Genomic DNA, 222,187 nt, shown 5'->3' on the forward strand with positions numbered 1-222,187 from the left:
GGCTCCCAGTAGACGACTGGGTTGATAGGCCGGATATGGAAGCCCTGTAAGGGGTGGAGTTGACCGGTACTAATAGGCCGAGGGCTTGTCCTCAGTTGCTCGCGTCCACTGTGTTGTTCTGAAACAACGACCGCCTTGCCGGCGGGTCGACAGTTTCATAGTGTTTCGGTGGTCATAGCGTGAGGGAAACGCCCGGTTACATTCCGAACCCGGAAGCTAAGCCTCACAGCGCCGATGGTACTGCAGGGGGGACCCTGTGGGAGAGTAGGACGCCGCCGAACAATTCTTCAGAGAAACCCCCATCCGGATTCCGGATGGGGGTTTTTCGCGTTTCCGATGATCTCCGGTGACGTATCGTCAACGCATGGACGATCAGACAGCGGTCATTGCGAACGACGTGCTTCGCCCCGAGCAGCGCGACGGCGCCCTGCGGGTGCTGGCGGAGTCCCAGGCGGTCGACGGCCGGGCCGCCGTGTCCGAGCAGGGCCGGCTCCGGCTCCGCTCCTCGGAGACTCCCCGCCCCGGCGTCACCCACTTCATCGAGGCCGAAGGCGAAGGAGAAGGCGACACCGTCCTCGGCTACGGCCAGCTCGAAGTCCCGGCGGGCCAAACCGCCAACCCCGCGGCCGAGTTGGTGGTCGACCCGGCCGCCCGCGGTCGCGGCCTGGCCCGCCCCCTGGTCGACGCGGTGCTGGCGCAGGCCCACCGGGAGGGCCGCGACGCGGTGGACTTCTGGGTGCACGGCGGCCACCCGGCGGCCCGGCACCTGGCCGAGGCGTACGGCGCCGAGCTGGTCCGGGAGCTGCGGCAGATGCGCCGCACCGGCCCGCAGACCGAGGCCGTCCCGCTGCCGGCCGGGATCGAGCTGCGGACCTTCCGCCCGGGTGACGACGACGCCGCCTGGCTGCGGCTGAACGCGCTGGCCTTCGCCCACCACCCCGAGCAGGGTTCCTGGACCGAGCGGGACCTGGCCGACCGGCTGGCCGAGCCGTGGTTCGACCCGTCCGGCTTCTTCCTCGCGACCCGCGACGGCGAGGTGGTGGGGTACCACTGGACGAAGGTGCACCCGGCCACCGCCACCGAGCCGGCGCTCGGCGAGGTGTACGTGGTGGGGGTGGACCCGGCCGAGCAGGGCAGCGGCCTCGGCCGCGCGCTCACGGCCGCCGGCCTGCGTCACCTGACCGGCTCCGGCGAGGGGGACCGCGGCCTGGAGACCGTCCTGCTCTACGTCGACGCCGACAACCCGGCGGCCGTCCGGGTGTACGAGCGACTGGGTTTCACCATCCACGAGGTGGACCTCATGTACCGGGCCCGGTACCGGTCTGCCTGACCGGCCGGACCGCCCACCGAAGCGGTTGACCGCCCGTGGCCGGGAGGGGAGCGGGAGGAGAAGCAGGAGAAGAAGCAGGAGGGACGCGGGGGACGGGCGAGCGGTGCGAATCGCCCGGACCCCTTGCCCCGACCGACTCAGCTTTCCTCCTGGCCATGCGGTGTTTACCGTGGATTCAATTGCTGCCGCGAAGATCACAGGATGAAGTCCGTAGTGTCTCGCTCGTGCAGAGTCGACCGCCACGCGCCGGTCGGTCCTGTAGGGACCGCGCCCGGAGGGTGGGCGCTGCTCCCGGGGTCCGCCCCGGGCGAGGACGACGGCCCGCAGAGCCATTCGCGTCCGGACGCCGTCCTGCTGCTGGAGGAGCTGGAACCCATGAGCATCCCCCGCCCCGTCTCTGCCCCGCTGTCACCACCGGCCCGGATGTCCGGTGCGCTGGGGACACCGCCGGAGCTGCCGGCCACGGACGAGCAGGAACTCGACGCCTTGCCGCAGGGGCGTTTCCTGGACCGCGAGCGCAGCTGGCTCGCCTTCAACGAACGCGTCCTGGAGCTCGCCGAGGACCCGGAGATCCCGCTGCTGGAGCGGGCCAAGTTCCTCGCGATCTTCGCGAGCAACCTGGACGAGTTCTTCATGGTCCGGGTGGCCGGCCTGAAGCGCCGGATCGCCACCGGCGTGGCCCAGCGCAGCGCGTCGGGCCTCCAGCCGCGTGAGGTGCTGGACCTGATCTGGACCCGCTCGCGCGAGCTGATGGCCCGCCACGCCGCGGCCTTCCAGCAGGAGGTGCTGCCGGACCTCGCCGCCGAGGGCATCGAGGTGGTCCGCTGGCCGGAGCTGGCCGAGAAGGAGCAGGCCCGGCTGCACACGCTGTTCCGGCAGAAGATCTTCCCGGTGCTGACCCCGCTGGCGGTCGACCCGGCGCACCCGTTCCCGTACATATCCGGGCTCTCGCTGAACCTGGCCGTGGTCGTCCGCAACCCGGTGTCCGGGCACAAGCACTTCGCCCGGGTCAAGGTCCCGCAGTCGCTGGCCCGCTTCCTGGAGGCCTCGCCCCAGCGGTACGTCCCGCTGGAGGACGTGATGGGCGCGCACCTGGAGGAGCTCTTCCCGGGGATGGAGGTGCTGGCCCACCACGCCTTCCGCGTCACCCGCAACGAGGACCTGGAGGTGGAGGAGGACGACACCGAGAACATCCTCAAGGCCCTGGAGAAGGAGCTGATGCGGCGGCGCTTCGGCCCGCCGGTCCGGCTGGAGGTCGAGGAGTCGATCGACCCCTACATCCTGGACCTGCTGGTGCGGGAGCTGAACATCACCGAGGCGGAGGTCTTCCCGCTGCCCGGGCCGCTGGACCTGACCGGCCTGTTCGGGATCGCCGAACTGGACCGCCCGGAGCTGAAGTACCCGAAGTTCGTGGCCGGGACGGCCCGCGGCCTGACCGACGTCGAGTCGGCCTCCCAGCCGGACATCTTCGCCGCGATGCGCGAGCGCGACGTCCTGCTGCACCACCCGTACGACAGCTTCTCCACCTCCGTGCAGGCGTTCCTGGAGCAGGCCGCCGCCGACCCGGACGTGCTGGCGATCAAGCAGACCCTGTACCGCACCTCGGGCGACTCGCCGATCGTGGACGCGCTGATCGACGCGGCCGAGTCCGGCAAGCAGGTGCTGGTGCTGGTCGAGATCAAGGCGCGCTTCGACGAGCAGGCCAACATCAAGTGGGCCCGCAAGCTGGAGGAGGCCGGCTGCCACGTGGTCTACGGCCTGGTCGGGCTGAAGACGCACTGCAAGCTGTCGCTGGTGGTCCGCCAGGAGGGCGACACCCTGCGCCGCTACTCGCACGTCGGTACCGGCAACTACCACCCGAAGACCGCCCGGCTGTACGAGGACCTCGGCCTGCTCACCTCCGACCCGCAGGTCGGCGCGGACCTCTCGGACCTCTTCAACCGGCTCTCCGGCTACTCCCGCCGCGAGTCCTACCGCCGCCTGCTGACCGCCCCGCGCGGCCTGCGCGACGGGCTGGTCTCGCGGATCCACAACGAGATCGCCAACCACCGGGCGGGCCGCCCGGCCCACGTGAAGCTCAAGGTCAACTCGATCGTCGACGAGGCCGTGATCGACGCGCTCTACCGCGCCTCGCAGGCCGGGGTGCCGGTGGACGTCTGGGTGCGCGGCATCTGCGCGATCCGCCCGGGGGTGGCGGGCCTGAGCGAGAACGTCCGGGTCCGCAGCATCCTGGGCCGCTTCCTGGAGCACTCCCGGATCTTCGTGTTCGGCAACAACGGCGATCCGGAGGTCTGGATCGGCAGCGCCGACATGATGCACCGCAACCTGGACCGCCGGATCGAGGCGCTGCTGCGGATCACCGATCCGGCGCACCGCGCCGAACTGTCCGGGCTGATCGACCTCGGGGTGTCGGACGAGACCGAGTCCTGGCACCTGGGGCCGGACGGCGCGTGGACCCGCCACTCGCAGGACGCCGAGGGCCGGCCGCTGCGGCACGTCCAGGACCTGCTCATCGACTCGCGCCAGCGCCGCCGGGCCGCCACCTCGCGCTGACGCGACCACTGATGCGAGCCGCCCGAGCAGGCCCCCGGAGGAACCCCGGGGGCCTGCCCCGGGCGGTCGGCCACCAGCCCCGGGGGACGGCCCCGGGGGAACGGGGATCTACCACGCCATGACCGATGCGCCGATGACGGCCCAGGCGGCCTCCACCGCGACCGCCGGGGACATCCTTTCCGGCCGGCTCACCGCCCAGGCCGGAGCGTTCCTGCGTGCCCTGCCGCTGGCCGTGGGCGAGGTCGGCGCCAGACCGGGCACCGCCTCGGCCGTCCCGGCGGCCGGTACCGCCGACCTGCTGCGGGCCGTCCGGCGGATCGGCGGGCTGCTGCACACCTTCGGCGCGCTGTTCGAACAGACCTGGGCGCAGGAATCGCGCACCGAGCTGCGCTGGCTGCTGAACCTGCTGGCGCTGGAGCCCGGCTACGTGCGCCGTTCGGCCCGGCTGCTCGGCGCGCTGGACTCGCTGAGCGGCACCGACCCGGAGGGCACCGGCATGCTGGCCGGGCACGCGGGCGCCCCGAAGGCGCGGGCTCTGCTGGACCGGCAGCTGACGCTGGCCCGGACGAGGGCGCACTCCTCGGTGCTGCAGGAGCTGCGCTCGGCCCGGCTGCATGCGCTGGCGGACCGGATGACGCTGCTGGTCGGGGAGGCGCCGCTGCTGGAGTCGGCGGGCGGCCGGGCCCCGGCGGTGCTGCTGCCGCAGGTGGCCGCCGCGTTCACCGTGCTGTCCGCGAGCGCCCAGCAGCTGCCGCTGCAGCGGGCCTCGACGCCGTACGGCGGGGACGTGCTGCGCCGGCTGGGCGCGGTGCCGGCGGCCCGCGGCGGCACGGACGCGGACTCGGCGCTGGCCGCCGACGATGCGCCCTGGTCCCGGATGCGGATCCTGCTGAAGCGCGCCCGGTACGCGCTGGAGGTGTGCGGCCGCCCGTCCACCGAGCTGGACGAGCTGGACGCGGTGCTGGGCCGCCACCAGGAGGCGGCGGACGCGGCGGTGACCGTGGCCACCGCGGCGCGCACGCCCCGGATCACCCCGGCGACCGCCTACGTGCTGGGCGTGGTGCATGCTGATCAGCGACTGGAGGTGGAGGCGGCACGGTACGCCTTCGGCCGCCGGTGGCCCGACCTCCCGCCCGCTCCGGACGGCTGGTTGGAACTGCCCCCTGCCGAGGGCTGGGGGAATCCCCCCGTACCACGAACGGCTTAAGCGTGCACGAACAACCGAGGACCGGGCGGCCGGTGGACGTCACCACCGCCGGTCCGGCGTCCACCCGGGTCATCCTCGCGGCGGGCGCGGTGCTGTGGCTGCCCGGTCGGCCGAAGAAGAGCGGCCGGCTGGGCCGGCCGCGGATCGCGGTGATCCACCGTCCGAAGTACGACGACTGGAGCCTGCCCAAGGGCAAGCTCGACCCGGGCGAGGGTGTGATCGAGGCGGCGCTTCGCGAGGTGCGGGAGGAGACCGGCTACGCGTGCGTGCTCGGCCCGGAACTGCCCGCCCAGCACTACCTGGCGCAGGGCCGGCCGAAGGAGGTGCGGTACTGGGCGGCGGTGCCGGCCGGCGGCGCGTTCCGGCCGAACCGGGAGGTGGACCGGATGGAGTGGCTGCCGGCCGGCAAGGCCCGGGCCCGGCTGACGCACGAGCGCGACCGGTTGCTGATCGACTCCCTGCTGGTGATCCTGGGTGCGCGGCCCGTGCGGACGAACGGGGAGCCGCTGGTGAAGGAACGGTGGAGGTGATCTCCCCGCGTCCTTGCTGTGATGCAACCGTTACTACCTGACGTAGTTTCCTGCCATCCCTCCGAGGTTCACTCCCCGTTCACTTGCGACCGGCTGTCGTGTCACTTACCCGGCCTAACTTCGGGACTACCGGCGGGCCGAACGGGCCCCGGACCACAGCAAAACCCGCGCTCCGCCGTACTCGTACGGCCCGCGCCACGGGCAATGCCACAGAAAGGGACACCCAGTGAAGCTCCAGCGGAACGGCCGCTCCAAGGCCCTCGCCATCGGTGCCATGGCGCTCGTCAGCTCGCTGTCGCTCGCCGCCTGCGGTTCGGACGACAACAACGACACCAAGGCGTCCCCCGGCTCCTCCGCCCCCGCGGCCGGTGCCGCGATCACCTGTGGCAAGAACGGCACCCTGCTCGGCGCCGGTTCGACCGCCCAGGCCAACGCCATGGACGTGTGGAAGGCCAACTTCGGCGCCGCCTGCTCCGGCATCACCGTCAACTACAGCGGTGGCGGCTCCGGCGCCGGTGTCCAGCAGTTCAACCAGGGCAAGGTCGCCTTCGCCGGCACCGACTTCGCCCTGAAGCCCGCCGACGTCGACGCCTCCAAGGCCGTCTGCACCGGTGGCAAGGCGATCGACCTGCCGATGGTGGCCGGCCTGGTCTCGCTGGTCTACAACGTCGACGGCGTCGACAACCTGGTCCTGGACGGCCCGACCGCCGCCAAGATCTTCGACTCGCAGATCACCAAGTGGAACGACCCGGCCATCGTCGCCCTGAACCCGGGCGCCAAGCTGCCGGACGCCGACATCGCGTCGTTCCACCGCTCGGACGACTCCGGCACCACCTACAACCTGACCTCCTACTTCGCCAAGACCTCGGGCGGCGCCTGGACCGCCGAGCCGAGCAAGGCGTGGAAGGGCCAGAAGGGCCAGTCCGCCAACGGCAGCGCCGGTGTCTCCGCCCAGATCAAGCAGGTCAAGAACTCGATCGGCTACGCCGAGCTGTCCTTCGCCCAGCTCAACAACCTGAAGAGCGCCAAGATCTCCACCGGCGCCGCTCAGCCGGTCGAGGCGACCGCCGCCAACGCCGCGCTCACCCTGGCCTCCTCGACCATCTCGGGCACCGACGGCGACCTCGCCCTCACCCTGGACTACGGCACCAAGGCCGACAACGCCTACCCGATCGTCCTGGTGACCTACGAGATCGCCTGCGACAAGGGCAACAAGGCCGAGACCCTGGACACCCTCAAGTCCTTCCTGAACTACACGATCAGCGACGCCGCCCAGAAGTCGATCGGCGACAAGGGCTACGTCCCGATGCCGGCCGCCATCGGCGACAAGGTGAAGGCCGCCGTCGGCGCCCTGGCCTGACCCGACAGGACCACCGGTGGGACGGCCCCGTGAGCGAGGGGGGCAGGGGCCGTCCCGCCGGACCGCACGAACCCAGCACCAACGTCCGGGGCACCGCCGCCATGGTGCCGTCCCCCCACCGGGGCGGCGCCACCAGACCGGAGTAGACCAATGACTTCATCCCCCCCTGCCGCCCCGCGAGGCAGGGAACGCCGAGCGCGTGACAGCCGCGTCGGCGACAAGATCTTCATGAACTGCGCCCGCGGCGCGGGCATCCTGCTGCTGGTCATCATGGCCGCGATCGCCGGCTTCCTGGCCTGGCGCTCGGGCCTGGCGCTCAGCAAGAACGACGGCAACTTCTTCACCACCTTCGAGTGGACGCCGGACGCCCCGAAGCCGGTCTTCGGCATCGCCGTCCTGGTCTTCGGCACCATCGTCAGCGCCCTCATCGCGATGCTGATCGCCGTCCCGGTGGCCATCGGGATCGCGCTGTTCATCTCGCACTACGCGCCGCGGCGGATCGCCCAGCCGTTCGCGTACCTGGTCGACCTGCTCGCCGCCGTGCCCAGCATCGTCTACGGCCTCTGGGGCGCGCTCTTCCTGGTGCCGCACCTGGACGGCCTGACCAGCTGGCTCAACCAGTACCTGGGCTGGACGTACATCTTCGACCAGACCCAGTCCGGCACCCCGCGCAACCTGTTCACCGTCGGCATCCTGCTGGCGATCATGATCCTGCCGATCATCACCGCGGTCTCCCGCGAGGTGTTCCGCCAGGTGCCGCGGATGCACGAGGAGGCGGCGCTCGCGCTCGGCGCGACCCGCTGGGAGATGATCCGCACCGCGGTGCTGCCGTTCGGCCGCCCCGGCGTCATCTCGGCCTCCATGCTCGGCCTCGGCCGCGCGCTCGGCGAGACCATCGCGGTCGCGGTGGTGCTCTCCTCCAACAGCGTCCTGTCGCTGCACATCCTGGACGCGGGCGGCGGCACCTTCGCGCAGAACATCGCGCTGAAGTTCGCCGAGGCCGGCGAGAACGGCCGCAACGCGCTGATGGCCTCCGGCCTCGTCCTGTTCGTCATCACCCTGCTGGTGAACGGTGCCGCGCGACTGATCATCGCCCGCCGCAAGGAGTACTCGGGGGCCAACGCATGACCACCGTCACCACCGTCCCCGAGGACGCCCGGCCGCAGGTCGGCCCGAAGCTCACCGCCAACCGGCTGCCCCGTTGGACCCCGCCCGTCGTGGCGGTCGGCGCGATCGCGCTCGGCTGCGGGATCGGCGCCGCGGGCGGGCTGGAGAGCCACCTGCAGTGGGGCCTGATCTCGGCGCTGCTGTTCCTGCTCGGCAGCTACCTGATCTCGGCCCAGGTCGAGGGCCGGCGCCAGGCCAAGGACCGGCTGGCCACCTCGGTGGTCTGGGTCGCCTTCATCCTGGCCGTGGTCCCGCTGGTCTCGCTCACCGTGTACACCGTCCAGCAGGGCATCGGCGTGGTGGACGGGAACTTCCTGAGCCACTCGATGAAGGGCGTCATCCAGACCGGCAAGGGCGGCGGCATCTACCACGCGCTGCTCGGCACCCTGCAGCAGGTCGGCCTGGCCACCGCGATGGCCGCCCCGATCGGCCTGCTGACCGCGGTCTACCTGGTCGAGTACGGCCGCGGCGGGCTCGCCAAGGCCGTCACCTTCTTCGTCGACGTCATGACGGGCATCCCGTCGATCGTCGCCGGTCTGTTCATCTTCTCGCTGTGGAACCTCGCCCTCGGCTTCAACTACTCCGGCTTCTCGGGCAGCCTCGCGCTGGCGATCCTGATGATCCCGGTCGTGGTCCGCTCCACCGAGGAGATGCTCAAGCTCGTCCCGAACGAGCTGCGCGAGGCCTCGTACGCCCTCGGCGTGCCGAAGTGGAAGACCATCCTGCGGATCGTCCTCCCCACCGCGATCGGCGGCATCACCACCGGCGTGATGCTCGCGGTCGCCCGCATCACGGGCGAGACCGCCCCGGTGATGATGCTGGTGTTCGGCGCCGACTACATCAACAGCAACCCGTTCGACGGACCGCAGCAGTCCCTGCCGATGTACATCTGGCAGCAGTACTCGGTGGTCAACAACGACAACGGTTACGCCCGTGCCTGGGGTGCGGCGCTGGTGCTGATCGCCTTCGTGATGGGGCTCAACCTCATCGCCCGGGGCATCGCACGCTGGCGCTCGCCCAAGGGCGGACACTGAGCGACCGACTGACGTACGAAGACAGACGAGAGAAGCAACGATCATGGCCAAGCGCATCGACGTCAGCGGACTGTCGGCCTACTACGGCACCACCAAGGCCATCGAGGACATCTCGATGAGCATCGAACCCCGCTCGGTGACCGCCTTCATCGGCCCCTCCGGCTGCGGCAAGTCCACCTTCCTGCGCACCCTCAACCGGATGCACGAGGTGATCCCCGGCGCCCGGGTCGAGGGCAAGGTCCTCCTGGACGACGAGAACCTGTACGCCTCCAACGTCGACCCGGTCGCCGTGCGCCGCTCCATCGGCATGGTCTTCCAGCGCCCGAACCCGTTCCCGACCATGTCGATCTACGACAACGTGGTCGCCGGGCTCAAGCTCGCCGGCGTGAAGAAGAAGGCCGTCCTGGACGAGGTCGTGGAGCGCTCGCTGAAGGGCGCCAACCTCTGGAAGGAGGTCCACACCCGGCTGAACAAGCCGGGCGCCGGCCTCTCCGGCGGTCAGCAGCAGCGCCTGTGCATCGCCCGCGCCATCGCGGTCGAGCCGCAGGTCCTGCTGATGGACGAGCCCTGCTCCGCGCTCGACCCGATCTCCACCCTCGCCATCGAGGACCTGATCGGCGAGCTGAAGTCGCAGTTCACCATCGTGATCGTGACCCACAACATGCAGCAGGCGGCCCGCGTCAGCGACCGCACCGCCTTCTTCAACCTGGCCGGCGTCGGCCAGCCCGGCAAGCTGATCGAGCTGGACGACACCCAGCGGATCTTCTCCAACCCGTCGGTCCAGGCGACCGAGGACTACATCTCCGGCCGCTTCGGCTAGGCCGGATCCCAGCTGCTCCACGGTGCTGCATGGCGGTGCCGCCGGGGAGCACGAGCAGGGCCCGCCCCCGAGATGTGGGGGCGGGCCCTGCTTTCCGTGCCGTCTCGCCCGGGCGCCTTCCGGCGCGGGGCGGCGTTCGTGACGCCCGGGGCCGTCAGCCCCAGAACAGGTGGACGAACCAGTACACCAGCGCTGCGACGATGGCGGCCGCCGGCATCGTGATGAACCAGCCGAGCACGATGTTCTTCGCGACGCCCCAGCGCACCGCGCGGATGCGCTTGGTGGCGCCCGCGCCCATGATCGCCGCGGTGATCACGTGGGTGGTGGAGATCGGCGCCTTGAAGACGAACGAGGTGATGTACATGACCGTCGAGGCGGTGGCCTCGGCGGCGAAGCCCTGCGGCGGGTCCAGCTCGATGATCTTGCGACCGAGGGTCCGCATGATCCGCCAGCCGCCCGCGTAGGTGCCGAGCGAGAGCATCGTCGCGCAGGAGATCTTCACCCAGACCGGGATGTCGCCGGTGGTCTGGTGGCCGGAGATGGTGAGCGCCATGACCACGATGCCCATGGTCTTCTGGGCGTCCTGCAGACCGTGCGCCAGCGCCATCGCGGCGGCCGAGGCGGTCTGGGCGACTCGGAAGTTGCGCTTCGCCCGGTGCGGGTTGGCCCGCCGGAAGATCCACAGGATCGCCAGCATCACCAGGAAGCCGCCGACCAGGCCGACCACCGGCGAGAGGATCATCGGGACGATGATCTTGTCGATGACCCCGCTCCAGATCACGTCGATCCCGCCGGCCAGCGCCGCGCCCACCATGCCGCCGAACAGCGCGTGCGAGGAGGAGGACGGGAGGCCGAAGTACCAGGTGACCAGGTTCCAGGCGATCGCACCGATCAGGGCGGCGAACAGGATCGCCATGCCCTGGTTGCCGGTGGGGGTCTCGATGATCCCCTTGGAGACGGTGTGCGCCACCCCGCTGCCCAGGAAGGCGCCGGCCAGGTTCATCACCGCGGCCATCGCGAGCGCGGCCCTGGGCGTGAGCGCCCGGGTGGAGACCGAGGTGGCGATCGCGTTCGCCGAGTCGTGGAAGCCGTTGGTGTAGGTGAAGAAGAACGCAACGCCGATGACGGCGATGAGTGCTGCCATGTCCACGAGGGTCAGGACTCCTTGACCGCGATGGTCTCCACCGTGTTCGCGACGTGCTCGAACGCGTCCGCGGCCTCCTCGAGGACGTCCACGACCTGCTTGAGCTTCAGCACCTCGATCGCGTCGTACTGACCGGAGAACAGGTGGGCGAGCAGCTTGCGGTGGATCTGGTCCGCCTGGTTCTCCAGCCGGTTGACCTCGATCCAGTACTCGGTGAGGTTCGACATGCTGCGCAGGTTCGGCATCGCCTCGGCGGTGAGCTCGGCTGCCCGCGCGAGCACCTCGATCTGCTGCTCGATGCCCTTCGGCAGGGTCTGGATGTCGTAGAGGACGACCAGGTCGACGGCCTCCTCCATGAAGTCCATGATGTCGTCCAGCGACGAGGCGAGGCTGTAGATGTCCTCGCGGTCGAAGGGCGTGATGAAGGAGGAGTTCAGCTGGTGGAACACCGCATGGGTGGTGTCGTCCCCGGCGTGCTCGGCGGCGCGCATGCGCTCGACGATCTCCGCGCGGGCCGACACGTCTGATCCCAGCAGTTCGAGCAGGAGCTTCGAACCGACGACGAGGTTCTCCGCCGCGGCGGCGAACATGTCGTAGAAGCTCGTCTCCTTCGGGGTCAGGCTAAAACGCACGGAAATCTCCGATGTGCGGGGTAGGGACTGAACGATGCTAGGTGCAACCAAGCGCGATCGCGCAAACGGGGTGGTGAGACGGGAGGCGGAACCTCCTGTTCCGTTCGGCTGCCGAACCGACTGCCCAGGACCGCAGACCCATGTGCGGACGCGGTTCCTCAGTCTGACGGAACCTCGCACCGATTGCCCCGCCGAACGCCCGGAAGACCGGGGCGCCGCTCAGACGGCGCAATCCCGGCACCGCCCGTCCGCGCCCGATGGCACGTGCCGGGTCGGCCCGCGGAACACCACGGACGGCCCGCGTGTTGGACACTGGAACCCGACGCAGCCAGCAGGCACCCATGACGAAGGCGGGCCGATGACCACGACGCAAGCGCGCACCGAGCAGGACCCCGCGCCCGGGACCGACCCGCACGCGGGCCCCGCCGCCGCGCCCGCCCACGGCCCGCACGGCTACAGCGCGCAGAAGGACGCCCACCTCAAGCGGTTGCGCCGGATCGAGGGCCAGATCCGCGGCCTCCAGCGCATGGTCGACGAGGACGTCTACTGCATCGACGTGCTCACCCAGGTCTCGGCCAGCACCAAGGCGCTGCAGTCCTTCGCGCTCTCCCTGCTGGAGGAGCACCTGCGGCACTGCGTGGCCGCCGCCGCCGAGGAGGGCGGCGCCGAGCTGGATGCCAAGGTGGCCGAGGCCACGGCCGCGATCAGCCGGCTGCTGCGCAGCTGAGCCGGCCCCCGTCACCGGGCCGGTCGCCGGTCCTCCACCTGCTCCCCCGCCGTCCGGTCCCCCGCCGCCCGGTCCGGCGGTCGGGGCACCACCCGGTCGAGCAGCACCTCGTCGATCCGCTCGGTCGGCAGCCGCTCCCCGGGGCTGGCCGTGGCGGCGATCATCAGCTCGCCGGCCAGCTCGATCTCGTCGAGGGCCGCGTCGTCGTGGCCGCCGCTGCGGTCGCCCGTGGACGACACCACCTGCACCACCCCTTCAGTGCCTCGCCAGCCCGGGCGGCAGCCACCCGACGTCCAGCCTAGGCACTCCGGGGCCCGTCCACATGGCACGGACGGGCCATCTCCGCGCCGCCGAAACGGGTGGCCACCGCTCCCCGGACGGCCACCCGCCCCGCCGGCGCCCCGTCTCACCCCGGCCGCCGGAGCACCGCCCCGCGGCCTGGCACGTCCCCCTCCGGGCCTACTTCGGACTCTCCGAGGGCTTCATCTGGTAGATGTCCGAGGCCGGCGGCTCGGCCGCCTCGACCGCCTTGCCGAAGTCGCTCAGCGAGGTCGTCGAGGTCACCTTCACCTGGTCCTTGGGCTCCTTCGAACCGGCCACCCCGGCGAAGGTGAACACCTCGACCACCTTGTGCAGCCGGCCCTGGTCGTCCAGCCAGGCGTCGTACGGGACCTCCTTCACGGTGAAGGTCTGCGCCCCCATCCGCAGGCCGTCCGCGCCCCGGCCGCCGGTCGCGTCGGCCGCCTTCGCCAGATCCAGGGTGCCGCGGTAGTGGTGCAGCGCGACCCCGTCCACCGTCTCGGTGCCGGCCGCCTCGGCCTTCTGCGCCCCGCGCAGCGCCCCCGCCGCCGAGGCCGGATCGGTCGCGCCGCTGCTGACCAGGTTGCCGTCCGGCAGCTGGCGCACGTCCAGCTTCACCCACTTGCCCTCGGGCACCTTGGCACCGCTGTTCTGCAGGTAGACGGTGCCCGGCAGGACCACCTCGACGATCTTCCCGGTGGTCGCCGCGCCCGGCGGCACCTGGACCTCCAGCCGGCCGATCCGCTTCACGTAGTCGTAGCCGCCGGAGCCGCTGAACGAGGCCTTCTTGTCGGCGGACTCGGTGACCAACTCGGTCGCGGTGTGCGCGGATCCGGTGCGCCCGGTGATGTCGGCGGCGCCGCGCACGGCCGTCAGCGGGTCGGCGGCCAGCTTGTCGGGCGCGCTCGACTGCTGGTCGGAGGAGCCGCCGCCGGACCCGCCCGAACAGCCGGCCGCGCCCGCGGCCAGGGCGGCGGCGAGCAGGGCGGCCCCGGCCGCCGAACGCAGGTGCGGCACCCGGCGGCCTGCCGGCCGCGCACCGCACTGCTGGTCGGTCATCTTCATCCTCGCGCCAACCCCCTCGGGCCCGACTGCCCGCCGGACACCGGCCGGGCAGAGCTCTTTCCGGGCAAACGAGTTGGGCGGCGAAGGGTTACGGGGTACCAGCTCGCGAAGGGCGTCGCGCGCGGGCCGCTCGGCGCGTTACGGTGAACCACGTGCACAGTGAGCTGCCGGCCGCGCCCGGCACCCGGATGCCCGAGCACCGCGTCGCGATCAGCGAGCGCGGATCCTTCGCCTTCGCGAGCTGCAGCTGCGGCTGGTACGCCCCGGCCCGCCGCTCCCGCGACCTGGCCCGCCGCGAGGGGGCCGAGCACCTCGCCGAGAGCGGCGCCGGACCGGCCTAAGGCGGTCCCGTCCCCGATGACGGAGCCGTTCGCCGGAGCCGCGCCGGCTCAGGCCGCGAGGTCGGACTCCGGCGGCTGCTCCCCGGCCCGCACCGGCCCCCGGCCGCGACGGCGTCCGCGCCCGCGCGCCCCGGCCTCGCCGCGGGCCGTACCGCCGCGCTCCGGCGCCCGGATCAGCGGGGCGACGGCGGTGCGGGTCAGCGCGTGGCAGAACGGCACCAGCACCGCCATCGCGATCGGCGCCAGCAGCAGCACCACGGCGACGGCCAGCGCGAAGCCGCCGATCACGTCGGTCGGGTAGTGCACGCCCATGAACATCCGGCAGAAGCCCTGCAGCAGGGCCAGCCCGCCGGCGATCCAGCCGAGCCGCCGGTTCACCAGGAAGAGCGCCACCGCGACGCCCATGGTCATCGTCGAGTGGTCACTCACGAAGGAGTGGGTGCCGGCCTTGCCGTCCACCAGCACCAGCAGCCCGGAGTGGTCCACGAAGGGGCGGGGCCGGTTCACGATCGCGGCGATCGGCAGGTTGGCCAGCTCGGCGATCGCCACCGACAGCGGCACCCAGAGCAGCCCGGCCACCGCCACCGGCGCGTCCGGGCGGCGTCTGGCCTGCAGCCAGGCGACCAGGCCGAGCATGGCGAGGCCGATCAGGATGCCGTACTCGCCGATCCACGAGACCAGGTGGTCCAGCCACTGCGGAGAGCGTTTGGCCAGGCCGTTGACGGCGTAGAGCAGGCCGAGGTCGGGGTTGGTCGTGTCGGCAAGCGGCGTCGACACGCCGCACCTCCTTCTGGTCCGCTACACCTGTTCGTTTCCGCCGTGGCCCGCCCGGCGCGGAAAGCTGACGAGGGGCCATCAGACCAAACGTCATCGCCGGGACGGGCCGTTCCACTCGAAACGCGCGGTTATCGAAACTTGACTCAGCGTCCACACCACGCACACAGGGCACCCCTGTCTCAGCCGTTCCGCCCGGCCCGGCCGGGGCCGGCGGCGGGGGTGACAGGGGTGACGGGCGTGGCGGGGGCCGACCGGGCCGCTGCGGCGAGCGGTGAGGCCTGGGCCGCCGCGGTCGGCGCGGGCGGGGCTGCCACGGCCGCGGGCCGGTCGGGGGCGGAGGCGGAGGCGGAGGCGGAGGAGGCCGAGGCGGCGGCGGCCGGCGCCGGTCCGCCCGGGCGGCTGGGGGCGATCACGGCGCCGTTGCCGTCGTGGTCGCGGCTCGGGAGCGCCTGGGCGCCGTCCGAGGCGACCCGGGTCGCGCCGATGTACTCCCGGGTGTCGATCTTGTCGTAGCGGATCACCGCGCCGGTGTGCGGCGCGTTGATCATGTAGCCGCCGCCGACGTAGATCCCGACGTGGTGGATGCTGCGCGGATCGCTCAGGTCGGTCGCGAAGAACACCAGGTCCCCCGGCCGCAACTGATCCCGCGACGGGTGCGGCCCGGCGTACCACTGGTCGTTCGCGACCCGGGGGAGCTCGATGCCCACGCTCTCGTACGCGGCCCTCGTCAGGCCGGAGCAGTCGAACCTGCCCCCCTGCGAGGCCAGGCCCTCGCCGCCCCACAGGTACAGCGTGTTGAGCTTGGTCTGCGCGAAGTAGATCGCCGCGGCCGACTGCGCGGACACCTCCACCGGCGCGGTCGGCGCGGTGAAGCTGCGGGCCATCGCCTGGATGTTCTTCACGTAGCCCTGGGTCTCCCGGTACGGCGGGATCCCCTTGTTGCTCGTCACCGCGTACGGGCCGGCGTTGTACGCGGCCAGCATGTTGGCCTGCGGGTCGCCCGGGACGTTGGCGACGTCCTTGGCGAGCGCGCAGTCGTAGGTCGCCGCCGAGGCGATCGCGTCGTACGGGTCCCAGACGTCCTTCTTGCCGTCCCCGTTCCCGTCGGTGCCGTAGATCGCCCAGGTGCCCGGCATGAACTGCGCCATTCCCTGGGCGCCGACACCGGATCGGGCCTTCGGGTCGAAACCGCTTTCCTGGTACAGCTGCGCGGCGAGCATCGGCGGGGAGATCGCGTCGCAGAGCGATCCCCACTTCTGGATCGCGTCCTGGTAGACCGCCGGGACCGTTCCGGGGGAGAGCGCGGAGCGATTCGCGGACTGCTGCGGCGTCCCACTCGCCGCATACGTCCCGATCGTCACCAGACCGATGAAGCCGAACGCGACAACTCCCGCTGCAGCGGCGGCTGTACCGCCCTTCCGGAGTACCATCAGCACCATCCCGACGAATCGTCAGTCGAAGTGTCCCGGAAGGCGTTGCTCACCGCAATCATCAGAGATACAAAGAGTGAGCGCTATCCTTCGTACGGTGGACATCCTCGCGTACGTGTCCGATACCTCACGACCAATCCGCGAGAAGTAGCCAAGTCGACATCAGATCTGGCCAAGAATAGGCACCGACCCTTCGCGCGGGCGGGGTCAGGGCCCTTGAATTTGCCTGATCGGGCGGTGAGATGGAAATGAACCTGAGCAGCGTGCACACCTACGCGGTCGGCCACCTGGCCGAGGACCCACCAAAGAAGGCGAATATCGACACCATCATCGGGGGCATCGCCCCCGACTGGGGGCCGTTCGCCAGCCTTGGGTCGGAGGCGCGGGTGATGGTCGAGGTCGTCATGGCCGTCGCCATCCTCATCTGCCTCGGCATCGCCGTCTGGGGTGCGGCCAAGCAGCGGATCGGTGCGACCGCGCTGCGGGACAGCTTCGGCGCCGAACAGGGCAAGGGGCTGATCGTCGCCGGCCTGACCGGCGTGTTCATCATCGGATCGCTCGGCACTCTGTTCACCATTGTCTACGGTATGGCGATCTGACGATCGGGCAGTCATAAGCTCGGCTCGTCCGAGGCCAGGTCCCCCGACCGGACCGCCCGGCCGGCCTCGCCAGAAACCCACCCCGTACCCACCCTCCGTCCGCGCCCGCCCCCGGGCGGAGGGCCCCCGGAGCCGCCCGGCTCCCCGCACCAGGAGGGCCGCCGTGCCGTTGTCCGACGACCAGCCGCACACCCGTACGCGGCTGCCGGTCGGCGAACAGCCCTCCTCCCAGCCGAGCCAGCGTCAGTCCAGGCCGCTGCGCACCCTGCTGGCCGTCCTCGTGGTCGTCACCCTGCTCGTGATCGCCATCTCCATCGCCAACCGCGGCAAGCCCGACCCGGCTGGCAGCAGCCACTCCGCCGACCGCGCCGCCCCCAGCGCCCCCTCCGGAGCCGGCCCCGCGCCCAGCGGCGACCAGCCCGTCACCACCACCGCCAACGGCATCGCCTCCGGCTTCCCGCACAGCGACCAGGGCGCTCAGTCGGCCGCCGCCAACTACGCGGTGGCGATCGGCTCCGCGGACATGTTCCGCACCGACAGCCGCCACACCATCGTCACCACCATCGCCGACCCGGGCGCCGCGGCGACGCTGCAGAGCCGACTGGACCAGGGCTTCTCCCCCGAGACTGCGGCCAAGTTCGGGGTCGATTCGCAGGGACGGCCGCCCGCAGGCATGACCTTCGTCAGTCGGACGATTCCGGTCGGGACCAAGAGCAGCGGTTACAGCGCGGAGAGCGTCAAGGTCGACGTGTGGTGCACCGGTCTGTTCGGATTGGCCGGTGCGCGTTCGGTCCGGCCGGTCTCCGAGGAGTGGTTCACGCTCGGCCTCAGCCTGAGGTGGACCGGAACGGACTGGAAGCTCACCGACTTCACCCGAGCGTCGGGCCCGGCGCCCATCCCGCCGGACCAGCAGGCCGCGACCGCCGAGGAGATCACTGGTGCCGTCGAGCAGTTCGGAGGCTTCCGCTATGCCCGTTGACGGTAGTTCGGGCGTCGTTCGACGGGTCATGGGCCGCGTGGCGGGAACAGCCTTGTTCGGCGCACTCGCGGTCGTGCTGTCGGCCCATCGCGCGCTGGCCGCGCCGTCGCCCACTCCCAGCCCTGGCGCGACCAACACGAGCTGCCCCGGCATCCCCCTGCCCGGGAACGACGTCTACTGCGCTCCGCCGGGTAGTGGTGGCGGCTCGATTCCCGGCGGCAGCACCGTCGGCAGTGTGACCGATCCGCTCGGGTCGTTGGCCAAGGGGTGTGCGCAGGCGGCGGCCTGGGTGGTGCGGAACCTGTCGGGGGCGATCGACGGGACGACGAAGGTGGACTTCACCAATGCGTCGTTCCTGCAGCAGTACGCGGTGGTGTTCGCCGTGTCGACGGTGATCACGCTGGTGCTGTGGCTGCTGGCGGTGACGAAGCGGGCGGTCCGCGGGGCGCCGTTGACGACGGCGTTCACGGAGGCGATCGGCTTCCTGTGGCTGACGGTGGTGGCCTCGGCGTTCACGCCGTTGATCCTGTACACCGTGGTCAGCGTGACGGACGGGCTGACCAAGGCGATCGCGGTGGGGACGAAGTCGGACACCGGGACGTACCTGGGCGGGTTCGCCGACACGTTGGAGAAGGGGGACGTGGGCGGCGGGCCGCTGATCCTGGTGCTGGTGTCGCTGGTGGCGGTGCTGGCCGCGGCGGTGCTGTGGATCGAGCTGCTGATCCGGGCGGCGATGCTGTACGTGGGCGCGCTGCTGGGGACGGCGGTGTACGCGGGGCTGGTGGACAAGCAGCTGTGGAAGCACGTGCGCCGGTGGGCGGGGATGATGGTGGCGGTCGATCTGGCGAAGCCGATCATCGTGATCATCCTGGGCCTGGCGGGTGCGGTGGCGGGCGGGAGCGGGGCGGATGAGACGTTCTCGCGGGTGCTGTCGGGGCTGGCGATCCTGTTCCTGTCGATCTTCGCGAGTGCCGCGGTGTACCGCTTCGTGCCGGGGTTCGGCGACGAGATGCTGAACATGCGGCGGGCCCGGGCGAGTGCGGTGCAGGCCGGTTCGGCGATGATCAACGGCACCGCGAACCTGATGAAGCAGGGCATCAGCACCCACGGCGACCGCGGTCCGCAGTCGGCCGGCGGGGGTGGCGGGGGGGCCGGCGGCGGTTCGGTCGCGCCGGGCATCGCCGCGCACGCCGGCCGGACGCCGGCCCCGCCGCAGCAGGCCGGGCCGCCGCAGACGCCGGTTCCGATCCGTGACAGCAATCCAGCGAAGGGAGGGTGACGGGTAAGTGAGCAGCGAACCGCTCGGCCAGTACGGCGCCCAGTACGCCCAGCCGTACGTGCACCAGCGCCGCACCTACCTGATCGGCAAGGCCCGCCCGAACGCGCCGATCGGCCGGAACCGGGAGTCCGGCGAGATCGTACTGATCATCTTCGGGGCCTTCCTCGGCATGCTCTGGGGCCTGCTGATGCCGGTCCTGCCGCTGCGGATCGCCGGTCTGGTCGGCCTTCCGCTGCTGGCGATCGCGGCGGTGTACGTGCCGTACCGCAAGCGGACGTTCTACAAGTGGGTGGAGATCAACCGCACCTACCGCCGGACGATCCGCACGGGGCGGGCGATGTGGCGCTCGGATGCGATGGACGCCGGCACCCGGCTGGACGGCCGGGAGGTGGAGGTCGGCCCGCCGCCGGGGGTGGGGCGGCTGCGCTGGCTGACCGCGCCGTTCGGGCCGGACGAGGTCGGGGTGCTGATGCACCTGGAGCGGCGGACGGTGACGGCGGCGATCGAGATCGAGGGCCCGGGCGTCGGGCTGCGCGACTCGGAGGACCAGGAGGCGCTGGTCGACCGGTTCGGCACGCTGCTGAAGCACGTGGCCAACGGGGACGGCTTCGTGACCCGGCTGCAGATCCTGGCGCGGACGCTGCCGGCCGACCCGGACGCGCACGCCAAGGACGTCGAGCGGCGGGGCGATCCGGACGCGCCGCGCTGGCTGCAGGACTCGTACGACCAGCTGCAGTCGATGGTGTCGACCTCCTCGGAGCAGCACCGGGCGTACCTGGTGGCCTGCATGCACTACACCCGTGACCTGGCGGCCGAGGCGCACGCGATGGGCCGCAGCGCCTACGACCAGCCCTCGGCCGACCGGCGGGCCCGGGACGACGACGGGCTGGCGGCCGTGATGGCGCGCGAGCTGACCGACATCTGCGCCCGGCTGGCGGAGGCGGACATCCGGGTGCGCCAGCCGCTGGGGCAGGCCAGGCTGTCCTCGCTGCTGCACTCGATGTACGACCCGGACCACCCGATCGACCACATCCAGGCGATGTCCCGGCGCAACGCCTGGCCGGCCGAACTGGACGCGACGGACGCGCAGTTCCTGCGGGCGAAGACCCGGGAGTCGGCGACCCGGGAGCCGTGGTGCCACGCCACCGCGTGGATCAAGGAGTGGCCGCTGACCCCGGTGGGCGTCAACTTCCTGGCGCCGTTGCTGGTGCACACCCCGGACGTGATCCGCACGGTCGCGGTGACGATGGACCTGGAGCCCACCGACGTCGCGATCGAGCGGATGCTGACCGAGAAGACCAACGACGAGGCCGAGGCGAGCCGCGCGGCCAAGATGAACCGGACGGTGGACCCGCGCGACCTGGCCCACACCGGCCGGGTGGACCAGCGCGGTGACGACCTGGCCTCCGGCGCGGCCGGGGTGAACCTGGTCGGCTACATCACGGTCTCCTCGCGCAATCCGGACGCGCTGGCCCGCGACAAGCGGACCATCCGGGCCTCCGCCGGCAAGAGCTACCTCAAGCTGGAGTGGTGCGACCGCGAGCACCACCGGGCCTTCGTCAACACCCTGCCGTTCGCCACCGGTATCCGCCGCTGAGCACGCTCCCGCCCGTCCACCGCCGTCCGTTCCACCGCTGACACCCCAGGAGGCCGCCCATGGCGCTCGGCAACCTCACCGAGGCGTTCACCAGCCTGATGTTCGGCAAGGTGGAGACCACCCGGCTGCCGGTGCGCACCTCCACCGGGCAGGCGCAGGCGGTCTATCTGCCCACCGCCGCACCGGGGCTGGGCGACTCCGGGGTGATCATCGGGCGCGAGGTGTACAGCGGCAAGGGCTACGTCTACGACCCGTTCCAGCTGTACGGGCAGCAGCTGCCGGCTCCGCACTGGCTGGTGCTCGGCGAGTCCGGCAACGGCAAGTCGGCGTTGGAGAAGACGTACGTGCTGCGGCAGTTGAGGTTCCGCGACCGGCAGGTCGTGGTGCTGGACGCGCAGGGCGAGGACGGCGTCGGCGAGTGGAACCTGATCGCCAACGCGCTGGGCATAAAGTCGATCCGGCTGGACCCGATGGCGGCCCGGGACGGCGGGGTGAAGCTCAACCCGCTGGACCCGGCGATCACCCAGACCGGGCAGCTGTCGCTGCTGCGCACCATCGTCGAGGTGGCGATGGGGCGCGGGCTGGAGGAGCGGGCCGGCTTCGCGCTGAAGGCGGCGCACGCGCACGTGGCGGCCTCGGTGAAGGGCCGTCAGCCGGTGCTGGACGACATCATCGACACGCTGCGCAACCCCGACCTGTCGTCGGTGGAGTCGCTGGGCGTGGCGGTGGAGGAGGTGCAGTCCTGGGGTCTGGACGTGGCGCTGGTGCTGGACCGGCTGGTCGACGGCGACCTGCGCGGCATGTTCGACGGGTCGACCACCGAGGGCATCGACCTGGACGCGCCGCTGATCGTCTTCGACCTCTCGCACATCGACCGCAACTCGATCGCGATGCCGATCCTGATGGCGATCGTCGGGGTGTGGCTGGAGCACACCTGGATCCGGCCGGACCGGAAGAAGCGCATCTTCCTGGTCGAGGAGGCCTGGCACATCATCAACAGCCCGTTCGTGGCCCAGCTGTTCCAGCGGCTGTTGAAGTTCGGCCGCCGGCTCGGGCTCTCGTTCGTGGCGGTGGTGCACCACCTGTCGGACGTGGTGGACGGCGCGGCGGCCAAGGAGGCGTCGGCGATCCTGAAGATGGCCTCCACCCGGACGATCTACATGCAGAAGGCGGAGGAGGCGCGGGCCACCGGCCGGGTGCTGGGCCTGCCGCGCTGGGCGGTGGAGATCATCCCGACGCTGTCGCCGGGCATCGCGGTGTGGGACGTCAACGGCAACGTGCAGGTGGTGAAGCACATCATCACCGAGGCCGAGCGGCCGCTGGTGTACACCGACCGCGCGATGACCGAGGACGCGGTGGCCGAACGGGTGCGGGCGGAGCGGCAGTTGGCCGCCGAGCCGGGGGTCTGACGGCGGCCGGGGGCGGCTTCGCACACGGGTCGCGCACCGGCCGGACGGCGACGGTTCGTCAGCAGGTAATCCTCTTGTTACGTCCGACCCCCTGACAGCTACGCGCGTTGACCCTAGGCTGCACGGGCGGAACACCTCGCTCCTCCCGTGTTCCGCACCGCCCGAACGCCCGGTCCTGGTCCACAGCCGGCACTCCTCCAAGGTCAGAGGACCCTCATGCTCACCGTCAGATCCCGACGCGCGGCGCTCGCCGTCGTCGCCGCCGCAGGTCTGTTCGGCACGGTGGCCGTGCCGACGGCCGCGCAGGCCGCCGACGCCGACTCGAAGCGTCACAGGACCGTCAACCTCCAGCTGCTGGCGATCAACGACTTCCACGGCAACCTGGAGCCCCCGGCCGGCTCGTCCGGGACGATCAGGGAGATCGACCCGGCCACCGGCAAGGAGGTGCAGACCCCGGCCGGCGGCGTCGAGTACCTGGCCACCGCGCTGCGCCAGGCGCGCGAGGCGGCCGACGACTCGATCACCGTCGCGGCCGGCGACATCGTCGGCGCCAGCCCGCTCACCTCGGCGCTGTTCCACGACGAGCCGACCATCGAGGCGATGGACGAGCTCGGCCTGGACGTCACCTCGGTGGGCAACCACGAGTTCGACCAGGGGTCGGCGGAGCTGCTGCGCAAGCAGGAGGGCGGCTGCCACCCGACCGACGGCTGCTACGAGCCCGGCCGCACCTTCAAGGGCGCCAACTTCAACTACCTGTCGGCGAACGTCACCGACGAGAAGACCGGCAAGCCGCTGCTGCCCCCGTACTGGGTGACCAAGTCGCAGGGCGTGAAGATCGGCTTCATCGGCGTCACCCTGGAGGGCACGCCGAACATCGTGACGGCGGAGGGCGTCAAGGGCCTGAAGTTCGCCAACGAGGTCACCACGATCAACAAGTACGCCGCCGAGCTCAAGGCGAAGGGCGTCAACTCGATCGTCGCGCTGATCCACGAGGGCGGCTACCCGGCCAGCAACGTCTACAACTACGACTGCGGCGCGGCCGGGCAGGGCGTATCCGGCCCGATCGTCGACATCGCGAAGAAGATCGACCCGGCGGTCGGCGCCATCGTCACCGGCCACACCCACAACGCGTACGCGTGCAGCATCCCGGACCCGAACGGCGTGCCGCGCTCGGTGACCAGTGCCGCCTCCTTCGGCCGGCTGTTCACCCAGATCGACATGAAGCTGGACAAGACCACCGGCGAGATCGTCCGCCCCTCGGTCAAGGCCGAGAACCACGTGGTGCGCCGGACCGTCGAGAAGGCCCCGGACCTGACGGAGCTCGTCCAGCACTACGCCAAGCTGGCGGCCCCGAAGGCCAACCGCCCGGTCGGCTACATCGCCTCGGACATCAACGGCCGGGGCAGCAGCGACCTGGAGAAGCCGCTCGGCGACCTGATCGCCGACGCGCAGCAGGACGGCCTGGCCCCCGCCGACAAGGGCGGGGCGCAGGTGGCCTTCATGAACCCGGGCGGCATCCGGTCCGACCTGGTCTACAAGGCCTCGGGCAGTGAGGGCGACGGCGTGGTGACCTACGGCGAGGCGTTCACCGTCCAGCCGTTCACCAACATGATGCAGGTCAAGACGCTCACCGGTGCCCAGCTGGTCCAGCTGCTCCAACAGCAGGTCAGCGGCTCCAACACGGCCGCGCCGAAGATCCTCCAGGCGTCGTCGGGCCTGCGCTACACCCTGGACATGCGCAAGACCGGCGCGGACCGGGTGGTCGTGGACTCGATCCGGCTGAACGGCGCGCCGATCGACCAGGCCGCCAAGTACCGGGTCGCGGCCAACGAGTTCCTGGCCTCCGGCGGCGACGGCTTCCCGGCCTTCGCGGCCGGCACCGACAAGCTCGTCGGCGTCTCCGACCTGGACGTCTTCACGGCCTACCTGAGCGCCCACAGCTCGGCGGCCGCGCCGCTGAAGGCTCCGGCGCAGGACCGGATCAAGGTCATCGGCCCGGGCAGCGACATCGACTGACCGTGAGCCGGCAGGGACGGGCGGGGCGCTGTCGGGGCGCCCCGCCCGCTCTGTTTTCCGGGCTACGACCCGGGCTACGTCCCGGGCCGCTCCGGGGAGGGCCCGCCGGGCAGCCGGAGGGTGGCCAGCGCGCCCGGGCCGCCGTCCTCGGCCGGGCCCAGGGCGACCTCGCCGCCCGCCTCGCGGACGCTCTGCGCGACGATCGACAACCCGAGGCCGGAGCCCGGCAGTTGGCGCGAGGAGGGGGAGCGCCAGAACCGGTCGAAGACGTACTGGAGCTCGTCCGGCGGGATGCCGGGGCCGTGGTCCCGCACGGTCAGCACGCCCTGCTGGAGCCGGACTTCGATGGTGCCGCCGGGCGGGCTGTACTTCACCGCGTTGTCGAGCAGGTTGATCACCGCCCGCTCCAGCGACGCGGCGTCGCCGTGCACGTACCAGGGCTCGGCGACGGTGTCGAAGACCAGCCCGGGCCCGCGCAGCTTGGCCCGCTCGACGGCCCGGTCGGTGATCTCGTGCAGGGCGACGACGGCGTGGTGGCGCACCGGCTTGGGGGAGTCGGGGCGGGAGAGCTGCAGCAGGTCGCCGATCAGGACGGTGAGTTCCTGCATCTGGGCCTTCATGTTGCCCAGCAGCTTGGTCTTGGTGGCGGCCGGCAGCGGGCGGCCGGTGTCGTTGCTGCGGATCAGCAGGTCGACGTTGGTGCGCAGCGAGGTGAGCGGGGTGCGCAGCTCGTGCCCGGCGTCGGCGATCAGCCGGGTCTGCCGGTCGCGGGAGTTGGCGAGCGCGGTGCTCATGGAGTTGAAGGAGGTGGAGAGCCGGGCGATCTCGTCGTCCCCGTGGACGGGGATGGTGGTGCCGACCTCCTCGGTGCGGGCGATGTGCTCGACGGCGTCGGTGAGTTGGTCGACCGGCTTGAGGGCCGAGTGGGCCACCAGGCGTCCGGCGACGGCGGCGAGCAGGATGCCGCCGAGGGAGACGGCGCCGAGCAGGATGGCGAGGCCCTGGAGGGATTCCTCGACGGACTTGGTGGGCGTTGCCACCATGATCAGCACCGGCGGGAGTCCGGGACGGTGGAAGACGGAGACACGGACCATGGCGGGATCGCCGTTGGTGTAGTGGCCGTCCCGGATGGTCGATTGGCTGCTCGGGTGCCGGAGGGCGTCGAGGTCGCTCTTCTGGATCGCGATGGCGCTGCTGGCCATCTGCGGCAGGCAGACCTGGACCGGATCCGCCAGGACGTACTGGGTGTCCCGGGGGACGGCGCCTCCGGTGACCTCGGGCGGAGCCGTCTGGACCTTCTGGAGGGCTGCTTCGGGCGTGCTGGGACAGGGAACGTGGAGAGTCACCCCGCCGCGCGGGGCCGGGGCGTTCCGCAACTCCGTCCCCACCTGGTTGTACAGCTGCTTGTGCACGATGAACCAGCAGGCCAGCGCGGACAGCGCGATGGCCACCGCGACCGCGGCCGCGCTCAGGAAGGCGAGGCGGCCGCGCAGCGAGCGGGAGCGGTACCAGTGGACCAGCCGCTCGCGGCGGCGGGAGACGACGCGCGGCGGCGCCAGGGGCGGCGGCGGGACAGCGCTCACGCCTGCGCGCCGGCTGCCGGGCGCAGGGCGTAGCCGACGCCGCGGACGGTCTGGATGAGGCGGGGCAGGCCGCCCTGCTCGGTCTTGCGGCGCAGGTACATCACGTACACGTCCAGGGAGTTGGAGGACGGTTCGAAGTCGAAGCCCCAGACCGCCTTGAGGATCTGCTCGCGGGTGAGGACCTGGCGCGGGTGGGAGAGGAACATCTCCAGCAGCATGAACTCGGTGCGGGTGAGCTCGACCGGCTTGCCGGCCCGCTCGACCTCGCGGGTGGCGGTGTTCATCCGCAGGTCGGCGAAGGAGAGCACCTCGCTGTCGTCCGCGGCGGCGGCGCGGGCGGCGGCGGCCTCGACGGCGAGGGCGTTGCGGCGCAGCAGGGCGCGGACGCGGGCGAGGAGCTCGTCGAGTTCGAAGGGCTTGGCGAGGTAGTCGTCGGCGCCGACGTCGAGGCCGGTGACGCGGTCGCCGACGGCGTCGCGGGCGGTGAGCATCAGGACGGGGACGGTGTCGCCGCGGGAGCGCATCCGGCGGACGGCGGTGAGGCCGTCCATCCGGGGCATCATGATGTCCAGCAGGACGAGGTCGGGCTTGTCGCGTTCGACGGACTCCAGGGCCTCGTAGCCGTCGGTGGCGGTGGCGACCTCGTAGCCCTCGAAGGCGAGGCTGCTCTCCAGGGCGTCCCGGAGGGCGGGTTCGTCGTCGACCACGAGGAGCCGGGCGGCGGGCTGGCCGGGCTCGGCGGGGGTGCGGTCGTCGGCGGACGCGGTCATGGGCGGCTGCCCTTTCTGCTGGGGTGGAGGGCCTGCTGGGAGCCATTGTCCGTCGTGCGGACGGGTGGCGGTGGGGCTACAGGGTCTGGCCGGCTTCGAGTTTCGGCAGGACCTGCTTGATGTCGTTGATCGGGATGGCGAAGCCGAGGCCGACGCTGCCGGCGGAGCTGCTGCCGGAGGAGCCGGAGCCGTTCGGCGCGTACATCGCCGAGTTGACGGCGATGACCTGGCCGTTGGCGTTGATCAGCGGGCCGCCGGAGTTGCCGGGGTTGAGGGCGGCGTCGGTCTGGAAGGCCTTGTAGGTGGTGGTGTTGCCGCCGCCGGACCGCTGGCCGTTCACGCCGGGCAGGTGCGGGAGGCCGAAGCCGCCGTTGGCGCTGGTGCTGCCCTCGTCGAGCTGGACGGTGACGTCGCGGTTCTCGGCGCTGATGATGCCGGAGGTGACGGTGCCGGTCAGGCCGTCCGGGTTGCCGATGGCGACGACTGGGTCGCCGACCGCGACGGCGGAGGAGTCGCCGAGGACGGCGGGGGTGAGGTTGCGCGCGCCGCTCGCGGTGATGACGGCGGCGTCCAGGGACTTGTCGGTGCCGGTGACGGTGGCCTGGGCGGTGGAGCCGTCGTGGAAGGTGACGGTGATCCGGCCGCCGCCGGCCGCGGTGTCGATCACGTGGTAGTTGGTGAGGATCCGGCCGTCCTTGTCGAGCACGACGCCGGTGCCGGTGGCGGTGCCGCCCGCGCTCTTGACGGTGATCTCGACGACGCTGGGGGAGACCGCGGCGGCGATGGCCGGCACGTCGGCGCCGCCGTCCGAGCGGGCGGAGACCGGGCTGGCGATGGTGCCGACGCGGTTGTCGGCCGCCTGCCGGTCGGCGGTGACCAGCCCGCCGGTGACCCCGCCGAGGACGGCGGCGACCGCGGCGACGGCGGTCACCAGGGCGAGCCGGCCGCGCAGCAGGCCGCGCCGGGCCCGGCCGCCGCGGCCGCCCTCGCCCTCGGGCCCGCCGCCGGGGCCGAGGATGGTGGGCGGCTCGGGCGGTACGGGCGGCGGCGGGGGCGGCCCGTCGTAGCCGCCGGCGGCGTGCTCCTCGCGGTGGGCGTACGGGTCCTGGCCGCCGGTGACGACGGTGCCCTCGATCACGTGGGGCTGCCGGTACGGGGCGTACGGGCCGTTCTGCTGCTCGCCGTAGGGGCCGTACGCGTCCCGCCGGTCGCCGTACGGGTCGCTGGGGTGCCGGTGCTGTTCGCTCATGCCGACCAAGCTCCGCCCGGTGGATGAGGACCGGATGAGAAGCGGCTCAGAACGGTCCGAGAAGCCCGTTGGCTTCTCATAAAGCCTGGTCAGGCCGCCTGCGGAGCGGAATCGGCTATTCCGCCGCGGCCCGGCCGGGTGCGGCCCCGTCGCAGCCGCAGGAGCGGCGGATGACCAGGCGGGCCGGGAACTTGCGGACCCGCTCGGTGTCCGAGCCGGGGACCATCAGCGAGTCGTCCAGGACCAGCTCGACGGCGGCGCGGGCCATCGCGTCGCGGTCGGAGGCGACGGTGGTCAGCGGCGGGTCGGCGAGCGCGGCCTCCGGCACGTCGTCGAAGCCGGCCACCGCGAGGTCCTCGGGGACCCGCAGGCCGACCTCGCGGGCGGCCCGCAGCACGCCGATGGCCTGGTCGTCGGTGGAGCAGAAGATCGCCCGCGGCCGGTCCGGGGAGCGCAGTACGCCGAGTGCGACCTCGTACGCGCCGTAGCGGTGGAAGGGCGCGTCGATCAGGTGCGGCTCGGTGGGGACGCCGTGCGCGTCCATGGCCCGCTGCCAGCCCTCGACGTGGTCGATGACCGGGTCGCCGGGGGCGGGGGACTCGACCGGGCCGCCGAAGCAGGCCACGTACGGGTGCCCGTGCTCCTCCAGCAGGTGGCGGACGACGGCCTCGGCGCCGCCCACGTCGTCGGTGACGACCGCGACGTCGTCGATCGCCTCGGGGCGGCGGTGCAGCAGCACCACCTTGGCCCCCTCCATCGCGGCGAACTCCTCGGCGGCGCGCTGCGAGGGGCCCTGGCTGACCAGGATCAGGCCGGAGACCCGCATGCCGAGGAAGGCGCGGACGTAGTGGACCTCGCGGTCGTCGACGTAGTCGGAGTTGCCGATCAGCACGAGCTTGCCGCGTTCGGAGGCGGCGCGTTCGACGGCGTGCGCCATCTCGGCGAAGAAGGGCTGGCGGGCGTCCGGGACGACCATGCCGATCAGGTTGGTGCGGCGGGAGGCCATCGCCTGGGCGACGCTGTTCGGCCGGTAGCCGAGCTGCTCGATCGCGGCGAGGACCTTCTCCCGGGTCGCGGGCGCGACCGGGCGCGGCCCGTTGTTGATCACGTAGCTGACGACCGCGGTCGAGGTCCCAGCCAGTCGGGCTACATCGTCGCGCGTCACCTTGGCCACGGAGGGAGTCTACGCGTGTGGTCTACGGGGCGGCAGTGTGATCCGGGACCGCCGGCGGGCACACCGGGAGCAATGCGGACGAGCCGGGCGGGGTGCGGCCCGCCCGGCCTCCGTCAGGCGTCCAGTGCCGCGGCGGAGCGCTGGACGGGCTCCGGGCGCTCGCCCTTCTCGGGCTTCTCCGGGACGACGAAGCGGTAGCCGACGTTGCGCACGGTGCCGATCAGCTGCTCGTGCTCGACGCCGAGCTTGGCGCGCAGCCGCCGGACGTGCACGTCCACCGTCCGGGTGCCGCCGAAGTAGTCGTAGCCCCAGACCTCCTGCAGCAGCTGCGCCCGGGTGAAGACCCGGCCGGGGTGCTGGGCGAGGTACTTCAGCAGCTCGAACTCCTTGAAGGTGAGGTCGAGCGCCCGGCCCTTGAGCTTGGCGGAGTAGGTGGCCTCGTCGACCGAGAGGTCGCCGTTGCGGATCTCCATCGGGCTGTCGTCGACGGCGACCTGCAGCCGGCCGAGCGCGAGCCGCAGCCGGGCCTCGACCTCGGCCGGGCCGGCGGTGTCCAGCAGGACGTCGTCGATGCCCCACTCGGCGGTGACGGCGGCCAGCCCGCCCTCGGTGACCACGAGGATCAGCGGGCAGGCGATGCCGGTGGAGCGCAGCAGCTGGCAGAGGCTGCGGATCTGCGGCAGGTCGCGCCGGCCGTCGACCAGGATGACGTCCGCGCTGGGGGTGTCCACCAGGGCCGAGCCCTCGGCGGGCGCCACCCGGACGCTGTGCAGCAGCAGGCCGAGGGCGGGCAGCACTTCCGCGGAGGGCTGCAGTGCGTTGGTGAGGAGGAGGAGAGAACTCATACCCGGTGGTCCCCTTTCCGGGTCGTCGCGGTCGCTGTTCGGCTGCCGCCACAGCCGGATGGCGCACGTGCTGAGGTGGGGGAGTGGACGACGGGCGCCTGGGACGTGCCGGGGGCGTGCGGGCGGTGCCGGGCGCGGCGGCGCGCGCGCCCGGGGGTCCGCGACCCCTGGCGCACCGTCTCGGCCCTGCTCATCCCGCGAACCCTCCGGTCTGGTCCGGTGCCGGGCGGCGGCCCGGGCCCGGTGGCGACACCCCGGGCGGTCGGGCACGTCGTCGTGCCGCGAGCGGCGGGGCGGTCCCTGCGGCGCGTCGGGGGTGGGCCGACGAATCGCAAGAACGTCCGTACTGGCGTCCTGTAAGCACGAAAGGACCCGGGGGCGACTCTGCCCGGGTCCCTCTCTTGGTGGACGAGGATAGCCGACCCCCGGCCGGGCCGGGAGGTGTCGAATCCGGCACACCGCCCAATTCGGTCGCCGCCCGGGTGAGCCTGGACACAGCTTCGGACGGCCGCCGCGGCCCCTCCGGCCAGGGCGATTGCCGCTCGCGGTGGCCGACCGGCCATCATGGGGACGCACATCGGCGGCGCAGCTCGGGTCCATCGTTCGGGTGGTTTCGACGGCCGACGCGGTGGCGAGCCGGACCGGGGCACCCGGGACGGGCGAGGACGACGAGAAGGGGTGGCCCGATGGGCGCGACCACCGAGCCCGCGAGCGGCGCCCGGGTGCGCGGGACGATCCGCTACTGGGCGGCGGCGAAGTCCGAGGCCGGGCTCGCCGAGGAGCCGTACGAGGCGGCGACCCTGGCGGAGGCGCTGGCGGCGGCCAAGGAGCGGCACGCCGACCGGCCGAAGTTCGTCCAGCTGCTCGGGCACTGCTCGTACCTGGTCGACGGTGTGCAGGTGGGCGGCCGGGAGCACGGCACCGTCGCCCTGACCGAGGGCGGGACGGTCGAGGTCCTTCCGCCGTTCGCGGGAGGCTGAGCGGCGTGACGGACATGAACAACCCGAACCACGGCGGCTACGGACAGTGGCCGCAGCAGGTCCCCCCGCAGCAGCCGCAGCACCCGCACCCGCCGCAGGGGCAGCAGCCGCCGTACGGCCACCCGATGGACGACGCCGCGACCGCGCTGCTGCCGCCCGTGCCGCCGATGGACGACGCGGCGACGACGCTGCTGCCGCCGGTCCCGCCGATGGACGACGCGGCGACCACGCTGCTGCCGCCGGTCCCGCCGTTGGACGACGCGGCGACCGCGCTGCTGCCGCCCGTGCCGGCCTCCGGTGCGCTGCCGGTTGCCCCGCCGCCGTTCCGGCCGCAGGCGCCCTACCCGCCGCAGGGGCAGGCGCCGTACCCGCCGCAGGGGCAGGTGCCGTACCCGCCGCAGGCGCCGGTGGGGACGCCGCCGCAGCCTCCGGTCCAGCCGCAGCCCCGGCAGGGGCGGCACGCCGCACCCGCCCGGGCCGCGGCGCCGCAGCCCGTCGCCCAGCAGCCGATGGCGCCGGTGGGGATGCCGCCGCAGCCGGTGGCGCCGGGCCTCGACCAGCCGACCATGGCGCTCAAGCGCCCGGACGTGCCCGCCGGCCCGCCCTACCCGGGCGTCCCGTCGCAGCAGCCCCAGCCCCAGCCGGTGATGCAGCCGCAGCCGCAGGGCCCGGCCGCTCGGACCGGTTCGCCGATCATCGACCCCGGCCTGCAGCCCGCGCTGATCACCGCCGCCGTCGCCGCGCTGCTGGCCGGCGGTGCCGCGCTCGGGCAGGTGGCGCTGGCCGTGGTGGTGGCGGCGCTGCAGCTGCTGACGGCGGCCGGCTGGTTCCGGCTGAACGGCATGTGGCCGGCCCGGCAGGGCATCCTGCTGGCCGCGCTGGCCGGGTGGACCGCGACCGCGGCCGTGCTGCTGGCGGACTCGGAGGGCTCGGCGGCCGCCGTGGTGGGCGCGCTGGGCGGGTTCTTCCTGCTGGTCCTGGTGTTCCAGACGTTCCGCCCCTCGGACCCGAAGGAGCGCTTCTACGCGCTGACGGTGCTGGGCTCGGCCACCGTGGTGACGGCGCTGTGCACCATGCTGCTGCTGGCCGACTGGGTGCCGGCCGGCGTGGGCGCGGTGGCCCTGGCCACCGTGCTGGCCGCGGCGCCGATTCCCGGCCCGAAGCAGGTGGGCCCGGTGCTGGGTCTGGTGGCCGCGGTGCTGCTGGGCCTGCTGGTGGGCGCGCCGCTGGCGCTGGGGGCGCTCGCCGGGCTGGGCGCGCTGGTCGGACGCCGGGTCGCGGCGTACGACTTCCCGTCCCGCTTCGTGCACATGACGGCGGGCGTGGCGCTGCCGCTCGCGGTGGCCGCGCCGCTGATCTGGATCGCCACCGACCTGCTGGTCTGAGCCGCGCCGCGGTTCCGAGACCGTTGCGCACCAGGAACCGCCCCGGAACCATGCTCCGGGGCGGTTCGTCGTACGGTCGTGCGGACGTGGCCGTTCCGAGCGGTCACCACGAGACCGTGAACGACGACGAACGACGGCCGCGACCGGCGACGACGGGGGAGTGCGATGCGCGGATGGCTGAAGGCGACGATCGGCCTGGCGGTGCTCTGCGGCCTGCTCGCGGGCGCCGACCGGATCGCGGTCGGGGTGGCCGAGGACGAGGCCGCCGACAAGATCGTGCAGAGCGGCCGGATGAGCCAGCGCCCGGACGTGTCGATCGAGGGCTTCCCGTTCCTCACCCAGGCGCTGTCGATGAAGCTGGACGACGTCCGGATCTCCTCGGACGGCCTGGCGGTCGGTGACGGCCACCAGCAGGTGGCGCTGCACTCGTTCAAGGCCAAGCTGTCCGGCGTCGCGGTGAGCGGCGGGCTGAACAGCGCCACGGTGGACAGCGCCAACGGCAGCGGGGTGATCACCTACGCGGATCTCGCGCAACTGCTGCCGCCGGCGAGCCAGTTGATGCACGGGAAGCTCCCGGTGGGCGGGTCCTCGCGGTTCAGCCTGTCCTACGCGGGGCCGGGCAGGGTGAAGGCCTCGCTGGGGCCGATCCCGGTCGGGGAGGGCTCCGTGCACAACCAGGGGAACACCATCACGGTGGACGGCTTCCAGCTGAACGGCCTGGCCGGGGTGCTGGCCGGGGCGACCGGTCAGCAGCTGGAGCCGATGAGCTTCACCCTGGACTCGCTGCCGGCCGGGCTGAAGCTGGCCGACAAGGACGGCGCGACGCCGCTGCAGGACGGGCTACAGCTGTCCTTCGACGGCAAGGGCGTCAAGCTCCTCGGCTGACCGGCCGGGCCCGCGGGCCGCCCCGCCGCCCCGGTCTCCTTCGGTTCCGCTTCCTTCCGCTCCGTTCCGCTCCGTTCCGTTCCGCTCCGCGAGACGCGCTGTCCAGCGCGGACCGCGGAGCGCTGCCGTTTCCGCCCGTTGTGCCCCGCGGCCGGGGCGCCGCCGCGCCGCCGGGCGGGCCGCGCCCGGCCGCACCGGACGTCGATCCCGCGATTCGGATGATTCGATCTCAGGATTCGATACGCTGATGACAGCGGCCCTCGGGTGTCCCTAGCATCGTCAGCATGAAGCGACAGACGGATCTCACGAAGCGGCGGGCGGTCGACCTGTGCCGCGTGGCCGCCTGTCTGTGTCGAATGCGCTGACTCGGCACCCCGGCAGGGCAGTTGACGCCCCTCGCCGATTCTCCTGCCGATCTCCCCGGTGATCCCGCCCGGCCGTTGCGGCCGCTGGTCGCCGTCGTGCCCCGCAGTTCCCGCCCGGTCGTACCGGACCCCTGTTCCGTCTCGCTATTCGGACGGATTTTCGGACCACTGTCTTCCGGGCACCCGTGCATCGCCCCCTGAGCAGCACCTTCCGCCAACCGCCCTCGGATGGAGAACACCACCATGAGCCGCAGCGACGTCCTGGTCGACGCCGACTGGGTCCAGGCCCACCTGGACGACCCGAAGGTCGTCATCGTCGAGGTCGACGAGGACACCTCCGCCTACGAGAAGAACCACATCCGCAACGCCGTCCGGATCGACTGGAAGCAGGACCTCCAGGACCCGGTCCGCCGCGACTTCATCGACCAGGCCGGCTTCGAGGCGCTGCTCAGCGCCAAGGGCATCGCCAACGACGACACCGTCGTCCTGTACGGCGGCAACAACAACTGGTTCGCCTCCTACGCCTACTGGTACTTCAAGCTGTACGGCCACGGCGACGTCCGCCTGCTGGACGGCGGCCGCAAGAAGTGGGAGCTGGACTCCCGCGACCTGGTCTCCGAGGTCCCGGCCCGCCCGGCCACCGAGTACACCGCGCAGGCCGCCGACTCCTCGATCCGCGCCTTCCGCGACGACGTGATCGCCGCCATCGGCGACCTCAACCTGGTCGACGTGCGCTCGCCCGACGAGTTCTCCGGCAAGCTGCTCGCCCCGGCCCACCTCCCGCAGGAGCAGTCGCAGCGCCCCGGCCACGTGCCGAGCGCCCGCAACATCCCGTGGGCGAAGAACGCCAACGACGACGGCACCTTCAAGAGCGACGACGAGCTCAAGGCCCTGTACGAGGCCGAGGGCATCGACCTGGCGAAGGACACCATCGCCTACTGCCGCATCGGCGAGCGCTCCGCGCTGACCTGGTTCGTGCTGCACGAGCTGCTCGGCCAGGCGAACGTCAAGAACTACGACGGTTCGTGGACCGAGTACGGCAGCCTGGTCGGCGTTCCGATCGAGCTCGGCAGCAACTGAGCCCCCGGCTCGCGCGCAAGGCGGAAGGGAAACACAGACATGTGCGGTGCGAAGGCCGGCGGCCCGGACCTGGCAGGAGTAGACGTGGCGAACGAGACGATCATCCAGGGTTCGGTGACCCGCGACGGTGAGCCGGTGAACGGCTACGTCCGACTGCTGGACGAAAACAACGAGTTCACGGCCGAGGTGCCCACCTCGGCGACCGGGCAGTTCCGGTTCTTCGCCCGCCCGGGCAAGTGGACCCTGCGCGCGCTGGTGCCGGGCCAGACCGTGGACCGTCAGGTGGTGGCCTCCCAGGGCGCCGCCGTCGAGGTCGCGATCGCGGTCTGATCAGCCCGAGCGCCAGGAGGAGGGCCCCCGCCCGGCGGGGGCCCTCCTCAGTCGCGTCGATCGGCCGTACCGTGGAGACGTGCAGGCAAGGCGGCGGCGCCGCTACTACTACGCCATGATGGGCGTCTGCCTCGGCCTCTTCGTGCTGGCCTGGGGCGTGGTGCGGTTCTTCTCGGTGGGCGCGGCGATCGGCCTGTGCCTGGTGGCGATGGTCATCCCGCCGGCCGCCGCGGTGTTCGCCAACAAGCGGGACCCGGAGGACGACTGGTGGAACGACCCGCGCTGGGACGACCCGAAGTGGGACGACCCCGGCCACGACCGGGACCGGCCGGACCACGAGCCGCGCGACCGCCCGTAACGCCCGTGCGCCCGTAACGCCCGTGCGCCCGTAACGCCCCTGCGCCCGTGGCCCCCGTGGCCCCCGTGGCCGGCGGGCCGCCGCCGTCAGTAGACGAGCGCCTGGACGCCGTCCGCCATGATCTCGCTGACGAAGACCTGCGCGCCCGCGATCCGGACGCCCTCGACGGTGTCCTTCTGCTCGATCCCGCGCCGGGTCGCGCACTGGGTGCACAGCGTCACCGAGCCCGCGGCCAGGATCGACTCCAGCAGGTCCGGCAGCGGCGCCGCGTGCGGCAGCTCGAACTCCGCCGCCCGCCCCGGCAGGGCGAACCAGGAGGACTCCCCGGTCAGCCAGAGCGAGACCTCGATCCCGCTGGCGACGGCCACCGCCGCGACCGTGAACGCCTGCGAACACCGCTCCGGCGCGTCCGCCCCGGCAGTGACCTTGATGACGAGCTTCTTCGACATGGCGCCACCTTAGAGGCCCCGCGCCCGCCGCCTGCCGTCATCCCCGGATCCCTTGGGCGAATCCTGGACGGCGGGCCGGCGACCGCCGCGCGGCCCGCCGGCGTCGGCGCGCCCGCACGTGGTGGTGGGGCTCGCCGCGAAGGCCCCGAGCTCGACGGATAGAGTGAGCGCCAGCAAAATCCACCACACTGTCGCCGCCTGGGAGCCCCCCGTGTCCGGTCTGGAAATCTTCTTCGACGGTCTGCTGGCCCTCATGGCCGTGCTGATCACCTGGTTCGCCATCTTCTCGGTGATGAAGCTGTACCAGGGCCAGCGCTGAGCCTGCCGTACGGTTGAGGCATCCGCACACCGACGACAGCGACCAGGAACATGATCGAGATCCCCTCTGACCTCCACAGGGACGTCGTCCCGCTCGCCTTCCTCCTCGGTACCTGGGAGGGCGCGGGCGTCTACGACTTCCCGGGCACGGAGAAGTGCAACTTCGGCCAGGAGATCGTGATCCGGCACGACGGCCGCCCCTTCCTGGAGTTCCGCTCCCGCACCTGGGTGCTGAACGAGCAGGGCGAGAAGGTCCGCCCGCTGGAGAGCGAGCACGCGTTCTGGCGCATCACCAGCAACCACGACGGCACCAGCGGTGCCCGCGGGATCGAGATCTCCTCCGTCCGTGACGATGGCACCGTGGAGATCTGGTACGGCGAGCTGGCGGACGGCAAGCCGCAGATCGACGTCTCCACGGACGCGGTGGCCCGGATCGAGGGCTCCCCGGAGTACTCCGGCGGCAAGCGGCTGTACGGCTTCGTCAACGGCGAGCTGCTCTGGGTCGGCGAGAAGGCCGCCCCGAACGTGCCGCTGCGCCCGTACATGTCCGCGCAGCTGAAGAAGGTGCTCAGCCCGGCCCAGCTGGTCAAGGACATCAACGACCTGCCGGACGACGGCATCGCCTTCTTCAAGTAGGCCCCGCAGGACAAGAGGTAGGGACCGGCCCGCAGCCGGTCCCTACACTTGCCTCAGGACCCCCGACCTTGGCAGGGACAGCACCATGGCGGATACCGGCACCACCGAATGGCAGCTCTCCGGCGACTGGAAGACGGACCTGCGCGAGCGCGGCTACCGGCTCACCCCGCAGCGCCAGCTCGTGCTGGAGGCCGTCGACGTGCTCGACCACGCCACCCCCGACGAGATCCTCGGCCACGTCCGGCGGACCGCCAGCGGCGTCAACATCTCCACCGTGTACCGCACCCTGGAACTGCTGGAGGAACTGGGCCTGGTCTCGCACGCCCACCTCGGCCACGGCGCCCCGACCTACCACCTGGCCGGCCGCCACCACCACCTGCACCTGGTCTGCCGGGACTGCGACAAGGTCACCGAGACCGGCACCGAGATCGCCCAGCCGCTGATCGACCGGCTGCGCGAGCAGCACGGCTTCGACACCGACCTCAAGCACTTCGCCATCTTCGGCCGCTGCGCCGACTGCACCGCCAAGCTCGCGGACGGCCGGTCGTAAGCTGGCCGGTATGACCGGTCTGAAGAGCCCGCTGCTTGCCCTGCCCGGAGCCGTCCCCGCCGAGGGGCCCGACGAGGGCGTCGCCGCCCACTACGGCGAGCTGTTCGGCGAGCAACGCCGCCTCTCCCGGGGGGAGGGTTTCGTCGACCTCTCGCACCGCGGCGTGGTCACCGTCACCGGCCCGGACCGGCTGGGCTGGCTGCACCTGCTGCTCACCCAGCACGTCAGCGAACTGCCGCCGCAGCAGGCCGTCGAGGCGCTGGTGCTGTCCGCGAACGGGCACGTCGAGCACGCGCTCTCGCTGGTCGACGACGGCACCACCACCTGGGCGCACGTCGAGCCCGGCACCCAGGGCGCGCTGGTCGCCTACCTGGAGAGCATGAAGTTCTTCTACCGGGTGGAGGTCGCCGACGCGACCGCCGACTACGCCGTGGTGCACCTGCCGGCCGGCTCCGCCGCCTCCGTCGAGGGCGCCGCCGCCGTCCGTGAACTCCCGTACGGGCGCGACCTGTTCGTGCCGCGCGCCGATCTGGAGAAGCTCTCCGCCGGGTACGGCCCGGCGGCCGGCGTCTGGGCCTACGAGGCGCTGCGGATCGAGGACCACCGTCCCCGGCTGGGCTTCGAGACCGACCACCGGACCATCCCGCACGAGGTGGACTGGCTGCGCACCGCCGTCCACCTGCAGAAGGGCTGCTACCGCGGCCAGGAGACCGTCGCCCGGGTGCACAACCTGGGCCGCCCGCCGCGCCGGCTGGTCTTCCTGCACCTGGACGGCACCGAGGAGGTGCTGCCCCCGCACGGCACCGAGGTGCGCCTCGCCTCGGACCCGGACGGGCGGGCGCTGGGCTTCGTCACGTCCTCGGCGCGGCACCACGAACTGGGGCCGATCGCGCTGGCGATCGTCAAGCGGAACGTCCCGGTGGACGCGGTGCTGCTGGCCGGGACGGTGCCGGGCACCCAGGACGTGATCGTCCCGCAGTAGGGGGCCTCAGACCTCGACGAGGACGGTGAACGGGCCGTCGTTCACCAGCGCCACCCGCATGTCGGCGCCGAACCGGCCCGTCTCCACCTTGGCGCCCAGCGCGCGCAGCCGGGCGACCACCTCGTCCACCAGCGGCTCGGCGACCGGGCCGGGAGCCGCGGCGTTCCAGGTGGGGCGGCGGCCCTTGCGGGCGTCGCCGTAGAGCGTGAACTGGCTGATCACCAGCAGCGGCGCGCCGATGTCCGAGCAGCTCTGCTCGACGCCTTCGTCGTCGGCCGGCAGCAGCCGCAGCGTCCAGAGCTTGCGGGCCAGTTGGGCCGCCTTGGCCGGGGTGTCCTCGTGGGTGACGCCGACCAGGACGCAGAGCCCGGGCCCCTCGATCGCGCCGACGGTCTCTCCGGCCACGGTCACCCGGGCCTCGGTCACTCGCTGCACCACTGCTCGCATGCCGCCATTGTGCCGGAGCCCCGAACCGCGGCCGGAGGGCCCCCGGACATGCTCCCGGACCGCCCGCGGCGGGGCTGAGGAGAGGCCGCGGAGAGGCCGCGGAGGGCTTGCGGGGGCGCAGAACTGGGGCGTGCGCTGGGGTGGCGCACGCCGTGTAGTGGGCGCCTGCGCGGGGGCGGGCGCCGCTCTTCCTGCGGAAAGGCCTGGTCATATCAGCCACCCCCGTTCGCCAGGGGGCCGTTCGGGTGCACGGGCGGTGCGCGCGCGCCGGGCGGGGTGGCACGCTGGGGCCACACGAAGGGTCCGGGGCGTCACATGGTCCGCCGCGCCGGGCCGGGGTTCGGCCGGGCGGTCGAGCCGGTGGGTCAGGCGTTCCGGTGGGGTCGCTCCGGCGGGTGGTTCCCGGCCGGGAGGCGGAACCTCCGGCAGCGCCCGGGCGTGCCGACGTACGGGACGCGCGAGCCCGTCGACCGACGGGCCGGACCGGCGGCAGGGACTGGGTGCCGTGAGCGGGCGGGATCGGACGACGGCAGGTGGCTGGATGATGGACGCGAGCAGCGCGGCACGGGAACGCTCCGATCGGTCGGCCCTGGCCGGCCCGGTGGATCCGGCGGACCCGGCCGACGCGGACGGCGAGCCCGAGTTGGAGCGGCTGGGCCTGGAGCAGCTGCGGATCCTGCGTCGCGAGACCCTGGAGCAGGAGGCCGACCTCTCCTACCTGCGGCGGCTGCTGCACGGCCGGATGGACATCCTGCGCGCCGAACTCGACCGGCGCCCCGGCGGCGGCCCGGCCAGGGCCGCGGCGGCGGTCGGCGAGCAGCCCCCCGGCGACCTGCTGGACCGCCTGGCGGCCATCCTGACCGACGCGCCCTCCACCGTGCGGCGCTCGGCCCGGCACGTCACGCTCGGCCCGCCGCGCACCCGGGAGTCCCGGCTGGAGGCGGACGAGCTGATGGGCGACGTCCAGCTGGCCGACCTGGCCGCGCACCCGGCCGAGGAGCTGCTGGCCGCGCTGGAGCGCCTGCGCGCGCACGAGCGGGAGGTGTCCGGACGGCGTCAGCGGCTGCTGCGCACGGCGGACGGTTGCAACGCCGAGATCACCCGCAGGTACCGTGATGGGGAAGCACGGGTCGACGACCTGCTCGCGGGCGGCCCGCTCTGATCGGTTGAGGCACTGCGGGCGGGGGCCCGGCTCGCCCCCGGTCCCACCCTCGCCCCGGAAGGCCCCTGCCATGTCCCAGTCCGTCGCCCCGCCCGTTCTCGCCGAGGTCGTCCGTTCGGGTTTCACCGAGGGCCGCCACCACGGTTCGCTGGTGCTGCTCGCCGCCGACGGCTCGGTCGAGTTCGCGCTCGGTGACCCCGACGCCCCGGTGTTCCCCCGGTCCACCGCCAAGCCGTTCCAGGCGGTGGCGACGCTGCGGGCCGGGCTGGAGATCGGGGGCGAGCTGCTGGCGCTGGCGGCGTCCAGCCACTCCGCAGAATCGTTTCACCTCGATGGTGTACGAGCGATACTCGGCTCCGCCGGCCTGGACGAGAGCGCCCTGCGCACCCCGGCGGACCTCCCGCTCGACGAGACCGAGGCGGAGCTGCTGCTCGCCGCCGGCGGCCGCCGCGCCCCCATCCTGATGGACTGCTCGGGCAAGCACGCCGGCTGGCTGGCCGCCTGCGCCACCAACGGCTGGGACACCGGGAGCTACCTCGACCCGGCCCACCCGATCCAGCGGCTGGCCCGCGAGGCCCTGGTGGAGAGCACCGGCGAGACCCCCGTCCACGCCGGCGTGGACGGCTGCGGGGCGCCGCTGCTCGCCGTCTCGCTCACCGGCCTGGCCCGTGGCTACCGGGCCCTGGTGCTGGCCGCCGAGGGCACCGAGCAGCGCCGGGTGGCCGACGCGATGCGCGCCCACCCCGAGTACGTGGCCGGCACCCGCCGCGCGGACACCTGGCTGATGCGGGCCGTCCCCGGCGCACTCTCCAAGATGGGTGCCGAGGCCGTCCAGGTGGTCGCCCTGCCGGACGGCCGGGCGCTCGCCTTCAAGATCGACGACGGCGGCGAGCGGGCCCGCGGCCCGGTGCTGGCGGCCGCGCTGCGCCGGCTCGGCGTGACCGGCGCGGACGACACCGTCGAGCGGATCGGCGCGGCCCCGCTGCTCGGCGGCGGCCTGCCGGTCGGCCTGGTGCGGGCGGCGTTCTGAGCCCTCCGCGACCCGCCCCGGCGGGCGGTGTCGGGGTGCGGGCGGGCGGACGGCGGTGCACGGTGGACCGGGGGCCGTCGCACAGCTGAGGGAGTCCGCCATGACTGACCACGTGTACCGGGTGACCGAGATCGTCGGGTCCTCGTCCGAGAGCGTCGACGCCGCGATCCGCAACGGCGTGGAACGGGCCGCGCGGACGCTGCGCAACCTCGACTGGTTCGAGGTCTCGCAGGTCCGCGGCCACCTGGAGGACGGCCGGATCAAGCACTTCCAGGTGTGCATGAAGGTCGGCTTCCGGCTGGACGACTGACCCGGGCGGCACCGGCGACCCGCCCCGGAAACGGCTGAGGCCGGGGTCCGCGGACGAATCCGCGAACCCCGGCCCCGGGCTGTCCCGACCCGCCTCGAAGTCTCGAACGGTCGGAACGACGGCTCAGTGACCGCCCTGGTCCGCCAGACGCTTGATCGAAGCGGTGACCTCGGCCTCGGCCTCGGCGCGGCCGACCCAGTCGGCGCCCTCGACGGACTTGCCGGGCTCCAGGTCCTTGTAGACCTCGAAGAAGTGCTGGATCTCCAGGCGGTCGAACTCCGACACGTGGTGGATGTCGCGCAGGTGCTCCCAGCGCGGGTCCGTCGCCGGGACGCAGAGCAGCTTGTCGTCGCCGCCCGCCTCGTCCGTCATCTTGAACATGCCGATGGCGCGGCACTTGATCAGGCAACCGGGGAAGGTCGGCTCGTCCAGGATGACCAGGGCGTCCAGCGGGTCACCGTCGTCCGCCAGGGTGCCCTCGACGTAGCCGTAGTCGGCCGGGTAGCGGGTCGAGGTGAAGAGCATCCGGTCGAGCCGCAGACGGCCGGTCTCGTGGTCGACCTCGTACTTGTTACGAGAGCCCTTCGGGATTTCGATAAGGACGTCGAACTCCAACGGTTCCTCCAAGGTAGGGACTGACAGAATCCAAGTGTCTCCTACGGGAGCGAGTGCTCGGGAAAGGGGCCGGTCGGTGGGAGCAGGGGTGGGGGCGGCGCGCCGCCGCAGGGGGACGGCCGCCGGACTGTTCGGGACGGCACTGCTCGTCGTCGGCACCGTCCTGACCTCGGGCGGCGGCGCGTACGCGCAGCCCTCGCCGACCCCGGGCGGCCACGGCACCGCGCACGCCGGCGGCGGAGGCCAGGGCGACCAGGGCCAGGGCCAGGGCCAGGGCGACCAGGGCCAGGACAGCCAGGGCGATCAGGGCGGCCACGAGGGCAAGAAGGGCGACCAGGGCCGGGACAAGGGCAAGTCGCGGCCCGGCGGCGAGAGCCCGACCCGCCGGGCCGAGCCGCCCGCCCCCGGCGGGGGCGACCCGACCGCCGCGCGCCCCGCGCCCGCCACGGCCGCCGTCCTGGCCACCGCGCAGACCGGCCCCGAGGCGGCCCTCCCCACCACCCAGGGCCTCCAGCAGGCGCTGGCCACCGTCCTCGCCGACCGGAACCTGGGCACCGTCACCATCGCCGTCGCGGACGCCGCCGGTGGTCAACTCCTGTACGGCTCCGGCGAGAACACCGCCGCCACCCCCGCCTCCACCACCAAGCTGGCCACCTCCGTCGCGGCCCTGTCCCTCGTCCCGGGCGACACCCGGCTGACCACCCGGGTCGTCAAGGGCGCCACCCCCGGCAGCATCACCCTCGTCGGCGGCGGCGACCCGACGCTGACCGCGCTGCCCGCCGACCAGGTGCAGATCGGCGGGCAGCCCGCCGACCCGGACACCGCCCCCGCCTCCCTCGACGCGCTCGCCCGGCAGACCGCCGCCGCCCTCAAGGCCGCCGGTACGACCACCGTCGCGCTCGACTACGACCTCTCGCTGTACAGCGGCAACCCGCTGCACAAGTTCCACGACGACGACACGAACATCGCCCCGGTCGTCCCGCTGATGATCGACGAGGGCAAGGTCGACCCGAAGAGCCGCGAGGAGGCGCCCAAGCGGGTCGCCGACCCGGCCTCCGCCGCCGCCGAGGCCTTCGCCGGCCTGCTCAGGGCCCAGGGCGTCACCGTCGAGGGCCGGGCCAAGCCCGCCGCCGCCCCGGTCGCCGCCGACGCGCCCCTGCTCGGCCGGGTCGACTCGCCGACCATCGCCCGGCTGGTCGAGCGCATGCTCACCACCTCCGACAACCAGATCGCCGAGGCGGTCGCCCGCCAGGCCGCGCTCGCCGCCCACCAGCCGGCGAGCTTCGAGGGCGCGGCCACCGCCGTCACCCAGGAACTCAGCAAGCTCGGCGTGCCGATGACCGGCGTCACCCTCAACGACGGCAGCGGCCTGCACACCGGCAACGGCATCCCGCCCGCCGTCCTGGTCCGGCTGCTCTGCCTCGCCGCCTCCGACCAGCACCCCGCGCTGCGCCCGGTCCTCACCGGCCTCCCGGTCGCCGGCTTCACCGGCACCCTCACCAAGCGCTACGGCTCCGGCTCCGGCGCCGCCGACGCGGCCGGTCTGATCCGCGCCAAGACCGGCACCCTCAGCGGGGTCAACACCCTCGCCGGCACCGTCGTCGACGCGGACGGCCGCCTCCTCTCCTTCGCCGTCATGACCCGCAGCTCCGCCCCCGTCGACTCCGCCCGGGCCGCGATGGACCGCATCGCCGCCCGCCTCGCCACCTGCGGTTGCCACTGACCGACCGACCCGCCGCAGCGCGGGGGCCGGCCGGACCGCGACGGGCGCGGGTCCGCGTGCGGTGGCCGGGACCGGCCCGCGGAATCGGGGCCGTTCCGGCGGGGCCGGGCACGGTGGTGAGGGCGGGGGCGTTGGGCGGGTGAGGGCGGGCCCGGCCCCGGGTAGGTGTTCGGGGCGGGTGGCTGCCGTTGGCGGAGGCGAGCACGTACGGTGAGGGCATGACGAGCGCGAGTGGCGGGGCTGAGATGGTCGACTGGAACCTCGCGGTCGCAACCGCGACCAGGTTGGTGCGGCCGGGGCCGGAGGTCAGCCGGGCGGAGGCCGCGGCGGTGGTCGCCGAGCTGCGTCGCCACGCCCTGGAGGCGGAGGAGCACGTCCGGGCGTTCACCGGGATGCGGTCGAGCAGCCTGGCGGCCGCCGCCGCGACGCCGGTGCTGGTGGTGGACCGCCCGGGGTGGGTGCGGGCGAACGTGGCGGGCTTCCGGACGATCGTCCAGCCGCTGGTGGAGAAGCTGCAGGCGCGCCGCTCGGGCGGGGCGGCGGCCGGGGTGTTCGGGTCGGTGGGGGAGAAGGCCACCGGGATCGAGGTGGGGGCGCTGCTGGCGTTCCTGGCGACCAAGGTGCTGGGCCAGTACGAGACCTTCGCGCCGGCGGAGCCCTCGCTGGAGGCGCCGGACAGCCCGGCGGCGCTGTTCGACAAGCCACGCACGGGCCCGGAGGGCCCCGGGCCGGGCCGGCTGCTGCTGGTGGCGCCGAACATCGTCCACGTGGAGCGTGAACTGGACGTCGACCCGGCCGACTTCCGGCTCTGGGTCTGCCTGCACGAGGAGACGCACCGGACGCAGTTCACGGCGGTGCCGTGGCTGCGCGACCACATCCAGTCCGAGGTGCAGTCCTTCCTGGCCGAGACGGACGTCGATCCGGGCGCGCTGCTGGAGCGGCTGCGCGAGGCGGCGGGCGCGCTGGGCGGCGGCCTGCCGCGGACGGGCGGCAAGGAGGGCGCCGGCTCGGGTTCGTCGAATCTGCTGGAGGTCGTCCAGTCGCCCGCGCAGCGGGAGATCCTGGGCCGGCTGACGGCGGTGATGTCGCTGCTGGAGGGCCACGCGGACGTGGTGATGGACGGCGTCGGCCCGGCCGTGGTGCCGACCGTCGCGGAGATCAGGGAGAAGTTCCAGCAGCGCCGGGACCGCGGTGCGAACCGGCTCGACCTGCTGCTGCGCAGGCTGCTGGGCATGGACGCCAAGCTGCGCCAGTACCAGGACGGCGCGGTGTTCGTGCGCGGGGTGGTCGAGCGGGTCGGGATGGAGGGGTTCAACCGGGTGTGGACCTCCCCGAACACCCTGCCGACCAAGGAGGAGATCCACGATCCGGCCGCGTGGGTGGCCCGGGTGGCCCGGTAGCGGTGGGCGGCGGCCGCCCCGAGCCGGGCGGCAAAGGGCTTGCGGTGGTCAAACCCGCTCGTACGAGTGGTCCAATCGAGCAGACCGCTGGTGAAGATACGTTTCTCCATTCACCCGAACGTGGGACGGTCGTCGTACCGGGGGCGCGGGTGGCGTAGCGGGTGGCCACTATCTGCCACCATCTGTGAGCGCCCGGTAACACGGCGCTCATGCGGCCGCGCGGCACCACCGCGCTCGCCGCCGTCCTGTCCGCACCTCCCGCCGAGGAGTCGTCCGTGGGCCCTCACCCCGCCGTCGCCGCGATACGCCTGGCCGTCCGCCGCTCGCTCGCCGAGCTGGCCGCCGAGGCCGGTTCCACCTTCACGCCGCCCGCCCGCACGCCCCGCGAGCGCCCGGCCGGCGCCCCGCTGGTGGGCGCCGCGCTCGGCACCACGCTGATCGGCAACGCCGCCCGGCACCCGTCCGGCCTGCCCCGCACCCCGGCGGCCCCCGGCTCGCCGCTGGTACTGGTCGCCGTCAGCGGCGGCGCGGACTCCATGGCGCTGGCCATCGCCGCCGCGTTCGAGGCCCCGAAGATCGGCCTGCGGGTCGGTGCCGTCACCGTCGACCACGGCCTGCAGGCCGGCTCCGCCGAGCGGGCCGCCCAGGTGGCCGAGCGGCTGCGCTCGCTGGGCCTGGACCCGGTCGAGGCCGTCCCGGTGCGGGTCGGCCGGGCCGGCGGCCCGGAGGCCGCCGCCCGGGACGCCCGCTACGCCGCCCTGGACGAGGCCGCCGACCGGCACTCCGCGATCGCGGTGCTGCTCGGCCACACCCGGGACGACCAGGCCGAGACGGTGCTGCTGGGCCTGGCCCGCGGCTCGGGCGCCCGTTCGCTGGCCGGGATGCCGGCCCAGAAGGGCCGCTACCGCCGCCCGCTGCTGGAGCTGGACCGGGCGGCCACCCGGCAGGCCTGCTCGGCGCAGTCGATCCCGGTCTGGGACGACCCGCACAACTGTGATCCCGCCTACACCCGCTCCCGGGTCCGCCACGAGGTGCTGCCGGTGCTGGAGAAGCACCTGGGCGGCGGAGTGGTGGAGGCGCTGGCCCGCACCGCGCGGCTGTTCCGCGACGACGCCGACGCCCTCGACCAGTGGGCCGCGCTGGCCGAACGCGACCTCCGTACGGGCGAGGGCGCCCTGGACGCGGTGAAACTGGCCGAGCTGCCGCCGGCGGTGCGCCGCCGGGTGCTGCGCCGGGCGGCGCTGCGGGCGGGCTGTCCGGCCGGGGACCTGTTCGCGCGGCACCTGGAGACGATCGACCTGCTGGTCACCGGATGGCGCGGCCAGGGCCCCCTGCACCTACCCGGGGGCGTCGAGGCCACCCGCAGGTGTGGCACGCTGGTCTTTCGGCGGCAGGGTGACTGACGGGCGAGGCATGCCCGGGGGTGGCCGGCCGCCGGCCACAAAGACCCCGAACGTTTGAGGACGTATCCCCGGTGGACCAGAACGACATGGGCGCTGACCTCGCGAAGGTGCTCATCAGCAAGGACGAGATCGACGCCAAGCTCCAGGAGCTGGCCGAGCGCATCGACCGGGACTACGCAGGCAAGGACCTGCTGATCGTCGGCGTCCTCAAGGGGGCCGTGATGGTCATGGCCGACCTCGCCCGGGCCCTGCACTCGCAGGTCACCATGGACTGGATGGCCGTCTCCTCGTACGGCATGGGCACCAAGTCCTCCGGTGTGGTCCGCATCCTGAAGGACCTCGACACCGACATCGCGGGCCGGGACGTCCTGATCGTCGAGGACATCATCGACTCCGGTCTGACGCTGTCCTGGCTGCTGGGCAACCTGGGCTCGCGCGGCCCGGCGTCGCTGGAGGTCTGCACCCTGCTGCGCAAGCCGGACGCGGCCAAGGTCGAGATCGACGTGAAGTACGTCGGTTTCGACATCCCGAACGAGTTCGTGGTCGGCTACGGCCTGGACTACGCGGAGAAGCTGCGTAACCTCCCCTTCATCGGGACCCTCGCCCCGCACGTCTACGGCGGCTGAGAGCCCCGTTCGGGCTACGGGTGGGAACAGCAGGTGGTTCCCGCCCGTTGTCCCGTGGGGAAGAACCACAGCCGTGTCGCCGCGCTCCCGTCATGGACGGGCGTGACTGCGGTACGGTCCAATAAACCGCTCTTCACATGAGCACCAACCGGATGCGCCGCGGCCCACAGCCACACGGCGCCGTTGAGTGGCAGGAGGGACGGGGCGGCAACGCCCCGCATGGATGGACGTCAAGCGATACTTCCGTGCGCCGATCATGTGGATCGTGCTGGCCGTCCTCGCCGTCATCGTACTGATGCAGGTCGTTTCGGATTCGAACGGCTACAAGACGGTGGACACCGGTCAGGTGGTCGCGGCGATCGACGCGCACGATGTCAAGTCTGCGCAGCTCACCACGGGTGACTCGAACACGATCAAGATCCAGCTGAAGGACGGCGCGAAGCTGCCCGCCGCCGGTTCGGGCAAGGCCCCGTCCGGCAGCAAGTTCCAGGCGTCGTACATCGGCGACCAGGGCGTCGCGATCGCCGACAAGCTGCAGATCCAGATGAACGACAAGGACCCGAACACGCTGTCCGAGGGCTACACCGTCAGCCCGGAGAAGCAGAGCACCCTCGTCAGCCTGATGCTGTCGATGCTGCCCATCGTGATCATCGTCCTGGTCTTCCTCTTCCTGATGAACCAGATGCAGGGCGGCGGCTCCCGCGTCATGCAGTTCGGCAAGTCGAAGGCCAAGCTGCTCACCAAGGACACCCCGAAGACGACCTTCGCGGACGTCGCGGGCGCCGACGAGGCGGTCGAGGAGCTCCACGAGATCAAGGAGTTCCTGCAGGAGCCGGCCAAGTTCCAGGCCGTGGGCGCCAAGATCCCCAAGGGCGTGCTGCTCTACGGCCCGCCCGGCACCGGCAAGACCCTGTTGGCGCGCGCCGTCGCGGGCGAGGCCGGGGTGCCGTTCTACTCCATCTCCGGCTCGGACTTCGTCGAGATGTTCGTCGGCGTCGGCGCCAGCCGCGTCCGCGACCTGTTCGAGCAGGCCAAGGCGAACGCCCCGGCGATCGTCTTCGTCGACGAGATCGACGCCGTCGGCCGGCACCGCGGTGCGGGCCTCGGCGGCGGCCACGACGAGCGCGAGCAGACCCTCAACCAGCTGCTGGTCGAGATGGACGGCTTCGACGTCAAGGGCGGCGTGATCCTGATCGCCGCCACCAACCGCCCGGACATCCTGGACCCGGCGCTGCTGCGCCCGGGCCGCTTCGACCGCCAGATCGCGGTGGAGCGCCCCGACCTGCAGGGCCGCCTGGACATCCTGAAGGTGCACCAGAAGGGCAAGCCGATCGCGCCCGACGTCGACCTCTCGGCCGTCGCCAAGCGCACCCCCGGCTTCACCGGCGCCGACCTGTCGAACGTGCTCAACGAGGCCGCGCTGCTGACCGCCCGTTCGGACAAGAAGCTGATCGACAACGGCATCCTGGACGAGGCGATCGACCGCGTCGTGGCCGGTCCGCAGAAGCGCACGCGGATCATGTCCGACAAGGAGAAGAAGATCACCGCGTACCACGAGGGCGGCCACGCCCTGGTCGCGGCGGCCTGCCAGTACAGCGACCCGGTGCACAAGATCACGATCCTGTCCCGCGGTCGGGCCCTCGGCTACACCATGGTGCTGCCGGACGAGGACAAGTACTCCACCACCCGCAACGAGATGCTCGACCAGCTGGCCTACATGATGGGCGGGCGCGCGGCGGAGGAGCTGGTCTTCCACGACCCGACCACCGGTGCCTCGAACGACATCGAGAAGGCCACCGCGACGGCCCGGGCCATGGTCACCCAGTACGGCATGACCGAGCGCCTCGGCGCGATCAAGTTCGGCTCGGACAACTCGGAGCCGTTCCTGGGCCGCGAGATGGGCCACCAGCGCGACTACTCGGAAGAGGTCGCCGGGCTGGTGGACGAAGAGGTCAAGAAGCTCATCGACGCCGCGCACAACGAGGCCTGGGAGATCCTGGTCGAGAACCGCGACGTGCTCGACAACCTGGTCCTGGAGCTCCTGGAGAAGGAGACCCTGAACAAGGAGCAGATCGCCGAGATCTTCGCGCCGATCGTCAAGCGCCCGCACCGCGCGGCGTGGACCGGCTCGGCCCGGCGGACGCCGTCCACCCGGCCGCCGGTGCAGTCGCCGAAGGAGCTGGCGGTCACCAACGGTGCCGCCGCCGCCGTGGAGGCCGCCCCGGTCGACATCGTCAAGCTCCCGCCGCTGCAGGCACCGGAGCGCCCGGCCGAGAGCTGACCGCTCCGGTACGGAATGGATGCCGCGTCATCAGGGTTTGTACCCTGGAGGCGCGGCATCCGTGCTGTCCAGCCCAAGTCGTCCCACACCTAAGCGAGGCCCGCATGATCGACCCGGTGACGCTCGACGGTCCGCCCGCCGTCGGGACCTTCGACCAGAAGCGGGCCGAGAACGCCATCCGGGAGCTGCTGCTCGCCGTGGGCGAGGACCCGGACCGCGAGGGCCTGCTGGAGACCCCGGCCCGGGTCGCGCGCGCCTACAAGGAGATATTCGCGGGCCTGTGGCAGGAGCCCGAGGACGTCCTCACCACCACCTTCGACCTCGGCCACGACGAGATGGTGCTGGTCAAGGACATCGAGCTGACGTCCGTCTGCGAGCACCACCTGGTGCCGTTCCGCGGCGTGGCGCACGTCGGGTACATCCCGTCCAGCAGCGGCAAGATCACCGGCCTGTCCAAGCTCGCCCGGCTGGTCGACGTCTACGCCCGCCGCCCGCAGGTGCAGGAGCGGCTGACCAGCCAGGTGGCCGACGCGCTGATGCGCATCCTGGAGCCGCGCGGGGCGATCGTCGTCGTCGAGTGCGAGCACATGTGCATGTCGATGCGCGGCATCCGCAAGCCCGGCGCGAAGACCATCACCTCGTGCGTGCGCGGCCAGCTGCGCGACCCGGCCACCCGGGCCGAGGCCATGAGCCTCATCATCGGGCGGTAGGCGCCCTCAGAACACCCCGTGCTCCGCGTGCGGCGGAGCCGGGGTGCCCAGGGCGTTGCGGCGCTCCGGCATCCGCAGCGAGACCATCCGGCGCCACCCGAAGGCCCGGTCGTACAGGTAGAGCGCGTGCACCCCGAGGGTGACCAGGGCGAGCTGCCAGCGCGGCCAGCGCAGGATCCGCGCCATCCGGGACGTCACCGCCAGGCCGACGTCCCGGTGGGTGCGGATCTCGCCGCGGGCGCAGGCCTCCAGGGTGTGCCGGACGTACGGGCCGTGCCCGGCCGCGACCAGCCGCAGCAGCTCCTCGTGGCAGTACGCCAGGTGGTCGTCCTCGTCCGAGGAGATCATCCGCATCGCCCGGTCGAGGTCCGGGTTGTCGGCGTAGGCCTTGACCAGCTGGCGCATCTGCTCGGCGGCCCGCTGCTCGGTGACCCGGCTGTGCGCGAGGTAGGTGATGATCTCCCGCTCGCTCAGCGGGACGTCGCTCTTCAGCCGCTCGTGCGAGAGGCCGACGCCCTGGCGCTCCAGCAGCATGCAGTAGTCGGCGTCGTCCGGGACGGGCACCTTGGACAGGCCGCGCTTGTTCAGCAGCTGGGTGAAGATCCGGCCGTGCTTGCGTTCGTCGGCACCGTGCCGGGCGACCTTCGGGGCGAGGACCGGGTCCGTGGTGAGGGCGGTGATCCGCTCGTTCTCCCAGCCGCCCTGGTCCTCGCCGCCGGCCGCGATGCTGCAGAACAGCTGGTAGGCCTGGTCGTTCCGGTAGATCTCGTCGAACAGCGATCTGGTGCTCAGCACGGCGCCTCCTGCGCGGACGGGGCGACGCCCGCGGGGATCGGGCGGGCGGTCGCGATACGTTCCCCCCGGCCGCCGGCCGGGCGGGCCGACCGGCGGGTAGTCACTCGCACGCGTCAGCCGAGGTGTGCGCCCGCCCATTCGAGCGAGGCGGGCAGCTCCCGGACCCAGCTGTCGAAGTTGTGCCCGCCGTCGTCCAGGTACAGCGACTCGACGGCGAACTGCGGGTTGGCCGTGGCCACCTGCTGGGCCTGCTCGACGAAGTGGACGGTCTGCGCGTAGTCCGCCTCCTTGCGGGTGGAGACCACCAGCATCGCCAGCTGCGGGGCCGGCAGGTTCTGCAGCCGCCAGGAGAGGTCGCTCTGCTGGGCCAGCGCCTTGTCGCCGTTGAACAGGCTGCCGCCGGTGAACTGGTCCTCGTGCACCGAGAAGTCGCCGTGCAGGCCCACCGCGCTGCCGTAGACGTTCGGGAAGCGCATCGCCAGGCGCATCGCGCAGCTGCCGCCGGTGGAGTAGCCGAAGACGCCCCAGGAGCCGGCCGAGCGGCCGATCCGGTAGGTGGTGCGCAGCGCCTCCGGGACGTCCTTGACGAACCAGGTCTCGGCGCGCGGGCCGCCCGGGACGTCCACGCACTCGGTGTTGCGCGGCGGGGCGACGGTCGGCCGGGCCAGCACCACGATGGTGGGTGGCATCTTGCCGGCCTTCTGCAGCTCGGCGGCGGTCCGGACGACCGGCAGCTCCTTCATCAGGTTGAGCGTCGTGCCGGGGAAGCCGGCGATGGAGACCAGCACCGGGAAGCGGACCAGGGCGAACTTCGGGTCGAAGTACTCGGGCGGGAGGTAGACGAACATCTGGTCGGACAGGCCGGTCTCCTTGCCGGACACCCGGACCGACTCGACCTTGCCGACCTCCTCCGGCGGGCCCTTGGGCAGGTCGGTGACCGTCTCCAGACCCCCCTCGTTCGTCGGCTGGATCAGCGCGTCGCCGGCCGGGGCGCCGCCCTTGTGGTTCTCGTTGCTGGTCAGCGCGAGCTTCGTGCCGCCGGGGTTGAGCAGGTCGTCCCAGGAGGTGTAGAACCCGAAGGAGTTGTTGACCGACAGTGCCAGCACGGCCAGGACGGACGCCTGAGTCACCGTCAGCAGGCCGATCCGGCCGAGCACCGGCAGCGGCCGCTGCCGCGCCAGCCGGGGCCAGATCCACAGGGTGGTGACGAGGGCCGCAGCGCCGAGTGCGAGCAGCGAGTTCACCAGCGCGTCGCTGGTCAGTTCCATGCCGTCGGCCTTCCGGTGGGACACTGTCGGTGCAGGCTTCATCGTCTGGCGGCCCGTCAGGCCGGGCCACCGCAGCTAGGCTGTCCGGACGCCCGGGCGGACCGGGGAGGGCGGGGGGCATCGTCGGCAACCGGCGCCCTAGAATGCGGCGTCCACCGTACGTAACGCGTCCAGGAGGGCTTCGTCGCGCCACGCGGCGACGAGCGCTCCGCTTCCACCACCGGCTCAACCCGCAGCGCGACCACGGCCCCGGTTTACCGACCGTTTCCGGGTCCTTGGTGTGCGCATTGCCTGCAGAAGGAATAGGCATGAAGGTCCATCACGCGCCGCCCACCGGGGCGCCCGGGCACCTCCCCGCAGCCTCTACGCTGAACTCCCATGAGCGTCCCCGTGTCCGTTGAGCCGAGCCCCGAGCAGCCGCCGCGCCGTCGCCGCGGCCTGCAGACGCTGCGCAACCAGGCGGCCGCCGTCCCGAGGTCCTGGCTCCCGAGCGCGGTCGGCTACGCCTGTCTGCTGATCGGGCTGGTCGACATCGCGAGCTCGGTGTTCCCCAAGCTCCGGCACACCAGGATGCACACCTTCGCCGGGCAGCTGCCGGGAGGCACCACCAGCCTGGCCGCGGTCGGCACGATGATGGTCGGCATCCTGCTGGTGCCGCTCGCGCACGCGCTGCGCCGGCGCAAGCGGCGGGCCTGGCGGGCGGTCTGCGTGCTGCTGCCGGTCAGCGCCTCGCTGCACATCGTGCGCTGGCACCAGATCGGCCCGGCGGTCGTCTCGCTGGTCGTCCTCGCGGTGATGCTGGTGCACCAGCGCGAGTTCTACGCCAAGGCCGACCCGCGCACCCGCTGGGGCGCGGTGGTGAACCTGGTCGTCATGGGCGGCCTGAGCGTGCTGCTCGGCCTGGTGATCGTCTGGACCCGCACCAAGTACGAGCTCGGCCACCCCGGCTTCGGCCGGCGGCTGGAGCACGTCGGCTACGGGCTGTTCGGCTTCGAGGGCCCGGTCCGCTACAACAACGAGCGGATGTCCGACCTGGTCGCCATGCTGCTCGGCGGGCTCGGCCTGCTGACCGCCTTCACCACCGCCTACCTCGCGCTGCGTCCGGGCAAGCCCAAGCCGGAGCTGACCGAGGAGGACGAGGAGAAGGTCCGCGAGCTGCTGAAGCGGCACGGCGAGCGCGACTCGCTCGGCTACTTCGCGCTGCGCCGCGACAAGAGCGTGCTGTTCTCGCCCACCGGCAAGGCGGCGATCTCCTACCGCGTCGTCTCCGGCGTGATGATGGCCTCCGGCGACCCGGTGGGCGACGTGGAGGCCTGGCCGGGCGCGATCAAGGTGTTCATGGCCGAGGCCCGCGAGCACGCCTGGGTGCCGGCCGTGATGGGCTGCAGCGAGGTCGGCGGCGAGGTCTGGACCCGCGAGGCGGGCCTGGACGCGCTGGAGCTGGGCGACGAGGCGATCGTCGACACCGCGACCTTCTCGCTGGCCGGCCGGGCCATGCGCAACGTCCGCCAGATGGTCAAGCGGATCGAGCGCAACGGCTACTCCTGCCAGGTGCGCCGGGTCTCCGAGCTGACCGTCGAGGAGAAGTACCGGATCGCCGACGCCGCCGCCCGCTGGCGCGGCACCGACACCGAGCGCGGCTTCTCGATGGCACTCGGCCGCTTCGGCGACCCGCTGGACGACGACTGCGTGGTCGTCACCGCCCACAAGGCCCCGGAGGAGGGCGAGAGCGGCGACGACCTGAAGGCCGTGCTGCACTTCGTGCCCTGGGGGCCGGACGGCATCTCGCTGGAGCTGATGCGCCGCGACCGCGCCGCCGACCCGGGCCTGAACGAGCTGCTGATCGTCGCCGCCCTGCAGGCCGTGCCGGCCATGGGCGTGCGCCGGGTGTCGCTCAACTTCGCGATGTTCCGCTCGGCGCTCGCCCGTGGCGAGCGGATCGGCGCCGGACCGGTGCTGCGGGCCTGGCGCGGGCTGCTGGTGTTCCTCTCCCGGTGGTTCCAGATCGAGTCGCTGTACAAGTTCAACGCCAAGTTCCAGCCCGAGTGGGAGCCGCGCTTCCTGGTCTTCCCGAACACCCGGGACCTGCCGCGGATCGGCTTCGCGGCGATGCAGGCCGAGGCCTTCATCACGCTCGGCATGCCGCGCTTCGGCCGCAAGCGCCAGCGCGAGGGGCTGATGCCGGTGCCGTCGACCCGCGAGGTCGGCGAGGCGGCCTGAGCAGCGCCCCCGCCGCCGATGGGGCCCCCGCCGAGAATCCTCGGCGGGGGCCCCGTTCGATAATGGGGGCATGAACGATTCGCCGTCGTACACCCTGCCGGCCGGACTGCCGCGGCTCGGCCGCTGCGCCGTGATGGGCGTGGTCAACGTGACGCCCGACTCCTTCTCGGACGGCGGGCTCTGGCACGACCCCGCCAAGGCGATCGCGCACGGGCTCGCGCTGCGGGCCCGCGGCGCGGACCTGGTGGACGTCGGCGGCGAGTCCACCCGCCCCGGCTCGCGGCGGGTGCCCGAGGAGGAGGAGCTGCGCCGGGTGCTGCCGGTGGTGCGGGAGCTGTCCGCCGCCGGGGTGGCGGTGTCCGTGGACACCATGCGGGCCTCCGTCGCCGAGCGGGCCGTCGAGGCCGGTGCGGTGGTCGTCAACGACGTCTCCGGCGGGCTCGCCGACCCGGCGATGGCCCGGGTGGTCGCCGAGACCGGCGCACCCTTCGTGGTGATGCACTGGCGCGGGCAGTCCGCGGACATGGACCGGCTGGCCGTCTACCAGGACGTGGTGGCCGACGTGGTCGCCGAGCTGACCGCGCGGATGGACGCGCTGCTGGCGGCCGGCGTCAAGGAGGACCAGCTGATCCTCGACCCCGGGCTCGGCTTCGCCAAGACCGCCGAGCACAACTGGGCGCTGCTCGGACGGCTGGACGCGCTCACCGGGCTCGGCCGTCCCGTCCTCGTCGCCGCTTCGCGCAAGCGGTTCCTGGGTACGCTGCTCGCCGACCCGGAAACCGGGGAACTGCGCCCGGCCCGGGAGCGCGACGACGCGACCGCGGCCGTCTCGGTGCTCTCGGCGCGGGCCGGTGCCTGGGCGGTACGGGTGCACGACGTGTCGGGCACGGCGGACGCCGTCCGCGTGGTCGCGGCCTGGCAGCGTGCGGCTGGGGTGAGGGAGGGTCTGTGACAGGTGACGGCAGGGTGAGCGGCGGGACCGCGGGACGGGCCCGGGAGACGGACCTGGAGGCGGTGCTCGCGGCGAACCGGGCGCTCTACGAGGCGCTGGAGCGCGGGGACCTGGAGGCGGTGGAGGACGTCTGGCTGGGCGCCGCCGACGCCGACGACAAGGGCGGTGTGGTGTGCGTGCACCCCGGCTGGCCGGTGCTGCGCGGGCGGGCCCAGGTGACCCGGTCGTACATGCTGATCATGATGAACACGGAGTACATCCAGTTCTTCCTGACCGACGTCGAGGCGGAGGTGCACGGGGATGTGGCCCTTGTCACGTGCACCGAGAACATCCTCTCGGGGGGCGAGGCCGAGGAGGAGGGGGAACTCGGACCACTGGTCGGCGGAAAGGTCGTGTCGACGAATCTGTTCCGCCGTACCCCGGCCGGGTGGAAGCTCTGGTCGCACCACGGTTCACCCGTCCTGACCAGCGGGGACGAGGACGACGAGGACTGATTCCGGGGGCATTCCCGGAGTGTTCCGGACACGGTGGGGAATCGGTGCCGCCGTGTCGCCGGGGAATTCCCGAGTGGTCACCGAACGTTCACGTCAATCGCCATTCCGGTGCGCGTGGCGACGGTTCGTGCCGGGTAGGACGGTCAGGTGTTGTCCGCGCTCGCGGGTAGATTCGAAACGGAGTGGCGGTTCTGCCGCCCGCCTTTCGCCCTGCCCGTCCGTGCTTCGTTCCTCCGGGCGGGGCCCGTCCGACTGGGAGCAGTGATTCGTTTGCTGGACCGCGTCACCCTGCGGGGGCTGCGTGCCCGGGGCCACCACGGTGTCTTCGAGCGGGAGCGCATCGAGGGCCAGACCTTCGTGGTCGACCTCGTGCTGTACCTGGACACCCGCCCCGCCGCGTCCGGAGACGACCTCACCCGCACGGCGCACTACGGCATCGTGGCCGAGGAGGTCACCGCCATCATCGCCGGGGAGCCGGTCGACCTGATCGAGACCCTGGCTCAGCGGATCGCCGACCAGTGCCTGAAGCACGAGGCGGTCGAGGAGGTCGAGGTCACCGTGCACAAGCCGGACGCCCCGATCACCGTGCCGTTCGACGACGTGACCGTGACCATCCACCGGGGCCGCGCATGACCGCCGCCGCGCGCCCGGTTTCCGATGCAGAGGGATTCCTTCGATGAACAGCAGTGACCCGATCGCCGAGCCGAACGCGTTCGACCTGGAGAACCGGGTGGACTCGGCCGACACCACGCTGCACCGCCAGCACTGCGCGGTGATCGCGCTCGGCAGCAACCTGGGCAACCGGCTGGACACCCTGCAGGGTGCCGTCGACGCGCTCGCCGACACCCCCGGGCTGCGGATCAAGGCCGTCTCCCAGGTCTACGAGACCGAGGCCGTCGGCGGCCCGGAGGAGCAGCCGAACTACTACAACGCGGTCGTCGTGCTGCGCACCTCGCTGCCGCCGCGGGACCTGCTGGAGCGCGGCAACGCGATCGAGGACGCCTTCGGGCGGGTCCGCGAGGTCCGCTGGGGCCCGCGCACCCTGGACGTCGACATCCTGGCCTACGAGGGCGTCCTGAGCGACGACCCGCAGCTGCTGCTGCCGCACCCGCGCTCGCACGAGCGGGCCTTCGTGCTCGCGCCCTGGCTGGACGCCCAGCCGGAGGCCGAGGTGCCCGGGCACGGGCGGGTCGACGCGCTGCTGGAGGCGCTCGGCGGCCCGGCCGCGCAGGGCGTCAAGCTGCGCGAGGACATCCGGCTGACGCTGCCGGAGTAGCCGCTCCGGCGCCGCCCGGCGCCGCCCGGCACCGCCGCGGGCTCGCCCGCCCGGCGTGTCCGGTCCGGGGCGGTCCGGGCGGTCCGGGCGGTCCGGGCGGTCCGGGAGGGGAACTCGGCCAGGGGGCCCGGCCGTACGAGTAGATGAGTGACCGGCCGCCGGGCCGGGCCCGGTACGGTGGCGGGGCGCCGCCGCGCCGGGCCACCGGACGGCCGGCGGACTCCGTCCGCGACCCCGGGAAGGACCCGCTCCGAGTGAAGCTGCTTCGCCTCCGCCTGCTCATCGGCATCACCGCCGCCACGACGGCGCTGTCCTGGGCCGGCTCCAAGCTGTGGGCCTCCCTGGACACGCTGCCGGCCGTGCCGGGCGCGGCTCCGGTGGTGCTGGCGGCGGTGGCGGTGATCCTGCTGGCGACCGCGCTCTCGCTGCGCTCGCGGCTGAAGGCGGTGCGCGAGCGGCAGCCCGGCGCGAAGGGCGTCGACCCGCTGCTGGCCGCCCGGGCCGTGGTGCTGGGGCAGGCCAGCGCGCTGGTCTCGGCGGTGGTCACCGGCATCTACGCGGGTGCCGGGATCTACCTGCTCGGCGAGCTGGACGTGTCCGCCCGCAAGGACCAGGCCGTCACGGCCGGGCTCGCGGTGCTGGCGGGGGCCGCGGTGATCGCGGCGGCGCTGTGGATCCAGCACGTGTGCAAGCTGCCCGAGAACCACGACGATCCGGGCGGTCCGGCGGCCACCCACCGCTGAGCTGGGATTTCCCGGTGATCTTGAGTGAAATGCCGGGTACGTTCGGTAGAACTTGCGCACTGTCAAGGGCCGAAGCGGGCCCTGGGCTGACAGAGCCCCAATTCGCACGCTAGTTTCTTGGCATGTCTCGCGGACGCCACCGTCATTCCTCCGTCCTCGGCCGGATCTTTCCCCCCACCGCCGCCGGCGTGCTTCTCGTCGCCGCGCTGGCCGCCCTGCTCTTCAGTCAGGACACCGTCCTGGTGCGTTCGGTGGGCGTCGCGGCCGTGATCGCGACGCTCGGCTTCGCGCTGCTGCTGCGCCAGCGGGACAAGACGGCCCGGGCGGCCGCCGAGGTGTCCGCCGCGCAGCGGCTGCGGGCCGAGGAGCGGTTCGAGGAGCAGCTGGCCGAGGCCGAGTACGCGGCGGAGGTCGCCGAGGAGCGGGCCACCCGCTTCGGGCGCCGGCTGACGGCGGAGAAGTCGCGGCTGGCGAAGGCCGAGACGGAGACCGCCCGGCTGCTGCGGGAGCGGGCCGTGATGGTGGCCGAGCAGGCGCTCAAGGAGGCCGAGGCGGCCCAGCGGGCGCTGGCCGCGAGCCGGCCCAAGTACCCGGCCAGCCCGGCCGCGTTCGTCCGCGCCGGGGCCGTGCTGCGGCTGCTGGCGCGGCGGGCGGCCGAGCGGGAGGCGCAGTGGGCGCGGACGGCGGGCGCGGAGGTCGCCCTGCGCGAGCCCGCGGCGGGGCCGCGGATCGCCGTGGCCGCCCCGGCCGCGCCGGCGCCCGCCCCGGCCGCGCCGGCGCCCGCCCCGGCCGCGCCGGCGCCCGCCCCGGCCGCGCCGGCGCCCGCGGCGCCCGCGCCGGTGGCGGTGCCGGCGCCGGTGGCGCCCTCGGTGCCCACCCCGGCTCCCGCGCCGGTGGCCGAGGCTCCGGAGCGGCTCGCGCCGGTGCCGTCCGCGCCGGTGCGCCCGGAACTGACCGCGACGGTCGGGCGGCTCGGCCGGGCGTCGAGCGTGTCGGCGCCGGTCGCCCCCGCTTCGACCGGCTCCGCGCCGAACGTCCCGGTGCGGGCGGTGCCCGCGGCGGTGGAGCGGCAGCGTCCGCGGCCGGCGCAGGCCGGGCAGGGGCGCGGGCAGGGCTTCAGCTTCTTCGGCCGCACTCCCGGTGCGGCCGTCCGGGCCGCGGCCCCGGCGCCGGCGGTGGGCAGCGTCGCCGAGCTGGGCGAGCGGGCCGACCTGGCGGACGTGGTGGGCGACGAGGCGGTCGCCGCGAAGGCGAAGGCCGAGGCGGCCGGACGGCCGGTGGAGGCGCCGGAGCCGGGCGAGCAGGCGGCGGGCGTGCCGGAGGTGGTCGACCTGACGCCGGAGGACGAGACCGAGCTGATCCAGCTGCCGGAGCTGCGCGCCTCGCGCTGAGCCCGGGCGGACACGCGGACGGCGCGGGAGGCCTGGGCCTCCCGCGCCGTCGCGTTCCCGGGAGTGCGTCCGCCCGGGGCCGGTCGGACCGGGGTGGGTCAGATCTGGACGCCGAAGTCCTGGGCGATGCCGGCCAGGCCGGAGGCGTAGCCCTGGCCGACCGCGCGGAACTTCCACTCGCCGCTGTTGCGGTAGAGCTCGCCGAAGATCATCGCGGTCTCGGTGGCCGCGTCCTCGGAGAGGTCGTAGCGGGCGATCTCGGCGCCGCCGGCAGCGTTCACCACGCGGATGTAGGCGTTGCGGACCTGGCCGAAGTTCTGGCCGCGGGCGGTGCCGTCGTAGATGGTCACCGGGAAGGTGATCTTGACGGCCTCGGCGGGCAGGCCGGCCAGGTCGACGTCGATCGACTCGTCGTCGCCCGCGCCCTCGCCGGTGCGGTTGTCGCCGGTGTGCACGACGGTGTCGTCCGGGGTGCTGGTGTTGTTGAAGAACACGAAGTGCGCGTTGGTGAGCACCTTGCCGTCCGCGTTCAAGACGATCGCGCTGGCGTCGAGGTCGAATTCGGCGCCGGTGGTGGTGCGGACGTCCCAGCCCAGGCCGACCCGGATCGCGGCCAGGCCGGGGGCCTCCTTGGTCAGCGAGACGTTGCCACCCTTGGTGAGGCTCACAGGCATGACGGTTGCAGTCCCTTCGATCGCATTTCGCGGTTTTCCGGGACAACGCGGATCTTCGGCGGCTTGGTTCCGTGCCGACCGGTAAATCTCCGCCCGGCGGCATTTCCGGGCGAGTGGTGCGGGCGTCAACAGTGGGCAAAGTCCGGGCAATGCGCTGGTCAGATCCGGCGGAACCGGCCCTGCAGCGACCAGATGGCCGGGTTGTCGGCCAGGTCCGGGTGCATGTCGAACAGATCGGCGAGGGTGTCCTGCAGGAAGTCCCGGGCCTCGCGCCGGAGTTCGTCGTGCCGGACGACGGCGGGCGGCTCGTCCGGCAGCCAGGTCGCGCTGATCTCGACCCAGTTGAAGCGGCGGGCGAAGCGCAGCAGCTCGGTGTTCTGGGTGAAGTCGAGGTCGGCGGTCTGCACCCGGGCGGCGCGGCTGCCGGCCGGGTCCTGGTCCAGCTGCTCGGCGATGTCGCACAGCGCCCAGGCGAAATCCAGGACGGGCACCCAGCTCCAGGCGGTGGACAGTTCGGCGCCCTCGGCGTCCAGGTAGACGTCGCCGCAGAACAGGTCGTACCGCAGCGCGTGGACGGAGGCGGTGCGGTAGTCCGTCTGCGGGGGGTCGGGGAAGCGGTTGGAGAGGGAGTAGCCGAGCTCGATCACGTAGGCCATTGTCGGGGCTCGGGGGCCGTCCGGGTAACCGGCCTGCCCCGAGCCGGTTCGTCGGCGCCGGGCCGGGAGGGCCCGGAGGCGGGCGGGCGGGGTGCTGATAACCGGGTGACCCCGGCGGTCCGGCGCGGGATGATGGGCGCATGCCTGAGCCCATCCGCGTACGGGGGTCGGTGGTCGTCCCCGACGCCGAGCTCGTCTGGCGCTTCTCCCGTTCCTCCGGCCCCGGTGGCCAGCACGTCAACACTTCCGACTCCAAGGTCGAGCTGCGCTTCGACCTGGTGTCCTCGAAGGCGCTGCCCGAGGTGTGGCGCGAGCGCGCCCTGGAGCGGCTGGCGGGCCGGCTGGTGGACGGCCGGGTGCTGGTGATCCAGGCCTCGGAGTTCCGCTCGCAGTGGCGCAACCGGGAGGCGGCCGCGGCCCGGCTGGCGGCGGTGCTGGGCGAGGCGTGCGCGCCTCCGCCGAAGGCCCGGCGGGCGACCAGGCCGAGCCGGGGGATGGTCGAGCGGCGGCTGTCCAACAAGCGGCACCGCTCCGAGCTCAAGCAGGGGCGCCAGGCGCCGCGCGGCGAGTAGCGGGCGCCGGCTCAGCCGAGGGTGCGGTAGCCGCCGCGGAAGTAGAGCAGCGGGCGGCCGCCCGGGTCGGGGACGACGGCTTCCAGGACGCGGCCGACCAGCAGGGTGTGGTCGCCCGCGGCTATCCGCTGCTCGGTGCGGCACTCGACGGTGGCGAGCGCGCCCTCGATCAGCGGGGCGCCGGTGTGCGGGCCGCGGCGGTGCGGGGTGTCCGCGAACAGCAGCCGGTCGCTGAGCCGGCCCTTCATGGCGAAGCGGGAGCCGATGGTCTTCTGCCCCTCGGTGAGGACCGAGACCGCCCAGCTGTCCGCCCGGGAGAGTACCTCGTCCATCCGGGAGTCCTCGCGCACCGAGATCAGCACCAGCGGCGGCTCCAGCGACACGGAGAGGAAGGACGTGGCGGTCATGCCGACGTCCTCGCCGTCCTCCGGATCGTGGACGGTCACCAGGCTCACGCCGGCGGCGAGCTGGGAGAGTGCTGCCCGGAACTCGTCGGGCGTGGCGTGGGAGGCAGCTTCGGGCTGCGGGGACGGGTACACGTACCGCACGGTAGTCGTCGCTCCGGTGGGGCGGTATCGGGCCCTGGTCGTAGGACCACCGGCGCAGTCGCGCGGTCACGGCGAGTGGCGGAGGTCACCCTCAGGAGTGAAGGGAGGGGCCTGCCGGGCGGCAGTGGGCTTCAGCAGGCCGTCCGTGCGGTCGACCAGGGGAAATGTTCCGATAGCGCTTGATGCCCGCTATGGGGCGGATGAACTGATTAAGGGTGCATTAGTGTCGTGTGATTTAAGTCACAAGTGGTGGCCTATTGCTGACCGAGCGTGCCGAACGCTGTGCTCCCTGTGATTCAGTTCTTCTGGCAATCGGACGATAACCAATCAAGAACTATCCGAAGCAGCCGGGGAGCCCCCGCATGGAAGCCGAGTCGGAGCCGTACGTCCGTCTCGCGACCCTCCGCACCTTGCACCGGGTCGTGGCGGACCTCAACGCTGCCCGCAGCCTGGCGGGCACGCTGCAGGCCGTCGTCGAAGGCGCGGTGCACGGACTCGGATTCGACGCCGCCGCGGTGAGCCTGGTGCGGCCGGACGGCGACCTGGTGGTGGCGGCCGTCTGGGAGCTGGAGGAGAGCACCATGGGCGGCCCGTCCGTGCTGCTCGGCCAGGTCGGCTCCCGGGAGTCCTGGGACCGGCTGCTCGGCGTCAGCGACCACTGGGGCACCCTCCGCTTCCTCCCGTACGACCGCGGCTGGGCCGTCGCCAGCGACATCCCGCGCTGGATCGGGGACGGACCGATGCCCGTCTACGCCAACGACTGGCACCCCGCGGACGGGCTGCTCGCCCCGATGTACAGCGCCGGCGGCGACCTGCTCGGCGTGCTCTCGGTGGACCGCCCGCGCAGCGGCAAGCGGCCCGGCGCGTGGACCCGCGAGGCGCTGGAGATGTTCTCGCTGCAGGCCTCCATCGCGATCGGCAACGCCCGCCTGCGGGCCGAGATGCAGCGCGCGCTCGCCCGGCTGGAGAAGGAGCAGCAGGCGCTGCGGGCCAGCGAGGAGAGCTTCCGCCAGGCCTTCGAGTACGCGCCCAGCGGGATGGCCATCACCGAGCTGCACGGCGCCGGGCGCGGCCAGCTGACCAGGGTCAACGACGCGCTCTGCCGGCTGCTCGGCCGCCCGCGCGCGGTGCTGCGCCAGCAGAGCTTCGCCGACCTGGTGCACCCGGAGGACCGGGCCCTGCTGGAGCGCACCAGTGCCGAGAGCGGCCGGGCGGAGCTGCGGCTGTCCCGGCGGGACGGCGGCTACCAGTGGGTCTGTCTGCGCAACTCGATCGTGGCGGACGCGGCCGAGGGCCCGAGCTTCCTGCTCACCCACGTCGAGGACATCGAGGACCGCAAGCGGCACGAGCTGCAGCTCGCCCACCGGGCCAGCCACGACGCGCTCACCGGCCTGCCCAACGGCGCCGAACTCAAGGCCCGGCTGGCCCGCCGGCTGTGCGCCGAGGTGCCCACGGGCGCGCCGGTCGGCGCCGCCGCGAGCCCGGCCGAGCCGGCGTACCAGCCGGCGTACGGCTACCAGGCGGACTACCCGGCCGACTCGTACAGCGCGCACGCGGCCTACGACGGGTTGGAGGGCGCGGACCCGTACGGCGGGGCGGGGCACGACTACGGGGCGGCGGACGGGCGGCCGCTCGCCGACCTGCCGCCGGGCTACGGGGAGCACGTGCACGCGGTCGTCCCGGACGACCACGCGCCGGGCGGCGAGGCCTGGTCGGCGCCGTTCCGCGGGGCCGCGGCGCCGGCCGACAAGGGCCTCGCGGTGATCTTCTGCGACCTGGACGGCTTCAAGTCGATCAACGACCGGTTCGGGCACAACGCGGGCGACTCGGTGCTGGTCGAGGTCGCCCGGCGGCTCAGCGGCGCCGTCCGGGACGGCGACACGGTGGCCCGGCTCGGCGGCGACGAGTTCGTGGTGCTCGCGGACGGTATCGGGCGCGAGGAGGCCAAGGACCTCGCCCACCGGCTGCGCAACGCGATCATCCCGCCGATGCGGATCGACGGGCGGGGGATGCGGGTCGGGGTGAGCCTCGGGATCGGCTGGGCCGGCTGCGGGATGAGCATCGAGGAGGTGCTGCACACCGCGGACGAGCGGATGTACGACGAGAAGCGGGCGCGCGGCGGGGCGGTGCGCGGGGCGCGGGGCGAGCGTTCGCACCGGCGCGCGGGCTAGGCGCGCGGCCCGGGCGCGGGGCGCTTCGGTGGGCCGGGGTTGCGTCGGGGGCGCGCAGGTTACCCACGAGTTGTCAAGGGTTCTTTCCCCGTCGTCAGGTACGGCAGGTAGGGTTCGCGGGAACGACAGCGTCCACGATCCGCACGGCCGGCCCGAAGCCCGGCGGTGCGCACCGGATGGGGGAGTAGAGCACCGTGACGACCGCCGGCAGCAACGGAGTGCCCGAGGGCCAGGGGGGCGGTGCCCCGCAGGACGACGACCCGTTCGGCTACCTGTACCGCCCGGCCGAGGGTGCGCCCGCGCAGCCCGGCGAGCCGCAGCAGGGCGTGCCCCGGACGTCGTACAACCGCCCGATGGAGGTCGGCCGCGCGCAGTACGGCCAGCACTACCAGCAGGGCGGGCCGCAGCGCGGGCAGCAGCCGCCGTACCAGCAGCAGGCCCCCTACCAGCAGCAGGGCGGGCAGCAGCAGTACCCGCCGCAGCAGCAGTCCGAGTACGGCGCCGCGCCGACCCAGCAGACCCGCTACGCCGAGCACTCCCGGCCGCAGCCGGGGGACGAGCGGCCGAGCAGCGGGCGGAGCCGGGGCGCGGTGATCGGTGCGGTCGCCGTGGTCGCGGCGATCGCCATCGGGGCCGGGATCGCGCTGTCCACCGGGGATCCGGACGGCGACAAGAACGCCAAGGGCGGCACCACGACCGCCGCGCCGCCGGCCCCGACCAGCGCGTCGGCGAGCTCCACCGGCACGCCGTCCGCGGCGCCCTCGGCGAGCGCGACCTCCGGGCCGTCGACCGTGGACGCCAACCAGCTGCAGGCGCAGAACGCGCCGTCCGGCAACACCGTCAAGGGCGCGAAGTCCGCGGACGGCAGCTACCTGACGCTGCAGCAGGGCGGCACGGTGACCTGGAACGGCCAGGTCGCGGCGGCCGGGACGTACAAGCTGACGATCCACTACAACAACCCCGGCGCGGACGCGAAGGGCGCGGCGGCGGTCAACGGCAAGGACTGGCCGAGCGGCGTCACGTACCGGAACTACAACGCGGGCAAGGACCCGGCGTCCTCGTGGTTCACCACGTTCATACTCCCGCAGCTCCAGGCGGGCCAGAACAGCGTCACCTTCATGGCGCCGGGCGGCGCCTCGGTGCTGATCGACCAGATCACCGTCGAGCCGAGCAGCTGACGACGGCTCCGGACGCGCGACGGCCGCCCTCCCCTACGGGGACGGGCGGCCGTCGCGTGTCTGCGTGTCTGCGCGTCTTCGCGGCGGCTGTCAGGCGGGCTTGACGGTGGCGAAGGCGTCGCCGCCGCGGACCCACCGGCCGTGGCGCATGACGGCGACCAGGTCGTAGCCCGTGGAGTCGACGACGACCAGGTCGGCGAGCTTGCCGGTCTCCAGGGAGCCGGTGCGGTCGGCGAGGCCGAGCAGTCGGGCGGGGGTGGTGCTGAGCGACTCGACGGCCTGGTTCAGGCTCAGCCGGTTGACCGTCACCGAGCGCTTGAAGGCGACGTCCAGGGTGAGGGTGGAGCCGGCGATGGAGCCGCCCTCGACGAGGCGGGCGACGCCGTCCTCGACCTGGACCTGGAGCGGGCCGAGGGGGTAGAGGCCGTCGCCCATGCCGGCGGCGCCCATGGCGTCGGTGATCAGGGCGACGCGGTCGGCGCCGGCGGTGCCGTAGGCGAGGTCGAGGACGGAGGGGTGCAGGTGGACGCCGTCGTTGATCAGCTCGACGGTGACCCGCTCGTCCTCCAGCAGGGCGACGATCGGGCCGGGTGCGCGGTGGGCGATGCCGGGCATGGCGTTGAACAGGTGGGTGGCGACGGTGGCGCCGGCGTCGACGGCGGCCAGGGTGGTGGCGTAGTCGGAGTCGGTGTGGCCGACCGCGGCGATGACGCCGAGGTCGGCGAGCATGCGCACCGAGTCGAGGCCGCCGGGCAGTTCGGGGGCGAGGGTGACCATCCTGGCGTGGCCGCGGGCGGCGTCGACGAGCTTGCGCACCAGTGTCGGGTCCGGGTCGCGCAGCAGGTCGGGGCGGTGGGCGCCGCAGCGGCCCGGCGAGATGAACGGGCCTTCGAAGTGGATGCCGGCCAGCACGCCGTCCTCGACGAGTTCGGACAGGACGGCGGCCTGTCGGGCGACCTCGTCGATCTCGCCGGTGACCGTGGAGGCCATCGTGGTGGTGGTGCCGTGTTCCAGGTGGGTGCGGGCCGCGCGCAGGGCTTCTTCGGCGATGCCGGAGGCGTAGGAGGCTCCGCCGCCGCCGTGGACGTGCAGGTCGACGAAGCCGGGGACGACGGTGTACCCGGTGAGGTCGAGGTCGCCGGGCTCGGTCTCGCCGCCGAGGCCGGCGATGCGGTCTCCCTCGATGCTGAGGCGGTCGCCCTCGACGACGCCGCCGGGCAGGACCAGGCGGGCGCCGGCCAGGGCAGTACGGTCACGGTCCGCGGTGGTCACGCGGTCACCTCCAAGGTGAGCAGATCCCAGGCGAGCAGGCCCGCGCCGAGGGATGCGGCGGTGTCCTTGAGCATGGCGGGTACGACCTTCGGGGGCATCTGGAAGGTCAGGCGCTCGGTGACCGCCGCGCGCAGCGGGGTGAAGAGCGTGTCCCCGGCCTCGGCCAGCCCGCCGCCGACGATCACGGTGGACGGGTCGAGCAGGCTCTGGGCCAGCACGATGCCGTCCGCCAGGGCGTCGACGGCCCGCTGCCAGACCGCGAGCGCGCGGTCGTCCCCGGCGTCCACCGCGGCGGCGCAGGATGCTGCGTCGGCGTCGGGGTCGCCGCTGGCCTCGGCCCAGGCGCGGGAGACGGCGGAGGCGGAGGCCAGGGTCTCCAGGCAGCCGCGGGCGCCGCAGCCGCACCGGGGGCCGCCGGGGCGGACCACGACGTGGCCGATCTCGCCGCCGTAGCCGTGCGCGCCGGCCTCGATCCGGCCGTCGATGCCGATGGCGCCGGCGATGCCGGTGCCGAGGGCGATGAACAGGAAACGGCCCACGCCCCGGCCGGCGCCGAGCCGGCCCTCGGCGAGGCCGCCGGAGCGCACGTCGTGGCCGAGCGCCACCGGGATCGCGGGGCCGCCGGGGCCGGCCAGGCGCTCGCCGAGCAGCTTGCGCAGCGGGAGGTCGCGCCAGCCGAGGTTCGCCGAGTAGACCGCGATGCCGTTCTTCTCGTCGATCGTGCCCGGGACGGCGACGCCGGCGGCGAGCGGGGCGACGCCGAAGCGGGCCCGGCCCTCGTCCGCGAGGTCGGCGGCGAAGTCGAGGATGGCGGCGACGACGGCGTCCGTGCCGTGCTCCCGCCCGGTCGGTCGGCGTGCTTCGAACAGCACGGAGCCGTCCTGGGCGAGCAGCGCGGCCTTCATGCCGGTGCCGCCTACATCGAGTGCGATGACGTGCTTCACGGGGGACAGTTTCCCTTGGCCGGGTCGAAGAGGTCTAGTCCAGTTGTCGGATTGGTCTGGTCCATGATGGGTGAGCTTTGTCGCAGCCGCGACGGATCCGCGGGCCTTCGTGCCGGGGGCTCCGGAGCGCGTTCCGGTCGGCCGTCGTTCACCTGGTGTTGCGCATCGTGCAATGACCCTCCGCAGTTCGGTAACTACTCGGTGGGCACCCCCGAGTGGTGTGGACCACTGCGCGGTGGATTTGGCAGTGTTGCGTTCCCCCCTGTCGGATTCACCGGTCTTCCCGGTCCGGCCGCGTTCCTCCCCCCGAAGGCGGTACCCGCGTTGAACAGGCGCGCCCACGTTTCCGTTCGTGTGCTCGGCACCTCGCTGGCCGGAGCACTGGTGCTCACCGCGGTCAGCGCCTGCGGCGTGCAGGGCGACGGCAAGGTGACCCTCAAGCTGGTCGCCGCCGACTACGGGGAGAACGCCGAGACCAGCTCCAAGCACTACTGGGACGAGGTCGCCAAGGCCTTCACGGCGGCCAACCCCGACATCAAGGTCGACGTCGAGGTCGACAGCTGGACGGACATCGGCAAGAAGGTCGACGACATGATCGCGGCCGGGAAGTCCCCCGACCTGCTGCAGACCGGCGGCTTCGCCGACCAGGTCGCCGCGGAGCGGCTGTACCCGGCGGCGGACGTGCTCTCGATGGACACCCAGGCCAAGTTCCTGGACAACTTCGCCCACGCCGGCCAGGTGCTCGGGACGCAGTACGGCATTCCGTTCGTGTCCTCCTCGCGCGTGCTGTTCTACAACAAGAACGTCTTCCGCCAGGCCGGCATCACGCAGCCGCCGACCACCTGGAACGAGCTGCGGCAGGCGGCCGAGAAGATCAAGGCCAAGGTGCCCGGCGTGACCCCGTACGGTCTGCCGCTGGGCCCGGAGGAGGCGCCCGCCGAGTCGATGCTGTGGACGCTGAGCGGCGGCGGAAGCCTCTCCGACGACGTCGGCAACTACACCATCGACAGCACGCAGAACCAGGCGACCTTCAACTGGCTGAAGAGCAACCTGGTGAGCACCGGACTGACCTACCCCGAGCCCGGCAAGATGAACCGCACGCCGGTGTTCCAGGACTTCGTGTCCGGGAAGGTCGCGATGCTGAACGGGCACCCGACGCTGCTGCGGATGGCCGCCGCCGGGAAGATCGACTTCGGGACGGCGCCGATCCCCAAGAAGGACGGCGTCGGCAAGACCGGCAGCCTCGGCGTCGCCGACTGGATGATGGCGTTCAAGGCCAACGGGCACAAGAACGAGATCAAGAAGTTCATCAGCTTCGTCTACAACAAGGACAACCAGCTGAAGTTCGACGAGCAGTACAACCTGCTGCCCGTCACCCAGGACGCGTTCAGCCAGATGACCACCGATCCGAAGCACGAGGACCTCAAGCAGTTCGCGTCCGGGCTGACCAACGCCAGCTTCTACCCGTTCGGGGACCCGGCCTGGGGCGACGTCAGCAACCGGATCAAGACCGGGATCGGGCAGGCGGTGACCGGGGACCCGAAGCAGGTGCTCACGGAGCTCCAGGACGCGGCGGTCAAGGAGACCGCCCGGGTCCGGAAGCAGTAGCGGGGGCCGTGCCTGTCGGCGGCCGGCGCGAGAATGGCACTCCGGGCCGAGACGGAGGAGTGCTGCGGTGGGCGAGCTGACCGAGCGGGACCGCGCGGTGCTGGCGCTGGAAGGGCGGCAGTGGCGTACGGCCGGGGCCAAGGAGCGGGCGATCCGGGAGGAGCTGGGGCTCTCGTCGACCCGCTACTACCAGCTGCTGAACGCCCTGCTGGACCGCGAGGAGGCGCTGGCCCACGCGCCGGTCCTGGTGAACCGGCTGCGCCGGGTCCGGGAGGCCCGGCGGGCCGCGCGGTAGCCGCCGCCGGCCGCGGGGTATGGCCTGGGCATGGGATTCGAGGAGACGTGGACGCCGGCCACCGCGGCCGGGCGGGACGGTGTGCGGGCGATCCTGGCGGCGCCGGGGGACGCCGTGATCGCGCTCGACTTCGACGGGACACTGGCGCCGATCGTGGCCGATCCGAGCGCGGCGCGGGCGCACCCCGGGGTGCTGGAGGCCCTGCGCGGGCTGGCCTCGGCGGTGGGGGCCGTGGCGGTGGTGACCGGCCGGCCGGCCGGGCTGGCCGTGGAGTACGGGGGCCTGGCCGGGGTGCCCGGCGTGGTGGTGCTGGGGCACTACGGCGCCGAGCGCTGGGAGGACGGCGAGCTGTCGGCGCCGCCGGTGCATCCCGGGGTGGCCCGGGCGCGGGCGGCCCTGCCGGACGTCCTGGCCGCGGTGGGGGCGCCCGAGGGGACCTGGGTGGAGGACAAGGGCCGCTCGCTGGCGGTGCACACCCGGCGGACGGCGGCGCCGGAGCGGGCGCTGGAGCTGCTGCGCGCGCCGGTGGGCGAACTGGCCGCCGCGCACGGGCTGGTGGTGGAGCCGGGGCGGCTGGTGCTGGAGCTGCGGCCGCCGGGGGTGGACAAGGGGGCGGCGCTGACCGGCTTCCTGCGGGAGCGCGGCGCCCGTGCGGTGCTCTACGCGGGGGACGACCTGGGGGACCTGGCGGCCTTCGCCGCGGTGGAGGAACTGCGCGGCGAGGGCCTGGCCGGCGTACTGGTGTGCGCCGGGGCGGTCGGGGACACGCCGGTGCGCGAACTCGCCGACCGGGCGGACGTGGTGGTCGAGGGGCCCGAGGGCGTGGTGGAGCTGCTGAGCGACCTGGGGGAGGCGGTCAGAGCGCGTTGAGCTGGTCGAGGAACCACTGCTGCGGGGGGAGCGCGGTGGCCGCCGCCGCCAGGCGCTTGGTGCGGTCGGCGCGCTCCCCGGCGGGCATGGTGAGGCCGGCGTGCAGGGCGTCGGCGGTGGCGATGACGTCGTACGGGTTGACGCTCAGCGCGTCCTCGGCGAGCTCGGCGTGGGCGCCGGCCTCGCGGGAGAGGACGAGGGCGCAGCCGCGGTCGGAGACGACCGGCACCTCCTTGGCGACCAGGTTCATGCCGTCCCGGATGGGGTTGACCAGGGCGACGTCGGCCAGCCGGTAGGCGGCCAGCGAGCGCGGGAAGTCGTCGTCGACGTGCAGGATCAGCGGCTGCCAGCCGGGGGTGGCGAACTCGGCGTCGATCTCCTCGGCGAGCCGCCGGACGGCGGCCGTGTACGCGCGGTACTCGGCGAGGTCGGTGCGCGAGGGGTAGGCGAAGGCGATGTGCACCACCCGGTCGTGCCACTCGGGGCGGGTGCGGAGCAGGTGCCGGTAGGCCTGGAGGCCGCGGACGATGTTCTTGCTCAGTTCGGTGCGGTCGACCCGGACGATGGTGCGGCGCTCGCCGACGGCCGTGCGCAGGGCGGCGAGGCGCTCGTCGACGTCGGGGCGGTGGGCGCGTTCGCGCAGGAAGTCGGCGTCGGCGCCGAGGGCGTGCACGCCGAGGCGGGTGGTGCGGCCCTCGTGCGTGACGGTGAGCGCGTCGTGGTCGACGGCGGCACCGAGGACGGCCTCGCAGCAGGCGGCGAAGGCGCGGGCCCAGCGCTCGGTGAGGAAGCCGGCCCGGTCGGCGCCGAGGATGCCGGTGAGCACGGCCCGGGCGACGTCGTCGGGCAGCAGCCGGTAGTACTCGGGCGGGGCCCAGGGGGTGTGCGAGAAGTGGCCGATCCGCAGGTCGGGGCGCCGGGCCCGGAGCAGGGCCGGGGCCAGCGAGAGGTGGTAGTCCTGCACCAGCACGGCGGCGCCGGGGGCGGCCTCGGCGGCCAGCGCCTCGGCGAAGGCCGCGTTGTAGGCCTGGTAGGCGGCCCACTCGGTGCGGAAGTCGGCGTCGAAGGCGGGCGCGGTGGGCGTCGCGTAGAGCAGGTGGTGGACGAACCAGAGGGTGGAGTTGGCGACGCCGTTGTAGGCGCGGGCGAAGGTCTCGGGGTCGATGTCGAGCATCCGGACGGCCTGGCCGCCGACGTCGTGGCCGGCCAGGTCGAGGCGGCCTTGGGGGGCCTCGCGGGCGGCTCTGCGGTCGGCGTCGCCGAGGGCGGCGCAGACCCAGACGGCGTTCGGGTCCTCGATGGCGGAGAGGCCGGAGACCAGGCCGCCGCCGCCGCGGCGCAGGGTCAGCGTGCCGTCGTCGGCGGTGCCGAAGGACACCGGTCCCCGGTTGGAGGCCACCAGGACGGGGGCGGTTCCGGTCGTACTCGAACGTTCGGTCGTGAGATCGCCCATGGTTGGGATGTTGCCGTCGTTCGGATGCGGCAAACCCCTCAGTGCCGGGTCGCGTACTCGGGGACCGTGTGCATCGGGGGGCGTTCGAGGGCGGTGACGGGGTGGGTGTGGGCGGTGAAGCCCCGGGTGTCCGGGTCGCGGGTGAACTGGGTGAGCAGGGGGTGGACGAGATCGGCGGAGGCCTTGAGCCGGTGGGTGCGGTCGAGGCGTTCCAGGGCGGTGCGGTAGATGGTGGCGGCCATCCGGCCGAGGGCCTGGCCGTCCTGGTGGCGGTGGTGCCGGACGCCGACGTCGACCTGGGCCAGGGCGTCCAGCCCTACCAGCTCCAACGCGTCGACCAGCAGGCCGAGTTCGACGCCGTAGCCGGTGGGGAACGGCAGCCGTTCGAGCAGTGAGCGGCGGGCCGCGTACTCGCCGCCGAGCGGCTGGACGAAACCGGCGAGTTCCGGCCAGTGCAGGTTGAGCAGCGGGCGGGCGACGAGTTCGGTGACCCGGCCGCCGCCGGCCGGGACGACGGCGCCGGAGTCCGTCTCCAGCGGGCGGTCGTACATCGCCTTGACCAGCTGGATGTCCGGTTCGGTGAGCAGCGGGCCGAGGATCCCGGAGACGAACGCGGGGTCGAACTCGCGCAGGTCGGCGTCGACGAAGCAGACGATGCTGCCGCGGGTGACCAGGAGGGAGCGCCAGAGCACCTCGCCCTTGCCGGGGACGGCGGGCAGCCGGGGGAGGACGGCGTCGCGGTGCTCCACCCGGGCGCCGGCCTCGGCGGCGACGGCGGCGGTGGCGTCGCTGGAGCCGGAGTCGACCACCACGAGCTCGTCGACCAGTGGGACGCGTTCCATCAGTTCGCGCCGGACGGTGCGGACGATGTCGCCGACGGTGGCCTCCTCGTCGAGCGCGGGGAGGACGACGCTGACCGTCTGGCCGGTGCGCTCCTTGGCCCGCAGGAGGGTGCTGACCGGCCGGTCGGCCGCGCTCCACGAGCGGCGGCGGAGCCAGGACGCCACCGGCGGGAGGAGTGCGGGAGTCGGTTCGGCGGGCACGTGAATCTCCTCGGCGGGGTCGGGTGGGACGCGTCATCTCGCGTGGCGGACAGTCCCTTTCGGGTTTGCCGCCTTCGGATACAGTCTTCGTACAGCGGTCGGACCATTGCACGCCGGGGTCGCCGCCCACGCACCACCACAATTTCACAAGCTCATCCAGAGGGACTGAGGGAACGGCCCGTTGACGTCCCGGCAACCTTCTCGCGCGGCTGTCGTCGACAGGCCCCGGCGGGACAGGTGCCAATTCCGGCCTGTGGCGCGACCGCGCCGCGGGGAAGATGAGGAGAGAGGCCTCCGCCATCATGGCTATCGACACTGCCGTACCCTCCCCCAGCCTTCGGCCGGAGGGACCCCCACCCGTGGACCTCGGCCCCGCCGCGGCGCTGTCCTGTCGGGAGTGCGGCACCCGCTTCCCGCTCGGTCCGAGCTTCGCCTGCCTGGAGTGCTTCGGGCCGCTGGAGATCGCGTACGACTTCGGCTGCGCCGCCGCCGAGGAGCTGCGCAAGCGGATCGAGGCCGGGCCCGCCTCCATCTGGCGTTACGCGCCGCTGCTGCCGGTGCCGGCCGACGTGGCCTCCAAGCCCAACCTGAACCCCGGCTGGACCCCGCTGGTGAAGGCCGACAACCTGGCCAAGGAGCTCGGTTTCACGGCGCCGCTGCACGTCAAGGACGACTCGGGGAACCCGACGCACTCGTTCAAGGACCGCGTGGTGGCCTGCGCGATCGAGGCGGCCCGGGCGTTCGGCTACACCACGCTGTCCTGCTCGTCGACCGGCAACCTGGCCGGCGCGGTGGGTGCGGCGGCGGCCCGGGCCGGCTTCCGCTCGTGCGTGTTCATCCCGCACGACCTGGAGCAGGGCAAGGTCGTGATGGCCGGTGTGTACGGTGGCGAGCTGGTCGGCATCGAGGGCAACTACGACGACGTGAACCGCTTCTGCTCGGAGCTGATCGGGGATCCGGCCGGCGAGGGCTGGGGCTTCGTGAACGTCAACCTGCGGCCGTACTACGGCGAGGGCTCGAAGACGCTGGCGTACGAGATCTGCGAGCAGCTCGGCTGGCGGCTTCCGGAGCAGATCGTCATCCCGGTCGCCTCGGGCTCGCAGCTGACCAAGATCGACAAGGGCCTGCAGGAGCTGATCAAGCTCGGCCTGGTCGAGAACCGGCCGTACCGGATCTTCGGTGCCCAGGCCGAGGGCTGCTCGCCGGTGTCGACCGCCTTCAAGGACGGCCGGGACGTGATCAGGCCGGTGAAGCCGGACACCATCGCCAAGTCGCTGGCGATCGGCAACCCGGCGGACGGCCCGTACGTGCTGGACATCGCCCGCCGCACCGGCGGTGCCGTCGAGGACGTGACGGACGCGGAGGTCGTGGAGGCGATCCGGCTGCTGGCCCGTACCGAGGGCATCTTCGCCGAGACCGCGGGTGGCGTGACCGTGGGCGTGCTGAAGAAGTTGGTCGAGAGCGGGCAGCTGGACCCGGCCAAGGAGACCGTCGCGATCAACACCGGCGACGGCCTGAAGACGCTGGACGCCGTCTCCGACGCCGGGATGACCGCCGTCATCCGCCCCACCCTGGCGTCCTTCCGCGACGCCGGCCTCGCGTCCGCCTGAACCACCTCGACAGGAGAGCCATGAGCGCCAACGTCCGCATCCCCACCATCCTGCGCACCTACACCGGCGGCGCCGCCGAGGTGACCGCCGAGGGCGCCACCCTGGGCGAGGTGATCGCCGACCTGGAGAAGAACCACGCGGGCATCGCCGCGCGCGTCCTGGACGACACCGGCAAGCTGCGCCGTTTCGTCAATGTCTACGTGAACGACGACGACGTGCGCTTCGCCGAGGGCCTGGCGACCGAGATCAAGGACGGCGCCAGCGTCTCGATCATTCCGGCGGTGGCCGGCGGCTGCTGAGTCCGGCACGGGGCCGAAAAGGCCCTTGACCGGCCGTTCGCGCGTACGGAATTCCGTTCTCCGTGCGCGCGGGCGGCCGGTCGCATTTCGGCGGGAATATTTCCGCCCCGAGTGGGAGTAGAGTGTGCCTCGGCTGGGAACCGGGGGTTCCCCCCACGATTCGCCGGGCGGGTCGGCCCGGGTCGGGGCCGTGAAACATGTCAGGCAGATGTCAGAATTCCGGCAGCGTTCTGGGGTAATTCGTCCGCTCTGTCCGGCGCGAAATTCCGATTTCCTCCCGATTTGTTCGAAGTTGTCCCTCGGTTGGCCGGTGGAATTCCCGGCCGTTGGCCCTGTTGCAGAGGGCGTCGATCCGGATACATTCAGCCGCGGTCGCCGTAATCACCGCGCCCGGTGTTCCGGGGTGGGGGTAGCGGCGTCCACGGCTGCGCCCAGGGGGGGTTCCCCGGGCCGGCCTCCAGATCCGGGCCCGCTACCTGCGGGCGCGTGAAGGGCCAGCACAGCACTAGGGGAGTTCGGAATGGCTCAGGGCACCGTCAAGTGGTTCAACGCGGAGAAGGGCTACGGCTTCATCGCGGTCGACGGTGGTGCGGACGTCTTCGTCCACTACAGCGCGATCCAGATGGACGGCTACCGCACCCTCGAGGAGGGCCAGCGGGTCGAGTTCGAGATCTCTCAGGGACAGAAGGGCCCGCAGGCGGACATGGTTCGCGCTGCGGCGGAGGGCTGATCCCTTCCGACCCCCAGGAGCTCGGCACGGCCCACGGCTGGTGACCACCCGCTTCTCGACGGGCCCGTACGACACGCGTCGTACGGGCCCGTTGGCGTGTCCGCGGGGGTGGCGCGGCGGCCGGGTCGACGGCTCGCGGGCTTGTCGATTGGGCTTGCACTCGACCACCCGGAGTGCTAATCATTGGCGTTAGCACTCACAGTGTGAGAGTGACAGCGGACCGGGTCGGTGAGGCCCCCGGGAGCGGCAGGGGAATGGACCTCCGCACACCAGGGCCGTCCGTCGCGGGCACCCCTTGGTCCGAGCAGTCGACCGTGTCCCGGAGGACCACTTCTGATGGCCAAGATCATCGCCTTTGATGAGGAAGCTCGCCGCGGCCTTGAGCGTGGCATGAACCAGCTCGCCGACGCGGTCAAGGTGACGCTCGGCCCCAAGGGCCGCAACGTCGTGCTGGAGAAGAAGTGGGGCGCCCCCACGATCACCAACGACGGTGTCTCCATCGCCAAGGAGATCGAGCTCGAGGACCCCTACGAGAAGATCGGCGCGGAGCTCGTCAAGGAGGTCGCCAAGAAGACGGACGACGTCGCGGGTGACGGCACCACCACCGCCACCGTGCTCGCCCAGGCCCTGGTTCGCGAGGGTCTGCGCAACGTCGCCGCCGGCGCCAACCCGATGGCCCTGAAGCGCGGCATCGAGAAGGCCGTCGCCGCCGTCTCGGACCAGCTGCTGGCCCAGGCCAAGGACGTGGAGACCAAGGAGCAGATCGCCTCCACCGCCTCCATCTCGGCCGCCGACACCCAGATCGGCGAGCTCATCGCCGAGGCCATGGACAAGGTCGGCAAGGAAGGCGTCATCACCGTCGAGGAGAGCAACACCTTCGGTCTGGAGCTTGAGCTCACCGAGGGCATGCGCTTCGACAAGGGCTACATCTCCGCCTACTTCGCGACCGACCTGGAGCGCATGGAGGCGACCTTCGAGGACCCGTACATCCTCATCGCCAACTCCAAGATCGGCTCGGTCAAGGACCTGCTCCCGCTGCTGGAGAAGGTCATGCAGAGCGGCAAGCCGCTCGTCATCATCGCCGAGGACGTCGAGGGCGAGGCCCTGTCGACCCTGGTCGTGAACAAGATCCGCGGCACCTTCAAGTCCGTCGCCGTCAAGGCCCCGGGCTTCGGCGACCGCCGCAAGGCCATGCTCGGCGACATCGCCATCCTCACCGGTGGCACCGTGATCTCCGAGGAGGTCGGCCTCAAGCTGGAGAACGCCGGTCTCGACCTGCTGGGCACCGCCCGCAAGGTGGTCATCACCAAGGACGAGACGACCATCGTCGACGGTGGCGGCGACAGCGAGCAGGTCGCGGGCCGCGTGAACCAGATCCGCGCCGAGATCGAGAACAGCGACTCGGACTACGACCGCGAGAAGCTCCAGGAGCGCCTCGCCAAGCTGGCCGGCGGCGTGGCCGTCATCAAGGCCGGCGCGGCCACCGAGGTGGAGCTCAAGGAGCGCAAGCACCGCATCGAGGACGCCGTCCGCAACGCGAAGGCCGCCGTCGAGGAGGGCATCGTCGCCGGTGGTGGCGTCGCGCTGCTGCAGGCCGGTGTCGCCTTCGACAAGCTGGAGCTGGACGGCGACGAGGCCACCGGTGCCAACATCGTCAAGGTCGCGCTGGAGGCCCCGATCAAGCAGATCGCGACCAACGCCGGCCTGGAGGGTGGCGTCGTGGTGGAGAAGGTGCGCAACCTCCCCGCCGGTCACGGCCTGAACGCCGCCACCAACGAGTACGTCGACCTGGTCGCCGCCGGCATCATCGACCCGGCCAAGGTCACCCGCTCCGCGCTGCAGAACGCCGCCTCCATCGCGGCGCTGTTCCTCACCACCGAGGCCGTCATCGCCGACAAGCCGGAGAAGGCCGCCGCGGCCGCCGGCGGCGGCATGCCGGGCGGTGACATGGACTTCTGATCCTGATCGGTTTCCCGATCGGATCGGCTGATCCTCGTCCGCGTGGGCGGTTCCCTTCGGGGAGCCGCCCACGCGGCGTTTCCGGCCGTCTCGGCGTCGGGCGGACAATGGACGGATGGCTTCCGACGACATCGAGACCGCCCTGCACCACGCGCGGGCGCAGATCCTGGCCGACCTCACCGCGCGGGACGTGGCGGACGCCGCCGTCGTCTCGCTGGTGGAGCAGGCCGTCACCCACCGGCGCTGGTGGCTGGAGCAGTGGCCGGCCGGCACCGAGTACGTGCTCGGGCTGGTCGCCCAGGACGTCCAGGACGCGCTGCTGGAGGCGTACGGGCGGTGGCCGCTGTGCACCGACTGCGCGGACGACGGCGACCCGCATGCGCTCGGCGTCGAGCCGGAGCTGGGCCCCGAGCCGCACTGGGTGTGCGGCAAGCGGGGCGCGGTGGTGGCCCCCGTGGGGGAACTCGGTTAGAGCGCTTCGAGTTCGGCCGTCAGGTTGGCGCGGGCGGCCGCCGTGAAGCGGGCGTGGGCGGCCGGGGTGCGGAACAGCGCCGGGAGCGCCAGCAGGTGGCGCAGCACGGCGGCCCGGCCGGCCCGGAAGTCCGGCTCGGGGACGAAGCCGTACTCCTCGCGGACGGCGGCCGCGTAGGTGGCGTACGCCTTGGGGGAGCCGCCGAGGACGGCGAGGTCGGCGTCGCACAGCACCTCGCCGTCGCGGTCGCCGGGGGCCGGGTCGTGGGTGACGGTGAGCAGGACCAGCCGCTCGACCTCGGCGACGCGCCCGGCGGGCAGGCCGGCGGCGGTCAGCGCGCGGTGGGCGAGGGCGGCGCTGCGCTCCTCGTTCTCGCTGCGGTCGGGCCGGTGGACGGCGTCGTGGAACCAGGCGGCGAGGCGGACGGCGTCCGGGTCGGCGGCGTGCCCGGCGAGGTCGTCGACGTGCCGGAGGACCGCGCGCAGGTGATCGGCGGTGTGGTAGCGGCGCTGCGGCTCCGACCAGCGGCGCAGCAGCTCCCGCCCGTACGGCTCGGGGTCGACGGTGGCGGCGCAGCGGTGCAGCAGGGCGGTCCAGGCGGCGAGCAGTTCGTCGGTGGCTGCGGCGGTGGCGGTGGTGATCGGCTGGGGTTCGGCGGTCGGCATGGGCCCATTCTGGCGGGGTCGCAGCACTGGACGGATGTGCCGGTCGACGATATATGTAGTCGTATGACCGAACGCTCCATGCAGGAGCCGACGCTGCTCCTGCTCACCGCACTGGCCGACGCTCCGAGACACGGCTACGCGCTCATCCAGGAGATCGCCGCGATCTCGGACGGCCGGGTGAAGATGCGCACCGGCACCCTGTACGGCGCCCTCGACCGGCTGCTCCAGCAGGGCCTGATCGAGGTCGCCGCGGAGGAGATCGTGGACGGCCGCGCCCGCCGCAGCTACGCGCTGACCGACGCCGGGCGGTCCGCGCTGACCACCGAGGCCGAGCGGCTGCGGGCGGTCGCCACCGAGGCGGAGCGCCGCCTCTCCAAGGTCCGATCGATGCTGCGGGGGAACCCGGGGCCGCAGGGCCGCACCGCGGCCGGGGGGAGTTCCTGATGGCCACGCCGACGATCGGTGCGCCCGCCGCACCCTCGGTCGCCCTGCGGGCCGTGCTCCAGCTGTACCCGGCGGGCTACCGCCGCGAGCGCGGGGAGGAGCTGGCCGCGGTGTTCGCCGACACCACGGCGCAGGCCGGCCGCTCGGCCGTCGCCCGCGAGGTGTTCGACCTGGCGCTGTACGGCCTGCGGGTGCGGATCGGGCTGACCGGCTGCTCGCCGCTCGCCCGGCTGCTGGCGCTGGTCGCCCCGATGATCGCGGGCGCCGTGGTCGGCGCCGCGCTGCTGCCCTGGGTGGCCGACCCGGACGGGACGACCTGGAAGCTGACCTGGGACGACTCGTTCGGCACGTACACGGCCCTGCTCGTCCAGCCGGTGGCCGCCGTGCTGCTCGCGGTGGCGGCGGTGCTCGGCCGGTGGACGGCGGCCCGCGCCAGTGCGCTGCTCCTCGGTGCGATGGCGCTGTTCGACCTGGCGACCTCCTTCGACCAGCCGGTCGTCGACCTGTGGTGGTCCGGGTACGTCGGCATGGCCACCCTGCCGTTCGTGTTCGCCGCGCTGCTGCTGGTCGCCGTGCCGAGCGACCTGCTGCCCCGGCCGAGCCTGCGGGTCGGCGGGCTGGTGCTGGCTTCGGTGGGCGCGGGCGGGCTGCTGGCGGCGGTGCAGGCCTGGGGCGACACCAGCTTCCCGCTGGACCAGCGGTGGTTCGTGGTGATGCTGGTCGCGCCGCTGCTGCTGCTGTTCGCCGCGCTGCGCGGCCGGGTGGCGCCGGCGGCGGTGGGCGTGGCGGTGCTGGCGCTGACCGGGCCGGGCAGCCTGTTCAACATCTGGCGCGAGTCGCGCGGTGTCTCGCACCTGGCGCCGACCGCGCTCCCGCTGGCGGTGCTGCTGGTGCTGGCGGCGCTGGCGGTGCACCGGTACGGCCGGCGGGCCGCCGCGGCCTGACGGGCCGGTGCGGGCGGGGCCCGATCCGGGCGGCGGCGGGGGCTCGCCGGGCCCGGTGCGATGTGGCAGGCTGTCTGATATGTCTAGACCAATTTTCGAAGTCATCGCGCTGACGCCCCAGGACGCCCAGGCCGCCGAGTCGGGCGGCGCCGACCGGCTCGAACTGGTCACCGACATGGCCGCGGACGGGCTCACCCCGTCCGTCGAGGACTTCGCCCGGATCCGGGCCGCCGTCACGATCCCGCTGCGCGTCATGCTCCGCATCCGGGACGGCTTCGCCCCCGGCGACCTGGACGAGCTGCGGGCCCGGGCCGCCGCGCTGCGGGCCGAGGGCGCCGAGGAGTTCGTCCTCGGCTTCCTCGACGCCGCGGGCGGCGTCGACCTGGCCGCCACCGCGGCCGTCGCCGAGGCCGTCGCCGGCTGCCGCTGGACCTTCCACCGGGCGATCGACCACAGCGCCGACCGGGCCGCCCTGCGCGCCGCCGTCGCCGGGCTGCCCGGCCTGGACACCTTCCTCACCTCCGGCGCGGCCGCCGGGGTGGACGCCGGGCGCGAGGTGCTGGCCGCCGAGCTGGCCCGCCGGGGCGAGCCCGGCTACGCCCCGCGGATCCTGATCGGCGGCGGCCTGCGGGCCGAGCACCTGAAGGAGCTGCGGGCGGAGGGCTTCGACGCCTTCCACGTCGGCGGCGCGGTGCGGGCGGACGGCTGGCACACGCCGGTGGACGCGGCCAAGGTCGCCGAGTGGCGGGCGCTGATCGACGCCTGAGCGGATGGGGAAGGGGCCGGTCCTCGGGCCCGGCCCCTTTTCGCGTCAGCGCAGCTGCTCGGGCAGCGGCTCGGCGTGCAGCACCGTCAGGCCGGACACGGCGCGGGTCAGCGCCACGTACAGCCGGCGCAGGCCGGTCCGCTCGTCCGGCTCGCCCGCGATCACCGCGGCCGGCTCGTCCAGCACCACGTAGTCGTACTCCAGACCCTTGGCGAGCGAGGCCGGCACCAGGGTGAGCCGGGCCTGCGCGCTGGTCTCCGTGCCCGGGGACAGGTACGGCAGGCCGGCCGCGGTCAGCGCCTCGGCGAGCAGGGGGATGCGGGCGTCGGCGGCGATCAGGCCGGTCGAGCCCTCGTGCTCCAGGGCCTCCCGGCAGGCGGCCAGGACGGCCGCCGTCCGCTCGTCCTCGGTGATCTGACGGATCGTCAGCGAACCCGGGGCGTCGCGGACGGAGGTGGCCGGGGCCAGGCCCGGGGCGATCGCCGGGAGCAGCCGGGAGGCGTACGCGATGACCTCCTCCGGCACCCGGAAGCCCTTGGTCAGCTCCTCGACGTGCGCCTCCGGCTTACCCAGGTGGCGCAGCGCGTCCGGCCAGCTCGCCGTCGCCCACGGGGTGGTGCCCTGGGCGAGATCGCCGAGGACGGTCGCCGAGCCGGTGGTGCAGCGGCGGCCGACCGCGCGGTACTGCATCGGGGAGAGGTCCTGGGCCTCGTCCAGCACCACGTGCCCGAGCGAGGGGGTGCGCTGCACCAGGTCCGTCGCCTCGTCCACCAGGACGGCGTCGGCCTGCGTCCAGCGGGCGCTCTTCACCGAGCGGCCGGGCTTGGGCCACAGCACCGCCTGCTGCTCCTCGGGGGTGAGCACGCCCTCGGCGCACTCGGCCAGGAACTCCGGTTCGGAGAGCAGCCGTAGCACCAGCTTGGCCGGGTCGACGGCCGGCCAGCACGCCTTGACCACGGCCTTGACCGCGCTGTTGCGGGCCACCGCGTCCTGCACCCGGTCGTCCGGGGCCTCGCCGCCCTGCTCCATCTTCACCAGCACGGCGTGCGAGATGCGCTGCGCCAGGGCGTCCCTGGCGGCGCCGTAGCGGGTCTCGCGGTCCTTCAACTCCTCGATGATCTCGGCCAGTTCGTAGGCCGGGACGCGCCAGCGGCGGGAGCCGCGGACCACCACGCAGGGCTCGGTCGGCAGCGTGATGCCCGCCCGGACGGCCCGGCGCAGCACCTCGGCCATCCGGGCGTCGCCCTTCAGCCGGGCCGCCTCCGGGGTGTCCTCGCCGCGCACCTCGACGTGGCCGACCAGCTGCTGCACGGTGGCCTGGGCGACGTCCAGCTCGCCGAGGGCGGGCAGCACCTGCTCGATGTACGAGAGGAAGGCGTTGTTCGGCCCGATCACCAGGGTGCCGGTGCGGGCCAGGCGCTCGCGGTGCGCGTACAGCAGGTACGCGACGCGGTGCAGGCCGACCGCCGTCTTCCCGGTGCCGGGCGCCCCCTGGACGCAGATGGTGCCCGTCACGTCGGAGCGGACGATCTCGTCCTGCTCGGGCTGGATGGTGGCGACGATGTCGCGCATCGGGCCGACGCGGGGCTTCTCGATCTCGGCGGCGAGCAGGGCGGAGGCGGTGTCCGACTCCTCCGGGTCGGAGAGGTGCTCGTCCTCGTAGGCGGTGAGCTCGCCGCCGGTGTAGCCGAAGCGGCGGCGGCGCTCGACGTCCTGCGGGTCGGTGCGGCTGGCCCGGTAGAACGGCTGGGAGACCGGCGCGCGCCAGTCGATCACCATCGGGTCGCCGTCCGCGTCGTGGACGTGGCGGCGGCCGATGTAGAAGTTCTCCCCTCCTCCGCCCTCGCTGAGTTCCTCGCTGATCGCGTGGAGGTAGTCGAGCCGGCCGAAGAACAGCGGGGTGTCGGAGAGGTCGGCCAGGGCGGCGATCCTGGCCTCGATCTGGTTCTGCAGGATGACGGCGGTGACCCAGGAGCCGGTCACGTCGCGGATGTCGAGCGACTGGACGTCCTCGCGCATCGCTCGCAGCGCGGCCCGGGACGCGGCCAGGTGGTCGCGTTCGCGCTGGAGGGGGTCGGTGGTGGGGGTGGCGGGCACAGCGAACCTTCCCGGCTGCCCCGGTGGCGGGCGCAGCGGATCGATGGAGCTCACGGTGGGGAACAGCCGACCGGTTGCCGTGCGGTCGGCGCCTCCCCCGGCTGCCTGCGGGACTTCAGCAGGTACCACGGTGCGGGAGGGGGCAGACGGACGATCTTAGACCCGTCCGTCTCAGGGTTCCAGCCCCGCAGGTCTCAGGGCCGTCCGTACACCCGGAGGAGGACGGACGCCTCGGTGGATGCGGCCTTTGGAGTGATGCCGTGGGCCGGTCGGGTGCCTACCGTTGAAGACATGAGCAGCCGAAACGAAACCCACCGGACCCCGGCCGGCGCCACCGCCCTCCCGGGCCGCCGCCGCAACCCGCTGAGCACCGCCGTCCGCAACGTCGGGATCGCCCTGGACACCGCCGCGCGCGTGATCTTCCTCGGGCGCGACGGTGTCTACTGATCCGATCCGCTACAGCACCGGTCCGATCGGCTACAGCACGTCGTCCGCGTCGATGATGCGGTACGCGTAGCCCTGCTCGGCCAGGAAGCGCTGCCGGTGGGCGGCGAAGTCCTGGTCCACGGTGTCCCGGGCGACCACCGAGTAGAAGTGGGCCGCATGGCCGTCCGCCTTGGGGCGCAGCACGCGGCCGAGGCGCTGGGCCTCCTCCTGGCGGGAGCCGAAGGTCCCGGAGACCTGGATGGCGACCGTCGCCTCGGGCAGGTCGATGGAGAAGTTCGCGACCTTGGAGACCACCAGGACGCCGATCTCCTTGTTCCGGAACGCGTCGAAGAGCTTCTCGCGCTGGGCGTTGCTGGTCTCGCCCTTGATCACCGGGGCGTCCAGGGCCTCGCCGAGCTCGTCCAGCTGGTCGATGTACTGGCCGATGATCAGCGTCTGGTCCTTCTCGTGCTTCTTGACCAGTGCCTCCACCACCCGCCGCTTGGTCGCCGTGGTGGCGCAGAAGCGGTAGCGCTCCTCCGGCTCGGCGGTCGCGTAGGCGAGCCGCTCGGAGTCGGTCAGGGTGACCCGCACCTCGCAGCAGTCGGCGGGCGCGATGTAGCCCTGCGCCTCGATCTCCTTCCACGGCGCGTCGAAGCGCTTGGGGCCGATCAGGCTGAACACGTCGCCCTCGCGGCCGTCCTCGCGCACCAGCGTGGCGGTCAGGCCGAGCCGGCGGCGGGCCTGCAGGTCGGCGGTGAACTTGAACACCGGCGCCGGCAGCAGGTGCACCTCGTCGTAGACGACCAGGCCCCAGTTGCGGGCGTCGAACAGCTCCAGGTGCGCGTACACGCCCTTCCGCTTGGTGGTCATCACCTGGTACGTGGCGATGGTGACCGGGCGGATCTCCTTCCGGGTGCCGCTGTACTCGCCGATCTCGTCCTCGGTGAGCGAGGTGCGCTTGACCAGCTCGTGCTTCCACTGGCGGGCCGAGACGGTGTTGGTGACCAGGATCAGCGTGGTCGACTTGGCGTGCGCCATCGCGGCCGCGCCGACCAGCGTCTTGCCGGCGCCGCAGGGCAGCACCACGACGCCCGAGCCGCCGTGCCAGAAGCCCTCGACGGCCTGCGCCTGGTACGGGCGCAGCTGCCAGCCGTCCTCGTCCAGGTCGATCGGGTGCGCCTCGCCGTCCACGTACCCGGCGAAGTCCTCGGCGGGCCAGCCGAGTTTGAGCAGCACCTGCTTGATCTGGCCGCGCTCGGAGGGGTGCACGACCACGGTGTCCGGGTCGACCCGGGCGCCGACCAGCGGGACGATCTTCTTGGAGCGCAGCACCTCCTCCAGCACCGGCCGGTCGGTGGTGGTGAGCACCAGGCCGTGCGTCGGGTGCTTGAGCAGCTGGAGCCGGCCGTAGCGGCCCATGGTGTCGGCCACGTCCACCAGCAGCGCGTGCGGCACCGGGTAGCGCGAGTACGTCACCAGGGCGTCCACCACCTGCTCGGCGTCGTGCCCGGCCGCGCGCGCGTTCCACAGCCCGAGCGGCGTCACCCGGTACGTGTGCACGTGCTCGGGCGCCCGCTCCAACTCGGCGAACGGCGCGATGGCGCGACGGCAGTCGGCGGCCCTGGGGTGGTCGATCTCCAGGAGAAGAGTTTTGTCGCTCTGGACGATGAGCGGTCCGTCGTTCACGCGGGGAAGCCCTCCACTGGCTTACAGTCTGCGTTGGCGCAGACCCTCCAGTGTCGCGCATTCCCGGCGTTGGGTGACGGGCTACCGAGGGGCTACTTCCACTCGTAGAACTTGCCGGTGGACTTGCCGCCCGCGTCGGTCTCGTACTCGAACATGCCGACCAGGCCGTTGAGGCGTTCGAGCTGGGGCGACACGGTGGAGAAGAACAGCGCGCCGCGGAAGGTGGTGCCGCCGTCCGCGGTGAAGTGGCCGACGCCGCTGCCGTGCCAGGTGACGCCCTGGCCGTCGGCGGTCATGTCGACGCCCTGGCCCTCGCCGTAGAGGGAGCCGTCGGCCCGAACCTCGGACTCGTAGGTGCCGAGCGTGTTGACGGTGATGCCGTAGTAGCTGCCGGTGCCCCGGAAGGACACCTCGACGACCGGGTGCCCGTCCGCGGAGCCGATGACCCGCCGGCCGGTGTCCTCGCCCTGGAATTCGCCGATCAGTTCGCCGAGCATGGTGGTCCTCCTTGTCGCGAACCCCCTGTTCCCGGAGTACGCCGGGTGCGACCGCCCGTCAATTGCTTCGAGTGACCACGGTCCGTGCTCGCTCGTTGAGCCGGCCATGAAGACCTCGAAGCGTGTTCTCACCGCCCTCGCCCTGATGGGCACGGCCCTCGCGGCCACCGCCTCCTCGGCGGGCTCCGCCCACGCCCTCGCGGGCATCGGCGAGGGGCCCGGCGGGCTGCTGGCGGCGCCCGGGTTCCTGATCGCCGACCAGGTCGGCGGCGGCTCGCTGCCGGTCGGGCAGGGGCAGATCGGCAGCGTGGCGGACCAGGCGGTCAAGGAGAAGATGAAGGAGGCGACCGCGCACTGACGCCCTGGTCAGGGGCTATTCGTCGAGTTCCGCGACGCCCGTGATGCGGTGCAGGGCGAAGGTGCGCAGCTCGTCGGCGTGGTGGTCGAAGGCGGTGACGAACCCGCCTTCGACCTTCACCGGGTCGATGATGCGCTGGCTGGCGATGCCCTCGGCGTTGAGGTAGCCGATCCACATCCGCTCGCCGAGCAAAACCGCGGTCTGCAGCGCGGCCAGGGTCTCGGCGGCGGCGGTGCGGGGCAGGCCGCGCGGGTCGGGGGCGGGCTCGCGGCGGGTGGCGGTGGCGGCGCGGTCACCGGCCCGGACGGCCTTCACGGCGGCGGCGAGCAGGGTGTCGTCCGGGGTCGGCGGGCCGTCCGGGACGGGCACCGGCGCCGTGCGGGGCGGGGTGCGGTGACTGTCCGGCCGGGTGATCAGCACGTCGCCCTCGGCGGACTCGGCGGCGGGCGCGTAGCCCATCGCGCGCAGCGTGGCGAGCAGGACGTCCGGGGCGGCCTGCGCGGCGAGGACGGTCGGGGCGAGCAGCCGCAGCCGCAGTTCGGCGGCCCGGCGGTCGGCGAGGACCTCGTTCAGCAGCGACGGGTCGTCGCAGCGCAGGTACGAGGAGGCCGCGCCGACCCGCAGGATGCCGTGGCGGCGGGCGACGTCGTCGATCAGGTAGCCGAGCGGCTGCGGGACGGGCGTACGGCTGTGCTGGGCGAGGAAGGTCCGCAGGTCGGCGGCGGTGCGTCCGGCGTCGAGGGCGCGGCGCACGGAGGCCGGGGTGAACCGGTAGACGGTGGCGCCGCCCTTGGACTCGATGTCGGCGCACAGCGCCAGCGCCTGGGCGAGCGGGGTGAGCAGCGGGCCGGGGGCGATCGCGGTGAGGTCCGGCTGCAGGATCACGTGGTCGAGCGGTCGCGGCAGCAGCGGGGCCAGCACCTCGGCCGGGTCGGACTCGGCGGTGAGCAGGGCACGGGCGGGGGCGGCGAGCGCGCCGCGGCCGGTGACGCCGAGGAGTTCGGCCTCGGCGAGCGTCCAGGCGGTGAGGTCCTCGCGCAGCTCGTGGCCGTCCGGGCCGGTCGGGCCGCCGCGCAGCGGGCGCTGCCAGCGCAGGGTGGGCAGCAGTTCGGCGGCCGTGGCGGGGGTGCCGGGCGGGAGCTCGGCGAGCAGGGCGAGGGCGGCGCGGCGCACGGACGGGGCCAGGGTGCGGTCGAGCTCGGGGCCGAGGGCGGCGCGCGGCTTGCCCTTGCCGTCCGGGGTGCCGGTGAGGGCGGGCACGCGGGTGGCGGCGAGCCAGGCGCCGGCCAGGACGGACCAGCGCTCGGCGGTGTCCAGCAGCAGCCAGGCGTCGTAGCCCGGGGTGGGCGCCCAGCACTCGTCGGCCTCGCCGTCCGGGGCCAGCAGGCCTGCGGTGTAGGCGAGTTCGAGCCAGAACGCGGCCTGCTGCTCGGTGGTCTCCAGGGCCTGGGCGGTGCGCTTGAGGTCGCGCACGCCGAGGCCGCCGGCGCGCAGGGTGGGCGGCGGGTTGAGGCCCCAGGCCTCCAGCAGCTCTTCGACCGTTTTGACGGCGGTGTGCGCCTGGCCGGCCGCGGCGGCGTCCACGGTGTGCGGGTCGCGCGGGGGCGCGGCGGGCGCGGGCTCCGGCTGGACGGGCTCGACGGTGCGGTGGGTGCGGCCGCCGCGCAGGTGCAGGGCGAGCTCGCGCGGCAGCACGACGCTGCCGGGGCTGCTCGGCAGCAGCAGGCCGCGGGCGAGCAGCCACTCGACCGGGCTCTGCGCGTCCTCGGCGGTGACCGGGCGGGTGGCGTCCGGGACGGTACCGGTGGGCGGGCCCCAGACCAGCCGCTCCAGCAGCCGCAGCGCCGCCTCGGGGGCGGTCTCCAGCAGCGCGGCGCAGCGGTCGCGGTCGGTGAGCAGGTCGGTGAGCGCGGCGACGGCGGTGACCGGGTCGGGGGTGGCGGGCTGCCCGGCGGAGGCGAGCAGCTGCTGCAGCCGGGCCGGGGACATGCCCGCGGTGGCCTCGCCGAAGGTCGGGCCGAGGCCGGTGCGGCCGGGGTTGGCGGCGGTCGGGGCCAGCGCCTCGCGGACGGCGAGGACCAGCCGCAGGCCGTTGTCCGGGCCCCACAGCAGCGCCCGGTCGCGCAGGGTGGCGATCGCGCGGGGCAGGGCGGCGGCGACGGCCGAACGGTCGGCGGGGGTGAGCGGGGTGGCGCCGGGGTGCGGCTTGACCTTGGCCGGGCCGGTCAGCAGGGTGCGGACGGTGGCCAGGCCGGTGCCGTCCGGGGCGGTCGCCAGCGCCTCGGCGACCTGCAGGGTGAAGCGGTCCAGCCGCTCCAGGGCGCGCAGCGCGGAGGCGCGGGAGGAGAGCCGGGCGGACAGCTGGGTGAGGTCGCCGGGGACGGGGTTCAGCAGGTCCGGGCGGGAGCGGAGCAGGGCGGCGAGCGCGTCGTCGGGGCGGGCGCGCAGCTCCTCGGCGAGGGTGCGGGGGCCGGGGGCGGACCTGCCCTGGCGTCGAGGGCCCTGCTGTGTGGTCATTCGACCTAGGTTAGTCGGGCGGGCGGACGGCGGGGTGTCCTCGTGCTGCCGCGCGGCCGGGGCCGTGCCGGACTCGCGTGGTCGGGGGCCGGGTGGGTAGCGTCACGCCGAGGGCGGTTCGGTGGGCGGCCGCGCTGTCAGGGGCGAGCCGGGCGAGGCGGGGTGTCGGTGATGACGGACGGCGAGTGGTGGCGCAAGAGCGGGCCGTGGAGCGGTCGTTCCGGTGCTTCGGGGGCGGACGAGGCCGTGCCGGCGGTTCCGGCTGCGCCGGCTGCTCCTCCGGCCGTGCCTGCGGCTCCCGGGGCTCCTGCGGCTCCTCCCGCCGAGGACAGCGTGTACGACCCGCCGGCCCTGAGCACGGGCGGCCTCCAGCAGGTGTCGCTGGACCTGCCGGGCGTCGCCGGGCCGCAGGACCGGGCCGGCGACGAGCTGCCGCCCCGGATGGTGCAGAGCAACGGCCCGTGGAGCATGACCGTCTTCGATTTCTCGGACGCGCCGGGCCCCGCCCCGAAGCCGATCCCCGAGCAGCGCGCCGACGAGGCCCAGCCGGCCGGGGCCGCGCCGGCGGCGCCCACGGGGAGGCCGGGGAAGGCGGGGAAGCAGCGGAAGCAGAAGGCCAAGGCCGCACCCGCCGCCAAGGCGAAGCCGGGTCCGGCCAAGGGTGCCCGCAAGCCGTCCCCGCTGATCCTGCTCTCCTGCGGCCTGCTGGTCGGCGGCGCGATCTCCGGTTTCTTCCCGGCCATGCTGGCGGGCTGGCTCCTCGGCTACCTGTCCCGCCAACTGTCGGACCTGATGCGCAAGTTCGTGATCATCGGGATCCCGCTGGCCACGATGAGCGCGACCACCCTGCTCGCGATGAACCACGCCAAGCAGGCCGGCGGCACCGGCGGGGGCGCGGGCGTGCAGACCGGCGCCCCGCTGGGCCAGTTCAGCTGGTCGATGGCCCCGGGCGTCCTGCGCACCTCGGCCGTCATCACGGCCGTCGTCCTGCTCCTGCTGAGCCTGCGCCGGCGTCCGTCGTAGGGCTGAGCGGCCGCGCGGGGCTTCAGGACCGCAGGTGCGCCGCCACGTAGGGGAGGGCGACCTGTTCCATCCCGCGGTCGTGGCCGAAGGCCGGGTGGACGTTGACCTCGAAGACCACCCCGCCGCTCTCGGCGGCGAGGTCGACGCCCGCGAGCGGGAGGCCGAGGGACTTGGCCGCCGAGACCGCCAACTCTGCCAGTCCGGGCGGGAGTTCGTCGACCTCAAGCAGGGTGGAGACGGCGCCCTGGCACTCGTTGCACGGCGCGTCCGGGTCCGCCTGGACGTGCTCCACCGCGCGGACGACCCGGCCGCCGAGGACGACCGCCCGGTACTGGTGGCGCCGCCCGTCCGGGGTGAAGTTCCGGGCGTCCCGGGCGATCAGCCAGGGGGTGTCGAGGTTCGCGTAGTGCCGTGCGGCGGCCGCGAGTTGGGCGTGGGTGGTGACGTGGAAGACGTCGTCGCCGCCCATGCCGACGCACGGCCGGGCCCAGACGTCGCCGCCGAGCCGTTCGAAGGCCTCCGCGGCGGCCTCCGGGCTCGGCCGGCAGAGCGTGATCGTGGGCATGTGCGGCACGCCGTCGCGGACGAAGCGCGCGACGGTGCGGTCCTTCTCGGTCGCCGCGCGCCAGGCCTCGGCGTCGGTGCCGAGCGAGCGGACGCCGGACGCGTGCAGCAGTCGCTGGCAGTGGGCGAACGCCGGGCGGCGGTGGGGTGGGATCTCGTAGACGATCACCGTGTCCGTGGCCACGACGCGGCCCTCGGCCTCCAGTCGGACGAGGCCGTCGCCGTCCGCCTCGATCCGGCCGGTGCTGGTGCCCGTGCCGGTGTCGGTGCCGGTGCCGGTGTCGTGCGTCATGAAGTGCCGCGCGTCCAGGTGGACGGGCTCGCGGCCGGTCAGGCGTCGGACGGCGGCGGCCATCGCGTCCCGGGTGCCCTCGGTGGAGCTGTGATCGGTGAGAAGAACGAGGTCTCGTCGGCTCATGCGGTCATGGAAGCGGTGCCCGTCCGTGCGGGCAAGGACGCCGCGCGCGCCACGGGAGCGCGGCACTGGCCGAAACCGCCCGCTCGGACCATCGGGTGTACTTCCGTCGTCAACTCTCCTGGCGGGAGGCCGTGGTGAGGATGCTGGTGAGGACGGCGGCCGGGTCGTCGGTGGTGAGGGAGTGGCCGGCGCCGGGGATGGTGTGGACCTCGGCGGCCGGGAGCAGGCGGTGGAGGCGTTCGGCGGTGCCGGGGGCGTCGTGCAGGGCGCTGCGCTCGCCGAGGAGGGCGAGGACGGGGGCGCTGACGGAACGGAGCTCGTCGTCGGTGAGGGTGGCGGCGAGCGGGAGGCGGCGGCGGAAGCCCGTGGAGGCGCGCAGCAGGGCCATCAGCTCGTCGTCCAGCAGGGCGCTGTTGCCGAGCCTGCGGGCGAGGCGGGTGCGGATCGGCTTCGGGGCGAGGGCGGCCATGCCGCCGAGGATGAGCCAGCGGTAGAAGCCCGGGCGGAGGTCGGCGAGACCGGCCGAGTCGACCAGGATGAGGGCGGCGCTGCGGCCGGGGTGGCGGATCTGGTGATGGAGGGCGATCCAGCCGCCGTAGGAGCAGCCGACCAGGTGGGCGCGGGGGACGTCGAGGGCGGCGAGGAGTTCTTCGAGCCAGTCGGCGGCGTCCTGGCCGCTGGTGACGGGGGAGGTCTGCACGCTGGCGCCCGGTTCGCCGATGGTGTCGACGGCGATCACGGGGTGCCGCGCGGCGAGCGGCTCGACGAACGCGTGCCACATGAGGGCGTTGCCGCTGGAGCCGGGGAGCAGCACGATCGGCTCGCCGTGGGCGGGGCCGGCGCGGTGGACGCGGGTGGTGCCGTAGCTGGTGGGGACGTCGACCGACGTTCGTTCGCCGGGCCAGAGCCGGGTGAGGGCACGCTCATAGGCGGTGCGGTAGCGGGCTTCGGCCTTGCCGTTCTTGAACTCGCTGATTCGCATGGTACATGTGTATCACATGCATGATACGGGTGTACCAAGAGCGGGGGTCGAATCGTTGGAGGGTGAGGAATGACCGGAAAGGTCGAGCACGAGGAGCGCCGGCGGCAGATCGCCGAGGCCCTGCTGCGCATCGCCGACACCGAGGGACTGCAGTCGGCCAGCATGCGGGCGGTCGCGACCGAGGCAGGCGTCTCGCTGCGGCTCGTGCAGTACTACTTCACGACGAAGCAGGGCCTGCTGCTCGACGCCCTGGCGAGGCTCGGTACGCAGCTGCAGGCCCGGATGGAACGGTGGATCGGCGAGGCGCGCGCCCCCCGGGAGGTGGTGACGGCGATCCTGTCCTGCATCCTGCCGACCGACGCCGAGAGCCGCCGGATCACGAGGACGTACGCGGCGTACTACGCGCTGGTGCTCAACAAGCCCGAGGAACTGGAGGAGGGGGCCTCGCAGCCGCCGGTGGTGCTGGAGGCGTTCCTCGTCATGCAGCTGCGGGCGGCGCAGGCGGCCGGGGAGATCGCGCCGGATCGGGACGTCGAGATGGCGGCGGCCGGGCTGCTGGCGATGGTGAACGGGCTCGGGTCGAGCGTGCTGGGCGGCCAGCGGGACGGGGAGCAGGCGCTGGCGGTCCTCCGGCACCACCTGGACGAGCTGTTCGAGTGACGCCTTCCGGCGTCCGTCGCACTCGTGTCGAGTCGGTGGGAGCAGGAAGTCGGCGCGGCCGACTTCCTGCTCCGGCACGGAGGAGTCGAATCACTAGCTTGCTAGCAAGCTAATGTGCTAGCTTCGTGAGTGTGGGAGACGACGATGTGAAGCAGTTCAACGTGTACCTGCCGATCGGTCTGATCAAGCAGGTCAAGTACCGCGCCCTGGAGACGGAGCTCTCGCTCTCGGCGCTGGTCGCCGAGGCGCTGCGCGCGTACCTCGCAACCCCCACCCCTCAGCCCGAGCCACCGTCCGGCGAGGCCGGCGAGTCCACGAAGGAGTCCTGAGATGACGACCGAAGGCATCGAAGCGGTGTTCCTGGAGACCCACAACTGGTCCAAGGCGGCGAAGTTCTTCCTCGGCCTGGGCTACGAGCTGGAGTTCGACACCGGCCACAACTCCGGCCAGCTGCGCAACGGCGACGGCCCGTTCGTCTTCATCGCCGAGGTCCCCGAGGACCGCGAGCCGCAGACGCAGTTGGTGATGAAGGTCGCCGACGCGGACGCCTTCGTGCCCGGCGACGGCGTGGAGGTCGTCACCCCGTTCGAGGACACCCACTTCGGGACCAGGATGGCGACCGTCCGCGACCCCGATGGCCGCCTCTGGGCCCTCCAGGCGCCGCTCAAGGCGGCCGCCCAGGAGGCCTGACCGCCCTGACCGGCCCGACCCCCCGCGCGCCCGACGCGGCGCGAGAGGTCGGGCCGGTCGCATGTCCGGGGGTTAACACCCCTACGGGACGGGTGCTTTCCCCGTTCTTCCGGGTGGTTCGCCGAACCAGACTCGGGGCATGCCCATACAGTCCGTGACGATGATCGAGGCGCCTGCCGCCAGTGGCAGCGACTTCGCCCAGTTGAGCCGCCGGATAGCCGCCGAGGGCCTGCTCGACCGGCGGCCCGGCTACTACGCCGTGCGGGCGGGGGTGGTGCTCGCCGCGTTCGTCGGCGGGTGGTGCGCGGTGTTCGCGCTGGGGGACACCTGGTGGCAGCTCGGTCTGGCGGCGGTGATGTCCGTCGTGTTCGCCCAAGTCGCGCTGTTCTCGCACGATCTGGCGCATCGGCAGGTGTTCGACCGGCGAGTGCCGAGCGAGGTCGGGGGCCGGATCGCGGCCAACCTGATGATGGGCATGAGCTACGGCTGGTGGATGAACAAGCACACCCGGCACCACGCCAACCCGAACCACGAGGAGCGGGACCCGGACGTCGCGCCCGAGCTGCTGGTCTGGTCGAAGCGGCAGGCGCGGAAGGCGACCGGGCTGGCCCGGTTCATCGGCCGGCGGCAGGCGTACCTGTTCGTGCCGCTGCTGTTGCTGGAGGGGCTGAACCTGAGCTTCAACAGCTTCCGGGCGCTGCGCAGTCCGACGATGAAGCGGCCGGTGCTGGAGGGGGTGCTGCTGGTCGTGCACTTCGTCGCGTACTTCGGGGTGGTGTTCGCGGCGCTGCCGGTGGGGAAGGCGTTCGCGTTCCTGGCCGTGCACCAGGCGCTGCTGGGGGTGTACCTGGGCAGCGTCTTCGCCCCGAACCACAAGGGCATGCTGATGGTGACGCCGGAGATGAAGCTGGACTTCCTGCGCCGGCAGGTGCTCACCTCGCGCAACGTGCGGGGCGGGGTGGCCATCGACGCGATGATGGGCGGCCTCAACTACCAGGTGGAGCACCACCTCTTCCCCAGCATGCCGACCCCCGCGCTCGGGCGGGCCGCGCAGATCACCCGGGAGTTCTGCGCGGAGCAGGGCATCCCGTACTACGAGGTGGGGTTGCTGCGGTCCTACCGGGAGATCTTCACCCACCTGCACCGGACGGGCGAGCCGATCCGCTTCGAGGGCTGAGGGGTGGAGAAGGCACCCGGCCCCTCGCGCGGTGGCGCGAGGGGCCTGGAGTGTTAGACGTGGTGGTCGAATTCGCCGGCCTTGGTGCTGCGGAGGAGCGCGGCGAAAGTGGCAGGCGTGGTACCGAGGATGACGTGGCCCTCGTCGGACTCACGGAGTTCGACGGTCCCAGCGATCGCGCGGACCTCAACGCATTCGTTGCTTGAAGCGCTGTAGCTGGACTTCTGCCACTCTGAGCTAGGCATGGATGGATTTCATTTCTTTCATGATGGTTCGGATGAAGTCGCGCGAGCGCTCCTCGGACAGAGCGTTGGTGTCCAAGCTGGAGAAGATGGTTCGGTGCTTGGCCAGGTTCGCCGGTGAGTCGAAGAACAGCGCGCCTTGGGAAACATCGACCTCGACGGTGTCCAACTCGGGGACAGGCCCCTCGATGTAGGTCAAGTTCTCACCGGCGCCTGGGAACGTGTCCACGGCGAACGGCACCACGCGGACGGAGATTCCGGGCCGCTCCGAGTCGTCCAACAGCGCGGCGAGCTGATCGATGAGCACCAGGGGTCCCCCGAACTGCATGCGCAGTGCGGCCTCGTGGATGAAAGCGCGAAGTGGAGTTGCACCAGATCGCACGACTTCCTGACGCCTGAGACGGAAGGCTGTTCGGGTCTCGATTTCCTCTGAGGGCAAGGCCGGAACAAGCCGAGCGAACACCGCCGATGCGTAGGCCCTGGTTTGGAGTAGGCCGGGCATGTAGACGGTGTTGCAGAAGGTGATTCGCTCGGCGTGTCCCTCAAGCTCTGCCACCTCAAGGAAGTCGATGGTCAGGGTGTCGCGGTACTCCTCCCACCATCCCTTTCCGCGCTCCGAGACCATGCCGGCCAGCGCGTCGATCAAGGGCTGGTTGTCACATAGGCATGCGGCGGCCATGGTGCGCAACCGTTCGACGCTGATCCCGCTCTTCCCGGTCTCCATCTGGGTGACCTGCGCGCCGTGGATGCCGAGTTGGAGTGCCAGTTGGCTGCCGCTGAGGCCGGCCTGCTCTCGCATCCTTCGAAGCTCGGTCCCTACTCGCCGTTGGCGCAAGGTCGGGTTCGGTCGAAGGCCCATGGCATCCTCTCTGCGGTGGTGAGACCAGTGTGCCCCACGTTAGGGGGAGGTTTTTTCGCGGAGGTCTTAAACACAAGACTTCGTGCGCTATGGTCGATCTCACATCGATCCGATGGACCGTCAGTAACGCCTGCTTCCAAGGGCCGCAGAGCAGCCATGCCCATTTCCATGGCCTGGCTCACGGCGACGCATGTCCACCGGACCTCCACACCACACCAGCGCCCGGGAGTCTTCCCATGCGTCACCTCAACACGCCCTCGCTCGCCCTCGCCCGGCAGTCCCTCCAGGACGCCATGGCCCGCCTCGGGTGGCCGCCCTCGGCCATCTTCGACGCCCAACTCGCCCTCTGCGAACTGCTCGTGAACGCCTGGCGCCACGGGGACACCCCCGCGCCGGTCGTCCAGATCCTCGCGATCGCCCAGGGCACCCTCCGGGTCTCCGTCTCCGACGAGAGCCCCGTCCTGCCCGCCGCTCCCACCCTCGACCTCCTCGCCGAGTCCGGCCGGGGTCTCCAGCTGGTCGCCGGCCTGACCAGCCGCTGGGGCGTCGACCCGCAGGAGCGCGGCAAGTCCGTCTGGTTCGAGTGCGTCCAGGACGCCGCCTGATGCCCGTTCCCCGCCGCCGCCCGATGCTGCCGACCGACCCCCGGATCCGGTTCTACACCGACGACCACATCCGTACGCTCCTTGCCGAACTCCACGAGCGCGGCAAGAAGTTCGGCCTGGTCTGGCCCTCCGCCGAGACCGACCGGACCATGGACGGCCGCGTCCTCGTCTGCTTCAACACGGCCCCGGCTTCGACCCTGTTGAACCTCCTCACCCTCCTCCTCGACGCCGAACGCGAGCGCCCGTGCGATTCCTGATCGGGGCGGCCTTCGTCGTCCTCCTCGCCCTCGCCTTCGCGACCGTCGCCCTGGGCGTCATCACCGCCCTCCGCGCGACGCCGCCCGACGAGGACACCTGAGAGCACACGCAGAGGAGGGCCGTCACCGCCTCCGGCGGCCACGGCCCTCCTGCTTGTATCCCCGTACGATCAGATGCCGTGATCACGACCAGGGCTGACGGCCTCACCCTCGATACCGACCCCGCGCGCATCGATCTCGACCGCGTCCACCACTGGCTCTCCACCGACGCCTTCTGGGCCCTGGGCCGGAGCCGCGAGGCAGTGGCGCGATCGATCGAGCACTCACTCGTCTTCGGCGTCTACGCCCCGGACACCGCCGGGCAGGTCGCCTTCGCCCGGGTCGTCACGGACTACGCCACCTTCGGCTGGCTCTGCGACGTCTACGTCGCCCGCGAGGCGCGCGGCCGGGGCATCGGCACCTGGCTGGCGGAGTCGGTCGTCGCGGAACTCGCGCCCTACCGGCTGAAGCGCTTGCTGCTCTCCACCGTGGACGCGCACGAGGTCTACGCACGCGCCGGCTTCGAGGCCGTGTCCGAACCGGAGAAGCTGATGATGATCACCGCGCCCGCCACCGCACAGACCTGACCCCGGAGCGCCCCGACCGAGCCGGGGCGCTCCGGGGTCAGGACAGGACGTTGCCGGGCTCTACGGGCTTGCATGAGCTTGCATGTCAATGTCCTTGGAAATCACCTACATTGACGCTACATCGGCTAATTATTGAGCTTCCGCAAGGTCGAGCAAGCGACGAGAGCAGGGAGCCAACCATGGCCGTTGAGTTCATCGGTATCGACCCCAACACCGATCGGGATCACTGCCCCACCGTGTGGGCGGACCCGGAGGGTCAGGAGATCTTGTTGCAGGGATGGAAGCCGAGCCCCGAGACTCAGGCGAAGTGCGAGGGAAGCAGCCCCGCGAACGGTTCGGTACCCGACTCCGAGGCCATCGTTAGGCTTCCGGCCCGGATGGTGCCCATGATCAGGGAGGCGTGTGATGTCATCGAGCGTGCCCAACTTTGCTGAGCTGCTTGAAGGGTGTGAGCGGTCCGCCGTGCATCTGGAGCTGCGGGACTCCTATGCCTCGACAGATCGGTTCGAGGCATGGCAGCGGGGCGAGCGGATCAACTGGGAGGACCGCCAGTCTTGGTGGCATTCCTATGACCAGTTGATCGCGGACACCGTCGCTCGGGGCGTGGTCATTCGCCGGGCTCGGGTCGTCTCCGAGCCTGTATCCGAGTACATCCGGTGGGAGCACTACGTCACCCACGCCAATGTCACCGCGGGCGAGGAAGTCCGCTGGTTGCCTCGGCGGCAGACCACGAGCATTCCTCTGCCGGGGAACGACTTCTGGCTGTTCGACGGTGTGCTGCTTCGGGTGCACCACTTCTCCGGCGACGGCGCGGTGGTCGAGGACGAGATCACGGCAGATCCGGAGGCCGTGAAGCTGTGTGCGGCCGCGTTCGAAGCGGTGTGGGAGCGAGCAGTCCCGCACCACCTGTACGAAGTCTGACGAAAGCCGGCTCCATGCCCGCGTATCCCTCTTCGAGCGTCCAGAAGGCCCGCGAAGTCCTCGCCGGTCGGCTGAGCGAAATTCGGAAAGATGCAGGGATCACCGGGCGGGAGCTGGCCGTCAGGTGCGGCTGGTCGGAATCGAAGTCGTCCCGGATCGAGAACGCCAAGACACCTCCCTCCGACGCAGACATCAGGGCGTGGTGCCGAGTCTGTGGCGCCGGCGATCAAGTCCCGGACTTGATCGCCGCCAACAGGCAGTCTGCCGATGCTCATGTGCAGTGGAAGCGACTCCAGCGAACTGGGCTCCGGCGTCTGCAGGCGTCCATGGGGGACTTGTACCAGCAGACCAACGTGTTCCGGGTCTACGTTTCCGACGTGATCCCTGGGTTCCTCCAAACACCCAGATATGCCACCGCCCTGCTTTCGTCCATCGCAGACTTCCGGGGAACCCCGAACGATGTGAGTGATGCCGTCGCGGCCCGCATGCGGCGCAACGCCGTGTTGAGCGATGGCGCACACCGGTTCTCGTTCGTGCTGGAGGAGTCCGTGCTGCGGTACCGCGTGTGCAGTGTCGAGACCATGGCGGCGCAGCTCGGCCACCTGCTCGACATCATGGCTTTTCCGAATGTTGGTGTGGGCATCGTCCCGTTCGCAGCGCGACGGACCGTGTGGCCCATGCCGACCTTCACGATCTTCGATGACACCAGGGTCCACGCGGACACCCTGGATGCCGCCTCCACGCTGACTGAGCCCAGTCAGATCGACCTGTATGCCCGCGCCTTTGATCGGCTCGCGCAGGGGGCTGCGCGTGGGGCGGCGGCGCGGTCAATTGTTGCGGATGCCTTGGCATTCCTGGATTGGCGAAACGAGAGAGAGGACGCGAACCATGGGTGACCAGAACAAGGGCGGCCCGAACGACGGCAAGGGCGGCGGCCACGCGAAGCCCGGCGGCGGGGCCATCGGCCCCAAGCCGAGCCCGGACGGGCAGAAGCCGGCCCCGGAGCCGAAGCACAGGAAGAAGTGACCGCCGACGCGCAGCGTGCCTCGTTGGTGGCAGCGCTGATCGAATCGGGGTCGCTGACGGCGGACTGGGCTCCGTCCGTGGCGGCCGTGCCGCGACACGCGTTCCTTCCGGACACCATCTGGACGGAGGACGACAGCGGCACCGGGTGCACCCGGTCCGAGGACCCCGAACGGTGGCTGCGACTGGCCTACAGCGACCTGCCGGTCATCACGCAGTGGGACGACGGGGCCGAAGACAGCGCGCACCGCGTGCCGACGTCGTCGGCGTCCATGCCCACGATGGTCGTCGAGATGCTGTCCGACCTGGACGCGGCCCCTGGTCACCGGGTGCTCGAAGTCGGCACGGGCACCGGCTACAACGCGGCACTGCTGACGCATCGACTGGGGGCCGACATGGTGTCCACCGTCGAGGTGGACCCTCGGGTCACCCTGCAGGCGCGCACCGCACTGCGCGGCGCCGGGTACACGCCCGAAGTCGTGTGCGGAGACGGCTCGCTGGGGTGGGGCGTGCGCGCTCCGTACGACCGGGTGATCTCCACCGTGGCCCTGCGGTACATCCCGCCCGCCTGGTTGGCTCAGACCCGGCCGGGCGCGGTGATCGTCAGCCCGGTCTCCCCGTTGCTGGGCGGCGGGGCGATCGTGCGGCTCACGGTCGGCGACGACGGGACGGCGAGCGGCCGGTTCACCCGCTCGTCCGCCTTCATGCTGCTGCGGCAGCAGCGTTTCGACGCCGCCCCGGTGGACGACTACCTGCCAGGAGAGTGGCCGGGCGACTCCGGGCAGTCCTGGACGAAGCTCGACCCCGAGACCATCGGGCACGACTGGTTGGCGCTGTTCGCCTGCGCCCTCGCCCTGCCGGATGTGTACTACCGGCGGAACGAGTTCGGCGAGGGCTGGACGTGGTGGCTTTTTGACACGGCTGTCACGTCCTGGGCCACGGTGGACTCCGTGCCGGGGGAATCCCGGTTCGAGGTCCGGCAGTTCGGGCCGCGGCAGCTCTGGGACGAGCTGGAGGCCGCCCACAACCGGTGGACGGCCACCGGACGCCCCGGCTACGACCGGTACGGGCTCACGGTGACCCCCGCCGGACAGACGGCCTGGCTGGACACGCCGGACAACCCCGTGCCGGGACACGAGCGGCAGGGGCCCACCACGAAGGAATAGCGCCACAGCCACGGGCCCCGTCCGGGTTCGCCTGGGCGGGGCCTATCTTGCGTGCAGCGCTGCTTTGCCAGTCGAGAGGACCTGATCAGGTGGCACGAACCGAGTTCTACGACGACCCCCACGCGCCCGAACCGAATCGCCTGGTGGTGGCGGCGTCCGTCGTCGTGACGGACCCCGAAGGTCGCATCCTGCTTCAGCGGCGTACCGACAACGGCCTGTACGCGCTTCCGGGGGGAACGATGGACCTCGGCGAGTCGCTTCCGGGCACGGCTGTCCGGGAGGTCCGCGAGGAAACCGGCCTCGACGTCGAAATCACCGGACTCGTCGGCACGTACACCGATCCCCGACACGTGATCGCCTACTCGGACGGCGAGGTTCGCCAGCAGTTCAACGTCTGCTTCACCGCGCGCATCACGGGTGGGGAGCTGCGGATCTCCGACGAGTCCACCGATCTCCAGTTCGTGGCGCCGGGCGACATCGAAGCGCTGCCGATGCACCACACCCAACGCCTCCGGCTTCGGCACTTCCTGGAGCACAGGACGACCCCGTACCTCGGCTAGCGCCGCGGCTGGCAACGTTCGCTCTCAGTGTCCCGCGACGGCACCAGCCGGGGCGGAACCCGTCCGGGGCGCCGCGAACTACCGGGCAAACGTTGCCAGCCGCGGCACCAGTTGCCCGGCGGGATTGCCAGGCCGACACAACAGAGGAGGGCCGTGATCGCCATCGGCGATCACGGCCCTCTGTCCTTCTCCGCTCAGCTCGTCTTCTCGAAGCCGGCCAGGAGGCCGCGCGGATCGAAGGTGACCCGGATGCGGGCGATCCTGCCGTTCTCGATGTGCATCCAGTTCGCGGTGGGGGCCGGCGGGGCGATGCTCGTGCACAGCTCGAACCAGGTGATGACCTCGTCGCCCTCGGCCACGCGCACCTTCACGTCGATCTTCTCCAGCACCTGGCCGAGGCCCCGCAGCCCGCCCAGGGCCTCCTCCACCCCGGACGCCGTCCCGAGCGCCCCGACGAAGTCGACATCCTCGGCCAGCAGGCCCCGGATGGTGTCGAAGTCGCCCGCCTCCCAGGCGGTGAAGTAGGTCTCGGCCAGCTCGCCTGCAGTCTTCGTCGTCGTCATGTCTCCATCCTCCCGACCACCCCATCCATCCGTCCAACAGATGGATCTGATGTCATCTATCATCCTGAGTTATGGAGATGCACCAGCTGCGCTACTTCGCCGCCGTCGTCGACGAGGGCACCTTCACCGCCGCGGCCGCCGGTCTGCACGTCAGCCAGTCCGGCATCAGTACCCAAATCGCCAAACTGGAACGCGAGTTGGGTCAGCAGCTGTTCGACCGCTCCGGCCGGGGCGGGGTCCGGCTCACCCCCGCCGGTGAGGCCGTCCTCCCGCTCGCCAAGAGCGCCCTCGCCACGCTCGACGCCATCCGGCACACCGCCGCCGAGTTCGCCGACGCCGTGCGCGGCCGGGTCCGGCTCGGCATGATCATGGGCTGCTCGATCCCGCCGTTCCTGGACACTGTCGCCGACCTCGGCCGCACCCACCCGGGCGTCGAACTGAGCCTGCACGAGGGCCACTCCGACCTGCTCCAGGCCAACGTCCTGGCCGGCGCGCTCGACCTCGCCCTGATCGGCTACGCGGGCGAGGCCGCCCCCGGCCTGGAGGCCACCGTCGTCCTCGACGAGCCGATCGCCGCCGTCGTCCGGCCCGGCCACCCCCTCGACCGGCCGACCGTCCGACTCGCCGACCTGCGCGGCGAGAAGATCCTGTGCCTCTCCCCGGGCACCGGCCTGCGCGCCGCCTACGAGCGCTCCTGCGCCCAACTCGGCCTGGATGCCCGAGTGGACATCGACGCCAGCTCCCCGGTCACCCTGCTCCGCCTGGCCGAGCGCGGCGCGGGCGTCGCCGTCCTCAGCCCGTCCTCCGTCGAGAACCCCAACCTGCGGACCGTCCCGATCGCCGACGCCGCCGTGCACTCCCGCCTCGGCCTGGTCGCCCGGCCCGACCAGCACTCCCCGGCCGTTCGCCTGCTGCGCGCCAAGCTGCTCGCGGCGCTGGGGAGTTCCTGATCCTTGCGCGAGCGCGTCAACAGCGGCGCCGGGCTTTCCCCCGCACGGGTGGTGCTCAACGCTTCGTGTACGGGTAGGTGCTTCTCTGAATCCGTGATCACCCGCTGACTCCCACACGACCGCCACCGCGCGAAGGCGCCTCACCCGCAAGGACCCCATGTGAACGTGCGCAAGAACCTCACCGTCCTCGCCCTGACCGCCGCACTGACGGCCGGCCTGGCCACGTTCGGCTTCCCGGCCTCCGCCGCCGAATGCGGTGTCCGCTCGGACGGGAGGCTGTACTGCGGCAACAAGGCCGGGGCCAAGGGCTACGCGGACCGCTCCTACCGCTCGGCGACCCGGGGCCAGCTCAACGGCACCTTCAGCTGGTTCCAGTGCTGGGGCCACGGCGACCCCCACCCGGGTGGCAACGACATCTGGTACTGGACCGAGCTCGACAACGGCGCCTGGGGCAACGTGCCCGCCGTCGACGTCTCCACCGGTCAGGACCCGGCTCCCGGGCTGCGCGAGTGCTGACCGGCAGCGCCGGCGCGCTCATGAACGCATTCGAGAGTGCGTTCATGAACGCGCTCGTGAACGCACTCATGAACTCAGCGAGGCTGCTCCGCCTCCGGTGAGACGGGCCGAACCCGCCCCGCCCGGGCCTCCAGGTACCGCCGCTCGGCGAGACCGGCCGTGGCCTTCGCCGCGCGCCGGTAGTGCTCGTACGCGCCCGCCGCGTCGCCGGTCCGCTCCAGCAGGTGCGCCCGGACGGCGAGCAGCCGGTGGTGCCCGGCCATCCGCGCGTCGCCGTCCAGGGTCGCCAGTACGGCCAACCCGGCTTCCGGGCCCTCGACTTCGGCCAGGGCGATGGCCCGGTTGAGGGTGACCACCGGGTTGGGCGCGATGCGCTCCAGGATCAGGTAGAGCGCGTGCACCTGCCGCCAGTCGGTGTCCTCGGCCCTGGCGGCGTCGGCGTGCGTCGCGGCGATCGCGGCCTGCAGCTGGTACGGGCCGAGCGCCGGGCCCGCCAGCGCCGCCTTCACCAGCCCCGCCCCCTCCTCGATCATGGCGCCGTCCCAGCGCGTACGGTCCTGCTCGGCCAGCGGCACCAGGTCCCCGGCGGCCGTCGTCCGGGCGTCCCGGCGGGCGTGGGTGAGCAGCATCAGCGCGAGCAGCCCGGAGACCTCGCCGTCCCCGGGCAGCTGGGCGTGCACCATCCGGGTCAGCCGGATCGCCTCGCGCGCGAGGTCGGGGCGGGTGAGGTCGGCGCCGGAGGAGGCCGTGTAGCCCTCGTTGAAGATCAGGTAGAGCACCTGCAGGACGACCCGCAGCCGCTCCTCCCGCTCCGCATCCGCCGGCGGCGCGAAGGTGCTTCCGGCGGCCCGGATGCGCTGCTTGGCCCGGCTGATCCGGGCCGCCATGGTCGCCTCCGGCACCAGGAACGCGCGGGCGATCTCGGCCGTGGTCAGGCCGCCGACCGCCCGCAGGGTGAGCGCCGTCTGCGAGGCGGCGGTCAGCGTCGGGTGGCAGCACAGGAAGAGCAGCAGCAGCGTGTCGTCGGTGTCCGGCACGCCTTCGGGCACCACCTCGGAGGCGGCCGTCGCCGCCTCGCGCTCGCGCCGCGCGTGGTCGCTGCGCAGCTGGTCGACGTACCGCCGGGCGGCGACCGTCACCAGCCAGCCGCGCGGATTGCCCGGCACGCCCTCCCGCGGCCACTGCACGGCCGCCGCGAGGACGGCCTCCTGCACGGCGTCCTCGCAGCCCTCGAACTGCCCGTAGCGGCGGACCAGCGTGCCGAGGACCTGCGGCGCGAGCTGGCGCAGCAGGCCCTCGTGGTCGGGTGCTGTCATGCCTCCAAGTGTCCGTCGGAGAACATCACCTGCCGCACCTCGACACCCAGGCCCTCGATCGCGGCGTCCGGGATGCGGGCGGCCAGCTCGATCGCGCGCTCCCGGTTCTCGCAGTCGACCAGGTAGAAGCCGCCGAGGAACTCCTTGGCCTCCAGGAACGGGCCGTCGGTGACGACCGGCTGGCCACCGCGGACGGTCACCACGGCGGCCTGCGAGGGGTCGACCAGCGCCTGCGTGGTGATCAGCTCCCCGGAGGCCTTCAGGTCCTCGATGAACGCGCCGTGGCCGGCGCCGATCGCGGCCTTCTCCTCGTCGGTCAGCGCGTCCAGCACGGCCGGGTTGATGTGCAGGCTGATCAGGAACTTCATCGCATGACTCCCTCGGGTGGGCGGGCCCCGGCGGGGCCCCTTCGACGGGTGGTCGGAGCGGCCGCCGCCTTCTTGACGTCCCTCGGCGGAAATCTCGCACGGAATCTCCTGCGGCCGCCCCCGCCCGCGCCGGTGTCAAGAAGCGCCCGGCCGCTCCGACCCCGGTCCGAACGCTCCACGACCCGAGAGAACACGGAGTTCCCGAGATGCGAGTCACCCGGGCACGGCTGGGACTGGCCGTCCTCATGCTGCCGACCCTGATCGTCGCGATGGACACCACGGCACTGCTCCTCGCGCTGCCCCGGCTGAGCGCCGACCTGGGGGCCGGCGACGTCCAGCAGCTGTGGATCAGCGACGGCTACGGGCTGATGGTGGCCGGGCTGGTCATCACCATGGGCACGCTCGGCGACCGGATCGGCCGCCGCCGGCTGCTGCTGGGCGGCGCGGCCGCGTTCGCCGCGCTGTCCGTCGTCGCCGCCTTCGCGACCGGCCCGCTGATGCTGATCGTTGTCCGGGCGCTGTTGGGCGTCGCCGGTGCGACCCTCGCCCCGTCCACCCTCGCGCTGATCACCAACCTGTTCCGCGACGACCGCGAGCGCGGCCGGGCCATCGCGCTGTGGGCCACCTGCCAGTTCGCGGGCGGCGCGGCCGGGCCCGTGCTGGCGGGGCTGCTGCTGCAGCACTTCTGGTGGGGGTCGGTCTTCCTGGCCGCCGTCCCGCCGATGGCCGTGCTGCTGCTCGCCGGGCCGTTCGTGCTGCCGGAGTTCCGCGGCGACCGGGCCGGCCGGCTCGACCCGGCCAGTGTCGCCCTGTCGCTCGCGGCGGTGCTGCCGGTGATCTACGGCATCAAGCAGCTGGCCGTGCGGGGCACGTCGGGCGACCCGGTCGTCCCGGCGGTGGCGCTGGTCCTCGGGGCGGCGCTCGGCGCCGTCTTCGTCCGGCGGCAACTGCGCCTGGAGACCCCGCTGCTGGACCTGCGCCTGCTGCGCAGCCGGCCGTTCGCGGCGGTGCTGGTCGGGCTGGTCCTCGCGGGCGTCGCGATGGCCGGGACGGGCCTGCTGGTGACCCAGTACCTGCAGGGCGTGCTGGGCCACTCCCCGCTCGTCTCGGCGCTGCTGTTCGCCCCGATGGGCCTGGGCGTCGCGGTCGGCACGATGACGGCGCCGCTGCTCGCCCGGCGGGTGCAGGGGACCACCGCGATCGCGGGCGGACTGGCGGTGTCGGCGCTCGGCGCGCTGCTGCTGGTCGGCGTCGACGGGCCGGGCTCGCTGCCGCTGGTGATGACCGGCATCGCCGTCCTGGCGCTGGGCACCGGGCCGCTGTTCGCGCTGGGCACCGGGCTGGTCATGGGGTCCGTACCGCCCGAGCGGGCCGGCTCGGCCGCGTCGATGTCGGAGACCGGCAACTACTTCGGCGGCTCGCTCGGGTTCGCGCTGCTCGGCGTGCTCGCCGCGGTGGTCTACCGGGACCGGGCGGGCGGCGGCTCCGACTCGCTGGCCGGCGCGATCGCCGCCGCCGAGCACCTGCCCGCCGGCCGGGGCGCGGAGCTGCTGCGCGGCGCGCGGGCGGCGTTCACCGCGAGCCTGCACGTCACCGGCGCCGTCGCGGCGGTGATCTTCGCGGGGCTGGCCGTGCTCGTCCTCGCCCTGCGGCCGGGGGCCCGGACGGCCACGGCTCCCGAAGCCGTCCGGGCCCCCGAAACCGTCTAGGCCTTCCAGTGCGGGTCGCGGCCGGAGGCGGCGAGGGCGTGCTCCCACGCGGAGGCGTCCTCCGGCAGCGTCACCGCCGCGGCGAAGCCCGCGTACTGGCGGTACAGCTCGGCGTTCTGCTCGGTGATCTCCCGGGCCAGCCCGGCGAGTTCGTCGTCGACCGTGATCCGGCCGCCGGTCGCCAGGGCGACGTCCCAGGCGTGCAGCACCAGCTCCAGGACCAGCATCCGGGCGAGCTCCACCGCTGGCGTCGGCGACCCGCCGAGGTCGATGTCGCCCTCCCAGGCGGCCGGCGCCTCCCAGGCGGCGACGGCCCGCTCCAGCTGCGCCGCGTACGCTGCGCGCCAGTCGGCGTCGGAGGCGAAGTCGCGGGCGGCCAGCTCCGCGGGCAGCTCGACGCGCCGGGCCCGGTGCTCCAGGCCGTGCGAGGTGTACAGCACCCAGTGGTTGATCAGCGCCCGGGTGTCGAACTCCGCGCAGGGCGTCGGCGCGTCCAGCGGCTGCCCGGCCGGGACGGCGGCGGCGACCTCGGCGGCGACGGCGGCGGCGCGGGCGAGCAAGGGGTGCAACGGGTGAACGGTCATGCCCCCGATCCTGCGCGGGCCGGCGCCGCCCGGTCTTGAAGAAACGCGACACACCCGGGGCCTAACCTGGCCGCCATGGACTCACCCGACCTCGGCCGCGGCGTGCTCCACCCCGCCCGCGCCGCCGAGCTGATCACCGTGGACCGGATCGCCCCCGACCCGGTGGTCGCGCGGTTCGTCGAGTACCACTGGCTGGTGCGCTGGGACCTGAACGGCCATGCCCCGTACGAGCAGAAGGTGCTCTCCCACCCCAACGTCCACCTGGTCTTCGAGGCACCCCGGGCCCGGGTGTACGGGGTGGACCGCTCGCTGTTCGTCCGCCGGCTGGAGGGTGCCGGGCAGGTGCTGGGCGTCCGGTTCGGCCCCGGCGCGTTCCGCCGCCTCGCCGGGCACCCGGTGAGCGACCTCGCCGACCGGTCCGTCCCCGCCGCCGACTACTTCGGGGCCGAAGTCGACCGGCTCAACGAGGAGTTGATCGACGGCGAACCGGACGCCGGGCTGGTCGACGCCTTCCTCCGCCCCCGGCTGCCCGCCCCCGACCCGGTCGCCGCGCAGGTCGCCGCCCTGGTCGAGCGGATCACCCGCTCGCCGGACCTGCGCCGGGTCGACGAACTGGCCCGGGAGTCGGGCCTGGCCGTCCGCCGCCTCCAGCGCCTCTTCGCCGAGTACGTCGGGGCCTCCCCGAAGTGGGTGCTGCGCCGCGCCCGACTGCACGAGGCCGCCCAACGGGCGGATGGTGGCGACGAGTTGGACCTGGCCGCGCTCGCCGCCGAGCTCGGGTATGCCGATCAGGCCCACCTCACCCGCGATTTCACCGCCGCGGTCGGCATCTCCCCGGCCCGCTACGCGAGTTCGCACCGGGCGACGGCCTAGGCGCCGAGGAACCGCTGCAGCTCGTCCAGCATGAAGTTGGCGGCTGTGTACCCCATGCCCTGGAACCACAGCTGGTCGTCCACCGGGAACGCCCGGTGCGCCTTGACCGCCCCCAGCGCCTGCCAGCCGGGGCTGGCCAGCGCTGCCTGGGTGCCCGCCGCGGCCGGGTCACCGTACGTGGCGTAGAGCAGCAGATCACCGTCCGCGCGCGCGAGTTGGTCCAGCGGCAGTTCGACGTCCGACTGGTCGGTGTTCTGCGCGTCCGGCCGCGCCACCCCCGCGTCCGCGAGCACGACTCCCGGGAAGCTCTGCCGCCCGTACATCCGGACGCCGCCGCCCGCCGTGAACCGCACCAGGCTCACCTTCCGCCCCGACAGCTTCGCCGCCGACAGTGCCTGCGCCACCTGGCCCGCGTGCTTCTGGTACGCGGCGACGAAGGCCGCCGCGGCCGCCTCCCGGCTCAACGCCTGGGCGTGCAGCTGGAAGTTCGCCTTCCATGGCGCCCCGGTGGTCTGGCTGAGCACGGTTGGGGCGACCTCCCGCAGCTGCTCGTACCGGTCGCCGTCGCGGGCCTGGTTGGAGAGCAGCAGGTCCGGCCGCAGTGCCCGGACGGCGGCCAGGTCGGGGGCGCCGGCCGGGCCGACCAGGCGGATGCCGGCCACCCGGGAGGCCGGCCAGTAGTCCGGGAAGCCGGTGTCCCCGGCCGGGAGCGCGGCGCCGACCGGCGTGATGCCGAGGGTCAGCGCCGAGTCCAGGGCGTCGCTGTCCAGCACGACCACCCGCATCGGCGCGCCCGGGACCAGGACCGGGCCGGTCGCGGCGGTCACGGTGACCTGGGGGAGCGGGGCGGGGGAGGGCGACGCCCCCGTCTCCAGGCCGTCCGTGGTCGGCGCGGCCGGGTGCCGCTCGGTGCACCCGGCCAGGGCGGCCGCGCCGAGGCCGGCGAGCAGGGCGCGACGGGTGAGCTGGTGGCGGCGGGCGGTGCGGTGCATCGGCGGGTCCTCGGGCGGCCGGGGCTTCGGGTGCGTCGATTATGTCCGGATTGGTGGGTGAATTTCCGGTAAGTGTCCGATCCGGCGCCCGGGACGGCCCGGGTGCCCACCGGGCCGGAGTCCCCGCCGTCGCGAACCGCCCGGTTGGATAGCCTGGCGGCATGCCCGAGACCTCGTCCGCGACCGCCCCGCTCACCGTCGGCTTCGACCTCGACATGACGCTGCTGGACACCCGGCCCGGTATCCACGCCACCTACCTGGCGCTCGCCGCCGAGACCGGCGCCTTCATCGACGCCGACCTGGTGGTCACCCGGCTCGGCCCGCCGCTGCTGGACGAACTGCGCAACTGGTTCCCGGCCGAGCACCTGGACGAGATCGCCGACCGCTACCGCACGCTCTACCGCGACCACGCGTTCGCCCCGACCGTGGCCCTGCCCGGCGCGCACGCCGCCGTCGAGGCGGTGCGCGCCCACGGCGGCCGGGTCGCGGTCGTCACCGGCAAGTACGAGCCGAACGCCCTCCTCCACCTGGAGCTCGCCGGGCTGACGGCGGACGCGGTGGTCGGGGACCTGTGGGCGGAGACCAAGGGCGAGGTGCTGCGCGAGTTCGGCGCGAGCGTCTACGTCGGCGACCACCTCGGCGACATCCGGGGCGCCAAGCACGCGGACGCCCTCGCCGTGGCGGTGGCCACCGGCCCGTACGGGGCGGACGAGCTGCGCGCGGCGGGCGCCGACGTGGTGCTGGCCGACCTCACCGCGTTCCCGGCCTGGCTCGCCGGGCACCTCGCGGGCTGAGCGGGCCCTCGGACCGGCGGGACCTTACGGCCGCACCCGGCGGCGCTGGGCCCGGGCGTTCAGGAACAGCCCGACGAGCGCGGACAGGAAGCCCGCCGGCATCAGCATGCTGAGCCAGTACGCGGCGGTCGGCAGCGGCGTCAGGTGCAGGAACAGCGGCACGAAGGTGGCCAGCGTGACGAGTGCGCCGACGCCGAAGACGATCGTCCCGGCCTTGACGTACGCGTCGCCGGGGTCGGCGCTCTGGCTGCTCACGACTGCTCGCTCCTCGGGGTGGGCTGTGCTGGCACCAGTCTCGCAGAGCGGCCGCCGGGCCCGGCCCACCGGAGCGGTCCGGTCACGTTGCGCAGTTTCCCGGCAGCGATGCGTTTTGATCCCTGCTGGGCGGGGGTATGCACGGGGTGCCGAGGGGTGCGACTGGTGCGCCCCGTGTCCTCTGATCCGGGGGTGTGAGCCGATGGACAGCGCAGAGTCGCGCCCCGGCCGTGCCAGTGCCGGGTCGCCCGTGTGCGCGAGATCCCCGCGTCCGCACCGCCCCGAGCGGATCCCGGACCGCCGATCCCTCGCGGTACGCGGATGAGGCCGTGACGGACCGTTAGTCTGCTTCCGGCAGCGTGCCGGCCGTGAGCGCCCGCGGGCGCCGAGTCGAGGTCGACCGCAGTTTTCCCATCACCCCGTTCACCCCGTGATCCCCGGCCCGGGCCGGGAATCCCTCACACCCATTCGAGGACTGTTCGAGATGCCCACCGGCCAGGTCAAGTGGTTCAACGAGACGAAGGGCTTCGGCTTCCTGTCGCGCGACGACGGCGGCGACGTCTTCGTGCACACCAAGGCGCTGCCCGCCGGCATCACGTCGCTGAAGCCGGGCCAGCGGGTCGAGTTCGGCGTGGTCGCCGGCCACCGCGGGGACCAGGCGATGGCCGTGCAGCTGCTGGAGGCGATGCCCTCGGTGGCCGCCGCCCAGCGCCGCAGCGCCGACGACATGGCGCCGATCGTCCAGGACCTGATCACCACGCTGGACGCGGTGCTGCCGGGCCTCCAGCACGGCCGCTACCCGGCCAAGGCGACGGGTCAGAAGCTGGCCGGCCTGCTGCGCGCGGTGGCCGACCAGTTCGACGTGTGAGCGGTCCGCGGACCGGGGCCGGTCAGGACGGCCGGAACGCCAGCGCACCCGGGTCGAGCGGGGGCACCAGCCCCTCGGCCGCGGCCCGGGTGAGCAGCGCGCGGACGGCCTCGTAGCCCTCCTCGCCGAGGTCCTCGGTGAACTCGGTGACGTACAGCCCGATGTGCTGCTCGGCGACGTCCGGGTCCATCTCCTGGGCGTGCGCCAGCACGTACTCCCGGCTGGCGGACGGGTCCGCCCACGCCTGCCGGACGGACGCCCGGACGGCCTCGGCGAGGGCGTGCAGCCGCTCGGCGCCGAGCGAGCGCCGGGCGACGATCGCGCCGAGCGGGATCGGGTGGCCGGTCTCCCGCTCCCAGGCCTCGCCCATGTCGGCGAGGCTGTGCAGCCCGTACTGCCGGTACGTGAAGCGGGCCTCGTGGATGACCAGACCGGCGTCCACCCGGCCGTCCCGGACGGCGGGCATGATCTCGTGGAACGGCAGGACGACGATCTCCCCGAAGCCGCCCGGCACCGCCTTCGCGGCCCAGAGCCGGAACAGCAGGTAGGCGGTGGAGCGCTCGGAGGGGACGGCGACGGTCTTCCCGGCCAGCGCCTCGGGGGAGTCGACGCCCGGCAGGGTGAGCACCAGCGGGCCGCAGCCGCGCCCGAGCGCGCCGCCGCAGGGCAGCAGGGTGTACTCGTCGAGGACCCACGGCAGCGCGCCGTAGCTGATCTTCAGCACGTCGAGTTCGCCGCGCTCGGCCAGGCCGTTGGTGACGTCGATGTCGGCGAAGGTCACCTCGGGGGCGTCCGCCCCGGGCACCAGGCCGTGCGCCCAGGCGTGGAACACGAAGGTGTCGTTCGGGCAGGGCGAGTACGCGATGCTCAGCCGTTCAGCCACGGCCGGCCTCCTCGATGAGTGCGGGGACGGGCAGCGCGGCGAAGGCCCGCTCCAGGGCGGCCAGGGCCTCGCCGATCCGCCAGGCGGCCCGGTCGCGCGGGCCCACGGGGTTGGACACCGTCCGCAGTTCCAGGGCGGGCACGCCGTGCCGGGCGGCGGCCTCGGCCACGCCGAAGCCCTCCATGGCCTCGGCCGCGGCGCCCGGGTGGCGGGCGGCCAGCGCGGCGGCCCGCTCGGCGCTGCCGGTGACGGTGGAGACGGTCAGCACCGGGCCGACCACGGTGGCCGGCGACCGGGTCGGGCCCAGCGCCTCGACGGCCGCCGCGAGGACGGCCGGGGGCGGGGTGTGCCGGGTGGTGCCGAAGCCCAGCTCGGCGACGTCGGCGAAGCCCTCCGCGGTCTCGGCGCCGAGGTCGGCGGCCACGATCGCGTCGGCCAGCACGGTGGCGCCGACCGGGGCGTGCGGGGCGAAGCCGCCGGCGATCCCGGCCGAGACGACCAGGGCGTAGCGGTGCGCCGCCAGCGCGGCCGAGGCACCGGCCGCGGCGGCCGCCGGGCCGACCCCGGCCGCCAGCACGTCCACGGGGGCCGCCGGGCAGCGCCACAGCCCGCCGCCGGGCAGCGGCAGCGCCCCGGCGGGGCCGGGCAGGCCGCGCAGGACGGCCTCGGCCTCGGCCGGGACCGCGACGACGACGAGCAGCCGGGCCGGTACGGGGCCCGACCGCTCGTGCGGTGCGACGCTGGGCACGGTCATCGCGGGACGGTCAGTTGTCCTTGGCGTTCAGCTGGAAGTACCAGATGGCGGTCGGGTTCTTCATGCCCTTGTCGCCCTCGAACACCGTGATGACGCTCGGCTGCCCGTTGGTGTTCAGCAGGTTGCCCGCCGGGACCAGGCCGGAGAAGGTCGAGGTCTTGTTGTAGGCCGCGAGCAGGAACTGCCGGCTGCCGGTGCCCCCGCTGCCGTTGCTGATGGCCATCCAGCCCTTGTCCGCCACCTGCGGGGAGACGCCGATGCCGATGCGGTCGCTCAGCTTGAAGTCGGAGCCCGGCAGGGTGTTGGCGTCGGCCGCCTTGTTCGCGTCCGCCAGGCACTTCTCCTGGTCGGCGTCGGACAGCGGCTGCCCGTCGTTGTAGCAGAACGGGTCGTGGGCCGTGGAGGAGCGGCCGACCGTCAGGGTGACGCGGTGGTCGCTGATCTCCGTCTGGTTGGAGGCGTAGGCGATGGACCCGCCGACCGTGCCGGCGCCGACCACGACGACGGCGCCGAGGGCGGCGATGACACGGGGATTGAGGCTCATGGGTCAGAATCTACCGGGCCGGGGCGATCACGCTACGCGGGGGTCGGCCACCGCGTGTTGCCGGTCGGGCCGTCCGCCCCGCCGGTCAGGCCACCCGGGGTGCGGCCTGACGCCGCCGCAGGCCCACCCGCAGCAGGGTGCGGGCCGTCCACAGCAGCACCAGGGCGACCACCCCGGCGGCCACCGACAGCCCCAGCACGCCGTTCAGCGGCAGCAGGATGCCGACCGCACCGCCCGCCACCCAGGACAGCTGCATCAGCGTCTCCGAGCGGGCGAACGCCGAGGTGCGCACCGCCTCCGGGACGTCCCGCTGGATCAGCGCGTCCAGCGCCAGCTTTCCCAGCGAGGCCGCCATCCCGGACACGCCCGCCACCAGCACCACCGTCACCACGCCGTACCAGAGCGCGGCCGCCGCCGTCACGCAGGTGGCCAGCAGCAGCATCGCGGTGACCGTCGCCTCCGGGCCCCGGGTGCGCAGCCAGGAGCCCAGCACCGAGCCCAGCGCGTTGCCGGTGCCCGCGGCCAGGGCCACCAGGCCCAGCGCCAGGGTCGGCCGCAGGCCGCCGATCGGGTCGGTGCGCAGCAGGAACGCCAGGAACATCACCAGGAAGCCGACCAGCCACTTCATCGCCGACATGGCCCGCAGCGCCAGCACCACGGACGGGCCGACGGTGCGCAGCGAGGCCTTGACCGGCGGGGTCCGGTGGGGGAGGAGGTGGGAGCCCTCGCCGTGCACCTCGGCGTGCAGGACGGCCCGCTGCTCGCCCTTCGCCGAGTCGACCTCGTGCGGCAGGTGGAAGGCCATCAGGGTGCCGACCACGAACACCAGGAAGGCGCCGCGCAGCGGCCAGCCGGGCCCGATCAGGTGCAGCAGCCCGCCCACCCCGGCGGCCACGCCGGTGGCCAGCAGCCCGGCCAGGGTGACCCGGGAGTTCGCCTTGACCAGGGACAGCCGGCTCGGCAGCAGCCGCGGCACCACCACGCTGCGCACCACCCCGTACGCCTTGGACGCGACCAGCACGCCCAGCGCCTCCGGGTAGAGCGCGAGGCCGCCGCCGGTGATCACCCCGGCCATCGTCCAGGCCAGGACGGCGCGGGCGAGCATCGCCATCGCCATGGCGGCCCGGCGGCCGTGCGGCAGCCGGTCCAGCAGGGGGCCGATCACCGGGGCGAGGAGGGCGAACGGGGCCATCGTGATCAGCAGGTAGAGGGCGACCCGGCCGCGGGCCTCGCCGGTGGGCACCGAGAAGAAGATGGTCGAGGCCAGCGCGATGGTGATCAGCATGTCGCCGAAGGAGTTCAGCGCGTGCAGTTCGATCAGCTTCGCCAGGCCCGACTCGCCGGCGCCCTCGGCGGAGGTGGCGCGGCGGATCCGGCGGCCGGTGCCGTGCACCACCTTGCCGGTGCGGGCGCCGGCGGCGGAGGCGGTGCGGATCAGGAAGTGGCGCCGGGGCTCGGGGGCGTCCTCGTCGAGCCCGTCCGCGTCCAGCGCGTCCTGGTCGGGCCGCTCCCCGGTCGGGGACTCCGCGACGGGCGGCCGCGCGGCCGGCCGCGGGTGCTTGACCAGACTCACCGGGGTGCCGGGCGCCCCGGGGCCGCCCTCCGGCTGCGGTTCGCCCGCAGCGAGGACCGGGGTCTGCCGTCGCGGCACGGCGTCCGCGTCGTCGGGGCTGCCGGCCTGCGGGGCGCGCAGTGCGTGCTGCGACGGTTTCTCGTCCGTCACAAGCCCATCCTGCCCCAGATTCACCGTGGTGACGCGGGATTGCGCGGCGCTCGGCGCGGCCCCGCCGGGCCGCCCGCACGCCCCGGACTGTGCCAGGGCGCCGACCGCCGGGTAGCCTGCCCAAGGTCCCACCCCGGTGCCGGGGCGCCGACCGGCCCGGACGAGCGGCGCGGCCGGTACCGCGGCGGGCCACGGTCGCGCAGAATGGACCAGGGACCACCGAGCCGCGACGGAACAGGCAAACACGCCGTGGGCGACAGAAGAACTGGGAGAGAATCGACGCCGTGAGTGCTGCGATGCGAAGCCGTACCCCCGACCGGCTCTGTGCCGAGGCCGTCGAACTCGCCCGCCAGTCAGCCGAGGAGGCAGTCGGGGCGGAGGCCGTCGGGCCGCACCTCGGGGTCCAGGCGGACGCCGACCGCGTCGTCACCCACACCTTCGAGTGCCTGGACGCCGCCTACCGCGGCTGGCACTGGGCGGTCACCGTCGCGCGCGCCCCGCGCGCCAAGAACGTCACGCTGGACGAGGTCGTGCTGCTGCCCGGCGCCGACGCCGTCCTCGCCCCCCAGTGGGTGCCGTGGAGCGAGCGGCTGCGCCCCGGCGACATGGGCCCCGGCGACCTGCTGCCCACCGGTGCCGACGACGAGCGGCTGGAGCCCGGCTGGAGCGGCGAGGACGAGCCGGCGCCGAACTCCGCGGTCGCGCTGGTGGCCGACGAGGACGTGGTCGTCAGCGACCCGCACGTGCAGCCCGCCCCGGCCCGTGCCCAGATCAACGCCGTCGCCGAGGAACTCGGCATGGGCCGCAGCCGGGTGCTCTCCCGGCTCGGCTTGCACCTGGCCGCCGACCGCTGGGAGAAGGCGCACGGCCCGCAGTCCCCGATGGCGCAGGCCGCGCCCGCGGCGTGCGCCAGCTGCGGCTTCCTGATCCCGATCGGCGGCTCGCTCGGGCAGGCCTTCGGCGTGTGCGGCAACGAGTTCGGCCCGGCGGACGGGCAGATCGTCTCCTTCGCGTACGGCTGCGGCGGGCACTCCGAGGCGGCCGTGATCCCGGCCCCGCCGGCGCCGGCCGAGCTGATCCTCGACGAGCTGGTCGTCGAGCCGCTGCAACTGCACCCGGACCGCGCCTCCGGCTCGGTCGAGCCGGACGCACCCGCCGAGGAGCTCGGCCACTCCTGACGCCGCGTCCCCGAGGCCCGCCCCGCCGACCCCGCAGGGCGGGCCTCGGCGTTGCCGGAGGAGGACGGGCGGCGGCGCCCCGGCGGGGCCGTGGTCCGGAGCAGTCAGTGGGGCAGGGAAGAATGCCCCTACGACGTACAGGGCGGCGGAAGGCGGCAGGTCCAGTGGAACCTCGGATCATCGGCAGCGGCACGGACGAGCACCTCGCGGACCCCTTCGGGTGCGCCGGGCTGCGCCGGCGGGTGCTGGACGCCTGGGCCGCCTCGCCGGCCCGGTTCCGGGAGGACGCCAACGCCGAGGAGGAGCTGGCGCTCGGCGGCTACCGCGACCGCCTGGTGGTCGAGTTGGCACAGAACGCGGCCGACGCCGCGCTGCGCGCCGGGCACGGCCCCGGGCGGCTGCGGCTCACCCTCGCGGACGGCGTGCTGGCCGCCGCCAACACCGGCGCCCCGCTGGACGCGGCCGCCGTCGAGTCGCTGTCCACCCTGCGCGCCTCCTCCAAGCGCGGCGAGGCGCCCAGCGTGGGCCGGTTCGGCGTCGGCTTCGCCGCCGTCCTCGCCGTCACCGACGAGCCGGCCGTGCTCGGCGCCGCCGGCGGGGTGCGCTGGTCGCTGGCGGAGGCCCGCTCGCTGGCCGAGGAGCAGCCCGCGCTGGCCGACGAGCTGCGCCGCCGGGACGGCCACGTGCCGCTGCTGCGGCTGCCGTTCGGGGCCGAGGGCGAGGCCCCCACCGGCTACGACACCGTGGTGGTGCTGCCGCTGCGGGACGCCGCCGCCGAGGACCTGACCCGCCGGCTGCTGGCCGGGATCGACGACGCGCTGCTGCTCACCCTGCCCGGCCTGGCCGAGGTCGTGGTGGAGACCCCGGAGGGCGTCCGGACGCTCACCCGCGCCGCCGCCGAGACCCGCCCGGACGGTGTCACCGAGGTCACCGTCACCGACGACGCGGACGGGCGGCCGCGCCGCACCCGGTGGCAGACCGCCGGCGCCTCCGGCACCCTGGACGCCGCGCTGCTCGCCGACCGGCCCACCGAGGAGCGCAGCCGCCCGTACTGGACCGTCACCTGGGCGGTGCCGGTGGCCGAGGACGGCACCCCGCAGCGGCCCGGGATCGCGCCGGTGCTGCACGCGCCCACCCCCAGCGACGAGCCGATCGGCCTGCCCGCGCTGCTGATCGCCTCCTACCCGCTGGACCCCACCCGCCGGCACGTCGCCCCCGGCCCGCTCACCGACTTCCTCACCGAGCGCGCCGCGGACGGCTACGCCGACCTGCTGCGGGCCCGCGGCGCCGACCTGGGCTCGCTCGGCCTCGTCCCCGGCCCGCTCGGGCAGGGCGCGCTGGACAACGCGCTGCGCGCGGCCGTCCTGTCCCGGCTGCCCGGCACGCCGTTCCTGCCGCACCCGGCGCCCGTCGAGGAGGGCACGCCCGCGCTGCGGCCCCGGGACGCGACGCTGCTGGAGGGCGCGGACGGGTCGGTGGTCGAGGCGCTGGCGCCGATCTTCCCCGGGCTGCTGCCGGCCGGCCTGGAGCGCCGCACCGAGCTGCGGGTGCTGAACGTGCGCCGGGTGCCGCTGGCCGAGGTGGTCGACCAGCTCGGCGGCCTGGACCGCGACCCGGGCTGGTGGCGCAACCTGTACGCGGCGCTCGGCGGGGCCGATCCGGAGGCGCTGGGCGCGCTGCCGGTGCCACTCGCGGACGGGCGGACGGTCACCGGGCCGCGCCGCGTCCTGCTGCCCTCCGAGGACGCCGACTGGGCGGCCTTCCCCGGCTACCCCGAATCGCTGGCCGACGCGCTCGCCGCGCTCGACCTGCGTCTGGCCCACCCCGAGGCCGCGCACCCGCTGCTGGCCAAGCTCGGCGCGGGCACCGCGACCCCCGCCGGGGTGCTGGACACCCCCGAGGTGCGGGCCGCCGTCGCCCGCTCCTTCGAGCTGGCCGAGGACGACCTGGACGCCGCGCTCGAACTCGCCGACGCCGTCCTGGCGCTGGTCAGGGCCGCCGCCCCCGGGCCGGGCGAGCACCCCTGGCTGGCCCGGCTGGCGCTGCTCGACGACGAGGGCGAGCCCGCCCGCGCGGGTGAACTCCTGCTGCCCGGCAGCCCGTTCGCCGCGATCGCGCGCGAGGAGGACGCCGGCTGGGTGGACGACGACCTGCTGGAGCGCTGGGGCCCCGAGGTGCTGGCCGCGGTCGGCGTGCCGACCGACTTCGTCCTGGTCCGCGCCGAGGACGTGGTGCTCGACCCGGACGACCTGGAGCGGCTCGACCCCACCGCCCCGGCCGACCGCGCCGCCGGCGGGCACCCCACCGGGCTGCTCGACGAGGCGCCGGACGGCCTCGCCGAATGGGCCGAGGACGCGCTGGAGGCGCTGAACGCGGACCAGGCGGTCGGCGTGCCGCCGGTCGCCGCCGAGCTGCTGGCCGTCCGCGACCTCGACCTGGTGGACGACGACGCCTGGCCCGAGGCGCTGGCCGCGCTCGCCCGCCCGCCGTACCGGGACGCCGTGGTCAGCCCCGTCCGCACCCTGCTGCCGGACGGCACCTACGCCGACCTGCCGCCGTACACCGCCTGGTGGCTGCGCGACCACCCGGTGCTGGACGGCCGCGAGCCCGCCGGGCTGCGCGCCGCCGGCGCCGACCCGCTGCTGCGCGGGCTGTACGACGAGGCGCGCACCACCCTGGACGAGCAGTTCCTGCACGCCCTCGGGGTGCGCACCACGCTGGCCGCGCTGCTCGCCGAGCCGCACGGGCCGGACGAGGTGCTGGACCGGATGACCGACCCGGAGGCCGAGGTCGGCCACCGCCAACTGCACGGTATCCACAGCGCGTTGGCCCGGGTCGAGGTGGAGCGGATCGAAGCGCTGGACGTGGTGCGGGCGCTGCCGCCGCTGGACCCGGCCACTGGGCGCCGCCCGGCCCACACCGTGGTGGTGGACGCCACCGAGGCGGTCGTCGCGGACGCCCCGGACCTGGTCCAACTCCTGCACCCCTACCCGCTGCTGCCCGTCGCGCCGGCGCTCGCCGCGGACCTCGCCGAGCGGCTGCACGTGTCGCTGGCCAGCGAGGTGGCCGGCGGCCGGGTGCTCTCCGAGGGCGTGCTGCACCGGGTCCCCGCGGTGGTGCGGGAGCTGCTGCCCGGCTGCCCGGTCGCGTACGAGGAGCACGAGGAGCTGCTGGTCGTCGGGCCGGACGGCGCCGAGGCGGCCGTCGACTGGCGGTGGGACCGGGAGGCGGCGGCGCCCGAGCCGCCGTACGACCCGGAGCTGGCCGAAGCCGGCGACGAGGACGACGAGTTCGAGGTCCCGCCGGTGCCCGGGCTGCTGCACGCCGCGACCCCGGAGGGCCTGGCGGCCGGGCTCGCCTGGTCGGTCGGGCAGTGGCACCGGCGGTTCGAGGTGCTGGCCGCGCTCAGCGAGCCGGACCGCGCGTACGAGCTGTCCGCGGCCCGGGACTTCGAGGGCTGAGCTCAGTCCGTCCGCGGTTTGAGCCGCAGGTAGACGGTGGTGGTGACGGTCAGCCAGACGGCGCCGAGCGTCACCGCCACCGCGGCCTTCAGCGGCCTGACCGGCACGCCGACGCCCGCCATCGCGAGCCCCGCCAGTCCGGCCGCCAGCACTCCGCCGACGAAGGCGATGAACGCCTCCAACTCCCCGCCCCTGCGTGCCATCCGGCACCCCCTCTCGGGGGCATGCTAGTTCGGCGCGGGCTCACTCCAGGCCGCGGCGCTTCATGACGGCCCAGACGATCTCCAGCGCCGCGCCGCAGACCAGCGCGATGGCGACCCCGATCCACGGGTCGCGATAGCCCACCAGGCGCAGCTGGAAGAAGTCGGAGAACGCCGGGACCAGCAGCACCAGCGAGAAGGCGCCGCCCATCGCGCCGATCAGCAGCAGCCGCCACCAGGTGTACGGGCGGGCGACGATGGCGAGCACCCAGATGGCGATCAGGAACAGCGTCAGGGTGGCCACGCTGGTGTCGGCCTTGAGGTCGGTCACGTGGTCGGCGCGGGCCAGCGCGTAGGCGACGAAGGTGCCGGTGCCGGCGATCGCGCCGCCCGGGACGGCCAGCCGCAGCACCCGCTTCACGAAGCCGGTGCGGGCCCGCTCGTTGTTGGGGGCGAGGGCCAGGAAGAAGGCCGGCACGCCGATGGTGAGCGTGGACAGCACGGTGGAGTGCCGGGGCAGGAACGGGTACGGCGAGTGGGTGAAGATCACCAGCAGCGCCAGCAGCACCGAGTAGACCGTCTTGACCAGGAACAGCGAGGCGACCCGCTCGATGTTGCCGATCACCCGGCGGCCCTCGGCGACCACCGAGGGCAGGGTCGCGAAGGAGTCGTTGAGCAGCACGATCTGGGCGACGGCCTTGGTGGCGTCCGAGCCGGTGCCCATCGCCACGCCGATGTCGGCATCCTTGAGCGCGAGCACGTCGTTGACGCCGTCGCCGGTCATCGCCACGGTGTGGCCGCGCGACTGCAGCGCCCCGACCAGCTGCCGCTTCTGCTGCGGGGTGACCCGGCCGAACACGCTGGTGCGGTCGGCGGTGTCGGCCAGCGCCTCCGGGTCCGCGGGCAGGGTGCGGGCGTCCAGCGGGTGCTCGGCGCCGGGCAGGCCCAGGTGGGCGGCCACCGCGCCGACCGAGACCGCCGCGTCGCCGGAGATCACCTTCGCCCGGACGCGCTGCCCCTCGAAGTAGCGCAGGGTGTCGGCGGCGTCCGCGCGCAGCCGCTGCTGCAGCACCACCAGAGCCAGCGGGACGAGGTCGGCCGCCGGGTCGGGGGAGTCCAGCGGGACGGGCGCGCGGCCGAGCAGCAGCACCCGCAGGCCCTGCGCGCCCAGCTCGTCCACCTCGGCGAGCGCCGGGTGCCCGGCGGGCAGCAGCACGTCCGGGGCGCCGAGCAGCCAGCTGGCCTCGCCGCCCTGCGGCTCCAGCAGCTGCACGCCGCTCCACTTGCGGGCGGAGGAGAACGGCATCGCCTCGATGACCCGCCAGCCGTTGCCGCCGGACGGGTCGTCGCCGCGCCCGTACTTGTCGATCACGGCCCGCATGGACGGGTTGGGGCGGGCGTCGGCGCCGGCCATCACGCCGAGCGCGTGCTTGATGGTGTCCTTGTCGACCGGTGCGGGCCCGCCGTCGGCGATCACCCGCAGGTCGATCACGTCCATGCCGCCCTCGGTGAGGGTGCCGGTCTTGTCCAGGCAGACGGTGTCCACCCGGGCCAGGCCCTCGATCGCCGGCAGCTCCTGCACCAGGCACTGCTTGCGGCCCAGCCGGATCACGCCGATCGCGAAGGCGACCGAGGTCAGCAGCACCAGGCCCTCGGGCACCATCGGGACGATGCCGGCCACCATGCGCCGCACCGCCTCGCGCCAGTCGCGGCCCTCGACGGCCAGCTGGCTGATGATCAGGCCGAGGGCGGTGGGGATCAGCAGGTAGGTGATGAACCGCAGGATGCTGTCGATGCCGCTGCGCAGCTCCGACTTCACCAGGGTGAACTTGCTGGCCTCCTCGGCCAGCTGCGCCGCGTAGGCCTCGCGGCCGACCTTGGTGGCGGTGAACGCGCCCGCGCCGGCCACCACGAAGCTGCCGGACATCACCTGGTCGCCGGGGTGCTTGAGGACGGGGTCGGGCTCGCCGGTGAGCAGCGACTCGTCGATCTCCAGGCCGTCCGCCTCGCTGATCAGGCCGTCCACGATCACCTTGTCGCCGATGCCGAGCAGCACGGTGTCGTCGAGCACGATCTCGGAGACGGCGACCTGCTGGACGGTGCCGTCGCGGCGCACCTGGGGGCGGGCCTCGCCGATCAGGGCCAGGCTGTCGAGGGTCTTCTTGGCGCGCAGTTCCTGGATGATGCCGATCGCGGTGTTGGCGACGATGACCAGACCGAACAGGCCGTCCTGGATCGGTCCGACGACCAGGATGATCCCGAACATGATGCCGATGATCGCGTTGAAGCGGGTGAAGACGTTGGCCCGGACGATTTCCCGGGTGGAGCGGCTGGACCGCACCGGAACGTCGTTGACCTGCCCGTTCGCGACCCGCTGGGCGACCTCGGCGGCGGTCAGGCCACCCCGCCGGCCGGGCAGCAGGCCGAGCGGGTGGGCGCCGTCCGGTCTTCCGCGGTCGGGCCCCGTGCCGTCTGCTGCGGGCTGTTCTTCCCCGGGGTGCGCAGGCTGCGTCATGGCACCGACTCTACGGGCGCCCCATGTCCGGTGCGTGCTACTAAAGGACTATTCAGTCCGACTGGGTGGCCGGGGCTCCGCCCGTGCCGTTCGCGTCGTCCGTCCGCTGCCGGGCGGCCTCGGCGGCGCGGTCCCGGGCGATGGCGGCGCGGCGGGCGCGGCAGTACCAGAGGCCGATCAGGCCGAGCAGTCCGCCGGAGAGGCAGATCCACGGCCAGGTGCCGTGGCCGTGGTCGGAGAGCGTGCCCTGGAAGGGGACCAGCGCCAGGAAGGCGACGAACCACAGCACCGTGCCGCCGCCGACGATGGCGACGTCGTTGGCCTCCAGCGGAGGGGGCGAGGGGTGCAGCGGCGTCTTGGGCATGGGGCCTAGCGTACGGTGCGGTGGTGGCTCCGCAGCAGCCGTCCCGGGCCCGCGTTGGCGCCACGCGTTGGCTCTACGCGCGAAGATAGCGTGTGTGCGATCGGGAAACCATACTTAAAGGTCCACGCCCCGGCCGCCGTCGCCCCGGGCGGAACCCCCTCTCCTCAGCTCCCCCACAGAGGACACACGCATGCCTGTGGTCCAGCCGACCACCGAGTCGCCCGAACCCGCCGACACCGCGCCCGAGCCCACCGGCGGCGCGCTGGACCGCTTCTTCCGGATCAGCGAGCGCGGCTCCACCCTGCCGCGCGAGATCCGCGGCGGTGTCGCCACCTTCTTCACCATGGCGTACATCCTGGTGCTGAACCCGATCATCCTGGCCAGCGCCACGGACATGACCGGGGCCCACCTCGACAGCGCCCAGTTGGTCACCGCCACCGCCCTCACCGCGGGCCTCACCACCCTGCTGATGGGCGTGATCGGCAACGTCCCGATCGGCCTGGCCGCCGGCCTCGGCGTCAACACCATCGTGGCGCTCCAGCTCGCGCCCAGGATGACCTGGCCCGACGCCATGGGCATGGTCGTGCTCGCCGGCTTCGCGATCATGCTGCTGGTCGCCACCGGCCTGCGCGAGCGGGTCATGAACGCCGTGCCGCTCGGCCTGCGCAAGGCCATCGCGATCGGCATCGGCCTGTTCATCAGCCTGGTCGGCCTGGTCGACTCCGGCTTCGTCAGCCGGATCCCGGACGCCGCCCACACCGCCGTCCCGCTGCAGCTCGGCGGCAACGGTCACCTGCTCGGCTGGCCGGTGCTGGTCTTCGTGGTCGGCCTGCTGCTCACCCTGGTCCTGGTGATCCGCAAGGTGCCCGGCGCGATCCTGATCAGCATCGCCGTCTCCACCGGCATCGCCGTGGTGATCGACAAGTTCGCCGACGTCCCCGCGCTCAAGTGGGGCCTCACCGTCCCGGCCTGGCCCGGCAACCCGGTCGCCGCCCCGGACTTCGGGCTGGTCGGCAAGGTCAGCCTGTTCGGCGGCTTCGAGAAGGTCGGCGTGCTGACCGGCGTGCTGTTCGTCTTCACCGTCCTGATGTCCTGCTTCTTCGACGCGATGGGCACCATCCTCGGCGTCGCCGACGAGGCGCACCTGCTGGACGAGAAGGGCGACCTGCCCGGCATCAACAAGATCCTCATGGTCGACGGCATCGCCACCGCCGCCGGCGGCGCCACCTCCGCGTCCGCCAACACCTGCTTCGTCGAGTCCACCGCCGGCGTCGGCGAGGGCGCCCGCACCGGCTTCGCCTCGATCGTCACCGGCCTGCTCTTCGTGGTGGCGCTGTTCCTCACCCCGCTGGCCACCATGGTCCCCGCCCAGGCCGCCACCCCGGCCCTGGTCACGGTCGGCTTCCTGATCCTCGCGAACTCCATCAAGGAGATCGACTGGGCCGACCACACGATCGCGATCCCGGCCTTCCTGACCATCGTGATGATGCCGTTCACCTACAGCATCACCAACGGCATCGGCTTCGGATTCATCGCGTTCTGCGTCCTGCGCCTCGCCGCCGGCCGCGGCCGCACCGTCCCCGTCCCGCTCTACGTGGTGGCGTCGGTGTTCGCCTTCTACTACCTGATGCCGGCCTTCGGCCTGCTCTGACCCCACGCGCGGTCGTACCGGGCCCTCCTCGCATCACGCGGGGAGGGCCCGGACGTTTGCCGTGGGTGGTTCGGCTCGGGCGGCGTTCCGGTGGCGTAGTCCGGGAGGTCGGCGCGGGGGCGGTCCGGTAGGGATGAAGGGGCAGGGCCGCCGGCGGCGGGAGTGCATCCTGCTCGCCGAGTCCCTGGTGAACACCTTCGCCGAGACGGCTCCCGACGTGCCCCTCGACGTGTATCCCACGACCACGACCATCGGGGTGGACCGCGTCGTGGCCCGGTGAACCCGCCCGGCCGGGGCGGATCAGTGGACGCAGAACTCGTTGCCCTCCGGATCCTGCATGACCACCCAGGCGCCGCCGGGCTCCTCGACGTGCCGCAGGGCGGTGGCGCCGAGGGCTTCGAGGCGGGCGACGGTGGCCGCGCGCTCGCCGGGGCCGGGGTGGACGTCCAGGTGGAGGCGGTTCTTGCCCAGCTTGGGCTCGGGGACGGCCTGGAAGAGGAGGCGGCGGCCGAGGCCGGTGTCGGAGGCCGGGTCGTGCGGGTCCTCCGGGTGGCGGACGGCGGCGAGGGTGCGCCAGGCGGGGTGGCCGTCGACCTCGGTCAGGGCGTCCTCGGAGACCGCGCCGGCGGCGAGCAGGCGGGTGATCAGGGCGCTGTGGTCCTCGACGGTGTAGTCGAGGGCGGCGCCCCAGAAGGCGGCCTGGCGGTGCGGGTCGGCGCAGTCGATGACGAGCTTCCAGTGCAGCGGCATGTAACCGTTTCTACCGGTTACCGGTGACCGGAGCAATCACCGCCGGATGCGGGATGTCAAAAAGGCGACCGTGTAGGGCAGTTGGCGGTGGGCATACTGCCTGGGCGGAGGATGGGGGAGGGGACTCGATCGATGGTGCGACAGGATCCGCCCGGGGGAGTCGAGGCGCAGCTGCTGCCGGAACTGTTCTGGCGCGCGGACAGGGCCTCGTTGGACGGGCAGCGCGAGACGCTGCGCTGGTACCGCGGACTCATCGCGATGCTGGTGCTCGCCGCACTGATCGGCTCGCTGCCCGGCCCGGACCACAAGGGCGACAGTGACATCACGCCGCTGTTCTCGGTGGCCGCGTTCCTGGTCGCCGGCTACTTCTGGTCCCGGCTGCGCCGCGGCAACCCGCAGGGGCGCTGGTACCAGGCGCGGGCGGCGGCCGAGTCGGTGAAGACGCTGGCGTGGAAGTACACCGTCCGGGCCCGGCCGTTCGACGGCGAGGGCGAGTCGGCGGACGTGGACAACGGCTACCTGCTGCAGGTCGAGGACGTGCTGCGGGCCTTCGAGGACCCGGAGATCGTGCCGCCCGGCGCGGTCGCCGAGATCACCCCGGAGATGCGCCGCCAGCGGGCGGGCGACCTGGCCGCCCGGCGCACCCTCTACCTGCGCACCCGGGTCGAGGGGCAGCGCACCTGGTACCGCTCCCGGGCGGAAGCCTGCGACTCGCAGGCGGTCTCCTGGGGGCTGGGCATCGCGGTGCTGATCATCGTCGGTGCGGCGGCCGCCGTCGCGCAGGCCACCGGCGCCCTGCAGGTGCACATCTTCGGCGCCAGCTCGGCCGCGGCCGCGGCGATCATCGCCTGGACGCAGCTCAAGCAGCTCGGCCCGCTGGCGGCCGCCTACCAGCTGGCCGCGCGGGAGCTGGAGAACGTCGGCAACCAGCTCTCCGACCTGGACCTCCGGGCGCCGGACGCGGAGGCCCGCTGGGCCCGGCTCGCCGCCGAGGCGGAGGACGCCGTCTCGCGCGAGCACACCACCTGGCGGGCCCGCCGGGCGTTCCCGCGCTAGGCCGACTCGGTGGAAGGGCTGGGGAGATAGCGCGAAGCGGGGTCACTGTGGGCGCACACGTGTGCGGGGTGCGTGAGGGTCGGACGGGGAGCCGCGGAACGTAATCATTACGTGTCCATGCCGTGGTTTCATCGCCCGGGCGCGACCCGAAGTCCCTGCCCGGAGGCCCCCCTTGCGCATTCTCCTGATCGCCAGCGCGTTCAACAGCCTGACCCAGCGCGTCCACACCGAGCTGCGCGGACGCGGCCACCAGGTCGCCGTCCAGCTCGCACTCGGCGACGAGCAGATGAGAGCGGCGGTGGACCGGCTCGATCCCGAGCTGATCATCTGCCCGATGCTGACCAAGGCCGTCCCGGAGGACATCTGGTCCGGCCGGACCGTCCTGATCGTGCACCCCGGCCCGAAGGGCGACCGCGGGCCCTCCTCGCTCGACTGGGCGATCACCGAGGGCGCGGAGCGCTGGGGCGTCACCGTGCTGCAGGCCGTCGCCGAGATGGACGCCGGCGACATCTGGGCGTCCGTCGAGTTCGCCGTCCCGGCCTGCGGCAAGAGCGAGCTGTACCGGGGCGCCGTCGCCGACGCCGCCGTCGAGGCCGTCCTGCTGGCCGTCCGGCGCTACCAGGGCGGGCTGTTCACCCCCGAACCGCTCGACTACGACCGCCCGGACGTGCACGGCGAGCTGCGGCCGTTCCTCCGCCAGGACAGCCGCCGGATCGACTGGGCGGCGGACGACACCGCCACCGTGCTGCGCAAGCTGCGCGCCGCCGACTCCCAGCCCGGCGTCCTCGACGAGCTGTACGGACGCGAGTTCTTCCTGCACGGCGGCCACCCCGAGGACGAGTTGCGCGGCCCTGTGCCCGGCGCCGTGCTCGCCACCCGGGACGGCGCGATCTGCCGCGCCACCGTGGACGGCGCGGTGTGGATCCCGCAGCTGCGCCCGCGCCGCACCCCCGGCGGGCCCGCCACCTTCAAACTGCCCGCCGCGACGGTGCTCGCCGACGAACTGCACCGGGTCCGCGAGGTGCCGGTGAGCCCGTCCGCCGCCGCCCGCCGGGACACCTGGTCGGAGCTGCGCTACCACGAGGAGGGCGACGTCGGGTACCTCGAATTCGCCTACGCGGGCGGGGCGATGAGCACCGAGCAGTGCCGCCGGCTGCTCACCGCCTACCGGGAGGCGGCGGACCGGCCGACCTCGGTGCTGGTGCTCGGCGCGCCCCGGGACTTCTTCTCCAACGGGATCCACCTCAACGTCATCGAGGGCGCGTCCTTCCCGGCACTGGAGTCCTGGGAGAACATCAACGCGATGGACGACCTGGTCGAGGCGATCCTGACCACCGACGACAAGCTCACCGTCGCCGCCCTGGCCGGCAACGCGGCGGCCGGCGGCCTGATGCTGGCGCTCGCCGCCGACGAGGTGTGGTGCCGCGAGTCGGCGGTGCTCAACCCGCACTACCGGCTGATGGGCCTGTACGGCTCCGAGTACTGGACCTACACCCTGCCCCGCCGGGTCGGCGCCGAACGGGCCGAGCGGCTCACCACCGAGGCACTGCCGGTCGGCGCCGAACTCGCCCGCCGGATCGGCCTGGTGGACCGTACGGCCGGCGGGGACGCGGCGGCCTTCCGCCGCTGGACCGTCCGGGAGGCCGCCCGGCTGGCCGACTCGCCCGAGCTGACCGGGCGGCTGGTGGACAAGAAGCGCCGCCGGGCCGCCGACGAGGAGGAGAAGCCGCTGGCCGCCTACCGGGAGGAGGAACTGCGGCGGATGCACGCCAACTTCTACCGGACGGGCGAGCCGTACCACGCGCTGCGGCGGGACTTCGTGCGCAAGGTCTGCCCGGTGGCCACGCCGGAGCACCTGACGGGGCTGCTCGGCCCGGACGAGTGAGACCGGAGGTGCCGAAGCGGGCGGGCGCCCGGGCCGGGGTGGGGGACCCGGCGGGGCGCCCGCCCGCTCGATGGTGGACCCGGTGCTACCGGGCGGCGCCCGCACCGCCCACCGGCCGTCGCTGCGGCGGCAGGTGCGCGGCCCGACCGGGCCGCGGCTGCGGCGCCGGCTCCTGCCGCTCCTGCCAGGCCTGTTGGACCCGCTGCGCCCGCCGGACCTGCTCGCCCAGCGGAGCCTCGCGGGGCTCCGGGACCCGGCCCGGGTGCGCCGGACGGGATGCCCCCGAGGCGCCGGACGCGCCCGACACGCGCGAGGCGCCCGACGCGCGCGGCGGCAGCGGTGCCGCCGGGCCGAGCAGCAGCGGCTGCGCGCTGCCGTGGCTCGGCGAGACGGCGAAGGCGAGCGAGCCGAAGAACACGTAGCAGCCCAGCCCGGCGCCGAGCGGGAAGATGAACTGCAGGGCCATCAGGCCGCCGTCGGTCGGGTGCGCGAGGTCCACCCGGACGGACAGCGCCGCCATGCCGGTGTAGTGCATCGCGCAGACGGCGACGCCCATGACCGGCGCGGCGGCCAGGACGGCGAGCGTGCCCCGGATGTTCAGCGCGGCCCAGAGGGCGGCGGTGGCGGCGAACACCGCGATGGCGACCGAGAGTCCGACCGTGGCGTGGTCGTACTCGAGGTGGCCGGGCAGCACCATCGCGGCCATGCCCAGGTAGTGCATCGCGGCGACGCCGAGGCCGGTGGTGAGCCCGCCGACCAGCAGGGACAGGACGGGGTGGCGCCGCCAGTACCCGACCGTGAACAGGCCGATGCCGACCACGGCGACGGCGACCAGCAGGCTGAGCACCGTCAGCCCCGGCCGGTAGCTGATGTCGAGGCCGGAGACGGAGAAGCCGAGCATCGCGATGAAGTGCATGGACCAGATCCCGGCGCCCAGCGAGGTCGAGGCGAAGAGCAGCCAGACGAACCGGGTGCGGCCCTGTGAGACGAGGGCCCAGCGGGCGCTGCGCAGCGCGACGAAGGAGCCGAGGCAGGCGACGAAGTACGAGACCGCCGGTGTCACCCAGCCGTGGTCGGCATGGTGGATGTGACCCAAGAGGAACTCCCTGGACGGATGCGGGGAGGAGGGCGCCAGGCCCGGGCGGAGTGGGGGCGGCCGGCGGACGGGCCGGCCGCACGGCGGAGCGCGCGCGGGGTGGGAACGCAGGGGGCTCCGCCGAAGGGGGACCTGGCGTGTGGTGCCCCTGACAACCCGGGACAGTAGCCACTGCCCGGCGGCGGCACAATGTTCGAGCTTTTGGTGAACTCCCTGGTCAGCGTGGGCCTTTACCGAACCTGTATGATCTTGGCGCCAATCCCTGACACCGTCTGCGCACAGTCCGCTACAGAAATTTCGACGCCGGTCGTTGCGTCTGCGTGTCGCGGCGGCTACGGAGTGGAGTGGAGCGGCGGCGGCGGAGGTGCCGCGACGACAGCGGCAGTGCGACGGGCGGCTGCGCTACGACAGCGGCGCTAGCCCGAACGGGTGGCCGGCCGGGTCGATCAGCACCTTGAGGGTGCGCCCGTGCTGGTAGGTCGGCTCGGTCGCGCCGAGCGCGAGGGCCCTGGTGGTGGCCTCGTCCAGGTCGTCGACGTAGAAGTCGAGGTGGAAGTGCTTGCCGCCGTCCGGTTCCGTCCAGGGCTCCGGCCGGTAGCCGGTGACCCGGCCGAAGGCGAGCGGGCTGCCGCCCTCCGGGTTGTCCAGGATCGCGAAGTGCTCGTCCGCGTGCCGGGTCTCCCAGCCCAGCAGGTCGCCGTAGAACGCCGCCAGCGCGACCGGGTCGGCGCAGTCGATGGTGACCATGGCGAGACGGGCGAAGCCGGCGCCGTCGAGGGCGGGCTGTTCGGCGAGGTCGGACATGGCTGGTGGGCCCTTCTGGGAGTGGGGCCGGTGGCCCATCACCAATATGGCACCGGGGCACGGTGGCGGCGCGGCGGGAACCCGGTTTTATTTAGCGAGAGTAATGACGTAGTCTAAAGAGATGCCCGAGATGTCCGAGCAGGACCTCGCAGCGATCAATCAGCTGCGGTCGTCCACGATGCGCTTGTCCCGACGACTCAAACACCAGCGGGTGGAGGAGTCGTTGAGCCCCACCGAGATGGGGGTGCTCGGCACCCTCGCCCGGTGCGGGAAGGCCACACCGGGTGAGCTCGCCCGGAAGGAGCACGTGCAGCCTCCCTCGATGACCAGGATCGTCGCGATGCTGGAGGAGAAGGGGCTGGTGCGGCGCGAGCCGCACCCCGAGGACCGCCGCCAGGTGGTCGTCAGCAGCACCGAGCAGGCCGAGGCGATCCTCGCGGAGAGCCGCCGGCGCCGAAACGTCTGGCTCGCCGAGCTCGCCCAAGGGCTCGACGAGGAGGAATGGGCCGTCGTCCGCGAGGCCGCGCCCGTGCTCTACAAGCTCGCACACCTCTAGGCATACCGACCCCGGCTCGCCGCCGGGAGAAGAAGGAGCCCGCATCACCGCAGGACCGACCACCGAAACCAGGAGCGTGACGACCCCCGCCAGGGTCGTCACGCCGCGAGGGGAGACCACCGTGACACCGCCGGCCGCAGCCAGCGCCGCCGCCAACCGCACCCGACTCGACGACCCGACCACCGACCCCGCCGCGGACAGCCCCGCGGCCGCCGACGCCCAGGCCCCCGCCCCCAGCGGACTGCCCGGCAGCGGCGACGACGACCCCGACGAACGCACCGCGGCGGACTCCGCCGCTCAGGGCCGCACCCGCGCGTCCAGCCCGTCGCCCGCCACCACCTTTTCGGCGACGATCCCCCAGCCTTCGGCCGGGGGGACCCCCATCGCTCGGCCCCTCCCATCTCCCACAGGTGCCCGATTCACGAGGCCCGGGGGGATGTTCTCCTCCCTTCGCGTTCGCAACTACCGCTACTACTTCGCCGGCCAGGTGGTGTCCAACACCGGCACCTGGATGCAGCGGATCGCCCAGGACTGGCTGGTGCTCAGCCTCACCGGCAGCCCGCTCGCGGTCGGCATCACCACCGCCATGCAGTTCCTGCCGATGCTGCTGCTCGGCCTGTTCGGCGGCGTGCTCGCCGACCGGATGCCCAAGCGCCGACTGCTGGTGTACACCCAGGGGGCGATGGGCCTGCTCGCCGCCGGCCTCGCCGTGCTGACCATCGGCGGCCTCGTGACGCCGTACTACGTGTACGCCTTCGCGCTGCTGCTCGGCCTGGTCACCGTGGTCGACAACCCGGCCCGGCAGGCCTTCGTCGCCGAGATGGTCGGGCCCAAGGACCTCGCCAACGCCGTCAGCCTGAACGCCGCCAACTTCCAGACCGCCCGCCTGGTCGGCCCCGCCGTCGCGGGCCTGCTGATCGCCGCGGTCGGCAGCGGCTGGGCCTTCGCCGTCAACGCGCTGTCCTTCGCCGCCGTGATCGGCGGACTGCTCGCCATGCGCGAGAGCGAACTGCGCCCGACCGAGCCGATCGCCCGGGAGAAGGGGCAGCTGCGGGAAGGGCTCCGGTACGTGAAGGAGCGGCCCGAGCTGGTCTGGCCGATGGTGCTCGCCGGGTTCATCGGCACCTTCGGGTTCAACTTCCCGACCCTGCTGTCCGGCTTCGCGTACGACACCTTCAAGGTCGGCGCCGGGCAGTACGGCCTGCTGAACACCGCGATGGCGGTCGGCTCGCTCGCCGGCGCGCTGCTCGCCGCCCGCCGGGGCGCGCCGCGGCTGCGGCGGCTGGTCGGCGCGGCGCTGGGCTTCGGCACGCTGGAGGTGGTCGCGGCCTTCGCGCCCGACTACTGGACCTTCGCGCTGCTGCTCATGCTGATCGGGGTGTTCGGGCTGAGCTTCAACACCTCGGTCAACTCCTCGCTGCAGCTCGCCACCGACCCCGAGATGCGCGGCCGGGTGATGGGCCTGCTGGTGCTGGTCTTCACCGGCGGCACGCCGATCGGCGCCCCGATCGTCGGCTGGGTCACCGCCTCGTACGGGCCCCGGCTCGGCCTGCTGGCCTGCGGGCTGGTGTCCGCGGCGGCGGCCGGCGCGGTCGGCCTGGTGCTGGCCCGCAGTGCCGACCTGAGGGTGCGGTTCGACCTGCACCCCGGGCGCGGCGGCCGGGTGGTGGCCTTCGTGCCGCGCACCGGCCCGACCCGCAAGTCGGAGCTGGCCGCAGCTTGCTGATGATCCGTCAGGAAGTCCCGGAGGTCTTCTCCGGGACTTCCCGACGGCGCGCCGTGCGGCGGATCAGAGCCGGATCGGGGACGGATCAGAGGCGGATCAGAGGCGGATCTCCAGCACCTGGCCGGGCCACATGCCGGACGGCTGCTCGACCTCGAAGCCCACGGTCTCGGTGAAGCCGAGCGCCCGGTACTGGCCGACCAGCTTGCCGTCGTCGCCCGCGTAGCAGTCCACCCGCAGCAGGCCGAGGCCGCGCCGGCGGGTCTCCTCGACCGCGTCGGCGACCAGCGCGGCGCCGATGCCCGAGCCCTTGCGGCTGCGGTCGGTGACCAGGAGGCGGAGGTAGAGCTCGGGCTCGTCCACGGCGGGGATCCACTTGCCGCGGTCCTCGTTGAGCACGCAGCAGCCGATCGTGCGGCCGTCGTCGTCCACGGCGAGGCGGACCAGGAAGGGCTCGGCGGTGTACGAGGTGATCTGGTCGACGCGGGCCGGGATGGTGCTGAAGGGCTGGTCGCCCCACTGGCCGGTGCGTTCGCCCGCCGACAGCCAGGAGACGGCGTCGTCGAGCAGGGACAGGATGTCGGGGACGTCCGCGGGCCCCCCGTTGCGGATCTTCATGGCCCCATCATGCCGCCGGCCTTTCCACGCCGAAAGGCCGAACGCGGGAAGATTGATCCATGAGGCTGTTCGTGGCGGTGCTCCCGCCGGTCAGGGCGCTGCAGGGGCTTTCCGACGCGGTCGCGCCGGTGCGCGGGCTGCCCGGGGCGGACCGGCTGCGCTGGACCACCGTCGAGGGCTGGCACCTCACCCTGGCCTTCCTCGGCGAGGTGGCGCCCGAGCGGCTGCCGGAGCTGGAGGAGGGCCTGGCCGCCGTCGCCGAGGTCCACGAGGTGCACCGGCTGCGGATCGCGGGCTCCGGCCGGTTCGGTGACCGGGTGCTCTGGGCCGGAGTGGAGGGGCAGACCTGGGCGCTGCGCCGGCTGGCCGAGGCCGTCACCGAGGCCACCGCCGACATCACCGGGGAGACCGACTCCTTCGCCTTCCACCCGCACCTCACGCTCGCCCGGGCCGGCTCCGCCCGCGGCCACCGGCGGGCCGTCCAGCGGCTCGCAGCGGCCGAGCTGGACGCCCTGGCGGCGGCGCTGGCGGACTACCGGGGGCCGGAGTGGGAGGCCGCCGAGCTGCACCTGATGAGGAGCGACCTGGACGGGGGCTCCGCCCACTACGCGTCACTGCGCTCCTGGGCACTGGCCGACTGGAGCTGAGGGCCGACCGGGGCCGGGGGCGGACCGGGGCCGGGGCGCACCGGCCCAGGGGCCTCGGGTCGGCTCGGCCGTGGGCCGGAGGTACGCTCGTTGACCGTGGATCCCAAGACTCGTATGCGCATCGTCTCCGGCACCCTGCTGCTGCTGCTGGTCGTCGTGCTGATCAGCTCACTGGTCAACCGCTGAGCCCGGACGGCTGAGCCCGGACGACCGAGCCCGAACGACCGAGCCCGAACGACCGAGCCCGGAATGGCCGAGGGCCACCGCCCGCAGGCGGTGGCCCTCGGCCGCGTCCGGGTGCCGCTCAGGCGCCCAGCTGCTCGACCACGTAGTCGATGCAGTGGGTGAGCGCCTCGACGTCCGCCGGGTCGATCGCCGGGAACATCGCGACGCGCAGCTGGTTGCGGCCCAGCTTGCGGTACGGCTCGGTGTCCACGATGCCGTTGGCACGCAGTGCCTTGGCGACCGCGGCGGCGTCCACCGACTCGTCGAAGTCGATCGTGCCGACGACCTGCGAACGCTCGGCCGGGTTCGCCACGAACGGGTTCGCGAAGGAGGACTTCTCGGCCCAGGCGTACAGCCGGGACGAGGAATCAGCCGTACGGGCGACGGCCCAGTCGAGCCCGCCGTTGCCGTTCAGCCATTCCAGCTGGTCGGCCAGCAGGAACAGGGTCGAGAGCGACGGGGTGTTGTACGTCTGGTCCTTCGACGAGTTGTCGATGGCCGTCGGCAGCGAGAAGAACGGCGGGATGTAGCGGCCGGAGGCGGCGATCTCGGCGGCGCGCTCCAGGGCGGCCGGGGAGAAGGTGGCCAGCCACAGGCCGCCCTCGGAGGCGAAGGACTTCTGCGGCGCGAAGTAGTAGACGTCGGTCTCGGCGATGTCCACCGGCAGGCCGCCGGCGCCCGAGGTGGCGTCCACCAGGACCAGCGAGCCCTCGTCCGCGCCGGCCGGGCGACGGATCGGCATCGCGACGCCGGTCGAGGTCTCGTTGTGGGTGAGGCCGTAGACGTCCACGCCGGCCTCGGCGACCGGCAGCGGGTGGGTGCCCGGGGCGGTCTTGATCACGGTCGGCTCGGCCAGCCACGGGGCGGCCTGCACCGAGGAGGCGAACTTCGACGAGAACTCGCCGAAGTCCAGGTGCTGGGACTTCTCCCGCACCAGGCCGAAGGCCGCGATGTCCCAGAAGGCGGTGGAGCCGCCGTTGCCCAGGACCACCTCGTAGCCCTCGGGGAGGGAGAAGAGGCTGCTCACGCCCTCGCGTACGCGCTTGACCAGGTTCTTGACCGGGGCCTGGCGGTGCGAGGTGCCGAGCAGGGAGGTCTGGGTCGCGGCGAGGGCACTCAGGGCCTCGGGGCGCACCTTGGACGGTCCGCAGCCGAAACGGCCGTCTGCGGGCTTGATGTCAGCGGGGATCTGGATCTGAGCCACGCGCGCAGCCTACCGGCCGGGGGCCTGGCCGGATACGGTCGTCCGCCCGCTGAGACTGTGATCTCGACTGCTCGACCGCATGCGAACAGCGGGCCCGGCCGGAGCCGGACCCGCTGGTCAGAGCCGTGCGGTGACGGTTCGCCGGGTGCGCTCAGCGCGCGATGGCGTCCCAGCCCTCGATCGCCTCGGGGCGGCGCGGGCCGGGGCCGATGTAGCGCGCGGAGGGGCGCACGAGCCGGCCCGTGCGCTTCTGCTCCAGGATGTGCGCCGACCAGCCGGCGGTGCGCGCGCAGGTGAACATCGAGGTGAACATGTGGGCCGGAACCTCGGCGAAGTCCAGCATGATCGCTGCCCAGAACTCCACGTTGGTGGCCAGCACGCGGTCCGGGCGGCGGTTGTGCAGCTCCTCCAGGGCCGCCTTCTCCAGCGCCTCGGCGACCTCGAAGCGCGGCGCGCCCAGCTCCTTGGCGGTGCGGCGCAGCACGCGGGCGCGCGGGTCCTCGGCGCGGTACACGCGGTGGCCGAAGCCCATCAGGCGCTCGCCCTTGTCCAGCGCGTTCTTCACCCACGCGGCCGCGTCGCCGGTGCGCTCGATCTCCTCGATCATGCCGAGCACGCGGGACGGGGCGCCGCCGTGCAGCGGGCCGGACATCGCGCCGACCGCGCCGGACAGCGCGGCCGCGACGTCGGCGCCGGTCGAGGCGATGACCCGGGCGGTGAAGGTGGAGGCGTTCATGCCGTGCTCGGCGGCGGACGTCCAGTAGGCGTCGACGGCCTTGACGTGCTTCGGGTCCGGCTCGCCGCGCCAGCGGATCATGAAGCGCTCGACGACCGTCTCGGCCTTGTCGATCTCGCTCTGCGGGACCATCGGCAGGCCCTGGCCGCGGGCCGACTGGGCGACGTACGACAGCGCCATCACGGCGGCCCGGGCCAGGTCGTCCCGGGCCTGGTCGGCGTCGATGTCGAGCAGCGGCTTCAGGCCCCAGACCGGGGCGAGCATGGCGAGCGCGGACTGCACGTCGACCCGGATGTCTCCCGAGTGCACCGGGATCGGGAACGGCTCGGCGGCCGGCAGGCCCGGGTTGAACTTGCCGTCCACCAGCAGGCCCCAGACGTGGCCGAAGGAGACCTTGCCGACCAGGTCGTCGATGTCGACACCGCGGTACCGCAGGGCGCCGCCTTCCCGGTCGGGCTCGGCGATCTCGCTCTCGAACGCGACGACTCCCTCAAGCCCGGGTACGAAATCGGACATGCGACGGCTCCTTCAGTTCTGCGATCGGTGCTCCGCCGTGGTGGGGCGGCGCTCCAGTGACCGAATGGTGGTTGGCACTCGGTGCCAGAGTGACAGGCACGGGGTGCATTGCGCCATACACCACAGCGGTGATGTTGCCCGGCGGCCCGTTTGACTTCGCCGTCCGACCCGCCGGACGGCCGCCGGGGGCCGGGGATCCGGGCCGGACCACGCCCGGGGAGCCCGGGACCGAACGCCCCGGTTCCGGACAATTCCCCGCACGACGGGCGGCCAAGCGGTGGCGAGTCACCTTAACTCCGACCGTGGTTCGTCCGTAGGTCGCGGCTTGGAGCGGCGTCGGTTGCTTGTCGTACGGGATGATGTGGGCGTGCAGACCCCGGAACGCGCCCAGTCGACGCCCCTGAGCCCCGCCCCCCGGACCCCGGCCGCCACGGCCGAGGAGGCCCGACCCGGGCCGGACCTCACCGTGATGCGCAAGCACTACACCCACGAGGGCCTCGGCGAGGACCAGCTGGCACCCGACCCGATCGCCCAGTTCACCCGCTGGTTCCACGAGGCGGACGACTCCGGCGTGGTCGAGCCCAACGCCATGGTGCTCTCCACCGCCGACGCCGAGGGCCGGCCCAGCGCCCGTACCGTCCTGCTCAAGAGCTACGACCCGCGCGGCTTCGTCTTCTACACCAACTACGGCTCCCAGAAGGGCGCCGAGCTCGCCGCCAACCCGCACGCCGCCCTGCTGTTCCCGTGGATCGCGCTGGCCCGCCAGGTCGTCGTCCAGGGCCGGGTCGAGAAGGTCGGCCGCGACGAGACCGCCGCCTACTTCCGCACCCGCCCGCACGGCTCCCAGCTCGGCGCCTGGGCCAGCGAGCAGTCCAGCCCGGTCGACGACCGCGAGGTCCTCGAACAGCGCTACGCCGACCTCGAACGCCGCTACCCGGAGGGCGAGGGCGTGCCCGTCCCGCCGTTCTGGGGCGGCTACCGGGTCATCCCGGAGAGCGTCGAATTCTGGCAGGGCCGCGCCAACCGGCTGCACGACCGCCTCCGCTATCTCGCCGACCCGGCCACCCCGACCGGCTGGCGGGTGGAGCGCCTCTGCCCGTGACGCCCGGGCGGGGTGCCGGACGGCCGCCGGGCGGGTGGCGCGCTGTGGCGCGCGCTGGCGTTGCCTGGCGTTGCCTGGCGAGGCCCGGGCGCGGCGGCCGCGCGGAACTGATGGTCCGTCACGGACGGGCTGTGCCGTGTAGGATGCTGCCCGTTCCGGCAGGCAGCCCGCGGCGCCGGCGCGATCGAGTGAGGGACTGATGGGCGTCACCGGTGCGGACACCGCCGCTGGACTCGGCTCTGACCTGGTCGACGTCGCCGCCCTGTCGCTCGACGAACTCGACGCCCTGCCCGATACCGTCCTCGGCGACCTGCTGCGCCGAGTGGTCGCGGACGCCCTGACCCCCGGGGCCGAGCCGCTCGCCGCGTTCCAGTCGGCGCTCGACCTCTAGCTCCGTTCCGCACGGCGCGCTCCGGTGCGCCCGGTGCGCTCCCGAGCGCGGGCGTGCGCCTGACTCCCGGTTAAACCCCACGAGGCGGACGAATCCGCCAACTTCCCAGTGAATCTGGTGGAGTTCACGACATGCTGGGTATGAGACCAGCGCCGTTGCGGCATGTCGGGTTCGGGGGGAACGGGTGATGGAGCGGGACCAGCGGCAAGCGCAGGACGCGGGGGAGCAGTCGGACCAACGGCCGTACTTCTTCTTCAGCTACGCGCGCCGGGACTACGTGGCGGAGGACGCCTTCGTCGACCAGTTCTTCAATGACCTTCGCGACGAACTCGGCCGGATGCAGCCGGCCGCGCGCGCCGACGAACTCGCCTACCGGGACACCGAACGGCTGCGGGTCGGCGACGACTGGGCCCAGCAACTCGCCCGGATGCTCGGCCGCTGCCGCGCCATGGTCGCGCTCTACTCGCCCGCCTACTTCGCCAGCGACTACTGCGGCAAGGAGTGGACGGCGTTCCGCGGACGCGTCCGGCGCCACCACGAACAGCACGGCGAACACGTCGCGGCCCTGATCCCGGTGCTCTGGGAGCCCGTCGCCCCGGGCGAGCTACACGACGAGGTCACCAAGATCCAGTGGGCCCAGCCGGACATGGGCGAGGCCTACGCCCGGTACGGTCTGCGCGCGCTGCTGCGCACCGAGCCCGGCGGCGAGGCCTACCGGAAGATCGTCCGGGTGGTCGCCGGGCGGGTCAAGGTCGCCGCCGACCGCCGGCTCGCCGACCTGCAGGAGTTCGACCTCGGCGCGGTGCGCGGCTACTTCCCGCCGCCCCAGCCGCCGACCGTGTCGACCCCGGAGCCGTCCTCCAGCCCCGGCATGGTGCGGCTGTTCATCGCGGCCGGTCGGGCCGCCGAGACCGCCGCCGAGGGCGGCGCCCACTACGGCGCCAGGCCCTGGGACTGGGCGCCCTACCACCCGCCGGTCCGGCCCTCGCTGGCGGCACGCGCCCAGCAGGTGATCACCGCGGCCGGGCACACCACCACGCTGGAGGAGATCGACGCGGGCCTCGGCGAGAAGCTCGACCAGGCCCGCGAGGACAGCCAGGTCAGCGTCCTGCTGGTGGATCCGTGGGTGGCCGGCAGCGAGCGCTACCGGGCCGCCCTGCGCGAGTACGACGACCAGAACCACCCGGTCACCGGTGTGCTGCTGCCCAGCGGTGACCAGGACCCGCCGGACGGGCCGGCGCGCGAGGCGCTGTGGACCGGCGTGCGCGGCGTGTTCCGCCGCAACTGGCTGCGCCGCTTCGACCCCGACCCGCTGTTCCGGGTCAAGGTCAAGCGGGACAGCTTCGACCGGGACCTCGACATCGTGGTGACGGTCGCCCAGAACAAGCTGATGGACGACAACTTCGACTGGGGCGAAGGCGGCGCCGTCTTCGGGGTCGGTCCCGGCACGGCCCCGCAGATGCCCGGCCTGGCCATCCCGCCCAGACCCGCCGCCGCCCCGCCCGGCCCGCGACCCGGTCCGCCGGGGCGGCTCGCCCTGGACCCGCCGTACGACCTCCCCGGGCAGCGCCGGGCCGACCAGGACCGCAACGCCCCCTCGAACGGAGACGACAACGATGACCACTGAGCCCGACACACGGCCCGAGCGCGGCGGACCGGGTTCGGTCGTCACGTTCTACTCCTTCAAGGGCGGCACCGGGCGGACCATGGCCCTCGCCAACGTCGGCTGGATCCTCGCCAGCCGGGGCCTGCGCGTCCTGGTGGTCGACTGGGACCTGGAGGCACCCGGCCTGCACCGCTACTACCACCCGCTGCTCGTCGACCCCGAACTCCACTCCACGGACGGCCTGATCGACCTGCTGCGCTCCTACGTCAAGCAGGCGCTGCCCACCGCCGCCGGCCCCACCGGCCTCGGCCCCGCCGAATGGCTCGACGAGCCCGGCCGGCTGGACGGCTACATCTGCGGCCTCGCCCTCGACCTGCCGCCCGGCGGCCGGCTCGACTTCCTGCCCGCCGGCCGCCAGAACGGCGCCTACGGTGCCGCCGTCACCAGCTTCAACTGGCGCAGCTTCTACCACGGCCGGGACATCCGGGGCGGCGAGTTCCTGCGCGAGCTGCGCGAACGCTGGGCCCGGAACTACGACTTCGTGCTCATCGACAGCCGCACCGGGGTCAGCGACACCTCGGGCATCTGCACCGTGCTGATGCCCGACACCGTCGTCGACTGCTTCACCTTCAGCGCCCAGAACATCCGCGGCGGCGTCGACGCCGCCCGCGCCATCGCCGAGGCCGAGGAACGGGCGATCCGGGTCCTGCCGGTACCGATGCGGGTCGAGGACGCCGAGCAGGAACGCCTGGAGGCCGGCCGCGACTTCGCCCGCGAGGCCTTCGCCCCCTACCTCGGCCGCTGGCTGCCCGGCGACCGCCGGGCGGGCTACTGGGCCGACGTCGAGGTGCCGTACAAGCCGTTCTACGCCTACGAGGAGGTGCCCGCCACCGTCGCCGACCGGCCGCAGGAGGCCCGCAGCCTGCTCAACGCCTTCGAACGACTGGCCGGTTGGATCACCGACGGGCGGGTGCGCACGCTGCGTCCGCTCGGCTCCGAGACCCGCCGCCGGCTCTACGCCGCCTACCTGCGCTCCGCCCGGGCCGTGCCCCGGCAGGTGTTCGTCAGCTACGCGCCGGAGAACCGGATGTGGGCCGAGTGGGCGGCCGGCACCCTCACCCGGTTCGGCTACCAGACCTCGCTGCACAACGCCGCCGACCCGTACACCGGCACCCGGCCGCCGGAGGTCGCCGGGCCGCTCGAAGGGCAGGGCCGGGTGCTCGCCCTGCTCTCCCCCGAGTACACCGCGCTGCCCCGCGCCGCCGAGGTCTGGCAGCTCCTGCAGGGCGGCGAACTGCCCTCCGGCGCACCGATGTCGGTCGCCCTGCGGCTGCAGGACTCGGACGAGCCGACGCCCCGGCCGTTCGCCGGCCACGTGGTGCCCGATCTGGTGCGCTCCTCCGCCGTGCACGCCGAGGCGCAGCTGTACCACGAGTTCGGCCACGCGCCCGGCATCAACCGGCAGTCGGACGGAGACAGCGGCGAGTTCGCCGCCCCCGCGCGCTTCCCCGGCACCGCCCCGCAGGTGCTGGACGTGCGCTCGCGCAACGCCTCCTTCATCGGCCGCGGCAGACTGCTCGAACTGCTCCGCAACCGCTTCACCGGCGGCCCGGCCGCCGTCCGCAGCCAGGTGCTGTACGGCCTCGGCGGCGCCGGCAAGTCGGAGATCGCCGGCGAGTACGCGCACCGGTTCAAGTCCGCGTACGACGTGGTCTGGTGGGTGCCCGCCGAGGACCCGGCCAACATCCCCGCCGAACTCGCCAAGCTCGCCCCGCGGCTCGGCGTGCCGGGCAGCGACGACGTCGCCCACACCGCCGCCGCGGTGCTCGACGCGCTGCGCCGCGGCCAGCCGTACGGCCGCTGGCTGCTGGTCTTCGACAACGCCAGCACCCCCGAGGAGCTGGCCCCCTGGCTGCCGGCCGGCGCGGCCGGCGGCCACGTGCTGATCACCTCCCGCAACCAGGGCTGGTCCAAGCACGCCGGGCTGGTCGAGGTGGAGGTCTTCCTGCGCGAGGAGAGCGTGCGGCTGCTGCGCCGGTTCAACACCGGCCTCAGCCAGGACGATGCCGAGGAGATCGCCAAGCGGCTCGGCGACCTGCCGCTGGCCGTGGGCCAGGCCGCCGTCTGGCTCCAGGAGACGCCGATGCGGATCGCCGACTACCTCGGCGAACTCGACCGCGCCCTCACCGAGATGCTCGACCGCACCGCGATGCCCGCCGCCGACTACCCGCACTCCGCCGCCGCGACCCTGCGCATCTCGGTCGAGGAACTGCGCCGGATGAACGCCCCGGCCGCCCAGATCCTGGAGATCTGCGCCTTCCTCGGCCCGGACGCCATCCCGATGCGGCTGCTGTACAGCCGGGCCGTCGTCCGCGCCCTGCAGCTGCCCCCGCGCGCGCCCCGGGACAAGCTGGCGATCGGCGAGTTCCTGCGCGCCATCAGCCGGTTCGGGCTCGCCCGCACCGACCAGGGCAGCGAGACCATCACCGTCCACCGGCTCGTCCAGGCCGTCCTGCGCGACCAGGTCGGCGAGGAGCGGCGGGCCGAGCTGCGCGAGGTCGTGCACGCCGCGCTGGCCGCCGCCAACCCCGGCGACCCCGACGTGCCGGCCGACTGGGCGGACTACGCCGAACTGCTGCCCCACCTCTGGCCGTCCGGCGCCGTCGACAGCGCCGACGAGGACGTCCGGCAGTGGATCATCGACTCGGTCCGCTACCAGTGGAAGCGCAGCCTGCACGAAGCCGGCCGGGAGCTCGCCGAGCGCACCCTGCGGCACTGGCGCCAGGAAGGCTACGGCGGGCCGGACTTCGACGTCGACAACGACGCCCAGACCCTGATGCTGCGTACCCAGCTCAGCAACATCCGCCGCTCCCAGGGCGCCCTCCAGGAGGCGTACGAGATGGACCGGGACATCCTGGAGCGCTTCACCGCCACCCTCGGCCCCGAGCATTCGCACACCCTCGCCGTCGCCAACAGCCTCGGCGCCGACCTGCGCTTCCTCGGCCGCTACGACGAGGCCCGCACGCTCGACCGCCGGACCCTGGACGCCGCCCGGCGCACCCTCGGCCCGGACCACCCGCGCACCCTGATGATCACCAACAACCTCGCCGTCTCGGACTACCTGGCCGGCGACCGGCGGGCCGCCCTGGAACGCCACCGCAGCAACTACCTGCAGCAGCGCGAGGCGCTCGGCGCGCAGAGCCTCTACGCACTGTCCTCCGCCTCCAACTACGCCCGCGACCTGCGCGAGACCGGCCGGCTGCGGGAGGCCCTGGACCTGCTGGAGGAGACCGTCCGGACCTACCAGCAGACCATCGGCGACAACCACACCGACACCCTGCGCGCCCGCAAGAACCTCGCCGTCGCCCTGCGCCGGGACGGCCGCTACAACGAGGCCGTGGAGATCGACGAGGACATCTACCAGCGCTACCTGGACATCAACGGCCCCGAGCACCCGGACACCCTGGCCGCCGCCACCAACCTGGCCAGCGACTTCAACGCGCTCGGCCAGACCGAGCGGGCCATCCCGCTCGCCGAACGCGCCCTCGCCCGCTACCGCGACTACCTCGGCGAGGACCACCCGGTCACGCTGGCGGGCGCCAACAACCTCTCCGTCTACCTGCGGCTGGTCGGGCGCCTCGACGAGGCCCGGGAGCTGTCCGGCCGCACCCTGGCGCAGTTCCGCCGCGTCCTCGGCGCGCACCACCTGTACATCCCGATCGCGATGATGAACCACGCCAACGACCTCGCCGTGAGCGGGGAGGCGGAGGCCGCGCTGGCCCTCGAACTGGAGGCCGCGCCGCTGATGGTGGAGGCGCTCGGCCGGGACCACTACGACTCCATCGGCATCAACTCCAACCTGTCGCTCTCCCTCGCGTCGGTCGGGCAGGCCGAGCGGGCCGCCGTCCTGCGCGGCGACTGCATCCGGCGGGCCCAGCTGACGCTCGGCGAGGACCACCCGACCACCAAGGCCGTCAAGGCCGGGACCAGGCTCGACTCGGACGTGGAGCCGCCGCACGTGTGACGCGTGATGACGGATGGTCAGCCGGGACTCCCGGGCGGCACTAGGCTCGCGCGCATGGTGCCGTTCCGGCAGTTCCTGCTGAAGATCCACAGTCGCTGCAACCTGGCCTGCGACTACTGCTACGTGTACCAGGCCGCCGACCAGAGCTGGCGGCGGCGGCCACGCCGGATGGAGCTGCCGACCGTCCGCCGCACCGCCCGCAGGATCGCCGAACACGCCGCCGGGCACGGGCTCGACGAGGTGACCGTGGTGCTCCACGGCGGCGAACCGCTGCTCGTCGGCGCCGCCCATCTCGACGCACTGCTGGGGGAGTTGGCCGGCGCCGGCCCCCGGGTCCGGTTCAGCCTGCAGACCAACGGGCTGCGGCTGCTCGACGAACCGGCGCTGCTCGACGTCCTGCACCGGTACCGCGTCGCCGTGGGCGTGTCGATCGACGGCACCCCCGCCGACCACGACCGGCACCGGCTGCTGCCCTCCGGCGCCGGCAGCTGGGCCCGGACGGCCGAGGCGGTGCGACTGCTCGGCTCCGAGCGGCACCGGGACCTGTTCGCCGGGCTGCTCTGCGTCGTCGACCTCGCCGCGGACCCGGTGGCCACCTACCAGGCGCTGGTGGACTTCGCCCCGCCCCGGGTCGACCTGCTGCTGCCGCACGCCACCTGGGCCGCCCCGCCGCCCGGCGTCCACCGGACGGCACCGCCCACCGTGCCGCCGCCCGGCCGGGCCGGCGAGGCCGCGCCGTACGGGGAATGGCTGATCGCCGCCTTCGACCGCTGGTACGACGCGCCGCGCCGGGAGACCGGGGTGCGACTGTTCGAAGAGCTGTCCGTGCTGCTGCTCGGCGGGCGGGCCGCGAGCGAGGCGGTCGGGCTCGCCCCCGTCGACCTGGTCGTCGTCGAGGCGGACGGCACGATCGAGCAGGTCGACTTCCTGAAGGTCGCCTACGAAGGGGCTGCGGGGACCGGCCTGGACATCTGGCGGCACGGCTTCGACGCCGCCGCCGCGCACCCGGCCTTCCGGGCCCGGCAGCACGGGCTCGCCGGACTCGCGCCGGTGTGCGGCGCCTGCCCGCTGGTCCGGGTGTGCGGCGGCGGGCTCTACGCGCACCGGTACGCGGGCGGCGGCGCCGGCGGCGGGTTCGGGCACCCGTCCGTGTACTGCGCGGACCTCGACCGGCTGATCCGGCACATCGCCGGGCGACTGCGGGCGGGAGTGGCGCGGGTGGCGCGGGCGCGGGCCCAGGGCGCGGTTCGGCACCGGGACGCCCGCATCTGACGGAACATCACGGATCCTTTCCGCCGTCGAGGATCCCGGCGCCGTGACCGGGGCGCCCGATCGCCGCTCACCCGTTCGGGTCATGCGCGGCACCGGATCGGCTGATCCGCGGCCGGACGGGGAAACTGCGGGCGGGCGCGGCGGGTTGGCCGGAGCGGACCGGACAGGAGGAGGACGACCGGTGGCTGGTAGGGGCGAGACGGTGACGGCGGCGGAGACGGCCGGGGTGCCGGGTGCGCGGGCGGCGGACGGGCTGCCGCGGCACGGCGTGGACCGGGCGACGTTCCGGGCGATCGCCGGCGCGCGCGGCGGACCGGAGGCCGTCCGGCTGCTGCGCGCCGGACAGTTGAGCAAGCGGGCGCTGCTGCTGCTGGCGCTGCGTCGGGCCGCGCCCGGCGACGAGGGCTACCGCGCGGCCTACGCCCGGGTGTGCGCGCTGCAGCGGGACGACCGGCCGCGCTGGGAGGAGTCGCTGTTGCGCCCGGAGTTGGACGCCTGGGCGGCGGACTGCCTGCGCGGCCTCGCGGCCGGTGAGGCCGTCCCGCTGGACGGGCTCGGCGACTTCCTGCGGGCCGTCCCCCCGTCCGGGCCGCGGCTGGAGCTGGAGTGCGACGGGCTGCGCTGGGCGCCGACCGTCGAGCACGCCGGGCCGCGCCGGGTGGACTTCGGGCGGCCGCCGGCCGGCCCGCTCTCGGAGGCCGAACTCGCGCAGTGGGCAATCGAGTTGGAACAGTCCTGGCAGATCCTGGTGCGGCGCCACCGGTGGCACGCGGAGGCCGTCGCCGCCTGCGTCGGCACGATCGTGCCGCTGCGCCCGGCGCCCGGCGGTGAGGCGGTCAGCGCCGCCGCCCGGCGGGCGTACGGCGCGGTGGCGGCCTCGCTGCCGGGGGACCCGGTGCTGCTGGCGCTGGCCCTGGTGCACGAGTTCCTGCACGTTCAACTCGGCGCCCTGCTGGACCTGGTGCCGCTGCACCGCCCGAACGGCGCCGCCGTCTACCACGCCCCGTGGCGGCCCGACCTGCGCCCGGTCGGTGCGCTGCTGCAGGGAACGTACGCGCACCTGGGGGTCGCGGACTTCTGGGCCGCCGAACTGGCCGCCGGGGACGGCGAAGCGGCCCGCGCGGAGCGGGAGTTCACCTGCTGGCGCGGGCACGCCCTGGCGGCCGGCCGGACCCTCCTGGACTCCGGCGAACTCACCGCACACGGGCGGGAGTTCACCGACGAGCTGGTGCGCGCCGTCCGCCTGCTGGACGGTCCGGCGGCGAAACGGCGAGGGTGACGGGCGACCCGGTCCGGTCCGGCCCCGAATCCGGGTGTGCCGGGCAGGCCGCCCGGGGAGGGATCGAACGCCTGCTCCGGTCAACGCGCTTCGGCGCGCGCCCAGGGGAAGTGCGCGACCGCTGAACGGGTGAATTCTCGGGGCGCCGGGCGCCGCCGTACTGCGCCGACCGGCCGGGCAGACGAACTTGAGGACACAAGGTGCCGCGCGGAGTCCGCACGGGCACTACATTAAGTCGCAACCGGGTGGCCTACCCGCCCTCGGCAGGTCCTAACCGCGCCTAAGGAAACGAATATGACTCCGGTAACCAGCACCAGGCCGGCCGGCAACCTCACTGACACTCAGGAGACGCCGGAGCGCACCTCCCTCGCCGATCTCGCCGCCCTCGGCGCGGAAGAACTCGCCACCCGGCTGCAGCGCGCGCTCCCCGCCGCGGAATCCGGCCGCGTGCCGGTCGCCGCCTTCAACTCCTCGATCTGACCCGGCCGCGAACGCCGACCGGACCCAGGCCGAGCCGACCACACGAGAACGCCGCAGACCATCACCAGGCCCATGCCGACACGAATTCCGGTGCCCCTGACGCAATTCGTGCTCAAGATGCACAGCCGGTGCGATCTCGCCTGCGACCACTGCTACGTCTACGAGCACGCGGACAGCAGCTGGCGCACCCGTCCCAGGGCGACTGGGGACGAGATCCTGGCCAAGACCGCCGAGCGGATCGGCGAACACGCGGCCGCGCACCGGCTGACCGCCGTCCGGGTCGTCCTGCACGGGGGAGAACCCCTGCTCGCCGGCCCGGACCGGCTGCGCCGCGCCGCCGAGGCGCTCCGGGCGGCACTCCCGCCCGGCTGCGCCCTCGACCTGCGCATCCACACCAACGGCGTGCTGCTCAGCCGCTCGTTCTGCGAGCTGTTCGCGGAACTGGGCGTCAGGGTCGGCATCTCCCTGGACGGCGACCGGGCCGCGAACGACCGACACCGGCGCTTCGCGGACGGGCGCAGCAGCCACCCGCAGGTCCTGCGGTCGGTCGCCCTGCTGCGCGAGCCGCCCTACCAGCACCTGTACGCCGGGCTGCTGTGCACGATCGACGTCGAGAACGACCCGGTCGCCGTGTACCGCGCGCTCGCCGAACTCCAGCCGCCCGCCGTCGACTTCCTGCTGCCGCACGCCACCTGGGACGACCCGCCGAAACGTCCCTCCGGCCGGGGCGCCACCCCGTACGCGGACTGGCTGCTCACCGTCCACGAGCTGTGGGAGGCGGACCGGCGGCCGTTCGCCGTCCGCACCTTCGAATCCGTGCACCGCACATGGCGCGGGCTCTCCAGCCTCACCGAGTCGCTCGGGCTCGAACCCTCCGACCTCGCCGTGATCGAGACGGACGGCAGCTTCGAGCAGGCCGACAGCCTGAAGACCGCCTACGACGGGGCGCCCGCCACCGGCATGGACGTCTTCCGGCACAGCCTCGACGACCTCGCCCTGCACCCCGGCATCGCTGCCCGCCAATCGGGCCTCGCCGGGCTCAGCGAGACCTGCCGCAGCTGCCCGGTGGTGCGTTCCTGCGGCGGTGGACTGTACGCCCACCGCTACCGGAGCCACCACGGAAGCGGCGGCTTCGACCATCCCTCCGTCTACTGCGGGGATCTCATGACGCTCATCAACAGCATGACCGGGCAAGGAAGTTCCGTGCCCGTGCCGGCGCAGGGCGGTGAGCCGGCGCGGCCGGCCCCGCTCGACCCGGCACACCTGGACGAACTGGCGCGTGGGTACGGCGGCGCGGGTGCGGTCGGGGCGCTCCGGCGCGCCCAGCTCGCCCTGACCCGGGCGATGCTGGCCGCCGCCTGGGACGCCTCCGGCCGCGGCCGCGGCGAGGCGTGGGCGCTGCTCGCGGCCCTCGACGTCGAGGCCCCCGCGGCCGTCGACGCCGTGCTCGCCCATCCGTACGCGCGGGCCTGGGCGGCGCGGCGGCTGGCCGGGGACCTGTCGGTCGGGCTCGGGCCGCTGGCCGCGCTCGCCGCGGCGGCGGCGGTGCGGGCCGGGCGGGGGGACGCGGTGGCGGTGCCGGCGCGCGGTGGGTGGCTGCACCTGCCGACGCTCGGGCGGCTCGCGGTGCCGGACGGGGAGGCCGTCGTCACCGGGCTGGCGGACGGGTTCCGGGTGCGGGCCGCGGACGGTTCGGAGCGCGGGGAGCTGGACGAGCCGTTGCGGCGGGTCCGGCTGGCCGGGGGGTGGACGGTCACGCTGGAGGACGTCGACCCGCTGCGCGACAGCCACGACCACCCGGTCGCCGGGCGGCTCCCGGCGGGCGAACTGCTCGACTGGACGGGCGCGTTGCGCGAGGCGTGGGAGCTGCTCGGGCGGGACCTGCCCGGCTACGCGGACGGCCTGCGGGCGGGCCTGACCACGATCACCCCGCTGCGGCCCGGACCGGCCGGGCGGGACGTCAGCTCGGCCGCCCGGCAGGCGTACGGCGCGGTCGCCATCGCCCGGCCGTCGACCGCACCGACGCTCGCGCTGCTGCTCGCGCACGAGTTCCAGCACGTGAAGCTGGGCGCGGTGCTGGACCTGTACGACCTGTTCGACCGCGCCGACGACCGGCTGTACTTCGCGCCCTGGCGGCCCGACCCGCGGCCGCTGGAGGGCCTGCTGCAGGGCACCTACGCGCACCTGGCCGTGACGGAGTACTGGGGCACCCGGACCGCCGCGTACGACGGGCTGCCGGGGGACGCCGCCGACCGGGCCCGGGCGCAGTTCGCGCTCTGGCGGCGGTACACGGCGGAGGCGGTCGACCGGCTGGCGGAGTCGGGGTCGCTGACCGCGCTCGGGGGACGTTTCGCGGACGGGATGCGGGAGAGTGTGACACCGTGGCTGGCCGTGCCGCTGCCCGCCGCGGCGGAGCGGGACGCCGAGCGGATGCGGGTCCGGCTCCAGCCGGTCGAAGCCTGATCCGAGGGGGATGTGCCGTGATGTCCACTTCCGCGCTCGCCGCCGCCTTCACCGGGCTCGGTGTCCGCCCGGGCACGGTGCTGCACGTCCAGGCCTCGCTGCGGGCCCTGGGGCCGGTGGCGGGCGGGGCGGCGGCGGTCGTCGACGCCCTGCTCGAAGTCCTGGGCCCCGAGGGGACCTTGGTGGCGTACACCGCCACGCCCGAGAACTCCGCCACGTCCCGGGTCCACCAGGCCGCCGTCGCCGGGCTGTCCCCGGCGGAGGTCGACGCCCATCGCGACCGGATGCCGCCGTTCGACCCGGCGGCCACGCCGTGCTCGCCGACCATGGGGGCGCTGTCGGAGGCGGTCCGCACCCGGCCGGGTGCGGTGCGCAGCAGCCATCCGCAGACCTCCTGGGCCGCCATCGGGCTCCGCGCCGAGGAGATCACCGCCCGGCACCCGCTGACCTCGCACCTCGGCCCCGACTCGCCGCTCGGGCGGCTCTACGAGCTGGACGCGCGGGTGCTGATGCTCGGGGTGCCGATGGCCAACTTCACCGCGTTCCACCTCGCCGACCTGCGGCAGCCGGGCGTGCGCCTGCGCGAGTACCGGTGCGTGGCGGCGGACGGCTGGACCACCTTCAGGGCCCCCGACCTGGACGACCTGCACTTCGCCGAGCTCGGCGCCCGGGTCCTCGCCGACGCGAACGGCGTCACCACGGCCCGGGTCGGCAGCGCGGACTGCCGCCTCGTGCCGGTGCGGGAGGCCGTCGACCTCGCCGACCGCCACCTCCGTACCGCCGGCGGCTGATCCGGCCGTACGGCAGTCGGTCAGGGCGTCCCGGCCGGGGGCCGCCCGAGCCGGAAGTACGTGACGAGTGCCTGGACGGCGAGGGCCAGGACGAGGGTGGGGAGGACGTTCCACAGCCGCACGCCGCCGAACGCCAGGACCGCGAAGACGACCAGGGCGGTGAGGAGCGTGGGCAGCGTGGTGGAGACGGAGAGGGCGAGCCGGGTGCGACGGGTCACGGGGAATCCTCGGGGTCGGGGGCGGCTGGGGAGGTGAACGGTCACGCGGCGGAGCGCGCGCGGTCGAGGTAGGCGGACAGGTCGTGCCAGGCGTCGGCCGGGGTGCTCGGGTCGCCGGACATCGCGGCGGGCTCGTCGTGCCACGCGGACCGCACCCCGGCCGAGACGCTGCCGTCGCCCCCGTTGAACAGGGCGCTCAGCTCGTCCATCCGCGCCACCAGTTTCCGCACCGGGGGCGCGGTCGGCTCCACCCCGGCGATCCGCAGCGCCTCGGCCCGGCGGTACAGCTCCGGCCACTCGACCTGCAGCAGGTAGTGGGCGGCGGGGCCCAGGGCGGCCGCCCGGTCGTGCAGGGTCCGCAGCTGGTCGCCGTCGAGGTGGCGCCGCAGCGCTTCCGTACGCTCCGGACCGGCGCCACCCATCGCCTGGAGCGCGCCGATCAGCGTGGAGACCTCCGGCTCCCGCTCGGAGGCCAGCTCGGCCCGGACGTGGGTGAGCCGCTGCCGCAGGGCCTCCAGGGACGCGAGGGAGGCCTCGACGTCGGCCAGGTGCTCGCTCACCAGTCGGACCGGGTCCACCCCGGCGTCCAGGCAGGTGGCGACGCTCTCCAGCCCGAGGCCGAGTCGGCGCAGGGCGAGGACCTGGTAGAGCCGGACCACGTCCTGCTCGGTGTACTCACGATGCCCGGCGGAGGTGCGCCGGGACGGGCTGAGCAGCCCGATCTGGTCCCAGTGGTGCAGGGTGCGCACCGTCAGCCCACTCGCCTCGGCGAGCGGTCCGACCTTCCACGTCTGGTCGATGCTCATGCCCCCACGATGCCCCCTGACGCCGCGTGAGGTGCAAGCCCGCCCCGGGCGGGCTCGTGGTCACCTGCTCGCGGAAGCCCCAGGGCTGGCGCCGGGTTTGACGCAGGGGGCCAGGGCGGTCAGGTCCAGGGTGTCCGGCGCCGTGTCGGGAGAGCCACTGCTGCCGCAGCTGCGGGCAGGCGGAGATCGGCGGTGAAGGCGGGCCCGACGCCCGCGGCTTCGTCCACTTCCACAGCCAGTGCACGGACTCCGTCGCCGCCGGGCACGGCCTGACGCTCCTCTACGGCGGCTTCGACGGTTCGTCCGGGACCACCGCAGCCGTTGGTCGTGAGGTCATGGCCGCCGTGGAAGCGGCCGGCCTGCGGGTCGATTGGGACGGTGACCCGGCGCGGGCGATCACGGTCGCGCCGCTGGACTGGCGCCGCCGCCTGATCGGCTGGTTCGAGCACGGCCGGGAGCGGACGAGCGCAGGAAGTCGGCTGGGCCGACTTCCTGCGCGGGTAGAGGTTCGGCTCGGGACAGCTGTCCGGCACCCGAGTTCTGCGTGCCCGCTACGATCCGCCGCGTGATCCTTGCCGTTGACACGCATTCGCATGCCTTCCAACTCGGACAATCCATTGGAATATGGGGCATATCCGCCCTGATTGTCGTTATTCTCGCCTGGATTGCGACCAGGACCTGGCGCAACCCCGTCGCTCGCACGCTGGAGGAGGCACCCCGTGTCGCTGCCCTGCGGAGGAAGCGCAGGGCCATCAGCGTTCTCGCGACGCTTCTCGTTGCCGGTGCCGCCGTGGCCGCAGTGGTCGTGGACATGGGCTCGGACCCCTCGTACGGTCCGGCCGCGGAGTCGGGTCCGGCCGACCGCACCATCGACGCTCCAGAGGCAGTCGCCGGCTACCGCCTGATCACTGGAGACGCTGCGGCCCGCTTGACGGCCCGGATGCCGAGCGGAGCCCCGGAGCACTACTGGTTCTATTCGGCCACGCCGGACGGCACCCGGCCGAGCCTCATGTTCAGTGCCTCCACCGCTCAGTGGAATCCCGAGCTGGCCCGGGAGAACGCCACCCACTCCCTTTCCTGGGGCCTGAACAACTACTTCGCCGGCGCCAAAGTCGACGATCCCCAGGACGTCGATGCCGGCCCGCTCGGCGGAGCCATGCAGTGCGGGATGCAGGCTGCCAACGGGGCGGCGGTGTGCCGCTGGATCGACGCCTCGACGGCGGGCGCCGTCGCGGTCTTCGGCAGCACGGACATTCACCAGGCCGGGGCGATCGCCCTGCAGTTCAGAAACGCCGCCGAGCACTGAACGACACCGCGCAGGAAGTCGGCTGGGCCGACTTCCTGCGCCGGGTGGTCAGCGGCGCTGTTCCCACTGGGCGCGGGTGAGTTCGTACTCGACCTCGCCGTGTTCGGAGCCCGGGATGGTGTCGGGCCAGTCTCCGGTGAAGGTGCGCAGGAAGGTCAGGCCGGACTTCTCCATCACGCGGCGGGAGCGGGAGTTGACGGTCATGGTGTTGGCGGTGACGCGCTCGGTGCGGAGCTCGGTGAAGCCCTTGTCGATCAGGGCGAGGGAGCCCTCGGTGGCGTAACCCCTGCCCCAGGCGGCCCGGTTGAGGCGGTAGCCGAGTTCGACGACGGCGAGGTCGTGGTCGTCGAGGGGGCGGAACTCGAACCAGCCGAGGAAGGCGCCGGTGGCCTTCTCCTCGGCGGCCCAGAAGCCCCTGGTGCCGGTGCAGGGGTGGTCGTGGAGGAGGCGTGGCATGACCCGGGTGCGGATAGCGTCCAGGGTGGTCGGCTTGCCGCCGTTGATGAAGCGCATGACCTCGGGGTCGCTGTCCAGCGCGAAGAGGTGGTCGGTGTCGGCTTCGGTGAACGGGCGCAGGACGAGCCGGTCGGTCGCAAGGAAGACATGCATGCCGCGATCTTCGTCGCGGGGCAAGGGGCCTGCCACCGGATATCCCCGTGTCCCGTGGTCGGTTCGGCACGGGCGCCGGTGGCCCAGGGGCCGTCTCACTCGTCTCACCGCGCCCTGACGAGGCGGTATCGGCTCCCGGGCGCGCCCCGGCGTACGGAGGTTGAGACGTCCCAACGGTGGGACGGGCGCGACACCGAGCAGGGGCCGGTCGGGTTGTGAGACGTCCCAATCCCCAGGTCAGGGGCCTGTGGGCAAATGGAACGCTGGGACAGCGGATCACGTGTTGCCGCCGCCATGACCGGCTGTCAGGGTGGGCGCCGCACCTCGGAGACCGGATGTGTCCCCCCAGGCGGGGATCGAGGTTCCGCCAGTGTGCCTCCAGCGGCGCGAACAGCCCGCGCCCTACCGAAACGGACCACCGTGATCAAGAATTCGATCCGCCGCGGCCTGGTCGCGGTCGCCGGCCTCGCGCTCTCCACCGCCGCACTGACCGGCACCGCGCAGGCGTCGACCACCGCCCCCTGGCTCGGCTACGGCTACACCACGTCGGGCGACGGGGTGAAGTGTGTGCAGCACCTGGTCAACGACTACCGGCGGGCGGCCGGCCTGGTGGACATCACCGAGGACAGCCAGTGGGGCCCGCAGACCGACGACGCCGTGCGGAACTTCCAGCAGGTGATCCTGGGCAGCAGCCAGGCGGACGGCATCGTCGGCCCCGCGACGGGCAGCAAGCTCCTGAACTACGACTGGAACGATCCGGCGGCCGGGCCCAACGGCTACTGCCAGCCGTTCGTCCCGACCTACAGCTGACAGCCGCACGTGGGAGTGCCGGGGGCAGTCCCACCGTCATTCGCTGATCACCGTTGCGCCGGACCGGCGGACGGACACCCGTACAGAAAGAGGAACACCATGCGGATCGGACTCAAGAAGCTCGCGGCGACCGGCGCGGTCGGCGTCTCCATGCTCACCATGTCGATGGTCGGCGCCACCGGTGCGCACGCCGATTCCCAAGACGGCTGCCCCTACCCGTACGTGTGCGTCTACAACGGCCCCAGCAGCAGCACGATCGTGGCCGAGTTCCGGGACATCACCGGCTACTACCAGAGCACCTACCACGGGCCGGGCTTCAGCGTCGTCAACACCCGGAACCAGGACACGGTGTGGCTGCGCATCGACCTCGGCGGGGGTTCCATGGACTACGAGTGCCTCACCAACGCGAGCCAGCCCAACAACAGCCTCGCCTCGATCGGGACCCTCACCGGCATCATGATCACGTCCAACACCAGCTGCTGAGGGCCGCCCCGGCAGCACTCACGGCGCGATGGCCCGCCGCGCCCGCCGGCCGCGGTCGGCGTCGTCTCCCTGTGCCCCGGCGGTGAGCCGGGGCACAGGGGCGCGTGGCCTCAGGCGATGAAGTGGTCGAACTCGCCGGCCTTGGCGCCCTTGATCCAGGCGTCGAGCTTGCGGCGGGTGGTGGTGACGACGAGATCCGGGTTGGTGTTCTCGCGGATGTAGACGTTGTCGCCCTCGGAGGCGATTTCGAGGTAGTTGGGGGTGTTCTCGTCGACGCCGCTGGGCTTCTGCCAGTCGAGGTGGGACAGGTCCTTGGTCACGATCTCCGCCTTCCTTGGGGTTTCCGGGCTCCATGATGGGGCAGCGGGGGCGGTGCCGGACGGCGGGGCGGGTGTGGAGGTGTCGGAGCGGACGATCCGGGAATTGATCAGACGTCAAGTCATTGACCGGTACAGCGAAAGCCCGGTCCGGCCGCCCGGGGCGGTCGTTTCGGTCATGTCAATTCGTACCGGTCGATGTGCTATTCCATTGGGGCGTCAGTCGTTCCTACACTGAAGCCCCGCCGCACGGGGGCTGCGGGAACCAGGTTGCCTACGGGCCCGGGGGAGGCGCGTGTGAACGACCGTGGCTGGGACGAGGACGACGCCCGGCCGTACTTCTTCCTCTCCTACGCGCACACCCCGAAAGCCGGTGCGCGGGGCGCGGGTGATCCGAACCACTGGGTGCGGCAGCTGTACCGGGACCTGTGCGAGGCGGTGCTGCAGCTCACCACCGCGCCGGCCGGGGTGCCGGTCGGGTTCATGGACGAGTCGATGCACCAGGGCGAGCTGTGGGCGGAGCGGCTGTCGGCCGAGCTGGCGACCTGCCGGGTGTTCGTGCCGCTGTACTCGCCGCGCTACTTCAGCAGCGTGCCGTGCGGCCAGGAGTGGCACGCCTTCACCCGGCGCCCGGTCTATCCGGCGACGATCGACGCGGAGCGCACCAGCGGCATCGTCCCGGTGCTGTGGGCGCCGATGAGCCGCTACCGGCTGCCCAAGGTGGCCAGTGAACTGCAGTTCAACCACGCCGGGTTCGGGCCGGACTACGCCACCGAGGGCCTGTACGCCCTGATGAAGCTCACCTACTTCCGCTCCGCCTACGAGCTGGCCGTGCACCGGCTGGCGGCGCGGATCGTGCAGGTGGCGGAGGAGACCGTGATCCCGGTCGGGCGGCGGCTGGACTTCAACTCCCTCCCCAGCGCCTTCAACGTGTCCGCCCCGACCAAGCAGCTGCGGATCTCCGTCCTCGCCTACCACCAGGGCGAGTTGCCGACGGACCGCAACCCGGACTTCTACGGCGCCCGGCGCACCGACTGGCACCCCTACCGTCCGGCCGGCTCGCCGATCGCGCAGCACGCGGTCCGGCTGGCCCGGCAGTTGGGCTTCCAGCCGACCGTGCACGAGTTCGACGACGAGGTCGAGTCGATCATCGACGGCAACGCCGAGGCCCCCGGCCTGCTGCTGCTGGACCGCTGGGCGCTGCGCGACCCGCGGCGGCGCGAACTGGTCCGCCGCTTCGACCGCTCCGACGCCACCTGGGTCGGCGTCCTGGAGCCGTGGAACGCGGACGACCCGGAGTGCGCCGAACGCGACACCGAACTGACCGACCTGAGCGACCAGGCACTGCGGATCAACCGGCGCGCCAGCCGGCCCAGCTTCCTCGGCGCGACCGGTCCCACCGGGCTGCACACCCTGGACGACTTCGACGACGCGCTGCCCCGGGTCGCGATGAAGGCCAAGTACGCCTTCGAGGGCCGCACCCGGGCCGAACCGGAGGAGCCGGCCACCCCCCGCCCGAGCCTGCGGGACGCCTTCCGCCGCCCGCCGGGCGGGCCCGGCGGCAACGGCGAGGACCCCTACCGAGACGACGACCCGTACCGCGACGACGGCGATGACCCCGAGAACGGGACGGCGCCCCTGGGAGGACGAGGACCCCGATGAGCGAGAACCGCACCAGGAACTTCCGCATCGGCGCCGCCGAACTCGCCGCCCAGCGCGAGGCCGAGCGGCAGGCCGAACGCGACGCCGCCGAGCAGGACCGCCACGGCCGGATCATCACCTTCTACTCCTACAAGGGCGGCACCGGCCGCACCATGGCGCTCGCCAACACCGCCTGGATCCTGGCCGCCAACGGCTTCCGGGTGCTCACCGTCGACTGGGACCTGGAGGCGCCCGGCCTCGCCAAGTTCTTCCACCCCTTCCTCGACCCGGCGTCCCTGGCCGGCACCACCGGGATGATGGACCTGATCGCCGAGTACCGGGAGGAGGCGCTGCGCCCGGTCGAGCACGCCGAGGGCTGGCACCTGGACTTCGCCCGGGTGCACCCGCACGCCATCTCGCTGACCTGGCCGCACTTCCCGGCCGGCGGCAGCCTGGACTTCCTCTCCGCCGGGCAGTTCAACCGCGACTACTCCGAGGCCGTCACCCACCTCGACTGGGACATCTTCTACGACCGCTTCGACGGCGGGCAGTTCTTCGACGCCCTCAAGGCCGACATGGCCAAGCGCTACGACTACGTGCTGATCGACTCCCGCACCGGCCTGTCCGACATCGCCGAGATCTGCACCGTGCAGATGCCCGACGACCTGGTGGTCTGCTTCACCCTCAGCGACCAGTCCATCGACGGCGCCTCCCGGATCGCCCAGCACATCCACGACCGCTACCGCGAGCGCGGCATCCGCATCCTGCCCGTCCCGATGCGCATCGACGAGGGCGAGAAGGAGAAGGCGGACGCCGGCCGGGCCCTCGCCCGGGTCCGCTTCGACGGCCTGCCGTCCGGCTTCGGCGGCGAGGAACTCGCCCAGTACTGGGGCTCGGTGGAGATCCCGTACCGGCCGTTCTACGCCTACGAGGAGATCCTGGCCACCTTCGGCGACCAGACCGGCACCCCCACCTCCATGCTGGCCGCCTGCGAACGCCTCACCTCGATGATCACCGAGGGGCGGGTCAGCGGCCTGCCGGCCGTCGACGAGGAGGTGCGGCTGCGCTACGTGGACGCCTTCACCCGCCGCCGCCCGTCCGTCCCCGCCGACCTCTACCTCTCCTACGTCCCCGAGGACCGGATGTGGGCGGACTGGATCGAGTCCGTGCTCACCCGGGCCGGCTTCCGGGTGCTGCCCCGCGACCTCAGCGCCGGCACCGACCCGCGCGAGGAGACCGAGCGCGGCATCGACTCCGCCTACCGCACCGTCGCCGTCCTCTCGCCCGCCTACCAGCGCTCCCCGCAGGCCCGGGCACTGTGGGAGTCGGTGGTCAGCTCCGACCCCTCCGGGACCCGCCGCCAGCTGCTGCCCGTCCGGGTCGGCGACGTCCGGCTCACCGCGCCGTTCAGCAACCGCAACCCGGTCGACCTGGTCGGCCGCGACGAGGCGCAGTCCGTGCAGAGCCTGCTGCGCGCGCTCGGCCGCGGCGACGTCGCGCTCGCCGACGCCCCCAGCGGCGGCCCGCGCTTCCCCGGCAGCAAGCCCAGCATCTGGGACGTCCCGCCGCGCAACCCGTCCTTCACCGGCCGCTCCGCCGTCCTGGAACAGCTGCGCAACCAGCTGCGCGGCGGCATGGCGGCCGTGCTGCCCACCCCGCAGACCCTGTACGGGCTCGGCGGCGTCGGCAAGACCCAGGTGGCGCTGGAGTACGCGCACCGCTTCATGTCCGACTACGACCTGGTCTGGTGGATCGACGCCGAACAGACCGAACTGGTCGCCCCCGCCCTCGCCGACCTCGCCCGCCGGCTGCCCGGCCTGCGCGTCGGCGACTCCGTCACCGAGGCCGCCGAGGCCGCCCGGGAGGCGCTGCGCCGCGGCGTGCCCACCTCCCGCTGGCTGCTGATCTTCGACAACGCCGACGAGCCCGCCGAGATCCGCCGCTTCTTCCCCGGCGGCTCCGGCCACATCCTGGTCACCTCCCGCAACCAGGCCTGGACCGGGCACGCCGAGGCACTGGAAGTCGACGTCTTCACCCGCGGCGAGAGCATCGAGCACCTGTGCCGGCGCGCCCGCAGCCTCTCCCGCACCGACGCCGACCGGGTCGCCGAGGCGGTCGGCGACCTGCCGCTGGCCGTCGAGGTCGCCGCCGCCTGGCTGGACACCACCGGCACGCCCGTCGACACCTACGTCGCCCAGCTGCACGCCGAGGCCGCCCGGGCGCTCGCGGTCGGCAGCCCCGTCGACTACCCGACCCCGGTCGCCGCCACCTGGAACGTCTCGATCGCCCGGCTGCGCCAGCAGTCCCCGGCGGCCGTCCGGCTGCTGCAGCTGTGCGCCTTCTTCGCGCCCGAGCCGATCTCCATGAACCTCTTCTACAGCGACCAGATGATCCGGGCGCTGGTGCGCTACGACGCCGACCTCAGCGACAAGTTCATGCTCGGCAAGGTCATCCAGGCGATCGGCCGGTACGCGCTCGCCAAGGTCGACGCCGGCAGCAACAGCTTCCAGGTGCACCGGCTCGTCCAGTCGGTGATCCGGGCCGGCATGAGCGAGGACGAGCAGGAGATCGCCGTCCACGAGGTGCACCGCATCCTCACCGGCGCCCGGCCCGTCCTCGGCGACACCGACGACCCGGCCAACTGGCCCGCCTTCGACGAGATCTGGCCACACCTGTCGCCGTCCAAGGCGCACAACTGCGACGAGGCCGACACCCGCCAGCTGCTCATCGACCGCGTCCGCTACCTGTGGAAGCGCGGCGAACTCGACCGCGCCCGCGACCTCGGCCACGCCCTCGACGCCGAGTGGACCAGCAAGCTCGGCGACGACGACCGGCAGACCCTGCTGCTGCGCTTCCAACTCGCCAACGTGCTGCGCTCCCAGGGCAACTACGCCGAGGCGCTGGCCCTCGACGAGTCCACCCTGGAACGCCAGCGCGCCCTGCTCGGCGAGCACCACCCCTACACCCTGATGACGGCCGGCTCGCTCGGCGCCGACCGCCGGGCGCTCGGCCGCTTCCAGGCCGCGCTCGACCTCGACCAGGAGATCCTGGAGCAGTTCCGCGAACTGTTCGGCGACGACAACCCGCGCACCCTGTCGATGGCCAACAACCTGGCCATCGACTACCGGCTGGTCGGCAACAGCGAGGCCGCCCGCGAACTCGACCAGGAGACCCTGGACCGGCGCACCGCCGTGCTCGGCCCCAAGCACCCCTACACCCTGTCCACCAAGTCCAACCTCGCCCGCGACCTGCGCGAACTCGGCGACTACCGCGGCTCGGTGGACCTCCTCCAGGAGGTCACCTCCGACCTCGGCGACGTCCTCGACCCGGACCTCCCGGAGAACCTGCGCAACGCCAAGTCGCTCGCCGTCTCACTGCGCCGCACCGGCCAGCTCGCCGAGGCCCGCCGGATCACCAAGGAGACCTACGAGCGCTACCTGGAGCGCTACGGCGCCGACGCCCCCGACGCGCTCGCCTGCGCGCTCAACCTGGCCGCCGACCACAGCGCCTCCGGCGACAAGGAGGCCGCCCGCGACCTGTGCGCCACCGTCTTCGAGGGCCACCGGCGGCTCTTCGGCGACGAACACCCCTTCACCCTCGCCTGCGCCAACAACCTCGGCATCTACCTGCGCGGCAGCGGCGACGTCGCCGGGGCCATCGAGCGCGGCCGGCTCACCGTCGAGGGCCTGACCGCCTCGGTCGGCGCCGACCACCCTTACACCCTCAACGCGATCATCAACCTCGCCAACGCCTACGGCGACGACGGGCAGATCCGGCTCGCCGAGGAACTGGGCCGCACCGCCTACGCCGGGCTGTGCGCGCGCTACTCGCCGCAGCACCCGGACGCGGTCGCCTGCGAGGCCAACCTCGCGATCACCCTGCGCACGGCCGGCCGGCACACCCAGGCCGCCGAACTGCGCGCCCGCGCGATCGCCGAGCTGATCCGGCAGTTCGGCGAGGAGCACCCCAACACGGTCTCCGCGCGCGGCTGGAAGCGGATCAACCGGGACCTGGAGCCGCAGCCGGTGTGACGGCGGGGGCGCGCCCCGGAGTTCACGGGCGCGCCCCCGGGGGGCGGGTACGCTGCCGAGCCATGACCATCGACCCGCCCCCGGTCCTCGTCACCCGCCGCCTCGCGCCCGGGGTGATCGACCGGCTCACCGCCCAGTACGCCGCCACCTGCCCGGAGACCGACCGGGCCATGGACCGCGCCGAACTGCTGGCCGCCCTGCCCGGCCGGCGGGCCGTGCTCACCACCCTCGACGACCGGGTGGACGACGAGTTCCTGGACGCCGCCGGGCCACGGCTGGAGATCGTCGCCAACCACGCGGTCGGCCACCACAACATCGACCTCGCCGCCTGCGCCGCCCGCGGCGTCCGCGCCACCCACACCCCCGGCGTGCTCACCACCGCCACCGCGGACATGGCCTGGGCGCTGCTGCTCGCCGCCACCCGCCGGCTCGGCGAGGGCGAGCGGCTGCTGCGCTCCGGCACGCCGTGGTCCTGGGCGCCGAACTTCCTGCTCGGCCTGGAGCTGGCCGGCGCCCCGCTCGGCGTGCTCGGCATGGGCCGGATCGGCCAGGCGGTGGCTCGCCGGGCCCGCGCCTTCGACATGCCGGTCAGCTACCACAACCGGAACCCGCTGCCGCCCGGGCAGGCCGAGGACGCCGACTGGAAGCCGCTGGACGAACTGCTCGCGACCTCCACCGTGCTGGTCGTCACCTGCCCGCTGAGCGACGCCACCCGGCACCTGCTGAACGCCGAACGGCTGGCCCTGCTGCCGCCCGGCGCCGTGGTGGTCAGCATGACCGCCGGCGTGGTGGACGAGGAGGCGCTGGCCGCCGCCCTGGAGTCCGGCGCGCTGTTCGCCGCCGCCGTCGACAACTTCGAGCACGAGCCCGCCGTCCCGGCCGCCCTGCTCGCCCAGGAGCGCGCGGTGCTCGCCCCGCACCTGGGCAGCGCCACCGTCCGCACCCGGCAGGCGATGGGCGGGCTCGCCGTGGACAACATCCTCGCGGCGCTCGGCGGCGGCGAACCGCTCACGCCGATCAGGACCTGAGGACCCGGGCCTAACCCGCCGCCCAGGCCAGGGCGGTGGTCATCACCCGGAACGCGCCGAAGTGCGCCGCCCCGGGCTCCAGGAACAGCTCGGAGCCCGGGATCCGGTCGGCCAGCCAGCGGGAGTGGTCGACCGGCGAGAACTGGTCGTCCGCGCCGTGCCACAGCCAGGTCGGCACCCGGATCGCCCCGACGTCGAACCCCCAGTCGGCGGTGAACGCCAGCACGTCGTCGATCCAGCCGTCCGCGCCGTGCCGGAACGCCTCCCGGTAGTTGCTCTGCAGCATCCGCCGCAGCCCGCTGTCCGCCACCACCTCCCGGTCGGCGGGCGAGAGTTCGGTGCGCAGCCCGTTCAGCAGCCGCACCGGGTCGTCCTTGATCTGCCGGGAGCGGAACTCCATCGCGTCGGCGATCTGCTCGTGCCCGCGCTCCGCCTCCCGGTAGGCGCGCACGTTGGACGGCGTCATCCCGGCGTACCAGTCCAGCCCGGACGCGTTGCGCGGCGCCAGGCCGACCAGCACCGCGACCCGGCTCACCCGCTCCGGCAGCATCGCCGCGCAGGCCAGCGCGTGCGGGCCGCCGCCGGAGCGGCCGAGCACCGCGAAGTCGTCCAGCCCGAGGCTGTCCGCGATGGTGCGCACGTCCTCGGCCGCGGCGGACACCCGGCGGCCGAACAGCCGGGTCGAATCGCCGTAGCCGGGGCGGTCGTACGAGATCAGCCGCACCCCCAGCCGGTACAGCACGGTGCTGCGCGGGTGCGGGCCGACCCTGCTGCCCGGCATGCCGTGCAGCAGGAACACCGGGCGGCCGCGCGGGTCGCCCAGGGACTCGACGGCGAGGACCCTGCCGCCGGCCGCATTCACCATCCGTAACGCCACGCGCTGCCTCCTCAGTGTTCGCGGTCGGTGGTGGTGCGGATCTCCCGTCTGGCCTGCCAGGTGGTGTGCTCCCGGGACACCGCGTCCTCCGCGTCCCGGGCCAGTCGGGCCCACAGCTCCTCGGCGTCCGGCGACGCCACGTCCAGGGTGGTGAGCTGGCGGCGGATCAGCTCCAGCTCGTCCGCGGCCAGGGCGTACGCGGCGGCCAGCGGACGGTACTGGCGCAGCTGCGCCCACGCGGTGACCGAGGCGGCCACCGCCGAGACCGTGCCCAGCGCGTCGTAGGTGTACGCGCCGAGCGCCCGCAGCACCGCCAGCACCAGGCCGAGCGCCGGCAGCAGCACGCCCAGCACCCCGGCCCAGTGGCCGGCCCGGGCGCAGTAGCGGGCCTTGCTGCGGTACCAGTCGTGCTGCACCTGGATGCGCTCGCGCAGGTACACCTCGCGGCGCACCGCCAGCGGCCGCGCGCGCAGCTCGCGCATCCCCTCGGTGATCCCGGCCGGCTCGGACTCGGGCTCCGGCATCACCCGGCTGCCCCGGAACGCGCCCAGCACGCCGCCGAGTTGGAAGCGGTACAGGCCCTCGGCGTCGGGCAGGGCGCGCGGCGGCGGCCGGTAGGCGTCGGCCCGCACCGCGTACTTCCAGGCCAGTGTCTTCACCGACTCGGCGGCCGCCCGGCCCTCGTACCAGAGGCCCTGCGGGTTCTGCCGGCTGATCACCACGGCGAGCGTGATCGCACCCAGGTAGGCCGCGGCGGCCGGCCAGGCCCACGGCTCGCCGTCCGCCGAGCCGGTCGCGGCGGCGACCACCAGCAGGACCAGCTCCCAGGCGGAGAGCAGCACCGAGCGGCGCTGCCCCCGCAGCGAGGCCGAGTCGGCGGCCCAGAAGAAGCCGGGCAGCAGGTCCCGCTCGCTCACCCACCCCGTCCGTCCAGCCCCAGACGCCATGCTCGGCCCCCACCCGTCGCTCCGGTCGCTCCGCTCTCCTGCCCCGGGCGGCTCCCCGGTACGCCTGACCGGGCCGGGGGCGGCCCGCATTGGCCGGGAAGGCACGGTGATTCGCCCAGATCAGCGCGCCCGGCGCGGCGTTAGTAGGAGTAGTAGATCCGGTCGGCGTTCTCGGTCATCTGCCGGGCGTTCCACTCGGTGCCGCCGGGGACGTTCCCGGAGCGGAACAGCGGCGGGGCCGGGCGCTCCCCGGCCACCGCCAGGTCGGCGAGGCGGCCGACCGCGGCGGCGACCACGGCCTGCATGATCGCGCTGGTCACCACCGTGGACACCGGGCCGAAGCCGGTGCCGGCGCCGGGGTGGCTCAGCTCGGCGTCGCCGACCGCGATCTTGCTGTCCAGCACCACGTCGCAGTGGTCCTTCAGGTAGGTGCCGGAGGGGTGCGCCGAGGGCACCTCGCCGGGGTAGGCCAGCGAGGTCAGCCCGATCACCTTCATCCCGCGGTCCCGGGCGTACCGGGCGAGCTCCACCGGCATGACCTGGCGGCCGGACAACGAGATCACGAACAGCAGGTCCCCGGTGGTCGCCGGGGTGAGGTCCAGGGTGCTGGTGGCCAGCCCGGACACCCGCTCCAGTGCGCTGGCCAGCGGCGCGGGCATCCCCGTCACCCCGGCCATCCCCGGCACGTTCAGCAGGTTCACGGGCACCAGCCCGCCCGCCCGGTACACCACGTCCTGCGCCGGCAGCGAGGAGTGCCCGGCCCCGAAGGTGAACACCCGGTGACCATCCGCGATCGCCTCCGCGAGCAGCGCGGCCGCCGCCTCGATGGTGTCGGCCTCCTCCTCGCGGACCTTCTGGAGGTGCGCGACCGCGGCGTCGAAGTACCGGCCGACCAGGTCGTTCATCTGTTGCCTCCGCTCTCTGCCGGTGAGGGCGCCGGCCGGGTGGGGCGCGCCGGGAGGGTCCGGGCGCCGATGGAGAAAGCTACGGCCAGCACCGTGTCGTCCGGGCGGCGCCGCTGTCAACAGCGACGAAAAGCCCTCCCGCGGGCCCCGGGCGGGCCCGGTTGTCGGCGCCGTACGTCAGAATTGGCGGTGAGGACACCGAGGAACGGAGCCAGCGGCGATGTCTGGGCTGATCGACACCACTGAGATGTACCTGCGCACCATCCTGGAGCTGGAGGAAGAGGGCATCGTCCCGATGCGCGCCCGGATCGCCGAGCGCCTGGAGCAGAGCGGCCCCACGGTCAGCCAGACGGTCGGCCGGATGGAGCGCGACGGCCTGCTCCAGGTCGCGGGGGACCGCCACCTCGAACTGACCGAGGAGGGCCGCCGGCTCGCCGTCCGCGTCATGCGCAAGCACCGGATCGCCGAGTGCCTGCTGGTCGACGTGATCGGGCTGGAGTGGGAGCAGGTGCACGAGGAGGCCTGCCGCTGGGAGCACGTGATGAGCGAGACGGTCGAGCGCAAGGTGCTCGCCATGCTCGGCCACCCCACCCAGTCCCCGTACGGCAACCCGATCCCGGGCCTGGACGAGCTGGGCGACACCAAGGCCGAGGGCGAGGGCTTCGACGCCGCGCTCGTCACGCTGGACACCGTCAAGCCGGGCGACGCGGGCGCCAGCGTGGTGGTCCGCCGGATCGGCGAGCCGATCCAGACCGACGCCGAGCTGATGAGCGCGCTGCGCCGGGCCGGGGTGCGGCCGGGCTCGACGGTGCGGGTGAGCACCGGGGTCGGCGGCGTGCTGGTCGGCACCGGGGACAACGCGGCGGAGCTGGGCAAGGACATCGCCCAGCACGTGTTCGTCGCCCAGGCCTGAGCGGGGCCCCGGCTGATCGAACGGAGAAGGCCCGCCACTCGCCCCCAGCCTCCGGCTGGGAGGTGCCCCCACATGGCGGCGGGCCTTTCCGTCCTCCCCGTTCCCTCCCGTTCCCTCCCCGCCCCCCTCCGGTTCCCCTCCGGTTCCCCTCCGTCCCTCCCGGTCCCCTCCGATCCCTCCCGTCCCTCCCGGTTTCCCCGCCACCGCCGCGCCCGGCTTCCCCGTCCGAGCGCCCCTCCGGCGTTCCCCACACGTCGTCATTCCTCCCCTCGGCCGATCATGGCAATCCTTGAGCGCTGTCACTCGTACGGGGGGCTTCCCCCGTCTGACCAGCGGGTATCTCCGAGCCTTATCCGCACATGCGTATGACGGGCCCCGCCTCCGGTGGGAGGCAAGGCCCGTCACTCGCGGCGCGTGGTGTCGCGCCGTGCGCACCCTCACCCGATAGGCGTAGGGCGGCCGTTCAGGGGCGGCCGGATCCGTCCACGCGCCGGGGTGGGCACCGGTGGGCTGATCGGACCAACGGTCAGACCGTCGCCGGCTGGGCGGGCTGCGGGCGCTGCGCCGGCGCCTCGCGGCCGCAGGCGTACGCGAGCGGGCTGATCAGCTCGGCGGCGTCCGGCAGCCAGCGGTTGAGCGCGGAGGGGGAGCGGGCCCACTGGGCGTAGCCGGTGGAGCCGATCCGGGACGGCGGGGCGATCGTCCAGTCCCCCTCGCCGCGGGCGACCAGGTCCAGCCGGCCGGGCGGCCAGCCGAGCTTGCGCAGCATCTCCGGCAGCTTGGCCGCGACCCCGGGCAGCACCAGGAAGTGCAGCCGCCGCCCGACCCGCCCCGGCGAGGCGGGCAGCACCACGACCGGCCCGAGCTGGAGGTCCATCCGCTCCATCCGGGCCAGCGCCAGGCAGCCGGCCGTCTCCGGGACGTCCAGGACGTCGAAGGACCGGCCGGTCGGCAGCAGGATCGAGGCCTGCGGCCGCTCGGTCCACCAGCGCCGCACCGCGCCGGGGCCGGCGCTCGCCTTGCGGGCCCAGTCCGCGTCCAGCGGGTGGGCGCCGGGCAGCGCGCAGCGCGGGTCTCCGCAGGAGCAGCGGGCGGGCCCGTCGCCGTCGACCAGCCAGGCGCCCGGGGTGACCTCCCAGTGGCGGTTCTCGGCGTAGTTGACGGCTTCGATCAGCAGCGGGGGCAGGCCGGCGTTCTTGCCTTGGTCGGGGGAGTCGGGGGAGTCGGGGATGTCGTCCACGCGCTGCTCAACTACCGTGTGTGGGGCTGGTTACGGCCGGGTGGGGACCGGTCGACCGCGGTCCGCCAATGTCACCCGATCCGGTTACCCGGCCCGGTCGGCGCCGGACGCCGGCCGGCTGCCGGGAGGCGGTGCGGGGCCGCGCGGACGGCCGCGGACCGGATGCGGCCCGCATCCGGACCGGCCGCCGACCGGATGGGGGTCGGGCCGGGCGCAGCGGGGGCGCACGGGAGCATTCCCCAGGGCGCAAGGGGGGTGCGGCCCGTCACCGTGGGTATCCCGCTGGCGTTGCTGATCGCTAACCTGGTGTCAGATTCCTTGGACGGTCGGACAGTCGGCAACAGATCAGCAGAATCGTCGCCCGCCGGCCGGGACCGGAGGGTGTGGGGAGGCGAAGCCCAATGGCCGCGAGACCACTCGTCGCACGACAGCCCAACGAGCGCCTGCAGCAACTGATCCAGGAGGCCGGCTGCTCCAACGCGGGGCTGGCCCGGCGGGTCAACCTCTGCGGCGCCGAGCACGGTCTGGACCTGCGCTACGACAAGACCTCCGTCGCCCGCTGGCTGCGCGGCCAGCAGCCGCGCGGGCAGGCGCCCGCCGTGATCGCCGAGGCCCTGGGCCGCAAGCTCGGCCGCAGCGTGTCGGTCGAGGAGATCGGCATGGCGGACGGCAAGAACCTCAGCTCCGGCATCGGGCTGCAGTTCGCGCCGACCCTGAACGCCGCCCTGGAGCAGGTCTGCGAGCTGTGGCGCAGCGACGTCGGCCGGCGGGACTTCCTGACCGGGGCGACGGTCGCCGCCTCGGCGCTCGTCGAGCCCAGCCGGGACTGGCTGATCACCCCGCCCGACCCGATGGTGGCCCGCGCCGGCGGCCCCCGGGTCGGCCCGACCGACGTGGCCGCGATCAAGGCCACCACCGCGATGCTGGTCGACCTGGACCACCGCTTCGGCAGCGGGCACGTGCGCCCGGTCGTGGTGCACTACCTCAACTCGGTGGTCTCCGGCCTGCTCGGCGGCGCCTACCGGGAGGAGACCGGCCGCCAACTCTTCGCCGCCGTGGCCCGGTTGACCGAACTCGCCGGCTACATGGCGGTGGACACCGGGCAGCCCGGCCTGGCTCAGCGCTACTACATCCAGGCGCTGCGGCTCGCCCAGGCCGCCGACGACCGCGGCTACGGCGGCTACGTGCTCGCCGCCTCGATGAGCCACCTCGCCGCGACCCTCGGCAACCCGCGCGAGATCGCCCAGCTCGCCCGGGCCGCCCAGGAGGGCGCCCGCACCGTCGCCACCCCGACCGCGATGGCCATGTTCTACGCCGCCGAGGCCCGCGGCCACGCCCTGCTCGGCGACGCCCGCTCCTGCGAGGCGGTGTCGGCCAGGGCGCTGGAGATGATGGAGAAGCGCCGCCCGGAGGACGACCCGGACTGGATCGCCCACTTCGACGACGCCTACCTCGCCGACGAACTCGCCCACTGCCACCGGGACCTGGAACAGGCCGGCCAGGCCGAGCACTACGCCCGCCGGGCGCTCGACCTGCACCCGCCGACCCGGGTGCGCCGCCGCGCCGTGGACCTGGTGCTGCTCGCCACGGCGCAGCTGCAGCAGCGGGACCTGGAGCGCGCCTGCGAGACCGGCGCGCAGGCGGTGCGGCTGCTCAGCGGGCTGCGCTCGAACCGGGGCGTGGAGTACCTGGACGAGTTCCGGCGCCGGCTGGAGCCCTACCGGGAGCAGCGGGTGGTGCGCGAGTTCCACGCCAGGGCGGACGCGGAGGCGGCCTGACGGCCGTCCGTGCGGGGAGCGTGAACGTTCCGCCCACGTGGTCACCCGGTGAGGCGAACCGGTAGCGTGGGCGCGACGTCCAAGGAACTGTGATGCTCCCAAGAACCGACGAGGTGTGGTCCGCCGACAGCGCGCGGTCGTGCACAGGTGAGGAATCGCGTTGAGCCAGCGCCGCTCGTACCCCAACTCGGGTGACTTCAACCTGGACGACCTGTTCCGCCCCGAGCCCGGCCAGCAGCAGGGCCAGCCCGGCCAGCCGGCCCCGCAGGCGCCGCAGGGCCAGCCGGGCCCGTACGGCTCCCCGCAGGGCCAGGTCGGGGTGCCGCCGGTGGGCCAGCCGTCCGGGCAGCCGGAGTACCTCGGCGACGGCGGGTACGCCCCGCAGCCCGGCTGGGGCGGGGCGCCGCAGCCCGGTTACGAGCCGGCGCCGGAGACGCAGCACCTGCCGCCGTACCCGGCCGCCGACCCGCACGCGGGCGGCTACCCGCAGGCCCAGCCCGGCTACGGCGTGCCGCAGCAGCAGGCCGCGCCCGGCTACCCGGGCTACCCGCAGGCCCAGCCGCAGCCCGGCTACCCGGCGCCCGGCCACCCCGGCCCGGAGCGCGTGCCGGACTACGGCCAGGACTACGGGCCGGACCACGGCCCCGGCACCGACGACACCTACGCGGGCCGGCCGGCCAAGGGCGGCCGCCCGTCCAACAAGCTGGTCCTCGGCGGCGTGGTCGCGGGCTGCGCGGCGGCCGGGATCCTGGTCGCCGTCCTGATGAGCGACGGCGACCCGAAGACCGACCCGAAGACCACTCCGGTGGCCGCGAGCAGCAGTGCCGCCCCCGGCCCGGCGACCGCCAGCGGCTCGGGCGCCGCCGTCGACCCGGCGGTGAAGGCGCAGGCGCAGCCGCTGTCGGACCTCCTGGGCACGGCGAGCGACAGCCGCAGCTCGGTGGTGTCCGCGGTCGCCTCGGTGCAGAAGTGCGACAAGCTGCCCGACTCGCAGCAGGCGCTCACGGCGGCGGCCGGGAAGCGGCGCGAGCTGCAGACCAAGCTCAGCCAGCTGAAGACGGACAAGCTGCCCGGCGGCCAGCAGCTGGTCGACCAGCTGAACGCGGCCTGGACGGCCTCGGCGCAGGCCGACGACGAGTACGCGGCCTGGGCGGGGGACGCGCAGGGCGGCTGCGACCCGAAGAAGCAGGACAACCAGCACTACAAGAACGCGGTGAACTCCAGCGGCACCGCGACCACCGCGAAGAAGCAGGCCTCGCAGCTGTGGAACACGATCGCGGGCCAGACCGGCCTGCCGACCCGCAGCGACGGCGACCTGTAGGACGGCCGGGAGCGCCGGTGGGCGGGCTGCGGCCCGCCCACCGGCGCTCCCGCGCGCGGGGCCGCGCCGCGGCTCACGCCGGGGGCTTGCCCTTGGTGAGCACCCAGCGGACGTCCACGAAGCCCGGCTGCTGCAGGGTCATCCGGCCGCCCTTGACCACCTGGTAGGTGACCCAGGTGTTGACCAGCCGGGGCGACTCGTTGCTGGGCAGCATGTTGGTGGTGCCCCAGTTCAGCGGCGGCGTGATGCCGACGTCGACGCCCTCGCCGCTGTCCAGCAGCGCGGCGATGGTCTTCCCGGTGACGTCCTTGCCGGCGGCCGTCAGCTTCTCCACCACCACCCGGAACACCTCGTACGAGACCCAGGTGGTCTGCACGCCCGGGTCGGACACGTCGATGGGCCGCCCCCCGGTGGTGTCGGAGCGCACCACGCCGCGCAGCCCGTCCCAGATCTTCGCCGACTCCGGCGGGTACCAGCTGGTGACCATGGCGCCGGCCAGCGGGCCGCTGTCGCCGCCGGTGGAGTCGACCACCGACTGCTGCACGCTGCCGATCACCGAGGCGATCCGGGTGTTCTTCGGGACCTGCCGGCGGTAGGAGTCCAGCAGGTTGCCGGTCGGCTCGGCGGTCAGGGCGCTGGTGACGCAGTTGCCCGGCTCGTCCTTGCCGATCGCCTTGCGGGCGACCTGGGTGTAGTCGCTGGACTTCTCGGGCGCCTTGACGTCCAGCAGCCTGATCCCGGCCGGCTTGAGCGCGGCGCCCAGGTAGCCGAGCAGGACGTCGCCGGCCGGGGTGTCCGGCCGCACCAGCGCGACCGCCTTGCAGCCGGCCTCGACCAGCTGGCGGCCGCTGCCGCCGATCAGGGCCGGCATGCCGCCGTCGACCGGGTAGGACAGCGGGCTGGAGAACTCGGGCTGGGAGATCCCGTACCCGCCGATCAGCGGGATGCCGGCGCGCTCCAGCACCGGCATGAAGTCGTCGCCGAACTGGCTGTACGAGCCGATGACGGCGACGGCCTTGGCGTCCACGGCCTGCTGGGCACAGGCCTTGGCGCCCTCGGACCGGTTGTGCTCGTTGCAGGTGATCACCCGCAGCCGGCGCCCGTTCAGCCCGCCCTTCAGGTTGACGTCCTTGCCGATCGCGTCGGCCAGCTCGGTCATGCCGGGCCGGTCGGCGGCGCCCGTGCCGGACGGTGCCCAGGTCATCACGACCAGGTCGGAACTGGTGGAAGCATCGGCCGGTCCGCCGCACGCGGAGGCCGAGAAGAGGGTGGGGAACAGCACCGCCGTACTGACGGCGGCGGCGATCGCGGGTCGGCGGCGCTGCCGGGCGATCGGGGGACGGGCCAGGAACGGGTCCCTTCGGCTGGTCATCGGTCTTCCCTCTCTGGGGCGCCCTCCGGCGCACCGGGGGACAAGCCAAGCCCCGGAGACACACGCCGAGAGGGCCGAAATCCGAACGATCGGCAAACGGAAGCCGAAATCCGGGTCGGTACGCGTGTAGATCGCGAGTGGAGCACGAACGGACGGGGAACGTACGATCGTTCTTCATGTCCGCCAGCACGAATTCTTCGCACCGGTCTGCCGGAAGCCCTTCTCGTCCGGGCCACCGCTCCAGCACGATGGGCGGTATGCCGCTCAACGACCTGCCCTGGTGGCGCTGGCGTGCCCGACTGCGCTCCGCGCTGCACATGCTCTCCGACCCCGGCTTCCAGCAGGAGGCCTGGCTGACCGGCCGGGACGGCTACGGCGACGTCACCGACGCCGTCTACCGGCTGGTCGAGGACACCTGGCTGGACCGCTGGTCGGCCGAGAAGTACGTCGGCGCGATCTTCCGCGACTCCACCGAGGCCGCCCTGGTGGACGTCGCGGTGCTGCGGGCCGTCCGGCTGCTGCACGAGGTCGGCGCGGACGCCCCGGCCGCCGCCTACCTCGGCCACCCGGACTGGCCGGAGACCGTCCGGGCCGCCCGCGAGGCGCACGTCGCGCTGGCCGTCAACGACGGGGACGACCCGGACGCGGCGCCCAAGTCGCTGGACGTGCTGCGGATCCTCACCCAGGTCTGACCGTCGATTCCCGCTCCGCCACCGCCCCGCCGCCCCGGTCCAGCCCGTGGGCAGCGGGGCGGCGGCCGTCCGGAATGTGACACGCTGGACCATTCACGCGCGCACGACGCAGTGCACGACCCACGCACGACCAGGACGGGATACCCCCAGTGGAACAGCAGCCGGCCAGCGCCCAGTACGTCCTCACGCTGTCCTGCCCCGACAAGCAGGGCATCGTCCACGCTGTCTCCAGCTACCTCTTCATGACCGGCTGCAACATCATCGACAGCCAGCAGTTCGGGGACGCGGACAGCGGACTGTTCTTCATGCGGGTGCACTTCTCGGCCGCCGAGCCGGTCACCGCCGACAAGCTGCGGGCCAGCTTCGCCGCGATCGGCGCCTCCTTCGGGATGGACTGGCAGATCCACTCCTCCGCCGAGCGGATGCGGATCGTCCTGATGGTCAGCAGGTTCGGGCACTGCCTGAACGACCTGCTCTACCGCACCCGGATCGGCGCCCTGCCGGTCGAGGTCGTCGCCGTGGTCTCCAACCACACCGACCTGCGGGACCTGACCGAGAGCCACGGCGTCCCCTTCCACCACATCCCGGTCACCAAGGACACCAAGGCCGAGGCCGAGCAGCAGCTGCTCGACCTGGTGGCCAAGGAGGACGTCGAACTGGTCGTGCTGGCCCGGTACATGCAGGTACTCTCCGACCAGCTGTGCACCGAGCTGTCCGGCCGGGTGATCAACATCCACCACTCCTTCCTGCCGAGCTTCAAGGGCGCGAAGCCGTACCACCAGGCGCACGCCCGCGGCGTGAAGCTGATCGGCGCCACCGCCCACTACGTCACCGCCGACCTCGACGAGGGCCCGATCATCGAGCAGGAGGTGGCCCGGGTCACCCACGACGTCAGCCCGGACCAGCTGGTCGCGCTCGGCCGGGACGTCGAGTGCCAGGCGCTGGCGCGCGCGGTGAAGTGGCACAGCGAGCACCGGGTGCTGCTGAACGGGAGCCGGACGGTCGTCTTCGCCTGACGGCCGTCCCCGCCGGGCGCGCTATGGCCGTCCCCGCTCGGCGCGCTACGGCCGCGACAGCAGCGGCAGGGCGTGCAGCACCTCGCGGACCGCGGCCCGGTCGCCGTGCGCGCCGACCGGCAGCCGGTCCGGGTCGCGGTGCGCGGCGGCCAGCTGGCACAGCTCCAGCGCGTCCAGCACCATCGTCGCCACCGGCTCCCCGCCGGCCGGCCCCGCGTCCGGCCCGTCCAGCGGCACCAGCCACTCGCCGGCCGCCGGGCCGTCCACCATCAGCCGCAGCCGCCGCCCGCCCGGCTCCCCGGCCGGACCGGCGGCGGGGGCGCCGGCGTACTCGGGCCGGGCCGCCCGCAGCCCGGCCAGCGCGCCGGGGAGCAGCCGGACGGTCAGGTCCACCATCTGCCGCAGGTGCTGCGGCGCCGGCGGGTCGTACGGGTAGGCGACCGCGCGGGCCACGTCCTCGCCGTGCACGTAGCACTCCAGGGCGCGGTCCACGAAGGCGTCGCGCAGCGGCAGCACCGCGAAGCCCAGGTCGACCGGGGTGCTGCCCTGCGGGGCCAGCGCGGCGCTGCGCACCAGGTCGTGCGCGTGCCGGCGCCAGCGGGCCCGCACCGCGCCCGGCGGCTGCCCGGCCTGCTCGGCGACCAGCCGCGCGGTGCGCGCCGCGATCCCCGCGTACGGGCCGCCCTGCGGCGGGACCCGGGGAGCGAGGGACGGGCCGGTGGCGTCCTGCGGCGGCACCCGGGGCTCCGGCGCCGGGGACGGCGGGCTGCCCTGGGCGGCCGGGACGGGGTCGGGCAGGCCGAGGGCGAGCGCCAGCAGCCCGTCCACGGCGGTCAGGTGGCTCAGCACCTCGGCCGGGCGCAGGTGCTCGGTGCCGCCGTGCCAGGGCAGTTCGGCCACCTCCTGCCACTCCTGCGGGCCGAGGTCGCGCAGCAGCGCGTCGAGCTTCGCGGTCTCCGCGGTGTACGGCAATCCCCAGGCGGGGACGGGCAGTTCGGCCGGGCGGCGGGTCAGGCACCAGTCCAGCACCTGCTGGCGCAGCGAGCCGGGCTGGTCCAGCGGCTCGTCGAGGGCGAGCCAGCCGGCCGCCTCGCGCAGCCGGGCGGCCTCCTCGGCGCACTCCGGGCAGGTGCGCAGGTGCCGCTCCAACTCGGCGGCCTCGTGCGGCGGGCAGGCGCCGAGGGCCCAGGCGCCGAGCAGCGAGCGCAGGGCGTCGTGCCGGTCGTCGGTGGTCGTCACGTGCCCCCGTCCCCCTCGTCCCGGCGGCCCCCGCCGTCCCCGGGCCGCCCGCCGTCCGTGTGCCGCCCGCCGTCCGGCTCGTGGGGCCGGTCGGGGCGGGTGGCGTCCTCGGCCAGTTCGGTGGCCAGCAGGGCCAGGCCGAGCCGCATCCGCTGCTTGGCGGCCTGCTCGCTGATGCCGAGCAGCCGGGCCGTCTCCTGGTAGGTGCGGCCGTCGTAGTAGGTCACGGCGATCGTCTCACGCAGCGCGGTGGGCAGGGAGTCGACCACGAACTGCACGCGCGCGGCGGCGGCGACGGCGCGGATCTCCTCCTCGGCGTCCCGCTCGGCTCCCGGGGTTCCCGGGGCTCCTGAGGGGTCGTCGGCCGGGCCGCCCGCCGTCCAGGCGGGGACGAGGTCGGCGGCGCGCTGGGCCCGCAGCCGTTCCACCGCGCGGCGGTGGGTGAGGGCGCCGAGCCAGGAGCGCAGCGAGCCCTGGGCGGGGTCGAAGTCCTCGGGGTGCTCCCAGACGTGGGCGAAGACCTCCCGGGTGAGCCGGGCGGCGGCGGCCTGGTCGCCGAGGATGCGGCCGGCCAGGCCGTGCACCATCGGCGAGAGCTGGTCGTAGAGTTCGCCGAGCGCGGTCTCCTCGCCTCGGGCGAGGCGGCGCTGCAACCGCTCGTCCCAGCGCGGGGTCTCGTCCGGGGCGGCCATCGGGAACCACCCTCTCCTGCCCGGGTTCGCTGGCTTACTCCACGGTATCTTGCGGCCGGTCCGCGATGGGAGGGAATCCGGCAAGAACGGAACCGGCTCTCGCGGATCGGTGCCCCGTCGCCGGCCCCGTCGCCGGCCCCGTCGCCGGCCGGCGACGCCGGGGGTCCTCGGGCGTTGCCGCCGCCGGGCCGGCGGATCGTCACATGGTGGGACAGTCCGCTGGTGGGACGGTCCGGCGATGCCGCTGTTCGAGATCGGCTGGACATATGTCGCACGGGTGGTTCGCGAGTGGCGGCGGTGGCACGGGGGGTGTGCGGCGGTAGGTTCCGGTCTGCGGGAAACCCGGCCGGTCGGCCCGGGCCGGACGAGCGCCGGTGCGAGGCTCGCGAGAGTGAACGGGACAGTATGCACTGCCCTGTCCCCCGATCGCTGGAATATGCCCGAAGCGCTTGCTGCGGCCCGTCCGCCCGCTCATTCTGAGGCGAGTTCGTGCCGCGGCCGGTGTGCGGCGGACAAGGTGGCGCGGACGAGCCGACGTGGGCGGGCAGGCCGGGCGGGCGCCCGGGCGGGACGGCCCGGGTGTCACCGGGCGAGGTGCGAGGACCCGCCGGCCGGCCGATCCGGCCCGATCGGGACATGGCCGAACTGCGAGTGCAGGTGGTGGAGCGGTGCAGGTTCTTCAGGTGCAGCTGGCGGTGCAGGCGGACCCGGCCGAGGTGGGCCGGGCCCGCCGGTGGGTGCGGTCGCGGCTGTTGAACCACGGGGTGGACCCGGACGCGCCGATGGCCGAGACGGTGGTGCTGGTGGTCTCCGAGCTGGTCACCAACGCCGTGGTCCACACGGGCTGTCCGGCCGTGCTGCGGCTGTGCCTGCCGGTCGTCGGGGCCGGCCCGGCGGGCGGCGAGCCGGTCGGCCCGCTGCGGGTGGAGGTCGCCGACGCGAGCACCTGTCCGCCGGCCCCCCGGCACGCCGGGGCGGACGAGAACGCGACCAACGGGCGCGGGCTGGAACTGGTCGAGCTGCTCTGCGAGCGCTGGGGCTGGTACCCGGACGGCTCGGGCAAGCGGGTGTGGTGCGAGATCGGCGCGGACGCCCGGCCGGTGGACCCGCTGGCCGACGTGGACTGGGCGGCCCTGGCGCAATAGCGGCTGCCGGAGTGCGGGCCCGCGGCCGGTGACGATCACCCGGCCGAAAGGTGACGCAACCATTCCGAATTTCCGACAACCCATTGACGTGACGTATCCGACTGATCACGCTTGGGTCCGGCTCTCCGTTGCGAGGGGACGCCGAGGGGACGTCCGTCCGCCGCCACGGTGCTGCTGTTCAGGGGGAACGCGTCAGCAGGGGGAGCCGTGGACCGCCGGAGGCGGGCCGCTCCTCGGCGAACGCGGAGGGTGCGACCCGGGTCCAGGACTCGAGCGTCGCGGTCGGACGGCGGCCCGTGACGCCGCGCGCGGGGGGTGCGCGGCCGGGCACCGTCCGATCCCGTACGTCCTGATGCCGCCGGGGGCGGTCCGGGGGTGGCCCCGGGGCGGCCCGCGGACGGCGGATTCCGGCCAACCGTCCAGGCTCTTCCCAGGCTTCACCCAGAGACGCTTCACGCAACGGGTGCCTCAGGAGGCGCGCGGCACCCCGGGGTCGGCCCGGAAGGTCCGCCGGTAGGCGCTCGGCGCGACGTCCAGCCGGCCGCGCAGCTGCAGCCGCAGCGAGGCGGCGGTGCCGAAACCGGACTCCCGGGCGACCTGGTCGATGCTCAGGTCGGTGCGCTCCAGCAGCTGCCGGGCCCGCTCGGCGCGCTGCACGGTGATCCACTGCCCGGGGCTGGATCCGGTCTCCTCGCGGAAGCGCCGGGTGAAGGTCCGCACGCTCATGCCCGCCCGGTCGGCGAGCTGCCTGAGCGCCAGCGGCCGGTCCAGGTGCTCCAGCGCCCAGGCGCGGACGGCGGAGGTGCCCTGGCCGGTGGCGGCCGGCGGGCTCGGCGCCTCGACGTACTGCTTCTGGCCGCCCTCGCGCCACGGCGGCACCAGGCAGTTGCGGGCCACCGCGTTGGCCACCGCGCTGCCGTGGTCGCGGCGCACCACGTGCAGGCACAGGTCCACCCCGGCGGCCACCCCGCCGGAGGTGAGGACGTCGCCGTCGTCGGTGTAGAGCACGTCCGGATCCAGCAGCACCCGCGGGAACAGCTGCGCGAACCGCTCGGTGTAGCGCCAGTGCGTGGTGGCCGGGCGGCCGTCCAGCAGCCCGGCGGCGGCCAGCAGGAAGGAGCCGGTGCAGATCGACATCAGCCGGGCGCCCGGCCGGATCCGGGCCAGCGCGGCGGCCAGCTCGGGGGTGAAGGCGGCGTCCACCGCGTCCGGGCTGGAGTCGGCGGACGCCGGGATCACCACGGTGTCCGCCCGCTCCAGCAGCTCCGGCCCGTGGTCGACGGCGATCCGGAAGTCGGCGCTGGTGGCGACCGGGCCGCCGTCCAGGGTGCAGGTGGCCACCCGGTACAGCCGGTTGCCGTCCGGGTCCTTGGCGGTGCCGAAGATCCGTGCCGGGATGCCGAGTTCGAACGCGATCACGCCGTCCAGGGCGAGCACCGCGACCAGGTGCGTCATGCCGTTCCCTCCCGAGTGCGGTGGCCGGGGCGCGCGCCGGTGCGCTGGCCGGTGCGCTGGCCGGTGCGCTGGCCCGGGTCATGGTAGCCCGGGTGGTGGCCCGATTTTTGCGAAAGCTGTCATTCAGGCCACTCGTCGCGGCCCCGGCGCCTCGGGAGACTCGTCCGTGTGACCGAACGCAGCGCCTCCGCCCCCACCGCCGCACCCCCGACCGCACCCCTCACCGACCGTTCCGGCGCCGACCGTTCCGGCGACCGCTCCGCCCGCCGCCCCCGGGTGCACTACGCCTGGGTGGTGGCCGCCGTCGCCCTGCTCGTGCTGCTCGGCTCGGCCGGCTTCCGCTCCACGCCCAGCCTGATGATGGACGCCCTGCACAACGAGTTCGGCTGGTCGAACGGGACGATCTCCAGCGCCACCTCCGTCAACCTCACCCTCTACGGCCTCACCGCCCCCTTCGCCGCCGCCCTGATGGACCGCTTCGGCGTCCGGCTGGTCGTGGTCTGCGCCCTGCTCACCATCTCGATCGGCGCCGGCCTCACCATGCTGATGCGCCAGCCCTGGCAACTCGTGCTCTGCTGGGGCGTGTTGGTGGGCCTCGGCAGCGGCTCGATGGCCGGCGCCTTCGCCACCACCATCACCGGCCGCTGGTTCCAGGCCCGCCAGGGCCTGGTCACCGGGGTGCTCACCGCCGCCGGCGCGGCAGGCAATCTGGTCTTCCTGCCGGTCGGCGCCTGGCTGGTCGAGCAGCACGGCTGGCGCTCGGCCGTCGTCGTGGTCTCGCTCGCCGCCTGCGCCGTCGCCGTGCCCGTCCTCCTGCTGATGCGCGAACGCCCCGCCGACCTCGGCCTGCTCCCGTACGGCGCCACCGAGGCCCCGCCCGCCCCCGTGCAGGACGGCCGGGCGATCGCCCGCTCGCTGCGGGTGCTGCGCGACGCCGCCCGCACCCGGGCGTTCTGGCTGCTGGCCGGCTCCTTCGCGATCTGCGGCGCCACCACCGCCGGCCTGGTCGGCACCCACTTCATCCCGGCCGCGCACGACCACGGCATGCCCGTCACCACCGCCGCGAGCCTGCTCGCCCTGATCGGCCTCTTCGACGTGGCCGGCACCGTGTTCAGCGGCTGGCTCACCGACCGGGCCGACTCCCGGCTGCTGCTCACCGTCTACTACGGACTGCGCGGGCTGTCCCTGCTCCTGCTGCCGCAGCTGTTCGCCGGCTCGCTGCAGCCGCCGATCCTCGCCTTCGTGATCTTCTACGGCCTGGACTGGGTCGCCACCGTGCCGCCGACCGTCGCGCTGTGCCGGCGGAACTTCGGCGAGGACGCCCCGATCGTCTTCGGCTGGGTGCTCGCCAGCCACCAGATCGGCGCCGCCGTCGTCGCCGGGCTGGCCGGGCTGGCCCGGGACGCGCTCGGGAACTACGACCTCGCCTGGTACGGCGCCGGCGGGCTGTGCGTGGTCGCGGTCGGGCTCTGCCTCGCGCTGCGCGGCGGGCGGGCGGCGGCCCCGGCCGCGGCCTGAGCGGATCCGGCCGGTGCGGACCGTGGGGCTGGTGAGGCCGGTGGGGCTTCCGTGAGGTCGGAGCCCCGGTCCAAGGTCCGCGCCATGGCGCTCACCTTCACCCTGGACCCGAAGCTCGACCCCGACCTCAAGGCGGCGGTCGTCCGGCTGTGGACGGACGTGAGCAACGCCGGCGGCGCGGTCGGCTTCGTCCCGCCGGTCACCGAGGACGACGTGTGGGACACCGCCGACCACCAGTTCGCCGGGGTCGAGCCGGACGGCCCGGACCGGCTGCGGGTCGCCCACGAGAGCGACACCGGCCGGCTCGCCGGGGTGCTGTTCTTCGAGTCCATGCGCTTCGACCTGATGGAGCACTGGCGGATGCTCAAGCGGGTCATGGTGCACCCCGACTTCCAGGGCCGCGGCTACGGCGCCGACCTGCTCGCCGAGGCCGAGCGGGTCGCCCGGGCCTGGGGCCTGGAGGCGCTGCGGCTGACCCTGCGCGGCGGCCAGGGCCTGGAGCGCTGCTACGCCCGCTGCGGCTACCAGGAGGTCGGCCGGGTGCCGGCCGCGATCCGGGTCGCCCCCGGCGAGGACCGGGACGACGTCACCATGTGGCTCGACCTGCGGTGACGCACCGCCGGCCGGGCGTCCGGCGGCCCCGCTCCGGGTGACCCGTTCCCCCCGCCGGCCGTCGGGCATGCTTCACTGGGAGGCCGGCCCCGCCCCCACGCCCAGCGAGAAGGAAGTGTTCCAGTGAGCAGCAACGGCCAGGAGAAGTCGCACGCCACGCTCCGCTACACCTCCCTGCGGGTCAGCATCTTCCTCGGCTGCCTGCTGGTGGCGCTGCTGCTCGGCCACTTCGGGATCATCCCGGTCAGTGGCGAGGCCGGTGTGATCTTCCTGTTCCTGCTGGCCGCGCTCGCCTCCGCGCCGCTCAGCTACGCGCTGCTGAGCAAGCAGCGCGACGAGATGTCCGCCCAGATCAGCACCAAGGTCTCCGGGATGCGCAGCCGCACCGCCGAGCGGATCGCCGCGCAGAACGCCGAGGAGGACGCCGCCGACGAGGCCGCCCGCGCGGACGCGGCGCGGCAGAGCTGACCCCGGCCGGACCCCCGCCCTTGCCCGCCACCGACTCCGGGACGCCGACGGCCGACTCCGGGACGCCCACGGCCGACTCCGGTGCGCCGAGCGCCGACTCCGGTGCGGCCGGCGCCGACTCCGGCGCGCCCGCCGGGAGCACGGCCGGGACCTGGCCGCCGCCCGCGCGCCGGCCCACCGGGCGGGACGTGGCCCGGCTCGCCGGGGTCTCCCAGGCCACCGTGTCCCTGGTGTTCTCCGGCTCCGAGGCCGGCCGCCGGGTCTCCGAGGCCACCCGGGAACGGGTCCGGCAGGCCGCCGACAGCCTCGGCTACCGCCCGCAGGCCGCGGGCCGGCAGCTGCGGCTCGGCCGCAGCGGGATGATCATGCTGGCGGTGCCGAACCTGCAGGGCCCGTTCTTCGGCCGGGTGCTGCAGGGCGTCCACCAGGAGGCCGGCCGGCACGGCCTGGCGGTCGTGGTCAGCTCCGGCTGGGGCAGCGCCACCCTCGCCGAGGCCGCCACCGCCGGCCGCTTCGACGGCCTGCTGATCTGCTCCCCGGACGACAGCCAGCTCGGTGAGCTGCCCGCCGACACCCCCGCCGTCTTCCTGGACGCCGACCCCGGCACCGACCGGGCCCGCCCGACCGTCGAGCTCGACGTGGCCGGCGGCATGCGCGCCGCCGTCGAGCACCTGGCCGCCCTCGGCCACCGCCGGATCGGCCACCTGCGCTCCACCCACGCCGCCTACACCTTCCGCCGCCGGCAGGCCGCCTTCGAGCAGGCCGTGCGCGAACTCGGCCTGGACGTGGTGGAGTTGGGCGTGAGCCTGAACGACGGCCATGCCGCCGCCCGGATCGTCGCCGGGCAGCTGCTGGAGCGGGCGGACCACCCGCGCGCCGTGGTCTGCGACGACGACGTGGTCGCCTCCGGGGTCTACCAGGCCGCCGCCGAACGGGGGTTGCGGGTGCCGGACGACCTGTCCGTGGTCGGCATGGACAACGTCACGGTCGCCGCGCTGCTCGCTCCGCCGCTGACCACCGTGGACCTGCCCGGCGAGGAGCTGGGACGGGCGGGCGCGGCGGCGCTCGCGGCCCTGCTGCACGGCGAACCGGTGCCGCCGGTACCGCCGTTGGCCACCTCGCTGGTGCTGCGCGCCTCCACCGCGCCCGGGTAGCCGGGCCCGATTCCGTCGCCGGCTCGCCGGCTCGCCATCCCGCCGGCTCGCCATCCCGTCATCCCGTCATCCCGCCGACCGGCCGACCGGCGGACCGGACGCAGCGGACCGCGCCCGCCGGGCCAGACCCCCGGCGGGCGCGGTCGTTCGTGGGGTGGGTCAGCCCACCGGGACGGGCTGCGCCACCGGCGCGAGCGGGGCCGTGCCGAGCCGGCCCCGGGCGGCGAACAGCAGCAGCCCGCCGAGCGCGATCCCACCGGCCGCGCACAGCGCCACCGGGCCCAGCGGGCCCTCCGCGAGCTTGCCGGAGACGGCGTAGCCGAGCGAGTTGCCGGTCGCGAAGAGTGTCACCAGCCAGGCGAAGGCCTCGGTGACCGTCCCGGTCGGCGCCAGCTCGGCGACCAGCACGAAGGCGGCCGCCAGCAGCGGGGCCAGCCCGATCCCGGAGAGGAAGGCCAGCGCCGCCATCGGGTACGGGCCGGGCAGGGTGACCAGCGGCAGGTAGGTGGCGGCCATCGCGAGCGCCATCAGCCAGGTGCGGGTGGCGGTGCTGCGCCGCCAGGCGACCGCGCCGTAGGCGAGCGCGCCGAGCAGGCCGCCGAGCGCGGCCAGCGCCAGCAGGGTTCCGGCGCCGCCCGGCAGGGCGTTGGGGTGCCGCTCGGCGTAGGCGATGAACAGCACGTTCTGCGCGCCGACCGCCCAGCCGGCCCCGGCCAGCCCGACCAGCAGCAGCACCAGACCGGGGGAGCGCAGCGGCCCGAGCAGTCCGGCGGACTGCTCCCGGGCAGGGGCGCGCCAGGCGCGGGCGGGCCCGGTGGTGGCGACGATCAGCGCCCCGGCCAACCCCAGCCCGGCGGCCACCCAGAGCGCGGCGACCGGGCTGAACAGGCCGGAGATCGCGGCGACGGCGAGCGGCCCGGCGACGTAGAGGATCTGCTGGGAGGCGGAGTCGAAGGCGTACGCGGTGTCGAGCTGCTCCTCGTCGACGACGTCCGGCCACAGCGAGCGCAGGCACGGCTCCAGCGGCGGCATGGCGAGGCCCGCGATCGCGGCCCCGAGCGGCGCGGCGAGGGCGGAGCCGGGGTCGAGGGCGAGCAGCGCGTACCCGCCGCCGGCGACCACGGCGGCGGCGAGCAGGACGCGGGGCTGTCCGGTGCGGTCGACGATCCGGCCGAGCACCGGTCCGCCGATGGCGGCGGCGATCGCGTAGGCGGAGGTGGCCAGCCCGATCCGGCCGTACGGGACCCCGGCGTCGCGCAGGGCGAGGGCGATGACCAGGGCGGTCATGCCGGCGGGCAGGCGGCCGAGCAGCGTGCCGAGCAGGAGTCGGGTGACGTGCGGGGCGCGGAGCAGGGCGAGGTAGCCCATCGGCGGTCCTTCTCCGATGCGTGGCGGGTGGGCAGGGGTGGTGTGACGACCAAGTTATACGTATAACTGCTCGTCGGTCAACGCCATCTCAAACAAGTACTTTGAACATCTCAAACCTTTACTGCTAACGTGTCGGCCATGACAGCCTCAGACGCACTGCGGATGCACGGCCCGGGCCAGCTGCCCGACGCCGCCCGCCCGTGCGCTCTGACCGGTGCTGTGGACAGCCCGCGCCGTTGTCGCGCCATGAGCTGCACCGACCTCAGCTGTATCGGGGCGGCACGCCCCTGACCGGGGCCGCGACCCCTTTCCCGTCCGGCCACCGCGCGCCGTGCCGCCGTCCCCGCCCCACCCCTCACCGTCAGCAACGCCCTCCCCCGGAGTAGCACCCCCATGTCCACAGCGCCCGAGGCGACCCCGTCGCCGTCCGTGCTCGCCCGCATCCGCAAGACACCGTTCTGGGTGCAGATCGTCGCCGGCCTCCTGCTCGGCGTCGGCCTCGGCTACCTGGCCCGCGCCGCCGACATCTCCTGGCTGGCCACCACCCTGGAGACCATCGGCAAGATCTTCGTCCAGCTGCTCAAGCTGGCCGTCCCGCCGCTGGTGTTCACCGCGATCGTGGTGAGCGTCGCCAACCTGCGCAACGTCACCAACGCGGCCCGCCTGGCCACCCGCACGCTGCTCTGGTTCATGATCACCTCGCTGATCGCGGTCGGCATCGGCCTCGGCCTGGGCCTGCTCACCGACCCGGGCCGGGGCACCGACCTCAAGACCGAGGGCCTCAAGGCGCTCGACTCCAAGGGCACCTGGATCGACTTCCTGACCGGGATCTTCCCGACCAACATCGTCGACGCCTTCGCCAAGGTGAACGTGCTGCAGATCGTCTTCATGGCGGTCGTCGTCGGCGCCGCGATCATCAAGCTCGGCGCCAAGGCCGAGCCCGTCCTCAAGCTCAGCGAGTCCGTGCTGGAGCTCACCCAGACCGCCCTGTGGTGGGTCATCCGGCTCTCGCCGCTCGGCACCCTCGGCCTGATCGGCAAGTCCGTCGCCAAGTACGGCTGGGACCTGCTCAAGCCCTTCGCCACGCTGACCCTCGACATCTACGTCGGCTGCGCGCTGGTGCTGTTCGTCGTCTACTCGCTGGTGCTGCGCTTCGCGGCCGGGCTCAACCCGCTGCACTTCTTCAAGGGCGCCTGGCCCGCCATCCAGCTGGCCTTCGTCTCCCGCTCCTCGGTCGGCACCCTGCCGGTCACCCGCCGCGTCACCGAGCGCCTCGGCGTTCCGAGCGAGTACGCGTCGTTCTCCGTCCCGTTCGGCGCCACCACCAAGATGGACGGCTGCGCCGCGGTCTACCCGGCCATCGCCGCGATCTTCGTCGCCCAGGTCTACAACATCGACCTCGGCATCAAGGACTACATCCTGATCGCCTTCGTCTCGGTCGTCGGCTCCGCCGCCACCGCGGGCCTCACCGGTGCGATCGTCATGCTGACGCTGACCCTGTCCACCCTGGGCCTGCCGCTGGAGGGCGTCGGCCTGCTGCTCGCCATCGACCCGATCCTGGACATGATGCGCACCGCCACGAACGTCGCCGGCCAGGTGGTCGTGCCGGTCGTGGTCGCCGCCCGCGAGGGCATCCTCGACCGCGAGGCCTACGACCACCCGCATGGCGACCTGCTCGACGAGCCGGCTGCCGTCGAGGCCACCGCCCCGGCGCCGGCCGGTGCGAAGGCCGCCGTCGCGGCCTGACACGGGGTCGCGGCCGACCCGAGCCCGGCGCGGGCCCTCTCACCGATCGATCGGATCGGGGAGAGGGCCCGCGGCGTCTCATCCGTTGTCGAACGATATCTGGCCGACGATGTCCGTCCGCACGTTGTTGCGTGCCGCTTCGGCGGTGGGTCCGTCCGCCGAATACGCGCTGACACAGACCCAGGCGCCGGACGGGATGCCGTCTCCGCCTTCCACCGGGGCGCAGGCGACACTGACGATCACGTCGTCGTTTCCGCCGACCGTGTTGAAGTTGTCGTCCGTCAGCCAGACGGTGTAGCCCTGGTCGGACATGGCCTTCCTGGCCATGGACAGGGCGGTCGGCACAGAAGCCGCCTTCGGGAACGTTCCCCATTGCACGTACATGGCCGCTCACATTCCTTCGACAGTCGCGGTCGCTGAAAGGGCGCCAGGGCCGTCGCAGGAGGGTGCGGGGCGGCCTGGCGCCCGCACACGTCTGTGTCTCAAGTGTGCGCCGCCCGACCGGCCGTCGCACATCCGGCCGGAATTCCGTCAATTCGCCGTGCCGTGCGCCTGACGGGCGCTCGGTGGCCGAAAACCGGCTGGTGGCCGAAAAGCGCGGGAAGAACTGCCGGTAAAAGCCCGGACCCGAACCGATCATCGGTTCGGGTCCGGGTCTTTCGCGTTTCCTCCCCGCCTTTTCGTCCGTGCCGCTCGGGCGCGGTGGAAAAGGCAGGGGGCCCGCCGCGATGGGCAGGCCCCCTTGGGTGCTGCTCTTGTGCTCATGGTGACGGCTGTCGGGAGCCGCCGGCGGACCCGAAGGGGTCCCGAGCGATCAGAACATCAGAGGATGGTCAGACGGCGGTGACGTTCTCCGCCTGCGGGCCCTTCGGGCCCTGGGTGACGTCGAAGGTGACCGCCTGGTTCTCCTCCAGCGAACGGAAGCCGTTCGCGTTGATGGCGGAGTAGTGGACGAAGACGTCGGGGCCGCCGCCCTCCTGGGCGATGAAGCCGAAGCCCTTCTCAGCGTTGAACCACTTGACGGTTCCCTGAGCCATGCCGTTCTCCTTGCGATGCGTGTCGGGGGCCACACCGTGTGGTCCCCGGTCCGCTGCGCTGATCGCCCTGCCTTCGGACGAGTCCGAAGTTTTTCGATATTGCTGAAAAACTACAAAAAGCCCGCGGTTACATGCTCCGCAGGCTTCAAGTACTGCAAGGGGAATCAAACTGCAACTGAGGGCAACGCTAGCATGCGGCCGCTGTGACGACCAGGGGTGACTTGTGGCGCGGACGGCGCGTGTCGTAAGGCCTCCAGAGGTGTTTCGCCAGGCCCCCCGGGCGGGTGTGGCGAGGCCGGATCCGCAGGTCGCGGGGCGGTCGCGGGGTGCCGGCGGCGCGTGTCGCGAGGCCCGCCGCCGGGCCCCGCCGACCCCGGGCATACGCTGCTGAGTAGCCGTACGAACAGCAAGGGAGCGGCACAGTGGCAGCACCGGACGCGCACTCACCGGAGCACTCGGAGCCTTCCGAGCCCTCGAAGCCCTCGGACCCCTCGGACCCCTCGAAGCCCCCGGCGTCGGAGCAGGACGCACCGATCAGGCCGCGCGTCGGCCACATCCAGTTCCTGAACTGCGTCCCCCTCTACTGGGGCCTCGCCAGGACCGGCAACCTGCTCGACCTGGACCTCACCAAGGACACCCCGGAGAAGCTGAGCGACCAGCTCGTCGACGGCTCCCTCGACATCGGGCCGATCACCTGCGTGGAGTACCTGCGCAACGCCGACGACCTGCTCATCCTGCCCGACATCGCGGTCGGCAGCGACGGCCCCGTGATGTCCTGCCACATCGTCAGCAAGGTGCCGCTCGCCGACCTCGACGGCCGCCGGGTCGCCCTCGGCTCCACCAGCCGCACCTCCGTCCGGCTCGCCCGGCTGCTCCTGGAGGAACGCGAGGGCGTGCGCCCCGACTACTTCAGCTGCCCGCCCGAACTCGGCCAGATGCTCGCCGAGGCCGACGCCGCCGTCCTGATCGGCGACCCGGCGCTGCGCGCCCACCTCGGCCAGGCCGCCGACCTCGGCCTCACCGTCCACGACCTCGGCGCGATGTGGAAGGAGTGGACCGGCCTGCCGTTCGTCTTCGCCGTCTGGGCCGTGCGCCGCGAGTTCGCCGAGCGCCGCCCCGAACTGACCGCGGCCGTGCACCGGGCCTTCCTGGAGTCCCGCGACCTGTCGCTCGTCGAGGCCGCCAAGGTCGCCGAGCAGGCCGCCCGCTGGGAGACCTTCGGGGCCGACGTGCTGGAGAAGTACTTCAGCGAGGCGCTCGACTTCTCGCTCGGCGAGCGGCAGCTCGCCGGGATCGCCGAGTTCGCCCGGCGGGTCGCGCACGACAGCGGCTTCGCGCCGGACGTGGCGGTGCGGCTGCTGGAGCCGGTGGCGCTGCCGGTCGCGGCCCCGGTGGTGTAGCCGGTCGTCGGGCCGCCTCCGGGCCGCCGGTTTTCCGGGCCGCCCGGGCCTGCTGGGCCGCCCGGGTCCTCCGGGGGCTCGGGCGGTCCGGGTGTCGGGGCGGGCGCGGGGGTGGCCCGGCCCGGTACGGTCTGCTCCCGGAGCGGGTCCGCTCCCGGCGCCCGAGCGGCGACGGCGACGGCTACCGCGCACGCGAGGGCGCGGGGCGAGGGGAGCGTGCGGGCATGCGGGCACTGGGGGCGGACGACCCGCGCCGGGTCGGCGCGTACCGGCTGCTGCGGCGGCTGGGCGCAGGCGGAATGGGCCGCGTCTACCTCGGCCGCACGGCCGGCGGGCGCACCGTCGCCGTCAAGGTGGTGCGCGGCGAACTCGCCGACGACGCCGAGTTCCGCGCCCGGTTCCGGCAGGAAGTGGCCGCCGCCCGGCGCGTCGGTGGCGCCTGGACCGCGCCCGTCCTCGACGCCGACACCGAGGGCGAACAGCCCTGGGTCGCCACCGGCTACGTGGCCGGCCCCGCGCTCGGCACCGCCGTCCAGGACTTCGGCCCGCTGCCCGAACCCGCCGTGCGCGCCCTCGGCGTCGGACTCGCCGGGGCGCTGCAGCACGTCCACGGGCTCGGGCTGGTGCACCGGGACGTCAAACCGTCCAACGTGCTGCTGACCCTGGCCGGGCCGCGGCTGATCGACTTCGGCATCGCCCGCGCGCTCGACGCGACCAGCGGCCTCACCCAGTCGGGGTACGTGGTCGGCTCACCCGGCTTCATGTCGCCCGAACAGGCGAACGGTCAGACCGCGGGCCCGTCCGGCGACGTCTTCTCGCTCGGCGCCGTCCTCGCCTTCGCCGCCACCGGGGTCCACCCCTTCGGGGAAGGCGTCAGCGCGGCCGTTCTTCTGTACCGGGTGCTGCACGAGGAACCCGACGTCGCCGGGCTCGCCGAGCCGCTGCGCGGGATCGTCCTGGCCTGCCTCGCCAAGGACCCGACCGCCCGACCCACCCCGCGGCAGCTGCGGGACCGGCTCGACCCGGACGGCGCCGCCGCCACCCGGCTCGGGCAGGGCGGATGGCTGCCGCCCGCGCTGGCTGCGGCGGTGGGGCGCAGCGCGGTGGCGCTGCTGGACCTGGAGGGGGAGGAGCCGGACGGCCCCGGGGCCGACGAGGCCGCGGGGACGGCGCCGCCGACCTCCGTGACCGGGGGCGGGGTGTTCGGGCCGCCGGAGGCCGTCGCGGATGTGCCGGTCGTCGCGGTGGTGCCGCCGGTGATGGCGCTGCCGGCGCCGGAGTCGGCGGTGCCGGAGTCGGCGGTGCTGGAGTCGCCGGTCGTGCCGTTGGACGGGGCGGGGCGTCCGCGGGCGGGGCGGTCGCGGGCGGGGCGGAGGATCGCCGGGGCGGCGCTGGGGGTGGCGGTGCTCGCGGGCGGCGGGTACGGGCTCTATGCGGGGCTGCACCAGGACGAGCCGGTGGGGCCGGTCGCGGACCCGACGGCGTCCGCGAGCCCGGGGGCCACCGGGCCGTTGCCGGCGCCGTCGCCCTCCCGGCCGGACGGGGCGTCCGCGTCCCCGATGGTGTCCCCTTCTACGGGGGCCACGACGGGGGCCACGACGGGGACCGGTACGGGAACCGCCACCGGAGCGCCCGCGGCCTCCGGGACGGGCGGGCCGAGCGCGGTGCCGGCCGCGTTCCTCGGCACCTGGCGCGGGGAGATGGCCACCGAGAAGGGCCTGGCCGCCGGGACCACCACGGTCACCGTCCACCCCGGCGCGATCGGGCAGGAGAGCACCACCAGCCGCAACGCCCTCACCGGCCTGTTCTCGATCAGCTGCGAGGGCGCCTGGACGCTCAAGTCGGTCTCCGACGGCAAGCTCGTGTTCCAGTCCCGGCTGGTCCACTCCTCGATCCCCGGCGCCTGCACCAGCGGCTCCAACGCGGAGACGCTCACCCTGCAGACCGACGGCACGATCCGCTTCAGCTCCGCCGACCCGGCGGCCGGGAACCCGGCCGGCACCCTGCACAAGGTGGACGGGACGACGCCGGGCACGGGCGCGGCGGGCTGACGCGGGCGCCCGAAATCAGCTGGCGTAGGCTGGTTCGGCCGTACCCGGACGCACCGTCGTCCAGTGCCCGAGCAGTGCCCGAGCAGCGTCCGAGTGGTATCCGAGTGGTATCCGAGAGAGAGAAGGCCGACAGGTGACCGAGATCGCAGCGACCACCCTCGATGCGTCCAGCACCGACCTGCAGGCCGTGCTCGACCGCGCCGCCGCCGGCGGCCGGATCACCCCGGAGGAGGCGCTCGACCTCTACCGCTCCGCGCCGCTGCACGCCCTCGGCTCCGCCGCCGACACGGCGCGCCGCCGCCGCTACGCCGGGACCGAGCACATCGCGACGTACATCATCGAACGCAACATCAACTACACCAACGTCTGCGTGACGGCCTGCAAGTTCTGCGCCTTCTACGTGCCGCCGAAGAGCGACAAGGGCTGGTCCCGCGAACTCGACGAGATCCTGCGCCGCTGCGCCGAGACCGTCGAACTGGGCGGCACCCAGATCATGTTCCAGGGCGGCCACCACCCCGACTACGGCGTCGAGTACTACGAGCGCGCCTTCTCGGCGATCAAGGCCGACTTCCCGCAGCTGGTGATCCACTCCCTCGGCGCCTCCGAGGTCGAGCACATGGCCAAGGTCTCCGGCGTCTCGATCGAGGAGGCCATCACCCGGATCCACCGGGCCGGCCTGGACTCCTTCGCCGGCGCCGGCGCCGAACTGCTCCCGGAGCGGCCGCGCAAGGCCATCGCCCCGCTCAAGGAGTCCGGCGAGCGCTGGCTGGAGATCATGGAAGCCGCGCACGGCCTCGGCGTCGAGTCCACCTCCACCATGCTGATGGGCACCGGCGAGACCAACGCCGAGCGGATCGAGCACCTGCGGATGATCCGCGACGTGCAGGACCGCACCGGCGGCTTCCGCGCGTTCATCCCCTACACCTACCAGCCGCAGAACAACCACCTGAAGGGCTCGACCCAGGCGACCGTCTTCGAGTACCTGCGGATGATCGCGATCGCCCGCCTGTTCCTCGACAACGTCGCCCACATCCAGGGCTCCTGGCTCACCACCGGCAAGGAGGCGGGCCAGCTGTCGCTGCACTACGGGGCGGACGACCTCGGATCCGTGATGCTGGAGGAGAACGTCGTCTCGGCGGCCGGCGCCAGGCACCGCTCCAACCTCACCGAGCTGATCCACCTCATCCGGGCCGCCGACCGCGTCCCGGCGCAGCGCTCCACCACGTACGAGCACCTGCGGGTGCTGGACGACCCGGCCAACGACCCGGTCGACCCGCGCGTCGCCTCGCACATCGCCTCCACGGCGATCGAGGGCGGCACCGCGCACCCCGAGCTGAAGATCCTCGACAACTGAGGCCGGTCACTTCCGTGTTGGGCCCCGGAGCCGGTGTGCCGGCCCGGGGGCGTCCTGCCGGCCCGGCGCTGTCCTGCCGGGCCCGGCGCTGTCCTGCTCGGCCCGGCGCCGGCGAGTCGACCTCGAAGGTGGCGTGTTGACCTCGGAGCTGATGTGCTGACCCTGCACCGGGCGGCGTTCGTGCTGCCCGACCCCGCCGCCCCGGCTGACCCCGCCGACCCGGCCGACCCCGCCGCTCCGGCCGACCCCGCCGCTCCGGCCCTCCCGGACGGGGCGGTACTGGTGCGCGGCGAGCGGGTGGAGGCGATCGGGCCGTACCCGGAACTGGCGAAGGCCCACCCCGACGCGCGGGTGCGCGACTGGGGCCCGGGCTCGCTGCTCGCGCCCGGGCTGCGCAACCCGTCCGGGCACCGGCTGCTCGAACGCGACTACCACCCCGACCCGCGGGAGGACGCGGGGGTCGAACCGGTCACGGACGGGCTGGCGGGCTGCGCCGACGAGGCGCGGTACGGGGCGAGTGCGCGGCGCGGGCTGCAGCGGATGCTCGGGTTCGGGGTGACGGCGGTGGCCGGGCCGTTCGAGCGGGCCGCGGTGCGGACGGCGGTGACGCGGTCGGGGCTGGCGGTGCTGCCGGGGGTGGCCGGGGTGGCGGGTTCGGCGCGAGCGTTGGACCCGTTGGCGGTGCTGCCGCTCGCGGAGGCCGTCCACGGGCGGGTGTCGGTCGGCGGGCGGGCGGACTTCGCGGTGTTCCCGGTGCTCCCGCCGGGTGCGGGCGACGCGGCGGGGGAGGGGCCTCCCGTGCCGGCGGCGGGCGGGTGCCTGGCCACCGTGCTGGGCGGGCGGCTGGTGTACCGGCGCTGGTGAGGCCCGGCCGTGGTGGGGCTGTTCGGTGCGGGCGGTCGGGTGCGTGCCGTCTGGCGCGGGCCGTCCGGCAGGGGTTTTCGGCCACGGTGTGACGTACTCGTCAGTAGTCGGATTCCCGTGTGGCGTACGGGACTTCCTTCGTGCACACCCGAACTCCTGTGTCCACGCCAGGGGGTGATTCCCCCTTCGCCGTGACCTGAAGGCCCGCCAGCGGATACGATCCCGGACAGCGCTCACTCCGTACCCTCACCACACCACCGTCCGTGCCCGCGGGCGGCGGGGCCACGTCCCCGGCCCCGAAGGCAAGCCAGGACAGGAACCATGCGAACCGCGATCGTTCCCCCGCCGCGCTCCCCGCGGATGGGCCGTGGTTGGTACCTCGCCGCGGTGCTCAGCGCCGTGATGGCCGTCGGCATGTGCCTGCTCGGCTGGCGCCAGGCCGACCAGGCCGACCGCATCGAGGCCCACCCGGTGAGAGTCGAAGGCGTCGTCACCCAGCTCCCGACCGGCGGCGGCAGCTACAGTGCCGTCAGCTACCGGGCCGCCGGACAGCCGCACACCGCCGCCGCGCTGCCGCTCGCGGACGGCACCAGGCTCGGCGACACCATCTGCCTGGAGCACGCCGCCGACGACCCGGGCGCGGTGCGGATCTGCGGCGACACCTACCCGCAGCCGGTCGGCGTCGGACTGGCCCGTTACAGCGTGCCGGTCGCCGTCGTGCTGTTCGTGATCTGCGTGCTGCGCATCCGGCGGCACCGGCGGGCCCTCGCCATCCGCACCCGGCAGGGACGACTGGCCACCAACATCGCGCTGGCGACCGGGGCGCTGGCCGAGGGGATGCCGGCGATAACCCAGGGCAAGCGCTCCCGCCGCCGGCGGCGCGCGGGCGGGCGCCGCGGACCGCGCTGACGGCGGGGCCGGGCTGCGGTGACCGGCGTCGGCCGGTCGAGGTGACCGGCGGGGTCCGGGGGCGCCGAGCGGCGGGGGCCGGTCGGGCAGGCAGGGCGGGCAGGGCAGGCCGGACCGGTCGGCCGGCGGCGCCGTGGCCGGGGTGCGTGGTCGGTGCGCGAACGCCAGGGTGAACAATGGGGGGCGTGACCCGAGCCTCCCTGGACAAGAAGCCGCACGAAGTCGCCGCCATGTTCGACGACGTCGCGGCGAAGTACGACCGCACCAACGACGTGCTCTCCCTCGGCCAGGCCCGCTTCTGGCGCCGCGCCGTGGCCGAGGCGGTCGCCGCCGGACCGGGGGACCTCGTGCTCGACCTCGGGGCCGGCACCGGCACCTCCTCGCTGCCCTTCGTCGAGGCCGGGGCGCAGGTCGTCCCGTGCGACTTCTCGGTCGGCATGCTCGTCGAGGGCAAGCGCCGCCACCCCGAGCTGGCGCTCACCGCCGGCGACGCCACCCGGCTGCCCTTCGCGGACGACACCTTCGACTCGGTGACGATCTCCTTCGCCCTGCGCAACGTCCACGACACCGACGCGGCGCTGCGCGAGATGCACCGGGTCACCAAGCCCGGCGGCAAGCTGGTGATCTGCGAGTTCTCCACCCCGACCTGGACGCCGTTCCGCACGGTCTACACCGAGTACCTGATGCGCGCCCTGCCGCCGGTGGCCACCGCCGTCAGCAGCAACCCCGACGCGTACGTCTACCTCGCCGAGTCCATCCGGGCCTGGCCCGACCAGCCCGCGCTGGCCGGCCGGATGCAGGAGAGCGGCTGGTCCAAGGTCGCCTGGCGGAACCTGACCGGTGGCATCGTCGCGCTGCACCGGGGGTACAAGCCCGCGTAGCGGCTGTGCTGAAAGGCGCCCGTGCGGGTGGGGCGGGGGCGTTTCCGGCGGCGTGAGCGGAACTAGACTGCCGGGGACGAAAGCCGCCGTCCCCCTCCCCCCGCCCCGTCACAGCACCAGGAGTGTGTCCACGTGTCCGAGACCGCAGCCGATCTGACGAAGCCGGAGAGCACGGTCGAGAGCACCGCCGACGTCATCGTGGTGGGCGCGGGTCCGGCCGGCTCCACCACCGCCTACTACCTGGCCCAGGCCGGGCTGGACGTGCTGCTGCTGGAGAAGACCGCCTTCCCGCGCGAGAAGGTCTGCGGCGACGGCCTGACCCCGCGCGCCACCAAGCAGCTGGTCGACATGGGCATCGACGTCTCCACCGAGAACGGCTGGCTGCACAACCGCGGCCTGCGCATCATCGGCGGCGGCGTCCGGCTGGAACTCGACTGGCCCGAGCTGTCCTCCTTCCCCGACTACGGTCTGGTCCGCAAGCGCGCCGACTTCGACGAACTGCTCGCCCGCCAGGCCGAGAAGGCCGGCGCCCGGCTCTACGAGCGGTGCAACGTCAGCGGGCCCGTCCTCGACGACCGCACCGGGCGGATCGTCGGCGTCACCGCCAAGCTCGGCGACGAGAAGCGCCCGGTCACCTTCCGCGCCCCGCTCGTCGTCGCCGCGGACGGCAACTCCACCCGGCTCTCGCTCGCCATGGGCCTGCACCGCCGCGAGGACCGCCCCATGGGCGTCGCCTACCGGACGTACTTCACCTCGCCCCGGCACGACGACGACTACCTGGAGTCCTGGCTGGAGCTCTGGGACACCCGCGGCGGCCAGCGCAAGCTGCTGCCCGGGTACGGGTGGGTCTTCGGGATGGGCGACGGCACCTCCAACGTCGGCCTCGGCATCCTCAACTCCTCGCCCGCCTTCGGCGAACTCGACTGGCGCGAGGTGCTGAAGACCTGGTGCGCCGGCATGCCCGAGGAATGGGGCTACACCCCCGAGAACATGACCGAGCCGATCCGCGGCGCGGCCCTGCCGATGGCCTTCAACCGGCAGCCGCACTACACCCGCGGGCTGCTGCTTGTCGGCGACGCCGGCGGCATGGTCAACCCGTTCAACGGCGAAGGCATCGCCTACGCGATGGAATCCGGACAGCTCGTCGCCGGAGTCATCGTGCAGGCACTCGCCCGGGTGACCGCCACCGGGCGCGAGCGCGCCCTCCACGCCTACCCGCGCGTCCTCAAGGACACCTACGGCGGCTACTACACGCTCGGCCGCGCCTTCGTGAAGCTCATCGGCAACCCGAAGGTCATGCAGCTCGCCGCCCAGCGCGGCCTCACCAACCCGCTGCTGATGCGCTTCACGCTCAAGCTGCTCGCCAACCTCCGCGACCCGCAGGGCGGCGACGTGATGGACCGCGTCATCAACGGCCTCGCGAAGGTCGCGCCGAACTCCTGAGGCATCGTGCCGGGTGCCGGGTGCCGGGTGCTTGGTGGGCGGGCGGTGGGGTGACCGGTGGGCCTCCGGGGATGTCTCCGGGGGCCTGGCCCGCAGGAGCCGCCGGGGACCGGTCGGCCGTCAGGGTGTGCGGGCGGCGGTGTTCCGGGCCTCGCCGTCGTCGGTGACGCCGCTGCCGGTGGTGCTGTCGCCGGTGGTGCTGTCGCCGGTGGCGTCGGCGTCGCGGGAGGCGGCGGAGCGCTGCTCGACGTAGGCGAGGCGCTCGGCGAACACCCGGGACGCGTCCGGGGTGAGCGTCCTGAGCGCGACGAGCGCGGCGAAGACGACGTCGCACAGCTCGTGCTGGACGTCCTCCCAGGTGTGGGTGACGCCCTTGCGCGGGTTCTGACCGGTGGCTCCGATCACGGCCGCGCCGACCTCGCCGACCTCCTCGGAGAGCTTGAGGAGCCGCAGCAGGCGCTCCTCCTGCGGCGACTGCGTGCTCTCCTCGTCGAGCCATGCGACCAGGTGGTCGACGCTCTCCCAGATCCGGCTGTCCATGCGGCGCTGCTCCCGTGCGGTGTGGTCGGTGCGTGCTGCCACCGTACGGGAGCGGCGACGGTCGATCGGGCCCAGCGGGTGGGCGATGGTCCTTCCTTTCCTTCCCTCTCCTTTTCGGTCAGTGGGTGCTGATCTTCACGTGGCGGATGTTCACGGGGAGGTTGGGGAAGCCGTCGCCGGGGTTGTTCTGGTCGTCCTCGCCGCCTGCGGCGATCTTCTGCAGGACGTCCAGCCCCTCCGTCACCCGGCCGAACGGGGTGTAGGCGGGGGAGAGCTTGGTGTCCTTCCAGACGAAGAAGAACTGGCTGCCGTTGGTGTTCGGGCCGGCGTTGGCCATGGCGACCGTTCCGGCCGGGTAGGTCGCGCCGCTCAGGTTCTCGTCCGGGAACGAGTAGCCGGGGCCGCCGCTGCCCGTCCCGGTCGGGTCCCCGCACTGCAGGACGTAGAGCCGCTGGGTGGTGAGGCGATGGCAGTGGCTGCCGTCGAAGTAGTCGTTCTCGGCGAGGAACCGGAAGGAGAACGTGGTGCAGGGCGCCTTGTCGGTCAGCGCCTCGAAGGTGATCCGGCCCTGGCTGGTCCGCAGCGTCGCACGGTACGGCTCCGCGGCCTCCTCGGGATCGAAGACGGGGATGCCCTTGAAGTTGTCGGCCGGCACGGCCGGCGTGTAGGTGCAGGCGGCAGGAGCGGCCGCAGTCCGGGGTGCGTCCGCGACGGCGGTGCCGGTGCTCGCGGTGAGCGGGAGGACGGTGGCGGCGGCGACCAGCGCCCAGTGCTTGCGGTTCACGTGACGGGCCTTCCGTGGGGTGGTGGACGGCTGGGTTGTCATGGAGGCATCATCCACGGCCGGATGCGCGATCGGTAGAGGGCGGGGCGGCTGTTCTCCCTTCGGTCGCCTGGTGTCGATGATTCGTCAGTTGTCTTCTGATTCCTCGGCTTTGGCTGCCAAGTGAGGCTTCGGTCGACAGGTTCGAGGCAGGGCCCGAGTCCGGTCGGGCTGGGGCAGTGTCGGCCCCGGCCCCGGCCCCGACCCCGGCTCGGCCCGGGGTGGAGGCGTGCGGCGGCGGCACTCACCGCCTCGGCAGCCATCCACCCCTCAGAGCAACTCTCCTCGGGCGACGACCGTTCGGCCCGGCCGCCGCCCCGTGCCCCGCCGCTAAGTCCGGCATCCCGGCCGAGAGCGGGGAGACCGCCGCGGCGAACGGTCGGCTCGCTGCCTGACCCTCAGCGAGCCGAGCCGGGCATTGCCCGCGGGCGGGCCGATGCGCGAGGATGGCGCACCCCTGCCCCACGTTCCGCCCTGATCACTGCCGGGCCTCCCGCCCAGCACCTGGGTCCGTCCGACGCCGTACGGTACTCGCGCCCGCCGGTTCCGTCCGCTCGGAGGGTTCTTCCTCATGCGTGCCTCCCTGTCCGTGTTCTCGTCCTCATCGATGCTTCGCGACCTGCCGGTCCTGCTCGTCGCGGTGGTGTGGGGGTCGAGCTTCCTCGCTGTCCAACGGGTGGCAGAGCCGAGGACGGCCGTGGCCATGCTCGTGCTGCGGTTCGGACTGGTGCTTCCCCTGCTCGGAGCGGTCGTGGGGCGCTCGCTGCGAAGGTTGAGCCGCGCCGAGTGGCTCGGCGGCGCCACCCTCGGGCTGGTACTCAGCGGGATTTTCCTGCTGGAGACCTACGGCGCCGTGCACACCTCCGCCACCAACGCGGGGCTCATCATCAGCCTCGCGATGGTCCTCACCCCGCTCGGCGAGAGCGCCCTCGCCCGAACCGCACCACCGCGAGCCTTCCTCGCGGCAGCCGGGCTCGCCGTCGCCGGCGTCGCCCTGCTCACCGCAGACGGCGGGCTGCGCCCTCCCACGCTCGGCGACCTCCTCGTTCTGGGCGCCGCCCTGGTCCGCTCGGCGTACGTCCTCGCCACCGCGCGCACCCGAGCCGTCCGCGACACCGACACGCTCGCCATCACCTGGGTCCAACTCGCTGTCGCCACCTCCGTCTTCGCCGTCGTCGCCCTGTCGGTGGGGCCCTCGCCCTGGGCGGTCGCCCGCTCGTACGGGGCCGGCCAGTGGGCCTGGTTGATGCACCTGTCCTTGTTCTGCACGCTCTTCGCCTTCTTCGTTCAGACGTGGGCCGTCCGGGAGAGCTCGCCGTCCCGGGTGAGCCTGCTGCTCGGTACCGAACCGCTGTGGGCCGCCGTCTTCGGCATCACCATCGCCGGGAACCGGATGGGCCCGCTCGCACTGCTCGGTGGAGCCCTGGTCCTGGTGGCGACGGAGTGGGGCCGCCGCACCGCCCCGGCCCCCGATCGCGAGGAGGCCGCCGAGCCGGTGCCGGAGTCCGTCCCGGCCTGACCCGCCGCCCTCACCCCTCCGGCCCTCGTCACCGCCGTCGAAGGGTGCGGCGCGCGAAGTCGACGGTGACAGCCCCGAGCAGCGGCCCCCACGCGACCAGCGGCAGGTAGGCGAGGGTCATCACCGCGGCGGCGAAGCCCCGGGGGGAGTCCGGCTCCGCCATGTCCTGCGCCCAGCCGCCGAACAGGGCGGACATGCCCAGCCAGGTGAGCACCACCGAGCCCAGGGCGGCCGGGACGATCGCGGCGAGCGGGCGGACCCTCCGGCCGCCGATCAGCGGTATCCACCGCGGCGCCACCTGGCCCCAGGGCCGGACCAGGCCGACGGTCAGGAAGGCGAGCGACTCGGCCACGGCGCTGAGCACGATCACGTAGACGGTGCCCCAGCCGGGCTGGTGCTCGTCGAACGCCGCGCGGGTGGCTCCGGTGAACCCGACCGGAACGCCGAAGCCGAACGCGATCCGCCACACCCCGGAGGGCACGGTGGTCCACAGGGTGGCCCTGGCGGCCAGGTCCGCCCAGCGCGGTGCGGGCGGCACAGCGGTGACGGCCGAGGCCGGCCGGTCGGCGATGCGGGACTTGATCATGATCTTCGACATGGCGGTGAACCCCTCCCCGAACCGGCGCCCTTCGCCGGTTGCGATGGCCCAAGACTGACCGCACTCCAGGGGTTCTCGGCAGTGCCGATCGGGCTGTTCCTCCAGCTCAACGAGCCGATGAAATATGCCGATCGGCACAGGCGTACCGCCTGGGCCGCGTCGTAATGTGACGGCAGTCGAAGCGGTGAACACGTCGAAGGGAGGCGGTGACGATGACTCAGATCCTGTCCGGGGTCGTCCTGGTCCTGCTGCTGCCGGCCTGGGTGGCGCGGCGGCGGTACGGGGTGGCGGCCGTGACCACCGCGCTCGGGGCGGTGTCGGTGGCCGTCACCATCGGTGTCTGGCTCCTCGGCCGCTGGGTCGAGGCGGACCGCTTGGCCGGCCTGCTCGGCCTGGCCGAACTGGCCGCCCTGCTCCTCGCGGTGGTCCTCAGCCTGCGCACCGAGGACGGCCCGCGCTGCGCGGCGGCAGCCTGGACGGCCTGTGGAGCGGTCACGCTCTGGCTGTCCCGCTTCGAGGCGATCGCCGGGCCCGGCGACACCCTCACCCTCTTCGGGTTCGGGTCGATGCTCTCCCTCCCCGCCGTCCTGGTCGGCCTCTACCTGCGCGGTGTGGACGAGGCCCGCAACCGTGCGGTGGCCGATGCCAAGCGGGCCCAGCGCCTCGAACTCGCCCATGACCTGCACGACTTCGTGGCGCACGACGTGAGCGGCATGGTCGCGCAGGCGCAGGCCGGGGCCTACCTGGCCGCGATCGATCCGGCTCGGGCGGTGGAGATGTTCGAGCGGATAGAGCAGGCCGGCCAGCGGGCCCTGGCCTCGCTGGACCGGACGGTGCAGTTGCTGCGCTCCGAGGACGGCGGCGGCCGTGACCCGCAGCCCGGCTTGGCCGAGCTCGTCGGGGTGGCCGAGCAGTTCACCGCAGCGGGTGGCCCCGAAGTCCGGCTGGAGCTGCCGGACCAGCCGATCCCGCGCGAGATGGAGGGCACGGTCCACCGGATCGTCGTCGAGGCTCTGACCAACGTCAGGCGGCACGCTACGACCGCACGCACGGTCGAGATCCAGGCCCGCTGTAGCGGCGGATGGCTGGAGCTGACCGTGACCAACGACGGTGGTGGCCAGGCTTCGGCCCGGCCGCGTCGAGGCGGCGGGAGTGGGCTGCCGGGGCTGACCGCCCGGGTGGAAGCCCTCGGCGGATCACTCGATGCCGGTCCGCACGACCAGGACTCCTGGCGGGTGGCAGCATCGCTGCCCGTGGAGGGAGCCCACCGTGGGCGGGACCGGCCGGCGCAGAAGCAGGGCCAGGCCGTGAGAGGGGAGACGCACGTATGAGCAGCAAGGCAGGGCCGATCCGCATCCTGATCGCCGACGACCAGGCGGATGTCCGCAGCGCGTTCCGCATGGTCCTGGATGCTCAGCCGGACATGACGGTGGTGGCAGAGGTGCCGGACGGTGCGCTCGCGATGCAGGAAGCGAGGCGGCTGAAGCCGGACGTGGTCATCGCGGACATCCGGATGCCGAAGCTCGACGGCCTGGAGGTGACTCGGCAGTTGGAGGGCCAGTGCAAGGTCGTCGTGGTGACGACCTTCGACCTGGACGAGTACGTGCACACGGCCCTGCGGCACGGTGCGGCGGGCTTCCTGCTGAAGCGCTCCGGCCCGGTGCTGCTGATCGAGGCGGTCCGGGCGGCGATGGCCGGGGACGCGTTGATCAGCCCCCAGGTCACGGTGCGGCTGCTGCGGCACATGGCGATCACCGAGCCCGATGTCCGGCCCACGCCCGATGCCGGGCCGTTGATAGCCGGCCCGGTGGAGGAACTGACCACGAGGGAAAGGGAGATTGCTGAGCTGGTGGCCGATGGCGCGACGAACGCCGAGATCGGCGCCGGGCTGTTCATCTCACCAGGGACGGTGAAGAACCACCTCGCCAACGTCCAGCGCAAGCTCGGTGCCCGTAACCGGGTGGGCATCGCAGCCTGGGTGTGGGAGCAGGCGGCCGGTAACCGGTGACCGGCCCCTGGCCCAAAGGGGCGAGGGCGGATTGGAGACAGGGCCCGCAGGAGGGCGACGCGCGGAAGGGTAAGGGAGGCGGGACCAAGGGTGATGGCGGGCCCGGGGATCGGGCCGGGAACTGAGGGCCGCGCGAGAAAGGGTGGTCTGCCCAGAAGAAGGCCGGGCCGGGGGCGAAGGTAGTCCCCCGCCGAAGGGCCGTGGGTGGGCGGGCACGAGGGCGTGCGGGTCCGCGCGAGCGCAGAAGCGCCGAGGCGCGGAGGGGTGGATGCACCGGAGGTGCACGGGAACTGCGCGGGAGCGCAGGCGCGAGCGCGCGGGTAGACAGGCGCGTGGGTGGTGGGTGGGCGGCGGCGGGTGGTGGGTGGTCGCGCGATGCCCCCTGTGCTGGGGCCGGCCGGCCCAGCCTGGGCAAGGCTCGCGCGGGCGGCGGGCGGCGGGCGGCGGGCGGCGGGCGGCGGGCGGCGGGCGGGGGAGGGGGAGGGGAAAGGAAACCCCTGCGCGCGCTCGCGCGCTTGTGAACGAAGGGTCAAGCGCACGTTCCCACCCCCACCACCCCTCAGAGTGAGCCGCCTTATCACGTCAACATGGCTCCCAGAAATTTGCCTACAGCGGAGCATAGTTGATATAGGAGCGCGCCCCCGACCGGCCGCTTCCAAGGAAATTGCGACCGCATGTGATCATTTAGCTCCTCTGTGTTGACACTTCTGGGCATGTCCACCTCCAATCCCCTCATGGGCGTGTCATAGATCACAGAGAAGGCGGTGAACTGCGTGTCGCAGATCACAAGCCAACAGGCATAGGATGCGCTCACTCCAGACCTTGTGAACTGCCTCACATGAGGCGGATCCCGGGAACTGGAGCGCGGGTTCACCTCAGCGTGACCCGCCGGTTCCGATCTGCAGTCAAGGACGACTGGACGGAGGGAGCGGGGGCTATGAATGCCTACGCGCCGATCCTCGTACTCGGTGCCATCGCGGCGGCGTTCGCGGTCGGCTCCGTCGTGATGGCTTCTCTCACCGGCCCCAAGCGTTACAACCGGGCCAAGTTGGAGGCGTACGAGTGCGGCATCGAGCCGACCCCGCAGCCCGTGGGCGGCGGTCGGTTCCCGATCAAGTACTACCTGACGGCGATGCTCTTCATCGTCTTCGACATCGAGATCGTCTTCCTCTACCCCTGGGCGGTGACCTTCGACGCCCTGGGGATCTTCGGGTTGGTCGAGATGCTCCTGTTCATCGCCACCGTCTTCGTCGCCTACGCCTACGTGTGGCGCCGCGGCGGCCTGGAGTGGGACTGAGCGCGGGGCCGGCCGCAGCCCTTGTGAACGAGCGGACAAGCCCGAACGGGCCGACGTACCAGGGCCGGTGAACCGGGCCCGAGAATCCGCGCCCGAGGTACCGGGGCCGGTGAACCAGAGGACTTGAGGGCACTGAGAGGGATCTGATGGGAATCGAGGAGAAGCTGCCGAGCGGCTTTCTGCTCACGACCGTGGAGTCGGTCGCCGGCTGGGTGCGTAAGGCGTCCGTCTTCCCGGCCACCTTCGGTCTGGCCTGCTGCGCGATCGAGATGATGACCACCGGCGCCGGGCGCTACGACCTGGCCCGGTTCGGGATGGAGGTCTTCCGGGCCTCCCCCCGACAGGCCGATCTGATGATCGTGGCGGGCCGGGTGAGTCAGAAGATGGCCCCGGTGCTGCGCCAGGTGTACGACCAGATGCCCAACCCCAAGTGGGTCATCTCGATGGGCGTCTGCGCCTCCTCCGGCGGGATGTTCAACAACTACGCGATCGTGCAGGGCGTCGACCACATCGTCCCGGTGGACATCTACCTGCCCGGCTGCCCGCCCCGCCCGGAGATGCTGATGGACGCCATCCTGAAGCTGCACGACAAGATCCAGCACGAGCCGCTGGGCGTGAACCGCCGCCGTGCCGAGGAGCTCGGTGAGGCCCTCGCGCTGCAGGCCACCCCGATCAGCGAGATGCGGGGGCAGCTGCGATGAACGAGCAGGTACCCGAGACCCGCCGCGAGCACCCGGTCCGCGAGATCCCGGTCGAGGTGGTCGGCCGCCGCCAGGGCATGTTCGGTGCGACGGGCAGTGGCGACACCTCCGGCTTCGGCGGTCTGGCCGCCCCGATCGTGCTGCCCGGTCCGAGCGAACGCCCGTACGGCGGTTGGTTCGACGAGCTCGCCGACGAGCTGGAGGGCGCCCTGGAGGAGCAGGGCCTGAACCCGGCCGAGGTGATCGAGCGGACCGTCGTCGACCGCGGCGAGCTGACCTTCCACATCGACCGCGCCCACCTCCTCAAGACCGTCCGCATCCTGCGCGACGACCCGGCGCTGCGCTTCGAACTGTGCCTGGGCGTCAGCGGCGTGCACTACCCGGGCGACCGGGGCCGCGAGCTGCACGCGGTCTACCACCTGCGCTCGATCACCCACGGCCGGCTGATCCGGCTGGAGGTGACCGCGCCGGACGCCGACCCGCACGTCCCGTCGGTGGTGAGCGTCTACCCGACCAACGACTGGCACGAGCGCGAGGCCTACGACTTCTTCGGCCTGGTCTTCGACGGCCACCCGGCGCTCACCCGGATCATGATGCCGGACGACTGGCTGGGCCATCCGCAGCGCAAGGACTACCCGCTCGGCGGCATCCCCGTCGAGTACAAGGGCGCCCAGATCCCGGCACCCGATCAGCGGAGGTCGTACAGCTGATGAGCACTCAGCACTACGAGAAGGCCGGCGCGGAAGCCGGCGGGGAAGCCGGCGAGGGCGCCCGGGAGACCGAGCAGGCGCAGTCCCGCGAGACCACCGAGGGCCGGGTCTTCACCGTCACCGGCGGCGACTGGGGCGAGGTGGTCGAGGCGGTCGGCCGGGCCGACGACGAGCGCATCGTCGTCAACATGGGCCCCCAGCACCCGTCCACCCACGGCGTGCTGCGGCTGATCCTGGAGATCGACGGCGAGACGGTGAAGGAGGCCCGCTGCGGCATCGGCTACCTCCACACCGGCATCGAGAAGAGCATGGAGTTCCGCAACTGGGTCCAGGGCACCACCTTCGTGACCCGCATGGACTACGTGATCCCGATGTTCAACGAGACCGCCTACTGCCTGGCGGTCGAGAAGCTGCTCGGCATCACGGACGACGTCCCGGCGCGGGCGAGCGTCATCCGCGTGATGATGATGGAGCTCAACCGGATCACCTCCCACCTGGTGTTCCTGGCCACCGGCGGGATGGAGATCGGCTCCACCACCCTGGCGATCTTCGGGTTCCGGGACCGCGAGCTGATCCTGGACGTCTTCGAGCTGGTCACCGGCCTGCGGATGAACCACGCGTACATCCGCCCCGGCGGCCTCGCCCAGGACCTGCCGCCCGGCGCCGTCGACCAGATCCGCGAGGCGGTGAAGCTGCTGCGCTCCCGGCTGCACGAGTACGACAAGCTGGCCGCCGGGAACCCGGTGTTCAAGGCCCGCCTGTGCGACGTCGGCCACCTCGACCTCGCCGGCTGCCTGGCGCTCGGCGCCACCGGCCCGATCCTGCGCGCCACCGGCCTGCCGCACGACCTGCGCAAGACCGACCCCTACTGCGGCTACGAGGACTACGACTTCGAGGTCATGACCACGGACACCGCCGATTCCTACGGCCGGTTCCTGATCCGGCTGAAGGAGATGCGGGAGTCGCTGCGGATCGTCGAGCAGTGCCTGGACCGGCTGCGGCCCGGCCCGGTGATGGTGGCCGACAAGAAGATCGCCTGGCCGGCCCAACTCGCTGTCGGCCCGGACGGCATGGGCAACTCGCTCGACCACATCCGCACGATCATGGGTACCTCGATGGAGGCCCTGATCCACCACTTCAAGCTGGTCACCGAGGGCTTCCGGGTCCCGGTGGGCCAGGCGTACGCGGCGGTCGAGTCGCCCAAGGGCGAGCTGGGCGTGCACGTGGTCAGCGACGGCGGGACGCGCCCGTACCGGGTCCACTTCCGGGACCCGTCGTTCACCAATCTGCAGTCGATGGCGGCGATGTGCGAGGGCGGCCAGGTGGCCGACGTGATCGTCGCGGTGGCCGGGATCGACCCGGTGATGGGAGGCGTGGACCGGTGACCAACGTCGAACTCGGACTGCCGGCGCTGCCGGCCCCGCCGTACCCGGAGGAGGTGCACGCCAGGCTGGCCGCCGACGCCGCCGAGCTGATCGGCCGCTACCCGCAGGCCCGTTCGGCGCTGCTGCCGCTGCTGCACCTGGTGCAGGCCGAGGAGGGCTTCGTCAGCGCGACCGGGATCCGGTTCTGCGCCGAGCAACTGGACCTCACCACGGCGGAGGTGACCGCCGTCGCCACCTTCTACACCATGTACCGGCGGCGCCCGGCCGGGACGTACCACGTCGGGGTGTGCACCAACACGCTGTGCGCGGTGCTCGGCGGCGACCGGATCTTCGAGGAGCTCCAGCAGCACCTGGGCATCCGCAACAACGAGACCACCGAGGACGGCACGGTCTCGATCGAGCACATCGAGTGCAACGCGGCCTGCGACTACGCCCCCGTGGTGATGGTCAACTGGGAGTTCTTCGACGACCAGACCCCGCAGAGCGCCCGGCAGCTGGTGGACGACCTGCGGGCCGGCCGCGAGGTGCGGCCCACCCGGGGCGCGCGGCTGTGCGGCTTCAAGGAGACGGCCCGCATCCTGGCCGGCTTCCCGGACGAGCGCCCGGGCGCCAACGACGAGTCCGGCGCCGGCGGCGCCCCCTCGCTGGCCGGCCTGCGGCTGGCCCGCGGCGAGGCCCTGCCCGGCACCCCCGGCACCAAGGTGGTCGCCCCGCGCCCGGAACCGGCCCGCCCCGATGCGGACCGCCCGGAACCGGCCCGCCCCGATGCGGACCGCCCGCAACCGGCCCGCCACGAACCGGCCCGCCCCGACCCGGCCCGCCCCGAAGCGGGTCGGCTCGAGGAGCCCGGCCAGGAAGGGACCGAAGCGTGATGACCGCCGCCGAGCCGGCCGAGAAGCTGCTCACCCCCGTCCTGTCCGCCTCCTGGGACGACGCCCACCCCTGGACGCTCGCCACCTACCGCCGCCACCAGGGCTACCAGGGCCTGAAGGCGGCCCTGGCCATGCCGCCGGACGACGTGATCGCCCTGGTCAAGGACTCCGGCCTGCGCGGCCGCGGCGGCGCAGGCTTCCCCACCGGGATGAAGTGGCAGTTCATCCCGCAGAACGACGGCAAGCCGCACTACCTGGTGGTGAACGCGGACGAGTCCGAGCCGGGCACCTGCAAGGACATCCCGCTGCTGTTCGCCAACCCGCACGCGCTGATCGAGGGCATGATCATCGCCTCCTACGCGATCCGCTGCGACCACGCCTTCGTCTACCTGCGCGGCGAGGTCGTCCCGGTGCTGCGCCGCCTGCACGCGGCCGTCGCCGAGGCGTACGCGGCGGGGCTGCTGGGCCGGGACATCCTCGGCTCGGGCATCGACCTGGACATCACCGTGCACGCCGGTGCCGGCGCGTACATCTGCGGCGAGGAGACGGCGCTGCTGGACTCGCTGGAGGGGCGCCGCGGCCAGCCGAGGCTGCGCCCGCCGTTCCCGGCGATCGCCGGCCTGTACGCCTGCCCGACGGTGGTGAACAACGTCGAGTCGATCGCCTCGGTGCCGCCGATCCTGGCCCGCGGCAAGGAGTGGTTCAAGGGTCTGGGCACCGAGAAGTCCCCGGGCTTCACGCTGTACTCGCTGTCCGGCCACGTCACCAACCCGGGCCAGTACGAGGCGCCGCTGGGCATCACGCTGCGCCAGCTGCTGGACCTGAGCGGCGGCGTCCGGGCCGGGCACCGGCTGAAGTTCTGGACTCCGGGCGGTTCCTCGACGCCGATGTTCACCGAGGAGCACCTGGACGTCCCGCTGGACTACGAGGGCGTCGGCGCGGCCGGCTCGATGCTGGGCACGAAGGCGCTGCAGGTGTTCGACGAGACCACCTGCGTGGTGCGCGCGGTGACCCGCTGGACGGAGTTCTACGCCCACGAGTCCTGCGGCAAGTGCACGCCGTGCCGGGAGGGCACCTACTGGCTGGTCCAGCTGCTGAAGCGGATCGAGGCGGGCGAGGGCGTCGAGGGGGACCTGGAGAAGCTCCTCGACATCGCCGACAACATCAACGGCAAGTCCTTCTGCGCGCTGGGCGACGGCGCGGCGAGCCCGATCGTCTCCTCGCTCCAGCACTTCCGGGCCGAGTACGAGCAGCACCTGGCCGAGCGCCGCTGCCCGTTCGACCCGGCCGCCTCCACCGTCTGGGCCGACGGCCCCCGCCCCGGCCACCCGTCCGCCACCGAGAGGGAGGTGCACGCGTGACGATCACGGAGCCGACCGCCGCGAACGCGGTCGAACTGGTCACGCTCACCATCGACGGCGTCGAAGTGCAGGTCCCGAAGGGGACGTTGGTGATCCGGGCCGCCGAGGCGATCGGCACCCAGATCCCGCGCTTCTGCGACCACCCGCTGCTCGACCCGGCCGGCGCCTGCCGGCAGTGCATCGTCGAGATCGAGGGCCAGCGCAAGCCGGTCGCCTCGTGCACGATCCCGGTCGCCGAGGGCATGGTGGTGCGCACCCAGCTGAGTTCGCCGGTGGCGGAGAAGGCGCAGCGCGGTGTGATGGAGCTGCTGCTGATCAACCACCCGCTGGACTGCCCGGTGTGCGACAAGGGCGGCGAGTGCCCGTTGCAGAACCAGGCGATGTCGACGGGCGGCGCGGATTCCCGGTTCGACGGCATGAAGCGGACGTACGCGAAGCCGCTGCCGATCTCCAGCCAGGTGCTGCTGGACCGGGAGCGCTGCGTGCTGTGTGCGCGCTGCACGCGTTTCTCGCAGCAGATCGCGGGTGACCCGTTCATCGACCTGGTGGAGCGCGGGGCGCTGCAGCAGGTCGGCACCGGGGAGGGGGACGACTTCGAGTCGTACTTCTCGGGGAACACGATCCAGATCTGCCCGGTGGGGGCGTTGACGTCGGCGGCGTACCGGTTCCGGTCGCGCCCGTTCGACCTGGTGTCCTCGCCGAGCGTGTGCGAGCACTGTTCGGCGGGGTGTGCGCAGCGTACGGACCACCGGCGGGGGAAGGTGTTGCGGCGGCTGGCGGGTGAGGACCCGGCGGTGAACGAGGAGTGGAACTGCGACAAGGGCCGGTTCGCGTTCCGGTACGCGCAGCAGCGGGACCGGTTGACGTCGCCGCTGGTGCGCGACGAGGGCGGCGCGTTGGTGCCGGCGTCGTGGCCGGAGGCGCTGGCGCGGGCCGCGGAGGGTCTGCGCGGGGCGCGGGCCGGGGTGCTGGCGGGCGGCCGGGTGACGGTGGAGGACGCGTACGCGTACGGGAAGTTCGCGCGGGTGGTGCTGGGCACCAATGACGTGGATTTCCGGGCCCGCCCGCACAGTGGTGAGGAGGCGGATTTCCTGGCGGCGGCGGTGGCCGGTCGCGGGGTGGACGTGGACGGCTCCGGGCCGACGTACGAGCGGCTGGAGCAGGCGCCGGCGGTGCTGTTGGCGGGTCTGGAGCCGGAGGAGGAGTCGCCGATCGTCTTCCTGCGCTTGCGCAAGGCGGTTCGCGGTCACGGCCAGAGGGTGTTCTCGGTGGCGGCGTTGGCGTCGCGGGGGCTGGCGAAGTTGCGTGGTGCGCTGTTGCCGGCGGCGCCGGGGACGGAGCCGGAGTGGTTCGCGGCGTTGGCGGCGGACGAGCCGTTGAACGACGACGCGGGCCGGGCGGCGGAGCTGTTGCGGGCGCCGGGTGCGGTGATCCTGGCGGGCGAGCGGTTGGCGGCGGTGCCGGGTGCGTTGACGGCGCTGTTGCGGTTGGCGCACGCGACGGGTGCGGCGTTGGCGTGGGTGCCGCGCCGGGCGGGTGAGCGCGGGGCGGTGGAGGCGGGCGCGTTGCCGTCGTTGCTGCCGGGCGGCCGTCCGGTGGCGGTGTCGGCGGCGCGGGCGGAGGCGGCGGCGGCCTGGGGGGTGGCGGAGTTGCCGTCGCGGCCGGGCCGGGACGCGGGGCAGATGCTGACGGCGGCGGCGCGGGGTGATCTGGACGCGCTGCTGGTGGGCGGGGTGGATCCGGGTGATCTGCCGGATCCGGCGCTGGTGGCGGAGGCGTTGGCGGCGGTGCCGTTCGTGGTGTCGCTGGAGTTGCGTCCGTCGGAGGTGACGGCGCGGGCGGACGTGGTGTTGCCGGTGGCGGCGGTGGCGGAGAAGGCCGGGACGTTCCTGGACTGGGAGGGCCGGGTGCGGATGTTCGAGGCCGCGTTGAAGCCGGACCAGTTGATGGGTCGTCATCTGCAGTCGGATCTGCGGGTGCTGGACATGCTGGCGGATGCGCTGGGTCACCGGTTGGGTCTGCCGGATGTGCGGGCGGCGCGGCTGGAGCTGGACCGTTTCGCCCCGTGGGAGGGTGACCGGGCGGCGGATCCGGCGGCGCATCCGGGTCTGTTGCCGCGTCCGGCCACCGGGCAGGCGGTGTTGGCGGGTTGGCGGCTGCTGCTGGACGAGGGGTCGCTGCAGGAGGGTGATCCGCAGCTGGCGGGGACGCGGCACCGGGCGGTGGCGCGGTTGTCCGCGGTGACGGCGGCGGAGGTCGGCGCGGTGCCGGGTGGTCTGGTGCGGCTGACGGGCCCGGCGGGTTCGTTGACGCTGCCGTGGGAGGTGGCGGAGGCGTTGCCGGAGCGGACGGTGTGGATTCCGCTGAATTCGACGCCGGGTGGCGCGTACCGCGCGCTCGGGACGACGGTCGGCCATCTGGTGACGATCGCGGCGGCGGGCGCCGAGCCGGCCGGGACGCAGGCGAAGGCGCAGGTGCAGGAGCCGGCGCATGGGCAGGGGCAGGGGCAGGGCCTGCCGGGAGAACAGCCACCGGAGCGGCCGCAGGGGCGGGCCGACGCCGAGGGGGAGGTCCGATGACTCCGCAGCCGTACGAGACGCTTCACTTCTTCGGCCACGACCCGTGGTGGATGGTGCTGCTGAAGGCGGTGTTCTGCTTCGCGTTCCTGCTGGTGACGGTGCTGGTCACGATCATCGAGGAGCGCAAGGTGCTGGCCTGGATGCAGTTGCGCATCGGGCCGAACCGGAACGGGCCGTGGGGCCTGCTGCAGTCGCTGGCGGACGGTGTGAAGCTGGCGCTGAAGGAAGACCTGGTGGTCAAGGGCGCGGACAAGGTGGTCTACGTCCTGGCCCCGATCGTGGCGGCGATCCCGGCGTTCATGGCGTTCGCGGTGATCCCGTTCGGCCCGGCGGGCGACGAGGTGTCGATCTTCGGTACCCGGACGCCGCTGCAGCTGACGGACTTCCCGGTGGCGCTGCTGTACATCCTGGCGACGGCCTCGGTGGGCATCTACGGGATCGTGCTGGCGGGCTGGTCGTCGGGTTCGACGTACCCGCTGCTGGGCGGGCTGCGTTCGACGGCGCAGATGATCAGCTACGAGATCGCGATGGGTCTGTCGTTCGCCGCGGTGTTCATCCACTCGGGGTCGATGTCGACCTCGGAGATCGTGGCGCACCAGCAGCCGACGTGGTTCGCGGCGCTGCTGCCGGTGTCGTTCATCGTGTACGTGATCGCGATGGTGGGTGAGACGAACCGGGCGCCGTTCGACCTTCCGGAGGCCGAGGGCGAGTTGGTGGGCGGGTTCAACACCGAGTACTCGTCGCTGAAGTTCGCGATGTTCATGCTGGCCGAGTACGTGAACATGGTGACGGTGTCGGCGGTGGCGTCGACGCTGTTCCTCGGTGGCTGGCGGGCGCCGTGGCCGGTGTCGGTGTTCTGGGAGGGCGCGAACCACGGCTGGTGGCCGATGCTCTGGTTCACGGTGAAGATCCATCTGCTGCTGATCTTCTTCATCTGGCTGCGGGCCACGCTGCCCCGGTTCCGCTACGACCAGTTCATGAAGCTGGGCTGGAAGGTGCTGATCCCGGTCTCGCTGGTGTGGCTGGTGCTGATCGCGAGCGTGCGGGCGCTGCGCAACGAGGGGTACGGCTTCGGCGAGGTGGTGCTGTACGTGGGCGCCCCGGTCGGGGTGGTGCTGCTGTTGGCGCTGCTGCGGGACTTCCTGCGCAAGCAGCCGGAGCCCGAGGCGCCGCCCGCGGGAGCCGGGGGGGAGTTCGATCCGATGGCCGGGGGCTACCCGGTGCCGCCGATGCCGGGCCAGGTGCTGCCGCCGGTGCCGCGCAGGCGGAGCCGTGCCCCGAAGCAACTGCAGGACGCGCTCAACGGCGCCGACCATCCCGAAGGGAGCTGATCCGAGATGTCGTCCGACCAGACGGAGCGGGCCGACCGGCCCGACCGGCCGTCGCTGCTCGGCCCGGCCGCCGGCTTCGGCGTGACCTTCCAGGCCATGTTCAAGAAGCGGCTGACCGAGCAGTACCCGGAGCAGAAGAAGCCGACCGCTCCGCGCTTCCACGGCCGCCACCAGCTGAACCGGCATCCGGACGGCCTGGAGAAGTGCGTGGGCTGCGAGTTGTGCGCCTGGGCGTGCCCGGCGGACGCGATCTACGTGGAGGGCGCGGACAACCGGGACGAGGAGCGGTACTCGCCGGGTGAGCGCTACGGCGCGGTGTACCAGATCAACTACGCCCGCTGCATCCTGTGCGGGTTGTGCATCGAGGCCTGTCCGACGCGGGCGCTGACGATGACGAACGAGTACGAGCTCGCGGACTCCTCCCGCCGGGACCTGATCTTTACCAAGGAGCAGCTGCTGGTGGGCCTGTCGGAGGGCATGGTGGACACCCCGCACGCGATCTTCCCGGGTGCCGACGAGGGCGCGTACTACCGGGGCGAGGTCACCGGGGCGGCGCCGGGCACGGTCCGTCAGGAGCGCACCGACCGGGAGCAGGAGGTGCAGGGGTGATCACGCAGTTCGCAGCGGCGGGCGGGACGACCTCGACGGGTGAGGCCGTCCAGTTCTGGGTGCTCGCGGTGGTCGCGGTGGGTGGTGCGCTGGGCATGCTGCTGATGCGCAAGGCGGTGCACAGCGCGCTGTGCCTGGCGGCGACGATGCTGGCGCTGGCGGTCTGCTACATGGCGCAGGGCGCGGTGTTCCTGGGCGTGGTGCAGATCGTGGTGTACACCGGCGCGATCATGATGCTGTTCCTGTTCGTGGTGATGCTGGTCGGTGTGACCAGCGAGGATTCGCTGAAGGAGCAGTTGAAGGGCCAGCGCTTCGCGGCGGCGCTGTGCGGGCTGGGGTTCGGCGTGCTGCTGGTGGCGGGGATCGCGAACGCGAAGCTGGACCACTTCACCGGTTTGTCGGAGGCGAACGCCGAGGGCAACGTGCCGGGTCTGGCCCGGCTGATCTTCACCCGGTACGTGTGGGCGTTCGAGGTGACGGGTGCGCTGCTGATCACGGCGGCGATCGGTGCGATGGTGCTGACGCACCGGGAGCACGTGAAGGCGCCGAAGACGCAGCGGGAGCTGGCGGCGCAGCGGGTGCGGGACAACCTGCAGGTGCCGCCGTTGCCGGCGCCGGGCGTGTACGCGCGGCACAACGCGGTGGACGTGCCGGGGCTGCTGCCGGACGGGACGCCGGCGGAGCTGTCGGTGAACGCGACGCTGCGCGAGCGCGGCCAGGTCCGGGACGTGAGCGAGGAGATGCGGCGCCGGATGGCGGAGTTGGAGAACTCGACGGCGGACTGGCTGGGCCGGGCGTCCTCGGAGCGGCCGGTGGTGGCGGCTGCGCGCAAGTCACTGGAGCCGGCCGCGGCCGGCAACGGGGCCGGTGTCACCAACGGCGCCGCCAACGGCGTCGGGAACGGCGCCGCCAACGGCATCGGGAACGGCGCAGGGAACGGCGCAGGGAACGGTACCGGCGGCGGCCGGCCGGGCGAGGAGGGCGAGCGGTGAATCCGGTCAACTACCTGTACCTGGCGGCCCTGTTGTTCACCATCGGCGCTGCCGGTGTGCTGGTGCGGCGCAACGCGATCGTGCTGTTCATGTGCGTGGAGCTGATGCTGAACGCGTCGAACCTGGCGCTGGTGACGTTCTCGCGGCTGCACGGGACGCTGGACGGGCAGGTCATCGCGTTCTTCACGATGGTGGTCGCGGCGGCCGAGGTCGTGGTCGGCCTCGCCATCATCGTGTCCATCTTCCGGACCAGGCACTCCGCTTCGGTCGACGACAGCAATCTGATGAAGCTGTAGGCGGAGGGCCTTCGGTGAACTCTCTCATTCCGCTGCTGGTGGCGGCTCCACTGGCCGGCGCCGCCCTGCTGCTGCTCGGCGGCCGGGCGCTGGACCGGTTCGGTCACTGGCTTGCCACGGCGCTCGCGGCGCTCTCGTTCGGCTTCGGCCTGGCGTTGTTCTCGGACATGCTGGGCCGGGAGGCCGATCACCGGGCGGTGACGAAGCACCTGTTCAGCTGGGTTCCGGTGAACGGCTTCCAGGCCGATGTCGCGTTCCGGCTCGACCAGTTGTCGATGACCTTCGTGCTGCTGATCACCGGGGTCGGCACGCTGATCCACCTGTACTCGGTGGGCTACATGGCGCACGACGAGCGCCGGCGCCGCTTCTTCGCGTACCTGAACCTGTTCCTGGCGGCCATGCTGCTACTGGTGATCGCGGACAACTACCTGCTGCTGTATGTCGGTTGGGAGGGTGTGGGGCTGGCCTCGTACCTGCTGATCGGCTTCTGGCAGCACAAGCCGAGTGCGGCGACGGCGGCGAAGAAGGCCTTCATCGTCAACCGGGTCGGCGACCTGGGCCTGTCGATCGCGATCATGCTGATGTTCGCCGAGTTCGGGTCCTTCGCATTCACCCCGGTCTTCGACGGGGCGCACCTGGCGAGCGAGGGCAAGCTGACGGCGATCGGCCTGATGCTGCTGCTGGCGGCGTGCGGCAAGTCGGCGCAGGTGCCGCTGCAGTCCTGGCTCGGGGACGCGATGGAGGGCCCGACCCCGGTCTCGGCCCTGATCCACGCGGCGACCATGGTGACCGCCGGGGTGTACCTGATCACCCGGTCCTCGGCCGTGTTCGACCTGGCGCCGGACGCGCAGACCGCCGTGGTGGTGGTCGGCGCGGTGACGCTGCTGTTCGGTGCGGTCGTCGGTTGCGCGAAGGACGACATCAAGAAGGCGCTGGCCGGTTCGACGATGTCGCAGATCGGCTACATGGTGCTGGCGGCCGGGCTCGGCCCGATCGGCTACGTCTTCGCGATCATGCACCTGGTGACGCACGGTTTCTTCAAGGCCGGGCTGTTCCTCGGCGCCGGGTCGGTCATGCACGGCATGAACGACGAGGTGAACATGCGTCACTACGGCGGCCTGTGGCGGCACATGAAGGTCACCTTCGTCACCTTCGGCCTCGGCTACCTGGCGATCATCGGCTTCCCGGGCCTGTCCGGGTACTTCTCCAAGGACAAGATCATCGAGGCGGCGTTCGCCAAGGGCGGCACCGAGGGCTGGATCCTGGGCCTGTGCGCGCTGCTCGGCGCGGCCGTCACCGCGTTCTACATGACCCGGGTGATGGTGCTGACCTTCTTCGGCGAGAAGCGCTGGCAGCCGGACGAGGAGGGCAACCTCCCGCACCCGCACGAGTCGCCGCGGACCATGACGGTCCCGATGGTCCTGCTGTCGGTCGGCTCGGTCTTCGCGGGCGGGCTGTTCGCCTTCGACGACTCCTTCCTGAAGTGGCTGGAACCGGTCACCAGGTACAGCGAGGGCGATTCGCCGCTCGGCACCTGGACGGTCACCGCTCTGACGACGGTCTGCATGCTGGCCGGTGTCGGCCTGGCCTACCTGATGTACTGGCGTTCGCCGGTGCCGGTGGTTCCGCCGGTCGGCTCCCCGCTGACCCGGGCGGCCCGGCGCGACCTGCTGCAGGACGACGTCAACCACGCCGTGCTGGTGCGGCCGGGCTCGGCGCTCACCGCGACCCTGGTCTGGTTCGACAGCCGGGGCCTGGACGGCTTCGTCAACGGCCTGGCCGCCACCATCGGCGGCCTGTCCGGGCGGCTGCGCCGGGTCCAGAACGGCTTCGTCCGCTCGTACGCGCTCTCCATGTTCGGCGGCACGCTGGTGCTGGTCGCCTCGACTCTCCTGATGAGGTCCGTGTGATGGACAACGAATCCACAACTCGCGGGGGAGGTGTGGCCATGAGCGAGCGAGTCATCGAATGCCGCGTGTGGGCGAAGGCCCCTGCCGAGCGAAGCGAGGTGGGCGCATGAGTGCGTTGCTGACCGCCACCTGCGTCGTCCCGGCGGCCGGGGCGGTGCTGACCGCCGCCCTGCCGGCCGGCTCCACCGAGGCCCGGCGCCGCACCACCAAGGCCGTGGCGCTGGGCGTCTCGGCGGTGGCCCTGGTGCTGGCCGCCGTGGTGGCCGCCCGGTTCGACCCGCACGGCGCCCGGTACCAGCTGACCGAGTCGTACAGCTGGATCCGCTCCTTCGGCATCACCTTCTCGCTCGGCGTGGACGGCATCGGCGCGGTGCTCGCCCTGCTGACGGCCGTGCTGGTGCCCGTGGTGATCCTGGCGTCCTGGCACGACGCCGATCCGGAGCCACCCGGCCCGGACGGCGCCGCCGAGGCCGGCGACACCTTCGAGAGCAGGCGGCGCACCCAGGGCTTCTTCGCCCTGATCCTGGCCGTCGAGGCGATGGTGCTCGTCTCCTTCTACGCCACCGACGTCTTCCTCTTCTACGTGTTCTTCGAAGCCATGCTGATCCCGATGTACTTCCTCATCGGCGGCTTCGGCGACCGGGCGGGCGGCCCCGAGTCGGCGCGCCAGCGCAGCTACGCGGCCGTGAAGTTCCTGCTCTACAACCTGCTCGGCGGCCTGGTGATGCTGGCCGCCGTGATCGGCCTGTACGTGCTGGCGCAGGACCAGGGCTTCGCCACCTTCGACCTGCGCACCCTGACCGACGCGATCGCGGACGGCCGGCTGCGGTTGAGCGGCACCGCCGACAAGGCGCTGTTCCTCGGCTTCTTCTTCGCCTTCGCGGTGAAGGCCCCGCTGTGGCCGCTGCACACCTGGCTGCCGAACGCGATGGGCGAGGCAACGGCCGGCACGGCGGTGCTGATCACCGCCGTGGTGGACAAGGTCGGCACCTTCGCGATGCTGCGCTTCTGCCTCGGCCTGTTCCCGGACGCCTCGCGGACCTTCGCCCCGGCGATCCTGGTGCTGTCGCTGGTCGGCATCGTCTACGGCGCGCTGCTGGCGATCGGCCAGAAGGACATCAAGCGGCTGGTCGCCTACGCCTCGATCTCGCACTTCGGCTTCATCATCATGGGGATCTTCGCGCTGACCAGCCAGGGCCAGAGCGGCGCCACCCTCTACATGGTGAACCACGGCATCTCGACCGCGGCGTGGATGCTGGTGGCCGGCTTCCTGATCTCGCGCCGCGGCTCGCGGCTGATCGCCGACTACGGCGGCGTGCAGAAGGTCGCCCCGGTGCTCGCCGGGACGTTCCTGGTCGGCGGGCTCGCCACCCTGTCGCTGCCGGGGCTGGCGCCGTTCGTCAGCGAGTTCCTGGTGCTGGTGGGCACGTTCACCCGCTACCCGGCGGTGGGGATCGTCGCCACCTTCGGGATCGTGCTGGCCGCGCTGTACGCGCTGCTGCTGTACCAGCGCACGATGACCGGCCCGGTGAAGGACGGCGTGCGCACCATGCCCGACCTGAAGGTGCGCGAACTGGCCGTGGTGGCACCGCTGGTGGCGCTGACCGTGCTGCTCGGCGTCTACCCGAAGCCGCTCACCGACCTGGTGAACCCCTCGGTGGACGCCACGCTCTCGCAGGTCCACCGGACCGACCCGGCGCCGGCCCACCCGGTCGCCGCCAGCTCAGGAGGTGAGCAGAAGTGAGCGCCACCGCAGTGCTCGCCGCCCTCGGCGGCAACACGCCCAGCATCCCGGCGCCGCACATCGAGTACGGCCGGCTCTCCCCGATGCTGGTGGTGTTCGGCGCGGCCGTGGCCGGGATCCTGGTGGAGGCCTTCGTGCCCCGCCGCTACCGGTACCGGACGCAGGTCCCGCTCGCGCTGGCCGGCCTGGTCGCCGCCTTCGTCGCCGTGGTGGTGCTGGCCGCGCAGGGCCGCGCGCCGCGGCTGGAGCTGCTGGCCATGGAGTCCGTCGCGATGGACGGCCCGGCGCTGTTCCTGCAGGGCGTGATCCTGCTGGTCGCCGTGGTCGCGGTGCTGACCTACGCCGAGCGCCGGCTGGAGCCCAAGGCCGGCGGCCTGCCCGCCGACGCGTTCGCCGCGCAGGCCTCCGCCACGCCCGGCGGCGAGCAGGAGCGGGCCGCGGTCCGGGCCGGCTTCACCACGACCGAGGTGTTCCCGCTGACCATGTTCGCGGTCGGCGGCATGCTGCTGTTCCCGGCCGCCAACGACCTGCTGACCATGTTCGTGGCGCTGGAGGTCTTCTCCCTGCCGCTGTACCTGCTGTGCGCGCTGGCCCGGCGCCGCCGGCTGCTCTCCCAGGAGGCGGCCGTCAAGTACTTCCTGCTCGGCGCGTTCGCCTCGGCGTTCTTCCTGTTCGGCACGGCGCTGCTGTACGGCTACGCGGGCAGCGTGAAGCTCGGCGACATCTCGGACGTCGTCTCCGGCAAGGCGATGGCGACTCCGGCGCAGCTGAGCAGTACCCAGAGCGACGTGCTGCTGCTGATCGGCCTGGGGATGCTGGCGGTCGGCCTGCTGTTCAAGGTCGGCGCGGTGCCGTTCCACGCCTGGACGCCGGACGTCTACCAGGGCGCGCCGACGCCGGTGACCGGCTTCATGGCGGCGGCCACCAAGGTCGCCGCGTTCGGGGCGCTGCTGCGGCTGTTCTACGTGGCGTTCCCCGGCCTGAAGCTGGACTGGCGGCCGGTGATGTGGGGCGTCGCGATCCTCACCATGGTGGTGGGGGCGGTGCTGGCGGTGACCCAGCAGGACGTGAAGCGGCTGCTCGCCTACTCCTCGATCGCGCACGCCGGGTTCATCCTGACCGGCGTGATCGCGCTCGACCGGCAGGGCGTGTCCTCGGTGCTGTTCTACCTGGCCGCGTACTCCTTCGTGACGCTCGGCGCGTTCGCCGTGGTGACGCTGGTGCGCGACTCCAAGGGCGAGGCGACGCACCTGTCCAGCTGGGCCGGTCTCGGCCGGCGTTCGCCGCTGGTGGCGGCGGTGTTCGCGCTGTTCCTGCTGGCCTTCGCCGGGATCCCGCTGACCTCCGGGTTCACCGGGAAGTTCGCGGTGTTCCAGGCGGCGGCGGCCGGCGGGGCGACGCCGCTGGTGGTGGTGGGTGTGCTGAGTTCGGCGGTGGCCGCGTTCTTCTACATCCGGGTGATCGTGCTGATGTTCTTCTCGGACCCGCAGCCGGGCGGCCCGACGGTGGTGATCCCGAGCGCGTTCACGGCGACGGCGATCGGGGTGGGGGTGCTCGTCACGCTGGGGCTGGGGCTGCTGCCGCAGTACTTCCTGGACCTCGCGTCGAAGGCCTCGCTGTTCGCGTACTGATGGCCGGCGGCCGTCGCCGCGGCCGCTGCCGCCGGAGGCCGGCCCGGGATTCCCGGACCGGCCTCCGGCCTTTTTCCGCGCGTCTTTATCCGCGGCCGATTCCAGCTCGCCGCCGCCCGGCCCGCGCAGCCCGTCTGACCAGGCCTTCCGGCCGGATCGTGACGGGACCAGCACGCCCGTGCAGTGATCCACTCACGACCGGATACCCTGCCTGTATGGCCAGCGGCGGCACTCAAAGGACCAGGCCGCCAGATCGACCAGGGACAGAGGAGTGGTCTTCGTGACCGTCGTGGGACCCTTCGGGCTCAGCGTGCAGGACCGCGACCTGACCCGGGACGTCCAGGCCGGACTGGACGCGGTGGAGGCGGCGCTCGCCGAGACCGTCAAGAGCGACGTCCCGTTCATCACCATCACCGCCAGTCACCTGATCGAGGCCGGCGGCAAGCGCTTCCGTCCGCTCCTGCTCCTGCTGGCCGCCCAGTTCGGCGACCCGGGGGCGCCCGGTGTGGTGCCGGCCGCCGTCGTCGTCGAGCTGACCCACCTGGCCACCCTGTACCACGACGACGTGATGGACGAGGCGCCGGTGCGCCGCGGCGCGCCCAGCGCCAACTCCCGCTGGGACAACTCGGTCGCCATCCTCACCGGCGACTTCCTGTTCTCCCGCGCCTCGCAGGTGCTCGCCGACCTGGGCCCGGAGGCGGTGCGGATGCAGGCCGAGGCGTTCGAGCGGCTGGTCACCGGCCAGATCATGGAGACCCGCGGCCCCGGCCCGGACGTCGACCCGCTGCTGCACTACCTGGACGTGCTGGCCGGCAAGACCGGTTCGCTGATCGCCGTCGCCTGCCGGATAGGAGCGCAGTCGGCCGGCGCCGAGCCGTGGGTGGTGGACACCCTCGGTGACTTCGGCGAGCGGATCGGCATCGCCTTCCAGCTGGCCGACGACGTGCTGGACATCGCCAGCGACGGCCACGAGTCCGGCAAGACCCCCGGCACCGACCTGCGCGAGGGCGTGGCCACGCTGCCGACGCTGCTGCTGCAGCAGATGCCGGCCGACCCCGCCGACCCGGAGGACACCCGGCTGCGCGAGCTGCTCGCCGGGGACCTGTCCGCCGACGACGCCCTGCACGCCGAGGCGCTGCGCCTGCTGCGCCGCCACCCCGCGCTGGAGCGGGCCCGCCGGGAGACGCTGCGCCAGGCCGAGGAGGCCCGGGCGACGCTCGCCGCGCTGCCGGACTGCCCGGCGAAGGCGGCCCTGGAGGGGCTCTGCGACTCGGTGGCGATCCGCACCATGTGAGCCCCCGCCGGGGGCGGGGCCCGCGGGCCGCGGGGCCCCGGTGATGGGGGAGACTGGCCTTCGTCCGCATCACTTCTGGGGGAAGGCCGTCATGCGTCGTGTCGTCATCGCCGAGGACTCCGTGCTGCTGCGGGAGGGCCTGACCAGGCTGCTCACCGACCGCGGCCTGGAGGTGGTCGCGGGCGTCGGGGACGGCGAGGCGCTGGTGCGCACCGTGGACGCCCTGGCGGCCGCCGACGCGCTGCCGGACGTGGTCGTCTCGGACGTGCGGATGCCGCCCGGGCACACCGACGAGGGCCTGCGCGCCTGTGTCGAACTGCGCTCCCGCTATCCGCGACTGGGCGTGCTCGTGCTGTCGCAGTTCGTGGAGGAGCGCTACGCCTCCGAGCTGCTGGCCGGCTCCACCCGGGGCGTCGGCTACCTGCTGAAGGACCGGGTCGCCGAGGTGCGCGAGTTCGCGGACGCGGTGCTGCGGGTCGCGGACGGCGGCACCGCGCTGGACCCGGAGGTGGTGCAGCAGCTGCTGAGCCGCAGCCGCAAGGGCGACGTGCTGGCCGGGCTGACCCCGCGCGAGCGCGAGGTGCTGGGGCTGATGGCCGAGGGCCGCACCAACGCGGCGGTCGCCCGGCAACTGGTGGTCTCGGACGGCGCGGTGGAGAAGCACGTCAGCAACATCTTCCTGAAGCTGGGCCTGGCGCAGAGCCCGGAGGACCACCGCCGGGTGCTCGCGGTGCTGACCTACCTCGGCTCGTAGGCCGCGGCGGCCGCCGGCTCCGGGCCGGAATGGTCGCCGCCGCCGGGGCGTTGTGCTGGGTGTGCGGCACGGACGGCGCCCGGCGGTTTCCCGCCGCATGCGGGAGTTCCGGCCCCGGCAGACCTCGCGCGCATAGGATGCGAGTGGTGCACCAGGCGGACGGGGCACGGGGCCGCGCCCGCGGTGGTGCGCCCACGAGGAGGTCCGCGGCAGTGACCAGTCAGGTCGATCAGTCAGAAGCAGTGGACGGCTCGGACGGCGGCGAGGGCCGGGCCGGGAGCGGTGCGCAACGCTCCGGCCCGGGCGCGGCCGCCGGCCCTCCCGGCCCGGGCGGCCGACCGCCGCGGCGGGCCAAGCCCATCCGCAGACTCGACCGGGTCATCATCCGATTCGCCGGCGACTCCGGTGACGGCATGCAGCTCACCGGTGACCGGTTCACCTCGGAGACGGCGTCCTTCGGCAACGACCTCTCCACGCTCCCGAACTTCCCCGCCGAGATCCGTGCCCCCGCGGGGACGCTGCCCGGCGTCTCGTCCTTCCAGCTGCACTTCGCCGACCACGACATCCTCACCCCCGGGGACGCCCCGAACGTGCTGGTGGCGATGAACCCGGCGGCGCTGAAGGCCAACCTGCCGGACCTGCCACGCGGCGCGGAGATCATCGTCAACACCGACGAGTTCACCAAGCGGGCGCTGACGAAGGTGGGTTACCCGGCGGACCCGCTCGGTGACGGCTCGCTGGACGGCTACCACCTGCACAAGGTGCCGCTGACCACGCTGACCCTGGAGGCGCTCAAGGACAGCGGGCTGGCCCGCAAGGACGCCGAGCGGGCGAAGAACATGTTCGCGCTCGGCCTGCTGTCCTGGATGTACCACCGGCCGACGCACGGCACCGAGTCGTTCCTGCGCGCCAAGTTCGCCAAGAAGCCGCCGATCGCCGAGGCCAACATCGCGGCGTTCCGGGCGGGTTGGAACTTCGGCGAGACCACCGAGTCGTTCGCGGTGTCCTACGAGGTGCCGCCGGCGAAGCTCCCGGCCGGCCGCTACCGCAACATCTCCGGCAACCTGGCGCTGTCCTACGGGCTGATCGCCGCCGCCGAGCGCTCGGGCCTGCCGCTGTACCTCGGCTCGTACCCGATCACCCCGGCCTCGGACATCCTGCACGAGCTGTCCAGGCACAAGAACTTCGGGGTGCGCACCTTCCAGGCCGAGGACGAGATCGCCGGCATCGGCGCGGCGCTGGGCGCGGCCTTCGGCGGGGCGCTGGGCGTGACGACCACCTCCGGGCCCGGGGTGGCGCTCAAGTCGGAGACGATCGGCCTGGCCGTCTCGCTCGAACTGCCGCTGCTGGTCGTGGACATCCAGCGCGGCGGCCCGTCCACCGGCCTGCCGACCAAGACCGAGCAGGCGGACCTGCTGCAGGCGATGTTCGGCCGCAACGGCGAGGCGCCGGTGCCGATCGTCGCCCCGGCGACGCCCGCGGAGTGCTTCGACGCGGCGCTGGAGGCGGCCCGGATCGCCGTCACTTACCGCACCCCGGTGTTCCTGCTCTCGGACGGCTACCTGGCGAACGGCTCGGAGCCGTGGCGCATCCCGGAGGTCGGCGAACTGCCGCTGATCGACCCGGAGTTCGCGACCGGCCCGAACCGGGAGGACGGCGCGTTCTGGCCGTACCTGCGGGATCCGCACACCCTGGCCCGCCCGTGGGCGGTGCCCGGCACGGCGGGTCTGGAGCACCGGATCGGCGGCATCGAGAAGCAGGACGGCACCGGGAACATCTCCTACGACCCGGCCAACCACGACTTCATGGTCCGCACCCGGCAGGCGAAGGTCGACGGCATCACCGTCCGGCCGGTCGAGGTGGACGATCCGAGCGGCGACGCCCGGGTGCTGGTCCTCGGCTGGGGCTCCACCTACGGGCCGATCACCGCCGCGGTGCGCCGGGTGCGCGCGGACGGCGGCGAGGTCGCCCAGGCGCACCTGCGCAACCTCAACCCGTTCCCGGCCAACCTCGGGACGGTGCTGCGCAGTTACGAGAAGGTCATCGTGCCGGAGATGAACCTGGGCCAGCTGGCGCTGCTGCTGCGGGCCAAGTACCTGGTGGACGCCGAGTCCTACAACCAGGTGCGCGGACTGCCGTTCAAGGCGGCGCAGTTGGCGGACGTGCTGTGGGCGGCGATCGGCACCCTGGACGAGGAGGACCACCGATGAGCGATCGTGTTGCCGACGAGGGTGGCTTCCCGTCGTTGCGGCTGGTGCCCAAGGCGGAGGAGCCGCAGGGCGCGCGTGACTTCAAGACCGACCAGGAGGTGCGCTGGTGCCCGGGCTGCGGGGACTACGCGGTCCTGGCGGCGGTGCAGTCCTTCATGCCGGAGCTGGGGATCCGGCGCGAGAACACGGTGTTCGTCTCCGGCATCGGCTGCTCCTCCCGTTTCCCGTACTACATGAACACCTACGGCGTGCACTCGATCCACGGCCGGGCGCCGGCGATCGCGACCGGGCTGGCGACCTCCCGGCGGGACCTGAGCGTGTGGGTGGTGACCGGGGACGGCGACGCGCTGTCGATCGGCGGCAACCACCTGATCCACGCGCTGCGGCGCAATGTGAATCTGAAGATCCTGCTGTTCAACAACCGTATCTACGGCCTCACCAAGGGCCAGTACTCACCGACCAGTGAACTCGGCAAGATCACCAAGTCGACGCCGATGGGCTCGCTGGACGCGCCGTTCAACCCGCTGTCGCTGGCGATCGGCGCCGAGGCCTCCTTCGTCGCCCGCACCATCGACTCGGACCGCCGGCACCTGCAGTCGGTGCTGCGGGCGGCCGCGCGGCACGAGGGCACGGCGCTGGTGGAGATCTACCAGAACTGCAACATCTTCAACGACGGCGCCTTCGAGGTGCTGAAGGAGCCCGGCACCCGGGACGAGGCGCTGATCCGGCTGGAGCACGGCAAGCCGATCCGCTTCGGCGCCGAGGACGCCAACGGGGTGTTCCGGGACGGGGACGGCGAGCTGTTCGTCGCCCCGGTCACCGCGGAGAACGAGGCGCGGGTGCTGGTGCACGACGCGCACGCGGCCGGCCCGGCCACGGCCTTCGCGCTGTCCCGGATCGCCGACGCGGACACCCTGCACCACACCCCGATCGGGGTGCTGCGGGACGTCCGGCGGCCGGTCTACGACGAGCTCATGGCGAGCCAGCTGGCCACCGCCGCCGCCCACCGCGGCCCGGGCGACCTGGCCTCGCTGCTCACCGGCGGCGACACCTGGACGGTGGACTGACCGCCCGCCCGTACGCGTCGGCGCCCCCGCCCACCATTGGGCGGGGGCGCCGACGCGTGTCCGGGGATCAGTAGACGCAGGGGATCCCGCCGTCCGACTGGGCGTCGACGCTGGGGCCCTGGACGGGCACGTTGGCGGCCGGGTCGCCGCCGGGCGCCGCCGGGGTGGTGGGCTTGTCGGCCTTGTCGGAGACGCCGGTGAAGGAGCTGCCGAGGGTGACGACCACCCGGTCGGCGCCCGTCGCGGCGGACTCGGTGGCGGTCACGCCGTAGCGGGCGGCGATCTGCTCGGCGGCGTCCTTGGCGCCCTTGCCGTAGACGACCGTGGTGGCCTTCTGCTTGCCGGCGGCCGAGCCGGTCCGGCCCAGCTTGAAGCCCATCCCGACCAGGGCCTTGCCTTCGGCGGCGGAGGAGACGCCGGCGGCCGGGGAGGCGTTGAAGACGTCCACGGTCGCGGTGGCCGCGGTCTTGGTCGCGGTGGCGGTCGGCTGCTGGACGGGGGCGCTCGGGTTGTCGGTCGCGCCGTCGGCCGGGGCGGGCGCGGCGGCGTCGGCGTAGCCGAAGATCTGCTTGACGACCTTCTGGATCTTGGCCGGCGTGACGAGGTTGACGTCCTGGCCGTTCTTCTTGCCGAAGCCGTCGAAGGTGAGGGTGTTGAACTCGACGTTGCCGCCGGTCAGGGCCGGGGCCTGCTCGGCGAAGTCGAGGATGTTCCACTCGTTGTCGATGACCAGGTCCTTCTGCACCGCGCCGAACAGGCCCTTGAGCTTGCCGAGGTCGGAGATGATGCCGTCCTCCTTGAGCTTGTGCACGACGGAGGAGATGAAGGCCTGCTGGCGGTGGGTGCGGGCGAAGTCGCCGGTGTTGCCGTCCGGGCCGTCCAGGTTGTGGCGCTGGCGGACGAAGGACAGCGCCTGGGAGGCGTTGAGTTCGTTGATGCCCTTGTGGAAGTCGGCGCCGGAGCCCTGGCCCTCGATGGCCGGGTCCTTGGTGTCGTGGGTGAGGCAGACCTTGATCGGCTGGACGGCCTTGGCGATGTCGTAGAAGCCCATGAGGTTGACCTCGGCGACGTGGTCGATGGGCTGGTCGAGGAAGGTCTGGACGGTCCGGATGGTGGCGGCGCGCCCGGCGTCGCGGCCGGCCTTCTCCAGGTCGGCGCCCTTCAGCCCCTTGGCCTGGAGGCCGGGGTTGGCCTTGTCCTTGGCGTTGCCGTACGCCTCCTTGATCTTGGCCATGCCCATCTGGCTGCCGTCGCCCCTGTACGTCATCACGTAGTCGTCGCGCGGGATGGAGACGGCCTGCACCTTGCCGCCGTTGGCGGGTATGTGCAGCAGGATCAGGCTGTTGGTGTTGTAGCCGCCGACCTCGGAGCTGTGCCCGGCGTGCAGCTCGTCCTGGATGAACTGCCCGTCGATGTCCGAGCCGTCCATGTTCTTGCGGCTGTCCAGGCCGATCAGCAGCAGGTTGACCGAGTTGTCGAGGTGTTTGGGGGCGTCCTTCTTGGTCTCGGCGATGGCGTTGGAGGTCGTCATCCCGCCGGTGAGCTCGTTGAACCCGTACCAGGCCACCCCGCTGGCCGCGAACACCGCGAAGCCGGCCGTGCAGGCGATCGTCCGGCCGGCGATCAGCGCCGGGCTCGGGCGGGCGGGGCGGCCGGGCCGGGCGGTGTCCGCGCCGCGGCGGGCGGCCCGGCCGCCGTCCGGCCGGTCGCCGGTGCCGCGGTTGTCGCTCTGCTCAGTCATGGTGCCTCCTCCGGCCCCGGATCACCCGGACCACGATCACCAGGAGGGCCGCGGCCGCGGCCTTCGCCATCACGGGGAACCCGTACACCACCCACTTCGTGGAGCCGGTGGCCAGGGCGGTGCCGTGGTACTTCTCGCTGTTGGCCAGCAGTTCGGCGCCGGCCGTCACGGCCAGCACCACCACCGGTGAGGCGGCCAGCACCCACCACCAGCCGCTGCGGGTGCAGAGCGCGGCGGCGAGCCCGGTGCCGAGCACCGCGCAGACCGCGAACACCCAGCCCATGCCGGGGCCGGAGAGCTCGTCGACGGCCGCGCCGATCAGCGGCAGTCCGAGCGCGGCGACGGCCGGCAGCGCCGGCCCGCCGGACAGCGGGCGGGTCGGGGCGGCCGGTGCGGCGGGTCTGCCCGCCGCCCGTCGCCGTGCTCCCTGCTCGGACGTCCGTCCTCGCTGCCCTGCCACGTACTCACCCCCGGAAGGTTCCGCGTCCCGCGCGCCGATGTGCGGCGCCGGCGCCGACGCCGGGTGTCGTACTTCAACGACGGTTGCGGCGCTGCCAGTTCTGGACGCTCAGGTCGGCCTGCCGGTTCCCGGCGGCGGTTTCCCGTCGCGGATCGGGGGCAGGCCCGTTTCGGTTTTCCTCTACACGGGTGTAGAGGATGTAGAGATCGTAGG

The 222,187-nt window shown here is 73.1% G+C and carries 210 protein-coding genes, 2 rRNA genes, 4 pseudogenes and 1 riboswitch (1 of these 217 cut by a window edge); of the genes and pseudogenes, 144 read left to right on the top strand and 72 right to left on the bottom strand.

What is annotated here, in order from left to right; all coding sequences use genetic code 11:
* The 10 genes from ACPC54_RS10010 to pstB form a co-directional block, all read left to right on the top strand.
* A 23S ribosomal RNA gene (locus ACPC54_RS10010) occupies window positions 1-93 on the top strand; the annotation flags it as partial.
* Between the two features lie 71 nt (window positions 94-164).
* Window positions 165-281 (top strand): 5S ribosomal RNA (gene rrf / locus ACPC54_RS10015).
* An 83-nt stretch (window positions 282-364) separates the two neighbouring features.
* Entirely contained in the window at window positions 365-1,330 is a 966-nt protein-coding gene (gene mshD / locus ACPC54_RS10020) for a mycothiol synthase (protein ID WP_498963225.1), read from the top strand.
* A gap of 375 nt (window positions 1,331-1,705) precedes the next feature.
* Entirely contained in the window at window positions 1,706-3,883 is a 2,178-nt protein-coding gene (locus ACPC54_RS10025) for an RNA degradosome polyphosphate kinase (protein ID WP_498963226.1), read from the top strand.
* 118 nt (window positions 3,884-4,001) lie between these two features.
* Window positions 4,002-5,090 carry a CHAD domain-containing protein gene (locus ACPC54_RS10030; protein WP_498963228.1) on the top strand — a complete coding sequence of 363 codons (1,089 nt, stop codon included), beginning with the start codon at window positions 4,002-4,004 and terminating at the stop codon, window positions 5,088-5,090.
* 32 nt (window positions 5,091-5,122) lie between these two features.
* Complete coding sequence (locus ACPC54_RS10035) at window positions 5,123-5,620, top strand: NUDIX hydrolase (RefSeq protein WP_498963230.1); 498 nt, start codon at window positions 5,123-5,125, stop codon at window positions 5,618-5,620.
* A 226-nt stretch (window positions 5,621-5,846) separates the two neighbouring features.
* On the top strand, window positions 5,847-6,980 hold the full coding sequence (gene pstS, locus ACPC54_RS10040; protein ID WP_498963232.1) for a phosphate ABC transporter substrate-binding protein PstS: 1,134 nt from the start codon (window positions 5,847-5,849) through the stop codon (window positions 6,978-6,980).
* Between the two features lie 150 nt (window positions 6,981-7,130).
* A complete protein-coding gene (gene pstC, locus ACPC54_RS10045; protein ID WP_498963234.1) occupies window positions 7,131-8,108 on the top strand; it encodes a phosphate ABC transporter permease subunit PstC in 978 nt (325 codons plus the stop codon).
* Complete coding sequence (gene pstA / locus ACPC54_RS10050) at window positions 8,105-9,181, top strand: phosphate ABC transporter permease PstA (RefSeq protein WP_498963236.1); 1,077 nt, start codon at window positions 8,105-8,107, stop codon at window positions 9,179-9,181. The genes pstC and pstA overlap by 4 nt, the downstream gene beginning before the upstream one ends.
* 43 nt (window positions 9,182-9,224) lie before the next feature.
* Entirely contained in the window at window positions 9,225-10,001 is a 777-nt protein-coding gene (gene pstB / locus ACPC54_RS10055; RefSeq protein WP_360241598.1) for a phosphate ABC transporter ATP-binding protein PstB, read from the top strand.
* A gap of 154 nt (window positions 10,002-10,155) precedes the next feature.
* Here pstB and ACPC54_RS10060 read toward each other — a convergent pair whose 3' ends face one another.
* Entirely contained in the window at window positions 10,156-11,151 is a 996-nt protein-coding gene (locus tag ACPC54_RS10060; protein ID WP_498963239.1) for an inorganic phosphate transporter, read from the bottom strand.
* 5 nt (window positions 11,152-11,156) lie between these two features.
* On the bottom strand, window positions 11,157-11,777 hold the full coding sequence (locus ACPC54_RS10065; protein ID WP_030059626.1) for a DUF47 domain-containing protein: 621 nt from the start codon (window positions 11,775-11,777) through the stop codon (window positions 11,157-11,159).
* A 358-nt stretch (window positions 11,778-12,135) separates the two neighbouring features.
* On the opposite strand from ACPC54_RS10065, the gene ACPC54_RS10070 reads away from it, so the two are divergent.
* Entirely contained in the window at window positions 12,136-12,504 is a 369-nt protein-coding gene (locus tag ACPC54_RS10070; protein WP_498963241.1) for a metal-sensitive transcriptional regulator, read from the top strand.
* Window positions 12,505-12,515: 11 nt separating this feature from the next.
* Here ACPC54_RS10070 and ACPC54_RS10075 read toward each other — a convergent pair whose 3' ends face one another.
* Both ACPC54_RS10075 and ACPC54_RS10080 read right to left on the bottom strand, forming a co-directional pair.
* Window positions 12,516-12,746, bottom strand: a complete 231-nt coding sequence (locus ACPC54_RS10075; protein ID WP_498963243.1) for a hypothetical protein — start codon at window positions 12,744-12,746, stop codon at window positions 12,516-12,518.
* A gap of 217 nt (window positions 12,747-12,963) precedes the next feature.
* Window positions 12,964-13,863 carry an SCO4651 family lipoprotein gene (locus tag ACPC54_RS10080; RefSeq protein ID WP_498963245.1) on the bottom strand — a complete coding sequence of 300 codons (900 nt, stop codon included), beginning with the start codon at window positions 13,861-13,863 and terminating at the stop codon, window positions 12,964-12,966.
* 158 nt (window positions 13,864-14,021) lie between these two features.
* Here ACPC54_RS10080 and ACPC54_RS10085 point away from each other — a divergent pair, with 158 nt between their 5' ends.
* Window positions 14,022-14,210 (top strand): hypothetical protein, encoded by a 189-nt coding sequence (locus ACPC54_RS10085; RefSeq protein ID WP_498963247.1) that lies wholly within the window; start codon window positions 14,022-14,024, stop codon window positions 14,208-14,210.
* A gap of 48 nt (window positions 14,211-14,258) precedes the next feature.
* Here ACPC54_RS10085 and ACPC54_RS10090 read toward each other — a convergent pair whose 3' ends face one another.
* Both ACPC54_RS10090 and ACPC54_RS10095 read right to left on the bottom strand, forming a co-directional pair.
* On the bottom strand, window positions 14,259-14,987 hold the full coding sequence (locus ACPC54_RS10090; RefSeq protein ID WP_498963249.1) for a phosphatase PAP2 family protein: 729 nt from the start codon (window positions 14,985-14,987) through the stop codon (window positions 14,259-14,261).
* A gap of 437 nt (window positions 14,988-15,424) precedes the next feature.
* Window positions 15,425-16,417 (bottom strand): annotated as a pseudogene (locus tag ACPC54_RS10095) (C40 family peptidase); the annotation flags it as partial.
* 248 nt (window positions 16,418-16,665) lie between these two features.
* Between ACPC54_RS10095 and ACPC54_RS10100 the strand changes: the two are divergent.
* From ACPC54_RS10100 to ACPC54_RS10125, 6 genes are all read left to right on the top strand, one after another.
* On the top strand, window positions 16,666-17,016 hold the full coding sequence (locus ACPC54_RS10100) for a DUF8827 family protein (protein ID WP_045692278.1): 351 nt from the start codon (window positions 16,666-16,668) through the stop codon (window positions 17,014-17,016).
* A gap of 163 nt (window positions 17,017-17,179) precedes the next feature.
* The gene (locus ACPC54_RS10105; protein ID WP_498963251.1) at window positions 17,180-17,995 is read left to right on the top strand and encodes a hypothetical protein; all 816 of its coding nucleotides are present in this window, start codon (window positions 17,180-17,182) and stop codon (window positions 17,993-17,995) included.
* 28 nt (window positions 17,996-18,023) lie between these two features.
* Window positions 18,024-19,274, top strand: coding sequence for a hypothetical protein (locus ACPC54_RS10110; protein ID WP_498963822.1), 1,251 nt, complete (start codon window positions 18,024-18,026; stop codon window positions 19,272-19,274).
* Between the two features lie 7 nt (window positions 19,275-19,281).
* Window positions 19,282-20,871: an SCO6880 family protein gene (locus ACPC54_RS10115; RefSeq protein ID WP_498963253.1), complete on the top strand. Its 1,590-nt coding sequence runs from the start codon at window positions 19,282-19,284 to the stop codon at window positions 20,869-20,871.
* 59 nt (window positions 20,872-20,930) lie between these two features.
* On the top strand, window positions 20,931-22,280 hold the full coding sequence (locus ACPC54_RS10120) for an ATP-binding protein (protein WP_045692282.1): 1,350 nt from the start codon (window positions 20,931-20,933) through the stop codon (window positions 22,278-22,280).
* 216 nt (window positions 22,281-22,496) lie between these two features.
* The gene (locus ACPC54_RS10125; protein WP_498963256.1) at window positions 22,497-24,296 is read left to right on the top strand and encodes a bifunctional metallophosphatase/5'-nucleotidase; all 1,800 of its coding nucleotides are present in this window, start codon (window positions 22,497-22,499) and stop codon (window positions 24,294-24,296) included.
* 74 nt (window positions 24,297-24,370) lie between these two features.
* Here ACPC54_RS10125 and ACPC54_RS10130 read toward each other — a convergent pair whose 3' ends face one another.
* From ACPC54_RS10130 to ACPC54_RS10150, 5 genes are all read right to left on the bottom strand, one after another.
* Window positions 24,371-25,879 carry a sensor histidine kinase gene (locus ACPC54_RS10130; protein ID WP_498963258.1) on the bottom strand — a complete coding sequence of 503 codons (1,509 nt, stop codon included), beginning with the start codon at window positions 25,877-25,879 and terminating at the stop codon, window positions 24,371-24,373.
* Window positions 25,876-26,649: a response regulator transcription factor gene (locus ACPC54_RS10135; RefSeq protein WP_498963260.1), complete on the bottom strand. Its 774-nt coding sequence runs from the start codon at window positions 26,647-26,649 to the stop codon at window positions 25,876-25,878. Before ACPC54_RS10135 ends, ACPC54_RS10130 begins: the two co-directional genes overlap by 4 nt.
* A gap of 76 nt (window positions 26,650-26,725) precedes the next feature.
* Window positions 26,726-27,898: a S1C family serine protease gene (locus ACPC54_RS10140; protein ID WP_498963262.1), complete on the bottom strand. Its 1,173-nt coding sequence runs from the start codon at window positions 27,896-27,898 to the stop codon at window positions 26,726-26,728.
* 115 nt (window positions 27,899-28,013) lie between these two features.
* The gene (locus ACPC54_RS10145; protein ID WP_498963264.1) at window positions 28,014-29,072 is read right to left on the bottom strand and encodes a LacI family DNA-binding transcriptional regulator; all 1,059 of its coding nucleotides are present in this window, start codon (window positions 29,070-29,072) and stop codon (window positions 28,014-28,016) included.
* Window positions 29,073-29,185: 113 nt separating this feature from the next.
* The gene (locus ACPC54_RS10150) at window positions 29,186-29,917 is read right to left on the bottom strand and encodes a response regulator transcription factor (RefSeq protein ID WP_498963266.1); all 732 of its coding nucleotides are present in this window, start codon (window positions 29,915-29,917) and stop codon (window positions 29,186-29,188) included.
* A gap of 686 nt (window positions 29,918-30,603) precedes the next feature.
* Here ACPC54_RS10150 and ACPC54_RS10155 point away from each other — a divergent pair.
* From ACPC54_RS10155 to ACPC54_RS10185, 7 genes are all read left to right on the top strand, one after another.
* A complete protein-coding gene (locus ACPC54_RS10155; protein ID WP_045692288.1) occupies window positions 30,604-30,897 on the top strand; it encodes a MoaD/ThiS family protein in 294 nt (97 codons plus the stop codon).
* A 5-nt stretch (window positions 30,898-30,902) separates the two neighbouring features.
* Window positions 30,903-32,282, top strand: a complete 1,380-nt coding sequence (locus ACPC54_RS10160; protein WP_498963268.1) for a hypothetical protein — start codon at window positions 30,903-30,905, stop codon at window positions 32,280-32,282.
* Window positions 32,283-32,447: 165 nt separating this feature from the next.
* Window positions 32,448-33,167 carry an LmeA family phospholipid-binding protein gene (locus tag ACPC54_RS10165; protein WP_498963270.1) on the top strand — a complete coding sequence of 240 codons (720 nt, stop codon included), beginning with the start codon at window positions 32,448-32,450 and terminating at the stop codon, window positions 33,165-33,167.
* 284 nt (window positions 33,168-33,451) lie between these two features.
* Window positions 33,452-33,532: an Ms5788A family Cys-rich leader peptide gene (locus ACPC54_RS10170; RefSeq protein WP_350517234.1), complete on the top strand. Its 81-nt coding sequence runs from the start codon at window positions 33,452-33,454 to the stop codon at window positions 33,530-33,532.
* A 243-nt stretch (window positions 33,533-33,775) separates the two neighbouring features.
* Complete coding sequence (locus ACPC54_RS10175) at window positions 33,776-34,612, top strand: sulfurtransferase (protein WP_498963272.1); 837 nt, start codon at window positions 33,776-33,778, stop codon at window positions 34,610-34,612.
* Between the two features lie 39 nt (window positions 34,613-34,651).
* On the top strand, window positions 34,652-34,942 hold the full coding sequence (locus ACPC54_RS10180) for a DUF1416 domain-containing protein (protein ID WP_045692289.1): 291 nt from the start codon (window positions 34,652-34,654) through the stop codon (window positions 34,940-34,942).
* A 79-nt stretch (window positions 34,943-35,021) separates the two neighbouring features.
* On the top strand, window positions 35,022-35,300 hold the full coding sequence (locus ACPC54_RS10185) for a DUF3099 domain-containing protein (protein WP_498963274.1): 279 nt from the start codon (window positions 35,022-35,024) through the stop codon (window positions 35,298-35,300).
* An 86-nt stretch (window positions 35,301-35,386) separates the two neighbouring features.
* On the opposite strand, the gene ACPC54_RS10190 is transcribed toward ACPC54_RS10185, so the two are convergent.
* Window positions 35,387-35,749, bottom strand: coding sequence for a DsrE family protein (locus ACPC54_RS10190; protein WP_392882614.1), 363 nt, complete (start codon window positions 35,747-35,749; stop codon window positions 35,387-35,389).
* Between the two features lie 369 nt (window positions 35,750-36,118).
* Here ACPC54_RS10190 and ACPC54_RS10195 point away from each other — a divergent pair, with 369 nt between their 5' ends.
* The 3 genes from ACPC54_RS10195 to ygfZ all read left to right on the top strand — a co-directional run bounded on the left by ACPC54_RS10195 (window position 36,119) and on the right by ygfZ (window position 38,235).
* The gene (locus tag ACPC54_RS10195; RefSeq protein ID WP_498963277.1) at window positions 36,119-36,703 is read left to right on the top strand and encodes a heme-binding beta-barrel domain-containing protein; all 585 of its coding nucleotides are present in this window, start codon (window positions 36,119-36,121) and stop codon (window positions 36,701-36,703) included.
* 85 nt (window positions 36,704-36,788) lie between these two features.
* On the top strand, window positions 36,789-37,253 hold the full coding sequence (locus ACPC54_RS10200) for a Fur family transcriptional regulator (RefSeq protein ID WP_498963279.1): 465 nt from the start codon (window positions 36,789-36,791) through the stop codon (window positions 37,251-37,253).
* 19 nt (window positions 37,254-37,272) lie between these two features.
* A complete protein-coding gene (gene ygfZ, locus ACPC54_RS10205) occupies window positions 37,273-38,235 on the top strand; it encodes a CAF17-like 4Fe-4S cluster assembly/insertion protein YgfZ (RefSeq protein WP_498963824.1) in 963 nt (320 codons plus the stop codon).
* 6 nt (window positions 38,236-38,241) lie between these two features.
* Here ygfZ and dtd read toward each other — a convergent pair whose 3' ends face one another.
* Window positions 38,242-38,682 carry a D-aminoacyl-tRNA deacylase gene (gene dtd, locus ACPC54_RS10210; RefSeq protein WP_498963281.1) on the bottom strand — a complete coding sequence of 147 codons (441 nt, stop codon included), beginning with the start codon at window positions 38,680-38,682 and terminating at the stop codon, window positions 38,242-38,244.
* Between the two features lie 541 nt (window positions 38,683-39,223).
* Between dtd and ACPC54_RS10215 the strand changes: the two genes are divergently transcribed.
* The 3 genes from ACPC54_RS10215 to ACPC54_RS10225 all read left to right on the top strand — a co-directional run bounded on the left by ACPC54_RS10215 (window position 39,224) and on the right by ACPC54_RS10225 (window position 41,184).
* Window positions 39,224-39,844, top strand: a complete 621-nt coding sequence (locus tag ACPC54_RS10215) for an RsiG family protein (RefSeq protein WP_498963283.1) — start codon at window positions 39,224-39,226, stop codon at window positions 39,842-39,844.
* A 70-nt stretch (window positions 39,845-39,914) separates the two neighbouring features.
* The gene (locus ACPC54_RS10220; RefSeq protein WP_498963285.1) at window positions 39,915-40,874 is read left to right on the top strand and encodes an asparaginase; all 960 of its coding nucleotides are present in this window, start codon (window positions 39,915-39,917) and stop codon (window positions 40,872-40,874) included.
* A gap of 100 nt (window positions 40,875-40,974) precedes the next feature.
* A complete protein-coding gene (locus ACPC54_RS10225; protein ID WP_498963287.1) occupies window positions 40,975-41,184 on the top strand; it encodes a dodecin in 210 nt (69 codons plus the stop codon).
* Between the two features lie 123 nt (window positions 41,185-41,307).
* Here ACPC54_RS10225 and ACPC54_RS10230 read toward each other — a convergent pair whose 3' ends face one another.
* Entirely contained in the window at window positions 41,308-41,799 is a 492-nt protein-coding gene (locus tag ACPC54_RS10230) for an inorganic diphosphatase (RefSeq protein WP_402979220.1), read from the bottom strand.
* Between the two features lie 76 nt (window positions 41,800-41,875).
* Between ACPC54_RS10230 and dacB the strand changes: the two genes are divergently transcribed.
* The 6 genes from dacB to folE all read left to right on the top strand — a co-directional run bounded on the left by dacB (window position 41,876) and on the right by folE (window position 49,942).
* Window positions 41,876-43,522 carry a D-alanyl-D-alanine carboxypeptidase/D-alanyl-D-alanine endopeptidase gene (dacB, locus tag ACPC54_RS10235; protein ID WP_498963289.1) on the top strand — a complete coding sequence of 549 codons (1,647 nt, stop codon included), beginning with the start codon at window positions 41,876-41,878 and terminating at the stop codon, window positions 43,520-43,522.
* 218 nt (window positions 43,523-43,740) lie between these two features.
* Window positions 43,741-44,922 carry a zinc-dependent metalloprotease gene (locus ACPC54_RS10240; protein ID WP_498963291.1) on the top strand — a complete coding sequence of 394 codons (1,182 nt, stop codon included), beginning with the start codon at window positions 43,741-43,743 and terminating at the stop codon, window positions 44,920-44,922.
* Window positions 44,923-45,197: 275 nt separating this feature from the next.
* The gene (gene tilS, locus ACPC54_RS10245; protein ID WP_498963826.1) at window positions 45,198-46,325 is read left to right on the top strand and encodes a tRNA lysidine(34) synthetase TilS; all 1,128 of its coding nucleotides are present in this window, start codon (window positions 45,198-45,200) and stop codon (window positions 46,323-46,325) included.
* Between the two features lie 71 nt (window positions 46,326-46,396).
* Window positions 46,397-46,951: a hypoxanthine phosphoribosyltransferase gene (hpt, locus tag ACPC54_RS10250; RefSeq protein WP_045692298.1), complete on the top strand. Its 555-nt coding sequence runs from the start codon at window positions 46,397-46,399 to the stop codon at window positions 46,949-46,951.
* Window positions 46,952-47,174: 223 nt separating this feature from the next.
* Complete coding sequence (gene ftsH / locus ACPC54_RS10255; RefSeq protein WP_498963294.1) at window positions 47,175-49,232, top strand: ATP-dependent zinc metalloprotease FtsH; 2,058 nt, start codon at window positions 47,175-47,177, stop codon at window positions 49,230-49,232.
* Between the two features lie 104 nt (window positions 49,233-49,336).
* Entirely contained in the window at window positions 49,337-49,942 is a 606-nt protein-coding gene (gene folE / locus ACPC54_RS10260) for a GTP cyclohydrolase I FolE (RefSeq protein WP_498963296.1), read from the top strand.
* A gap of 6 nt (window positions 49,943-49,948) precedes the next feature.
* Here the strand turns inward: folE and ACPC54_RS10265 are convergent, their stop codons facing one another.
* Both ACPC54_RS10265 and ACPC54_RS10270 read right to left on the bottom strand, forming a co-directional pair.
* Window positions 49,949-50,737, bottom strand: coding sequence for a ferritin-like domain-containing protein (locus ACPC54_RS10265; RefSeq protein ID WP_498963298.1), 789 nt, complete (start codon window positions 50,735-50,737; stop codon window positions 49,949-49,951).
* A gap of 113 nt (window positions 50,738-50,850) precedes the next feature.
* Window positions 50,851-52,005 (bottom strand): alpha/beta hydrolase, encoded by a 1,155-nt coding sequence (locus ACPC54_RS10270; RefSeq protein WP_498963300.1) that lies wholly within the window; start codon window positions 52,003-52,005, stop codon window positions 50,851-50,853.
* Window positions 52,006-52,383: 378 nt separating this feature from the next.
* On the opposite strand from ACPC54_RS10270, the gene ACPC54_RS10275 reads away from it, so the two are divergent.
* The 7 genes from ACPC54_RS10275 (at window position 52,384) to ACPC54_RS10305 (ending at window position 59,081) form a co-directional block, all read left to right on the top strand.
* Window positions 52,384-54,225, top strand: coding sequence for a phosphatidylglycerol lysyltransferase domain-containing protein (locus ACPC54_RS10275; RefSeq protein WP_498963302.1), 1,842 nt, complete (start codon window positions 52,384-52,386; stop codon window positions 54,223-54,225).
* 70 nt (window positions 54,226-54,295) lie between these two features.
* Window positions 54,296-55,177: a dihydropteroate synthase gene (folP, locus tag ACPC54_RS10280; RefSeq protein WP_498963304.1), complete on the top strand. Its 882-nt coding sequence runs from the start codon at window positions 54,296-54,298 to the stop codon at window positions 55,175-55,177.
* 14 nt (window positions 55,178-55,191) lie between these two features.
* Window positions 55,192-55,671 (top strand): nuclear transport factor 2 family protein, encoded by a 480-nt coding sequence (locus ACPC54_RS10285; protein WP_498963306.1) that lies wholly within the window; start codon window positions 55,192-55,194, stop codon window positions 55,669-55,671.
* 273 nt (window positions 55,672-55,944) lie between these two features.
* Entirely contained in the window at window positions 55,945-56,304 is a 360-nt protein-coding gene (gene folB / locus ACPC54_RS10290) for a dihydroneopterin aldolase (protein WP_465733775.1), read from the top strand.
* Between the two features lie 43 nt (window positions 56,305-56,347).
* On the top strand, window positions 56,348-56,947 hold the full coding sequence (gene folK / locus ACPC54_RS10295; protein ID WP_498963308.1) for a 2-amino-4-hydroxy-6-hydroxymethyldihydropteridine diphosphokinase: 600 nt from the start codon (window positions 56,348-56,350) through the stop codon (window positions 56,945-56,947).
* Window positions 56,948-57,201: 254 nt separating this feature from the next.
* Window positions 57,202-57,690: a DUF3180 domain-containing protein gene (locus ACPC54_RS10300; RefSeq protein WP_498963310.1), complete on the top strand. Its 489-nt coding sequence runs from the start codon at window positions 57,202-57,204 to the stop codon at window positions 57,688-57,690.
* A gap of 122 nt (window positions 57,691-57,812) precedes the next feature.
* Window positions 57,813-59,081, top strand: a complete 1,269-nt coding sequence (locus tag ACPC54_RS10305; protein WP_498963312.1) for a hypothetical protein — start codon at window positions 57,813-57,815, stop codon at window positions 59,079-59,081.
* A gap of 98 nt (window positions 59,082-59,179) precedes the next feature.
* Here ACPC54_RS10305 and ACPC54_RS10310 read toward each other — a convergent pair whose 3' ends face one another.
* Window positions 59,180-59,755 carry a TerD family protein gene (locus ACPC54_RS10310; protein WP_498963314.1) on the bottom strand — a complete coding sequence of 192 codons (576 nt, stop codon included), beginning with the start codon at window positions 59,753-59,755 and terminating at the stop codon, window positions 59,180-59,182.
* 158 nt (window positions 59,756-59,913) lie between these two features.
* Window positions 59,914-60,411, bottom strand: coding sequence for a hypothetical protein (locus tag ACPC54_RS10315; RefSeq protein ID WP_498963316.1), 498 nt, complete (start codon window positions 60,409-60,411; stop codon window positions 59,914-59,916).
* A 140-nt stretch (window positions 60,412-60,551) separates the two neighbouring features.
* Here ACPC54_RS10315 and arfB point away from each other — a divergent pair, with 140 nt between their 5' ends.
* On the top strand, window positions 60,552-60,983 hold the full coding sequence (arfB, locus tag ACPC54_RS10320; protein WP_498963318.1) for an alternative ribosome rescue aminoacyl-tRNA hydrolase ArfB: 432 nt from the start codon (window positions 60,552-60,554) through the stop codon (window positions 60,981-60,983).
* 11 nt (window positions 60,984-60,994) lie between these two features.
* Here the strand turns inward: arfB and ACPC54_RS10325 are convergent, their stop codons facing one another.
* Window positions 60,995-61,522, bottom strand: coding sequence for a flavin reductase family protein (locus ACPC54_RS10325; protein ID WP_498963320.1), 528 nt, complete (start codon window positions 61,520-61,522; stop codon window positions 60,995-60,997).
* A 371-nt stretch (window positions 61,523-61,893) separates the two neighbouring features.
* On the opposite strand from ACPC54_RS10325, the gene ACPC54_RS10330 reads away from it, so the two are divergent.
* Both ACPC54_RS10330 and ACPC54_RS10335 read left to right on the top strand, forming a co-directional pair.
* On the top strand, window positions 61,894-63,702 hold the full coding sequence (locus ACPC54_RS10330; RefSeq protein ID WP_498963322.1) for a GGDEF domain-containing protein: 1,809 nt from the start codon (window positions 61,894-61,896) through the stop codon (window positions 63,700-63,702).
* 194 nt (window positions 63,703-63,896) lie between these two features.
* Window positions 63,897-64,880 carry a carbohydrate-binding protein gene (locus tag ACPC54_RS10335; RefSeq protein ID WP_498963324.1) on the top strand — a complete coding sequence of 328 codons (984 nt, stop codon included), beginning with the start codon at window positions 63,897-63,899 and terminating at the stop codon, window positions 64,878-64,880.
* Window positions 64,881-64,970: 90 nt separating this feature from the next.
* Here the strand turns inward: ACPC54_RS10335 and nagA are convergent, their stop codons facing one another.
* The gene (gene nagA / locus ACPC54_RS10340; protein WP_498963326.1) at window positions 64,971-66,152 is read right to left on the bottom strand and encodes an N-acetylglucosamine-6-phosphate deacetylase; all 1,182 of its coding nucleotides are present in this window, start codon (window positions 66,150-66,152) and stop codon (window positions 64,971-64,973) included.
* Window positions 66,149-67,096 carry an ROK family protein gene (locus ACPC54_RS10345; protein WP_498963328.1) on the bottom strand — a complete coding sequence of 316 codons (948 nt, stop codon included), beginning with the start codon at window positions 67,094-67,096 and terminating at the stop codon, window positions 66,149-66,151. Before ACPC54_RS10345 ends, nagA begins: the two co-directional genes overlap by 4 nt.
* Window positions 67,097-67,450: 354 nt before the next feature.
* On the opposite strand from ACPC54_RS10345, the gene ACPC54_RS10350 reads away from it, so the two are divergent.
* From ACPC54_RS10350 to otsB, 3 genes are all read left to right on the top strand, one after another.
* Window positions 67,451-68,704 (top strand): extracellular solute-binding protein, encoded by a 1,254-nt coding sequence (locus tag ACPC54_RS10350; RefSeq protein ID WP_498963330.1) that lies wholly within the window; start codon window positions 67,451-67,453, stop codon window positions 68,702-68,704.
* 67 nt (window positions 68,705-68,771) lie between these two features.
* The gene (locus ACPC54_RS10355; RefSeq protein WP_498963332.1) at window positions 68,772-68,999 is read left to right on the top strand and encodes a DUF3263 domain-containing protein; all 228 of its coding nucleotides are present in this window, start codon (window positions 68,772-68,774) and stop codon (window positions 68,997-68,999) included.
* Between the two features lie 30 nt (window positions 69,000-69,029).
* Window positions 69,030-69,869, top strand: coding sequence for a trehalose-phosphatase (gene otsB / locus ACPC54_RS10360; protein WP_498963334.1), 840 nt, complete (start codon window positions 69,030-69,032; stop codon window positions 69,867-69,869).
* Here the strand turns inward: otsB and ACPC54_RS10365 are convergent.
* Together ACPC54_RS10365 and ACPC54_RS10370 are read right to left on the bottom strand one after the other, a co-directional pair.
* A complete protein-coding gene (locus ACPC54_RS10365; protein ID WP_498963336.1) occupies window positions 69,856-71,322 on the bottom strand; it encodes an alpha,alpha-trehalose-phosphate synthase (UDP-forming) in 1,467 nt (488 codons plus the stop codon). The genes otsB and ACPC54_RS10365 overlap by 14 nt on opposite strands.
* A gap of 38 nt (window positions 71,323-71,360) precedes the next feature.
* Complete coding sequence (locus ACPC54_RS10370; RefSeq protein WP_498963338.1) at window positions 71,361-72,365, bottom strand: glucosyl-3-phosphoglycerate synthase; 1,005 nt, start codon at window positions 72,363-72,365, stop codon at window positions 71,361-71,363.
* A 149-nt stretch (window positions 72,366-72,514) separates the two neighbouring features.
* Window positions 72,515-72,650: riboswitch (SAM riboswitch) on the top strand.
* A gap of 17 nt (window positions 72,651-72,667) precedes the next feature.
* Here ACPC54_RS10370 and thrC point away from each other — a divergent pair.
* The 5 genes from thrC (at window position 72,668) to ACPC54_RS10395 (ending at window position 77,435) form a co-directional block, all read left to right on the top strand.
* Complete coding sequence (gene thrC, locus ACPC54_RS10375) at window positions 72,668-73,975, top strand: threonine synthase (protein ID WP_498963340.1); 1,308 nt, start codon at window positions 72,668-72,670, stop codon at window positions 73,973-73,975.
* Between the two features lie 20 nt (window positions 73,976-73,995).
* Entirely contained in the window at window positions 73,996-74,274 is a 279-nt protein-coding gene (locus tag ACPC54_RS10380) for a ubiquitin-like small modifier protein 1 (RefSeq protein ID WP_498963342.1), read from the top strand.
* Window positions 74,275-74,794: 520 nt separating this feature from the next.
* Window positions 74,795-75,004 carry a cold-shock protein gene (locus ACPC54_RS10385; RefSeq protein ID WP_498963344.1) on the top strand — a complete coding sequence of 70 codons (210 nt, stop codon included), beginning with the start codon at window positions 74,795-74,797 and terminating at the stop codon, window positions 75,002-75,004.
* 336 nt (window positions 75,005-75,340) lie between these two features.
* Window positions 75,341-76,963 (top strand): chaperonin GroEL, encoded by a 1,623-nt coding sequence (groL, locus tag ACPC54_RS10390; RefSeq protein WP_498963346.1) that lies wholly within the window; start codon window positions 75,341-75,343, stop codon window positions 76,961-76,963.
* A 115-nt stretch (window positions 76,964-77,078) separates the two neighbouring features.
* On the top strand, window positions 77,079-77,435 hold the full coding sequence (locus tag ACPC54_RS10395) for a DUF8819 family protein (protein ID WP_498963348.1): 357 nt from the start codon (window positions 77,079-77,081) through the stop codon (window positions 77,433-77,435).
* On the opposite strand, the gene ACPC54_RS10400 is transcribed toward ACPC54_RS10395, so the two are convergent.
* On the bottom strand, window positions 77,432-78,100 hold the full coding sequence (locus ACPC54_RS10400; protein WP_498963350.1) for an HD domain-containing protein: 669 nt from the start codon (window positions 78,098-78,100) through the stop codon (window positions 77,432-77,434). The genes ACPC54_RS10395 and ACPC54_RS10400 overlap by 4 nt on opposite strands.
* A gap of 63 nt (window positions 78,101-78,163) precedes the next feature.
* Between ACPC54_RS10400 and ACPC54_RS10405 the strand changes: the two genes are divergently transcribed.
* The 3 genes from ACPC54_RS10405 to ACPC54_RS10415 all read left to right on the top strand — a co-directional run bounded on the left by ACPC54_RS10405 (window position 78,164) and on the right by ACPC54_RS10415 (window position 80,254).
* A complete protein-coding gene (locus tag ACPC54_RS10405; RefSeq protein ID WP_498963352.1) occupies window positions 78,164-78,544 on the top strand; it encodes a PadR family transcriptional regulator in 381 nt (126 codons plus the stop codon).
* Complete coding sequence (locus ACPC54_RS10410; protein ID WP_498963354.1) at window positions 78,544-79,488, top strand: hypothetical protein; 945 nt, start codon at window positions 78,544-78,546, stop codon at window positions 79,486-79,488. The genes ACPC54_RS10405 and ACPC54_RS10410 overlap by 1 nt, the downstream gene beginning before the upstream one ends.
* A gap of 79 nt (window positions 79,489-79,567) precedes the next feature.
* Window positions 79,568-80,254, top strand: a complete 687-nt coding sequence (locus ACPC54_RS10415) for a copper homeostasis protein CutC (protein ID WP_498963356.1) — start codon at window positions 79,568-79,570, stop codon at window positions 80,252-80,254.
* A 45-nt stretch (window positions 80,255-80,299) separates the two neighbouring features.
* Here the strand turns inward: ACPC54_RS10415 and ACPC54_RS10420 are convergent, their stop codons facing one another.
* The gene (locus ACPC54_RS10420) at window positions 80,300-82,351 is read right to left on the bottom strand and encodes a HelD family protein (RefSeq protein ID WP_498963358.1); all 2,052 of its coding nucleotides are present in this window, start codon (window positions 82,349-82,351) and stop codon (window positions 80,300-80,302) included.
* 291 nt (window positions 82,352-82,642) lie between these two features.
* Here ACPC54_RS10420 and ACPC54_RS10425 point away from each other — a divergent pair, with 291 nt between their 5' ends.
* Window positions 82,643-82,798 (top strand): hypothetical protein, encoded by a 156-nt coding sequence (locus ACPC54_RS10425; protein ID WP_498963360.1) that lies wholly within the window; start codon window positions 82,643-82,645, stop codon window positions 82,796-82,798.
* A 30-nt stretch (window positions 82,799-82,828) separates the two neighbouring features.
* On the opposite strand, the gene ACPC54_RS10430 is transcribed toward ACPC54_RS10425, so the two are convergent.
* Window positions 82,829-84,466, bottom strand: coding sequence for a DNA repair helicase XPB (locus ACPC54_RS10430; protein WP_498963362.1), 1,638 nt, complete (start codon window positions 84,464-84,466; stop codon window positions 82,829-82,831).
* A gap of 92 nt (window positions 84,467-84,558) precedes the next feature.
* Window positions 84,559-84,963 (bottom strand): hypothetical protein, encoded by a 405-nt coding sequence (locus ACPC54_RS10435; protein ID WP_498963364.1) that lies wholly within the window; start codon window positions 84,961-84,963, stop codon window positions 84,559-84,561.
* Window positions 84,964-85,069: 106 nt separating this feature from the next.
* On the opposite strand from ACPC54_RS10435, the gene ACPC54_RS10440 reads away from it, so the two are divergent.
* Window positions 85,070-85,321, top strand: coding sequence for a hypothetical protein (locus tag ACPC54_RS10440; protein ID WP_498963366.1), 252 nt, complete (start codon window positions 85,070-85,072; stop codon window positions 85,319-85,321).
* 15 nt (window positions 85,322-85,336) lie between these two features.
* Here the strand turns inward: ACPC54_RS10440 and ACPC54_RS10445 are convergent, their stop codons facing one another.
* Complete coding sequence (locus tag ACPC54_RS10445; protein ID WP_498963368.1) at window positions 85,337-87,838, bottom strand: helicase-associated domain-containing protein; 2,502 nt, start codon at window positions 87,836-87,838, stop codon at window positions 85,337-85,339.
* 333 nt (window positions 87,839-88,171) lie between these two features.
* Between ACPC54_RS10445 and ACPC54_RS10450 the strand changes: the two genes are divergently transcribed.
* The gene (locus tag ACPC54_RS10450; protein WP_498963370.1) at window positions 88,172-88,861 is read left to right on the top strand and encodes a hypothetical protein; all 690 of its coding nucleotides are present in this window, start codon (window positions 88,172-88,174) and stop codon (window positions 88,859-88,861) included.
* Window positions 88,862-88,883: 22 nt separating this feature from the next.
* Here ACPC54_RS10450 and ACPC54_RS10455 read toward each other — a convergent pair whose 3' ends face one another.
* Complete coding sequence (locus ACPC54_RS10455) at window positions 88,884-89,843, bottom strand: ATP-grasp domain-containing protein (protein WP_498963372.1); 960 nt, start codon at window positions 89,841-89,843, stop codon at window positions 88,884-88,886.
* Window positions 89,844-89,952: 109 nt separating this feature from the next.
* Window positions 89,953-90,825, bottom strand: coding sequence for an alpha/beta fold hydrolase (locus ACPC54_RS10460; RefSeq protein WP_498963374.1), 873 nt, complete (start codon window positions 90,823-90,825; stop codon window positions 89,953-89,955).
* A 69-nt stretch (window positions 90,826-90,894) separates the two neighbouring features.
* On the opposite strand from ACPC54_RS10460, the gene ACPC54_RS10465 reads away from it, so the two are divergent.
* From ACPC54_RS10465 to ACPC54_RS10480, 4 genes are all read left to right on the top strand, one after another.
* Entirely contained in the window at window positions 90,895-91,485 is a 591-nt protein-coding gene (locus ACPC54_RS10465; protein ID WP_498963376.1) for a TetR/AcrR family transcriptional regulator, read from the top strand.
* 131 nt (window positions 91,486-91,616) lie between these two features.
* Complete coding sequence (locus ACPC54_RS10470; RefSeq protein ID WP_498963378.1) at window positions 91,617-91,814, top strand: CopG family transcriptional regulator; 198 nt, start codon at window positions 91,617-91,619, stop codon at window positions 91,812-91,814.
* A 1-nt stretch (window position 91,815) separates the two neighbouring features.
* Complete coding sequence (locus ACPC54_RS10475; protein WP_498963380.1) at window positions 91,816-92,175, top strand: VOC family protein; 360 nt, start codon at window positions 91,816-91,818, stop codon at window positions 92,173-92,175.
* A 139-nt stretch (window positions 92,176-92,314) separates the two neighbouring features.
* On the top strand, window positions 92,315-93,352 hold the full coding sequence (locus ACPC54_RS10480) for a fatty acid desaturase family protein (RefSeq protein ID WP_498963382.1): 1,038 nt from the start codon (window positions 92,315-92,317) through the stop codon (window positions 93,350-93,352).
* Window positions 93,353-93,405: 53 nt separating this feature from the next.
* Here ACPC54_RS10480 and ACPC54_RS10485 read toward each other — a convergent pair whose 3' ends face one another.
* Together ACPC54_RS10485 and ACPC54_RS10490 are read right to left on the bottom strand one after the other, a co-directional pair.
* Window positions 93,406-93,597: a DUF397 domain-containing protein gene (locus tag ACPC54_RS10485; RefSeq protein ID WP_498963384.1), complete on the bottom strand. Its 192-nt coding sequence runs from the start codon at window positions 93,595-93,597 to the stop codon at window positions 93,406-93,408.
* On the bottom strand, window positions 93,590-94,453 hold the full coding sequence (locus ACPC54_RS10490; RefSeq protein WP_498963386.1) for a helix-turn-helix domain-containing protein: 864 nt from the start codon (window positions 94,451-94,453) through the stop codon (window positions 93,590-93,592). Before ACPC54_RS10490 ends, ACPC54_RS10485 begins: the two co-directional genes overlap by 8 nt.
* Before the next feature lie 236 nt (window positions 94,454-94,689).
* On the opposite strand from ACPC54_RS10490, the gene ACPC54_RS10495 reads away from it, so the two are divergent.
* The 9 genes from ACPC54_RS10495 (at window position 94,690) to ACPC54_RS10535 (ending at window position 99,611) form a co-directional block, all read left to right on the top strand.
* A complete protein-coding gene (locus ACPC54_RS10495; RefSeq protein WP_498963388.1) occupies window positions 94,690-95,058 on the top strand; it encodes an ATP-binding protein in 369 nt (122 codons plus the stop codon).
* Window positions 95,058-95,315: a hypothetical protein gene (locus tag ACPC54_RS10500; RefSeq protein ID WP_498963390.1), complete on the top strand. Its 258-nt coding sequence runs from the start codon at window positions 95,058-95,060 to the stop codon at window positions 95,313-95,315. Before ACPC54_RS10495 ends, ACPC54_RS10500 begins: the two co-directional genes overlap by 1 nt.
* 179 nt (window positions 95,316-95,494) lie before the next feature.
* Window positions 95,495-95,941, top strand: a complete 447-nt coding sequence (locus ACPC54_RS10505) for a GNAT family N-acetyltransferase (RefSeq protein WP_498963392.1) — start codon at window positions 95,495-95,497, stop codon at window positions 95,939-95,941.
* Window positions 95,942-96,120: 179 nt separating this feature from the next.
* The gene (locus tag ACPC54_RS10510) at window positions 96,121-96,375 is read left to right on the top strand and encodes a hypothetical protein (protein WP_498963394.1); all 255 of its coding nucleotides are present in this window, start codon (window positions 96,121-96,123) and stop codon (window positions 96,373-96,375) included.
* A complete protein-coding gene (locus tag ACPC54_RS10515) occupies window positions 96,347-96,862 on the top strand; it encodes a DUF6879 family protein (RefSeq protein WP_498963396.1) in 516 nt (171 codons plus the stop codon). Before ACPC54_RS10510 ends, ACPC54_RS10515 begins: the two co-directional genes overlap by 29 nt.
* Before the next feature lie 14 nt (window positions 96,863-96,876).
* Entirely contained in the window at window positions 96,877-97,758 is an 882-nt protein-coding gene (locus tag ACPC54_RS10520; RefSeq protein ID WP_498963398.1) for a helix-turn-helix domain-containing protein, read from the top strand.
* A complete protein-coding gene (locus tag ACPC54_RS10525; protein ID WP_498963400.1) occupies window positions 97,751-97,888 on the top strand; it encodes a hypothetical protein in 138 nt (45 codons plus the stop codon). The genes ACPC54_RS10520 and ACPC54_RS10525 overlap by 8 nt, the downstream gene beginning before the upstream one ends.
* The gene (locus ACPC54_RS10530; protein ID WP_498963402.1) at window positions 97,885-99,051 is read left to right on the top strand and encodes a methyltransferase domain-containing protein; all 1,167 of its coding nucleotides are present in this window, start codon (window positions 97,885-97,887) and stop codon (window positions 99,049-99,051) included. Before ACPC54_RS10525 ends, ACPC54_RS10530 begins: the two co-directional genes overlap by 4 nt.
* Window positions 99,052-99,140: 89 nt before the next feature.
* Window positions 99,141-99,611 carry an NUDIX domain-containing protein gene (locus ACPC54_RS10535; protein WP_498963404.1) on the top strand — a complete coding sequence of 157 codons (471 nt, stop codon included), beginning with the start codon at window positions 99,141-99,143 and terminating at the stop codon, window positions 99,609-99,611.
* Window positions 99,612-99,805: 194 nt separating this feature from the next.
* Here the strand turns inward: ACPC54_RS10535 and ACPC54_RS10540 are convergent, their stop codons facing one another.
* Complete coding sequence (locus tag ACPC54_RS10540; protein WP_498963406.1) at window positions 99,806-100,174, bottom strand: nuclear transport factor 2 family protein; 369 nt, start codon at window positions 100,172-100,174, stop codon at window positions 99,806-99,808.
* A 71-nt stretch (window positions 100,175-100,245) separates the two neighbouring features.
* On the opposite strand from ACPC54_RS10540, the gene ACPC54_RS10545 reads away from it, so the two are divergent.
* Both ACPC54_RS10545 and ACPC54_RS10550 read left to right on the top strand, forming a co-directional pair.
* The gene (locus tag ACPC54_RS10545; protein ID WP_498963408.1) at window positions 100,246-101,124 is read left to right on the top strand and encodes a LysR family transcriptional regulator; all 879 of its coding nucleotides are present in this window, start codon (window positions 100,246-100,248) and stop codon (window positions 101,122-101,124) included.
* Between the two features lie 159 nt (window positions 101,125-101,283).
* On the top strand, window positions 101,284-101,640 hold the full coding sequence (locus ACPC54_RS10550; RefSeq protein WP_498963410.1) for a hypothetical protein: 357 nt from the start codon (window positions 101,284-101,286) through the stop codon (window positions 101,638-101,640).
* A gap of 74 nt (window positions 101,641-101,714) precedes the next feature.
* Here the strand turns inward: ACPC54_RS10550 and ACPC54_RS10555 are convergent, their stop codons facing one another.
* Complete coding sequence (locus ACPC54_RS10555; protein ID WP_498963412.1) at window positions 101,715-102,956, bottom strand: RNA polymerase sigma factor; 1,242 nt, start codon at window positions 102,954-102,956, stop codon at window positions 101,715-101,717.
* Window positions 102,953-103,324 carry a YciI family protein gene (locus tag ACPC54_RS10560; protein WP_498963414.1) on the bottom strand — a complete coding sequence of 124 codons (372 nt, stop codon included), beginning with the start codon at window positions 103,322-103,324 and terminating at the stop codon, window positions 102,953-102,955. Before ACPC54_RS10560 ends, ACPC54_RS10555 begins: the two co-directional genes overlap by 4 nt.
* A 206-nt stretch (window positions 103,325-103,530) precedes the next feature.
* Here ACPC54_RS10560 and ACPC54_RS10565 point away from each other — a divergent pair, with 206 nt between their 5' ends.
* On the top strand, window positions 103,531-105,033 hold the full coding sequence (locus ACPC54_RS10565; RefSeq protein WP_498963416.1) for an MFS transporter: 1,503 nt from the start codon (window positions 103,531-103,533) through the stop codon (window positions 105,031-105,033).
* Here ACPC54_RS10565 and ACPC54_RS10570 read toward each other — a convergent pair.
* On the bottom strand, window positions 105,030-105,617 hold the full coding sequence (locus tag ACPC54_RS10570; RefSeq protein WP_498963418.1) for a TIGR03086 family metal-binding protein: 588 nt from the start codon (window positions 105,615-105,617) through the stop codon (window positions 105,030-105,032). The genes ACPC54_RS10565 and ACPC54_RS10570 overlap by 4 nt on opposite strands.
* A gap of 75 nt (window positions 105,618-105,692) precedes the next feature.
* Here ACPC54_RS10570 and ACPC54_RS10575 point away from each other — a divergent pair, with 75 nt between their 5' ends.
* Window positions 105,693-106,490 carry a DUF6597 domain-containing transcriptional factor gene (locus ACPC54_RS10575; RefSeq protein ID WP_498963419.1) on the top strand — a complete coding sequence of 266 codons (798 nt, stop codon included), beginning with the start codon at window positions 105,693-105,695 and terminating at the stop codon, window positions 106,488-106,490.
* Here the strand turns inward: ACPC54_RS10575 and ACPC54_RS10580 are convergent.
* Complete coding sequence (locus ACPC54_RS10580) at window positions 106,487-107,482, bottom strand: ABC transporter substrate-binding protein (protein ID WP_498963421.1); 996 nt, start codon at window positions 107,480-107,482, stop codon at window positions 106,487-106,489. The two genes, ACPC54_RS10575 and ACPC54_RS10580, sit on opposite strands and share 4 nt — an antisense overlap.
* A 161-nt stretch (window positions 107,483-107,643) precedes the next feature.
* Here ACPC54_RS10580 and ACPC54_RS10585 point away from each other — a divergent pair, with 161 nt between their 5' ends.
* Entirely contained in the window at window positions 107,644-108,276 is a 633-nt protein-coding gene (locus tag ACPC54_RS10585) for an HAD family hydrolase (RefSeq protein ID WP_498963423.1), read from the top strand.
* Window positions 108,277-108,300: 24 nt separating this feature from the next.
* Here ACPC54_RS10585 and ACPC54_RS10590 read toward each other — a convergent pair whose 3' ends face one another.
* A complete protein-coding gene (locus ACPC54_RS10590; protein WP_498963425.1) occupies window positions 108,301-108,531 on the bottom strand; it encodes a hypothetical protein in 231 nt (76 codons plus the stop codon).
* Between the two features lie 484 nt (window positions 108,532-109,015).
* Between ACPC54_RS10590 and ACPC54_RS10595 the strand changes: the two genes are divergently transcribed.
* Complete coding sequence (locus ACPC54_RS10595; protein WP_498963427.1) at window positions 109,016-109,399, top strand: cold-shock protein; 384 nt, start codon at window positions 109,016-109,018, stop codon at window positions 109,397-109,399.
* Window positions 109,400-109,421: 22 nt separating this feature from the next.
* On the opposite strand, the gene ACPC54_RS10600 is transcribed toward ACPC54_RS10595, so the two are convergent.
* The 4 genes from ACPC54_RS10600 to ACPC54_RS10615 form a co-directional block, all read right to left on the bottom strand.
* Window positions 109,422-110,282, bottom strand: a complete 861-nt coding sequence (locus ACPC54_RS10600) for a 1,4-dihydroxy-6-naphtoate synthase (protein ID WP_498963429.1) — start codon at window positions 110,280-110,282, stop codon at window positions 109,422-109,424.
* Window positions 110,275-111,036, bottom strand: a complete 762-nt coding sequence (locus tag ACPC54_RS10605; RefSeq protein WP_498963431.1) for a futalosine hydrolase — start codon at window positions 111,034-111,036, stop codon at window positions 110,275-110,277. Before ACPC54_RS10605 ends, ACPC54_RS10600 begins: the two co-directional genes overlap by 8 nt.
* Window positions 111,037-111,046: 10 nt before the next feature.
* Complete coding sequence (locus ACPC54_RS10610) at window positions 111,047-111,580, bottom strand: hypothetical protein (RefSeq protein ID WP_498963433.1); 534 nt, start codon at window positions 111,578-111,580, stop codon at window positions 111,047-111,049.
* Between the two features lie 85 nt (window positions 111,581-111,665).
* Window positions 111,666-113,018, bottom strand: coding sequence for an MFS transporter (locus ACPC54_RS10615; protein WP_498963829.1), 1,353 nt, complete (start codon window positions 113,016-113,018; stop codon window positions 111,666-111,668).
* 581 nt (window positions 113,019-113,599) lie between these two features.
* Between ACPC54_RS10615 and ACPC54_RS10620 the strand changes: the two genes are divergently transcribed.
* Window positions 113,600-114,481: a DUF3027 domain-containing protein gene (locus tag ACPC54_RS10620; protein WP_498963830.1), complete on the top strand. Its 882-nt coding sequence runs from the start codon at window positions 113,600-113,602 to the stop codon at window positions 114,479-114,481.
* A 164-nt stretch (window positions 114,482-114,645) separates the two neighbouring features.
* Window positions 114,646-117,942: a sacsin N-terminal ATP-binding-like domain-containing protein gene (locus ACPC54_RS10625; protein ID WP_498963435.1), complete on the top strand. Its 3,297-nt coding sequence runs from the start codon at window positions 114,646-114,648 to the stop codon at window positions 117,940-117,942.
* Window positions 117,943-117,944: 2 nt separating this feature from the next.
* Here the strand turns inward: ACPC54_RS10625 and ACPC54_RS10630 are convergent, their stop codons facing one another.
* From ACPC54_RS10630 to ACPC54_RS10640, 3 genes are read right to left on the bottom strand one after another with little or no spacing between them, the layout of a single operon-like run.
* Complete coding sequence (locus ACPC54_RS10630) at window positions 117,945-118,145, bottom strand: hypothetical protein (protein ID WP_498963437.1); 201 nt, start codon at window positions 118,143-118,145, stop codon at window positions 117,945-117,947.
* Window positions 118,146-118,185: 40 nt separating this feature from the next.
* Window positions 118,186-120,657: an HAD-IC family P-type ATPase gene (locus ACPC54_RS10635; protein WP_498963439.1), complete on the bottom strand. Its 2,472-nt coding sequence runs from the start codon at window positions 120,655-120,657 to the stop codon at window positions 118,186-118,188.
* Between the two features lie 52 nt (window positions 120,658-120,709).
* Window positions 120,710-121,021, bottom strand: a complete 312-nt coding sequence (locus ACPC54_RS10640; RefSeq protein WP_498963441.1) for a DUF2530 domain-containing protein — start codon at window positions 121,019-121,021, stop codon at window positions 120,710-120,712.
* A 190-nt stretch (window positions 121,022-121,211) separates the two neighbouring features.
* Between ACPC54_RS10640 and ACPC54_RS10645 the strand changes: the two genes are divergently transcribed.
* Complete coding sequence (locus ACPC54_RS10645; RefSeq protein WP_498963443.1) at window positions 121,212-122,672, top strand: NCS2 family permease; 1,461 nt, start codon at window positions 121,212-121,214, stop codon at window positions 122,670-122,672.
* A gap of 133 nt (window positions 122,673-122,805) precedes the next feature.
* Window positions 122,806-122,952: a hypothetical protein gene (locus ACPC54_RS10650; protein WP_498963445.1), complete on the top strand. Its 147-nt coding sequence runs from the start codon at window positions 122,806-122,808 to the stop codon at window positions 122,950-122,952.
* Window positions 122,953-122,972: 20 nt separating this feature from the next.
* Here the strand turns inward: ACPC54_RS10650 and ACPC54_RS10655 are convergent, their stop codons facing one another.
* Window positions 122,973-123,422 (bottom strand): VOC family protein, encoded by a 450-nt coding sequence (locus tag ACPC54_RS10655; RefSeq protein WP_498963447.1) that lies wholly within the window; start codon window positions 123,420-123,422, stop codon window positions 122,973-122,975.
* 132 nt (window positions 123,423-123,554) lie between these two features.
* Here ACPC54_RS10655 and ACPC54_RS10660 point away from each other — a divergent pair, with 132 nt between their 5' ends.
* Window positions 123,555-124,478, top strand: a complete 924-nt coding sequence (locus tag ACPC54_RS10660) for a DUF4231 domain-containing protein (protein WP_498963449.1) — start codon at window positions 123,555-123,557, stop codon at window positions 124,476-124,478.
* Between the two features lie 172 nt (window positions 124,479-124,650).
* Window positions 124,651-126,363 (top strand): hydrogenase maturation protein, encoded by a 1,713-nt coding sequence (locus ACPC54_RS10665; RefSeq protein ID WP_498963451.1) that lies wholly within the window; start codon window positions 124,651-124,653, stop codon window positions 126,361-126,363.
* An 85-nt stretch (window positions 126,364-126,448) separates the two neighbouring features.
* Here ACPC54_RS10665 and ACPC54_RS10670 read toward each other — a convergent pair whose 3' ends face one another.
* Both ACPC54_RS10670 and ACPC54_RS10675 read right to left on the bottom strand, forming a co-directional pair.
* Complete coding sequence (locus tag ACPC54_RS10670) at window positions 126,449-127,459, bottom strand: MHYT domain-containing protein (protein WP_498963453.1); 1,011 nt, start codon at window positions 127,457-127,459, stop codon at window positions 126,449-126,451.
* Window positions 127,460-127,861: 402 nt separating this feature from the next.
* Window positions 127,862-128,263, bottom strand: coding sequence for a VOC family protein (locus ACPC54_RS10675; RefSeq protein WP_498963455.1), 402 nt, complete (start codon window positions 128,261-128,263; stop codon window positions 127,862-127,864).
* A 121-nt stretch (window positions 128,264-128,384) separates the two neighbouring features.
* On the opposite strand from ACPC54_RS10675, the gene ACPC54_RS10680 reads away from it, so the two are divergent.
* Together ACPC54_RS10680 and ACPC54_RS10685 are read left to right on the top strand one after the other, a co-directional pair.
* Window positions 128,385-128,819, top strand: a complete 435-nt coding sequence (locus tag ACPC54_RS10680) for a MarR family winged helix-turn-helix transcriptional regulator (protein ID WP_498963457.1) — start codon at window positions 128,385-128,387, stop codon at window positions 128,817-128,819.
* 436 nt (window positions 128,820-129,255) lie between these two features.
* Window positions 129,256-130,545 carry an MFS transporter gene (locus ACPC54_RS10685; protein WP_498963459.1) on the top strand — a complete coding sequence of 430 codons (1,290 nt, stop codon included), beginning with the start codon at window positions 129,256-129,258 and terminating at the stop codon, window positions 130,543-130,545.
* Between the two features lie 96 nt (window positions 130,546-130,641).
* On the opposite strand, the gene ACPC54_RS10690 is transcribed toward ACPC54_RS10685, so the two are convergent.
* Window positions 130,642-131,160 carry a GNAT family N-acetyltransferase gene (locus tag ACPC54_RS10690; RefSeq protein WP_498963461.1) on the bottom strand — a complete coding sequence of 173 codons (519 nt, stop codon included), beginning with the start codon at window positions 131,158-131,160 and terminating at the stop codon, window positions 130,642-130,644.
* A gap of 59 nt (window positions 131,161-131,219) precedes the next feature.
* Here ACPC54_RS10690 and thpR point away from each other — a divergent pair, with 59 nt between their 5' ends.
* Complete coding sequence (gene thpR, locus ACPC54_RS10695) at window positions 131,220-131,807, top strand: RNA 2',3'-cyclic phosphodiesterase (RefSeq protein ID WP_498963463.1); 588 nt, start codon at window positions 131,220-131,222, stop codon at window positions 131,805-131,807.
* Between the two features lie 304 nt (window positions 131,808-132,111).
* Here thpR and serC read toward each other — a convergent pair whose 3' ends face one another.
* On the bottom strand, window positions 132,112-133,236 hold the full coding sequence (gene serC / locus ACPC54_RS10700) for a phosphoserine transaminase (protein ID WP_498963465.1): 1,125 nt from the start codon (window positions 133,234-133,236) through the stop codon (window positions 132,112-132,114).
* Between the two features lie 151 nt (window positions 133,237-133,387).
* On the bottom strand, window positions 133,388-134,488 hold the full coding sequence (locus ACPC54_RS10705) for a citrate synthase 2 (protein ID WP_498963467.1): 1,101 nt from the start codon (window positions 134,486-134,488) through the stop codon (window positions 133,388-133,390).
* A 469-nt stretch (window positions 134,489-134,957) separates the two neighbouring features.
* On the opposite strand from ACPC54_RS10705, the gene pdxH reads away from it, so the two are divergent.
* From pdxH to ACPC54_RS10750, 9 genes are all read left to right on the top strand, one after another.
* Window positions 134,958-135,590, top strand: a complete 633-nt coding sequence (gene pdxH / locus ACPC54_RS10710) for a pyridoxamine 5'-phosphate oxidase (protein WP_498963832.1) — start codon at window positions 134,958-134,960, stop codon at window positions 135,588-135,590.
* Between the two features lie 199 nt (window positions 135,591-135,789).
* Window positions 135,790-135,981 (top strand): FxSxx-COOH cyclophane-containing RiPP peptide, encoded by a 192-nt coding sequence (gene fxsA / locus ACPC54_RS10715; protein ID WP_045709912.1) that lies wholly within the window; start codon window positions 135,790-135,792, stop codon window positions 135,979-135,981.
* Between the two features lie 187 nt (window positions 135,982-136,168).
* Window positions 136,169-137,608, top strand: a complete 1,440-nt coding sequence (locus ACPC54_RS10720; protein ID WP_498963469.1) for a TIR-like protein FxsC — start codon at window positions 136,169-136,171, stop codon at window positions 137,606-137,608.
* Complete coding sequence (gene fxsT / locus ACPC54_RS10725; RefSeq protein WP_498963471.1) at window positions 137,598-141,611, top strand: FxSxx-COOH system tetratricopeptide repeat protein; 4,014 nt, start codon at window positions 137,598-137,600, stop codon at window positions 141,609-141,611. The genes ACPC54_RS10720 and fxsT (ACPC54_RS10725) overlap by 11 nt, the downstream gene beginning before the upstream one ends.
* Before the next feature lie 54 nt (window positions 141,612-141,665).
* Complete coding sequence (locus tag ACPC54_RS10730; RefSeq protein ID WP_498963473.1) at window positions 141,666-142,883, top strand: FxsB family cyclophane-forming radical SAM/SPASM peptide maturase; 1,218 nt, start codon at window positions 141,666-141,668, stop codon at window positions 142,881-142,883.
* Window positions 142,884-143,064: 181 nt separating this feature from the next.
* Window positions 143,065-144,162, top strand: coding sequence for an aKG-HExxH-type peptide beta-hydroxylase (locus ACPC54_RS10735; protein ID WP_498963475.1), 1,098 nt, complete (start codon window positions 143,065-143,067; stop codon window positions 144,160-144,162).
* 294 nt (window positions 144,163-144,456) lie between these two features.
* Entirely contained in the window at window positions 144,457-144,642 is a 186-nt protein-coding gene (fxsA, locus tag ACPC54_RS10740; RefSeq protein WP_498963477.1) for an FxSxx-COOH cyclophane-containing RiPP peptide, read from the top strand.
* Window positions 144,643-144,714: 72 nt separating this feature from the next.
* Window positions 144,715-147,105, top strand: a complete 2,391-nt coding sequence (locus ACPC54_RS10745; protein WP_498963479.1) for an FxsB family cyclophane-forming radical SAM/SPASM peptide maturase — start codon at window positions 144,715-144,717, stop codon at window positions 147,103-147,105.
* A gap of 20 nt (window positions 147,106-147,125) precedes the next feature.
* Window positions 147,126-147,896, top strand: coding sequence for an AAC(3) family N-acetyltransferase (locus ACPC54_RS10750; protein ID WP_498963481.1), 771 nt, complete (start codon window positions 147,126-147,128; stop codon window positions 147,894-147,896).
* A 20-nt stretch (window positions 147,897-147,916) separates the two neighbouring features.
* On the opposite strand, the gene ACPC54_RS10755 is transcribed toward ACPC54_RS10750, so the two are convergent.
* Complete coding sequence (locus ACPC54_RS10755) at window positions 147,917-148,114, bottom strand: hypothetical protein (protein ID WP_498963482.1); 198 nt, start codon at window positions 148,112-148,114, stop codon at window positions 147,917-147,919.
* Window positions 148,115-148,155: 41 nt separating this feature from the next.
* Window positions 148,156-148,920: a MerR family transcriptional regulator gene (locus ACPC54_RS10760; RefSeq protein WP_498963484.1), complete on the bottom strand. Its 765-nt coding sequence runs from the start codon at window positions 148,918-148,920 to the stop codon at window positions 148,156-148,158.
* A 158-nt stretch (window positions 148,921-149,078) separates the two neighbouring features.
* Here ACPC54_RS10760 and ACPC54_RS10765 point away from each other — a divergent pair.
* Both ACPC54_RS10765 and ACPC54_RS10770 read left to right on the top strand, forming a co-directional pair.
* Window positions 149,079-149,357, top strand: a pseudogene (locus ACPC54_RS10765) (DUF6891 domain-containing protein); the annotation flags it as partial.
* A 128-nt stretch (window positions 149,358-149,485) separates the two neighbouring features.
* Window positions 149,486-150,226, top strand: a complete 741-nt coding sequence (locus ACPC54_RS10770) for a hypothetical protein (RefSeq protein ID WP_498963486.1) — start codon at window positions 149,486-149,488, stop codon at window positions 150,224-150,226.
* A gap of 48 nt (window positions 150,227-150,274) precedes the next feature.
* Here ACPC54_RS10770 and ACPC54_RS10775 read toward each other — a convergent pair whose 3' ends face one another.
* Window positions 150,275-150,835, bottom strand: coding sequence for a GNAT family N-acetyltransferase (locus tag ACPC54_RS10775; protein WP_498963488.1), 561 nt, complete (start codon window positions 150,833-150,835; stop codon window positions 150,275-150,277).
* Between the two features lie 420 nt (window positions 150,836-151,255).
* On the opposite strand from ACPC54_RS10775, the gene ACPC54_RS10780 reads away from it, so the two are divergent.
* A complete protein-coding gene (locus ACPC54_RS10780; protein WP_498963490.1) occupies window positions 151,256-151,645 on the top strand; it encodes a peptidoglycan-binding domain-containing protein in 390 nt (129 codons plus the stop codon).
* Between the two features lie 99 nt (window positions 151,646-151,744).
* Window positions 151,745-152,128, top strand: a complete 384-nt coding sequence (locus tag ACPC54_RS10785) for a hypothetical protein (protein ID WP_498963492.1) — start codon at window positions 151,745-151,747, stop codon at window positions 152,126-152,128.
* A 110-nt stretch (window positions 152,129-152,238) separates the two neighbouring features.
* On the opposite strand, the gene ACPC54_RS10790 is transcribed toward ACPC54_RS10785, so the two are convergent.
* The gene (locus ACPC54_RS10790) at window positions 152,239-152,448 is read right to left on the bottom strand and encodes a DUF397 domain-containing protein (RefSeq protein ID WP_498963494.1); all 210 of its coding nucleotides are present in this window, start codon (window positions 152,446-152,448) and stop codon (window positions 152,239-152,241) included.
* 294 nt (window positions 152,449-152,742) lie between these two features.
* On the opposite strand from ACPC54_RS10790, the gene ACPC54_RS10795 reads away from it, so the two are divergent.
* From ACPC54_RS10795 to ACPC54_RS10805, 3 genes are all read left to right on the top strand, one after another.
* Window positions 152,743-154,107, top strand: a complete 1,365-nt coding sequence (locus tag ACPC54_RS10795) for a TIR-like protein FxsC (protein WP_498963496.1) — start codon at window positions 152,743-152,745, stop codon at window positions 154,105-154,107.
* On the top strand, window positions 154,104-158,117 hold the full coding sequence (gene fxsT / locus ACPC54_RS10800) for an FxSxx-COOH system tetratricopeptide repeat protein (protein WP_498963498.1): 4,014 nt from the start codon (window positions 154,104-154,106) through the stop codon (window positions 158,115-158,117). Before ACPC54_RS10795 ends, fxsT (ACPC54_RS10800) begins: the two co-directional genes overlap by 4 nt.
* Window positions 158,118-158,179: 62 nt before the next feature.
* The gene (locus ACPC54_RS10805; protein WP_498963500.1) at window positions 158,180-159,145 is read left to right on the top strand and encodes a 2-hydroxyacid dehydrogenase; all 966 of its coding nucleotides are present in this window, start codon (window positions 158,180-158,182) and stop codon (window positions 159,143-159,145) included.
* Window positions 159,146-159,155: 10 nt separating this feature from the next.
* On the opposite strand, the gene ACPC54_RS10810 is transcribed toward ACPC54_RS10805, so the two are convergent.
* From ACPC54_RS10810 to ACPC54_RS10820, 3 genes are all read right to left on the bottom strand, one after another.
* A complete protein-coding gene (locus tag ACPC54_RS10810; RefSeq protein WP_498963834.1) occupies window positions 159,156-160,010 on the bottom strand; it encodes an alpha/beta fold hydrolase in 855 nt (284 codons plus the stop codon).
* A 23-nt stretch (window positions 160,011-160,033) separates the two neighbouring features.
* Window positions 160,034-160,939: a DUF4231 domain-containing protein gene (locus ACPC54_RS10815; protein WP_498963502.1), complete on the bottom strand. Its 906-nt coding sequence runs from the start codon at window positions 160,937-160,939 to the stop codon at window positions 160,034-160,036.
* A 170-nt stretch (window positions 160,940-161,109) separates the two neighbouring features.
* Window positions 161,110-161,874 (bottom strand): sugar isomerase domain-containing protein, encoded by a 765-nt coding sequence (locus ACPC54_RS10820; protein WP_498963504.1) that lies wholly within the window; start codon window positions 161,872-161,874, stop codon window positions 161,110-161,112.
* Window positions 161,875-162,094: 220 nt separating this feature from the next.
* On the opposite strand from ACPC54_RS10820, the gene ACPC54_RS10825 reads away from it, so the two are divergent.
* A complete protein-coding gene (locus tag ACPC54_RS10825) occupies window positions 162,095-162,787 on the top strand; it encodes an iron-dependent transcriptional repressor DtxR (protein WP_498963506.1) in 693 nt (230 codons plus the stop codon).
* A gap of 526 nt (window positions 162,788-163,313) precedes the next feature.
* Here ACPC54_RS10825 and ACPC54_RS10830 read toward each other — a convergent pair.
* Window positions 163,314-164,018, bottom strand: coding sequence for a bifunctional DNA primase/polymerase (locus ACPC54_RS10830; RefSeq protein WP_498963836.1), 705 nt, complete (start codon window positions 164,016-164,018; stop codon window positions 163,314-163,316).
* A 410-nt stretch (window positions 164,019-164,428) separates the two neighbouring features.
* Here ACPC54_RS10830 and ACPC54_RS10835 point away from each other — a divergent pair, with 410 nt between their 5' ends.
* Both ACPC54_RS10835 and ACPC54_RS10840 read left to right on the top strand, forming a co-directional pair.
* Window positions 164,429-165,805: an NsdA family TPR-like regulatory protein gene (locus tag ACPC54_RS10835; RefSeq protein WP_045692381.1), complete on the top strand. Its 1,377-nt coding sequence runs from the start codon at window positions 164,429-164,431 to the stop codon at window positions 165,803-165,805.
* A 160-nt stretch (window positions 165,806-165,965) separates the two neighbouring features.
* Window positions 165,966-167,126 (top strand): hypothetical protein, encoded by a 1,161-nt coding sequence (locus ACPC54_RS10840; RefSeq protein WP_498963509.1) that lies wholly within the window; start codon window positions 165,966-165,968, stop codon window positions 167,124-167,126.
* A gap of 73 nt (window positions 167,127-167,199) precedes the next feature.
* Here ACPC54_RS10840 and ACPC54_RS10845 read toward each other — a convergent pair whose 3' ends face one another.
* Window positions 167,200-168,498, bottom strand: a complete 1,299-nt coding sequence (locus tag ACPC54_RS10845; protein WP_498963511.1) for an ABC transporter substrate-binding protein — start codon at window positions 168,496-168,498, stop codon at window positions 167,200-167,202.
* Window positions 168,499-168,674: 176 nt separating this feature from the next.
* Here ACPC54_RS10845 and ACPC54_RS10850 point away from each other — a divergent pair, with 176 nt between their 5' ends.
* Together ACPC54_RS10850 and purU are read left to right on the top strand one after the other, a co-directional pair.
* Window positions 168,675-169,190, top strand: coding sequence for an SCO4402 family protein (locus ACPC54_RS10850; protein ID WP_498963513.1), 516 nt, complete (start codon window positions 168,675-168,677; stop codon window positions 169,188-169,190).
* Between the two features lie 149 nt (window positions 169,191-169,339).
* Complete coding sequence (gene purU, locus ACPC54_RS10855; RefSeq protein ID WP_498963515.1) at window positions 169,340-170,206, top strand: formyltetrahydrofolate deformylase; 867 nt, start codon at window positions 169,340-169,342, stop codon at window positions 170,204-170,206.
* Window positions 170,207-170,251: 45 nt separating this feature from the next.
* Here the strand turns inward: purU and ACPC54_RS10860 are convergent, their stop codons facing one another.
* Window positions 170,252-171,445 (bottom strand): anti-sigma factor family protein, encoded by a 1,194-nt coding sequence (locus ACPC54_RS10860; protein WP_498963517.1) that lies wholly within the window; start codon window positions 171,443-171,445, stop codon window positions 170,252-170,254.
* On the bottom strand, window positions 171,442-172,137 hold the full coding sequence (locus ACPC54_RS10865; protein ID WP_498963519.1) for a sigma-70 family RNA polymerase sigma factor: 696 nt from the start codon (window positions 172,135-172,137) through the stop codon (window positions 171,442-171,444). Before ACPC54_RS10865 ends, ACPC54_RS10860 begins: the two co-directional genes overlap by 4 nt.
* A gap of 668 nt (window positions 172,138-172,805) precedes the next feature.
* On the opposite strand from ACPC54_RS10865, the gene ACPC54_RS10870 reads away from it, so the two are divergent.
* Window positions 172,806-173,282 (top strand): ATP-binding protein, encoded by a 477-nt coding sequence (locus tag ACPC54_RS10870; RefSeq protein ID WP_498963521.1) that lies wholly within the window; start codon window positions 172,806-172,808, stop codon window positions 173,280-173,282.
* Between the two features lie 468 nt (window positions 173,283-173,750).
* Here ACPC54_RS10870 and ACPC54_RS10875 read toward each other — a convergent pair whose 3' ends face one another.
* Window positions 173,751-174,737: a GlxA family transcriptional regulator gene (locus ACPC54_RS10875; RefSeq protein WP_498963523.1), complete on the bottom strand. Its 987-nt coding sequence runs from the start codon at window positions 174,735-174,737 to the stop codon at window positions 173,751-173,753.
* A 168-nt stretch (window positions 174,738-174,905) separates the two neighbouring features.
* Between ACPC54_RS10875 and ACPC54_RS10880 the strand changes: the two genes are divergently transcribed.
* The 4 genes from ACPC54_RS10880 (at window position 174,906) to ACPC54_RS10895 (ending at window position 178,489) form a co-directional block, all read left to right on the top strand.
* Complete coding sequence (locus tag ACPC54_RS10880; RefSeq protein WP_498963524.1) at window positions 174,906-176,255, top strand: MFS transporter; 1,350 nt, start codon at window positions 174,906-174,908, stop codon at window positions 176,253-176,255.
* A gap of 84 nt (window positions 176,256-176,339) precedes the next feature.
* On the top strand, window positions 176,340-176,867 hold the full coding sequence (locus ACPC54_RS10885) for a GNAT family N-acetyltransferase (protein ID WP_498963526.1): 528 nt from the start codon (window positions 176,340-176,342) through the stop codon (window positions 176,865-176,867).
* Window positions 176,868-176,990: 123 nt separating this feature from the next.
* A complete protein-coding gene (locus ACPC54_RS10890; RefSeq protein ID WP_498963528.1) occupies window positions 176,991-177,335 on the top strand; it encodes a DUF4229 domain-containing protein in 345 nt (114 codons plus the stop codon).
* Window positions 177,336-177,355: 20 nt separating this feature from the next.
* Window positions 177,356-178,489 carry a LacI family DNA-binding transcriptional regulator gene (locus ACPC54_RS10895; RefSeq protein ID WP_498963530.1) on the top strand — a complete coding sequence of 378 codons (1,134 nt, stop codon included), beginning with the start codon at window positions 177,356-177,358 and terminating at the stop codon, window positions 178,487-178,489.
* Window positions 178,490-178,648: 159 nt separating this feature from the next.
* Here ACPC54_RS10895 and ACPC54_RS10900 read toward each other — a convergent pair whose 3' ends face one another.
* Window positions 178,649-179,857, bottom strand: coding sequence for an MFS transporter (locus ACPC54_RS10900; RefSeq protein ID WP_498963532.1), 1,209 nt, complete (start codon window positions 179,855-179,857; stop codon window positions 178,649-178,651).
* 393 nt (window positions 179,858-180,250) lie between these two features.
* On the opposite strand from ACPC54_RS10900, the gene ACPC54_RS10905 reads away from it, so the two are divergent.
* Window positions 180,251-181,603 carry a dicarboxylate/amino acid:cation symporter gene (locus ACPC54_RS10905; protein ID WP_498963534.1) on the top strand — a complete coding sequence of 451 codons (1,353 nt, stop codon included), beginning with the start codon at window positions 180,251-180,253 and terminating at the stop codon, window positions 181,601-181,603.
* A 78-nt stretch (window positions 181,604-181,681) separates the two neighbouring features.
* On the opposite strand, the gene ACPC54_RS10910 is transcribed toward ACPC54_RS10905, so the two are convergent.
* Both ACPC54_RS10910 and ACPC54_RS10915 read right to left on the bottom strand, forming a co-directional pair.
* Window positions 181,682-181,987 (bottom strand): hypothetical protein, encoded by a 306-nt coding sequence (locus ACPC54_RS10910; RefSeq protein ID WP_498963535.1) that lies wholly within the window; start codon window positions 181,985-181,987, stop codon window positions 181,682-181,684.
* 449 nt (window positions 181,988-182,436) lie between these two features.
* Complete coding sequence (locus ACPC54_RS10915) at window positions 182,437-182,640, bottom strand: cold-shock protein (RefSeq protein WP_030287184.1); 204 nt, start codon at window positions 182,638-182,640, stop codon at window positions 182,437-182,439.
* Window positions 182,641-183,173: 533 nt separating this feature from the next.
* Between ACPC54_RS10915 and ACPC54_RS10920 the strand changes: the two genes are divergently transcribed.
* The 7 genes and pseudogenes from ACPC54_RS10920 to ACPC54_RS10950 form a co-directional block, all read left to right on the top strand.
* Window positions 183,174-184,040 (top strand): menaquinone biosynthetic enzyme MqnA/MqnD family protein, encoded by an 867-nt coding sequence (locus tag ACPC54_RS10920; RefSeq protein ID WP_498963838.1) that lies wholly within the window; start codon window positions 183,174-183,176, stop codon window positions 184,038-184,040.
* Window positions 184,041-184,264: 224 nt separating this feature from the next.
* Window positions 184,265-186,091 (top strand): serine/threonine-protein kinase, encoded by a 1,827-nt coding sequence (locus ACPC54_RS10925; RefSeq protein WP_498963538.1) that lies wholly within the window; start codon window positions 184,265-184,267, stop codon window positions 186,089-186,091.
* A 142-nt stretch (window positions 186,092-186,233) separates the two neighbouring features.
* On the top strand, window positions 186,234-187,445 hold the full coding sequence (mqnC, locus tag ACPC54_RS10930; RefSeq protein WP_498963840.1) for a cyclic dehypoxanthinyl futalosine synthase: 1,212 nt from the start codon (window positions 186,234-186,236) through the stop codon (window positions 187,443-187,445).
* Window positions 187,446-187,598: 153 nt separating this feature from the next.
* Complete coding sequence (locus tag ACPC54_RS10935) at window positions 187,599-188,309, top strand: imidazolonepropionase-like domain-containing protein (RefSeq protein WP_498963540.1); 711 nt, start codon at window positions 187,599-187,601, stop codon at window positions 188,307-188,309.
* 321 nt (window positions 188,310-188,630) lie between these two features.
* Window positions 188,631-189,218 (top strand): hypothetical protein, encoded by a 588-nt coding sequence (locus ACPC54_RS10940; RefSeq protein WP_498963542.1) that lies wholly within the window; start codon window positions 188,631-188,633, stop codon window positions 189,216-189,218.
* 185 nt (window positions 189,219-189,403) lie between these two features.
* Window positions 189,404-190,099 (top strand): demethylmenaquinone methyltransferase, encoded by a 696-nt coding sequence (locus tag ACPC54_RS10945; protein ID WP_498963544.1) that lies wholly within the window; start codon window positions 189,404-189,406, stop codon window positions 190,097-190,099.
* 96 nt (window positions 190,100-190,195) lie between these two features.
* Window positions 190,196-191,542 (top strand): annotated as a pseudogene (locus ACPC54_RS10950) (geranylgeranyl reductase family protein); the annotation flags it as partial.
* A gap of 120 nt (window positions 191,543-191,662) precedes the next feature.
* On the opposite strand, the gene ACPC54_RS10955 reads toward ACPC54_RS10950, so the two are convergent.
* Complete coding sequence (locus ACPC54_RS10955) at window positions 191,663-192,124, bottom strand: MazG-like family protein (protein WP_498963546.1); 462 nt, start codon at window positions 192,122-192,124, stop codon at window positions 191,663-191,665.
* Window positions 192,125-192,200: 76 nt separating this feature from the next.
* Window positions 192,201-192,908: a peptidylprolyl isomerase gene (locus ACPC54_RS10960; protein WP_498963548.1), complete on the bottom strand. Its 708-nt coding sequence runs from the start codon at window positions 192,906-192,908 to the stop codon at window positions 192,201-192,203.
* A gap of 604 nt (window positions 192,909-193,512) precedes the next feature.
* On the opposite strand from ACPC54_RS10960, the gene ACPC54_RS10965 reads away from it, so the two are divergent.
* Complete coding sequence (locus tag ACPC54_RS10965) at window positions 193,513-194,424, top strand: DMT family transporter (RefSeq protein WP_498963550.1); 912 nt, start codon at window positions 193,513-193,515, stop codon at window positions 194,422-194,424.
* 28 nt (window positions 194,425-194,452) lie between these two features.
* On the opposite strand, the gene ACPC54_RS10970 is transcribed toward ACPC54_RS10965, so the two are convergent.
* Window positions 194,453-195,022, bottom strand: coding sequence for a hypothetical protein (locus tag ACPC54_RS10970; RefSeq protein WP_498963552.1), 570 nt, complete (start codon window positions 195,020-195,022; stop codon window positions 194,453-194,455).
* A gap of 212 nt (window positions 195,023-195,234) precedes the next feature.
* Here ACPC54_RS10970 and ACPC54_RS10975 point away from each other — a divergent pair, with 212 nt between their 5' ends.
* The 20 genes and pseudogenes from ACPC54_RS10975 to ACPC54_RS11070 all read left to right on the top strand — a co-directional run bounded on the left by ACPC54_RS10975 (window position 195,235) and on the right by ACPC54_RS11070 (window position 219,773).
* Entirely contained in the window at window positions 195,235-196,353 is a 1,119-nt protein-coding gene (locus ACPC54_RS10975) for a sensor histidine kinase (protein WP_498963554.1), read from the top strand.
* Window positions 196,350-197,030 carry a response regulator gene (locus ACPC54_RS10980; RefSeq protein WP_498963556.1) on the top strand — a complete coding sequence of 227 codons (681 nt, stop codon included), beginning with the start codon at window positions 196,350-196,352 and terminating at the stop codon, window positions 197,028-197,030. The genes ACPC54_RS10975 and ACPC54_RS10980 overlap by 4 nt, the downstream gene beginning before the upstream one ends.
* A 937-nt stretch (window positions 197,031-197,967) precedes the next feature.
* Window positions 197,968-198,327: an NADH-quinone oxidoreductase subunit A gene (locus tag ACPC54_RS10985; protein WP_030060100.1), complete on the top strand. Its 360-nt coding sequence runs from the start codon at window positions 197,968-197,970 to the stop codon at window positions 198,325-198,327.
* 146 nt (window positions 198,328-198,473) lie between these two features.
* A complete protein-coding gene (locus ACPC54_RS10990; RefSeq protein WP_045703631.1) occupies window positions 198,474-199,028 on the top strand; it encodes a NuoB/complex I 20 kDa subunit family protein in 555 nt (184 codons plus the stop codon).
* The gene (locus tag ACPC54_RS10995) at window positions 199,025-199,738 is read left to right on the top strand and encodes an NADH-quinone oxidoreductase subunit C (RefSeq protein WP_498963559.1); all 714 of its coding nucleotides are present in this window, start codon (window positions 199,025-199,027) and stop codon (window positions 199,736-199,738) included. Before ACPC54_RS10990 ends, ACPC54_RS10995 begins: the two co-directional genes overlap by 4 nt.
* Window positions 199,738-201,123 carry an NADH-quinone oxidoreductase subunit D gene (locus tag ACPC54_RS11000; RefSeq protein ID WP_498963561.1) on the top strand — a complete coding sequence of 462 codons (1,386 nt, stop codon included), beginning with the start codon at window positions 199,738-199,740 and terminating at the stop codon, window positions 201,121-201,123. The genes ACPC54_RS10995 and ACPC54_RS11000 overlap by 1 nt, the downstream gene beginning before the upstream one ends.
* Complete coding sequence (gene nuoE, locus ACPC54_RS11005) at window positions 201,120-201,995, top strand: NADH-quinone oxidoreductase subunit NuoE (RefSeq protein ID WP_498963563.1); 876 nt, start codon at window positions 201,120-201,122, stop codon at window positions 201,993-201,995. Before ACPC54_RS11000 ends, nuoE begins: the two co-directional genes overlap by 4 nt.
* A complete protein-coding gene (nuoF, locus tag ACPC54_RS11010) occupies window positions 201,995-203,356 on the top strand; it encodes an NADH-quinone oxidoreductase subunit NuoF (protein WP_498963565.1) in 1,362 nt (453 codons plus the stop codon). The genes nuoE and nuoF overlap by 1 nt, the downstream gene beginning before the upstream one ends.
* Window positions 203,353-205,794: pseudogene (locus ACPC54_RS11015) on the top strand (NADH-quinone oxidoreductase subunit G); the annotation flags it as partial. The gene nuoF and the pseudogene ACPC54_RS11015, both read left to right, overlap by 4 nt.
* Before the next feature lie 137 nt (window positions 205,795-205,931).
* Window positions 205,932-207,266, top strand: a complete 1,335-nt coding sequence (gene nuoH, locus ACPC54_RS11020) for an NADH-quinone oxidoreductase subunit NuoH (protein ID WP_498963567.1) — start codon at window positions 205,932-205,934, stop codon at window positions 207,264-207,266.
* Window positions 207,267-207,272: 6 nt separating this feature from the next.
* On the top strand, window positions 207,273-207,875 hold the full coding sequence (gene nuoI, locus ACPC54_RS11025; RefSeq protein ID WP_498963569.1) for an NADH-quinone oxidoreductase subunit NuoI: 603 nt from the start codon (window positions 207,273-207,275) through the stop codon (window positions 207,873-207,875).
* Window positions 207,875-208,867: an NADH-quinone oxidoreductase subunit J gene (locus tag ACPC54_RS11030; protein ID WP_498963842.1), complete on the top strand. Its 993-nt coding sequence runs from the start codon at window positions 207,875-207,877 to the stop codon at window positions 208,865-208,867. The genes nuoI and ACPC54_RS11030 overlap by 1 nt, the downstream gene beginning before the upstream one ends.
* The gene (gene nuoK, locus ACPC54_RS11035) at window positions 208,864-209,163 is read left to right on the top strand and encodes an NADH-quinone oxidoreductase subunit NuoK (protein WP_045703619.1); all 300 of its coding nucleotides are present in this window, start codon (window positions 208,864-208,866) and stop codon (window positions 209,161-209,163) included. The genes ACPC54_RS11030 and nuoK overlap by 4 nt, the downstream gene beginning before the upstream one ends.
* Window positions 209,164-209,177: 14 nt before the next feature.
* Window positions 209,178-211,073 (top strand): NADH-quinone oxidoreductase subunit L, encoded by a 1,896-nt coding sequence (gene nuoL, locus ACPC54_RS11040; RefSeq protein ID WP_498963571.1) that lies wholly within the window; start codon window positions 209,178-209,180, stop codon window positions 211,071-211,073.
* 106 nt (window positions 211,074-211,179) lie between these two features.
* Window positions 211,180-212,817: an NADH-quinone oxidoreductase subunit M gene (locus ACPC54_RS11045; protein WP_498963573.1), complete on the top strand. Its 1,638-nt coding sequence runs from the start codon at window positions 211,180-211,182 to the stop codon at window positions 212,815-212,817.
* Window positions 212,814-214,448 (top strand): NADH-quinone oxidoreductase subunit NuoN, encoded by a 1,635-nt coding sequence (gene nuoN / locus ACPC54_RS11050; RefSeq protein ID WP_498963575.1) that lies wholly within the window; start codon window positions 212,814-212,816, stop codon window positions 214,446-214,448. The genes ACPC54_RS11045 and nuoN overlap by 4 nt, the downstream gene beginning before the upstream one ends.
* Window positions 214,449-214,728: 280 nt before the next feature.
* Window positions 214,729-215,742 carry a polyprenyl synthetase family protein gene (locus tag ACPC54_RS11055; protein WP_498963577.1) on the top strand — a complete coding sequence of 338 codons (1,014 nt, stop codon included), beginning with the start codon at window positions 214,729-214,731 and terminating at the stop codon, window positions 215,740-215,742.
* A 91-nt stretch (window positions 215,743-215,833) separates the two neighbouring features.
* Complete coding sequence (locus ACPC54_RS11060; protein ID WP_498963579.1) at window positions 215,834-216,496, top strand: response regulator; 663 nt, start codon at window positions 215,834-215,836, stop codon at window positions 216,494-216,496.
* Window positions 216,497-216,708: 212 nt separating this feature from the next.
* On the top strand, window positions 216,709-218,706 hold the full coding sequence (locus ACPC54_RS11065) for a 2-oxoacid:acceptor oxidoreductase subunit alpha (RefSeq protein ID WP_498963581.1): 1,998 nt from the start codon (window positions 216,709-216,711) through the stop codon (window positions 218,704-218,706).
* Window positions 218,703-219,773 (top strand): 2-oxoacid:ferredoxin oxidoreductase subunit beta, encoded by a 1,071-nt coding sequence (locus tag ACPC54_RS11070; protein WP_498963583.1) that lies wholly within the window; start codon window positions 218,703-218,705, stop codon window positions 219,771-219,773. The genes ACPC54_RS11065 and ACPC54_RS11070 overlap by 4 nt, the downstream gene beginning before the upstream one ends.
* A 67-nt stretch (window positions 219,774-219,840) precedes the next feature.
* On the opposite strand, the gene ACPC54_RS11075 is transcribed toward ACPC54_RS11070, so the two are convergent.
* The 3 genes from ACPC54_RS11075 to ACPC54_RS11085 form a co-directional block, all read right to left on the bottom strand.
* Window positions 219,841-221,514, bottom strand: a complete 1,674-nt coding sequence (locus tag ACPC54_RS11075) for an LCP family protein (RefSeq protein WP_498963585.1) — start codon at window positions 221,512-221,514, stop codon at window positions 219,841-219,843.
* A complete protein-coding gene (locus ACPC54_RS11080; RefSeq protein WP_498963587.1) occupies window positions 221,507-221,974 on the bottom strand; it encodes a DUF6542 domain-containing protein in 468 nt (155 codons plus the stop codon). Before ACPC54_RS11080 ends, ACPC54_RS11075 begins: the two co-directional genes overlap by 8 nt.
* A gap of 73 nt (window positions 221,975-222,047) precedes the next feature.
* Window positions 222,048-222,187, bottom strand: the 3' portion of a protein-coding gene (locus ACPC54_RS11085) for a hypothetical protein (RefSeq protein WP_498963589.1). It continues 13 nt past the right edge of the window; only the last 140 of its 153 coding nucleotides appear in the window; its start codon lies off the right edge, out of view — the gene reads right to left on this strand; its stop codon occupies window positions 222,048-222,050.

The organism is Kitasatospora sp. NPDC094028, assembly GCF_049543595.1.
GTDB lineage: Bacteria > Actinomycetota > Actinomycetes > Streptomycetales > Streptomycetaceae > Kitasatospora.

What these genes read in the sequence shown, in the direction of transcription:
- mshD (WP_498963225.1), top strand. Translation starts at nt 365, where the DNA reads ATGGACGATCAGACAGCGGTCATTGCGAACGACGTGCTTCGCCCCGAG.
- ACPC54_RS10025 (WP_498963226.1), top strand. Translation starts at nt 1,706, where the DNA reads ATGAGCATCCCCCGCCCCGTCTCTGCCCCGCTGTCACCACCGGCCCGG.
- ACPC54_RS10030 (WP_498963228.1), top strand. Translation starts at nt 4,002, where the DNA reads ATGACCGATGCGCCGATGACGGCCCAGGCGGCCTCCACCGCGACCGCC.
- pstC (WP_498963234.1), top strand. Translation starts at nt 7,131, where the DNA reads ATGACTTCATCCCCCCCTGCCGCCCCGCGAGGCAGGGAACGCCGAGCG.
- pstA (WP_498963236.1), top strand. Translation starts at nt 8,105, where the DNA reads ATGACCACCGTCACCACCGTCCCCGAGGACGCCCGGCCGCAGGTCGGC.
- pstB (WP_360241598.1), top strand. Translation starts at nt 9,225, where the DNA reads ATGGCCAAGCGCATCGACGTCAGCGGACTGTCGGCCTACTACGGCACC.
- ACPC54_RS10070 (WP_498963241.1), top strand. Translation starts at nt 12,136, where the DNA reads ATGACCACGACGCAAGCGCGCACCGAGCAGGACCCCGCGCCCGGGACC.
- ACPC54_RS10080 (WP_498963245.1), bottom strand. Translation starts at nt 13,863, where the DNA reads ATGACCGACCAGCAGTGCGGTGCGCGGCCGGCAGGCCGCCGGGTGCCG.
- ACPC54_RS10100 (WP_045692278.1), top strand. Translation starts at nt 16,666, where the DNA reads ATGAACCTGAGCAGCGTGCACACCTACGCGGTCGGCCACCTGGCCGAG.
- ACPC54_RS10110 (WP_498963822.1), top strand. Translation starts at nt 18,024, where the DNA reads ATGGGCCGCGTGGCGGGAACAGCCTTGTTCGGCGCACTCGCGGTCGTG.
- ACPC54_RS10120 (WP_045692282.1), top strand. Translation starts at nt 20,931, where the DNA reads ATGGCGCTCGGCAACCTCACCGAGGCGTTCACCAGCCTGATGTTCGGC.
- ACPC54_RS10125 (WP_498963256.1), top strand. Translation starts at nt 22,497, where the DNA reads ATGCTCACCGTCAGATCCCGACGCGCGGCGCTCGCCGTCGTCGCCGCC.
- ACPC54_RS10135 (WP_498963260.1), bottom strand. Translation starts at nt 26,649, where the DNA reads ATGACCGCGTCCGCCGACGACCGCACCCCCGCCGAGCCCGGCCAGCCC.
- ACPC54_RS10140 (WP_498963262.1), bottom strand. Translation starts at nt 27,898, where the DNA reads ATGAGCGAACAGCACCGGCACCCCAGCGACCCGTACGGCGACCGGCGG.
- ACPC54_RS10150 (WP_498963266.1), bottom strand. Translation starts at nt 29,917, where the DNA reads ATGAGTTCTCTCCTCCTCCTCACCAACGCACTGCAGCCCTCCGCGGAA.
- ACPC54_RS10155 (WP_045692288.1), top strand. Translation starts at nt 30,604, where the DNA reads ATGGGCGCGACCACCGAGCCCGCGAGCGGCGCCCGGGTGCGCGGGACG.
- ACPC54_RS10165 (WP_498963270.1), top strand. Translation starts at nt 32,448, where the DNA reads ATGCGCGGATGGCTGAAGGCGACGATCGGCCTGGCGGTGCTCTGCGGC.
- ACPC54_RS10170 (WP_350517234.1), top strand. Translation starts at nt 33,452, where the DNA reads ATGAAGCGACAGACGGATCTCACGAAGCGGCGGGCGGTCGACCTGTGC.
- ACPC54_RS10175 (WP_498963272.1), top strand. Translation starts at nt 33,776, where the DNA reads ATGAGCCGCAGCGACGTCCTGGTCGACGCCGACTGGGTCCAGGCCCAC.
- ACPC54_RS10180 (WP_045692289.1), top strand. Translation starts at nt 34,652, where the DNA reads ATGTGCGGTGCGAAGGCCGGCGGCCCGGACCTGGCAGGAGTAGACGTG.
- ACPC54_RS10190 (WP_392882614.1), bottom strand. Translation starts at nt 35,749, where the DNA reads ATGTCGAAGAAGCTCGTCATCAAGGTCACTGCCGGGGCGGACGCGCCG.
- ACPC54_RS10195 (WP_498963277.1), top strand. Translation starts at nt 36,119, where the DNA reads ATGATCGAGATCCCCTCTGACCTCCACAGGGACGTCGTCCCGCTCGCC.
- ACPC54_RS10200 (WP_498963279.1), top strand. Translation starts at nt 36,789, where the DNA reads ATGGCGGATACCGGCACCACCGAATGGCAGCTCTCCGGCGACTGGAAG.
- dtd (WP_498963281.1), bottom strand. Translation starts at nt 38,682, where the DNA reads ATGCGAGCAGTGGTGCAGCGAGTGACCGAGGCCCGGGTGACCGTGGCC.
- ACPC54_RS10215 (WP_498963283.1), top strand. Translation starts at nt 39,224, where the DNA reads ATGATGGACGCGAGCAGCGCGGCACGGGAACGCTCCGATCGGTCGGCC.
- ACPC54_RS10220 (WP_498963285.1), top strand. Translation starts at nt 39,915, where the DNA reads ATGTCCCAGTCCGTCGCCCCGCCCGTTCTCGCCGAGGTCGTCCGTTCG.
- ACPC54_RS10225 (WP_498963287.1), top strand. Translation starts at nt 40,975, where the DNA reads ATGACTGACCACGTGTACCGGGTGACCGAGATCGTCGGGTCCTCGTCC.
- ACPC54_RS10240 (WP_498963291.1), top strand. Translation starts at nt 43,741, where the DNA reads ATGACGAGCGCGAGTGGCGGGGCTGAGATGGTCGACTGGAACCTCGCG.
- ftsH (WP_498963294.1), top strand. Translation starts at nt 47,175, where the DNA reads ATGGACGTCAAGCGATACTTCCGTGCGCCGATCATGTGGATCGTGCTG.
- folE (WP_498963296.1), top strand. Translation starts at nt 49,337, where the DNA reads ATGATCGACCCGGTGACGCTCGACGGTCCGCCCGCCGTCGGGACCTTC.
- ACPC54_RS10270 (WP_498963300.1), bottom strand. Translation starts at nt 52,005, where the DNA reads ATGGAACTGACCAGCGACGCGCTGGTGAACTCGCTGCTCGCACTCGGC.
- ACPC54_RS10275 (WP_498963302.1), top strand. Translation starts at nt 52,384, where the DNA reads ATGAGCGTCCCCGTGTCCGTTGAGCCGAGCCCCGAGCAGCCGCCGCGC.
- folP (WP_498963304.1), top strand. Translation starts at nt 54,296, where the DNA reads ATGAACGATTCGCCGTCGTACACCCTGCCGGCCGGACTGCCGCGGCTC.
- folK (WP_498963308.1), top strand. Translation starts at nt 56,348, where the DNA reads ATGAACAGCAGTGACCCGATCGCCGAGCCGAACGCGTTCGACCTGGAG.
- ACPC54_RS10305 (WP_498963312.1), top strand. Translation starts at nt 57,813, where the DNA reads ATGTCTCGCGGACGCCACCGTCATTCCTCCGTCCTCGGCCGGATCTTT.
- ACPC54_RS10310 (WP_498963314.1), bottom strand. Translation starts at nt 59,755, where the DNA reads ATGCCTGTGAGCCTCACCAAGGGTGGCAACGTCTCGCTGACCAAGGAG.
- ACPC54_RS10315 (WP_498963316.1), bottom strand. Translation starts at nt 60,411, where the DNA reads ATGGCCTACGTGATCGAGCTCGGCTACTCCCTCTCCAACCGCTTCCCC.
- arfB (WP_498963318.1), top strand. Translation starts at nt 60,552, where the DNA reads ATGCCTGAGCCCATCCGCGTACGGGGGTCGGTGGTCGTCCCCGACGCC.
- ACPC54_RS10330 (WP_498963322.1), top strand. Translation starts at nt 61,894, where the DNA reads ATGGAAGCCGAGTCGGAGCCGTACGTCCGTCTCGCGACCCTCCGCACC.
- otsB (WP_498963334.1), top strand. Translation starts at nt 69,030, where the DNA reads ATGGGATTCGAGGAGACGTGGACGCCGGCCACCGCGGCCGGGCGGGAC.
- ACPC54_RS10365 (WP_498963336.1), bottom strand. Translation starts at nt 71,322, where the DNA reads ATGGGCGATCTCACGACCGAACGTTCGAGTACGACCGGAACCGCCCCC.
- thrC (WP_498963340.1), top strand. Translation starts at nt 72,668, where the DNA reads ATGGCTATCGACACTGCCGTACCCTCCCCCAGCCTTCGGCCGGAGGGA.
- ACPC54_RS10380 (WP_498963342.1), top strand. Translation starts at nt 73,996, where the DNA reads ATGAGCGCCAACGTCCGCATCCCCACCATCCTGCGCACCTACACCGGC.
- ACPC54_RS10385 (WP_498963344.1), top strand. Translation starts at nt 74,795, where the DNA reads ATGGCTCAGGGCACCGTCAAGTGGTTCAACGCGGAGAAGGGCTACGGC.
- groL (WP_498963346.1), top strand. Translation starts at nt 75,341, where the DNA reads ATGGCCAAGATCATCGCCTTTGATGAGGAAGCTCGCCGCGGCCTTGAG.
- ACPC54_RS10395 (WP_498963348.1), top strand. Translation starts at nt 77,079, where the DNA reads ATGGCTTCCGACGACATCGAGACCGCCCTGCACCACGCGCGGGCGCAG.
- ACPC54_RS10400 (WP_498963350.1), bottom strand. Translation starts at nt 78,100, where the DNA reads ATGCCGACCGCCGAACCCCAGCCGATCACCACCGCCACCGCCGCAGCC.
- ACPC54_RS10405 (WP_498963352.1), top strand. Translation starts at nt 78,164, where the DNA reads ATGACCGAACGCTCCATGCAGGAGCCGACGCTGCTCCTGCTCACCGCA.
- ACPC54_RS10410 (WP_498963354.1), top strand. Translation starts at nt 78,544, where the DNA reads ATGGCCACGCCGACGATCGGTGCGCCCGCCGCACCCTCGGTCGCCCTG.
- ACPC54_RS10415 (WP_498963356.1), top strand. Translation starts at nt 79,568, where the DNA reads ATGTCTAGACCAATTTTCGAAGTCATCGCGCTGACGCCCCAGGACGCC.
- ACPC54_RS10425 (WP_498963360.1), top strand. Translation starts at nt 82,643, where the DNA reads ATGAGCAGCCGAAACGAAACCCACCGGACCCCGGCCGGCGCCACCGCC.
- ACPC54_RS10435 (WP_498963364.1), bottom strand. Translation starts at nt 84,963, where the DNA reads ATGCTCGGCGAACTGATCGGCGAATTCCAGGGCGAGGACACCGGCCGG.
- ACPC54_RS10440 (WP_498963366.1), top strand. Translation starts at nt 85,070, where the DNA reads ATGAAGACCTCGAAGCGTGTTCTCACCGCCCTCGCCCTGATGGGCACG.
- ACPC54_RS10445 (WP_498963368.1), bottom strand. Translation starts at nt 87,838, where the DNA reads ATGACCACACAGCAGGGCCCTCGACGCCAGGGCAGGTCCGCCCCCGGC.
- ACPC54_RS10455 (WP_498963372.1), bottom strand. Translation starts at nt 89,843, where the DNA reads ATGAGCCGACGAGACCTCGTTCTTCTCACCGATCACAGCTCCACCGAG.
- ACPC54_RS10460 (WP_498963374.1), bottom strand. Translation starts at nt 90,825, where the DNA reads ATGCGAATCAGCGAGTTCAAGAACGGCAAGGCCGAAGCCCGCTACCGC.
- ACPC54_RS10465 (WP_498963376.1), top strand. Translation starts at nt 90,895, where the DNA reads ATGACCGGAAAGGTCGAGCACGAGGAGCGCCGGCGGCAGATCGCCGAG.
- ACPC54_RS10475 (WP_498963380.1), top strand. Translation starts at nt 91,816, where the DNA reads ATGACGACCGAAGGCATCGAAGCGGTGTTCCTGGAGACCCACAACTGG.
- ACPC54_RS10480 (WP_498963382.1), top strand. Translation starts at nt 92,315, where the DNA reads ATGCCCATACAGTCCGTGACGATGATCGAGGCGCCTGCCGCCAGTGGC.
- ACPC54_RS10485 (WP_498963384.1), bottom strand. Translation starts at nt 93,597, where the DNA reads ATGCCTAGCTCAGAGTGGCAGAAGTCCAGCTACAGCGCTTCAAGCAAC.
- ACPC54_RS10490 (WP_498963386.1), bottom strand. Translation starts at nt 94,453, where the DNA reads ATGGGCCTTCGACCGAACCCGACCTTGCGCCAACGGCGAGTAGGGACC.
- ACPC54_RS10495 (WP_498963388.1), top strand. Translation starts at nt 94,690, where the DNA reads ATGCGTCACCTCAACACGCCCTCGCTCGCCCTCGCCCGGCAGTCCCTC.
- ACPC54_RS10500 (WP_498963390.1), top strand. Translation starts at nt 95,058, where the DNA reads ATGCCCGTTCCCCGCCGCCGCCCGATGCTGCCGACCGACCCCCGGATC.
- ACPC54_RS10510 (WP_498963394.1), top strand. Translation starts at nt 96,121, where the DNA reads ATGGCCGTTGAGTTCATCGGTATCGACCCCAACACCGATCGGGATCAC.
- ACPC54_RS10515 (WP_498963396.1), top strand. Translation starts at nt 96,347, where the DNA reads ATGTCATCGAGCGTGCCCAACTTTGCTGAGCTGCTTGAAGGGTGTGAG.
- ACPC54_RS10520 (WP_498963398.1), top strand. Translation starts at nt 96,877, where the DNA reads ATGCCCGCGTATCCCTCTTCGAGCGTCCAGAAGGCCCGCGAAGTCCTC.
- ACPC54_RS10525 (WP_498963400.1), top strand. Translation starts at nt 97,751, where the DNA reads ATGGGTGACCAGAACAAGGGCGGCCCGAACGACGGCAAGGGCGGCGGC.
- ACPC54_RS10540 (WP_498963406.1), bottom strand. Translation starts at nt 100,174, where the DNA reads ATGACGACGACGAAGACTGCAGGCGAGCTGGCCGAGACCTACTTCACC.
- ACPC54_RS10545 (WP_498963408.1), top strand. Translation starts at nt 100,246, where the DNA reads ATGGAGATGCACCAGCTGCGCTACTTCGCCGCCGTCGTCGACGAGGGC.
- ACPC54_RS10555 (WP_498963412.1), bottom strand. Translation starts at nt 102,956, where the DNA reads ATGACAGCACCCGACCACGAGGGCCTGCTGCGCCAGCTCGCGCCGCAG.
- ACPC54_RS10560 (WP_498963414.1), bottom strand. Translation starts at nt 103,324, where the DNA reads ATGAAGTTCCTGATCAGCCTGCACATCAACCCGGCCGTGCTGGACGCG.
- ACPC54_RS10565 (WP_498963416.1), top strand. Translation starts at nt 103,531, where the DNA reads ATGCGAGTCACCCGGGCACGGCTGGGACTGGCCGTCCTCATGCTGCCG.
- ACPC54_RS10570 (WP_498963418.1), bottom strand. Translation starts at nt 105,617, where the DNA reads ATGACCGTTCACCCGTTGCACCCCTTGCTCGCCCGCGCCGCCGCCGTC.
- ACPC54_RS10575 (WP_498963419.1), top strand. Translation starts at nt 105,693, where the DNA reads ATGGACTCACCCGACCTCGGCCGCGGCGTGCTCCACCCCGCCCGCGCC.
- ACPC54_RS10580 (WP_498963421.1), bottom strand. Translation starts at nt 107,482, where the DNA reads ATGCACCGCACCGCCCGCCGCCACCAGCTCACCCGTCGCGCCCTGCTC.
- ACPC54_RS10585 (WP_498963423.1), top strand. Translation starts at nt 107,644, where the DNA reads ATGCCCGAGACCTCGTCCGCGACCGCCCCGCTCACCGTCGGCTTCGAC.
- ACPC54_RS10595 (WP_498963427.1), top strand. Translation starts at nt 109,016, where the DNA reads ATGCCCACCGGCCAGGTCAAGTGGTTCAACGAGACGAAGGGCTTCGGC.
- ACPC54_RS10605 (WP_498963431.1), bottom strand. Translation starts at nt 111,036, where the DNA reads ATGACCGTGCCCAGCGTCGCACCGCACGAGCGGTCGGGCCCCGTACCG.
- ACPC54_RS10610 (WP_498963433.1), bottom strand. Translation starts at nt 111,580, where the DNA reads ATGAGCCTCAATCCCCGTGTCATCGCCGCCCTCGGCGCCGTCGTCGTG.
- ACPC54_RS10620 (WP_498963830.1), top strand. Translation starts at nt 113,600, where the DNA reads ATGCGAAGCCGTACCCCCGACCGGCTCTGTGCCGAGGCCGTCGAACTC.
- ACPC54_RS10630 (WP_498963437.1), bottom strand. Translation starts at nt 118,145, where the DNA reads ATGGCACGCAGGGGCGGGGAGTTGGAGGCGTTCATCGCCTTCGTCGGC.
- ACPC54_RS10635 (WP_498963439.1), bottom strand. Translation starts at nt 120,657, where the DNA reads ATGACGCAGCCTGCGCACCCCGGGGAAGAACAGCCCGCAGCAGACGGC.
- ACPC54_RS10640 (WP_498963441.1), bottom strand. Translation starts at nt 121,021, where the DNA reads ATGCCCAAGACGCCGCTGCACCCCTCGCCCCCTCCGCTGGAGGCCAAC.
- ACPC54_RS10645 (WP_498963443.1), top strand. Translation starts at nt 121,212, where the DNA reads ATGCCTGTGGTCCAGCCGACCACCGAGTCGCCCGAACCCGCCGACACC.
- ACPC54_RS10650 (WP_498963445.1), top strand. Translation starts at nt 122,806, where the DNA reads ATGAAGGGGCAGGGCCGCCGGCGGCGGGAGTGCATCCTGCTCGCCGAG.
- ACPC54_RS10655 (WP_498963447.1), bottom strand. Translation starts at nt 123,422, where the DNA reads ATGCCGCTGCACTGGAAGCTCGTCATCGACTGCGCCGACCCGCACCGC.
- ACPC54_RS10660 (WP_498963449.1), top strand. Translation starts at nt 123,555, where the DNA reads ATGGTGCGACAGGATCCGCCCGGGGGAGTCGAGGCGCAGCTGCTGCCG.
- ACPC54_RS10675 (WP_498963455.1), bottom strand. Translation starts at nt 128,263, where the DNA reads ATGTCCGACCTCGCCGAACAGCCCGCCCTCGACGGCGCCGGCTTCGCC.
- ACPC54_RS10680 (WP_498963457.1), top strand. Translation starts at nt 128,385, where the DNA reads ATGCCCGAGATGTCCGAGCAGGACCTCGCAGCGATCAATCAGCTGCGG.
- ACPC54_RS10685 (WP_498963459.1), top strand. Translation starts at nt 129,256, where the DNA reads ATGTTCTCCTCCCTTCGCGTTCGCAACTACCGCTACTACTTCGCCGGC.
- ACPC54_RS10690 (WP_498963461.1), bottom strand. Translation starts at nt 131,160, where the DNA reads ATGAAGATCCGCAACGGGGGGCCCGCGGACGTCCCCGACATCCTGTCC.
- thpR (WP_498963463.1), top strand. Translation starts at nt 131,220, where the DNA reads ATGAGGCTGTTCGTGGCGGTGCTCCCGCCGGTCAGGGCGCTGCAGGGG.
- ACPC54_RS10705 (WP_498963467.1), bottom strand. Translation starts at nt 134,488, where the DNA reads ATGTCCGATTTCGTACCCGGGCTTGAGGGAGTCGTCGCGTTCGAGAGC.
- pdxH (WP_498963832.1), top strand. Translation starts at nt 134,958, where the DNA reads ATGCGCAAGCACTACACCCACGAGGGCCTCGGCGAGGACCAGCTGGCA.
- fxsA (WP_045709912.1), top strand. Translation starts at nt 135,790, where the DNA reads ATGGGCGTCACCGGTGCGGACACCGCCGCTGGACTCGGCTCTGACCTG.
- ACPC54_RS10720 (WP_498963469.1), top strand. Translation starts at nt 136,169, where the DNA reads ATGGAGCGGGACCAGCGGCAAGCGCAGGACGCGGGGGAGCAGTCGGAC.
- fxsT (WP_498963471.1), top strand. Translation starts at nt 137,598, where the DNA reads ATGACCACTGAGCCCGACACACGGCCCGAGCGCGGCGGACCGGGTTCG.
- ACPC54_RS10730 (WP_498963473.1), top strand. Translation starts at nt 141,666, where the DNA reads ATGGTGCCGTTCCGGCAGTTCCTGCTGAAGATCCACAGTCGCTGCAAC.
- fxsA (WP_498963477.1), top strand. Translation starts at nt 144,457, where the DNA reads ATGACTCCGGTAACCAGCACCAGGCCGGCCGGCAACCTCACTGACACT.
- ACPC54_RS10745 (WP_498963479.1), top strand. Translation starts at nt 144,715, where the DNA reads ATGCCGACACGAATTCCGGTGCCCCTGACGCAATTCGTGCTCAAGATG.
- ACPC54_RS10750 (WP_498963481.1), top strand. Translation starts at nt 147,126, where the DNA reads ATGTCCACTTCCGCGCTCGCCGCCGCCTTCACCGGGCTCGGTGTCCGC.
- ACPC54_RS10760 (WP_498963484.1), bottom strand. Translation starts at nt 148,920, where the DNA reads ATGAGCATCGACCAGACGTGGAAGGTCGGACCGCTCGCCGAGGCGAGT.
- ACPC54_RS10775 (WP_498963488.1), bottom strand. Translation starts at nt 150,835, where the DNA reads ATGCATGTCTTCCTTGCGACCGACCGGCTCGTCCTGCGCCCGTTCACC.
- ACPC54_RS10785 (WP_498963492.1), top strand. Translation starts at nt 151,745, where the DNA reads ATGCGGATCGGACTCAAGAAGCTCGCGGCGACCGGCGCGGTCGGCGTC.
- fxsT (WP_498963498.1), top strand. Translation starts at nt 154,104, where the DNA reads ATGAGCGAGAACCGCACCAGGAACTTCCGCATCGGCGCCGCCGAACTC.
- ACPC54_RS10805 (WP_498963500.1), top strand. Translation starts at nt 158,180, where the DNA reads ATGACCATCGACCCGCCCCCGGTCCTCGTCACCCGCCGCCTCGCGCCC.
- ACPC54_RS10810 (WP_498963834.1), bottom strand. Translation starts at nt 160,010, where the DNA reads ATGGTGAATGCGGCCGGCGGCAGGGTCCTCGCCGTCGAGTCCCTGGGC.
- ACPC54_RS10820 (WP_498963504.1), bottom strand. Translation starts at nt 161,874, where the DNA reads ATGAACGACCTGGTCGGCCGGTACTTCGACGCCGCGGTCGCGCACCTC.
- ACPC54_RS10825 (WP_498963506.1), top strand. Translation starts at nt 162,095, where the DNA reads ATGTCTGGGCTGATCGACACCACTGAGATGTACCTGCGCACCATCCTG.
- ACPC54_RS10835 (WP_045692381.1), top strand. Translation starts at nt 164,429, where the DNA reads ATGGCCGCGAGACCACTCGTCGCACGACAGCCCAACGAGCGCCTGCAG.
- ACPC54_RS10845 (WP_498963511.1), bottom strand. Translation starts at nt 168,498, where the DNA reads ATGACCAGCCGAAGGGACCCGTTCCTGGCCCGTCCCCCGATCGCCCGG.
- ACPC54_RS10850 (WP_498963513.1), top strand. Translation starts at nt 168,675, where the DNA reads ATGTCCGCCAGCACGAATTCTTCGCACCGGTCTGCCGGAAGCCCTTCT.
- ACPC54_RS10865 (WP_498963519.1), bottom strand. Translation starts at nt 172,137, where the DNA reads ATGGCCGCCCCGGACGAGACCCCGCGCTGGGACGAGCGGTTGCAGCGC.
- ACPC54_RS10875 (WP_498963523.1), bottom strand. Translation starts at nt 174,737, where the DNA reads ATGACGCACCTGGTCGCGGTGCTCGCCCTGGACGGCGTGATCGCGTTC.
- ACPC54_RS10885 (WP_498963526.1), top strand. Translation starts at nt 176,340, where the DNA reads ATGGCGCTCACCTTCACCCTGGACCCGAAGCTCGACCCCGACCTCAAG.
- ACPC54_RS10900 (WP_498963532.1), bottom strand. Translation starts at nt 179,857, where the DNA reads ATGGGCTACCTCGCCCTGCTCCGCGCCCCGCACGTCACCCGACTCCTG.
- ACPC54_RS10905 (WP_498963534.1), top strand. Translation starts at nt 180,251, where the DNA reads ATGTCCACAGCGCCCGAGGCGACCCCGTCGCCGTCCGTGCTCGCCCGC.
- ACPC54_RS10910 (WP_498963535.1), bottom strand. Translation starts at nt 181,987, where the DNA reads ATGTACGTGCAATGGGGAACGTTCCCGAAGGCGGCTTCTGTGCCGACC.
- ACPC54_RS10915 (WP_030287184.1), bottom strand. Translation starts at nt 182,640, where the DNA reads ATGGCTCAGGGAACCGTCAAGTGGTTCAACGCTGAGAAGGGCTTCGGC.
- ACPC54_RS10925 (WP_498963538.1), top strand. Translation starts at nt 184,265, where the DNA reads ATGCGGGCACTGGGGGCGGACGACCCGCGCCGGGTCGGCGCGTACCGG.
- ACPC54_RS10940 (WP_498963542.1), top strand. Translation starts at nt 188,631, where the DNA reads ATGCGAACCGCGATCGTTCCCCCGCCGCGCTCCCCGCGGATGGGCCGT.
- ACPC54_RS10960 (WP_498963548.1), bottom strand. Translation starts at nt 192,908, where the DNA reads ATGACAACCCAGCCGTCCACCACCCCACGGAAGGCCCGTCACGTGAAC.
- ACPC54_RS10965 (WP_498963550.1), top strand. Translation starts at nt 193,513, where the DNA reads ATGCTTCGCGACCTGCCGGTCCTGCTCGTCGCGGTGGTGTGGGGGTCG.
- ACPC54_RS10970 (WP_498963552.1), bottom strand. Translation starts at nt 195,022, where the DNA reads ATGTCGAAGATCATGATCAAGTCCCGCATCGCCGACCGGCCGGCCTCG.
- ACPC54_RS10975 (WP_498963554.1), top strand. Translation starts at nt 195,235, where the DNA reads ATGACTCAGATCCTGTCCGGGGTCGTCCTGGTCCTGCTGCTGCCGGCC.
- ACPC54_RS10980 (WP_498963556.1), top strand. Translation starts at nt 196,350, where the DNA reads ATGAGCAGCAAGGCAGGGCCGATCCGCATCCTGATCGCCGACGACCAG.
- ACPC54_RS10985 (WP_030060100.1), top strand. Translation starts at nt 197,968, where the DNA reads ATGAATGCCTACGCGCCGATCCTCGTACTCGGTGCCATCGCGGCGGCG.
- ACPC54_RS10990 (WP_045703631.1), top strand. Translation starts at nt 198,474, where the DNA reads ATGGGAATCGAGGAGAAGCTGCCGAGCGGCTTTCTGCTCACGACCGTG.
- ACPC54_RS10995 (WP_498963559.1), top strand. Translation starts at nt 199,025, where the DNA reads ATGAACGAGCAGGTACCCGAGACCCGCCGCGAGCACCCGGTCCGCGAG.
- ACPC54_RS11000 (WP_498963561.1), top strand. Translation starts at nt 199,738, where the DNA reads ATGAGCACTCAGCACTACGAGAAGGCCGGCGCGGAAGCCGGCGGGGAA.
- nuoF (WP_498963565.1), top strand. Translation starts at nt 201,995, where the DNA reads ATGACCGCCGCCGAGCCGGCCGAGAAGCTGCTCACCCCCGTCCTGTCC.
- nuoH (WP_498963567.1), top strand. Translation starts at nt 205,932, where the DNA reads ATGACTCCGCAGCCGTACGAGACGCTTCACTTCTTCGGCCACGACCCG.
- nuoI (WP_498963569.1), top strand. Translation starts at nt 207,273, where the DNA reads ATGTCGTCCGACCAGACGGAGCGGGCCGACCGGCCCGACCGGCCGTCG.
- ACPC54_RS11045 (WP_498963573.1), top strand. Translation starts at nt 211,180, where the DNA reads ATGAGTGCGTTGCTGACCGCCACCTGCGTCGTCCCGGCGGCCGGGGCG.
- ACPC54_RS11060 (WP_498963579.1), top strand. Translation starts at nt 215,834, where the DNA reads ATGCGTCGTGTCGTCATCGCCGAGGACTCCGTGCTGCTGCGGGAGGGC.
- ACPC54_RS11070 (WP_498963583.1), top strand. Translation starts at nt 218,703, where the DNA reads ATGAGCGATCGTGTTGCCGACGAGGGTGGCTTCCCGTCGTTGCGGCTG.
- ACPC54_RS11075 (WP_498963585.1), bottom strand. Translation starts at nt 221,514, where the DNA reads ATGACTGAGCAGAGCGACAACCGCGGCACCGGCGACCGGCCGGACGGC.